We start from the raw sequence: 230,686 nt of genomic DNA on the forward strand, positions 1-230,686 counted from the left end.
GTGCCAACACTGAAAGACAGCTACCGGCTGCTGCAGACACTTACCAAATTAAAGGGTGTCGGGCGCAGCAGGGAGATATTGATCGATAGTCACGTTAGCCAGTTGTTCCTGCAGTTCATCGACGACCTGCGTAAAACAAAGGAAGCGCCAAAAGATAATTACCGCTACGACCAGGACGAGATTGCGAAGATACTGGCAGCGCAGGACCAGATACTTCACCGTCAACTCTGGGGAGTGCCTGTACCTACCATCGCACTGCAATTTGGCATGTCGCCCCGTAAATTTGCGCGCTATTTTCAACACGCCTATAACATGACCTTTCAGTCGGCCATAACACTTAAACGTATTACAGAGGCTTGCCAGTTGCTCATCAACTCCGAGCTTCCGATCGGTGATATCGCGCTCAAAGTAAAATATGAGAACCATTCTGCCTTCACCCGAACTTTCGAAAAGTGCATGGGCTGTGCACCCAGCGAATACAGGCGGCACAACCGTCTGCCGCAGGAGGAACAGGCCCGATGATCACGTGCTGATCTCTTTTAGCTCCAGCTTCCTGGTACAATTGCCTGGCAGGTCATAGGCCTCAATTAGTAAACCGTATACACATTTGCCTGGCAATGCTTTGGCAGCAACATATGTGAAGGTTGACGATCCCGGCATATCGCTCTGTGCAACGCCTTCTTCCAGCGTTTCGCCCAGTACCATGATCGTAACATGCACGCGGTCGACCCATACATTATCTGTAGCGGTGATGATCAACTTGTCACCAACTTTTCCGTGATAGGCCGATTCATCCACTTTCGTGATCGCCGGGGCTTTGTAGCTGTCGGCCAGCGCCAGGTGATAAACCGATTGCCCTTCTGCAGCCAATGCTGCATAGAGGCTGCTTAGCCGCACATCCTTCAACGCCTGACCAGCCCAGGCATTGGCCCTCGCCATGTTGGCTGCAGCCTCCATTTGCGCGGGGCTCTGTACCAGCGGCGGACGGGCATGTTTGTCATTGTTAAATGTAACCGGCGCCGAGAGCGCAGGCTGAGTGGCAGTCGTCCTGCCCGGAGGAGTAAATTGTCTTTTTTTCATAGTCGTGGTTTTAAGGTTTAAAATATGATTTACGTTTACAAAGGTGCGGTATCTGATTTTTTTCCACTTACCAGGTTTGTAAAAACATTGTGCCGATTTGTCATTTTTTAGAACGAGTGAAAAAGAAGGCGCACCACGTGGTGCGCCCGTCTTTCCACTTTATTAGATCGTGATTTCCAGTACCCCCGGGTTACCTGGGAAGTCGGAAGCCGTTACCCTGATGATCGTACCCGCCAGGTCAGCATTTGCCACCGTCGTGAGGTACAACCAGGTGCTATGGTTGCGTGGATTAAGGATCGCCTGCCCTTCCTCGATGAGGTCACCGCCAGCTGAATAAATGCTGACCGCTACTGCTACTACACGGAAGTCGTCATACGCCCTGATACCAATCGGATCACCAGCTACGCCCTTATAGTCTTTGGTGATAATTTCGTGTACCACCGGCGGCTTCAGGAAGTCGCCGACCATAAGTCCCCGCACCGTTTGACCCGGCTCCTTTTTCGCCGTGTAAAGCGCCTTCATTTCAGCGTCTGCGAGCATTGCCTGTGCATACCCGGAGGCATCTGCGAAATTGAAGCGTTGCTGTCGCTGCCCCTCGGTGGGTGCTAAGTTTTCATTTCTCCTGGGCATACGGCTTACCACCGTTTTATTGCCCTGTTTGCGGTAAACTACCTGTTTAGCGATGTTTCCTCTTACGCCATCCAGGAACATGTTGTTATCTATTTTTGCCATAAAATTTGTTTTTAATCAGTTAAAAAATTTGTTGCTAATCACGCGGTCCGCAGCTGGAAGAAGATTCAGGATGTCGCTCCTCACCCTTAGCCTGAGCGATGCTTCCATTACGCTGACCGACAACACGAAAGTACTGCCGGCCCTACCCTAAAAAAACGCGGCTGAGGTGAACCCTGGTTTTTGATGGGGTGAACCCAGGTTTTTCGCGAGGGGAATACAAACAAACTTCGGGGATCCTTCCAGATCCCTCTTACATCCTTGCTAAGTTGTTGCTAAAAAGTTGCTGAAACACCAGTGTTTTAGCAGGGATATAGCAAGGATGTAGCAAGGATGTAGCAGGGATGCCGCAAAAACGTTAGATTTGGGAAAGCCGTTTAAGCAATATCTATTTCATAACCCTAAATGTTTAAGTGATGAATCAACCTCCTTTGTTCATAAACGATGGCGGGATATTGCGAAAAATTATGATCGAAGATTTGCTGGTACTGGAAGTAGATGATAACTACGTCCGGTTTATCACCATGCAGGATGACTATTCCTCCCGTATTTCGCTGGAAGCAGCGCTGGCACTGATGCCGGAAGGCTCCTTTATAAGGGTGAACCGCGGATGTGCGGTGGCCCTGCGACACGTGGAACGGATCGAAAAAACACAGGTAACCATTGCCGGCAGGCAACTGGCCTTAGCCAAAGGCGGGTATGAGCAATTGAAGAAGAAAGTGGTGGTGATAGGCGGTGCAGGCTAGCATAAAACGAAAAACGCTATGGCGTCTAAACTTTCACCCAGGCTGGCAGCCATAGTAGATGCGCTGCCGTTGCGCGATCATCTTCGCATCCTTGAAATCGGTTGCGGGCCCGGTGCAGCGGCGAGAGCTATTGTGCAGCTACACCCGACTATTACTGTGTTGGGTATTGACCGATCCGCGAAGGCGATACAACAGGCCGTTGCGGGCAGTGAACCGGAGGTCGCCAGTGGCAGGCTTTCTTTCAGGCAGGCTGCTATAGAAGACTTTAGGCTAGCTCCCGGGGAAGCCCCATATGACCTGGTATTTGCAGTGCGTGTAGGCGTGCTGGACGGGCGGCATCCATCTCTCGAAGCCGAGGCGTTGAAACGCATTAAGGCGGCGCTGGTGCCGGATGGGAGGTTGTTTATCGATGGGCAGGAAAAACTTAATACAAAGCGACTATGAACATATCATCCAAAGCAAAAAACCTACTGGCGCAAATCACCTCCACGACTAAACTTGGCGACCTGCGAAAGATGGCCGCCACCATCAAAAAAGACCACGCGTTGGCCATGGAACTGTGGGCTACGGGAGACTTCCTGCCGCGTCAACTGGCCATCCTGATCATGGATAATAAACTCCTCTCACAAGATGTCATCAACAACCTGGATAAGGACATCAGTAAGCATAGCGACGAAGAAAAACTGCAGCTCATTGATTGGCTGATGGCTAACCAGCTGTCCAAAGACAAAAAGGCCATTGCCCTGATGGAAAGCTGGGAAAAGAGTACATCACGCCTTCAACGGCGGCTCTTCTGGTACTACCAGGCAAGGTTACGATGGGTAGGACAAACGCCTCCGCCGAACAGCGAGGAGCTGCTCTCGAAAATCGAGAAGGGTATTGAGAAAGAAGTACCTGAAGTACAATGGGCCATGAACTTCACCGCAGCACAAATTGGCATTTTCCAGGAGCAGTATCGTTCACGCTGCGTCGCTATCGGCGAACGGACCGGCCTTTACAAAGATGAAATCGTAGCGAAGAATTGCACCCCCAATTACTTACCAAAATTTATTGAAATACAGGTTGCAAAATCGAAGAAAGCATGAAAAAAGTAAACTTTAACAGCGCCGACTTTGAGCCGGTAAAGAAGATCGCGTTAATCTTCCCCGGTGCGGAAGAATCCGTGTCGCATGAAGGCACTCCATCCGTTAAAGTGCGCGGAAAACTCATGTGCCGCCTGCATGACAGCGGCGAATTCATTCCTATTCATCTCGACTTCGACATCCGGGACCAATACCTCGACAGTCATCCGGAGATATTTCATCTGCCCGACCATTTCAAAGCGTATCCTTACATATGCATGTGGATACATCCGTACAATCAGCAGTTGCTGAAAGAAGTACTGGAAAAAAGCTGGCGGGGACTGGCGAGTAAAAAACAAATACAGGCGTATGAAACAGATATTCATTAATCTGCCAGTCGCTGACGTAGTAGCCTCCATGGAGTTCTACACAAAAATCGGCTTCGAAGTAAACCCGCTGTTTACCTTCGACGATCAGAAATGTATGGCCTGGGGTGAAAATGTTTTTGTGATGTTGCAAAAGCGTAAGGGGCCTGTTGTAGCCGAATCCCCGGTTACATTCACGCTGCCGGTGGAGCGTATGGAGGAGCTGAATAAAATCGTTCAGCGTGCGCTGGATGCCGGGGGGACGGAGCCAACGCCGGGGTTTGAGGAGCCGTTTATGGTGGTGAGGGAGATTGGGGATCTGGATGGGCATCGGTGGGGGATTGTTTGTATAGATGGGGAAGTTTAGGGGGATGAAGGGGAAGTGAGGTACAGGAATAAAGATGAGTACAGGCTTGTGATTAACTCATAAATCATGATATGTGTTTTTGTCAGTTTTCATCAGGTTTTATGTTTTGTTTGTATCTGCGAGATCAGTTTCGCACTATCCAGTTGATAAGCGTTCGCTAATTGCTTTTTTTATGATATGCTCAACTATCTGCGCCATCTTAGTATGTCGGATAGATGCATCAAAGACTCTCTCGCCCAATTCGACATAGAGCTTACCAAGAAACTCATCTGCGAAACTACTAGCTATAATTGTGACCCCAGTCCAATCGAGGTAAATAGGGAATCCTGGTTTCGCATTTAGAAGATTTTGTAACAGTAAACGCAGTTCCTTACCTGCTGATCTCGTTCCCGCCCCTTCGAGCCGTTCGGTAATTCTTATATCAAGAGCTTCCTCTTCTTCGCGCTCGTAATTCAGGTCCACAACAGTACTTGGCATGAACGACTTGCCACCGAACGATAGCGCATCCAAGACGGAAAATGTGTGACTCATCTTTATTTGTCCACTGATGCAGGTTCCTTGATAATTCTGCCGAGAAAGATATTCATTCGGCTGGCTCAAGCTATCTGCACGTAACAGGAGGCGTCCTGAACCTGACAAAATATCCAGAGAACCACCCGTCATAAGTGCAATACGACAGCTACCTGCCAAACCATTTCCCTGACCAGCGTCTTTATTTCTTGTAACACCAGCTTTGATTGCCTCTCTTATTGCATCGATATCAGAAGTTAGATTTGGTAATCCTTCTTTAAGCGATTGTAAAATACCTTTACCAGCATCAGCTACTGTAAAAGCCACTAAACCGTTTTGTGGATAGGCGATCACCTGAAGATAACCTCCGATCTTTGACTCAGCATGATTCACAACATTATCACATATTTCAGTTATTGACCACTCTAAAGCTGCAAGCACATCCTTGGGCATGTGAATGTGTCCCATGATTATATCCATGAAATTGGCTGTAACAGTTGGAATTTCTTGAAATGTGTCAAAAGGTTGAACATAATGTTTCCTATTGGGTTTAAAACCGTTGTTGGACGACGGATTGAGTAAGTGCGCCCACCCGCAGGTGTGGAAAAAGCGACTAGCATCTTTATGATGTGGCATTACTATCTCAAGCTTTACCCCCTGTCGGCGCAATTCCGCTGTGATAGCAATAACGCCAAGCATGCCATTTGCAAATGCCTTAGTTACTTGACTAAAATCCAGTCTTAGAGGATAAGGTCGTCTTCTCAGCCTCCATGTCTCAATAGCTGCAGCAAAATCTGGCAGTAACCCAGAAGCAACGCGAGTTGGAAAATATATCGCATTCCGATAGCTATCGTATTTTACTATATGATAATCAATCACTTAAATATATCTTACAAGAAAAATAATTTATACAAGCATCACCCCCATCGAAATGCAAAAAAAATTATCTAATTTTACATAAGTTCGAAAGGTGGATTACGCATACAATCCCGCCTGATTTGAGAGAATCAGTGAAAAAATATCGTAGGAAGTGCTTACCACAAGTAAGCACTTTCATTTTTTATAGGAATTATTCCCGATTCCCACAAAGATGCTGGAACAATTACAAGAAGATAATTCAGGTCGATTTTTGAAATACGCCTCAATATATCCAATCAACTAATGTCCCACTACTTATGCGTATGACCAAGCAGCAATCCTAGGCCAAATCACTGAACACCTCTCCAGAAAAATATTGTAGTATTTAGGACGCTCATCGATACGGGCAAAGATAAGGAGGATATTTTAGGTATAAAATTGAGCAACAACTTCCGCTTTTATGCCTGCAAGAACAAATCAGGCAATACGACGATCATTAAAAATGTCTAAACACTTCAAACCATGTGCATTGTAAAATATCGCATGAGCATATCTTAGATTTTCTTAACCTTGTTACAGCAAAACTAGAAAGCATATCTCATTAAGAAAAAAACCTTGCTTACGATTTGTTCGTCAATCGCTGACATGATAGTTTTGTAGGTCCTGTTCTCCGCCGCCTCAGCATAAAAAAGGCGCCCCGTCTCCGAGGCGCCCTATCAAAAAACATTACGGCTTATCCCACCAAACAGCCTCCTTCAAATACGTCGGCGACGCCGCATTCGGGTTCGCCTTCAGCACTTGTGCAATATTATAATTGATCTCATAACTCGGCACGGCAAACCGCCTCGGCCAGTCGGTCGCTGCGGGATAGGCTTCCGCAAATACATGCGACGGGCGTTTAAATCCTTTGTAGATACCGGTAGCCTCATTGTAGTTGCCTGCAGCATCCGCACAATAGTTCATCCTGCGCATGTCGGCCCATATTTCGGGGGAAAAGGACATGGCGATGTACTTCTGGATCATGATGTGGCTGAGGGTGAGCGTGGCAGCGTCCTGCACGATGGAGGTGCTGCTCATGAAGGTATTAATGGTATCTGTGCGAATACCCATCAGGTTCATGTGCGAACGAATGCCTGCCTGGTAAGCGGCTAAGGCTTCGGCAGGTTTGTTCTGACGCAGTTTTACTTCTGCCTCGATGAAACGCATCTCGGCATTGGTCAGCAGCAGCGCTTTGGCACCACGGCGGGTGTACCAGGAGCCTGTAGACTGTATACGCTGTCCAGGCGTGGGTGCATACGGCGTTTTGCGCAGCATGACGTACACAGAATCCTTGTTGTTGAAGGTATTGGTGGTGGCATTATAGGTGTATGCTAACGGGCCGGTTTTGGGCAGCTCGGAAGCCATGTCCACTCCTTGTGCCAGCACCAGGGTGCCGGATTGCGTCGCCATGCGGGGAATGATATAAATGATACGCGGATCTGCGACGTTGTTCGCTCCACTGGGGGCGCCGGTATAGTTGTTGGTCAGGTAGTCGATGTACAACTTGGTGAACCGCGCTGTAAGGCCGGTATTGGTGTATTGCAGGGCTTCTTTGGCGGTGTTGGTCACTGTAGGCCCTTCATCCACGTACTGCATCACGGAGCTTTGCGCGTCGGTTTGCGGGGCGTTGGCGAGCATGTCCAGCACGGCCTGCGGGTTGTAATCCGCTTTTTTGGTGGTGTGGTTCATATAACGGGCTTTCAGGCCGTAAGCCAGGCGGATCCAGTTATCAACGTTACCACCGTTAAGGATATCGCCTTTCGCCAGTGCAGGTGCGGCCGGACCTTGTGGCTTCTTCAGGTCGGCAATGGCTTCGTCGAGCAGCAGGAGTATTTGTTCCTGCACGTAAGAAGCGTCGTCGAACTTGGGTGTGTAGGTGCTGGGATCGTTGAACTCGGCGTAAGGCAGCATGCCATAAAAATCGGCCAGGTTGGCGAAGCCCCAGGCTTTGATGACTTTGGCGGCGCCGATGTAATGCCAGGCCTGTGTTTCTTCTGCGGCAGCGATGAGGGGTGCTACGTTTACGGCGGTGTTCACGTACCAGTTCTGCCAGGGCCAGTTGGCGCTGGAAACGTTTGACAGCCACCTGGTCAGGTTCCAGTTGTTATTGTTAGCGAAGGTTACACCCAACTGCTGGGTGATAAAGGCGACACGGGTGCCGGAGCTTTCATATCCATCGCAGAACTGCGCAATCAACGGGGGCAGGCGCAACTCGGGCGTAGGTACGTCCGTGGTGGCGCTATTCGGATTATTGTTTACGTCCAGCCACTTATCGCAGGAAGTGAGCAGGATGGATAAACTTATGATGCCAAGTAATTTTTTCATGTAGACTAGAATTTAAGATTTAAACCAAACGCCACGCTCTTCGTTGCCGGAACGCCTGCGTAATCAATACCAACGGAACCAGATCCTACTACACCTGCACCAGCAGCGCTGGTTTCAGGGTCCATACCGCTATAGTTGGTGAACAGCAACAGGTTGTTAGCAGACACGGTGAGCGAGGCGCCTTTCAACCATTTTACACCACCCAGCATGGCAGGTGGTACGGAGTATGACAGGTTCAATGAACGGAGGCGTAACCAGTTCACTTCTTCAATGAAGAAAGCAGTGTTGTTGGTGTAAATGTCGCGGTAGTATTTCTCGGTTGCCTGTACCGTGCGGGTAACGGGTTCATACTTTGTAGTGGTCGGGTTGAGTGACATCCCCGTGAAGGTGATATCTTCTCCCCTGTTCAGCGTGCGCTCGCTCAGGCCGTAAACGGTTAACAGGTAGTCGGTGGCATTATAAATATCACCGCCCAGGCGGAAGTCCCAGAGAAAGGACAGGTTAAAGCCTTTGTAGGTTAAGCTGTTATTTAACCCGCCCAGTAGTTTCGGTTCGCGGTTGCCAAGTTTTGCGGTAGTGAGAGCGGATGTAAGCGGGTAACCGGTATTCCAGTCCAGCAGCAGGTTGCCGGAGGAATCGGTCTGCCACTTAGAACCGCTGATGCCCATAAACACATCTTCATTGAAAGATGCCGCTTTGCCGTTGCCGATCTGCACGTCTGTTACATACAGGATGGTAATGGCACCAGGCAGTTTTTCTACGCGACCTTTGTTATGAGAAAAGTTTAACGCTACGTCCCAGTTGAAATCCTTGCTGCGGATAGGGTTTGCGTTGATGGTTACTTCCAGGCCTTTGTTACGGATAAAACCAGCGTTCACATTTTTAAGAATGTAACCAGTGGCGTTACTTACTCTTGGTGACAGGATCTGTTTTTCGCTTCGGTTATCGTAGTAAGCTACGTCTATACCAATGCGGTTACGCAGGAAACGCACTTCCGCGCCCACCTCGGTGGAGTAAGTCTGCTCAGGCTCCAGTACCGGGTTGCCTTGTGTCCAGGAGTTACGGAAACCACCGCCGATGGTGAGCTCCGGACCGAACAAATAGGTGTTGGTCACGTAAGCGCTGGCATCTTTACCCACCTTCGCCCAGGACGCCCGTACCTTACCAAACGACAGCACGCTGTTCTGCTCCAGCAGCTCGGTAAATACGAAGCTACCGCTCACCGCCGGATAAAAGAAGGAACGGAAATCTTTGTTCAGGGTGGAAGTCCAGTCGTTACGGCCGGTCACGCTCAGGTACAACATGTTTTTATAAGATGCACGGAAGTCGCCATACACGCCTACTAGCCTTCTGCGGTTAATGTTCTCCGTTGCGTAACGGTTAGCATTCGCGGCATTGTTCACAGAATAGAGGCCCGGTATCTGGAAGTTCTCTGCCCTCAGCGAAGTGGAGCGGGTGTAGGTATCTTCCGTCGTATGACCGAGCAAGGCGCTCAGGTCGAAGTCGCCTACCTGTTTATGGAAGTTCAGCATCAGGTTCCCGTTTACGTAGTTGAAACGCTGATCGGTAACGGAAATCATCCCGTTCTGCCAGGCTTCTTTTACGGACGATCCGGGCACAATGAGGCTGTTGAACGTGGTGGTATAGTTATCTAAACCGAGACGATAAGTGGCATCGAACCAGTCGGTGATCTTCACGCTCGCATAAGCATTACCCACGAAGCGATCGGTTTTATCGGCCTGTGGATTACGGTTGATGATCCAGTAAGGATTGTCAACGTCGGTATCCAGCGGCAGGTTAGGCAGCAGGCGATGTTTGGATCCGTCGGGGTTCAGCCAGCGTTTCATATTATCGTTGCGCGGCCAGGCGATAATGCTCTCCATGTAACCAGTACCACTGCCACCCCACAAACCGCTACCGGTGAGGGTCTTCTGGGTATTGCTGGATGCGTAGGAAGCGTTTACGCCCACCGTAAAGATGCCGATCTGCTGCTCGCCATTGAAGCGGATGGAATTACGTTTGTAATCCGTCGTAGGAACAATACCGGTTTGATCGAGGGAGGAACCGGAAAGGAAAAACTTGTTGTTCTTCGAACCGCCGGAAATATTAAAACTGTTATCGAATGCACGGGCGTTCTGGAAAAAGTCGCCCATGTTATCGTAGATGGTATCGCCCGGCGCAAATTCTTCGCCCCATGACATGGCGGTTTGCGTGGTAGGCGTACCATTATAGGAGGTACCTTGTTTGTATTTACTTTGCTGTCCTGGCAAACGGTTTACCCAGTTAGTCACGAACCGCGAGGTGACGCTCGCCGTTACGGTGCCTTCGGTACCACGTTTGGTGGTGATAAGCACTACACCCGCTGCTGCCCGTAAGCCATACAAAGCTGCTGCGGCCGGACCTTTCAACACGGAGATCGATTCGATATCCTCGGGGTTGATGTCCATTGCGCGGTTGCTGTTGGTGGTAGACAGGTTCACGGATCCGTCGAAGGCGCTGTTATCGCCCTGGCCGGTGCTGTTGCTCATGGGCACACCATCGATCACAAACAGTGGCTGGTTATCTCTTTCGAGAGAGGTACCACCACGAATGATGATCGAGGCCGAAGCGCCGGGCGCACCGCTGGAATTGGTGATGTTCAGGCCGGCAATCTTACCGTTCAGTGAGTTGATCAGGTTGGGATCTTTGTTTTTCAGCAACTCGTCGGACTTAATATCCTGCACGGAATAGCCGAGTGCTTTCTTTTCCTTTTTGATACCCATGGCCGTCACTACTACCTCATTTAACCCGCTCTGCGTGGGCACGAGGGTTATGTCGAGGGAGCTGGCAGCGCCTACCAACCTGGATTGGGTGAGGTACCCGATGTAGGAAAACTCGATCGTTTGTCCCGGGCTGGCCTGGATGGTATAACTACCTTCCGGACCGGTTTGCGTATTCACATTGTTTTCGCGCACTCTCACGGTAACGCCGGGTAAGGCTTCGTTTTCGTTGGAGACTACCCTGCCTGTAATTGTTTTCTGCTGCGCCATCAGGACGTCGGGCAACAAGACCATTATTAACGAGCATATCGCTAATAACCGGATTCGTCTTCTCATAGATGAACTTTTTAGATGTTGGTGATAAAAACCTGGTTGATTCGGGACATGTGAGGTTAAGGTGCTGCGTATCTAACTGCAGATATACTTTTTTATAAACTATATGCGTTGCTCATCGTTTGTCCGCTCTCACTAAGATAGTCGCAAAATGATGGAAATCTTAATTTATTTTAAAAAGAGAAAGGACTGCCGTGGCAGTCCTTGTAGGGTTTTTCAATAAGAATGGTTATTACTTTTCAATAATTTCAGGGGGTTGTGCAATTTGTGCAAGAATTAGGCCATGTTTCAATACCTACCACCTATCCAACTTTTTTGCTTTCTTTGCCCCTATACAAATATTAAAACCCATGAAGATCCGCGTACTACTCTTTCTCCTCTGCCTGTCCACCAGTGTAATCGGACAGGACAATACCCGTTACCAGCAAAAGAACGACCTGGCATACCGTGAAGGGGCGCAAACGGCCTATATGAAAGAGCGGTGCAAACTGGATGTCTACTACCCGGAGCAGGCGCGTAATGCACCGGTGATCGTGTGGTTCCACGGTGGTGGTATTACCGGGGGAAGCAAATCGGTACCGGACGAACTGAAAAAGAAAAATATGATCGTCATCGCCGCCAATTACCGGTTAAACCCGCAGGCGAAGGCACCGGAATATATAGAAGATGCGGCCGCAGCAGTAGCCTGGGCGTTCCGGCACGCGAAGGAGTACGGTGGCGATACCAACCGCATTTACGTGGCGGGGCACTCTGCCGGCGGTTACCTGGCGGAGATGATCGGGCTGGACAAACAGTACCTGGCACCCTACAACATCGACGCTAACCGCATTGCGGCGCTGTTTCCCTTCAGCGGACAGGCGATCACCCACTTCACGGTGCGCAAAGAGCAGGGCTACCCGGAAATTCAGCCGACGATCGATAAATATGCACCGCTATACCATGTACGGGCCGATGCACCACCTTTATACCTTTATACAGGCGATCGGGAACTGGAAATGCTGGGCCGTTACGAGGAGAATGCATATTTAGCGAGGATGATGAAGCTGGCCGGACATAAAAACACGCACCTGTACGAACTGGCGGGCTATGATCATGGTAATATGCCAAAGGGGGCGTTCTTCCTGATGCTGCAGGCTATTAACAAGAAATAACCCGGATCCTAACCGAAACCGACCCAATGCTCGGCGGGGCTTGAACAAGGCACACGGCTGTGGCAACTTTGTAAAAAAAGCCTATGCCCTTTAGCACACATATGAAACGCGGCTACCTGCTGCTATCCCTTTTACTGGTCTGCATGCCCGGCTTCAGCCAGGTATTTACCGGCATCCCGGAGGCCACGTTCCGGTTCCGCTATTACCGGTTCGATATACAGTCGGCGCGACCGGCCCGATACGGTTTTATCCGCCCGCACCAGTCGCACGTCGTGAACTTGCATGCTATAAAAAGTTATTTGAAAGAAGATGGAGGCACCTTACTGATGCAGGATGGACAACGCATTCCGGGGGCCAGGCAGCATAGAGACATGGTAAAACTGCGGCTGGAAAGGGGTTAGCGGATATGTTTACGTAAAGCCGCATCCGGCGTAATTAACCTTAAAGGTTTACCCCGCGTGAGCAACCACGTAAACCAGCCATGCTCGTACCCGCCGGTGATATGACAGTGATAAAACTTCCTGCCCGAGCGTTTTAAACAGAACTTTGGCTCCTGGGTAACAAATTGATAAAACTTACCGCTCACGCGATAGAACCCCCGGGTAACGGTCGTATCGGTATGGCCGCCGTCCTGGCGGAAGTCGGTGCGAACGAAACCGCTGTCGCCGTGCAGGCGGAGGTAAGTGGTGAAATGTGTGGTGCCGGCTTTACCGCTGCCGGTGTAAATCTTTTCCTGTGCGGAAGCGGCGGTTAAACAGAGTACGCCGGCCAGCACTAAAAACAACTGCCTCATATACCCGCAATATTACGTAAAAAGGCCACGCAAAGAATTGCATGGCCAATACATCGTGATATGATGATTATTAATGTGCTAATAACTGGAGTTCATAACTGAACTTTACGGGTTCCGCCTTTACCTGGAATTGCTCCAGGGGGCGCGGGCCGCATCCCGCAGAACCTACGCCTAACGTGGCGTGGCAGATATTTAATACCGTCGCTTTACGCTCTGGCAAATCGATCCTGTATTCTGTACGGTCCAGCTCCTCGTCGCCATAAGGCAGGGCGGAAACCTGCAGCAGGCTGTCCACGCGTGCAGCCCTGATACCGGTGCCATTAGCGGAGAGTAACGTCGCCCATCTTACATCTTCGTGGTTACCACACTCCATCGGCTTCTCGTAAGGCGTCAGCTGCTCGTTCACAGCGCTGCCGTATATTCCAATATCCGCGCCAGATTTCCTGTCCGCATAGTTTTCCATCGGGCCGCGGCCATAGTAGCGGAATGCGTCGAGTTCTTTGTTTAAAAACAGTCGTACCCCTACCCTTGCCAGCACCAGTTTTGGATTGCTGAACACGACATCGTTGTTCGCTTTGATAACACCTTGTCCGGAAACGGAATATGTCACATTATGCGTTACCGTGAAACCATTTCTGCCGGTGGCGATGAGTTGTGCTTTAACGCTCACCGTGCCTGCGTCAGTCTGCGTGGCGTTCACCTCTTTGGCTTCCCACTTCAGTTGTTTCAGGCCAGCACGATCCCATCCCTCGTTAGCCCACATGTCGTCGTCGCGGTGCGGCGCGCGCCAGAGGTGTAGCATCGGGCCGCCGCCATTGTTTAACAGGGCTTTGCCATTGGCCTCCATTCGGGCGAAGGTGCCTTTCTTTTTATCGAACTCCAGGCTGAAATCTTTACCGGTGATGAGGATGCGGTTGTTAGCAGTATCCAGTTGCAATGCCCCAGATGAGCTATGGATAGCAGCAGCGGGCGTTACCAATGGCAGCGCAAACTGCCTTGCAGCTACTTCATAACCCGCAGGGGCCCACGAAGCGGCATCCTTCAGGCTGAACGCGATACGCACGTGGTATTCCGCACCTGGTATTGGTTTCAGCTTAAATGGAATACTCACTTGTTTAACGGCACCGGGCGCGATTTGCGCAGTGCCCAACTTGCCGGAAGCAACCGGTTTGCCGTTTTCCGTCAGTTCCCAGGCAGCATTAAAGCTGTCGAGGGAGATGAATTGATAACGGTTTTTAACGGAGATCAGTCCTTTCGACAGGTCGACTGGCTGCACATCTATCCACTGATACGCTCTCTTAAGCTCCGGGAAATGCGGTTTAGGCGAACGGTCGGAGAACACGACACCTTTATGGATGAAATAGTGGTCGTTGGGTTGCTCTCCGAAGCCGCCGCCAAAGGCTACGATCGGGTGTGTTGGGTCGATGCGGTTCCAGATACCCTGGTCCTGCCATTCCCATATACAGCCGCCGAGCAGTGAAGGGTATTCATCGAACAGGCGATTATATTCATCTACGCCACCCATGGAATTAAACATGGCGTGGGCATATTCGCAGAGATAAAAAGGTTTGGTATAACGGCTGTCTTCTGCAATCCGTTGTACCCAGTCGGTGCCGGTGTACATGCGGCTGTCGATGTCGGCTGGGTTATCTTTTCCGATACCAAAACCTTCATAATGCACCGGCCTGGTGGAATCAAGCGTTTTCACCTTCGCCAATGCCGCACGGAAGTTAGATCCGCCGCTGCCACATTCGTTACCGAGTGACCATATCACCACGGAAGCATGGTTTTTAAAGCACTCCACGTTCGCTACGTTACGATCAATGATGGCGTCTTTGATGCGTGCATCTTCATTAAAATCGTCCCAGGCGCCATGGCTTTCGATGTTTGCTTCCGATAACAGGAACAGTCCGTACTGATCGCACAGCTCGTACCAGCGCGGATCGTCGGGGTAGTGACAAGTGCGAACGTGGTTACAGTTAGCTTGTTTGATCAGCTCAATGTCTTTGATCATTTGTTCTTCCGTTACGGTATGGCCCGTTTCCGGCCAGTTCTCGTGGCGGTTAACGCCCTTTAGTTTTACGGGTACGCCGTTCACCAGGAAGTTGCGGCCCTTTACCTCCACCTGGCGGAAGCCGGTGCGGGTGGAGAGTATCTCGGTCGTTTTGCCGTTCTCTTTCAGGCTCAATACGGTGGTGTACAATGCCGGCGTTTCGGCCGTCCATTTACGGGGTTGTTTAACGGGGATGAGTGCTGTTACCGGCGCTTCCTGTCCCGGCTGCAATGCCGGTACATTGGCCGTGGCAGTGCCGATCACTTTAGGGCCATCGTACAGGTCGATGTTTACCTGGCGGGCAGGTGCAGCCTGTGCTCCATAGTTTTTTACGTTGGTGGTTACACGCAGGTCGGCATTTTTGTAAGCGGCATCAAAATAAGTATTAATGCGGAAGTCGCGCATATGGGTTTCGGGGCTGCTCCAGAGCGTTACGTTCCGGAAAATACCACTGAGCCGCCACATATCCTGGTCTTCGAGATAACTGCCTACCGTAAAGCGGTACACTTCTACTGCGACCAGGTTCTTACCGGGTTTGAGTAAACTGGTAATATCGAACTCCGCGGCGTTGCGGCTGTTCACGCTGTAGCCCACTTTCTTTCCATTGATCCAGAGAAAGAAGCCGGCATCCACGCCATCGAAGGTGATAAATACCCGCCGGCCCTTCCAGGCATCGGGCACGGTAAACTCGCGGCGATAGCTGCCTACGGGATTCCGTTCGCGGTAGGAAGTATACCAGACCGGCGGGGTACTCATCACTTTAGGAAAATCCTTTTTAAAGAGATAGGTGTAGTTGGTGTAAGCCGGGGTGCCATAACCTTTGAGCTGCCAGTTACTCGGCACCTCGATGTCGTCCCAGCGGGATACGTCGTAGTCCTCCTTATAGAAATCGACCGGGCGTTGCTGTGGCCAGTTGACGAAGTTGAACTTCCACTTGCCATTAAGGCTGCGTGCGTACGACGAAGCGTGGCGATTACCGGCCAGTGCGGCTTCCAGGTTCTCGTATGGCATAAGCGTAGCATGCGCCGGTTGTTTATTAATACCCAGGCAACGTGGGTCTTCAATTTCTGCCGGTACTGGCGCCAGTATAGCGGTATCCGGATTTCCATACAGTTTGGAGGACAGCAACAGCATCCCCCACCAAAACATCCTTCTCAATTTATTTATCTTTTAAAATGCCCATAATTCCGCCATGCTTGAAAAAGAGGCGCTGAAGGCGGCGTTGATCGTTACTTTAATATAGCGGGCCTGTTTAAACTCCGCCAGGAACTTACGTTGCAGGTTCTGGTTATTCTCCAGCGCCATGGTGCCGGCAACCTCCCAGGTAACATTGTCCAAACTGGTTTCCACCGTCACGGACGAAGGTTTACCGCTACCGTTGTTCTGCCTTCCGAGAAAGGAAATACCATGCACTTCCTTGGTTTCGCCCATATCGTAAATGATGTGGTGTGGTGCAGCGGGCGAAGCGCCCTGCCACTGCGAGTGCCAGAAGGTGTTTTTATCATCATCGATCGTGTTGATCGCCTGGCCGTTACCGGCACCTTCGCCATTTGCTTCTTCCGAAGAGAAACCAGCGATGCTCCACAGGCTGCGGTCATAGTCCGGATAATCTTCCAGCTTCGGCAGCGCCTGTATCACGTAAAACGTGGTACGCAGTGTGGGATTGATCTTCAGTCCGGCCGATTCGATGCTGAGCGGCAGCACGTAGGTACGCAATGCTTTGATCGCATTGCTGCCGGTGGTGCGTACGCTGATCTTCATCGGCTCGGTGTTTACTTTTCCTGCGGGAATAGTGGCTTCCAGCCCGCTGAGGTCATACCCGATGGCAGGCAGCATTTCGTAGCTGGTGCCGTTGGCGGTATTAAAGCTGTCGATCAGTTCGGGACTGAGTTTGAACTTTACGGCAACATTGCCCGTTGGATAATCCTGGCCGCCATAACAGGCACCGAATACGATTGTTTGGGCAGTATCCGCTATGCCCAGTGTTTTGCTTACCGGGTTATTTACGGCTTGCGGCATGTATACGTTGATGTATTGGGACAAGGGCTGATCGGGCAGGTCGTACTCCTCTTTACAGCCGGCGAGTAATGCAACGCCGCCCATCAACATGATCCATTTATTTATTTTCATCTGATAATGATCTTAAGGTGAATCAATTGGTTTACCATCCGGGGTTTTGTGTGAGCTGGCGGCCGCGGTCCATTTCATACTGGCTGATAGGGAACCAGTAAAATTCATTGCGGAACACCCGCCTGGTGGCCACTACCCTTTTATAGAAATCGTTCCCGTTCTGGTTGATGTCCATCCCGTGCAGGTCACCCATTACGGAGGCTACAATTTTCCAGCGGCGGATGTCGAACCAGCGGTGGCTTTCGAAGGCCAGCTCTACGCGGCGTTCTGCGCGGATCTTTGCACGCATGGCGTCTGGCGAAGCGGGTACCGGCAAGGCATTCGGACCTTCGCCATACATGGGCACCCCTGCCCGTTTGCGGATCAGGTTAAGGTAAGTAACGATATCTGAATTAGTCGGATCGTATTCATTCAACGCTTCCACATAGTTCAGGTACACTTCTGCAAGGCGGATGATGGCCAGCGGACGGTTCTGCCGCTGACCGGTACCACCGGAGCCAACGTTCGTTAACGGTCCTACGTTCTTGCGGATCAGGTAACCGGTTTTGGAATAATCGGTGGCGTGACCGTCTCTCCCGTTCGGGCCGGATTTGAAGAATGTAACCGTACCGGCGGCCTGCATGTTACCACCCTGGAAACGGCTGTTGTTATACGTGATATGCGCATAAAAACGCGGCTCGCGGTTGATGTACATGTTGGATACCTGTACCCCGTTCACCGTGGTGAAACCGGATTCGCTGTAGTTAGGCGACTCCTGGATGCTTAAACCATCGTTCATGAAGTACGCATCTACTATTTCCTGTGTAGGTGCCAAACCACTCCAGCCACCGGCGGAACGCGGCATTGCATGTACGTCGAAGTTGCTGAGGTCATTCGATTTACGTACGAAAATCTGCTCGCTGTTCCAGGCTTTGAAATATACATCCTGCAGGGACAATGCCACGTTACCCCCTGGGTCCTGGTACAGGCTGTATATACCCAGGTCGATTACATCTTTAGCGGCTTCGGCTGCCTTACGCCACTTTTCGCGATCGAACTGCTGTGCAATAAACTGTTTCCCGTCTTTGGTTTTAAAGTTCGCGTAATCGGTATTACCGTTGTATTGCGGACTGGCGGCATACAGCAGCAAACGCGCCTTTACGGCGAGGGCCATACCTTTGGTGGCACGACCATATTCCAGGTCGCTCACCTGCCCGTTGCGGGAGGGCAATAAAGGCAATACAGCCGCAGCTTTGTCGAGTTCAGACACCACGTAGTTCACGCAGCTGTCGTACGGGCTCCTGTCTGTCTGCATCGCATCCGCGGGCGCATCTGCAGGCAGTTCTGTTTCGCCGAGCAATACGACCGGCCCGAACTGCTGCATCAGCAAAGTGTAGTAATACGCGCGCAGGAAGCGGGCTTCGGCCTTATACTGATCGATCAGTTCCTGCCCGTTGAGTGCGAGTATTTCCGTATTACCGTCTACGTTATTGATGAAATAAGTAGCAGAGCGGATCGCACGGTAGTACATGCCCCAGGTATCGAACAATACCGTGCCGGCATTGAGGTTTCCGAGGCCGAGCCTGTAGGTAGGATATTGCACCCAGCTTACTTCCAGCTCGTCGCTGTTAGCCACCCAGGGGAAGCCATCCCAGATTTTGGAAAGGTCGGGTACGTAACTGTATACATTGGCCAGGTATTGTTCTGTGCCTTCTTTCTTTTTAAAAACTTCTTCTATGGTGATGCGGTCGTTGGGAACCTGGTCCAGGTAGTCTTTACAGCCTCCAAATGCCAGGGCCGCCGCAAACGATGATATAATAAGCGCTTTTTTCATGGTTGTGCCGTTTATTTGAAGGTGCATTTAATACCGAAGTTGAAGGTTTTGGTAAGCGGATAAGAAGCACCGCGGCCATCACCCAGCTCTACGTCCCAGAGGTCGAACTGGCTTACCGTCATCAGGTTATAACCGATGAAGTACATGTTCAGGTCAGACATACCGAGGTGGCGCATCCAGTTCTCCCGGAAGTTGTAGCTCAGCTGAAGTGTCTGCAAACGCAGGAATGCTCCGTTTTTAGTCCACCAGTTGCTGCCGGCGTAGTTCATATTATCTGCACCGTAAGTGAGTCTAGGATAAAACGGACGGGCGGCATTATTTTCCGGCGTCCAGCGGTCGGTGATCTTCGACATCAGGTTACCACGGTTACCGCCACGGCTAAACGGCTGGAAGCCATCGCCACTCAGCTGGATATCTACGTTGCTGATGCCTTTGAACCAACCAGCCAGTGACCAGCCTTTCCAGCTGATGTTCGGACCGAAGCCGTATACGATTTCCGGCATGCTGCCATAACCGATCGGCCCCTGGTCATAGCTATCGATCTTACCATCACCGTTCAGGTCTTTATAACGGATGTCGCCCGGACGGTTTGTACCGGTCTGATAGGCGGCGTTATCAATCTCTTCCTGTGAACGGAACAATCCGAGCGCGGTGTAACCAAAACGCTGGCCCATTTTGCGGCCGATGTTCTGCTGCCATGGATAAGGCCAGGGAGCTTTCGCATCATCTACCACCATGGCACGGTTCCAGGTAACGTTACCACGGAAGCCCAGGGTGAAGTCATTGCCAATTTTCTTGTTTACTTCCAGCGTTGCGTCCACGCCGCGGTTATGCACCTCACCGAGGTTTGCCCATGGCAGGATGCGGATACCTGCATAGTTAGGCACATCGCCACGTTGCATGAAAATGCCGGTACGTTTCTCGCGGAACAGGTCTGCTACGAGGGAAATGTTGTTATCCCAGAAACGCATCTCTATACCGAGGTTCGATTTCTCTGCTTCTTCCCAGGTTACATCCACCGCATAGTCGCCAATGTCGGTACCGCTGATGTTATTGTCCATGCCATTGGCGCCGTAGGAATAACCACCGTTACCCGTACCCACCGTACCGATGTACGCAAAGCGGCGGCCACCGATGTTACTGTTACCTACCAGGCCGTAAGAGTAACGGAACTTCATGAACTGGAAGATCTTTTTCACCGGTTCGAAGAACTGCTCTTCCGATACCACCCAGCCTAAACCATAAGAAGGGAAGAAACCAAAACGTTTACCCGGGGCAAAGGTTTCGGAGCCGTTATAACCGAAGTTCACCTCCGCCAGGTAGCGGTCTGCATAGCCGTAAGTAGCCCTTCCTGCCAAACCCATGTAACGGTATGGAAGCGAGTAGATAAAGTCGCCTGCAAACGCATCTTCCTTATCCGACTGGTTATACAGCAACATACCTGATACAGCATGGTTACCGAACTTGTTTACATAATTGATCGAGGCTTCTGTATAATACTGCCTGTTACCCCCGTTGCTGCGGGAATAACCAAGATAGCTGTCCCCAACCGCCGTTCTGTCGAACATGAGATTACCATCCGCATCGCGGCCGGTAGCCAGGTAGCCTTCTACGCTTTTGGTACGGTTGATCGTATGGCTGTTATAGTTATCGAAGCTATACATGGCCGTGGCCGACAAACCTTTTAACCAGAAGCCGAGATCCTGGGAGATACGGATATTGCTCCACAACTGGCTTCTGAACTCACTCACATAACCTGTTTGCGTGAGATCGTTGTAAGGGTTTGTTACGTCGATCGTTCTGAGTTGTGAATGGAGTCCATTGCTATACTTAACCGGAACGGCGATGGGCGGCAGGTTGTAGGCGGCCGACCAGATTGCGGAAGATGTTTTCCCGGGATAATTACCATCGCTGATCCAGCCCGATGCACCGAAATCCACCTTGGTCGTTTTGGTAATGTCCAGGTTCAGGTTGGCGGTAAAGTTATAGCGGGTAAACTTGAGGTCATTATCGTAACCTGCCAGCTGGTCGCGGTTGTACAAACCATCTTCATCATAATAACCTACGGAGAGATAGTACTTCGCTTTGTCCGACCCACCGTTTGCGTTTACACGTGCCCGGCGGTTTTGCCCACTTTTTGCGAACAACGTACCGATCCAGTCAACGTTAGGATACAGATCAGGGTCAGACTGATCCTGCGTTCTTTTAATCATCTCCTCTGAATAAGGAACACTCTGCGTAGGAAAAGAGTTACGGGAAGCTTCGTTGGCCATTTGCATATAAGTGATACCATCTGCAAACTCAGGCACCTTTGTAAACTGCGTGATGCCCTGGTCGTATTGTGCATTGATCAGCACACGGCCCGGCTTACCCTGTTTAGTAGTGATGAGGATCACCCCGTTTGCGCCACGCACACCGTAAACCGCCGTTGCAGAAGCATCTTTTAGGATGCTGAAGCTGGCGATATCTTCCGGGTCTACGTTAGAGAAACTTCTTTCGATACCATCCACCAGTACCAGGGGTGAACTATTGGTGAACGTGGAAATACCACGGATATAGATTTCGGCATTGTCATGACCTGGCTCGCCGCTGCGTTGTACACCGATCATACCGGCTACGCGGCCCGCGATCAGGTTGGTGAGGTTGGCAACAGGTTGCTTCAGTTCCTCTGCACGGATCGTGCTTTGTGCACCGATCATGCTGATCTTCTTTTGCTGACCGTACCCTACGATCACCACATCATTCAGATCGGTGGAGCGGTCCTGCAGCGTTACGTTGATCTGCGCTCTTTTTAACACCGGCACTTCCTGCGTAATAAACCCCATGAAGCTGAACACCAGTGTGCCCGTATCTTCCGGCAGGCGCAGGGTGTACAAACCTTTTTCGTTCGTGACAGTAGCCGTAGTCGTGCCTTTCAGCTGGATGCTTACACCGGGTAACTCGCCGCCTTTGCTGTCGGCTACTTTCCCGGAAACCGTAAAAGATTTCGATTGCCTGGGCGCGGCATTACTAAGCGCTTTTACCACCACCGTATTGTCGAACAATTCGTAGGTAAGCGGTTGCTGGTCGAAACATTTGTCGAGCACAGACTTTAACGATTCGTTGGTAACGGCGACGCTTACTTTGCGGGCGCTACCCAGCATTTTAACGTCATACACAAAATCCAGTTTGTACTGGTCGTGTAGTTTCCTGAACACCTCTTCGAGCGAAGCATTCTTAACATGGAGGGTCACCGGCTGTGAAAAGGCGCGGGCGCTTACCTGCAACAGCGATAGCAGCAGCATAGCCGACACCAGCTTTAGCCGCAGCAGATACCTGTGGAGGTTCGATCTTTTGTTACTCATTTGGTTGACTGGTTAGTGTTAAGTGATCTTGTTTTACGGAAATAGCCGCCCGTCCGCAACATGTTGTGTTCGCGGCGGTACCCGTTCTTGCATTTTCGGTCATGGAATATTTAAGGCATTACTAGTATTTTCTTACCCTGTATTTTAAAGTGGACAGAGCCGGTAGTCTCAAGCGCTTTTAATACCAGCTGTATATTCTTTTGTTGTGAAATAGTTGCTCCAAATCGTTTATCCTCCAAACCCGGTGCTAATTCAACTTCTACATCATACCAGCGGGCAATGCGTCGCATAATCGTGGCGATATCCTCATTCTCGAACACAAATAAGCCGTTCTTCCAGGCTACAACATGATCCGTGTTGACACTCGTAACTTTAAATCCAGTCTGCGTACTCTTATATATGCCCTGTTGGCCGGGTTTTAATAACACCTGTTGTTCATTGCTCGCCAGTCGCACCGCACCCGTCAGCAACGTGGCGCGGATGGCAGGTTCGTCGGGGTAAGCCATGATATTGAAGCCGGTGCCCAACACCTGCACTTCCATATCGCCCGATTTCACTTTAAACGGCTGTGCCGCATTTTGTGCGATGTCGAAATAAGCTTCACCCGTGAGTTCCACTACGCGCTCCTTCCCTTCAAACCGTGTAGGGAAACGTAAGGTGGTAGAAGCGTTGAGCCATACCTGTGAGCCGTCCGGCAGTGTGATGCGGTACTTTTCGCCGCGTGGTGTTTGCAGCGTATTGTATTCCAACTTCGCCGGTGCGCCGCTGGCCGCTTCGTAGGCTAGCTGGTCGCCTTTCAGTTTGATCACCCTGGCACCGGAAGTGGCGGCGAGTTCGCCTTCTTTGGCATCGTCCAGCGTAATACGGCTACCATCGCCCAGTACCAGCGTTACTTTTTCCGCTGGCTGCTGCTGTTGTTGATGGCGGGCCTGCGGTGCAGTAATGGTTTCATTACGTGGATACCAATACCACGCGGCCGTAGCAGCAATCGCCAGCACCGCGGCGGCGGCAGCTACGCGGTACACCGGTACGCGGCGGCGTTTAGGACCAATCTGCTGATTAATCGCTTCCAGCATGTTTTTGCTGATGCGATCGAAGTCGGGCACAGGCTGCTCGTCCGCCTGGAAGGCATTACACCAGGCATTATAACGCGCCAGCTCTTCGTCTGTCGCCGTACCTTTTTCCACACGCGCTATCAGCGCCAATAAATCTTCCTGGTCCACAGCATGATTGGTTTACGAATGAAAGGGACATGAAAATGGTCTACCCCCCAAAGCGGGTAAAAAAATATTTTATAAGAGCGTAGACCAGAAATGCATTTTACCCAGCGCGATGCGTAGTTTCCGTAATACGATCGTCATCTGGTTCTCGACGGTTTTTTCACTGATCCCCAGTTCGGCAGCGATTTCGCGGTTGGAGCGGTACTCGTTGCGACTGAGGTGAAAGATACGGGCCGAGCGGTCGGGTAAGGCTGCCACCACGGCACTTATTACCTCCCGAAGTTGTTTTACTTCGAGACTGTCGTCTGTAAATTGTTCAGGCGTTGCGGCCTGGCTGGCAAGGATTTCCGCACGTCGGCGGCTGTTTTGAATACTGCGGGTAAGACGGTACTTGACCGCAGTGCGCAGGTAAGCGCCCGGTTCGGAGACCTCCAGGCTTTCGCGGTTGGCCCAGAACCAAACGAATATCTCCTGGATGGCATCGGCGCATTCCGCCTCGTCTTTCAGGATATTGAACGCATAACGATACAACCCCTCCGCGTAACGGTGGTACAATTGTTCAAAGGCCGCCCTGTTGTGCTGCCGGATGAGCAATATGAGTTCATGATCGCTATGAGCGGTGTAAGTAGACATGCGGGCTGGTTGGTGCAACGAAATTAGAAAAGATGGGGCAGAAATAAAAGATAGAGGGATGGAAATGTTGCTGTACCGGTCTTTGCCTTCAGGTGGAGTCTATAAGGGATAATCGAAATGCACAACATCTTCGCGTACTCCGCCCGTGGCCCGGTAGAAGCCGATAGCATGCTCATCCGCCAGATCGGCCTGTACGAAGAGGTACCTGCTGCCGAGGTGGCGGCCATATTCTCTGAGTTCGCTGATCAGTCGTTTGCCGAGTCCCCGGCGTTGAAAAGCCGCTTCCACGGCGAGATCATAGATATAAATATCGGCAGCCTCATAGTATACGGAAGGCATGAGGTGCGCCGTCATGCCAGCCAGCACGTTATCATGTTCATCCATGGCGATGAAGAAAGCCATTTGCGGATTGCCCAGTAATCCCTGCAAATAATCATCCGAAGGCATTTGAGCGACAGGCGTTTCGAATACGCGCTCGTAGACGTTGAGCAGTTTTTTAAGCACCGCTACGTCGCCGGCACCCAGCTTCCTGTATTTGATTTCCATATTACAAATTACGGAAAACAAATGAGGGGCGATGCGGGGCAATGATTAAAATGGCAGGTACGTGTGCACCTGCCGTTCATTTTTATCCTATACGTACGTTACAAACTCCTCTTTATCCGTGCGCACCTTCGTCTTATTCACCAGCCAGTCATTCGGTTCGTCGCGGTAGCCCAGGGTGAGGATCAGCACACTCGTAAGCCCCTGCTCCTTCAATCCCAGCAAGGCATCCAGTTCAGCAGGCAGAAAGCCTTCCATCGGCGTGGCATCTACGCCTTGCTCGGCGGCCGCTGCGATAGCGAGACCGAAAGAGATGTAAGCCTGTTTGGCAGTGTGGTTCGCGTGCCATTGCTGGCCGAGCGGTTCATACAGGCTCCAGATGCGTTCTTTGTAGTCGTTCATCATCTGCGGGTCGGTATCGCGCTTTTCCGCCAGGTGTGCAAACACGCCATCGATGCGCTCTTTCGTGTAGCCATCCCATGCAGCAAATACCAGCAGGTGCGACGCCTCTACGATTTGCGGCTGGTCATAAGCGATCGGGCGAATCTTTTCCTGCAGCGCTTTATCTGATACCACAAAAACGCGGTAAGGCTGCATGCCGGAGGAAGATGGTGCGAGACGCGCAGCTTCCAGTATATAGTCCAGTTTGTCCTGTGGGACAATGTTTCCGTTCATTTTCTTAGTGGCATAACGCCAGTTGAGATGTTGTAACAAGCTCATAATCAATTTCCATTTGTTTCGACAAAATTACCGTACCTTTACTATCTAAAGTATATTACTACCCTGTGAGATAGCACTATACTAAAAGATAGTATATGGAAACTAAGACGCACAAATGCTTGTTGACAGGAGAATGTTCTTCCGCGATGCGCGCGGTACAGGACGCCATACACATCCTGGAAGGCAGGTGGAAAGTACAGATCATCGTATCCCTCTTCTTCGGCACCAAACGCTTTAAAGAGATTTCCCGCGACCTCCCCGGCATCACCGATAAGATGTTATCCAAAGAATTGAAAGATCTGGAAACCAATAAACTGGTGAAACGTACCGTGCAGGACTCCTTCCCTCCCCGGGTGGATTACGCGCTTACCGAGCACGGACAAACGTTGCGGACGGTGATCTCTGAGTTGAGCCACTGGGGGTATGCACACCGCGAGGAGATTATGGGTAAGAAGATGGCGGAGGCGGTGTAAAAAAGGGGCCGCCAGTGGGGTTATGCAGGCGGCCCTGGGGAATTATTTAGCTGCTTCGTTCAGCGCATATCTTACCACCTGGTGGTTGATAGGCTTCACGGTGGCCAGATAGGCGTAAATCGCTTCCAGGTCGGCAGTCGTCATGCCGCCGTACATGGTCCACGGCATGGGAGTATTAAGCTCTCCCTGTTTTACTTGCACGGGCGTAAAGCCGCTATCAGCATACGCTTTGAATCTTTGTACAAATGCTTCTTCAGACCAGCTGCCAATACCGGTAGCTTTATCAAATGTGATGTTCGGTGAACGCAGCACGCCGGCAGGTTGTTTAAATTCCATACCGCCGCCAAACTCCGTACCCGGCACTACTTTTCCTTTATCGGTCTGGCTGTGACAATCCACGCAACCGGTAGCATTGATCAGGTATTTACCGTAAGCCACTTTATCAGCAGGATCGGGACGAGTAGTGAAATTGTTTTTAGCAGGCATCGTGTTGATGAGGATGTTCACCGGGAAATCCGCTTTGGAAGGCGGCACTTCATTGCTGACAGGCGGAATGGTGCGCAGGTAAGCGATGATGCTGTATACATCTTCCTGGTCCATCTGGCCGAACCGGTGATATCCCATCACGGGGAAGAGCGCTTTGCCGTCTTTATTCACGCCCGTCGTTACCGCGCGGAGAATCTCTCCGTCTGTCCACTTATCCAGCTTAAACGGCGTGATATTAGGTGCATAGAAAGCACCGGGAAATCCCATGTCCTGGTTGAACGCCTCTCCTCCACCGCCCATATTTCCTTCCTTCATTGGCGCGGCAAACAGGCGCCAGTCGCGGGTACTGTGACAATCCATACAAACTGCTACGTGATGCGCGAGGTAACGACCGCGCTCGATACGCTCGGGCGTGCGTTCGATGTTGATGTCTGGTGCGGGGCCAACATTGGGCAGGGCGGTTTTAACATACGTACCGGCACCTATTGCGCCAAGCACGATCACTAACAAGATGATACCTGTGACCTTAAAAACTTTTTTCATGATAATTGAGTTTGGTGACTGGCCGGGGCCGGGTCAGGGAATTGGATGCAAAATTATACCGTGGTAACGGCCGTGTATTGAATAAATGCGACAATTTTCGAGTTGTTGGCGATCCGGGATAATCATTATCTTTCGGCATGAACATTACCGTTACAGAAATAGGAACGAGCCGGATACTGGAAGTACAACCCGGATTCATCTTCAAAGAAACTGGCGACATTATGGACCTTGTTGGCAGCGCCATGGGGCATAGCGCCAGCAAAGTGATCATTCTTGAACAACAGCTCCCTCCTGTCTTCTTCAACCTGCGCAGCGGCGTGGCCGGCGAGTTTCTGCAAAAATTCGTGAACTACCGTATCCGGGTAGCGATCGTTGGCAATTTTGATAAGTTTAATAGCAAGGCATTAAAGGATTTTATCTTTGAAAGCAATAAAGGTAAACAGGTGTACTTCGCGGCTAATATGGAAGATGCGCGGCAAAACTGGCACAATAAATAACTGACTCACGACGCGGAATGGCGACAAGATAGAAATAATATGGAGATTTTTCTTCTTTCGAAAGATCTTTTCGAGATACAAATAAGCTGACTAACGGGCAATACTAACCGTTAGGCCGGCGTTTATTCAAGCTATGCATTTATACAGATCCCTCTGCCTGTTATTGCCGCTTGGCGGCCTCTCCCTGTGCGCCGATGCGCAACATACGACCGTATTGAAAGGTAAAGTGCACGGTCGCGACAGTAAAGCGATCTACCTGATGTTGCCGAACCAGTCGGTCCGATCGGCGAAGAATGTTGAAATACCTATCCGCGACGGGCGGTTTGAATACAAGATGACAGCCGGTCATTTGCAGGCCTACGAGTTGATCTTCAAGGAAGAAGCAGATGTGGGTACTTACCGGTCCATCATTTTCTTCCCGGATTCAGCGGTGGTAAATTTTGATTTATATACGATGGAGGAGGCCGATAACAATGTTGTTACCGGTGGGCGCGTCAACCGTGACTATTACAAGATGGATGCCTTCCAGGAAAGCGTTTTCCAGCGCATCCGCGACGACATCTTTTCCCAGGAGCATTCGCTGAAAGATCAACATCGCTTTTTTCGCCTGTATATGACTCATTACAGCGAAAAGCCATGAAGGAGAAGGACATAGATGTGCGACAAACTTACTGGAACCAGGTTAACCAGCTAAAGAAGCGAAACGAGCACCTGACTGCAGCAGGCCATGCATGGACGACGCGCTATGACAGCCTGAAACAGGCAATCGCGAACTGGAAGTATGATTTGATGGCCAAAGACCTCAACCTGGCTAACTTCTACCGGTTATATGACGACGTGCTTTTAAGGGCTGCCAACAACCGTCAACTTCTTGAGCCCATCCGGAAAACGTACGCAAAATACCTGGAGCGGTATCCTCAGCATCCATATTCACAGAAGATACAGGACGGCCTGAGCGGTTTGCTACAAGTGTTTCCGGGCAATCCATACATTACCTTCCATGCTACCGACCTGGCCGGAAAGGATCAGCCGATCGCACCATACATCAATGGCAAATTCAGCCTGATCGACCTCTGGGGATCCTGGTGCGGGCCCTGTATCGCCAAGTCGCGTATGGTGGTTCCCCTGTTCGAAAAATACAAAGACAAAGGCTTCGCCGTCGTGGGCGTGGCGCGGGAGTTCGACAATACAAAAGCGCTGGAGCGCTGCTTAAAACGCGAACAATTCCCGTGGCCCCAGCTTGTTGAAGTGAACGACCGGCACGGCATCTGGAACAAATACGGGGTGCAGAACAATGCCGGTCTGTTCATATTGATCGATGCCCAGGGTAAAATACTGGCCATCGATCCTACGCCGGAAGAACTGGCGCAATACCTGCGGGTACTGGATCAACCCAATACTTCATCGATCGCTATGCCCAGCGCATCTGCCACGCCTTTACCATAAGCCGGATCGGCCTTATAACAGTTACGGATATGCCGGATCTTGATGAACGTTTGCGCCGGACCGATAGCCGCAGCCGTATTGCTGAACAGTAGCACCTTCTGCGCATCCGCCATCAACCGGAACAGGTTGCCGGGCTGACTAAAATAATCTTCATCCTCGCGGTGATCCCAATGAGCGGCATCACCGTTGATCTTCAGGGGCGGCTCGGTGTGATCGGGCTGCTCATGCCATTGATTAAAACTGTTAGGCTGATAGGAAGTGGTGCCGCCATAATTACCATCCGTGCGCATAGCGCCATCGCGGTGATAAGCATGGTACGGGCACTTCGGTGCGTTCACCGGTATCTGGTGATGATTTACCCCCAGGCGATAACGCTGCGCGTCGCCATAGGAAAACAAACGACCCTGTAACATCTTGTCCGGCGAAAACCCAATACCCGGCACCACCTGCGCGGGATTGAACGCCGCCTGTTCCACCTCCGCAAAATAGTTGGCAGGGTTCTGATTCAGCGTCAGCTCCCCTACCGGTATCATCGGGTAATCGCCATGCGGCCACACCTTGGTGAGATCGAAGGGATTAAGATGATAGGTATCCGCCGCTGACTCTTCCATTATCTGCACGTACATCTTCCATTTAGGAAAATTCCCTGCTTCAATGTTTTCATATAAGTCACGCTGGTGGCTTTCGCGGTCGTTCCCGATAATGGCAGCCGCCTCCTCATTCGTGAGGTTCGCTATGCCCTGCTCCGTTTTAAAATGAAACTTCACCCAGAACCGTTGCTGTGCAGCGTTGATAAAACTGAAAGTATGGCTGCCGAATCCGTCCATATGCCGATACGACTTAGGGATACCGCGATCGCTCATCACGATCGTTACCTGGTGGAGCGCTTCCGGCAACAGCGTCCAGAAATCCCAGTTGTTATCGGCACTGCGCAAGTTGGTGCGCGGATCGCGTTTTACGACATGATTGAGATCAGGGAACTTCAGCGGGTCGCGCAGGAAGAACACCGGCGTATTATTGCCCACCAGGTCCCATATTCCTTCTTCCGTATAAAATTTGATCGCGAAACCGCGGATGTCCCGTTCTGCATCCGCCGCTCCCCTTTCGCCCGCTACGGTGGAGAAACGAACGAACAATGGCGTTTGTTTACCTACCGCGTTAAACAGCTTAGCTTTCGTATACTGGCTAATATCATGCGTAACCGTAAACATTCCGTAAGCCCCTGAGCCTTTGGCGTGCATCCGTCTTTCCGGTATCACTTCCCGGTCGAAATGCGCCATCTTTTCGAGAAACCAGGTATCCTGTAAAAGCGCCGGCCCGCGTTTGCCGGCGGTCATGATATTTTGGTTATCCGGTACCGGTGCGCCGGTGCGGTTGGTGAGTTTGTTCTGCTCCATACTGATTCGGTTGTATTGAACAAAAGTGCGTTAAATGCGTGGCGGCGGCAATGGATATATGCGGGGAATGGTGGGTGATGTTATAGCATATTACAGACTGTAAAATGATAAGCTTGCACAGGAATCGACTTTAACGCAATACGTCCATCACTTCCCGATACAACGCCTCCCCATCGCCCGGCCGCTTCGCTTCCTTCACCACAATCTTGCCGGCCTTATCAACAATCACATACCGCGGATAACTCCTGTCTTCTTCCTTCACGCCTAATGCATCCCACACCATCCCGATTTCCTGCTTATTCATGCGAATATGTTCACCGGCCACATTGTTCACAAGGATGAAATCACGCCACTTTCCATCATCGTCATCCTCATCCCTTGCGATGTAAAGAAATATCACATCCTTGCCTTCGAATCTTTTTTTCAACGCTGGCCCGTAGACCATTTCCCGAATGCATGGCGGGCACCAGGTTCCCCAGAGATCGATCAGTACGACTTTACCGCTGTAAGGTGCGAGTATTGCGTCCATCGAGCTGACAGACTGGTAATCGGGACGGATGCGAATCTGACGGCTGCCCGCATTGGCATCGCGTGCAAGTTTCACAGGCGCATACATCGCAGCCGCATCGGCCAGCAGCTGTGCATCTTTCGTGTGCTCCCGGATGAACGCGAGCAGTTGAGTCGCTTCCTCCAATTGACCGGTCCGGCAGAAGCGATACAGGACGTTATTCATATGTCGCTCCCAGGCGTAGGGAGGCAAGAGTGCACGCAGCTGTTTCGTGAATACAGGCACCTCGCTGCTGCTTTCTACCGCCTTGCGCAAGACGGCCATGCTGGTACCCGTAGTCGCCAGGAACAGGCTGTCGTTACGGGTTTTCTGATAGGTATAAAAGGCTTTCCAGGCTCGTTGAGAAAACAGCTCGGCAAGATAGGCATTGGCTGTATTACTGACCGCAAGTTCTTCCGCTGACGGTACGGGAAAATAAGATTGTACGGTGTCGATGAAACGCAAGTGAAAAGCTTCGCGGTTATGGCCACGATTTAACCAGTATGCCAGGTCGCCTGCTATCGCTTTAGCATAATAGTATTTTACTTCTGTACGCACAATCTGCCTTACTGACTCCGGCAATGCTGCACGCTGTACCAGTTGTTGTACGGAATCCATCATATGAAGCATCCCGGGCAGTTTAAAGCGAATGATAGAGTCAATAGGACTTGCCGTGTAACCGGTTTCTTTAATAAAGGGCAGATGCTTCGTCGTTTCCAGCTTCAGGGAGGCAATGAGATCATTCTCTGGTTGCGCGGTGCCGGAAAACGTGCATTGTCCGTGATTCAGGGCAATATCCAATGACCTGCCAGGACTCAGTAATATCAGCTTACGCCGCTCCTCCTCTCCCAGCCAAAGCCATTTGGGGCTTGCAGCAGCGATTACCTTATAAAACCGGCCGGCTGTATCCGGTTCTAAAAACACAGTATTCTGTTTCCAGTATAAGCCGTCATAGGTATCGGATACCGGAACGGGATGCGACGGGGTAATAACACCGGAGAATGACAGGTGTTGTGCATGACTATCTAACCCGGCCAGCAGGATCAATGAGAGACATATTTTTTTCATGAAATTTATTGCGTTTGAGACCTGGGCGTTTGTTGCACCAGGTAGTTAATGCCTGCAAGTAATAAGCACACGTATACGAGCCTGGCGGTTAACACCAGCCGTTCACTACCAAATGCGGGCAGCATACTTACCAACCCGGTTGCCAGGCCGCCCAGTACAGCGCCCAGGATAAAAAACACCCACGACAGCTTCCGGTAACGGGCAGATGCGCTCTTCACAGCACGTTCCTTCTGAATGCGCGCCATGGTACGCTCTTCGAAATCACGAAACGGCATATTCAGCCGGCCGTATTGCATCAATTCTGAAAAACGTTGCTCATTCATGTTTCAGCAATTTTTTAAATACACTCAACATATTCTTGCGGGCGCGGTGCAGGATTACTTTTACATTGGCTTCACTCCAGCCGGTTATATCGGAGACGCTTTTTATAGGTTCATCTTCGAGATAAAACAATCTTAAAACCACTGCTTCCTTCTCGGTCAAACGCTTCAACCCCTCGTTGACCAGCCAGGCCTGTTCGTCCTCACTCATCTTCGCCATGGCATCATCATCTGCCAGCTCTTCATCATATCCAGCCTGAAATTCAATCCATTCCTTTTGCTGTTTCTTACGTTTCGCAAACGCAGCATTCAATACGATGCGATAAAACCATGTTTTAAAGCTCGACTTACCTGCAAACGAACCCAGTGATGCGAAAGCTTTCACAAATGCATCCTGCGCGGCCTCTTCAGCCAGAAATTCATCCTTCAAAATCGACATAGCGAGCGAAAACGCCATGTCCTGGTAAGTTCGTAGAAAATACCGGTAGGCATCCGTATCCCCGGCCAGTACCCTGGCCACATACTGATCATCCATCCACCGCTTAGTTTTTGGGTTTTGACAAATGGTTGGCTATTATAAGAGCAATACCACCACACAAGCCAAGGATGCTGATCGGGATTGCCCCGGAACGTCCCAGCCTTTCAAACTCCGCAAGAATACCTATCAAGGCTAATCCTATGCTCAGGCCTATCACCACAACCGCCAGTTTGAACAACGCTTTCCGGGCATTCGGGCGGGCACTTCCCTCGGCATCCGGGTTCATCCCCTTCTCGATCATCAGCAGGCGTTCCTTATGCCGGGCAGTATGGGAAAAAAACCAGGCAAGGAAAATCAAAATACAGCTGGTGAAACAAAGAAGACTGAAGAGGTCGCGAATTTCCATGTCGATTGTGTGACTTTTTATATATTGGATAGCGCATCAAGGGAAAAGGTTACAAAAATCTTTTGCTTATGCAAGAAAAAGTCAGATCCCTGGTGCAACCACTACATCCGCTGGGAACCGCACTGTTATCACCGCTCCACCCTTGTTCTCCATCTGCAAGGTGCCGTCAATATCGTTCACCAGTCCTGTCATCAAACTCATACCCAAAGTAGACTCCTCACTCCCTTTTTCCTCGAAGCCTTTACCGTTATCAGCGATCGTCAGCACTAAATGTTCGTCCTCTTCCACCAAAGTAATGGTGATGACACCCGGACCATTAAATGCGTACTTAAAAGCATTGGTAACTGCTTCGTTCAGGATCAATCCTATCGGCAAGGCCTGGCTGATATTCAACACCACGGGAGCCACATCCATCACAAAATGCACCTGCTGCTCTTCGGAATATTCGCGCAGGTAAGCTACCAGTTCCTGTATATATGCGCGCATGTCTACCACGCCGGCGTTTTCGGACTGATATAACTTTTGATGGATGAGCGAAATGGCATTCACCCGGCGCTGACTGTCCCGGATAGCGGAGATGGCCGCATCGTCCTGGAGATAAAAGGATTGGGTATTCAGGAGACTCATCACCACCTGCAGGTTATTTTTTACGCGGTGATGTACTTCTTTGAGCAGCCAGTCTTTCTCGTGCACCAGCTTTTCGAGGCTTCTATTTTTTTGGGCGATCACATCCCGTTGGTGTTCCAATTGCCGGTTAATGCGCCTTTTCAGGCGATAGCGGTTGTAGCTGAGTGCGAGCAGTAAGGTGAGTAACACGCCGCCTACGACCACCAGGTCGCGGGTATGTTGGGTTTGCGCCAGCAGTTTTTTCTGTAACAGCCATTCTTTATTTAACAGGCCGTAGGTGTCCCGGGTGTGCTTCAGCGAATCGCCCTGCTGTTTGGCGCGACTGATGGCGGCTTCGATGGACTGTTGCTGGATATCGATTTGCTGTTTTGCGGCGAGCTGCGTTTTTTCAAACAGGGCTTCGCGCAGCAATGCCCTGTCATTAAGCCAGGCTATTTCACGACCACGTTCCGCTAACATCCTTTTTTGCCGTTCAGTTGCATATTGAATATTCAATTCTTCGGCCTGCCTTCCTTTCTCCAGGTCATAGGCGCTATCACTCAGCCTTTTATACCGGATATGATGTTGTAAAGCAGCATAATAGTTCCCCCTTGCAGTATCTAACTGGAAATACATCCTGGCCAATGTTATCCGACCGTTGATAGGTATTTTACCCTGTGGCAGGCTGTCGGTCCTGGCCAGGTAGCCTTGCGCCTCTTCCCACTTTCTTTCCCGCATACTGATTATCGCGAGCCCGGTATAGGCATCCAGCAGTAAATTAATATAATCATCGCCCAGTGGCACCGGTGGAGGAACGACCATCAGGTAATGCCTCCGGGCCATCTCCGGGTTGTTATTGGAGAGATAGAATTTAGCGATCGCAAAATCATACTGCAGCTTCGCCACGGGATCGGTAATCGGTGAGGCCGCAAGCTTACCAGTCAAATAATCAATTGCTGCCGCAGGACCTTTCGACTTTCTGACCAATAAGGATTGGGCCAGGATGTAAAACCAATCGTTCCCTTTGTAATCCGGATTATTACCGGTGATGGCAGCAATAGCGTCGTAGGCAGACTGTCCCCTGCCAAAAGCCATATGTACATCAGCCAGGCGTCCGCGAAGGTAATTATGTACAGTACGATCTTTATCTATTACCAGCGAGGTATCCAGGGCAGCAGTCGCATAATACAGCGCACTGTCTGCATTGGCTTTTATAAGATGGACTTTGGACAGCAGGTCGAGTACCTGGGGGCGACGGGCCCACCCGGAGGGAACAAATTTATCATTGGCCTCACGCAGCACGGAATGCGCCTCTTCGACCCTACCGCGTCTCATCCACTCTTTGCCCTGGAGATATAACCAGCCCGACAACTCCTCTTTCCTGCCCAGTCGCCTGGCGAGTTTCACGATCTGTTCACTAATATAAATCCTGGAAGGATAAACGGTGTCTTCCGGCGGTAGAAAACCAGCCATCGTGATCCAGGTAAACAGCTCGTTGCCCGGATCATTCCTGGTACGGTGATAATTGGCCAGGTGAAGTACATGTTCCTTTGCTTTCCCGAGTTCGCCTGCCAGCAACTGTCCCCTGGCCAGGAAGTATTCAGCTTCGTTCACCACATCCGGCAAACCGGCCTTCCTCGCAAACTCCTGCATCTGCTTCGCGTAAAACAACAGGGTGTCTGCATTTCGCCGATCCCCGATGCCCAGGTAAATCCAGCAGATATTCTTTGCAAGATAACAACGATAGACTAAGTCTGCTTCGTTCCAGCGAGCGATGAGGATGTTGGGATTACGTGCTTCGCCCGCCACATCCAACTCCAGGTCCCGGGCAGCCAGCAGGCCTGACGGGTAGCCAATCACCTTCGCCGCTTTCATCGCATTCCCGACCAATACAGTGGCAGAATCTAAGTCTGCCACGCGCTCGCCGGGCTTCCGCAGGCAACGCTCTGCCAGCTTCAGCATTTCCTTTACCAGCAAAGTGTCTGTAGGCCCATACCACGCCTTGCCCTTCATCAGCTGGTCACGGCTGACGGACTGAGCGAAAAGTGGCAGATAACAACTACCGAGCAGGCATAAAAGAAACAGCTTCATGGGGGATTAATTTCCAAATGAGATATGGACACACGCACCTACGCTATCACCCGGTAGGTACGGAACAAATATAAATATTAGCGCCTGGTTGTGCGACAATATTTGCGGGGGCAGGATGCACAAATTATCGAAGCTATTGACGATATCCCCAATACAAAAGCAGCCGGGCGAATACCCGGCTGCTCCATTATGCCCGCAGGCGCTATCAGCGGTTCAATATCACCTTACCGGTCGCCCGGCCCGACAATCCTTCCGCGTTGATGAGGAAAAGTCCGCTGCCGCCCGCAACTTGTGATTTATTGAGTTTCACGGTACGTTGCTTCAACACATTCTGTTTAAACACCACCTTGCCCTGCACATCAAAGATCGAGATCGTCACATCTTCTTCCGGCTTGAAGCCCGTTAAGTTCACCTGGAACGCAGACTGCACCGGGTTCGGATACACCGTAAGACCTGCCTCCGATGCTACTGCCGTCACTTTAGGCGCCACTGCTATTTCAGACATCAGCGACGATGCCGGCGTGCCCGTTACCCGCCATTCGAGCAGCCCGGTGGATTGCGTCGTATTTAACATGTTGATGCGCAGCCGGTCCGTCGTAACATTCGGCACCGCCAGCGTATTGAAGGCGTTTTTGGTTAAAGGCACCGCCCCTACGTTCACCCAGGCATTCGTGCTGGTATTGTAATACTGAAGCGTGGCCGTTGTTGGTGTTAACACGCCTCCATTGTCATCAAACCAATATACCTGTACACTGCTGATCGTGTAGCTGGCTGGCCAGGTATACTGCACCCATTGGGTGGAGTTAGGATTGTTCCAGTTACCGTAGGCGCCGTTGGATTTATCGTTGGAATTAGCCGGCGTAAAGCCGTCGTTCAGCGCGGCAATCGTTTCCCAGGGCGACACGTAGGAAGTAGTAGCAGTGGCCAATGGGGCGATGTTGCCGGGCACTGGTCCGCCGCCGCAGCCGATGGCCGTCCATGCCATTTGCGCGTCGGAGAAGTTGGAATAACTGCTGTTGATGTCGATATTGGAGCTGTGTGTGGCACCGAGTCCGTCGCAATTGTTACGGCCGTTGTTACCGTGTGGTGTTTGCAGGTAAGTGCCGCCGGTAGAACAGCTGCCGATCTCCGCATCGCCGCCCACGATTACGTTGGAGCCGCCATACGTAACGCCGTATCCCCAGCCATTTTCTTTGATGATCGCATTACCCGATACTGTACTATTGAACAGTACCGCCGCATCGGTCACCTGGGCGGTACCGGAGTAATTACCGCCGTACACATTACAATTACCGGTAAAGGAAACCGAGTTACCGGCCGTCACGTTTTGCAGTCGGGCGGTACCATTTACCGTTACGCTGCCCGTAAGGTTAGACGTGCCCACTACCACCGCTTTCGGCCCCACATACACCGAGGCCGCTACCGTGGCCGTACTGGCTACCCAGCCGCCTCCATTCGGATGCGCGCTGCCCGGGTACAGCGCCTTCAGATCGGCGCGGAAGTTTGGCTGGTAACCTTCCGGCATGGCATTTTCGATACGCAGCTCGTACGGATAGCGGTGAATACGCGGATGACCAGGCTCCCATACATAATCGTGCTTGGCCGTAGGTGCGCCCATCACCACGAGATACAATTTGGAAGATGCATTCGTAAGCGTGTAGGTAGCCTCGCCATCGGAGCTGGACTGCGTAGCGCCGTATACCGATGTGGTACCGTTCGACAATACCTCCACAAAACCCCAGCGCCAGCCTGCCTGGCCGTTCACTTCGGTATGGCCCTTGAACTTCACGTGCACCGTGTTGGACGAACAATTAGGATGCAGCGGAATAATATTCATTCCATAATCCTGCGGGGCCATGTATTTGGGAACGATGTACCGGTTAGTGGTGGCACTGATTTGAGTGAGGATCGTATGTTCCCGCCAGAGCCAGTGATTTTCCGCAGCGGAGGTTTTGTAGATGTTGATCTGCGCCCTGATATCCGCCCCAAAACCCTGCGCGGGATAATCGAAATTTACTTCACGTTTGGCGTAGTCATACATATTCGTACACAATTGTGCCTGCGTCCACCCGCTGATGCGCCGCCATGTTTCCATCGCTGTTTCGTTGGCATTCGATTCGCGCCAGAGGCGGTTCACGGTGTTTACGCCACCGAAGTTCTGCTGGATGTTCATCAACCATTTAAAAGTGCTGTAATGGTGACGGGTAGAGGCCAGGTGAAAATGGCGGGTCATCAGCCAGCGGGGTAAATCATCACTCGCGAAGGTAGGATACTGGAGACAACGCATATAGTTGGCATGTGCTTCCCAGAAGAAGCCAGCCGGCTCATAGTTATTGAAGCCACCGCCAGTCGGCTTAAAGTCAATACGGTTCTGACTCTGGAACGCGTGCGCCAGTTCATGCGCAATCACATAGGGGTCGCGTGTAGCGTTAGGATGTATCCACATCGCGCCGATCATTTCATCGTATGCACCGCCGAAAGCCCAACCCGTAGGGCCGCCGGCGCCGTTATAGGTATCATTCATCACGATGATCATCTTGTACAACCCCAGCTTACCAGAGCCATCGTGAAACCCAACGGTATTCACAAAGTAATTGTAGCTGGCTTCGAGGTTAGCCGCTATCGCCGCGGGATCGAAACGCAGATTCGCATCTGCATAAGTAGCGGGATTAGCACCTACTTTCGCGCCCCAGAAAATCACGAAGTTAGTAGATTCATACTTGTAATTAGGGTTCCATTCATTCCACGGAGCAGAGCTAAATTGAGTGGGATAGTACACGCTTTTACTATAAGCGGTCCATCGGATCGACAAGAAAAGGATAATGAGCAAAAGTTTTTTCATGTTTCGAGATTTTGGGTTTGAGAAAAGGAATAGCGCAACTCATCAAACGTTGATGAATCGATATCGATAACGGGCACAATGCGTCCTTACTGTGTGTGCAGTTATTTAAACAAAGTTGTCTGTAAATGAGGTGTCGAAAATGACCACTTGCCGTGCTCTCAGAATAAATAAGTGGAACGTCCGGCACCGCTCATAGTGCGCAGTCAACATAGCGCCGGATAATACAAATGTCTGCCTTTAGAAGCGGAATCGGGGTATAGATTTTAACTGATTGTATCCATAATTTAACCGCTAAAATGCCTCCGGCACTTCAAAGCTGACAGGAAGTTTCGTAACAGGATGTATAAACTGAAGATAGGCCGCATGGAGGCACATGCGATCCGCCCCGGTGCCATAGAGTTCATCGCCGACGATGGGCGTGTTCAAGCCCAGTTCATGCGCAGCGTGCATGCGTAACTGGTGTGTTCTGCCAGTGAGCGGCCAGAAGTCAATGCGCGTCGTATCCGCATATCGCTCCACCACTTTCCAGTTCGTCACGCTGCGTTTGCCATTCACGAAACATACCAGCTGCCTCGGACGGTTTAACACATCCCCATACAGTGGCAGATCTACCTGCCCTTCGGATGGCCCGATCACGCCCGACAATATTGCGCGATAACGTTTAGTGACCGTACGTTTGAGAAACTGCCGCTGGATGTCCTTATGTGCTTCCGGCGTTTTAGCCACCACCAGCAACCCGGAAGTATCCATATCGAGGCGGTGAATGATGCCTGGTTCCACCTCTCCCCAGGCCTGCTTCAGGCGACTGTACACAGAATCTGCCACATTGATGCCGGGCACGGAACGAAGTCCGGGCGGCTTGTTCACTACGACGAAGCTATCATCTTCAAAAACGATATCCAGCGCCAATCCTTTTTCGGGTGTTTGCAGCAGCGGATTATCATCCACCGCCATGCCTTCGAGCATATGTTCGAGAATGGGCTTACACTTGCCCATGCAGGCCGGGTAAAACTGTTTATGTTTCCTGATTTCGGAGGTAGGCGCCGAGCCCCACCAGAACTCCGCCATGGCGAGCGGCTTGTAACCATGTGTAAATGCGAACTGCAGCAACTTAGGTGTGGCACACTCCCCTGCCCCTGCGGGCGGTTTACCGAATGCGGTAGGTGTAAATATCGCTTGCAGACTTTTACTTTTACCTGCAATATTGAGAAAGGAATAAGCTTCGAAAAGGCGCTGCTGCAGGGCGGCCGAGCGTTCTTTACGTTCTGCTTTTAAGTCGTCCAGGTGGTAGGCTGACAAGTCAGCTTGCATGGCAGCCAGCCGCTGTTCCCATTCCGCGTGCAGTACATTGAAAAGGTGTTTATCGCGCAGACTTTGTTTGATAAGATCCGCCTCGAATATTTCATAGTCAGCCTGACTTAACAGCGGCTTTTGCTGGAGACGCAGTTGTTTCCGCCGCGCCTTGTTTTGCTTCAATACTCTTTTTGCTTCGGCGATGGCTTTCTCATATTCACTTTCTAAAGCCTGCATGGAAGCTTTTAGGAAAAGATATTTTTCGGAGGATTCGATGTCTTCTATTTTCGTATTGATCTGGCTGATATTAGCCTGCTCTTCCAGGAAGAAGCTGCCCTCGGCGAGCATATCGAACACGGGCGGCACAAACTCCCCGTGATCGTTCGTACCGGCCAGCTTGCCGGAGAAGCCGGATAAGTAACCCAGGCGGCCCTGTGCATCCTGTACCACCAGTACGCCGAACATTTTCCCGATAACGAGGCCGTCCTGATCTTCTTCCAATCCGAAGTTATGATCAAGATCGGTTTGCTGCTCCAGGCGGCGTTGCAGGTCTGCCGCGGCTAAGCGGGCCAGCGGATGCGGCTCATAGTAGAAGGGAAACGTGAAACGTTCGGGGAGTGAAGTTTCACTCACCGACTGCTCCGGGAAATAGGTGATTTTGTGCTGCGTATCGGAATGCTCCACCTGGTTTGCGACTGATTTAGGCGGCAAAATTAGGGGTTTTCGGGGTAAAATTGAGACTGGAAGTATTAGGGCACAAAAATGGCCGGCGGCGCTAAGACGATATTGCCGCCAGCCAATCACGAACCACATCACGAAAAATTCATTGCCTACACCAGATGAAAACTTTGACATTTCGCTCTACGCAACTATTACGAAGGGTACTTAATAGCCAAAGAATAGGCAGAGTGGCAGTAGCTGCTTTCCGCCCTGCTTTCAACTCCGTCAACTCGTGCGTAATTCTATCTTTAGAGATGAAATTCACCGCTAGTATGACCTCATGATCACAGTTCGGATTATTTAATGTCGCTAAAATGTCCCCTTCGATATCCCCGGCATTCCCCGACCTTATTCGCGTAATACTAGTGTTACTATAGTCACTATTCCAAAGGGGAATTTTCGTGGTAACGCCCTCCTGATTTGTAAAAAAACTCAAATTTTTCAGCGCCTGACCTATAACTTCCTGAAAAGCCGAAGCCGAGAAAATCCTTTTACTAACTTTACCGTGTATCAACTGAAGTTTTTTCCTTGAAGTAACCGTCAGATAATCAGCTGCTTCATAACCTAAGTCATCCAAGACCAAATGATCAACAGCAGGAAGCAGTATAGATTCAAGAAGATTAAAAAGTGAACCATCAGGGAACATCGTATCTGTCTGAACGATTGCGCCTTTTTCAGAATCTACCATTTCTAGTCCGGGCACTGCGACAAACATGTCTAAAAAGCTATCGATATTGCCAAGTAACTTGTTGTCTTTATAAAGGCTACCAGACGCATAGAATATATCTGGTTTGTCAAAATTAAGATTAAACAGCCCTCTTCTGTTAATAAGACTTAGCAAATTTTCACTTGAGTTTTCGTCAAAGATCAAGTGAATATGCTTTAACAAATCACTTGACAGCTTATAACTCCGAGACAGACAATCTAATTTTAACGTTGGGTCCAATCGAGTCACTATTTTTAAAACGCTGCCGCCATTTTCTTTCTTCACCGCTAAGCAACTCGACAAGCGACTTAAATAGTCCATGACAGAATATGGCAACACTACATCTCCATCGTTGCCTCGGTAAACAAGCTGGGGTCGGGGGTTAGCGTGTAAATTAATGTACTCTACAAACTCGTGGACCAAAAACAAGAAATGAGTAGGCGATATTCGTTTAACATGTGTCCTAAAATCAAGCGGAATCGCGAAATACTCCAAAAAGCTATGACGAACCACGGGCAAACTGAAACGCTGAATGGCATCGAATACAAGTGCAACATATCCCATAAAATCGACTTTAGTGTTGAGTATATTAACCTTCGACGTATTACCTGTAATACTATACACTTCTCCTCTAGTGCGATGTTTTACGTTGCTCAACAATTTTCCGCTTAATGTTAAAGCTGGCATTACTTCCTGCAAACGTCTTGCCTCAAAAGATTGCCGTTGCATTGTACGATCATTAGTGGAGATATTTTTCGCCACAGCCTTTTCAAAATCACTCGTCGGGTCTAAATATGCACCAGTAAGCACTTCCTTATCTAATCGCTCAGTGTAATCTTCTAGTAAGGATGTTATGTCTTTTCCGCCCGATTTACTAATAATTAAATATGTACCAACTTCTAGGATGAGCAGGTAACTATGCCCTATGCTTCGCTCTGGACCTGAGCTTAGAAAATGAGGTAACCCTTCCGTCCTAAATTCTATGTAGGAGACGTAAAAATCCTCTCCTTTAAATTTCGATTCTACGCGAATATCTTTCTCAAGCGCGTGACCAATTCTTGCCGATGCGGCCTCGTCAAGACAGCTTTTAATTATTGCTTTAGGTATTCGTCTAATTACTTTTAGGTACCGGGCTTCACCGGAAAGCAGGAGTCGATTTAACATTGCTAGTTAAAAAAAATTTAAGTAAAGAGTTTACAACCGTTTGTCTAAAAAAGTGGAGATTAACTATAATTCGACCCAACTAAACATAGGGAGATTATCATTGAGAGTTGCAAACTACATCATTACTTAGGGCGCCGCAAATTTATTTCGGCCGGTTAACGCCGCATTAAGATTTATAGATGGCAAATATTCCACTTTTCAGCCATACCTTCATTTTCATTCTACTTCCGTCAATTATATTTTCTATTAGCGTTTCAAAAGAGATAACACAAATAAGGGAGCTTGTAAACTGAATTATTTACAGGCTCCCTTGATATAACATCTTTGGTTATTTCGACTTATCCGGGAACGCCGGTATCTTCGGCACGCCTGTTTTTCCACCCTGCCCCAGTTTCTCTAACAACACTTTAATCCCTTCTGCGAGCTGCGTATCCACGCCTTTATATTCATTGTAAGGATCATTGACGACTTCAATGTCGGGATGCACACCTTCGCCTTCAATGATAAAGGAAGAGCCATCTGCTGCGAAGTGCGCGAACTCCGGTTTACGCATATCGCCACCATCGATGAACGGCAGCGAGCCGCTGATGCCGACTACGCCACCCCAGGTACGCTGACCGATCAACGGACCGATCTTGTGGTACTTGAACTGCCATGGGAACAGGTCGCCGTCGGAGGCAGAGTACTGGTCGATCAGGCACACTTTCGGGCCAACGTGTGCATCTGGCTTAATAGAAGCGGTTTTATTGTTACGCCTCATCGTACCCAGGCCAGGCTGGCGTAATAACCGCTCTATGATCATGGGCGATACGTTACCGCCACCGTTACCGCGATCGTCAATAATGAGCGCTTCTTTGTCCAGCTGGGGATAAAAGTAACGCGCAAACTGGTTCAGTCCATCTACACCCATGTCCGGAATATGTACATACCCGATCCGGCCCTTGCTGGCGGCGTTTACCTTGGCGATGTTCTGCTGCACCCACTCATGATAGTACAGCGAGGCCTCGTCCGCAATAGGTTTCACCAGCAGCTTACGCACGCCGGAAGTGGAAGGCGAGCTGCTTACTTCGATTTCGATCAGCTGACCGGCTTTACCAGCGAGTGCCTCGTATAAATTACTCACCGACTTCATCGACGTGCCATTGATCGAAATAATGTATTCGCCGGCCTTCACTTTACCATTGGCAGCGCGCAGTGGCGATACGAGGGTTTTATTCCAGCTTTCGCCGGACAGGATGCTATCGATGCGATAGTAGCCGCTTTTATCGCGGCTGAAGCGGGCACCCAGTAAACCCATCTGAATACGGTTGACAGACGGCCTGTCGCCGCTGTTCACGTAAGCGTGACCTACATTCAGTTCGCCGATCAGCTCACCGATAAGGTACGTAAGGTCGTCGCGGTGATTTACGTAAGGAAGCAATGGCGCGTATTTGTCGTGCATCGCTTTCCAGTTAACGCCGTGCATGTTCGGATCATAGAAGTAATCGCGCATCTGGCGCCAGCTTTCGTCGTAAATCTGTTTCCATTCGGCTTTCAGATCAACGGTCATCTTGAGGCCGCCAAGGTCCACTTTATTCGTGGGCGTGATTTTCGATTTGCTGAGGCTTTCGATATAGAGGTCGTCGCCCGTGCGGAAGAGGATCTTCTTCGCATCCGGCGTGATGCTGTAGGCCCCGAAGGTGCCGATCTCCGTTTCTTTGGCGTCGGCCAGGCTGAAGAATTTCAGTCCACGTGCGCCGCGGCCGGCAGTGAAGTAGTACACGCCATCTTCCACGGGTACCAATCCGCCGTAAGAACCAGGTGCTACCGGCAAGCTTTCGATACGGTCGGCCAGACCTTCTTCGTCGATCACTACCGTGGACTTTTTACGACTGGTATCCACATCTGGCTTCGCCCCTACCTCATCATTCTTATCGGCCAGCGGCGACTTCGCAGCAGCGCTGAGCCTTACGAAGTAAGGACGCGACATATCTGTATAAGCATGATTCCATTCCGTATTGCTATAGGTCGGGTTGAAGTCGCGCTCCGACACGAAGTACAGATACTTCCCGTCCGGGCTGAACTGCGGTCCGCCGCTATCGTACCAGGTATCCGTTACCGTAATCACTTTCTTCGTATCGATGTTATACACCTGTATCACACTAAACTCCCGCGCTTTGCCAGGAACAGTATACGCGATCCATTTGTTGTCGGGCGAGAACGAGTAGGAACCCAGCGTGCCGTCATCTGCATGGATGACCAGCGTCTTGTTGCCGGAAGCTACGTCCACCAGGATGAGATCTTGTCCGCGCGTGCCGTACAGCAGGTATTTACTATCAGGGCTCCAGATCGGTTGAAACTTATAACTGCCGCCTCCTTTAGTAAGCTGTTTGGCCGGTTGCGTACCGTCTTGCTGCTGGACGTACAACTCATCTTCACCCGAGCGGTCAGACACGTACGTGATCCACTTGCCATCCGGGCTCCAGGCCGCGTTGCGGTCATGTGCCGCGCTGGACTGTGTAAGATTTCGCGTAACGCCCGATTTCGATGGTACCGTAAACACATCGCCACGGGCGCTGATCACCGCACGTTTGCCGTCGGGGGCAATATCCGTACTAAAGAGAAAATCAGCCGCATCGATTTGTTTGGAACGGCCAGAGGCCAGGTCTTCCGCGATTGTGACCGACAACTTCTTTGTTTGATTCGTAGCCAGGTCCAGCAGGTAAATGTATCCCCCATTTTCAAACGCGATCGCATTATCGCCGAGAGACGGGAACTTCACATCAAAATCCTTGAAGGTTGTTACTTTCTGCGTTTGTTTTGTATTGGTATCGTATACAAAGATGTTGGCTATCTTATCCCTTTCACTCACGAAATAAATCTTGTTGCCATGGTACATCGGGTAGATGTCCTGTGCCGGGTTATTCGTGATATTCTCGCTTTTGCCTGACTTTGCATCTACCAGCCATATATCGTCTGCCATACCACCGCGGTAATTCTTCCAGGTACGGAACTCACGGAACACCCGGTTCATCGCTAATTTAGAGCCATCGGCACTATACGACGCCCAGGAAGCCACGGAGAAAGGCAGTTCCTCGCTGATATCGCCTGTAAGCGGGGCGAGGTAAAGTTTTCCTTTGAACGCATTGAAAGACGTGCCCCTGCCGCGGTAAATCACGTGTTTATCGTCGGGCGTCCACCCCATAACGACATTGTTGGGCCCCATACGGTCTGCCACATCATCGCGGCCCAGCGTGGGCGTATAGGTGATACGTTTCGGTTCGCCGCCGGTAGCGGGGATGACGAACACCTCCGTATTACCGTCGTACTGGCCGGTAAAGGCGATCGACTTCCCATCGTGGCTAAAGCGGGCAAACATTTCGTAGCCGGGGTGGCTGGTAATGCGGCGCGCCACGCCACCTGCAGTAGGAACGACGTAAAGATCCCCCGCGTACGTGAAAGCAACCTGGTTGCCATGTACCGTAGGGAAACGAAGCAGCCGGGCATCCTGCTGTGCTTTTAAGGAGAGGGTTGATCCTAACAGGATAGCGCCTGTAAGTAGTTTTCTCATGAGCAATGCTATATTTTAAGAGGTGGCTGAAAATACGGGATTTTCGTTAAATGGGGGATGGGGGTTTTATGTGTGGTAAAACCAATTCATTGCTATTACAACCTAACCCCTATCTTTACATCAGGCATATTTTTCAATTATGATAGAAATCATCCAGGACGACATTACAAAAATCAAAGCCGACGCCATCGTTAATGCGGCCAACACCTCGTTACTCGGCGGCGGCGGCGTTGATGGAGCGATCCACAGGGCTGGTGGCAAAGCCATACTCGAAGAATGCATGAATATCAGGGCTGCACAGGGCGGCTGCGAGGTGGGTGAAGCTGTTGTTACGACAGCGGGGAACCTACCTGCAAAGTATGTGATACATACCGTAGGGCCTGTCTGGAATAACGGGAAAAGCAACGAGGAGCAGTTGCTCGCGTCCTGCTATCGAAACTGCCTGATGCTGGCAATAGTGCATAAGGCGAAAACCATAGCATTTCCGAACATTAGTACGGGCATTTACAGATTTCCCAAAAAGAAGGCGGCTAAAATCGCCATGGATACAGTGCTGGAGGTTTTGGGTACGACAAATGGGATACAACGGGTGATATTCGTTTGCTTCGATGATGAGAACTACGACATATATGATGAACTCCTGGATCAATTACCATAATGCCACCTGCATCGAAATTATATTCGCAGCTCCTATGACTTCCCTCATTTTCCATCCCGGCAAAAACCACTACATTCGCCCCCTCGTAAACACAACCAATCATGAAGATAGCAGACCAGGTAGCGGCCCGCAGCCAGCAACAATGTGAATTATGCGCGTCTACCGACCAATTGAGCTTATACGAAGTACCACCGTCCGATTACGCAACGTCGGAGTACACCATCAACATCTGTAATAACTGCCGTACTCAAATCGATAAAAAAGCACCGCTGGACCAGGAGCACTGGCGCTGCCTTACAACATCCATGTGGAGCGAAGTGCCAGGCGTTCAGGTGGTTGCGTGGCGAATGCTGAACCGCCTGCGCACGGAAACCTGGGCGATGGAAAGCCTGGACATGCTCTATCTGCCGGATGAGCTGCTGGATATCGCTAAAGCTACCGGTGACCATGAAAACGATGGCGCTGTTGACCTTCACCGTGATGTAAACGGGGCATTGCTGAACGACGGCGATACAGTGATACTCACCAAATCGCTGGACGTTAAAGGGTCTACGCTGAATGCAAAACTGGGCACAGTGGTGAAGAACATCCGCCTGGTGCCGGACAATACAGAACAGATAGAAGGCAAAATCGAGGGACAAACGATTGTTATCCTGACGAAATACCTCCGGAAACAGGCATGATCTAGAATGCCGTCCAGGCAGGAGCATCCAGCACTTTGATGGCATCTGGCGGAGCATCTCCCTGGAAAGCCGGCTGTACGGACGGGTTACCCGGATATTTACTGCCTGTCCACTTCACGATGCGCATTCCTCCTTTGGTATCGATAAGCAGGTCATTCCAGCCTTTTGTAGCTGTCTTTAACACATACACCGGCGTACGTACCAGGGTAAACCTGGAAATGACTTTACCGTCGTGGGCAAGCAACATCATGGAACAGCCGGCGTTTCCGCAGAAATACATTCCGCGGAAGCCAACGAATATTTCCTGCTTGCCATCACTGTTCAGATCTGCCTGTGTATAGCTGAACTGCCGGTCGGCACTGTCAACAGACGGGAGGTTGGCTTTCAGTTCGTTCTGAAGAACGGTTCTTATGAGGCTTACCGTTGTGTCTTCCACGACCACACTCGTATCCACGGGCACAGCGACATCGGTATTAACAGCAGCTGCGGTATCCCTCGCGGCCGGGCTTTTGGAAGCATTATTACAGGCAAACAGGCCTGCACAAGCTACTATCAGACTGGGGAAAGTGGATCTGCGCATACTGGATCGGGTTTAAACGAAGATAAGCAATTTGCCCGGCTAAAATGGTCCGGGGCGGTGGATGCCTGCTGCGTTAAGCCGCTGTCCCGGCATGGTACCTCGTGTTCCTTTCTGGTCCACCGCTTTGTTGCTCCACCTGTCTGACCAATCGGGTGTAAGATCGTCGGGCTGATCATCGCCGGTTTCTGTTTGCCAGGTCCTCAGCACCTTAGCCAACTGTTGCTGACGGGCAGTATAACCCTTACGCCCATATAAATTCACCAGCTGATCCTTGTCCTTCACATAGTCATATAATTCATATCGCGGCTGAGGCACCTGGAAGATCGCCGACTGCAAAGGCGTTGTCGTGCCCTGCTGGTGGTGCTTCTTCAACTCTTTGCCGGAGGCTCCTCCCATGATGTCTGTAGCACCTACATTACTGAGTTCGGGCAGCCCGTTTTCAATGTACACATACTGGTCTGTACGCACCATTCTCTCATAGGCTTTAAAGCTGTGCCAGTTATGTTCTGCGAACACATAATTCCGGAATTTGGCTTTTGGATCAGTCAGCAGCTTTTTGAAACTTCTTCCCTGGATGGAAGCGACGGGTGCGATGCCGGCAAGCTCCAGTAACGTCGGAGCGATATCGATCACGCTCAGCAGGCTGGCTGATGACTGGTTAACGCCGGTGATGCCGGCGGGCCAGTGAAGAACAAAGGGCGTTTTAATCCCCTCGTCATACATGCGGGTTTTATTTCGCGGGAAAGGACGACCGTTATCCGCCATCACGACAATGAACGTATTGTCCAAAATGTTCTGTGCCTTTAGTTCTTCCACTACTTTGCCCACGTATGCATCGAAACGGCTTACTTCTTCATAATACCGGACGAAGTCGGTTCGTGTAGCTTTGGAATCGATTAAGTTAGCGGGTACTTTGATGTCACCCTCGTTATACTGAACAGGTTTGGGCGCATCATCCCAATCGCGGTGTGCGTCCTGCGCGGCAAACCACATGAAAAACGGCTTATCTTTCGGCCGCTGCTGTAAGTAATCAACCCACAACTGTTCCCCGCCGGGTCCCCCGCCTTCAGCGCTGGAGCCGCCTACCCGGTCAAAAGCATCCAGGAAAACGCCGGCAGGCTTTATGCCGGATGTACCCAAGTGCCATTTGCCTGCCTGCGCGGTGTAATACCCATGCTCCTTCAGTACTTTCGGGAACGCCACCTGTCCTGCCGGTATATCACTGTGCAACTCCGCTGCGCCGGTATTGTGCGGATACCTCCCGGTGAGGATACTGGCCCTGCTCGGGCTGCAGGAGCTCGTAGTTAGATAAGCGTTGGTAAACCGGAGACCATTCTCCGCGAGTTTATCGATAGCCGGTGTTTTTATGAGCGGGTGGCCCATACACCCGAGATCGTTGTAGGATACATCATCCGCAATAAAAATGATAATGTTCGGACGTTTCGTTTGTGCATAGCTGTTGTTATATGCGGTGGCTAACAGCATTAGTAAGCCGATAGCAGCTTTTACTGCGTGGACCTTTGTCATGTTGTTCAAATAAGAGTCAAACGTGGAGGCGTATTTGGCCTGAGGGGGGAAGATAATAAAACATTATCAGATCAATCATATTTCCGGACTGATCAAAAAAGAAAAAATAAAAGACAGAATACTCTTTGCGTCGGGAACAAACATTCTCAGTAATTCGGAACGGGACCTATTCGTGGTGAAAGAACTGCAGACACAGCTGCCACCAGCCGATCTTGACCTGATCTGCAGAAGTAATCCTGCCCGTTTTGCCAGGCACACCCTCTCTCTGTCTTCCACTCCTCACAATTAACTGATAAAAATAGTCCCACGCCCTATCTTTATCCGCCATGAGCGAGCATCTACTCTTTACCACGTTGCAGCAACGGCATCATTTCCCTACAACGGAGTTCGAAAAATTCCTTGCCTTGTTCGAGGAAGCTTATCTGCCTAAAAACGACATGCTATTTACGACCGGGTCTATCGTAAAACAGGTATGTTTCCTGATGAAAGGCTGTATGCGGCAATATCATATCACAGCGAACGGCGATGAGCGTAACATCTTTTTTGCGGAAGAAGGCTGGTGGTGTGGGGAAATGGACAGCTTCATCAACCTCACCCCCTCTACGATGAGTATGCAGGCGGTGGAAGATTGTCACATCCTGTGTATGGACCGCGAAAAGTGGGAGCACGCAACGAGGACCATCCCTGACTATGCGCTATACCAGATCAAGAATCGGGGCTATACAGTTGCCTGGCTCAAAGGTATGCTCAGCAACATCAGCGTAGAAACGCCGGACGAAAAATACCGCCGCATCCTGAAAGAAACGCCGCATTGGATCAACCGGCTGCCGCAATACCAGATTGCCAGCTACCTCGGTGTAACGCCGGAAACACTAAGCCGAATCAGGAAAAGAAATATGCGGCTGTGACACTTTTCTTGATTTGAGACAAGTTATTTGCACATCCCCTGCCCTTTCTTTGCTTTACAAACACGCTATATGACCAATGAAGTGATCGATCTTGGCAACGGACTGGAAATCCACTTTTGCCTTGATGCCGCAGACACCGGCGCACAGTTCACCCTGTTTAAGGTGGTGATCCATCCCAATGCCAAAGTACCGGCCGCACATTACCACGACAATTTCGACGAAACGTTGTACGGTCTGAAAGGCACCCTCTCCCTCACCGTGGACGACCAGGTGCTGGAACTGCATGCCGGCGACCATTATTTTATCAAACGTGGACGCATACACAGTTTTACCAACCAGTCTGACGAGACTGTAGAGATATTAGCCTATGCCAACCCCGGAGTGTTTACCTCCAATTACTTCAAAGACATCCTCGGCGTACTAAAAGCCGGCGGCCCGCCCGACATGGCCAGGATGAAGCAAATTATGCTCCAGCACGGACTGGTGCCCGTCGCCAACCATTAAAATCACCACTCATGCAAAAAATAGACACTGAGATCTACCGTCAGATAAATAATGACGTGTACAAGGAACAAGGCGACATCTGGTGGAAACCGGATACCGTGCTGCACATCCTGAAAACCTCCGTCAATCCCTGGCGTGTAGGTTACGCTTCCAAAGTACTGCAACGCCTGAACATCGATCCAAAGGGAAAAACAGCCTTGGAAGTCGGCTGCGGCGGCGGCATCCTGACAGAAGAAATCGCCCGCATGGGATTTGACACCACCGGCATAGACCCGGCGGCCGAATCGATTACGACGGCGAGCAACCATGCAAAGGCAGGCGGCCTGAACATCCGGTACGAACAAGGCTCGGGAGAACATTTGTCGTTCCCCGACAACTCCTTCGACGTCGTATTTTGCTGTGATGTGCTGGAACACGTAACTGACCTTCCGCGCGTAGTATCTGAAATATCACGCGTGCTGAAACCCGGCGGCATATTCATTTACGATACCATCAACCGTACGTTTGTAAGCAAACTGGTGGCGATTAAAATATGGCAGGAATGGAAGCGATGGGCGTTTATGCCGCCGAACCTACACGTATGGAAGATGTTCATTAAACCCGGCGAAATGCAGGAAGTACTGCAGGCAAGCGGGCTTGATTGGAAAGAACATACCGGCTCCAAGCCCAACGTATCGATCCCAAAGCTGCTGCAATATTTAAGAAAACGCGTGAAGGGCGTATGGAACTTTGTAGACCTGGGCAAGCACTTCTGGCTGGTGGAAGATAATGATAAGAATATACTGTATGCGGGGCATGCTGTAAAGAAGCAGGCTGCATCCAGGCAAGTTAGTTACAATTAGGTAGTGTGACTGCAATATGGAAGGCTGACCTGGGAGACCTGGTCAGCCTTTTTGCGTGTGTAACTTAAAGCAATTTTCATGTAATACGCTAGTGAGTGTAATATATGGACTCAAACTCATTAAAATTCTTCAAAGAGAAATCGATCGTGGCACGATCGTTCACACAGTGAAATTTTATCAACCTCGCCCACTCCACCTCTTCATCGGCATCAAAATGGCGATTGATATAAGCGTCGAAACTGTCCATAAACTGGCTTATGCCTTATTTCCCTCCTGGTTGATGACCAATTGCTACCCTATAACCCAAAATAATCAGGGATAAATTTTCCACGTTGTTAACCAGATACATCCTTGGCCTGGTGACTACGGCTTTTATGAAAATTAAAAACGGATTGATGGTTTCATTTTTGCTCATTCGATCAATCAATTTTCTCCGCTCGTATAAAAAAGAGCTGACAAGAAGCTATTAATCGCTTTTACGCTCCCAGCACACTTCACGTTGTTAATAATTTACTGACATCATCGTATCTGCTCCAAAACCCGTCATTATTATCTATCGCAAAAGATATGTCACTTTTTACCTCGTCTAACGATTTATATACAGCAACGAAATAGATCGACACTTTCATCAATGGATTTCCCAGTTGAAAATACCACCAGGGCTTTTTTCTGCCAAGAACTGTAATCTGCTAAATCCTGTAGCAATTTCCATTTCCTTCGTAAATTAAAGTATCGACCAAATTGCCCTTCTTATCGTCAGCTTGGGAAGATTTTCCAAATATTCCCTGGAGGGCAAAATTTCTATATTGTATCCATCAACACCGTTCAATAAAATGGAAAATGACAAATTATCCATAAATGATTTAAGTTAATGTAAATCAAATAATCATCCGGTATTGAATCTATTAATCTCATTTTTTAAGCTAGTCCAGAATTATCCAAATATATTATCAAATGCGGCAGCAATTTATACGGTTCTTATCTGAGCATCTTCACGTAAACATCTTTATACTCAGCCCGAGGAAGCGCGACATACTTTTGCTGAGCTTATCACACCCAGCCGTGCAAATTTTTGTACAGTTTATCGGCCGGCAAATGTACTAAGGACAGGCAGGAATCGCTTGCCATTGAACGTTTAAGCATGAATCACTATACAAACATTCAGGCACTTCAAAATCATCGACGAAATAATAGACGTTCGGATGATCAGGCAGGACCCTTATCAGAAGTCGGGCTCCTAACCGATTTTTATACTTAAATTCAGGCCCGAAGTTAAAATCCATCCTTTTCGCGTTTACAATAAAGTATCCAAGCATGCTATACCTGCTTCTTGTACTTCTTAATTCACTCACTTTACCGAGAACGTATACGCCCGAATACCTTAACCTTACCCTATCGCCAATTGACCAAAATGTTAAAGTCGCGGCATATAACAGGAAGGCCATGAGCATGGTTACACCGGGCCTTCTCTTGAGACGTAATAATAGACCTTTAAGCCGCATATTCGCATTGTAAAACCTTCTCTTCAGGAAAATCTTGGCGCGCATCGCAGTAGTAATGAACGGCTGCCGCTCCGTATTCGCACAAACAGCATTAGTCTGAAAGCGTAAATAGTTAAGTTATGCTGCATTAGTGGCCGCCAGCTGCTTTACAGCGTCAACTCCCCCGTCTCCATATCCAACGCCGTCGCCTCCGGCTGCTGCCTTGTAATGTAAGGGATAGTCGTCACCATATGCGCCTTCATCGCGTTCTGCGCCACTGCACCGCCGATTAAACCGCCACCCACAGCGCTCCATAACATTGCCTGGTTACGGCGTCGGGCCTGCTGCAGGTAGTTCGAGATCACAAAACCATGACCGCTCTTTTCTATCGGGAACGCCACATCATCTGTATAACGATACAACTCTCCTTTCAGACAAAATCCCCAGGGGTTTTCGATGGGCGTATGATTCGCATCATCATTGAATATCCTGATCCTTCTTTTCACATTTTCTACTTTGAAGGCGGTGACTGACGGTTTGTTTGCTTTAAACTCATCGAAGTTAGCGTACACACCATCTAAGTAAGTTGTATCCTGCAAAATAGGAATTTGCTGTGCGGCCAGTTGCGCAGATTGAACAGCATCTTTCGACTGCCATGTGGGCGAGGCACCAAGTAGCGGTATACCCCTATCGAGTGATGTACTGATCAACAGGTTAACCGCCTTCGCCAGATGCTCGTCATGTTTGCCGGTTACATCCATCCCGCCGCGTACGAGCACCGTATCGAACGCCTGTACGAATGCATATTGCTGGCCATCATTTGAAATATACGCGTCCGCCTTGATGCGGCAAAATGCCTTTTCATTCATCTGGAAAGTACGTTCATTAATGCGAACATCCTTTACAGCGAGTAACACGTGAACACCGGAGGCTGCGAGCCTGCTGCCATATTCCTGCTGGATATATTGCTTTAGGAAGATGCTATGCGGTAATGCAGGAACGGCATCGATGCGCTTGTTCATCATACCCACCTGTACGAACCCGAGCCGCGCGGTGTCCCATTGTACGGACAATACTTCAATCGCTGCCACTTTATCGAGTTGTGAAACGGTGTTGCCGTATGTTTTGAGGGTGATGGTTTTAGCTTCTGCCGATTTATCGGCATCGTTGTAGGCCGGGTCCTGGGCGTTAACCGCCTGGAATATAACGAGGGTGCTCAAAAGCAATTGGAGACGCTTCATTGGTAGTGGATTTTGCACGGGCTAAAATAGGGGAAATGTAGATAGGGTGTTTGATACGAACATGTTATGTGCCGCCATGTGCGTCTCCAGGCACAGGACTGCACAAATTTATCTAGTTCCGGTAATAGTTCAAGAGCAAACTGCCGTCTCCGTAGGCATCTACGGTAAAATCGCCTGTCTTTAACACATTGTCGTCCTTATCAAGAATTTCTATTTTGAATGAGGAACCCGGCACGCCGTCACTCACACTCGCCGAAAAGCCCGCGCCGGATACGTTTTTATGGTGCGTTACTGTTTTCTGCCATGGTGGCGACACGGTTTCTTCGTACTCGATATCGTCGGGCACCTCCGTCATATTGGGATCGGTCATGGTAGGCGTGTATTGGACCTGTACGACGCTGTTGGCGGGGCCGGTGAGTTGTAGGTGTACGTGTAGCCGCTTGGCTTATCCCCACCACCTTTTGAACAGCTAGTGAGTGCGACGGTGGCTGCGGCGAGCAACAAAGCAAGGATTTTGAGTTTCATGGGTTTCGTTTGCGGCAAGGGCGCAAATACTATACCATGAAGTAGCTAAAATCGTGAAACAATGCCCTATATTGACGAAAAAAAATATATTTATACCCCAATACCTCATGACATGTCGTACATCAACCAAAAATGGCCGGTTGCAGGCCCCCCAACATCGAAACTTCCGCTGGTGCCGGCCTGGATTTACGCAAGGGACAATCCATCCGGAACTAAGATTGTATTGCTAAATTATGAATACAACATACAATAGCCTATGAGCATATTCAATCATTTCAGGCATTTAAACCTGACTCCCGACCAGGAAAATGCAGTAAAAGAGTTAGAATTATTCTTACATAGCCCTGCGAAAATTTTCATGCTGAAGGGATATGCAGGAAGTGGAAAAACAACACTATTGAAAGGTTTCATAGCATACCTTAATACTATGAATACCAAATATCAGTTGATGGCGCCAACCGGCAGGGCAGCAAAGGTCATTAATCAGAAAACAGGCTTTCTTTCTACTACTATTCACAAGGGTATTTACAGTTTCCACGATCTGCAGGAAATAGAGCATAGTGAGGATGAAAATGATGTTTCTTTCCTATACCATTACAAAATCAGGAATAATCCGGAGGCCCACAACTCCATTCTGATTGTAGATGAAGCCTCCATGGTAAGCGACGTTTTAAGCCAAGGTGAGTTCTTTCGTTTTGGCAGCGGACAATTACTGCGGGACTTAATTGCTTACGGAAGAAATCAGGACCCTGCGACGACCGGAAAAATTATTTTCCTGGGAGACCCTGCCCAGCTACCACCTGTGGGCATGAGATTCTCCCCTGCACTTGATGCACAATATCTTAATAAAACCTACAATCTGACCGTTTCCCAGGCAGAAATGAAGGAAGTGAAGCGCCAGGACGCGAATAATGGAATTTTAACAGCGGCGACTAAAATCAGAAAATGCCTTACTTCCGGCTACTTCAACGATTTCGACCTCAGAAAAAACGACAAGGATATATTTAATCCATCTTACCATGAGTACCTTGAAACCTACAAGGCACAACCAAATCAGAAAATAATTATTTGCTACAAAAACGAAACTGCGCTTGATTTGAACCTTACCATCCGCAAAGATAAACACGGTGACCACCTTCCAATCCAACCATCTGACACCGTAATCATAGGAGGCAACAACTATCGTTTGGGAATAATGAACGGAGAGTTTGCCGTTGTTTCAGAAGCCAGTCCGTCAGTCGAAAGCAGGGATATCGCCTTTTACGTCAAGGGAGGTAAAACCAAACAAGTGAAACTCAGCTGGCGCAACGTCAGCCTCGTTTTTCCCGATGAAAACGATCAATCCAAAACTATTACCGGTTTTATGCTGGAGAACTACCTGTATGGCGACAACTACCTAACGCCCGAAGAACAGCGGGCACTTTACATAGATTTCAAACACAGGCATCCCAAACTTAAAAAAGGAACAAAAGAATTTGAAGAGGCGATCATCAACGATAAGTACTTCAACTGTATAATGCTGAAATTCGGCTATGCCGTTACCTGTCATAAAGCGCAAGGTGGTGAGTGGCCGAATGCCTTTGTTTTCTGGGACAGGGGCATACAAAAAAAATTCAACTTTCTCGAATCTGAACACGAACCATCGGGCAAGACCAATTCGGATTTCTATCGTTGGGCATATACGGCTATCACCCGTGCATCGAAGCAACTATTCTGTATCAACCCTCCTCACTTCTCCTCCTTTTCCGGGATGACTTTTATCGGCGCCAACGTTCAACAGGCATTTAATGAGCTAACCGGCCAAACGAACACTAACGCAGAAATTGACATGGAGAATATTTTGCCTGAACTGAAAAAATTTGGTTTATCGGATGCTCCCTTAACGATCCAGGATCATTTCATTCAAAGATGGCACTACCTGCGACAGCACTACATCGACATCGCATCATGGCAAAAAGTTGGTTACGAAGTTCGTTATGTATTCAAAAGAGAAGGCCAAACGGCTGCCTTTAAATACTGGATGAATGGAGAAAATATCTTTAAAAGCAATTTTCAAAATCTTCCTGCTCAAACGAACTCCACCGAGCTGTTTGAACTGATCGCGAAAATATTAAATAACCCGGCGCCTGTTACAGTACGCAGGAATAATACAGCCGGCATTTTGACGCAAATCCAATTTGACATGGAATTGGAAGAAAAAAAGCCATTTTTAAAAACTTTACTCGATGCAATCACCAATGCACTGTCTGGCGACGAAACTATCGCCAACATTCAGCATATTCAATACAAAGAAAGATATACCATCGAAAAAAAGGGGCAATCATGCGTTATAGATTTTGAGTATAATGGCGATGGCTTCTTCGGCAGGGTTTTACCACTGGAAAAAAATGTAACAGCCCTGAATTGCTTGCAAAAATAAAAAGCATTGTTAACACTCTCAGAAAGGCTGATTATGTCATTTAAAGAAATTAAGGAACTAAGGCAAGCGGGAAAGCTTGAAGAAGCACTACAGAGAGCAAAAACGGTTTTGGAGGCCGCGCCGGACAACGTTTGGAACAAACGCGCTATTGCTTGGGTATATTACGACTACCTGAAAAAGAATGCACAATCCGATTCGTTCGATGCATTCAAAGAAACACTGATCAGGATTAAAGAGCTGAAGTTACCGGAAGACGAAAAAATGGTATTTGATAATTGCGCCTGGCAAATCGGCAGTTTGGTGTTTGGCTTACAAAAAAATGAACCTGTCGATTACAGCAAAATAAACGAGCTGTTTGATATCATCAAAGACTTTCATTTTACCAGACCATCTGAGGCCTACTCATTTATCTATAGAGCTTTTCACAAAGGTTATCAAAATTGGTCACAGTACTTGCATTTTGCTACCTGGTGGAATTTTGAATATTTGCGTGAAGGAGATTTTCTTAAAGAGGACTTTAACGGCAGACAGGTAATGTCTATCGCGGAACAGGCTTACATTGCATACTCAAAGAAACTTTTAGAGGGAGAGCCTATAGATTACAACACCGGGCAGCAAAAAGTGATCGACAAAGAAATGATCCAGTCCTTTTTGCCCAGGCTGGATGCATTGATCGAAAAACAGCCCGACTATCAATACCCTCCCTATTTCAAAGCAAAACTACTATTGGCACTAGGAAGTGATGACAATATCCTGTCTGCATTTCTCCCTTTTGCAAAGCAAAAAAGAAATGACTTTTGGGTTTGGGAGTTGATGACAAAAATCTTTTCCGCAGACAAGGACATTCAATTTGCTTGCTATTGTAAAGCACTTAGTTTAAAAACACCAGAGGATTTCCTGGTGAACCTTCGACATGCCTTTTCGGAAATACTCGTTGAAAGAAGAATGTTTAATGAAGCCAAAACGGAAATCCAAAAAGTAATAGCCACCAGGAAAAAAATGAATGGAAGGTACCTTACCAAATTTCACAATGGGCAGAACAGGAATGGTACAAATCTGCGACTGCTAAAAAAGACAACCACGACCTATACCAGGGTAAAGTAAGACAAGCAGAAGAAATATTATACCAGGACATACCCGAAGAGATCGTTGTAGTTGAATTTGTTAACGGGAACAAGAATATGTTGAATTTTTTGAAGGACATGACGAAATCCGGGTTTTTCAACTATTCGGGGCACCTGCCCCAACCCGAAATAGGGGATATACTAAAAGTCCGATTCCATGGAAACGGCCAGGATGGATTTTATAAACTGCTCACCGCGAAAAGAGCCGAAGCTCATTTGACATGCAATGCAGTAAAAGAATTTGAAGGGACATTAAGGCTAATTTCTCCACAAAACTTCGGCTTCGTTGAAGATGTCTTTATTGACTCCAAAATCATAGAAGAGCGTAAGTTAAATACCGGAGAGACGGTAAAAGGAAGGGCGATCCGGTCATTCAATAAGAAAAAAATGAATGGGGATGGAGAACGATAGCAATTAATTAGTCAACGCATGCTACTCTAGCCTTGCACTTCCCCTCCCAATGCCCTACCTTAGCCCCCATGCACAAACTTCTCCACCCACACCTGCTCCTCTTAGCCGTAATATGCTGCTTCACCAACACCTCCTGCAGCAAAGACGACAGTAAAGGCGGCAACACCAACGCAACAGGCGTACGACTCAAACATTTTACCACAGCCACGGCGGTGCATGCAGCCATTGGCAGCTTCATGACCCAGTACAAGAACAACGACGGCGAGTTCGAAAACTACGGCAATTACCCGAACCTCCCGCACATCTATCGCTACACGGTATATTGGACGCACCCTTTCGGCGACGATTACGAAGCAAGCCGCCATATTTCTGCGGATGCGGGCATGGGAAGCGACTCCAGGGAGGAAATTCTTGAATACTCGCCCGGATATGCAGAAATCAAAGATAGCCGCTTAGGAAAGCCGCCTTACGAAAATGTGTTCGTCATCAAAAAAATGGATAGCGATAAACGGGACTGGCGCTTCGAAATGTATATCAACCTGGATGCTGTTAACAACGACAACCAGGTGATCACGCTCTCCGGCACGTATAGCCCGTGGCACGATGATGTTGAACCAATGGCGCCCAAACCACCCGGAGATGCTGCAGCCATCAGCGCCATGTTACAATTAACAGAAACCATCCCATGAATAAATCACTCTCCCACCACGTCTACAACGACCGTTCTTTCGCAGAACAGTACGCCCAAAACATCACCAACAACCCCTGGAACGCCGGCTACGAACGCCCCGCGTCCTTATCACTGCTACCCGATAACCTAAACGGCCTGCATATACTCGACGCCGGCTGCGGACCGGGCATAACGACGAAGGAGTTTCTCGAAAAACAAGCTACCGTCACCGCCATCGATTACAGCGATGCCATGGTCAGCCTGGCACAGGAAAACACAGGCGGCCGGGCGCACATCGTTCAACATGACTTGAACGAACCGCTTAGCATGTTCGCTAACGAAAGCTTCGATGTCATATACAGCTCCCTGGTGATTCACTACATCGATGACTTAAAGGCACTGTTTGCCGAATTCCGACGGGTATTACGCAAAGGCGGCCTGCTCATCTTTTCCACCGATCATCCGGATAACCCATTCGTCAAAGCGCAACTTGCCGCCGGCATCCGCCAGTCGTCCGTGCCGTGGGATGGCTACAATATCCACATGGATGTTTATCACCGGTCGTGGAGCGAGATTGAAAGCGCATTAACAAATAACGGTTTTTCGGTGAACAGTCAACTGTCGCCACATCCGTTACCTTTTGTGAAGGACATGTACCCCAACGTGTATGAAACCTTATCCACGGTCCCACACTTCATTTGTATAAGGGCGGTAGTGCTTTAACTATGGATTAGCAGTAGCATCGTAGTAGAATTACAGTAGAATCGCCATGCATTTGCATAGCTGTTTCGGGCCCCGCGCCTGCATAGTAGTAACAGTCCGTATAGCTATCCAAAACCCGGTATAGCTATTCCAGGACGAAAAAATCACCCTTAGAAAAGCGACAATTGCGACAATTTGCGACAATTGCGACACTTTGCGACAAAAAACGACAAGTGATTTTTTTGTCTCCCTACCCCCTCCTACCTTTGCCAATAACCAATATCTACCACATATGAAAAACCGGCAAATCGACCAGTTACTGGAAGGACATACCGTTATTCGTACAGCTAACGGTCTAAAAATAAGGCGTAAGCCAGGCCCCAAAAGGGAACAGGTACTGAAAAGTGCAGCCTTCGCAGGCACGCGCAGAAGCCTGGCAGATTTTCTTCAGGCAAGCCGCCATGGCAAAGTACTACGCCAGGCGTTACACGAAGTTATTCAGCCCGTAAAAGACAAGGGCATGCACAACCGGCTCACGAGCCAGCTTTACAAGGTCGTTTCGTCAGGACAGGGCGCTATCGACCAGCTGCGGCGGTTTGAGTTTGGTGGTGTTCGTCATACGTTGGGTAATACGTTCCGCTCGAATTACAGTACGCATATTGATGTGGCTAACCGGTGCGCCTGGGTCGACATCCCGGCGTTTAAGCCGAAGACGCAGCTGCGCGGCGCAGGCGGGGCTACGCATGTAAGGTTTCGGATGGTATTTGCCATGATTGATTTTGATGCGGGAACGGTGGTGCGTAAAAGTGTGATTTCAGCGCCGGTGCCGATAAATAATAAGTTGACAGAGCGGCAACGGCTGCAGGTGCAACTACCAGAAGGCACGATGGGTAATGGATACCTGGCATTTAGCATCGGATTCTTCGATGGTGAGGTGGAACTGCGCGGCGGGGCGGCGGTGATGGCGGAAGTGGCGGAAGCGCCGGCGATGGCTGAAGAAACAACGCGCGTCATACCAGCAGCTCAAAAAGTCCCCCCACGCAGGCAGCAACAAGCATGGCGCATTCCCCGCATCGCCATTACCTTTAAACGCCCACATCGGAGGCTGGCACGACAACGCATACACCGGGGTTGTATGCAAACAGCTGCAGGATAGCCGTGCCTGGAGGATGACGCGCACGAAAATTCATATTGACTTTCAAATAGCATTGTTTATATTTGCAACAATGTTGTAAATTACAGCATTCATTTATCGGCGCATGAACATGAAGATGAATACCGGGCACAAACCGTCAATGACTGCTGCAGGTTGCTTTTACAGGAGCGTGGCAGGAAAAGAATTTCTTTCTACCTTTATCTGCAATGCACAACCAGTTAATGTTCCAGGCACCTCATGGCAGCCTGTCCAACTTAAACAGGCGTACAACTTTGCAGCTTGAATAACCAGGATCTAAATAAAGAAAAAGCACTGCTGCAACAACTGGCAACAGGTGATGAGTATGCATTTCGCAGCATCTGCGAAACGTACACGCCGCTGCTTTATACGACGATCTTCCGTTTTACAAGCGAAAAATGGATCGCTGAAGAAATCATCCAGGACACCTTTTTAAAGGTATGGACTAAAAGGCAGGAGCTCGCAGAGATGGCCAACTTCAAGGGCTGGCTCTACACCGTGGCGAGCAACATGACGCTGAATGCACTTAAAAAGATGCGCCGCGAACAACAGGAGCTGGATCGCTGGCTTACTTTTAATGCGGCGGATATTGCGAAAAACGACTTAACACCGCAGGAAAAAGAAAGCTACCTGCAACTGCTCGCCGCCGCTGTAGAACGGCTCCCTCCCCGGCAGCGGGAAACGTACCGGCTTATCAAAGAGCAGCATCTAAAAAGAAACGAGGCCGCTCGTATCATGGGTGTTTCGCCCGAAACGGTGAAGTGGAACCTGGAAGAAGCGGTGCGTAACATCCGTACGTATTGCCTGTCAAAACTGCCTGTAGTACTCACTTTACTGCTGATCGACTGATCCCGGAAAAAAATTTTCCGTTTCCGCCCCCCAAACGCACCATCCGGTTGTTTTACTGATAACACTCCTTAATCTTTAATCGTCTATGCCCAACCTGGCCGACATACAAGCAATTTTCGACCGCTGCATGCAGGGTACTGCCACGCAGGCGGAACGTGACCTGTTGCACGACTGGATGGAGGAGCCGCAGAACGAAGCGGCGGCGATAAAGCTTTGGGAAGATGCGTTTGCAGCATCTGACGGCAGTTTGCAAATGGATGCACAAAGCAGGGAGCAGATGGTAACGACGATCCTCCGCAGCCAGCCGGCGCGGGTGAAACGACTGAACCCATGGCTTAAATATGCGGCGGCTATCGTGGTGTTGATCGCGGCAGCGGGTTATTTATGGCTATCCCGGCAACAACCGGCAACGCAGGTGGCGAAACAGTTGTCCCTGGAAGATATTACTCCCGGCAGAACGGGAGCGATACTGACACTGGCAGATGGCAGCACCATTTCGCTGGACTCATCCGCCAATGGTATTATCGCCCGGCAGAACGGAACGAATGTATCGCTGCAGAACGGGCAGCTGTCGTACAACGCCGGTGAAGCTACTACGCAAACGGTGGCATACAATACGATGACGACGCCGAAAGGCATGCAATACAGCCTGGTGCTGCCAGATGGTAGTAAAGTATGGCTGAATGCAGCGAGTTCACTCACCTACCCTACGTTGTTTAACGGCAAAGAACGTCGCGTTGAAATAAAGGGAGAAGCGTATTTCGAGATCGCCCCGAATGCCACGCAGCCGTTCTTTGTAAACATAAAAAATAAGGCAGAGATACAGGTGCTGGGCACCAGTTTCAACGTAAACGCCTATGACGATGAACCGGCGATCAACACCACGCTCGTCACCGGCAAAGTACGCATACACGCAGGAGCGCAGGCCACCCTCGCACCCGGGCAGGAAGCACGTATTACCGCAGGAGCATCTTCTATCGCGGTGAAGCCTGGCGCTGATATAGATAAGGCCCTGGCCTGGAAGAACGGGGTGTTCGACTTTAACGGGGCCAAACTTGAAGAGGTGATGAAACAACTGTCGCGGTGGTACGATATTGATGTGGTGTACGAACAGGGTATTCCGGACAAGGAGTTTTTCGGTAAGATGAGCCGCGACGTTACACTGGCCGGCCTGTTACGGGGATTGGAAGATGCGGAGGTACACTTCCGGCTGGAAGCTGGCAGGCGACTGGTGGTGCTGCGATAACGATTCATTTATTCACTTAAACATTACCAGCAAAAACTACACAGATCAACCATTTTCATCCTTGCCAATGCGGCGAATGCGCCACCCAAACTTATGTTTGCTCCATAAAAAAACCGGAAGTGTTTGCACCACTCCCGGCTAATGTTTTGGATCGAACATAAAGGCTGACAACCATTTTTTCAAACCAAAATTGCACCTAATTTATGCAAAAAGTTGCTAACTGCAGCATCTTGTGGTATGCCATGCCCGACCGACGGCATGTAAGGCATTTTACAAAGGCTTTCGCACACCACCTGCTATCCGCCATCTTTTCTGTACCAACAGGCAAAATGCCGAAGATTATGAGACTATTCAGTATTTTAATGTTTACCGCCGCTATGGCTGTTTCGGGCAAACCATCCGCGCAAACAATAACTTATACGGGCAAAAATGTGCCGCTAAAACAGGTGTTCACGGCCATCGAAAAACAAACCGGCTTCCTCGTATTCGCCAGCCGCGACGTGTTGGCCGATGCCACAACGGTTAGCATAGCGGTAAAAAATATGCCGCTGCAAACATTCCTGGATGAGGTACTGAAAAACCAGCCATTGAGGGCGCGCATGGAGGGTAAAACGATCTTCCTGTCGCGTAAAGCGACGGCCAGTACAAGCCCTGCTCCACCACAGGCATCACCATTGCGTGTACGGGTAATGGGCGCAACGGGAAACGCGCTCAGTGGCGCTACGATATTCAATAAACGAACTAAAAACTCGGGCATTACGAACGCAGAAGGTATTGCCGACATCAAAGCCAATGCGGGCGATGTGCTGCTGATTTCTTTTGTAGGCTATGTTACACAGGAAGTGACTGTCAAAGACGCCACTGCGCCCCTATACATTTCCCTGAATGCATCCAACAGCAAACTGGATGAGGTGCAGATCATTGCTTACGGCACTACCTCCAAAAGACTGAATACGGGCGCGGTAACGACGGTAAAAGCAGAGGACATAGAGAAACAACCGGTATCCAACCCGATCATCGCACTGGCAGGCCGCGTGCCCGGGCTGGCGATTCAGCAGACAACAGGGGCACCAGGTGCAGCGGTACGTTTCAATATTCGTGGGGTGAATAGTATCAGCGGTGTGAATGACCCGTTTATCATCATCGATGGCGTACCGTTTTCGTCCACCAATATCAGCATGAACAGGGGCAGCACACTGGGTGCATTCGGCGGTGCCAGCCCGCTGGATGCGATTAACCCCGCCGACATTGCGAGCATTGAAGTATTGAAAGATGCGGATGCTACGGCTATCTATGGCAGCCGCGGTGCAAACGGGGTGATCCTCATCACGACCAAGAAAGGTAAATCAGGTAAAACGGGATTGAATGTAAACGTTTACCATGGCCTGGGAAAGGTGGGCAAACAGATGGAGATGCTCAGCACCCGCCAGTACCTGGATATGCGTTATGAGGCCTTCGCCAACGATGGCGTTGACTGGCGCAGTCCGTCCGTAATAGCGAACGACCTCAAAACCTGGGACACTACGCGTTACACGAACTGGCAGGACATGATCGTGGGCGGCACGGCGAAGTATACCAGTGCACAGGTAGGTGTTAGTGGTGGTAACCAGCAAACGCAGTATTCGCTCACCGGCAACTACTGGAAAGAAACAACGGTGTACCCAGGCAGCTTCTACAACAAGAAGTTATCGGGTCGCGCGGGTATTAATCACCGGTCTGCCGACGATCGCCTGCGCATGGAGTTTTCGACTTTTTACACGTATAACGACAACTACTTTCCGTCTTTTAATCCCTACAACGACGCGCTGTACATCGCTCCTCATGCACCTGCCGTATACAACGCCGACGGCTCTTTTAACTGGGAAAACGGCAGCTTCAGGAACCCACTGGCTAACCTCAAGAATACGCAGTCGATCACGTCGTACAACCTGAACTCCAGTTTACTGCTGTCGTATCGCCTGCTTAAAGGCTTGTCTGCAAAGGCGAACATTGGCTATAACAAAGTGGACTATCATACCAGCACGCTCAATCCGCAAGCCGGATTAGATCCTTTTAATGCTGATCCTACCAACAACTCGGCTCATTACGCTGACCTGGCTAATACGGGATGGAATGCGGAGCCTTACCTCGACTACCAGGCTTCTCTGCTCGGCGGCAAACTGAATGCGATGCTGGGTACTACTTTCCAGGCACAATCGAGGACCAACAGTGGTGTAGATGGATTTAATTTTTTGGACGATGCATTGATGAATAACCCGGCGTCGGCGCAGGAGCGCGTGGTGGCGCCTACCACTATCGCGAAATACCGTTACAACGCGGTGTTCGGCAGGTTGAACTACAACTACCAGGACAAGTATATTGCCAACCTGACAATGCGCCGCGATGGTTCCAGCAGGTTTGGTCCGGGCAGGCAGTTTGGTAATTTTGGTGCGGTGGGGCTGGCGTGGATATTCTCCGAAGAGAAATTTATGCAGCCTTTCTCCGGCATACTGAGTTACGGTAAACTCCGTGGGAGTTATGGCATTACCGGCAGCGACGCTATCGGCGACTACGCGTATCTGTCTACCTACTCGGTAGCCACCAACGCCACTGCCGGCCGTGTAGCATTAAGGCCCGATCGCCTCTTCAACCCCGATTATGGATGGGAAAGCAACCAGAAAACGGACATAGAGCTCGAACTGGGTTTCATCGATAACCGCATCATGCTGTCGGCTAACTACTACCGTAACCGCTCATCCAACCAGCTGGTGGGTATTCCTATGCCGGCCATGACTGGCTTTACGAGCATCAACAGCAACCTGCCTGCTACGGTGCAAAACACAGGTGTGGAACTTTCGTTGAACACCGTCAACATTAAACGGAAAGATTTTACCTGGAGCACGTCGATGAATATGTCGCTGCCTAAAAACAAACTGGTGGCTTATCCTAACCTCGCATTATCTTCTCACGCTACGTCCTATATCGTAGGCAAACCATTACAACTGTCGATGTTGTACAACCTGGTGGGGGTGAATCCCGCCACCGGCGTAAACATTTACCGCGATGCCAATGGAAAAGATACCTCGTTCATCAACTCCATGTTCTTTACCCGGGCCGATCGTACGGTGTTGCTGAATACGGGTCCGCGTATATACGGCGGGCTTACCAACGAGTTCCAGTATAAAAACTTCCACTTTGACTTCCTGGTTATCTACAACTGGAAGATCCGCAATAACGACATTGCGACGATGACGGGTGTACCAGGACTGGCCAACAATATCCCCTTGTATGTGTATGAGAATGCCTGGAGGAAAGAGGGCGACCATGCAAAGTTCCAGAAGTTTACGCAGCGCACTACCTCGCCGGCTTACCGCTCGGCACCCTCCAGCTCCAGCAGCGCCTACTTTTCAGAAGTGTTCTTCTTAAGGCTGAACAACCTGTCTTTCTCGTACACCCTGCCCGAGGCATGGCAAAAGAAGATCCACACCAGCAATTGCAGGGTATACCTGCAGGGACAAAACCTGTTCACCATCAGCGACTTTAAGGGCGTAGACCCGGAAACAGGTACTACCAGTATGCCCCTGATGCGGATCATGACGGCCGGTATTCAATTTAACTTATAATCAAACGAGTAATTATGCCAATCCATATACATCCCCGCATTGTCAATATCACCGGATCACTGCTGCTATTGGCCATGCTGACAAACACCTCCTGCAAAAAGTTTATCACCCTGGGTGAGCCCGAAACCTCGCTCGGCGAAAAGGCCACCTTCACAAAAGAGGCCACAGCCACAGCAGCACTGCTGGATGCCTATAGCGGCATTATCAGCATATATGGCGGTACGTCGACCACCGCAAATGCCACGCTGGTTAATGCTATGTACGCCGACGAATACACGCTCACCAATACCGATCCCGGGTTGATGCAGCTGCATACCAATTCGCTGGATGCGAACAACGGTAACGTGCGCCTGCTGTGGAACAACACCTTCGCAACGATTTACAAAGTGAATGCCGTGATGGAGAATATTGAGAAATACGGGGTGGCCATTCCAGAACAGCGTAAGGCGCAGTTACAGGGCGAAGCCCGTTTCCTGCGTGCGTTCTGTTACCTGCATCTTGTGAACATCTTTGGAGATGTGCCCGTGCTGCTCACGTCGGACTACCGGCAAAACCGGCATATGCCTAAAACGCCCAGGGCGCAGGTGTATACGCAGGTTGTACAGGATTTGAAAGATGCGCAAACCATGTTGCAGGCCGACTACCTGACAGACGCAAACCTGCCCGGCACAGCGCGCCTGCGTCCTAATAAAGATGCAGCTACCGCCTTGCTGGCCCGCGTTTACCTGTACATGGAAATGTGGGAAGAGGCAAAAACAGCTGCTACAACCCTTATCAATAAAACAGCCGTTTACGGGCTGGAGACCGACCTCACCAGGGTGTTCAACATCAACAGCCGCGAAGCTATCTTTCAGCTTCCTCCCGGTTCGGGCGTAGTAAATCCCAGTCTCGTAGGACTTTTCCGGTTAACCGGCGCGCCCACCACTACAGGAGCAGGATCTGCCATTGGTATGATCAGCACGCGTTTATTAAACAGCTTTGAAGCAGGCGACAAACGCCGGTCGGATGCCTGGGTAGGCACTTCCACCTCTGGCGGCAACACGTACTACTTCCCGCACAAGTACAAATCAAACAGCGCGCTCACGCAATACCTCACCTCCATTCGACTCGCAGAGATGTACCTAGTAAGGGCGGAGGCATACATCCAGCAGGAAAACATCGCGGATGGCATAGCGGACCTCAACACACTGAGAAGAAGAGCGCGCGCAGTGGCTACTACACAGGTGCCGAATCCACTGCCGGATTTATCGCTCACCCTTACAAAGAGAGAAGCTTTACTGTCGCTGGAGCAGGAAAGAAAAATAGAACTGTTTACAGAAGGCCACCGCTGGTACGACCTCAAACGCTGGAAGGGCTTTAACAATCCCGCCGTAAGCCGCGCCGATGAGCTGATGCCGGCTATAACAGCCGCGAAAGGCGGCAGCTGGGAGGTTTACAAAAAACTATTTCCCTTCCCGCTTAACGAAACGCTGTTAAACACCAACCTGAAACAAAACGATCAATACGAACAATAATATTTATGAAGAACTTACACTTTTTAGTGCTCGCACCGGCACTGCTTGCCACTTTAGCCAGCAGCGCACAGAAGGTAGCTGCTGACGCCACGGTCGGCGAGGTTGTAGTGAGAGGAAAAATCGGCGATCTCCAACCGCCTAAACAGCTGTGGATTTACATGGGCGATGAAAAATGGGACACGGTAGCAGTGCGGAACGGGGTATTCGAATACCGCAAAACGACGAAATTGCCTGCCTACGGTGCTATCATGGTCAAGCACAAGCCTTACTACGAAACGGTGAAAGCATCTGGCCCGTTCTTCGGCAACATGAGCCTGATGAGCGTGTTTTTCGAAAAGGGTACCATGATCGTGAACAGTGCGACCGACACCATCAAAAGCACTACGCCGGTAAAAGGTTCGGTATTACAATCGCGTTACGCGGCGTACTGGAAAAAGAAGGCGATATCGTTAAAGCACAAAAGCAACTGGCTACCGCCTTCAGCAACGCTACCCCGGAACAAATGCAGTCCGAAGCCTATCAGCAGGCGTATGAAAAGCAGAACCAGGTATACCTGTTACAGCTGGACAGCCTTATCAAAAAGGAAATCGAACGTTATCCTAACTCGATGCATACCGTTGTATGCTTCGGCGCTTATGAACGTGCGCGCAAACCTGATTCGGCAACAGCGGTGAACATTGCACGCGGCTTTGGCGAAGTATATAAAAAACAAATGAACGAGCGCATGCGGGCATCCTACGGTCCTAAAGAAGTGGTGCCCGTAATTGCTGTAGGCACTGCTGCCCCGGAGTTTTCGCAAACCTCCACTAATGGCAAACCGCTGGCATTATCGGGCCTGCGTGGCAAGTACGTACTCATCGACTTCTGGGCCAGCTGGTGCGGACCATGCCGTAAAGTGAATCCGGACCTGGTGAAACTGTACGAGCAGTTTAAAGGTAACTCCTTCGAAATACTGGGCGTATCGCTGGATTCGGACGATGCTAAATGGAAAGAAGCAATACAGAAGGACGGGCTTACCTGGCAACATACCTCCGACCTTAAAGGCTGGAAGAATGACGTGGCGGCGTTATACGGCATCAAAGCCGTGCCACAGAACTTCCTGGTAGACCCATCCGGTAAAGTCATTGCGAAAAACCTACGGATCGCCCAGTTAGAAGAGGAACTACGTAAGCTGCTGAAGCAATAATTTATTGAACGTACCGGTACTCGCGTCGGTACGTTTACTGTTAACCATCATGACGTATATGAAAGCATTCATCAATTTGTCGATATTTCTTTTGGGCTGGTTTGCCGTTAGTGGCCAGTCCAGGCCAGCCGCCTTTCCATTTGAACTGAAAGACACGCTGGGTCGGGTGGTGCGACTCGACGACTTCAAAGGGAAAGTGGTATACATGGATTTCTGGTTCACGGGTTGCAAGGGCTGCGTGCAGGTAGCCAAAGGCTTACACGAAGCGGTGTTACCGGTTTTTAAGGCGGATACGAATGTGGTATTCCTGGCCGTGTCGCTGGATATTAATTTCCTGCAATGGAAAAAGAGCATCCGTGCCGGGCTTTATACAAGCGAAGGAGAAACGAATTTGTATACAATGGGCATGGGCGGCGATCACCCGATCTATAAACACTATGGCTTTAGCGGTGCGCCGCAGACCTTACTGATCGACAAACAGGGACTACTCATATCTTCCTCTCCCCCATTACCAGGGCCAGATCTCGTGGAGCTGATACGGGGCGAGTTATAACAAAGACTTACATCAAACCAACCATATGTTACAAATCACGGAACTCAATAAGACCTATGGCGACCACCAGGCGCTACGTGGCCTGAACCTTACCGTCAACAAGGGCGAAGTATTTTGCCTCCTGGGACAAAACGGCGCGGGCAAAACTACGACGATCAACATTGCGCTTGGCTTTCTGCCTGCCACATCCGGCAGCGTAGCCATAGACGGTTGGCAGGTAACGCCGGGCGGTAGCAACGCCAGCAAAAGCGTAGCCTACATTCCTGAAGTAGTGATGTTGTACGCCAATCTCACCGCCATAGAGAACCTCGACTTCTTCAGCCAGCTGGCGGGATATTCCTACTCCAAGGCCGAACTGCAAAGCTTTTTAACCGATGCCAACTTACAGGCAGATGCGCACCACAAACGCGTAGGTACTTTCTCCAAAGGAATGCGGCAGAAAGTAGGCATTGCCATCGCGATTGCCAAAAATGCGTCCGTGATACTGATGGACGAGCCGACGAGCGGACTTGATCCACGGGCGACAGATGAATTTACCAGGATCGTCAAAAACCTGGCAGCGCAGGGTAAGTCGGTACTGATCGCCACGCACGACATTTTTAACGCGGTGAACATCGGCACCCATATCGGCATCATGAAAAACGGGCAGTTGCTGCACGTGGTGAACGCTGCCGACATCACCCCCGACGCGCTTCAGCGCCTGTACCTGGAAACCATTTAATCACCTATCTGCTAAGACATGAAGCAATTTATTACACTGGCGCAGCATGAAATAAAATGCCTGTGGCGGGAACGGGCGTTCCAGGTACTGGGTGCGTTACTCGCACTGCTATCTGCCTACGCCATCATCACCTCCGCCGGCCAATACAACACCGCTTACAAAGAGCACCTGGCCCTTTCAGACTCGGCGCGTCACCTGCTGGTGCATCAAAAGCCCAAATCAGCGCATATGGCAGGGCATTACGGGCACATCGTATTTAAACCGGCCACGTTCCTGCAGGCGGTAGATCCGGGCGTGAATGCGTATACCGGCAGCACAGTGAGGCTGGAAGCACACCGGCAGAACGAAGCGGTCTTCATCCCGGCCGCTGGCCAGTCCTCACTGGTAAGATTCGGTGCATTTTCGTTTGCCCTCTTATTGCAGGTGGTTTTCCCGCTACTGATCCTGTTTACCTGTTACCGCGCTATCATCGCCGACAGGGAGAATGGAACACTGAAGCTGCTCGCGTCGCAAGGTGTGCGTATGCGGAAGCTGATTATGGCCAAAGCTGCTGCTTACACAGGCATCTACTGGGTTTTCCTGCTACTGGCGGCCACGGCCTATGCCATTACCTTTTACGCCGGGCAGGCGGCCGACACTACAGGCGATGTAATCGTGCGTATATTGGTATTAGTGAGTGTGTATGCCATCTATTATGCGCTCATCGTGGCGCTGACCGTCTTCCTCTCGGCCCGGGCCAAGAGTCCGTCAGGCTTGCTGGTAGGCCTGCTGGCAGTATGGTTTATCTTCACCATCATCATACCCAAAACCGCCGCCAGCATTGGTGCGCAGCGGGCACCGCTTCCTACGAAGCTGGCTTTCCAGGAAGCAATTATGCAAGAAAAGAAGAACGGCATTGACGGGCATGATCCGCAGAACGACCGTACGAAACGGTTTAAGGATTCGGTACTTCGCGCTTATGGTGTAGATAGCGCGCAGCAGCTCCCGGTTAAAATGGGCGGACTGCTCATGCAGGCAGACGAGGACTTCAACAACATGGTGTACGACCGCGCCATGCAACGCATCAGTCGTACCATCGCCGCGCAAAACAGCATTGGTGCCCTGTCAGGCTTTGTAGACCCATTTATGGCGGTAAAGAACCTGTCGATGGGCATTGCCGGCACCGACATGCAGCACCACTTTCATTTCACCACTACGGTAGAAGATTACCGGCGTGTGTTAATCCGGGACCTCAATAAACTCGATGCCGCGAAGGAGTCGGAATACAAAGACGAAAAAGGTAAACTCACAAATGAGTACTGGGAAAAGGTGCAGGACTTCCAATACGAATCACCCGCTATCCGCTGGAGCTTATCTAACTACCTGCCGGAAATGCTGGCCTTAGTCATTTGGATAACCGGCACTTGCGCATTGATCTGGTTCACCTCCAATAAAATTAGCATCGCATGAAGCAACTACTGACTTTCTGGAAGTACCAGGCCATCCTCTTCGCCCGCAACAAATTACTGGTAACCGGCTTATTGTTCCTTTTCGCCAGCGCTATATTCAGCGCCCGCTACGGGCAACACTTCGTTGCGCAACAGGAAACGATGATCTACTCCATCGACACGCTGGAACAACGCAACCGGGAATATGCCATCAATGAAATAAAACGGCGCGATACAGCCAGGATGAATGCGGAGGACAGCATCCGGTTTAATAAGGCAGGTAAATATTACCAGTCCGGCATTGCCGAAAGTAAAACCCTCGTCTATCGCCCCGGACCGTTTACATCGCTGGCTATCGGGCAAAAAGATAATTTCCCGTTTTACCATTCGCTTGCCGGTTACGACGCCAATATATACACCGCCGCCCCTACCGACATTCAAAACCCGGTAAAACTTTTGGCGGGCAACTTTGATCTTTCTTTCGTGATCATCTACCTGTTGCCATTATTTATTATCGCGATCGGGTACAATGTACTTTCCGGCGAAAAGGAGACTCACACATTTACGCTGTTGCGCGTGCAGGGAAGCGCCAAGCGTGTATTAAGCGACAAGCTGATGTTCCAGGCGGCGCTGCTGATCATCTGCACGATTATTATGTGTGGATGCGCTTTCATCGTAAATGGTATTACCCGTACGGCCACCATTACACAGATGATCAGCTGGATGCTGATCGCTGCCATCTACATCCTGTTCTGGTGCTCAATTGTTTACTTTGTAGCCTCACTTCAGCGGTCCAGCGCCACCAACGCGCTGGTGTTAGGCGGTACGTGGATCCTGCTCTTATTATTAGTGCCCTCGGTCATACATAAAAGCGTATCGTCTGCACACGAACAGGAGCTGGCGCAAACCATGTTTAACAGCCGCGGCGACCTGCCTACTGCGCGCGACCTGGATTCAGCGCAACTTATCGATTCGTTTAACCGGCTGAAGCACGACTATCCCATACCTGCCATGAACGATACCGGCAGCAGTGCACAGCGTTTCTACGAAAACCTGATGCGTCGCGAAATACAGACGCGTTTCGACAACGAACTGGGCAAGGCAGTGATTCGCAGCCAGGTGAATGAGTACAATAGAGCAATGTCCTTAAATTGGGTGAACCCGGTATTTGCCATACAGAACGCGTTTAACCAGCTGGGCAATTCGGAGATCAATAATTATCATCATTACCTGGCGGAAGCCGAAACCTACCAAACCAAACGACGTTATCACCTGAACAATTACGCCATACAGGGAAAGGCCTTTGGGATGGATGATTACCTCAATGTGCCGGAGTTTAAACTTACCCATAGCGGCCCTGCGCCTATGGACCTACTGAGGTTACTGGCACCGGTAATGTTGTTGTCCTTAGTGTTGGTGTTGCTGGCGGCCTTCAGGCCGATCAGATAACTAGCGCAGAGAAGTCGTATGATTCCTGATCATGCGACTTCTCTTCTATATTGCATATGGAGGTCTTATTTATTAGTCTCCATCTCCTCGGTGGTCCGTTTACTCCGGTACTGCTGCGGCGACACGCCCATCGTTTTCTTAAAGATCCGGGAAAAATACTGCTGGTCGGATATCCCCACGGCAAGGCCTATCTCCTTAATGCGTTTATCGGTAAACAGCAGGAACTGGCAGGCATGCTGCATTTTGAGGTGATTGTAATATTCAATCGGCGCAAAGCCTGTCTTTTTACGGAACAACAGTGAGAAATGGGAAGCGGAGAAGTTTACGGCCTGGGCGATTCCTTCCAAAGTAAGATTCTGATCCACGTTTTGTTTCATGAAGCTGATGGCCTGGTCCACGGTATCGCTGATGCTGTTATGCACTGCGCGTCCTTTATCTTCATAAAGAAAAGATGCCAGGTAGTGCCAGGCGCACATGTTACAGTGCATGAGGTGATCCATGCTGTAACCGCGTTCGAGCTGCCCGTACATTTCATCGAATAAAGCAATGGTCTTCCCTACATCTGGCAGAAAGCCTTTGTGACCATTCAGATGCCGGATCAGCTGCTGTGCCCATGCTTCCGCCAGGTTGCCATTGAAGTGCATCCAGTAGATCGTCCACGGATTATGCGCATCTGCCACGTAAGTATGTTTCACCTTAGCCGGGATAATGAGAAAATCGCCCGCCAGCAACGTGTACGACTGATCATGAACAATAGCGGTACCGGCACCTTCGTGGCAGTAGATCAGTATATGCTGATCTGCCCCGGATGGACGTTGGCGGTAATGAAAATGAGCTTTGGGATAATACCCTATATCGGTGATGTAAAGACTATTTATTAAAGCATGGGAAACACACTTACCCTGCAACACCGATCTCGGTATGATGATCGCCTTTTGCCCCTGGAACCCATCCTTCTTCCGTCGTTTATTCAGCATAACGTATTACAATAAAATAATCCACAACAATAATCACATTGTCACTGCTTCTTAAAGGTAAAAAAAGTTCTTTTGTACACATCGTTTATTAAATATTTACGCTCGGCTTTATAACATTTCACTTATGATCCTATCTACTTTCCGCGTACTGGGCCTGCCGGCACTGCTTGCTGTTTCCCTGCTGGCAACGGGCCAATCTTACCAGCTGGATGTCACGCAGGCGAAAACAGACATCCGTACAGGACACCTTCAACTCGGCGGCAGTAACCCTAAGGGAGACAGTATTGCTGTCAATAATTTTTACGCTACACTGAACGGCAAGCCATGGATCCCGATTGCGGGGGAGTTCCACTACTCGCGTTATCCTGAAAGTCGCTGGGAAGAGGCGATCCTGAAAATGAAGGCAGGCGGCATTAATGTGATCGCCACGTATGTTTTCTGGAACATGCATGAGGAACAGGAAGGACAGTTTAACTGGCAGGGCAACCGCGACCTGAAACGTTTTGTACGTCTTTGCGCTCAAAACAACATGCCCTGCATCGTACGCATCGGCCCCTTCTGCCACGGCGAAATACGCAGTGGCGGCATTCCCGACTGGATCATGGGCAAGGCATTGAGCATTCGCTCGAATGATCTATTGTACCTCCGGTATGTCGAGAGGCTGTATAAAGAGATCGGCGGACAGCTGCATGGCATGCTGTACAAGGAAGGCGGCCCGGTAATCGGCATCCAGATTGAAAATGAATACCAGCACTCGGCGGCGCCATGGGGACTCACTTATCCCGGTCAGCCCCACGACTTCACCGCGTCTGAACGGGACTTGTCGGTAACGCAGGAAGGCGTTGGCATCGCCGAAGGCAATAATCCTTATGCGGAATTGGGCAATGATCATATGAAAGTATTGAAACAACTGGCCGTCAAGGCCGGACTGCAGGTACCGCTGTATACGGCCACCGGCTGGGGCAATGCCGCCATCGTACCCAACGCATCTATCCCCGTAACAGCCGCTTACGCCTATCCCTTCTGGACGGAGAAGAAGGACCAGTCGCCGTTTTTCCTGTATACGGACCTGCATAAAAAACCAGACTATTCGCCCGTCCGGTATGTTCCGCAGGACTACCCTGCGTTTGCGTCGGAACTTGGATCAGGTATTATGTCTGTTTACAAAAGAAGACCGAAAGCTGTGCATCAGAGCTTCGATGCGATGATCAACCGCTGCCTGGGCAGCAGCGCGAATGGCATCGGTTACTATATGTATCATGGCGGCTCCACGCCGCAGGGAAATGGCTATTACTTTAACGACGAAGCGTACGGAATGCCGAAGATCTCTTATGACTTTCAGGCGCCCATTGGCGAATACGGCCAGGTTAGAGAAGGCTTCCATCGTTTAAAGTTGTTACACTTCTTCGTGCAGGACTTTGGCGATCGCCTCGCCCCTATGACCACGGTGCTGCCTGCCAATGCGGCGACGCTCACGCCCGTGAATGTGACCGACCTCCGTTATGCGGTGCGTTCAGACGGCCAACGCGGCTTCCTGTTCGTCAACAATTTCCAGGATGATGCGGTGAGTACGAATAAGGAAGATATCGCCATCACACTAAATACCAGAGAAGGCGCGATACCGTTTCCAGCGTTCTCATTACCCTCCGGCGAAAACACGATCTTTCCGTTTAACTTCGATATGAATGGCGCAAACCTTCGTTATGCTACGGCACAACTGTTGATGAAAGGAAGTGGTGAAAAGAGTGATTTCTTTGCCTTCTTCACACCCGAGGGCGTGAAAGCGCAGTTTCTATTTGGTCCGGATGTGAAGATCAAACCGGCTAAGGGTATTCGTATCAGCAAAACCCAAGAAGGCTCCCTGGTGAGCGTTACCGGTACAGAAGCCGAATTCAGTATAATCGCGAAGGGCGTTAAAACCAATTTACTGCTGGTTCCGAAGAAGAAGGCACTCACCTCTTACGTGGTGAATGTATCGGGCCACAAACGCCTGTTGTTTTCGCCTGCTACTGTATTACAAGACCGAAACGGCAAACTTCAGTTTTATGCAGATAACTCGCCTGAGTTTACCGCGACCATCTATCCCGCACCCAAAACACCGCTCAAAAGCGCTTATGCAAAAGCGATGGGCAATGGCATGTGGAAGTTCCAACTACCCGTCGATTCGCTGATCGTCACCACCAAAGCGACAGGCAGTAATAAACTACAGGTACAATTGCCAGCTACACTGAAAAAGCACGTGGCAGATGCGATCCTTACTGTAGACTACATTGGCGACACCGGCATGGGCTTCCTGGATGGCAAACTGGTTACCGACGAGTTCTACAAAGGTATTCCCTGGGAGATAGGCTTGCAGCAGTTGATGCCTTTTCAGAAAGAACAGGCGCTTAACTTTTACTTCCGCCCTATGCACAAGGATGCCAGTTACTTTGTAGACCTGGATGGGGCGGATATTCCCGATTTTGGCGACAAGAAAACGTACCTCAAAATAAATCGCGTATCAATCCGACCGATCTACTACGTGGAGGCCGAATAACACCTACTGAAAAAAGAACAGCACCTTCAGGAATGAAGGTGCTGTTATCCTTACCACGTGTATTTTAATCAAACTACTTCCATAAATCATTTTGCTTCATCGCCGTATTGGAGTTGATTTCTCCCTGCGGAATCGGGAAGTAATCGTGCTTCAGCGGTACATAGAATTGTTTGCCCACTTTATCACTATTGGTTACTTCCTGCTGCAGCAGCCCCCACCTTTTCAGATCATAAAAACGCTGCCCTTCCCGCGCAAATTCCAGGAAACGTTGGTGCCTGATCTCTGCCATCATCGCATCTTTCGACAAACCAGCTGCCAGCAGGCCCAGGTTCGCCCTTGTGCGCACATCCTGCACGAACGGATAAGCTTCTCCTGCCCTGTCCTGCATGGTGAGGGCTTCTGCCAACAGCAATTCAATATCGGCAAAACGAAGCGCTCGTTCATTGTTGCTGGAGGTATAGTTGGCCGCGCCACTCGTGCCGGAAAGCTCATTGTCCTGCATGTAGTTCTGGTATTTCTTGAACATCGACTTGTAGCCGAACTGTAAGGTAAAGGCGCTGAACGGCTTGTTGTAAAACACAGAACCGGGATAATCCCAGGCGAGTGTCGCATACATGCGGGGATCTAAGGCACCACCCACCGTTTTCTCTACCTGGAATTCGTTGAACAGTTTGTCGGTCGGACTCACCTCGAACCAACCCGCTACTTCTGATGGCGCGAACTCCTGTGCGGTCGTTACCCCCAGGCTTTCATTCGCGTTCTCGCCCGACCATGGATTGGTGCCGCCTACGTCATTCAGCTGAATCTCGAATACGGATTCAATATTGTTTTCACGATTGGCCACAAAGTTGTCGCCGAAATCGGTGGTGAGATCATAAGTGAAAGGTGCTACCGTCAGCTGTTTCAACGCGGCTTCTGCCTTCGCCCAATCTTTCATGTATACGTAGGATTTGCCCAGGTAACCCAAAGCTGCCCCCTGGTGGCCCTGCCCTTTTCGGCATTGTCTCTCGTAACGGGCAGTGCAGGTGCGGCCTCTGTAAAATCTTTCACGATCTGTGCCCACACTTCTGCCTCCGGCGATTTGGGGATGAAGTAATCCTCTTTAACGGCGGGTACCGTCAAACGGATAGGCACATCTCCAAAATTGATCGCCAGGATGAAGTAGTTAAGTCCTCTCAAAAACTTCGCCTCGGCGATGTACATATTTTTCTTATCGTCCGCAAGTCCGGCCTTATCGATGTTTTCCATGATCTGGTTCGCACGGAAGATGGCGCGGTACGAGATGTTGAACACGTTCGTCGCCGCGGCGTTATCCGGCGTATTGGTGAAAGTGGATAACTGGTAGAGGTAATTCACGTCGTTGCGGATGAAAAAATCATCCCCGCGACCGTTCGACAATTCCACGCCACGCACGCCCCAATATCCGCCGTCTACGTTTTTAAAGAGTCCGTAAGTAGCGGCCAGTGCGCTTTTAATATCATCTTCTGTTTTCCAGTAGATGTCTGATGTAATCCTGTTCGGATTCGTTAGTTCTAACGTATCGCTTGCGCAGCTGGCGAGTGACAGCGTTGCGGCGGCTATGATAAGTATCTTTTTCATACATTGAATTTTAATCGTTCTACAATCCCAACTGTAAGCCTACAGAAAGTACCCTGGCCAATGGATACGCCACATGGCCATAATCCACGCCCCTGTCCAGTATAGTACCGGTGCGACCAAGATCGGGGTTGAAGCCGGTGTACTTCGTAATGGTGAACAGGTTATCCGCACTCAGATAAGCCCTCAGGCTGGATATCTTGATTCTTTCCAATGCTTTTTCCGGAACGTTATAGCCCAACTGCAGGGTCTTTAACCTGAAATAAGAACCGTTCTCCAGGAAGCGGGAAGACGTTTGTGCATTGAAGTTAGGATCGTTGATCACTGCCCTTGGCACGTTTGTCGGCTTTGCTGCAGTCCAGGCGTTAAGCGTGGCACGGCTGTAGTTCATTTCCAGGTTCATGCCTTCGAGGTCCTGGCGCATACCATTGTAAATCTTGTTGCCGGAGGTACCCTGCATAAATGCATTCAGGTCGAAGTTGTAGGCAGATACATTGAAGCCAAGCCCGTATTCAAACTTAGGGAAAGGACTACCCATGTTTACGCGGTCGGAGTTACTGATAAGACCATCGCCATTCGCATCGAAGAATTTGATATCGCCGGGTGCAGCATTCGGCTGGATCAGTTCACCGTCTTTATTGGTGTAAGCATCAATCTCCGCCTGCGACTGGAAAATACCGAGTGACTTGATCAGGTAGAAAGCAGCCACTTCGCCACCCGCCTGCGTTAATGTAGTAGACGCGCCGTGATGCGTTGGTTGTCCGCCGAATATCTGTTGCGAACCTGTACCCAGTTCGATCACTTTGTTACGAAGCGTGGTGAACGTACCGGTTACATTATAACTGAACGGGTCTACTTCATTACTATGACTCAATCCCATCTCGAAACCTTTGTTCTGCAAGGTGCCGGCATTGATCACCGGGTTGGAAGAAGAACCGGCCGAACCGGGGATAGGCACGTTTAACAGTACATCCGTCGTTCTCTTCTCAAAATAATCGGCCGTGAGGTTTAGCTTGCCATTAAAGAAACCCGCATCGATACCCACGTTAACGGTCTTCGTGTTTTCCCATTTGATATTGGGAGATGCAAATGCCGTTTGGATAGCGCCGAACCATTTCTGCTGATCCGGACCACCCACGTAGTTGATGTTAGAAGCAATGGCCGCGCTGTATTGGTAGTCGCCAATTTCCTGGTTACCTAAAATACCGTAGCTACCTCTCAGCTTCAGTGATGACAAGGTAGTGGGTGGGATAGACCAGAAAGCTTCATTAGAGATATTCCAGCCCACGGCTACAGATGGGAAATTGCCGTACCGGTTGCCTGCGCCGAAACGCGAAGAACCGTCGCGGCGGAAGCTGGCCGTCAGCAAGTAGCGGTCATCGTAAGAATAGATCACGCGGCCGAGTGTAGAGAGCAGTACATTCTCTGTACGGTTGCCCGCCACGTTAGCCGTACCGGAAGCGGCATCCAGCTCGCGGAGACCGTCAGGCAAATTGGTTTTGCTGGCCAGCCAATAATTGTACTGGTACTTCTGGTAGGTATAACCTACCAGGGCCTGTATGCTGTGTTTACCGAAATCCTGCGTGAAGTTGAGCGTATTTTCCGCCAGCACTAACTGGTTCCTGTCTTTAGACTGACTTAAATCGTTAGTAGGATGTGAGAACAGCGAGCCTACATTATAGCGGCGATGGTAGTCGTCCGTGGCACCGAAAGAGCTGGTGTAACCTAAGTTAAACCGGTATTTTAAAGATGGCAACAGGCTCACCTCTGCAAAAGCATTGGCGAGAATGGAGGTTACTTCGTTCGTAATGTCCTCAAGATACAGCTGCGCAACCGGGTTGGCGATGTTCACCACTGGTCCGCTTGCGCCCGAGAAGCCACCGATAGCGGTACTGTCATATATCTGGAAAGCAGGGATCATCTTTGCTGCAGAGCCTACAGGGTTACCACCCTGGCCGCCCCAGCCGCCGGGCATCCTGGTCCACTTTTCCCTTGTGAGCAACACCGTTTCGCCGATCTTGATCTTGCCTTTGGTTGTTTCTGACTTTACACGCATACCATAACGGCTGTAGCCTGTTACGTCAACGATACCGTCCTGGTCGTTATACTCACCCGATACACTGTAGCGCGAAGATTCATTACCACCGCTGATCGATAGCTGGTATTGCTGTATCACCGCAGTACGATAGATCGCATCCTGCCAATCCGTACCCTTGCCCAGCGCCGCCGGGTTGGCTGCGATCGCCAGTCGCGGTAAACCTGCTGCATCGTGTGCCGCATTACTTACCGTAGCCCACTCGGAGGCATTCAACACATCCCAGGCATGATCTATCTTTTGCAGGCCGACATTCGTACTGAACTGGATGGCTGTTTTGCCAGCCTTGCCCGACTTCGTGGTCACCAGCACCACGCCGTTGGCCGCACGCGAACCGTAGATCGCCGCTGCGGAGGCATCTTTAAGAATATCCATCGATTCGATATCGCCTGGTGCAATGTTATTGATATTAGCCACCTGCACCCCGTCTACCAGGTACAGCGGCGCCGAGTTACCCAAAGTACCCACGCCCCTGATGAGGATGCGCGTACCGGCACCGGGGTCGCCACCGGCCGATTCGACAGTGACGCCGGGCAGCTTGCCCTGCAAGGCACGGCCTACGTTACTCACGCCTTCCGCCTTAATATCGCCCGCCCTTAAGGAGGCGACAGAACCGGTAAGGTCCTTTTTACGTACCGTTCCGTAACCGATCACCACTACTTCGTTTAAACCGGATACGCTGCTTTTGAGTGTAACATTCACTATACTCTCACTGCCGACCGTTACCGCTGCCGACTCGTACTCCATAGAAGAAATCAGTAATACATCGCCCACCTTTGCAGCAAGCGAAAACTGGCCTTTATCGTCAGTGATAGCGCCTGTGGTAGTGCCCTTTACCTGCACCGAAGCGCGGAAGACCGGTTGTTGAGATTCATTCGTAACCTTACCTGAAATCGTTTTTTGTGCGTTGGCTAAAAGTGGAGTTAGCATCATCATCCATACAAACGCCATTGCCAGCCAGGCAGGCGGTGAACTGTTCACCTCTGTGAAATTTTTCATACGGGAATGTTTAATGTTTGCGGAATTTATCCGGTGGAATTGTTCTCGGGTAAAGATAGTTTGATGCGAAAAATCACCGTTGGACTATTGGACTTTTTATATGGATTATCTTATTATGCTGTCACCCGTTCGCAGGGAAAAGTTGTAGTGGGGACCGCAATACGGACAGGAACAAATTTTCCCCTGTCCGGGGTTAACGACCGTGCAGTTTATTTGGATTAAAACGATAATGGCAGCGGCCTGTTTTCTCAATAAGGGATAAAAGATTCAGGTGGGTGAAAAATTGATCCCTGGAGATGCGCTCCGGTATCCTGCAGGTAACCGCCGTTACAGCCGACCTGGGCCAAAATTGAGTTATCTTCGTAGCCTTGAAAAGAAGCGTATGAAGAAAATAGGATTCTTATCGTTCGGCCATTGGTCTAATCATCCTGCCTACCAGGCCCGTACAGCAGGCGACACCTTACTCCAGTCGATTGATCTGGCCGTTGCTGCTGAAGAAATCGGTTTGGATGGCGCCTATTTCAGGGTACATCATTTCGCGGCGCAATTAGCCTCTCCTTTTCCTTTACTCTCTGCCATCGGCGCTAAAACGAGCCGTATAGAGATCGGAACGGGCGTGATCGATATGCGTTACGAAAATCCCCTGTACATGGTGGAAGATGCCGGTGCGGCCGATCTGATTTCGGGCGGACGATTACAACTGGGCATCAGCAGAGGATCGCCCGAGCAAGTGATTGATGGATGGCGTTACTTTGGATATGAACCTGCAGCCGGCGAAACCGATGCAGACATGGGCCGCCGCAAAGCGTTACAGTTCCTGGAACATTTGAAAGGCGTTGGATTTGCACAACCGAATCCTTACCCTATGTTCCTGAATCCCCCGGGATTATTAAGGCTGGAACCACATTCCGCAGGGCTGCGCGACCGCATCTGGTGGGGCGCAGCGTCGGATGCCACCGCTATCTGGGCCGCCGAAAATGGCATGTACCTGCAAAGCTCCACACTGAAGTTTGACGAGAGCGGCAAACCGTTCCATATACAACAGGCAGAACAGATCCGGGCATACAAAGAAGCCTGGAAAAAGGCCGGTCATACCCGCGAACCAAGGGTATCTGTGAGCCGTTCTATCTTCGCATTGATGAATGACCGCGACCGTCAATATTTTGGCCAGGATACAAGAAGTGCCGACAAATTCGGCTACATCGAAAGCGACCGACGCGCCGTATTCGGAAAAAGTTACGCCGGCGAGCCGGATCAGCTGATTAAAGAACTGGCAAAGGATGAAGCGATCCAGGAAGCGGATACGTTGTTGCTGACGATCCCTAATACGTTGGGGGTGGATTATAATGTGCATGTGTTGTCATCGATACTCGAGCATGTGGCGCCGGGGTTGGGGTGGCGATAAGTGAATGAGATTTTGAGATGCCCGTAGACGTTGCGTTTACGGGCATCGTTGTTTGTATAGCAAGAACGATGAGCTGGCACAATATGTGCGCTCATGCAGCCAACCTAAAACATCGTTTATGACGAACCTCGAACTCACACGTAAACTTTGGGATGCTTCTGAAGCGACAGGCAGTTTTCAGCCTATCATCGATCAATTTGCGGAGGATGTGGTCTTCCAGGCGACTATCCCTCCCGGAACGCCGATCAGCGGTGAGTTTCGGGGCAAGGCCAGGTTGCAGGAGTACTTCGATACTATACTGCCGCAGGTGGCGAGTTTCGAGCAACTGGAACCTTTGGAGTTTGTGCCGCATGGCGAAGATAAGGTGATCATCCTGGGGAATGATGCATTTACGCTGCCCGTGAATGGGAAGAAGTACAGTAGTCCTTATGCTACGGTGCTTACCTTCCGTGGTGGGATGATTGTGAAGATGTTGATTATACAGGATTTGTCGGGGATTTATGAGGCGTATAAAGGGCAAGCGTAAGTTGTCCTTTTAGTCGGGAAGACAGGATTCGAACCTGCGGCCTCGTCGTCCCGAACGACGCGCGCTACCGGGCTGCGCTACTTCCCGTTGGGAAATCAAATTTAGCAAATCAGCAATTATTTCAAAAAAATCTTCAGGCTATATTATCTTATCGTCAAGCCCGCCCCAAATCCACCGCTGATTCCTCTATCCGACCGCCCATCAAAACGCCCACTTCACCCTATTCCTTCAGCACAGCCAAAACATTACCTTGGACGCATCAATCCAAGAAAAACACGTCATATGTCTGATTCCAGAAGGGAATTTTTGAAGAAATCCATGCTATTATCCGGCGCGACCGGACTTTCCACCATCCTCCCTGCATCTATACAGCGGGCGCTGGCCATTGATCCGGCGCCAGGCAGTACGTTTCTTGATGCGGAACATATTGTGATCCTCATGCAGGAGAACCGCTCGTTTGACCACTGCTTCGGCGCCTTACAAGGGGTGCGCGGGTTTAATGATCCACGGGCGATAAGTTTGCCGGACAAAAAACCGGTATGGCTGCAGACGAACGAAAAGGGTGAAACGTATGCACCTTTCCGGCTCGATATGAAGGACACGAAGATTACCTGGATGGGCTCTTTACCGCACTCGCGGGCCAGCCAGGTGGATGCTTACAACGAGGGTAAGTACGATAACTGGCTCATCGCCAAACGACCTGGCAATAAACAGTACGCGGGCATGCCACTTACACTGGGTTATTATACGCGTGAAGATCTTCCCTTCAACTACGCCATGGCAGATGCGTTTACGGTTTGCGACCAGAACTTCTGTTCGGCTATGACGAGTACTACACCGAACCGTTCGTTCTTCTGGACGGGCAAGATCACGCATCAGTGGGACGGCATCGAAAAAGCACACATCCGCAACGATGACTTCAGCTTTGCGAAGCTGGACTGGGGAACGTTCCCGGAGCAACTGGAGAAGAATAATGTGAAATGGAAGTTTTATCAGAATGAGCTTAGTTGCGGCGGCGGATGGAAGGGTGAAGAGAAATCATGGCTGGCAAACTTTGGCTGTAACCTGCTGGAGTTCTTTGCCCCTTACAATGTGAAGTTTAGTGAACGATATATTACAGGATTACAAAAGCTGGTAGATACGCTGCCCGACGAGATCAATAAACTGCAGGAGGAAAGTCCTTCTTCTGAAGAAACGGCCAATAAAAACAAAGCGGCGATCGCGAAGAAACAAGCAGCGCTGGACAATGCACGGGCAGAACTGGCGAAATGGAATAAAGAGGCTTTTGACAAACTAACGCCGGAGCAGAAAAAGCTGTACGAGAACGCCTTCGTGGTAAATGCAGGTGATCCCGGGTACCGGTCTGTGACTAAACTGCAATACAAGGATGGCAATAAAGAGCGCGAGGTCACAGTGCCTTCGGGCGATGTGCTGCACCAGTTCCGGAAGGATGTGAACGAAGGTAAACTGCCAACAGTATCGTGGCTGGCGAGTCCGCAGAACTTTTCGGACCACCCGAGTGCCCCCTGGTACGGTGCCTGGTATGTGTCGGAGGTGCTGGACATTCTCACGAAAAATCCCGAGGTGTGGAAGAAAACAATCTTCATTGTTACTTATGACGAGAACGATGGCTACTACGATCACGTACCGCCGTTTTCTATCCCGGATAACAACAAACCCGGCACCGGTAAGGTGTCTACAGGAATTGATACAGAGGTCGAACACGTGCGCCTGGCAAACGAGCTGAAACAGGGCGTTCCGGAAATGCAGGCGCGCGAAGCGCCGATCGGACTGGGCTTCCGGGTACCGATGATCATTGCATCACCGTGGAGCCGTGGTGGCAAGGTGTGTTCGCAGGTATTTGAGCACACGTCTACTTTACAGTTCCTGGAAACATTTATTAATAAGAAATACAATAAAAACATCCGCCACGAAAACATAAGCCGGTGGAGAAGGGCGATCAGCGGCGATCTTACTTCGGTATTCAGTCCTTTTGATGGCAGCAGTCCAAAGCCACTGCCTTTCCTCAACCGGGATAAATTTGTACAGGATATTTTTAACGCGAAGTTCAAAAGCGAACCGACGGGCTTTGCGGAGCTCACACCTTCCGAGATAGCTGCTGCGATTAAGTCACCGTCAAATATTGCTGCCCGCCAGGAGAAGGGCGTAAGACCTGCGGCAGCGCTGCCGTACGAATTGTATGCGGACGGACAATGGGATGCTGCGCAACAACGATTCGTGATCAATATGGCAGCGGGGAAACAGCTGTTCGGAGAACGATCTGCAGGCTCACCGTTTACCGTGTATTGTCCTGGGGCATTCACAGATGAAGACGGTCGCACGGATACGTGCCGGAACTGGCAGTTTGCGGTGGAGAAAGGTGACAAATTGAACTACAGCTGGCCGGTAAAGGGCTTCAGTAATGAGATATACGAACTTCGCCTGCACGGCCCTAACGGCTTCTTCCGCGAGTTTAAAGGAAGTGCGAAAGACCCGCAGCTGGATATACGGTGCGCTTATCCATCCGATGTAAAAAAGCAGGCCGGGCTAAGTCTCAACATGAATGCTGCCGAGGCGCTGACGATCGTGATCAAAGACAATGCGTACGGACAAAAGGACATTTCGCGCAGCCTCGTGAAAGGAGCTGCCGAAACGCTCATCTTACCGCTGACGAAAAGTTCGGGCTGGTATGACTTCACGATCAAAATAAAAGGCATAAAAGATTTCGAACAACGGTTCGCCGGTCGTGTGGAAACGGGTACAGACAGTATCACCGATCCGCAGATGGCAGGATAATTTTACCTGGGGGGAGCGTATGAAGCGCTCCTCTCCCTTTTTACGATACCCCGAAATGTTTGTTGATCTTATCGATACCGGCCCGTGGTGAAGGAGATAAATTTGTCCGATTCAAAATTTCTTAAGAATTTTGCACACACATCTGCGAATTTAGCTAACCTGCAATTGAACTACACGAAACTGTTTTAACCTACTTCTGTCGTCATTATGTTACTTGCTGGCCTTTCTGGAAAGAGAGGCAAGAAGAAGATATTTTTTTACGCGTGGTAATTAGTTCAAGCTAATGAGTATACATATTGAAATGGCGCCTCAGTACGAATTTCTGAGAAGTTATATCGAGGCGATTCCTGAGAAGTTTAATTCCATGGGGATTGTGGTCCACAAGGCGCGTAACATCATTCGCCTCGACATGGCCAAAAATATAAAGCTGGTGATCAAATCTTACCAGCAGATTTACCTGTTTAACCAGTTCTGTTATGCTAACCTATTGCCTTCCAAAGCCAAGCGGGCCTTTCACTATGCAGAAAAACTGATCAACAAAGGATTTGTTACACCCGAGCCGGTCGCCTACATCGAGTGCATCAATAACGGTTTGATGAAAGAAAGTTATTTTGTGTGTACGTATACTGACTATCAGCCACTGAAGCAGGTTACAGACATGCCGATAGATGAAGCGCGCCAGTTACTGGATACCTTTGCCGCTTTTACCGCGCATCTGCATAAGAAAGATATTTATCATAAGGATTTTTCCGTAGGCAACATCCTTTACAAACAGGATGAAACTGGTTATCATTTTTCATTGGTGGATAACAACCGCATGCAGTTCCGCCACGGTTCGTTCGCCGACCGTATGAAAAACCTCCGTCGTCTTGACCTGCCACTGCCTATGCTGGCTTATTACTGTCAGCAGTACGCGAAGATCAATGGCGAAAATGAACTGGTAACGTTAACGACTATGTTAAATTACCGGAAAAAACGCATGCTGTCCGCTACCACAAAGGTCAGTTAAAACATTTCTTCCGCAAGCTGATCACTTTCCCTGAAACACCGTTAACACTGGAGCAAAAAAAAGCAGGATGAATATCCTGCTAATGAACGCGTCAATTAAATAGGGGGTAGTCCCCTGAATTACACCTAGTAAAAAAAACGGTAACGGATAAGGATATACGGACATACCTACACGTCAAAGCACCGGAATGCTGTTCATTCACCTAAAAAACTTATGGGAGAAATCTCACATGATGATTTTCTTCAAAAAACGGGTCGGTTACACACGATATACCAGGGGTAGAATTGAGCTTTTCTTCATATAAATGCTTCTCCATTTTAATGACAATCACATAACGACAAATATATCATACGGGGGCCATATCCTGTAAAATATTTATTCACAACTACTTAAGTTAGTAGCACTCCTAACGTTACTGCACACCCTGCTTTTTGAGCTGTTTATTTTTGATGAAGATGTAGACGATGAGCATAACCAGGGAAATGCCGGCAATCCAGAACAATGCCCGTTCTATGCGGCCATTGTTTCCGAAAATAGCCAGTAGAACAACCAGCGGTGTGATACCACCAAGTGTTGCGAGAATGAAACGTTTATATTGCATACGGAGGAAACCGGCGACGATGCCTAACGCGTCGTTGGAGATAGATGCGAGGCGTGTGATAACGATCGCGGGTACACCGTATAACTTCAGGTATTTCGAAATCGTTTCTTGCGTTTTCGGACTAATGAGTTTACGCACGACACCCGGCCCCAGGTAGCGACCTATCACATAACCGAATGACGAGGACGCCCACACGCCGACAATCGAAATGACCGATCCCCAAATTGGGCCATATGCGGTGATCGCGATGATCATTACCAATATGTTTGGGATCACGATCAAAAACATTTGTATCACCATGACCAATACCAGCACGATAGGGCCAGCAATACCAAACTCCCCTACCCAATCTTTTATAAGGTCCTTATCCTTACTCGTCAGCACCTCGAAGGCCTCATTCACCCAGTCCTTAAACCCGGGAATGAGGAAATAACAACCGGCTAATGCAGCCAGTACACCTATCGATATAAAAAAGGGCAGGTTACTTTGCCCGTTATGTTGTTCGTGAGCAGGGGCTTTAGTCATACCTTCACCATCACAATTAGTATACCATGAGGCTGGTGTTTCTTATTTTTACGATCTGACCGGCCCCAAACTTGCCGATGGAATCATATGAAAACGATCTGGAAGTATTTTAAAGAACAGCGTTGGCGCGTGGCGCTGGCCCTTTTGCTGGCCGGCATTGCGCAGTTATTAAGCCTGGTAGATCCCATCATTTTTGGTAAGATCATAGATGACTATGCGACTAAACCCGTTACCACGAATGAACAGGAACTGGTGCGGGGCGTCATGTACTGGCTGGGAATCGCTATCGGCATCGCCATCGTTGCGCGCATCGCACGTGCTTTCCAGGACTTCGTGACCCGGCAGGCGGTGCAGCTGTTCGGCATGCAGATATTCAACGACGGGCTGAAACAAACGCTGCGCCTGTCATTCCAGGAATTTGAAGAGCAACGCAGCGGGGAAACATTATCCATTCTGCAAAAAGTAAAAACAGATACCGAGCGGTTCATCAATGCCTTTATTAACGTGTTGTTTTCTTCTGTTGTGGGGATGGGTTTCCTCATCTGGTATTCGGTCACTAAAAACTGGATGCTGGTGCCGGTGTTTCTCGTGGGAATACTGGTACTCGGCTCGCTGACGGGACTTCTAAGCAAAAAGATCAAAACCGTGCAGCGAAGCATCAATAAAGAGACCTATAAAATGTCGGGGGTGATTACCGAATCGCTGCGAAACATAGAGCTGGTAAAAAGCCTCGGCCTTACCTTTCCGGAGATACGCCGCCTGAAAGTACAAACGCGTAATATTTACGACCTGGAGATGTTGAAAACCCGTCGGGTACGTACGCTCTCGTTCCTGCAGGGTACTACGTTAAACCTGCTGCGGCAATCCATCTTGTTCATCCTGCTTTGGCTGATATTCCGCCACGTGCTTACGACCGGTGAACTGATCGCCATGCAATTCATTTCTACCTCTATTTTCGGGCCTCTGCAGGACCTGGGAAACATCATCCTCAGCTACCGCGAAGTGGAAGCATCCGTTCACAACTTCGACCAGCTGATGCAAAAGCCGGTTGAACTACGTCCGGACGCGCCCATAGAGACCGGACCATTAAAAACGATTCATTTTGAAAATGTGATTTTCCGCCATAAAACAGCGCACATCAACGCCATAGACGGCGTAAGCTTTGGCGTGGAAACGGGACAAACGATTGCTTTCGTAGGTCCATCCGGCTCCGGTAAATCGACGCTGGTAAAACTGCTTGTAGGTTTGTACCGCCCTGTATCCGGAGAGATCCTGTTCAACGGCGTGTCCGCTACAGACATCCGTTACAATGAACTGCGCCGGCAGATCGGCTTCGTAACACAGGACACGCAGCTTTTTGCGGGAACCATCAAAGAAAACCTCTTGTTCGTAAAGGCCGACGCCACCGACCAGGAAATTCTCGATGCGCTGCACAAAGCCTCCTGCGACGGGCTGCTGGCCCGCTCTGCCAACGGCATCGATACGATATTGGGCGAAGGCGGGATGAAACTGTCTGGCGGAGAAAAACAACGTATATCCATCGCACGGGCGTTGCTCCGCAACCCGAGACTGCTCATTTTCGACGAGGCTACCTCCGCGCTCGACTCACTCACCGAAGACGATATTACGAACACCATTCGTGAGGTATCGGCCAGCCGGGAGCGTATCACAATTTTGATCGCCCATCGCTTGTCGACCATCATGCATGCCGACGTGATTTATGTGCTGGAAAAAGGGAAAATCTCTGAGACCGGGCATCACGATGCGTTGTTAGCGCAAAAGGGCTTATACTACGCCATGTGGCGGCAGCAGGTGGGCGAACGGCGGGAAACCCTGACTAAGCCTGCGAGATAAAAAAGGGGCCGCCTGTAACCAGGCAGCCCTTCACTGTTTTTCAAGCCGAAAATACAAAGCAGAAGAAAAAAATATGCACCTCATCGGCGTCTGCTGGTGCAAAGTTTTACTGAACAAAGATTAGATTGACGAAACGAGTCCCATTTTTTGCCGCTTTAATAGCGCGGCGTACTACATCCTATTAGTGCGTTGTGTTAAAAACATTGTTACAGATGCTGGCCCTTTCTCAGGAATTTTTTCTCATCAAAGTGCTCCATCACAAGTGCAGCGGCGCCGAGGCGTTCTGCTTCATATCCTAAGGGCGAGATAGTGATTTCGATATGCTCCGCGATCTTCGGAATGCAGTGCTCATTCAAAGCCTGCTGCACGGGCGCCAGCCAGAGCCTTCCGGCCAGGGCACCCCTCCCGCTCAACACGATCAATCCCGGGTTCAAAATATGTATTAAAATAGCGACGCCCCGCCCGATGTGATAAGCGGCCTGTGACACCAGTTCAACCGCATATTTATCGCCTTTTACGGCTGCGTCCATAATTTTTCTGAAAGTTTCTTCGAGGTTGTCCATCGACAGGTCCTTCATCTGCGTGGTGCGGCCTTCCCGTATACCTGTAATGGCTTTTTCAGCGATTACGGAAAGGGAGGTTTCTGTTTCCAGGCAGCCCATCTTTCCACAATTACAGATCTTATTGTTAGTGAAAAGCGGGATGTGACTGAACTCTCCGGCAAAACCACTCTCACCGCGAAACAGGCCGCCATCCAGGATCATCCCTAAACCAATGCCCCAGCCGATATTGATCACCATCGCATTGGGACGATTGCGCGCCGCGCCCAGTCTGAGTTCTGCCAGCGCGATCAGGCTGGAATCGTTATCGATCAGTACAGGAACGCCTGTAAGCATTTCCAGGTAGTCGGTAATGTTGCCATGACCGGCGTCGAGGAAGGAATAGTTGACGCCTTTAGTAACGTCTACGAAACCCGGCATACCAATGCCAATCCCTGCAATCCTTTCTTTTTCGATACCCGTTTCGCGGATGAAGTCTACCAGGTTTGTACCCAGCTGCTGCAGCGCGTCCGGACTGGCTGATAAATCCAGTGCAATTTCTTTTTGTTCGCCTACAAAACGGTTATACATGTCCAGCAGCCCGATGCGGGTTACGAACTGGTCCATCGCCACTGAAATGATATACATGATATCGGGCTTCAGGGAATACATTTGCGGCCTGCGACCACCGGTAGAACTGGCGTAACCAGATTCCACCACCTGCCCATTTTCCACGAGTTCATACAGCGCCTTGGAGGTATGCGGAAGACTTTTTTCAGTAAGCAGGCTTAAGTCCGCGCAGGACAGCTCCCTACTGAAATACAAATGCTTTATCAGCGACTTCTTGTATAATACTTGCCGGTCGGACAAAATTTATTCTGATTTTAATTGATTGGACGGATGGGATGAGTTGGCACCTTCATCCGGCATTCGCGGCGTCGCATTTTGTTAACACAACACGTTTAGCCGTTAACCGATGGCTAAAGTAGATAAACTTCTTTAAATTTTACAAGAAGTGTTCTTACAATTTTAATTAGTTGATGATAATTCTCTAAAAAAGAGGAGAAGATGGAGCTGATGTGGTAATTTATCATCAGGATGGTGAAAATAGTATGAGGCCAGTAATATTACTGGCCGTTTCGGGGTCCAACTTTGTCGAGCAACCGGATAGCGGCTGCGGCGGCAAGACTGCCTGCGAGGTACAATCCTACCGTTAATGCTTTGGTTTGAAGGCTACGGTTACTGTAGCCAGCGTTAAGACCAGTTTTGCGTGGTATGCAGATAGCCGCTGCTCCTGCTGCCACGCCCAGTACACCGGCGCGTATGAACAGGTTTTTCCTGTCGCCTGCTGCGGCGAGGCTGTAGTAAGCGGCGTTGCTCAGGATATCGCCAGCCAGCGTGTAGCTGTATAATTGCTTTTCGCTAAGCGGCGCTAAGTTAGTTTTTGACCATCCTTTTGCCAATACCTGCATACCTAACAGGTCCATGCGCGGTGCTTTCAAAGTGGTTCTTCGGGTTAATTCGTGTAATGCTGTAAGTACGCAGGCGCCTACAAGTCCGCCCGCCATCGCGGCTCCTTTCATAACAATAGTTTACGCAAGAGAAACAAATACCATTCCACCTGCCGCTGGCTTACTTCTTGATATGATACTATTAAAACCACATCTTTTATGATGACCAGGCAAATCACCATCAGGTTACATGGCGCATTGATTATGGCAGATCTGCAGATTGATAAAACAGAGGAAGGCGTCGTTTATAATATCAAATCGAGTCAACATTTCGCCGGCCAGTTACCGGACGGGTTCCAGATTAAGGTGAACGAGGAAAACAACGAGCCCGTGTATGACGAGCAGGCTTTGTCAGAAGAGGGCTTACATATTGTACAGCTCATCTGGAATGAGATCAAAACATTGCCGGCACAGTTTAAGGGTGGCGCTTAACGGATATGCAGCACGCTGTCCTGGCTGTAGCACCAGCCTTCTCACCGAAACATTCGTTTATTGTTTGATCACTACCGACACGCCCGTCACCTTACTCAGGGTAAAGTCATAAACTTTCAGATAATAAATGCCTTTAGGCAGTGTTGTAGGCGGACTCAATACGATATTCGCCTGGTAGTTGGCCACGGCGGTAAATTTCGCGTTGCCGCTGATGTCGTGCAGCGAAAGGCCGTACCGCTTCGCGGGATGCAGCCCCTGTAAGGTAAATTGCGTCGTAAACGGATTCGGATAGGCATGCAAGAGCTCCAGGCCACCTGGCAGTTTTAGATTACAGGTACCACCAACGTTGAAATAAGCGGTTGTGCTGATGGAATCCAGCGGATGCCTGAACCTCACGGTCACCGCATGCCTTCCTGCGGCGAGTGCAGCAGGCTCGATAAAGAAAATGCTGTCTGTGGATACGGGCACACCGTCGACCATCACACTCACGGCGGTACGCCATTTAACGGGTGGATAATTAGTGATGGCGATCCTGTCACTGGCAGTGGCGCTGCAATAATTGCTATCCAGTCCGGCGAGTTTGGGCTGCGCGTCCAATTCCGGATGCACAATCAGCGTAATAGCCGCCTGCTGCCCGTATTCAATACCGTTCGATCCCGCCCAGCGAATAGTATCCGCGCCAATCACATTTTGATAAGGCACGTAGCGCAGTCCTTCGAGATCGGCGCGGGTAAGCTCCTGGCCGGTGATGCCCACCTGCGCACCGCTCCTGTTGCGCAACACGCCCCAGGTCGGCAGCCGGGTGATCTTGATCTTCATCAACTGCCCTGATCCGTACTCAGGTCCTTCGAAATGACTGGTAAAATCCTTCACGCCGAATACGGCGGATGCATTCATGAGTAGCGGCTTCGTAAAGGGCAACGCATCTTTCTCATACAAACTGTCGAGCATCAACCGGTATAATTCATTCTGATAAGATGCATACCATTTATCGCCTTCCGGGTATACGTCCAACTGCCGCCGGCCCAGCAGCCGCGCACTATCACCATTTGCCGGAAAGTACAGCAGCTCGGGCTGCGTGGTGAAATTATTACTATAGATAATGGCATCACCACGTTTGTTGATGCCTTGTATGTTCGCCAAAATTGATGAGCCATATTTATAAAAGCGATGTGTCGTATGCAACAGCTTTAACGAGTCGCCCGCCAGCTGCCTGTACACATAAGTATACGAGTCATACCCCGAAACATGTTTGGCGAGCATTAAATGGCCGTTGTTCAAACCGATTCGCCCTTCATCATAGTCTTCAAGATTATCATCGCGCAACTGCAGGTACACTTTACCAACCGCTCCATCATAATAACCAGCGCCAGATTCGCCGTACGGCGACACCTGGTTGTATGCTGCGTACTGACCATCAACGTTCACATAGGTAAAGTAAGCATTCGGCTTATCTTCGAACAGCATCACCGTTTTTGCACCCTGACTGTAACGATAGATGGCCGGACCAATAATGTAAGCGACGTTCCCTGCGGAATCTACATCTGCATGCTTCACGCCTTTATCGATGAACACCGTCGTCTGCGTAGCCTGGTTGCGCAGGAACAGGGAGTCGCCTATGTAACTGGTCCAGACGATGTAATGACCTGCCGCGTTGGCAGTCCAGGCCTGCTCCTGGAGGAGCTTTACGGTGCCGCTCGTCCACTCGTACACGTTGTAGTAAAGGCCGTAGTTGCCCGTAAAGAAAGCACCCAGTGGGGTAATCCAGGCGGAGCGGCGCGTATAATGCAGGGGCGAAAGATAAATACTGTCCGTGACCTTCGTACTTTGACCGGTACCTAGGTCATATATAAAAGTTCCTGCCTGGTAATTGTACGTCAGGGCCTTGCTATTTGCATAATCCAGTATCTTGTAACCCGACGGCGATGTAAATACAGGCTGCGTCACCGGGTCGACGTTATAATAAAAATCCACATCGACCGAGCTGGTGTTACCAGTAGTATCATAGGCTATTATCCTTAACGGCGCCGCCTCTGCCGACACGTCGATCAAGGTATCTATATCGTTACCGGTAAACCGGTATTGGCGGGATGCGAAGTTGAGTTCCATCGCTGCAACCTGTCCCCCATTATCCACTGCGCTGGCCTTGAAGCGCAGTAATGGCCGGCCGATATCGTCCGCTGTGGGCGATTCGACGGTGATCACGGGCGGGGTGTCGCGAACGATGTTGATGATGGTATCTTTCTGATGCTGCTGGTTGTCGGTGGCGATAATGTGCAGTTGCAACGGGCCGGGAGGAAGTGTATCAAAATTAAACTGGCCGAAGAAGTAAGGCAGCTGTGTAATATTCATCGTTGCAGTACGGGTGTTCACGCTCGCTTTTACGCTCACGATCGCACCAGCGGAGGAAGCTGCGTAACCTTCTATCAATAACTGGTTGCCCACACGCTGGCCAGGCTTAGGTACCAGCATCGAGACACGTACCTGCGCGAATACGGGTTGCATGCCCCATAAGAGCAGCATTAAAACGTAGAATTGTTTCATAGCAAGAAAGGTTAATCATGATCGGGAAAGTCTTAAGCGGTTGAAGGGGTAAAAAGGGCGGGGAAAACGACTGTAAATAGTAAAACAAAAGTCGGCGAACAGGGGGAGATAACAAATACTTAAATGAGTAGAATAGACAAAAAACCGCCGAAGTGAGTGACACAACGGCGGTTGAAAAATGTACTACAGCTGGTACAATAACTACAACCTGAAATTAACGTAATCATCGAAGAAATCACGCGCCTCCCTCACCCACAGTTCCGGCTCCTCCAACGGCGCAAAGTGACCGCCCCTGGGCACTACTGTGAAACGCTGCACGTTCGCAAAACGCTCCGCGTACTCCCGCGGTGGCTGCGAATCGGCGGGGAACAAAGCGACGGCTGTGGGCACAGTCACTTTGCGGAACGTGGTAGCAGCACGACTGCGCACCTGGTAGGAGCGAATGGAGGTGTTGATGGTCTGCGTGATCCAGTAGATCATAATATTGGTGAGCAGCTCGTTCTTCGTAAAACTATTGTCCAGGTTGCCGCGACAGTCGCTCCAGGTGTAAAATTTTTCGATTATCCACGATGCCAGCCCTACAGGCGAATCGTTAAGGGCATAGCCGAGGGTTTGCGGTTTGGTGGAATGCGCCATCGCATACGCCCCCTCTTTCATTAGCCAGTCCTGGGTTTCACGGATGTATTGCTCTTCTGCCGGTGTTTTGTTTTCCAACTGCTCGTTCTGTGAAATATACCCGAGGTCGGTGAGAAAAATGGCTTTTACGCTATTAGGATACAAGTTCGCCATGGCTTTGGTAATGGTAGCCCCGAAGTCGCCACCAGCCGCGAAGAAGGCCTGGTAACCGAGTGCGCCCATCAGTTTTACCCAGATGTCGGCGGTTTCCTCATTATTCAGGGCGACTTTGTCCGAAAAGCCGAAGCCGGGCAGCGACGGCACGACTACATCGAAACCTGCCTCCACGAGCAGCGGGATCACTTTATAATAGCGATAGAAGCTGTCCGGCCAGCCATGGCTGAGAATTACAGGTTTATTGCCGCTGGCCTTTATATGCAGGAAGTGTATTTTAACGCCTTCGATGTCTGCAATAAATTGTGGAAATGTATTAAGAATGGCCTCGTGCGCACGCCAGTCATAGCTTTCCAGCCAGTATTCGGCCAGTTCGCGTAAGTATTGTGGGTTTGTGCCATAATTCCAGCCGGCGGCGCGTGGCTCGTCGGTCCAGCGGGTGTATTTGAGGCGGTACGTTAAGTCGTCGATGTCCGATTGGGGAACGTCTATCCGAAAAGGCGTTATCTGGTACATGGTTATTTTTTTGGGTTGAAAGATGAGTTGCTCTTTCAACACAAAATGTATGCTAGCCACATTTTGAGGCTACCAGGCGTCCCAGTGATAAACCACTCTCGAAAAGTCGCGCGCCGCCAGGTCGTCCGGATGAATAAAGAACTGCCGCACGCCATCGTCGGGCGTTGCGCCTTCCTGCGGCACCATCTGGAAAAGCGGCACATATCCTTTCATCGCGGGCTCCCATGCACGGGGATCTTCATCAATAAAACTCGCATATCCGCCCATTTTATGCCCCTGTTTAAAAAACTGTTCGTGGATAAATTCCAGCAACTGTTCTTTCTGCGGCAGGTATTGATTACAAAATTCATCTGCATCGAACGCGCCGCCGGGGGTGTGGTGATCGCCTATGCCCATGTAGTCGTCCTGTCGCACAAAAGTTAGTACCTGCGGCGCGATAACGGGTCTCAACTCATCCTGCATCAGGTCGTGCAGGAAGCTGAAGTCCTGCAAAGGTTCCCGCACCTGCTCCGGTGTGAAATAAATGATTTTCACGGTAGCCGGTGGCGGTACATCATCATAATCGATCAGCAGGGTGTCGGGCGATACATAAAATTGCAGCAGCCCATCAGCGGGGTAACCGGGCAAGAGCGGCATTTGTGCGAAGTTGAACTGGGCCAGCGGAAACAGGTATTCTCCCTGAGCATCGGTTGGATATGCGTAGTCTTTCGGGATACAGGGATATCCACCAAACTTACCTGCGTCCAAAGCTGTTTTGCCCGCCTGCGCGGTAATTTGCAGGTAAGGCCGGCAGGTGGCGGCGATTTGCGGCCATTGTTCGGCCAGTTGAACAGGTACGGAAAGGTCGCCGGCCACGGTAGCCATATCAAGTGGGGCGGGCGCCTGTTTCCTGCGGGATTGCCACATAGGATTAAGGTTTGTTGTACAAATTAGACAAAATCTGCCATTTCTTCCACCCCTTCGCCCGGGGCATAATCTTTGCGGGCGCACGACATGCAACAACCACAAAAGTCTGGCTTCGTGCGGGTGAAAGGCGCTCGGGAACATAACCTGAAGAATGTAGACCTGGAAATACCGAGAGATGCACTGGTCGTATTTACGGGCGTTTCCGGCTCGGGCAAATCGTCGCTCGCATTTGGCACTTTATACGCAGAAGCGCAGCGCCGTTACCTCGAATCTGTTTCACCCTACGCCCGCCGCCTGTTTCACCAGATGGCCGTGCCGGAAGTAGACGAAATCGAGGGATTGCCACCCGCCGTAGCGCTCCAGCAGCAACGCGGCGCGCCTACCACGCGCTCCTCCGTAGGCAGCGTTACTACACTTTCGAACTTGTTACGCATGCTGTACTCCCGTGCAGGCGATTACCCGAAAGGACAATCAATCATTTACGCCGAAGCCTTTTCGCCCAATACACCCGAAGGTGCCTGCCCGCAATGCCACGGCCTCGGGCGCATATACGACGTAACGGAAAAGAGTATGGTGCCCGACGATTCGCTCACCATCCGTGAAAGAGCTGTAGCCGCATGGCCTACAGCCTGGCATGGACAAAACCTCCGCGACATCCTTATCACGCTTGGCTACGACGTAGACCGGCCGTGGAAGGAGTTACCGAAGAAAGAACGTGACTGGATCCTGTTTACAGAAGATCAACCGGTGGTGCCGGTATATCCGGGCTATACGCATGAAGAGGTGAAGCGCGCCATCAAACGGAAAGAAGAGCCGAATTACATGGGCACGTTTACCAGTGCGCAACGCCACGTGATGCATACGTTCGCCAATACTCAAAGCCCGATGATGAAAAAGAGGGCGCAGCAATATATGCTGAGCAGCGACTGCCCGCAATGTCACGGCAAACGCCTGAAACGGGAATCGTTGTCGGTAAAGTTCGCGGGCTATGACATCGCGGAAATCGCCGCTATACCACTCGAACGACTCTACGAAATCGTGTTGCCTTTCGCGAAAGGTAATATCAAAAAGGATCCCGCGCATCCGGAAAAGGCGTTGGTAGCCCAGCGCATCAGCGAAGACCTGGCCGCCCGTATCGAAGTGCTGCTCAAACTCGGTCTCGGCTACCTCTCCCCCGAACGCAGTACGCCCACGCTATCGCCCGGCGAGCTGCAACGTTTACGCCTGGCAACGCAGGTACGCTCTAACCTTTTTGGTGTTGTGTACGTACTGGACGAACCCTCTGCCGGCTTACATCCCGCTGATACACGATCGCTACTGGAAGCGCTGGACGGACTCAAGGCCGCCGGCAACTCGCTGTTCGTGGTAGAACACGACCTCGACGTTGTACGCCACGCCGACTGGATCGTCGACGTAGGCCCGAATGCCGGTGAAAAAGGCGGTGAGGTGTTGTATAGCGGTGCCCCGGCCGGACTAGCCAAGGTAAAACATTCCATCACCCGCCAATACCTGTTCCGCGAACTGGCACACCAGTCGTCTGCAGGCCGCGACCCCAAAGGCTGGCTGCATCTCAAAGATGTAAGCCGCAACAACCTGCATCAACTGGAAGTGAAGTTCCCGTTAGGGGTGTTCACCGCCGTAACCGGCGTATCCGGCTCTGGCAAATCGAGCCTGGTGAGCCAGGTGCTGATCGAACTGGTGGCCACGCATTTGGGGCAAACGGTTACAGAAGAAGAACAGACGGAACTGATGGAAAAGCGGCCGGTAACGACAGGCGGCCATATCGTATCCGGTATGGAAACGATCAAGCGACTGGTACAGGTAGACCAGAAGCCGATTGGACGCACACCGCGCTCTAACCTGGCGACTTACACCGGGTTGTTCGACCATGTACGTAAACTTTTTGCAGATACGCCACTTGCCCGCCAGCGTAAATACGACGCCGGACGCTTTTCGTTCAATATCGCTAAAGGTCGGTGTAAACATTGTGAAGGCGAAGGTTTTGTGATGGTGGAACTGCTGTTCCTGCCCAGCGTGTACAGCCCCTGCCCGACCTGCGAAGGCAAACGGTATAATGATAAAACACTCGAAGTCAAATACAAAGGCAAAAACATTGCAGAAGTCCTGAACATGACGGTGGATGCGGCCCGTAGCTTCTTTGAAGAAGATGCATCCGTACACCGCTCACTGACTGTTTTGCATGAAGTTGGCCTCGGCTACCTGCGCCTGGGACAACCCGCCACGGAGCTTTCAGGCGGCGAGGCGCAGCGTATTAAACTGGCCACGGAACTGCAACGCGTGGGGCGTGGCAATACGTTATACATTCTGGATGAACCTACCACGGGTCTGCACCCTTCGGATACGGATAAGCTGATCATACAGTTAAACGGATTAGTAGAAGCCGGTAATACGGTGATCGTAGTGGAACACAATATGCGTGTGGTAGCGGGCAGCGACTGGGTGATCGATATTGGTCCGGGCGCTGGCGAAAAGGGCGGCAAGGTGGTTGCCCAGGGCCGGCCGGCAGAAGTGGCGAAACATACAAAAAGCAAAACGGCACCGCATTTACAGCAATTCTTGTCCGGAACTGATAAATAAATCTTCAGGGGCTGATCACTTTCCCTGGTCGGCCCCATCCCCTATTCTGCACCTTATATCCCTTTCTCATAAAAATGCAGAAAATTATTAATAGCTTTCGCCGAAGTTAATCCACCGCCAACATGATAAAGAGATATCTTCTGCTACTCGTATCCCTCGCAGGTTATTACACCGCTTCGTCACAGCACATTGTAACGAAAGCGGGCAGCGAAACATGGTACCGCATTACTAAAAAAGCCAACGTGGGCATGACTGAAGCCAGTTCCACCGACGTACGCATCAAAGTAAAAGCAGCTACCGACACCAGCCTGCTACTTAACTGCACAATCACCGATATCAGGGACACGCTTAATGGAAGCCCCTTTGGCACGGCCTCCCGGGAGGTAAACACTTATTCATCAAATTCTCTGCAGTCGCTTGCGTTGGTCAACCAATCGTTTGATTACACGTTCGTGCCTGGCAAGGTGCCTGATCAACCGGGCATTGCAGCTCTGTTCGCAAAAGCTGCCGACCGATGGTCGCTGAAAACCGACAACCGGCAGATGATGCAGAACAATGCCCGCACGAGCCTGCTGGATGTCAACATGATTTTCCCGAACGTTCCGAAACCACTGCGCGAGTTGCCACCCTCTTTTATCTCGGCGGATAGTTCCACTATTTACGAGGTGACCGAACGTACAGGCAAAACCACCACGTTGCAGGCAACCTCCAACCCTGCTACCGCAAGGCAGGGCCATACGTTTCGTAAACTGCTGACGTACGATAACAATACAGGCTTGTTACTTTCCGGCACGTTTCACCAGGATATCAAAGAAAATAAAGACTTCCCGCTTTTCATTACGACGAGTGTGCAACAAATCACCGCAAAAGAGGCACGCGCATCCTCCCTTAACCAGGACCTGGTAGACGCGGTAATAAAAGCGAGCTATTACAGCCAGGCTTTACGTCCCGGACCGGAGGTGGATTCTACCCTCCTCGAAAACTACATCGCACAATACGATCCGATTTTGAGCAACAATGATCAGTATAATGTAGGAAAACTAGGCTTGGTACAGGGTGCAAAAATGACAGACAAGTACCGCCGGTACGACCAACTGCTGCAAAAAGTTCCGAACAGCGCGCTCGCCAACAGCTATTCCCACTTGTTCAACAAAGCACAAGCCCTGAAGGAACTGGATGCAGACGGCACTTACGATGTACTGAAATACATGAGCAGGAATACCCGGACTTACAACGACTGGATCCAGAACTCTTTCGCCCAAAGCTTTCTGCCGATGCTGGACACGGCAGAGGCACAAAAATCATGGAAGGCCAATGGCGCGTCCGACGAAGAAGTGAGGGACCTTATGCATAAAGTTCGCAACAGCCGCGCTACCGCTACTAAGCTCATCGCCATGCTGGTGAACGATAAGGACACCGTACTTAGCCGCGAAGTACTGCCGCTTTACTTATGGTCACAAGTCAAAACGCAGGTAAACGATAAAGCCGCCCTGATGCAGACCGTCGCTAAACTCGAATCTGTCAGCGATGGCGGCGACCGTGGTAACCAGCATCGTTACGCGCTGTTAGTCTACCAGGAGCTGAAAAAAGCCGGCTATCATGCAGAAGCCACACAACTCCTCAATAACACTATCCAACGCCTGGAAAAGCGCGTGAAAGACAGCCTGGACATTACCCGCCACTTACAGCAAAACATGCTCGCTTATACCTATAAGATCAAAAGTGACGAGGCGACCGATCCTAACACATCATTGAATTACCTGGCGAAGGCGGCTTACTATTCTCCGAAAAACAATTCGGAAAAAGCGCATAATAGCTTCTACGACCGTGTATTCCTGAACTCCGAAGAAAGCTATCGCATTGCGTTTTCCGCCGCGTTGTTAAAACAAGGCAGCACGAACGAAGCGCTTAAAATATTGTCAGACCAGTTAACGGTGGATCCGGGTATGCTTACGGAACTGAAGCAATCGTTCGGACAATCCGCGCCGGACAAGGATTTCTACAGCTTCCTGCACGATGTGGTGATCAGGAACTGGAAAACAGTGCCAACGTTTGCTTTACAGAGCGCCGATGGCAACAGCACTTTTAAACTGGAAGACTATAAAGGTAAATGGCTGCTGATCGACTTCTGGGGCACCTGGTGCGCACCATGCCGGCAGGAATTACCGAAAGTCAACAAGTTTGCGCAAAGCGTAAAGAACAGTCCGGATATCGCATTTCTTTCGGTGGCCTGTCACGACCGTGCAGAAGCGGTGACAACCTTCATGGACCAGGAAAAGTACACCTTTGATGCAGCCATGTCGGACAACAAAATTGAAAAGAATTACGCAGTGAGTGGTTATCCATCCAAATTCCTGGTAAGTCCTTCGGGTCATATGCTCGAGATCCCTTTCGGGAAAGACTGGGAAGGGATAGTCGCCTTGTTCACCGCCGTAAAACCTAAAACAGCAACCGAAAAAGCCAGCCTTAAACAAACGAAATCTTTATAAAATCACTTCATTAATTGCAGGCATGCCGCTACGTATTATACGGGCGGCATGTTTATTTTAGCCCACTCATGTGTGAAATAGCCCTAAAAAGTCTATCTTTAAGAAGATACCGTTTCGTTATTTGCCCTGGACTATTGACGCCTTACAGATTGTTCCGAATATAAAACCTACCCCATGAACAGAAGGAACGCCATCGTTCAAATGACACTCTCCTGCGCAGGCCTGCTAACTGCCTTCGGAGGATACAAATGGCTGGAAAGCCACAAACAGCCCGACACAAACTACCTGACAGGAAACAAAGCACTAATTGCCGCACTGGCGGAAACGATCATTCCCCGTACAGAACTGCCGGGCGCTACAGATGCGAATGTGGCTGATTACATTCTCATTAACATGAGTGATTGCTGCAGCGAAAAGCGGCAGAACCGTTTTATTAATGGGCTTAAAGACGTGCAACAATATACCAGGATGCAGTTTGGACGCAACTATGAACAATGCAATGAAGCGCAACAGGAAACGATCATGCGCTTTTTCGAGGAGCAGGCAGATCATCCCGGCGGTGTGTTGAAAAAGATCAGGAACCGTATGTTGGGCAAGCCCTTTTTTACAATTTTGAAGGAAGTAACCGTCGCGGGCTATTGCACATCTATGCCCGGCGCTACCGAAGCATTAGCCTATCTGGATGTTCCAGGCAGATACGAAGCCTGTACCACCATAACACCCGGACAAAGGGCGTGGGCGATTAACTGAACAACATGACCAACATTGATACTTACGATGCGATTGTGATCGGCTCCGGTATTAGCGGGGGCTGGGCAGCGCGTGAACTATGCGAAAAAGGATTACGCACTTTGGTGCTTGAACGCGGACCGAACGTAGAACATGTGAAAGACTATACGACAGCCACCATGCATCCCTGGCAGTTCGATCACCGGCTGGAAGTACCTACCCGGCTGAAAGCGATCAACCACGCACAAAGCCTGATCGCGGATGAAGCAGATCTCCATTTCTTCGCCAACGAAAAAGATCATCCTTATCAGCGTGCGCAACCATTTAACTGGGTACGCGGCTACCAGGTGGGCGGCAAATCGCTTACCTGGGGCAGGCAATGTTACCGTATGAGCGATCTCGATTTCGAAGCGAATGCAAAAGAGGGTATTGGGGTGGATTGGCCCATTCGTTATAAAGACCTGGAACCCTGGTACGCATATGTAGAAGAGTACGTCGGTATCAGCGGCGCACCGGAATCACTGCCGCACTTCCCGGATGGCAAGTTCCTGCCGCCGATCGACATGAATTGTGTAGAAGATTATTTCAACAGGCAGTTGCGCAGCCATTACAGGGACCGCATCGCCACCATCTCCCGCGTAGCGAACCTCACGCGTGGCTGGAACGGTCGGGGCCCGTGCCAGTATCGCAATTTATGCAGCCGGGGCTGCCCGTTCGGCGGGTACTTCAGCAGTAATGCGGCCACACTGCCCGCTGCCAAAGCCACGGGCAATCTTACGCTGCTCCCGGATTCGGTAGTGGCCGAAATCGTCTATGATGAGCAGCAACAACGTGCCACCGGAGTTCGCGTCATACATGCGCAAACCAAAGCAGAAACAACTTATCACGCGCACATCATTTTCGTTAACGCCTCTACTATCAACACAGCGGCCATCCTGCTTAATTCGCGCAGCAAACGTTTTCCCGACGGCCTGGGTAATGATAGCGGACAGGTAGGCCGCAACCTCATGGACCACTTCACGGGCACGGGCGCGGTGGCGGAAACAGACGCCTTTCCGGACAAGTATTACTATGGTCGCAAACCCGCCGGTATTTATATTCCCCGTTTCCGTAATCTCGATGATAAAAGCAGCCACCCGAAGTACTTACGCGGCTTCGGCGTGCAGGGCCATGCGGAAAGACGCAGCTGGCGCGAACAGGCACCGAATATATCCGGTTTCGGCAAAAAGTTTAAGGAGCAACTGTTACAACCCGGCCCCTGGCAGATATGGCTGGGCGGTTGGGGCGAAACGCTGCCATACGCACATAACCGGGTAACACTTAACACGAACAAAGTCGATCAATGGAACCAGCCGCTCGTACACATCGCCTTCCAGTACGGCGAAAACGAGATGAAGATGCGGGAGGACATTCTATCCAGCGTAGAGGAAATGCTGCGCGTAACGGGCTTTAAACGCGTTAGTACGTACGATCACATGGACCCGGGCGGCTCTGCGGTGCATGAGATGGGCACAGTACGTATGGGCCGCGATGCCCGCACCTCGGTACTCAATGGCTTTAACCAGATGCATGCGGTAAAAAACGTGTTCATCACCGATGGCAGCTGCATGACTTCGTCTGGCACGGTGAATCCGTCGCTCACTTACATGGCACTCACCGCCCGCGCCTGCAATTACGCAGTGGAACAGTGGAAGCAGGGGAAATTGTAGGCATAAAAAACGGGATGCACATCAGATTACGCAGTCGAACAGCGGGAAGTACAAGGCATAAAGAAAGCGGTATGCACGTCAGATTACGAAGTGGGGCAGCGGGAAGTTCCTGGCATAAAAAACGGGATGCACATCCGGCATCCCGCTTCTGAATATATTTAAATCATTGATTTGTCTGAATTACCAACGGTTGTAACCACCACCGCCGCCGCCATCGCCGCCACGGTTATAGCCACCGCCACCACCGCCGCCGCGGTTGTAACCACCGCCGCCACCGCCACGGTTGAAACCTCCACCGCCGCCACCACGGTTATAGCCACCACCACCGCGGTTGTCCATACGCCGTGGAGCCTGGGGTTTAGCCTCGCTTAATACCATCGTTTTACCGTTCATTTCAAAACCCTGTGATGCCTCGATCGCTTTTTGCGCTTCGTCATCATTCGGCATTTCAATAAACGCAAAACCTTTGCTACGGCCAGAGAATTTGTCTGTCACCACTTTTACCTCGGTAACAAGACCGAACTGCGCGAAGTGCATGGTAAGATCTACAGTATCTACGCTAAAATCAAGGTTTTCAACATAAATATTCATTCGTCAAAATTTTTAAAGTTAAAACAGCTGAACAGGTTGGCCTATGAAATATAATTTCTTCGACTTAATATTCATTAAAAAACGGGATAAAAATAGGGAGAAAAAGCACACAGTGGAAGGTGGGATTAACTATTTAGTAAACCGGCCCTTATGACGAATTGCTATGAACTCAACTACTTTTGTAGACGAAGGTAGCTTTTTCCCGGCTTTTCAGCCATTTTTTTTCGACGACGCCCCATTATTCCCTCCGCACGCGCTCCCGCTCCTCTCCCGCCCCCTGCCGCAACTTCGTCTCGCCGCCACCGAAGCTGCGGGAATAGGTAAGCTTCACCAGGATGCTCACGGTATGCTCCGGGTAGATCATCACGTCACTGTCCAGCCCGTAAGCCTCCGGCGTAATACGGCCGAAAAGGCTGTTATTCCTGTTCAGGCGGAAAATATCGGTCACGCTGAGCTGCAGACTCCCCTTGTTTTCACCCAACTCCTGCCGCCAGCCGCCGTTGATCATCACCTGCGGGCGCACTTCGATGGTACCATAGTAGTGCCGGGAGCTCACCCAGCCCGATAACTCCACGCTACTCCCCGGGAACGGCCGGAAGGTTTCCGAGAAGTTGAAGTTACCTGGCCAGTAGGTTTTCGTCACCGGGGCAGGCGTAAAGCGGATGCGCATCTGTTTAATGCCGCCCCAAATGCTGTAACTCATGCTCCACCACGACCATGGCTTAAAGGGTAAGGTCGCCTGCATGGTAGCAGATTGCTGGTAATCCATGTTCTGCGGGGAAAAATGTACCAGCGTTTCGTCCGCCCCATATGCGGTTTGCGAATACACCAGCGGATGGCGCTCCTTATGCAGGCTCGCACTAAATGAGTAGCCATGAATATTGTACGCCGCTTTCAGCTGGTAACTGGTGCCAGGCTTTAAGCGCGGATTGCCTGTGAACACCGACACCGGGTCATTATAGGCCACAAACGAGGATAGGTCATTATAGGAAGGACGGGTAATGCGTTGCGCGTAGGTGAGCGACCAGTTTCGATGCACTATTGACAGGTTTGGGAAGAAGTTACCCTGCCGCCGCTCCACCGGTTTCTCCGCTCCTTTTACGCTGCGCACCCGGCCCCGGGCATATTCATAACGACCGCCCAGCACCACATTCGTACCGGGCGAAAGTACGGCAGTGAAAGAGGCATATGCCGCGCCAATGCCCTCCCACATATCGTAGGCGGAGGATACCGCGCGGCTCGTCCACACGCCGTCGATCAGACTCCGAAACGACGAACGGCTGTTGCTTTGGTTGTACGTCACCTTCACACCGGCTTCTAACGAATACTTTTGCTGCCAGCTGCGCGTATACCTGGCTGCCAATACGCCAATCTGTATGTTGGTAGCGCCCATTCCCCGATGCTGCGGCGCCTGCAAACTATCACTCGCCATCTTCACCAGGGCGCCATAGCGGTCGAGATAGGCATTGTACATCGATGTGGGATTATGCTGCCCGTACCGCAAATAATCCACGTCCACCTGCAACGCCTGCTCTTTCCACTTACGCTCTATGTACCCCGACAGCGCCGCATTACGCCAGCGGTTAAAACTACGGGCGGCCGTGGTCACGGTCAAAGCAGAATCAGGCGGCAGCAGGTAATCACCCCGACTGCTGGTGACGATACCTGCGCGGTTCTCGCTTAACTGCAGGCTGGCTCCCAATGCCCAGCCGGCGGCGGGGCGTACATCGGCACCCAGCGATAACAGGTGGTCTTCGGTAAGCGGTCGCGCGGTGCTTTCAAACTCGAAATAAGTATGCGGGCGCATGATGGGAATGTCGTGAAAACCGGTTACGTCGAAGCGGTTGTAACTGCGGTTCCTGTTATAACTGTAATTGCCATAGTAGTCCACCTTCTTAGTTTGGTAAGATAAGCCGCCCGTCACCGCTGCCTTCTCGCCCTTTCCATATCCTGCTGTTACGGCCAGGTTGCCGCTTAAGCCCGGCCGCCGGTTCTTCTTCAACACCAGGTTGATAAGGCCCCCGCCGCCCTGTGCATCGTAGCTGGCAGGCGGCGTATCCAGCAGTTCTATCTTTTCAAGATCATCTGCCCGCAATCCATTCAGGTAGGTGAGCAGCTGCGATACGGGCATACGCTGCAGGCGGCCATTGATCATCACCATCACACTCCGGTTATTGAGTAACAGGTCGTTACTGCGACGGTCAACCAGCACGCCGGGCATCCGCCCCAGCACTTCCAGCGCGGAGCTGCCACGGGTGAGTACACTGTTTTGTACCTGCACGGTGAGTCCTCCAGGCTGCTGTGTAAACATTGGCTTTGCAGCTGATATTTCCACTTCGCTCAACTGGCGGCTGTGTGTTTGCAGGATGATAAGCCCAACGTCGAGGGTATCGAGTAAAACGAGTACAGCCGACTGCCAGGTTGAAAACCCGGTACTGCTGCACTGTAAGAGGTAGCGGCCAGACGGTGCCGGTAACATGAAATGGCCATTGGCGGCAGAAACGGCAGCCTTTACAAGCGAAGAATCTGCAGCGCGGTATAACAATACATTGGCTGCCGGCACCGGTTCTCCACCTGTAGTTACCAGCCGACCGGTTAGTTGCGCCGAAAGCGATGGTGATAAAAGTGTGCAGCAAACAAGTAGGATTTGTTTCATAGCGGGGTTGTTTACGGGCAAAAGAACGCATCCACCGAAACAAGTAAAAAAGCGTATGACCAATGACCGTAAATAATTGCGGAAGTGCCGTTACCTCGCTGAAACCACCGCAAATCGCCTGTTTTGTGTGCTGATATGCAGCTCGTCAATTTTTAGGCACCTTTCGTATACGAGCATTATCCGGTAGGCTTATTTTTTAGTATCTTCAAAGAGAACGAACCCGCACCCCATGAACACGTTTCGCAACTGGCTGGTCAGGTACAAACTTTACCACATCCCTTTCTGGTTTTGTTACAATTACGCCTGGTGGGTAATTGCGATCGGGCATCCGTACGATGCCGCGGTTACGATCTTCACTACGCCCTTTGCCCTCAAATTCCTTTTCTACATGGTGTTGCAGGGACTAGCGGCCTGCCTCAACCTGTATGTACTCATACCGCGTTTACTGGAAAAGGGAAAGTTCGCGCAGTACTTCGGCTGGCTGGTGCTCACGATCATCGTAACAGCGATATGTATTACGCCAGGGTATTACCTCACGGCCATGCTTACCAACCAAACAATGGCGCAGGCATATGGCGAAAACAGTACAAATTTCCTGCACCTGCTTACGGGTGGACCGCTATCTTCCACCATCGCGATCATGACACTCGCCATGAGCATCAAACTGGGCAAGAAATGGCTGCAGACGCAACGGCGGCAACAGGTACTGGAAAAGGAAAAGCTGGAAACAGAACTTAAATTCCTGCGCTACCAGTCTAACCCGCACTTCCTGTTCAACACGATCAATTCTATTTTCTTCCTGATCCATAAAAACCCGGACAAAGCGTCCAACTCGCTGGCGAAGTTTTCGGACATGCTGCGCTACCAGCTGTATGAATGCAACGACAAACAAATTCCCCTGGAAAAAGAAATCGCTTACCTGGAAAACTTTATCGAACTGGAAAAGCTGCGACAGAACGAGAATGTGGAAATACGCCTGTCGATGGAAATGCCCGAACATTCGCTGCTCATCGCGCCGTTCATCCTGATGACGTTTGTAGAAAACGCCTTTAAACATGTATCGAAACATAGCGACCAGCCCAACCGCATCCATATCCACCTCGAAACAAATGAACGGCAACTGCAATTTCGCGTAACAAATACAACCGATGCGACTGCCACGGGAGCAGTAATGCACTATGGCGGTATCGGTTTACAGAATGTGCAACGCCGGCTCGATCTGCTTTATCCCGATCTGCACAAGTTGCATATACAGCAGTCGCCGCAGCGCTTTGACGTTCAGCTACAATTGCAGCTGAACGAATCGGCGAGTTATTTATCACCCGTAAATTACCTGCACCATGCTTAGTTGTATGATCGTTGATGACGAACCACTGGCGCGCGAAGGGATGGCCAACTATGTACGCGAAACGGGTTTTCTGCAACTCTGCGGCACCTGTGGCGACCCGGTAACATTGATGGAGTTGCTGGATAAGCAGCCGGTAGACTTGCTATTCCTCGACATCCAGATGCCGAAAATGAGCGGCATCGACTTTCTGAAAATCAGGTCTAGCCCGCCCATGGTCATCATCACAACGGCCTTTCCGAGTTACGCACTTGAGGGCTTTCAGCTGAATGTGCTGGATTACCTGCTGAAACCGGTCACCTTCGAACGTTTCCTGAAGTCTGCCGCCAAGGCAAAAGAATATTACCAGTTGCTCCATAAACCAGCGCAACCGGGCGCTTCGGACCACTTTTTTATTAAATGCGGCAGTAAGTACGAAAAGATTTATTTCGATGATATTTTATATGTGGAAGGCATGCAAAACTATGTAACCATTCACACCACACGTGGTAAATACATTACGCTGCTCTACCTCAAAAATCTGGAACAGAACCTCGACCAGCAGGCGTTTATCCGTGTACATAAATCTTACATCGCCGCCATCGGCAAAATCGACAGCATCGAGGGCGGCGACATTCACATCGGCGGGCAGCGGGTACCGATGAGCCGTAATTACCGGGAGCAGGTGATCGAAAAAGTAGTAGCCAATAAACTGTGGGATAAGATCCGGTTTTCCTAAAGAAAGAGGTACAGCCTCTTTTTTCATACACTAGATAGGAATAGATTAACTTAGGATGCAAATAACCATTTCAGACATGTTATCACGATCCATACCCTCCACGTTCGGGCGTTTGCTGCTGTACGCCATACTCGCGTCGGGCACACAGGCCACCGCACAATCAGGTCCTAACCAGGTAAAAATTACTAATGGCATCCTCGAAGGTGTGCTGGAGACCAGTGGAGTACGTTCCTTCAAAGGCATCCCGTTCGGCGCACCGCCCGTAGGTGACTTACGCTGGAAGGCACCGCAGCCGGTCGCTAACTGGCAAGGCGTGCGCAAGGCCGACAAGTTTGGTCCGCGCGCTATGCAGGCGCCTATCTTTGGCGACATGAACTTCCGTTCCAATGGCATGAGCGAAGACTGCCTGTACCTCAACGTGTGGACGCCCGGTCAGCCCGGCAATACGCCACTGCCCGTACTTGTTTATTTCTATGGTGGCGGGTTTGTAGCGGGGGATGGATCGGAGCCCAGGTACGATGGCGAGAGCATGGCCAAACGCGGCATCGTGGCGCTTACAGTCAACTACCGCCTCGGCGTTTTCGGACTCATGGCGCATCCGGAGCTGAGTAAGGAAGCAACTTATGGCGGCTCAGGCAACTACGGACTGCTGGACCAGGCCGCTGCCTTAAAATGGGTGCAGGAAAACATAGCTGCTTTCGGCGGTGATCCTAAGCGGGTGACGATCGCGGGCGAGTCTGCCGGTTCTATTTCGGTGAGCGCCCTCATGGCATCGCCCCTTTCGCGCAACCTCATCGCCGGCGCCATCGGCGAAAGCGGCTCCATACTGGGTGCATTGCCTGCCACGCCGCTGAAAGACGCCGAAGCCGCAGGCACTAAGTTCGCCGACAACCTGGGGGCGAAATCCCTGGCCGAGCTGCGTGCGCTGCCTGCAGAAAAGATACTCGAAGGCGCCACCAAATACGGTCCTTTCCGTTTCCCGATGAATGTAGATGGGTACTTTTTCCCAAAGAGTCCTTATGCGATATACGAAGCCGGCGAACAGGCACGTGTGCCACTGCTGGCTGGCTGGAACAGTGAGGAAATGGGTTACCGCGCCATCATGGGTAACGAGCCACTTACCAAGGCTGGTTTCGAAACGGTGGTAAAAAAGCTATACGGCGACAAAGCCCCGGAAGTATTGCAACAGTATCAACCCAACACCGACGCCGACGTACAACAGGCCGCCACCGACCTGGCAGGCGATCGCTTCATCTCTTTCAGTACCTGGAAGTGGATCGACCTGGTCGCCAAAACTGGCGGTCAACCCGTGTACCGTTATCTTTACACCCATCCCCGCCCACCAATGGTAGCTGCCATGGGTAACGTCACACCCGGCCTCGCAGGCGGTGTAGTTAAAAGCGACGGTAAAACACCACCGCCGCCCCGCGCATCGGGCGCCGTTCACTCCGCCGAAATCGAGTACGCCATGGGCAACCTCGAAAGCAATAAAGTATTCGCCTGGACGCCCGACGATCATAAAGTATCCGCCACCATGCAGGCCTACTTCGCCAATTTCATCAAAACCGGTAATCCGAATGGCCCGTCTCTCCCCAAATGGCCTGCTATTAAAGGCGATAATGTACCGGTCATGGTGATCGACGTGAAGTCTAAACTGATGCAGGAGCCGCATCGCGGGCGGTATTTACTGCTGGATAAGCTGCGGTAACATATTCCTTTAATTCTTGTATTGCGGCGCATCCCCGGGTGCGCCGCTTTTTCCAGGATGAGCGGCCTCCATATCAATAAAGTCAGTTTACTTCACCGTTAACCAGCGATTCACCGTGTTATCGGCCGTTTCCAGCACGATCTTGTAATACGATGAAGGCAGTTGCTTCACGTCTAACAGGGCGTGGCGTTGAGATACAGGCACCTCGGCTAAAAGTTTATATTCGTCTGTACCACCGGTTTTAAAGTTGTTGGTGGTTGCCACCCATATCTTCACTTTGCCGGTATCCGCAAGCGCCTGCCATTTTACGTCGATCGTACCTTGCACATAATTGACTACCGGCTGCGCAATAGCAACCTTACCGATCATAGGCGTACCGTCTACCTCACGCAGGGTGCCGACAGGAATGGTCATTCCCAGGAAACGGGCCATGGTAGGCATAATGTCGGTAATAGCAGGCTCGTTATAACGGGCATAGGCGTTCATCGCTTTCTGGTTGGTCACCATCCAGGTGCTACGCTGCCTGTCCGACTGACCACCATGATCGCGGCCTGTCTTTTCATCGCGGCCATGGTCGGTCGTGATCACGAACAACCAGTCTTCTTTAAACTGTTGCTGCCGGTAACGGATCGCGTCGTACAGCTTACCGAGTTGTTTGTCCAGCAGCTCCACGGCGCGGTAAAACTCGGGACTGTCACCGTACATGTGGCCCATATCATCGGTGTACTCGAGGTACACCCACGACAGGTCTGGTGCGGTTTCGCGGATGCCTTTTACGGCTTCACTGATCACTTTTTCGTCGATAGCGTGCATGAAGTCACGTTTACGATCGTGGCGGAAGTTCACCGTGTCCAGCTCATAACCATCGGCATGAAAGTCGACGTTCGTTTCTTTTCCATCTGCCACCAGCTTCGTACGGTTATCCAGCCAGCTGGAATATACCGCGGTCTTCTTCTGCGGGAACTGTTGTTTCAGCAGTTTAAAGATCGTAAAGTACTGGTAATTCGGCGCTTTAATATCGTTGTCCGGAATATTATGCTTGTTATACCAAACGCCCGTGAGCAGGCTATTGTAGCCGACTGCGGAGATCGTGGGCGTTTCGCTGTAAGTGCCTTTACCGCCCCCCACATGCATGCGGGTATAACGACCATCTGCGATGATCCGTTTGATGTTAGGCAGTTCCAATTTTTCGACTACATCGGCGGGTATACCGTCTGCGATTACGAATACGGCCTTCTTTTCCCGTTGCTGTGCAGACAGGCCGCCTGCCAGCAACAGGAATAAACAGGACTTGGTCAATATCTTATTCATCATCCTACTAAAATAGATTTATTACTCGGCTTTCAATAACCACATTTCTCCATTGATATTATCATTGCCGGAATACTGGCTGATCACCGCCGCATTTACATTCGCCGCGTTGGTTTGCAGTTCCGCTTCAGGATACATCCAGCGTTTAGGTATCTGTTTATTGTTCAGCACCCCGCTGCCCGACACATCAAACACCGGGAAGCCGGTACGACGCTGCTCATAGAAGCTGTTCCAGCCACTGTTCATAAAGGAAGCGATATACTTCTGGGTAATGATATCCCGCAAAGGATTTGCCGACAACACATTACGCTGCTGGTACTGCTGAATGGCGGCTGCACCTACATTGTAAAACTGCATAGAAGCAGTAATACCGTTGTTATAATGATCTGCCGCACTACCGCTGATCCAGCCACGAACGATCGCTTCTGCGAGAATAAACTCCTGCTCCGCATAACCGAGTGCAATACTCGCTTCGTTCACCGGGTTGTTGAAGTAGCGGCTCTTGATTTTAGACAATTCGCCATTTACTGCACGCTGACTGTTCTCGCTCGTAGACGCACTACCTAAGCCGCCACCATACGCATTAAAGTCATTATCAGGCAACGCTACAAAATCAGGGGCCTTTTCTGCAAAAGAGAACAGGCGCGGGTCCTGCAGGCCTTTCAGGAGATTGACAAAAGTTTCCTCCAGGTAGTAAGCGGTTTGCAGGTCGTTGTTGTTGAAAGTAGGATAACGGGTACCGGCCACATCGTAAAATATCAGGCGGCCGTTATCACCATTGCCTTTCAGCAGCGGGTATTTCGTTGGATTGTTCACGATCTCCGCAAAGCGGGCTTTTACGTTCAGCTTCGTATTATTTTCTTTCCTGGAAAGGCTCATCAGCACGCGAAGAGAGAAAGCGTTGATCAGCTGTTTCCACTGCTGCATATTGCCGCTGTACAGGATGTCGCCCTGCACCGGGATGGTCGTAGCGGTAATCTCATCGTTCGCTATCTTCAAATCATCCAGCACAGCGATGAAAATATCTTCCTGCTTATCATACACCGGGGCGATCGTATCTTTCTCACCTTTCAAGGCAGATTTAAATGGGATGTCGCCGAAGGTATTGGTAAGCTGTACAAAATACCAGGCCTTAAAGAAACGTACCAATGGCATGTACTCCACTTTATCGGTACGCACCGCCGCCTCTTCCATTTTCATGGTCTGCCGCAGGCTGTTATAGGTATTAAAGTTCGACCTCGCCCAGCCATAATACTGCTCGTTGGAAGAACCATAGGTGTACACCATTTGACGCGTAGCCAGGGCCGCACCCAGGCTCGTGCTCTGGAAGGCCGACTGTATATTCGTGTTCAGCAACAGGTCGGGCGTAGCGGTGGTCGATTTATTCGGATCGATCTGGAAGGCATCGAACTTTTTACAACCGGTGGCCAGTGCTACCAGCATGGCAGCTGCGATATATATTTTCTTCATAAAGACCGGTATTAGAATTTAAGGTTAATGTTAAAGCCAAAGTTCCTGGTAGACGGTGTTTGCAGGTTGTCTACACCCGCATCAGGGTCCACGTTCGGCATATCGGTGAACAGTAACAGGTTACGACCTACGAGGGAGATATCGGCCGCGCGGAACGGACCGTTCTTCATCCATTTGTTCGGCATCCTCCAGGTAAAGTTTACTTCACGCAGTTTCAGAAAGGTGGTAGAATAATAGTGATAGTTGTTATTCACCGCATCACCGTCGCCCTGCATGTACACGATGTAGTTGATCGCAGTCGTGTTAGGCGCATACGTACGGGTATCGGAAGTAATGTTACCGTAAGCGTCGTAAGCCACGTCGCCGCCTGTCACCACCACACCTTTGCCCACATAGGTATTTTTACCCGCATTCGCATCTTCCCGGTATTGGTTCACCGTGCCCGGATGGGTACCACCCCAGAACATTTTCATGTTGGTGTTCGAGTACATCATACCACCAATACGGCCATCCACCAGGAAACGCAGGTTAAAGTTGCCATACGTAAAGGTGTTTTCGACACCATAAATCAGCTTTGGATCGGCATTGCCTACAAAACGAGCGAAGTTGTCGGGCCTTGGCAAACCATCGGAACCGTAGATTACGCTGCCATCAGCACTTTTTTGGTAGGCGGAGGTGAAGATCCTGTCGGTACGGTCTCCTGCTTTCAGGTTACCCAAACGTTCGCCACCGGTAATCTCTTTGAGGATACGACGGTAGGTACTCAGGTTCATCATCACATCCCAACGGAATTTACCACTGCGCACAGGGTTGCCTGTCAGCACCGCTTCCACGCCTCTGCGGCTGTACACGTGACCGTTCTCCAACCTGGAAGTGAAGCCACTACCCAGTGATACCGGTATTTCAAGAATGTTGTTAAAGTCTTTGGTCTGGAAGTAGGTTAACTCCACACCCAGCCTGTTGCCAAAGAAACGTGCATCCACACCGGCTTCATAGCTATCGGATGTTTGCGGGGTGAGGTTCGGACTTAATATTTTGTTACCGAACGTGAGGGAAGGCTGGTTGTTCCAGATAGTACCACGGCTATAAGTTGGCAGGTAACCATACGTATAACCGTTATCCAATACACCGCTGGAAACGCGGCCTACAGAGCCTCTCGCTTTCAGGTAAGAGAACCAGTCTGGCAAATCTACCAGTTGGCTTACTACTACTGATACCGCTGCCGACGGATAAAAGAAGCTGTTGTTTTGCACCGGCAGGGTAGAAATTTTATCGTTACGACCGGTAAAGGTTACGTACAAAGCGTTCAGCATTTCGAGGTCTACTACACCGTAAATACTGCTCGTACGGCGTTCTTCAATGCCGTTGGTGCTCTGCACCGGGTTTTGTGAGTTACCCAGGTTATAGAAGTCGGGAATCACCAGGCCGTCGGTCGTGCTGCTGCCGTACTTCTGGTTACGGTAGTAGTTAGATCCACCCACCTGCGCATGCACTTTAAAGCGATCGCTGAAAGTATGGTTGTAATCGAGCGTAAGGTCGCTTACGATATCGAAATAGTTACCGGTAGCCACCGTATACTGACCGCGCGATTTATTGCTATAACCTACATAACTCTTCGGCTCTTTGTACGTTCTGTTCAATCCATATTGGTTGATACCGGTACGCAGTTTCGCGGTAAACTCCGGGTTGATCTGGTAAGTGAGATCGGCGGAAGCGAAGGTATTGTCTTTATCATAACCGCGCAGGTACTGGTAGGCCTGGAAGTACGGGTTGTTGTACCACGAGCTGTTGTAATGCCTTTGCTGCACACCTTCTTTACCTTCTACCCAATAGTTACGCAGGTCACGCACGTCCACATCCGGGCCGGTCCACAGGATCAGGTTATAGAGGTAGTTCGTAGGACCGTAGCCTGTTTCCGGGAAGTTGTTGGTATATTCTTTATTGTAGCTGATGCGGGCGTTCATGCTGAACGCGTTGCTCAGGTTATAGTTACCGGCGATGTTGAATGAGGTGTTCTTCAGATCGGTGTTTGGTACCACACCCTGCTGGTAGATATGTGAGGCAGATGCACGGAAACTGCCTTTATCAGACGCTTTCGTGATGCTGATGTTGTTGCTGGAAATGATACCGGTGCGGAAAAAGTTCGTAACGTTATCGGCGCCTTTCGAGAGGAAAGGCGTCGGGATCAACTGACCAGTCACAGGATCTACCGGACTGTTAAACTGGGTGGTTTCAAACCAACCGCTTTTGGTAGAGGCATCGCGCTGGTTCATTTTTGGGCCCCATACCCAACCACCGCCTTCGGTACCGCTGCCGCTACCGTCAACGTAAGCATACTTGCCCTGGTCGCCGTTACCATATACGGTTTGTACTTTAGGAATGCGGATAAAGCTGGTCTGGAACTGGGTAGACGAGTTCACCTCTACGCTCAGGTCTTTGCCATTACCACGTTTGGTCGTGATCATGATGGCACCGTTGTAACCGATAGAGCCATACAGTGCAGATGCAGCACCGCCTTTCAATACAGTCATGCTTTCTACGTCGTCGGCATTGATCTTATACAGGTCGGCCGTCTGGTCCGGGATACCGTCGATTACGATCAGCGGTTTCTGGCCACGGAGCAGGAACACCGGGTCCTGGAACAGTTCTGTTGTATTCTGTACGCTCAAACCAGCCACGCGACCGGACAAAGAAGCCACTACGTTCGATTCGCGGGCTTTTACCATATCGGCGCCTTTTACTTCCTGGGCCGCATATCCGAGCTTGGCTTTTTCCTTCTTCACGCCAAGCGCCGTTACCACGACTTCGGACAATTTCTTTTCATCGTCCTGCAGGGTTACCTGTAACGTGTTGCTTTTTGTTAGGGGCACTTCCGTCAGCTGGTAGCCGGTAAACGTAAACACCAGAACATCTCCTTCATTGGCTTTGATCTGGAAGTCGCCGTTATCGTTGGATACGGCGCCGCGTTTGGTTCCTTTCACCATGATCGATACGCCAGGCAGGGCCAGACCTTTCGCGTCGCGCACCTTACCGGAAACGGTTTTCTCCGCAGGATCTACTTCTGAAGCGCCATCGCGGATGATGATATTTGTTTCGAGACATTTATAATTGAACGTTGCCTGTCCGGCCAGTTCGGCCAGTACTTTCTCGAGGGATGTATTATCTGCCTGCAGGTTCACTTTGCGCGCCATCAGCCGGCCGCTCTGGTCCATGCAGATGATGTTGTAATGCGTTTGTGCCTGGATCATTTCAAAGGCATCTTCCAGGGATTTATTCCGGATAGATAAAGAACAGCGCACCTTCTGCAGATCGTTCGCTCTTACCTGCGTAAACGGCATGAGTAGGGCGATACAGAACAGCCAGCAAACGGCCGCCCTGAACGAGGGAGGGTAAATAAAAGTCATAGTCTGTTTAAGTTTAGCGTTTCTTGTTTGCGGTTCTTGTAAAACGAACGGTGTTGCCCTGAACGATGTAGCTAAGATCGTCCGTGGCTTTTATCACCTCCAGTATATAGTTGAGTGGTTTATTATTAAATCTCGCGAACAGTTTATAACCCGCAATGGCAGGGTCTTCGAATATAATGTTGACGTCGTACAATTGTTCCAGTCGGGCGGCCACCGTAGCCAGGCTATCGTTCTTAAATACGAGCAAACGCGAGGTCCAGCCGGTAACGGTTTCCATATCGTAACTACGTGCTTCTATCTGCCCCGTTGCACGGTCGTAGCTGATTTCCTGCCCGGGTGTTAAGGCCACCGCCTGTTGGTCACGCACTTGCACCCGGACTTTACCATCTACCAGCGAAACCGCTGTGCTGGACGATTTAGCGTAATGAGATACGTTGAACCGTGTGCCCAGCACCTGCACTTTAACATCACCTGCCTGTACGGCAAACGGCGCATGGGCATCTTTAGCCACGTGGAAGAACGCCTGTCCCTCCAGTAACACCGTCCGCGAACCGCTTTCCGGGTAACGGAGGCGGCTGCCGGGGGCGAGTTGTACCTGCGTGCCGTCAGGCAATGTGCAGGGCAACACTTCTCCCCTTTTACTATTGTATTCTTTATAAGCGATCTTTTTATCCGGAAGTCCGCGCATCATCAACCCGACACTCACCACCACTATAGCCACGGCAGCGGCATATTTCCAGATGCCGATCACGCGGCCTTTGCGATTGCCAAGGCGATGCTTCACATCACTCAGTGCATTATTCACCACGGCTTCATCATGCGGCAGCTCGGTGGCTTCCCATATAGCATGCAGCTGTGTGTACAGGGCTTTATTTTCCGGCGAGGCTTGCTGCCATCCTGCTAAAAACTCCTCTTCTGCTGTGCTGGTATGCCCGTTAAAGTGCCGGGTAATTAATAAATAAAGCGCCTGCTGTTCCAATACTTACTCGTTTTACAGCAATAGGACGTTTAAAAGGGAAAGACTCGTGACTCGTTTTTTCGAGTTAACATATTGGTAATATTGACCAGGAAGCTTTCAGTTGACGTACTGCGCGAAACATATGTGTTTTCACGGAGTTGAGCGATATATCGAGCAGACTGGCAATCTCCTCATAAGTAAAGCCTTCGTCGCGCTGGAGGCGGAACACCAGCTGCATTTGCGGGGGTAACGTGGCGACGAGCTGCTGCATACGTTCGGCTGCATATTTATAATGCAGTTGATCATCTGGCTGAGAAAAATGCGTATCCGCCGCTTCGGCGAGTGTTTCTTCCGGGAGGGAAAACTGTTGTTTCTGGCGACGGTAATAGTCGTATACTTTGTGCTTCACGGCTACGTAGAGATACGCGCCCAGGGTAGTATTGATTTGCAGGCGACTGCGCTGCTGCCATAACTGGCAGAACATCTCGGCTACAATATCTTCGGCCTCGTCGGTCGGGTAAGGCAGTAAGGTTTTTGTAAAGTGGCGCAGGCCCTCATAGTAGCGTTTAAAGATAGCATCAAACGCATCTTCGCTGCCGGAGATGAACAGTTGGAGATATTTGTCTTCATCAAATGATTGCCGCATCATTACAACGCGAAAGTAGAGCGAACGGGCGGCTTTCAATGTTAGCTTTTTATTAAGCCTGCGCTTGCAGGTAGGCCCGCCTGCATCGCGGACGGGCCACTGCTATTTATTTGTACGTCACTGTCAACGAAATAGGTGTAGCCGCCAGCGCTTTCGACACCGGGCAATTTTCCTTCGCCGCGTGCGCCACCTGGTTAAACTTTTCCTCACTTACACCGTCGATCAGGGAAGCGGTTACGTCCAGCTGAATACTGCTGATGCCCAGTGTAGCCACATCCAGTTCCACGGTCGCTTTGGTGTCGAGGCTGCCCGCAGTAATACCTTCCTGGGCCAGGAAGGCGCTGAGGGCCATGGTATAACAACCCGCATGTGCGGCACCGAGCAACTCCTCCGGATTGGTGCCAACACCGTCGGCAAAACGGCTGTTAAATGAGTATTGTGTGTGATTGAGTGTGGTAGTTTGTGTGGTGATGTCACCTTTACCTTCTTTGGTATTACCTTCCCAATGAGCGTTTGCAGTTCTTTTCATAATGAATTGTTTACTGCAAATATCCGTTCCCCGCCGCGGTAAATATTTACTAAACAAGGGAATCTATTGTCTAAACAATATGATGTTCCCCGCAACGTCATGTTCATCCCGGCCCGAAATCTGTTAAATGTTATCTTTACTAAAAAACCGTAGATTTTGTTACTGAACCTGGAGAAAATAGCCCATACAGATAAAAAGCGCGTAGTCATCATCGGCGGCGGCTTCGCGGGGCTGGAACTGGCCAAAACCCTTTCGAAGGCCGATTTACAGATCGTATTGATCGACAAGAACAACTACCATACGTTTCAGCCGCTGTTGTACCAGGTGGCCACCGCCGGACTGGAGGCATCCTCCATCATCCATCCGTACCGGCGTATTATGCAGGACCAGGAGAACTTCTTTTTCCGCATGGCCGAAGCCCAGTCGATCGACACAGCGACCAATACACTCGAAACTTCCATCGGGTTTATCCGGTACGACTACCTGGTAATCGCTACCGGTGCAACGGCTAACTTCTACGGCAATACGGTGCTGCAGGAAAAGGCCATCTCCCTTAAAAGTATTGAAGATGCGTTACTGCTCCGCAACACGATCATCAGCAATTTCGAAAAGGCGCTACAGGTCAATGACGAAGAGCAGCTGAACAGTCTTATGGACTTCGTGATCGTAGGCGGCGGGCCTACCGGTGTGGAGATTGCCGGGGCGCTGAGTGAATTACGCAAACACGTATTCCCCAAGGGCTTCCGCGAGCTGGATTTTGTGAACATGGATATTCACCTCATACAGAGTGGCCCCGACCTGCTGAAAGGCATGTCTCCCAAGGCTTCTAAAAAAGCGTATGAATACCTGGAAGGCTTCGGCGTAAAGGTATGGCTCAACCGCCGGGTAAAGTCGTTCGACGGCTACAAAGTAACCCTTGACAATGGCGAGCAGTTATGTTCCCGTATTCTCATATGGGCGGCGGGTGTTACCGGCGCACCAGTGGAGGGCCTCAAAGCAGAGAGTATGAAAGGCAACCAATACCTGGTAGATCAATACAACCGTGTATCCGGCTACGACAACATTTTCGCCCTGGGCGACATCGCGGCGATGGTGAGCCCTGAGCATCCGGATGGCTGCCCGATGCTGGCACAACCCGCCATACAGCAAGGACGTAACCTTGGCCACAACATCCTCCGTTACCAGGCCGGCAAAAAGCCTAAACCCTTCCGCTACAACGACCGTGGCAGTATGGCCACTATCGGTCGCAACAAAGCCGTAGCAGATCTTAAACTATTCAACCGTGAGATTCGCACCCAGGGCTTCCGTGCCTGGCTGATCTGGATGTTCATCCACCTGATATCGATTATAGGATTCAGGAACCGGTTGGTGGTGCTGATCAACTGGGTGTGGAAATACCTGCGTTACGATGCCGGTATCGGCGTGATCATCGGGGCCAGGAAAGAAAACACACCGGTGGAGGAGTCGGTGGAAAAGGCAAGAATATAAAAACCCCGTGCTACGACAAACACAGGGTAGTTTCTATGGGATTCCATTCCTGTAAGTAATCAGTTCACAGGGGGTGTCCCTGTCAATTAAATGCCTTAATGAATCTTCTGTACTAATACATGTCATAAGTGTCAGCGCCCTCCCTGCGTGATTTGAGAATAAGAACGTTATCAAAGCTATGCCGGCAGCACAGCTTTGATAACTTTTTGTGGGCTAACGGGATGAAGGACTTATCTGTGTTGCGGTAAAGTTTTACGGCTGGTCCTCACTGTCCTCAGTTTCCGCTCCTTGCTCGGTACCGTCCCATTCTACTTCTTCCGCTTCGTCTTCAGACAAATCGTTCTCTTCCAGGTCTTCCTCATCCAATATTGGCGAGCCATCGTCCTCTACAGGAGCGGTGTCGTCAACAGCATTCTCATCTTCCTCACTGAGGGGATCCTTTGGGTCAATTTCTTCGGGTAACATAATGTTTCGTTTTAAGGGTGATGAAATAACTTCACCTACACCCGGCAAATTATAATCCCGGTTAGGGTGTGAACCTGCCCCATCCACTTAAACTGAATGCCCGCCAAAATATGTTTTTATTTAAGATGTTTCTACGGCCGCGACGCCGTGCAATTATTTCCCTGCCAGTGGGGAGCTGTACCAATGAAAAGCCCCACGCTAAACAGCGCGGGGCGACTTTTTTGGCCTAAACAACTTTAGTTAAACAGTTAAATGTTTGATGTCAATTAAATTTCAATAATCCTAATGATACATGTCCTAATGAAATTCATCCCTTTGGATGAAACCTTTTTGTTTTTCTATCCTATTCATAAATGAAAGTCGACGCCCTCCTCACGGTTACTTTTGATTTACCATATCCGCGGGGGAAATAGCAAATAGCAAACCGTGCCCTGGCCATAAAGCCACCCCATCCATTAAGGAGCCTATTTATGCTATGTTACGTAACTTTTCCACATATTATTTACACCTAACTGTCATGCACACACTGTATAAATCTGTAGAAAATTGTTGCAGATGATACGCATTAAAGAATTGTTATTATTTGTTGCGTTGATATGTTAACGCTATTGTAATGATCCCTAGTAACTGATGCCTGCCGTTTTACGCAAATACACTTTCGTCGTTAACTGCTTCAACATAAAATCCGCCACATCTGCGCGCGATACTTTTACTGCGATGGTATTATCGTTCGCCGGGAAACCATGTTTGTAATTCCTCGTCAGCGGCCCGTCTGTAAGGTTGCCCGGGCGTACGATCGTCCACTCGAGGGTGCTGTGTTTTACATGTTCTTCCTGTAAGGCATGATCTGCAAAGCCTTTTTTCAGGAGCAACGGCACGATCAGGTATTTAAAGTAGAACGGGGTACGATCGAGCACTTTGCGGCTGTCGCCGTAACCGAGCGATGTTTGGCAAACGAGGCGGTTAACGTCATTACTCTCCATTCCCCTGATGATATTGTAAGTACCCTCCGAACGAAGCACGCCGGTCTTATTAGGAGGAGCGCCGATCGTGTTTAGTACGGCATCGTGACCTTTAATAGCAGCGGCCACACTGGCGGGGTTCAGTACATCGCCTTTTACGGTAGTTAACTGGGGGTGATGCAATTGCAGGCGGGACGGATCTCTTACAAAAGCAGTTACCTGGTGCCCTTGTTCCAGGGCCTGCGTTACAAGATGTTTACCGGTTCCGCCGGTAGCGCCGAAAATAATCAGTTTCATCTTAGTTTGATTTTATACCTCAAAACTAAGACGCATCGCAAGCGTAAAATAGAACGAAACCGACAAAGTAGCTTATCGCTTCAGCGGGGCGAGATTATCCATCAGCAACGCGGCCTGTTGCTGGTACTGTTTGGGCGAGCAGCCGGCAAACTCTTTGAAGGCACGAATAAAGTGCGACTGGTCGGCGTAGTCGTTGTCAAAAGCTATGTCAGACAGCTTTTCGAAGTCGTTGTTGCGGAGTTGTTGCAGTGAGTTTTGAAACCGGCAGATGCGGGCGAATAAACCCGGCGGCATGCCTATGTATTGTTTGAAGCGGCGTTCGAAGCTGCGCTCTGTGAGGTTTACTTCGTCTCTTAATATTTTCATGGCGATCATACCGCTACTTTCCACCATTCTTGCGAGCGCATACTGCATTTGCGGATCATCGCGGCCCTGTTGTTTACGCACGAGTGTCAACAGGTATTCTGATAAGATGTTCAGCCGCTCCCCTTCTGCGGCGGCAGCCAGTTGCTCGTCCAGGTAAAACCCCTGTTTCTTTGCTTCAGGTTGAAGGTCGATGCAGGTATTTGTCAGATCATCTGCCTTCATCCCGAAAACAGATTGTAAGGCGTTCGGGCGGAAGAAGATGCCCGTCGCGGCAAAACTGCCTTCCATCCGGATAGTGGCATGATGCGTGGCCTGCCCGAACAAAAACACATGTGGCAATTGTTTGTTCTCCTGGAACATCAGGCCTTTGTCCGAATGTTGAAATATAAGCCCCGGGCAGCCGTCCGCAATCGTGCGGAACTCGCTCACCGGTTTGTCGCGGCTTTCCAGCACCCAATAACATCGGATGTAAGGCTGCAGGTAGGCGGGCGGCGCTATTTGCTTAAAATTCATACTTTGAAGATAATACAAAATACCTTCGTTACGGGCGCATTTTCCCCAATTATTATCTCGTAAAAACAATTAATGAGGTAATGAAGCAGCCTTTGGCACAACTTATGAGATATTAATAGCGTATGTTCATTTACGGGACCATTCCACGCTGAAAAACCATACTGGTAGCTGAACCTTTTGCCAAGGACGGCTGTTAAAACTGTAAACCCTTAGTAATCAACGCTCACCAAATACACCAAACTATGGCAAAAACCTTCGCACAATCATTACTTGGCCGGCCGGGATATTCGAATGGAGTATCGCTCGTGCTGTTGATCCTGAGAGTGGTCGTGGGCATTGCTTTTATGTATCACGGCTGGGGAAAAATTCAACAACCCCTTAGCTGGAACTCGCCCGAATCGCCGCTCGCAATACCCGCTATATTCCAGTTGCTGGCAGCTGTATCTGAATTTGGAGGCGGCATCGCGCTTGTACTCGGCCTCGTTACGCCCATCGCTGCATTTGGCATCGCGGTAACGATGGCGGTAGCGGTATACATGCATGCCGTGATTTTCAAACAACCGTTCGTGGATATGGCAGGTGGACCGTCTTTCGAACTCGCACTTGTGTACTTAGCGATCGCATTGGTGCTGATGGTCATCGGCCCCGGCAAGTATTCGATCGACTACCGTTTATTCACGCCAAAAGCAAGACATTAAAGGCGCTCTTATTTATCTGTTCATATAGAAAACACAAAGCCGGGTACGACCCGGCTTTTGTTATTTTACGCGCTTTTGGAAAACCGCACCTGTGCTAATGCTAAATCGAAAAACTTTAGCTTTCCTTTACCCATACAAACCCTTATCTTTATCCCGCTAAAAAAAACCACGATTTGAAAATGGAAAGAAGAAATTTCCTCAGGAATGCGAGCGTTATCGGCGCCGGCCTGTTGCTTGCCGACAAAGTTGCTTTTGCTGCGCCTCCCATGGCTTTTCCCGTTGTGAGAACACCGGCGGCAAAAAGAAAGTTCACTTCTCAGGCAGTAGAGAACGCCATCGCAGAGTTTAAAAAGAATGTGAAGAATGAAGAGCTGGGCTGGTTGTTCGAGAACTGCTTCCCTAACACGCTTGACACTACAGTGTTTCACGAAGTAAAAAATGGCGTGCCCGATACGTACGTAATTACAGGTGATATCGATGCGATGTGGCTGCGCGACAGCTCCGCACAGGTATGGCCGTACATGCAGTTCGTAAAACAGGACAAACCTCTGCAGGACCTCATTGCTGGCGTTATCAACCGTCAAACCGCCTGCATCCTGAAAGATCCATATGCGAACGCTTTCTACGGCGATCCGAATAAAAAGGGCGAATGGTTCTCTGACCATACGGCGATGCAACCAGGTGTACACGAACGTAAATGGGAGATCGACTCAATCTGTTACCCCATCCGTCTTGCTTACAACTACTGGAAAATAAGCGGCGATACCAAACCTTTTAACGAAGACTGGAAAAAAGCGATCGCTGCGATCCTGAAAACGTTTAAAGAACAGCAGCGTAAAAGTGACCTGGGCCCGTACAAGTTCCAGCGCTCTACCCCACACGCTACGGATACACAACCGATGAGCGGTTACGGCTACCCGGTTAAACCAGTCGGACTGATTTGCTCCGCTTTCCGTCCGAGCGACGATGCCACGGTATACCAGTTCCTCATCCCTTCTAACTTCTTCGCCCTGGTAAGCCTTCGCGAAGCGGCAGAAATGGTGAAAACGATTTCCAAAGACAATACGCTCGCTGCAGAACTCACGGCCCTGGCCAACGAGGTAGATGCGGCACTTAAGAAGTACGGCACGTTCAACCACGCGAAGTACGGTAAGATCTACGCCTTCGAAACAGACGGCTACAGCAGCTTTAACATCATGGATGATTCCAACGTTCCGAGCCTGCTTTCTATGCCTTACCTTAACGCAGTGAAACTGAACGATGCGGTGTACCAGAATACCCGTCGTTTTGTACTGTCGCTGGACAACCCTTACTTCTTCAAAGGCACCGCTGCTGAAGGTATTGGCGGTCCGCACGTTGGTCGCGATATGATCTGGCCGATGAGTATTACCATGCGTGGTTTAACCAGCACGAACGATGCAGAGATCAAAACCTGTATTGACCAGTTGCGCAAAACCCATGGCGACACCGGCTTTATGCACGAAGCGTTCCACAAAGACGATCCGAAAAAGTTCACCCGCTCCTGGTTTGCCTGGGCCAATACGCTGTTCGGCGAATTCCTCTGGAAGGTGTACAAAGAAAGACCACACTTGCTGAAATAACCCATCAACTTAGATTTTAAATAACTTCTGCATGTCCATAACCAAATCACTTGCAGCGGCAGGCCTCCTGCTGCTGCAAGCGGGCATCATCCATGCCCAGCAGCCCTATCAGCTGCAATCACCCGATGGTAAAATTAAGGTGGAGATCAGTGTGAGTGACAGTGTATACTATACCGTACACGTAGATGGAAAAGCCCTTACCGACAAAGCCGCTATCGGCTTACAGACCAGCGCTGCCAAAGCCGGTCCGTTAAAAGTAAAAAGCTGGAAAACCTCCGGCACAGATGCCATACTCGAACCGATCGTATGGCAAAAAAGCAAAACGATTACCGACAAACACAACCACATGCGCATCGACCTGACGAACGGTCTGTCGCTGGAATGGCGCGCCTATAACGAAGGCATCGCCTGGCATTGGTTATCTTCCCACAAAGGAAATTATACGGTACTGGCCGAACAGGCCGGCTTCCGCTTCGATCCGCAGGGCCGCAGCTGGTATCCGCAGGAAGATGAGTTTTTTTCGCATAACGAACGCCTGTACAAAAACTACCGGATCGACAGCATCGATCAGCGCAAACTGGCTAGCCTGCCCGCTTTGTTCGATGTTAAAGGCGTGAAGGTACTGCTTACCGAATCCGACCTGTTTAACTACCCGGGCATGTGGCTGCGTGGTAAAGGCGACGGCCGCCTGGGAGGCGTATTCCCCGCTTATCCAAAAGAGAAAAAGATAACCAGCGACCGCGATGAAAAAGTAACGGCACGCGAAAATTACCTTGCGCGCGTCAATGGTCCGCAGTCTTTCCCCTGGCGCATTATGATGATTGCCCGCGAAGACAAAGACCTGCTGGCCAACCAACTGCCCTACCTGCTGGCCCGTCCTGCAAAAGGCGACTATAGCTGGATTAAGCCCGGTAAGGTGCAATGGGACTGGTGGCATTACAACAACGTGTACAATGTGGATTTTGAGTCGGGCATCAACAACGCGACTTACAAATACTACATTGATGTGGCCGCAAAATACGGCATCGAATACGTATTACTCGACGAAGGCTGGTGCGATACCCGCGACCTATTGAAGCTGAAGCCCGGCATCGACATCGCTGAGCTGTCGGCGTATGCTAAAAGTAAGGGCGTAGACCTGCTCCTGTGGAGCAGCTGGCTGGTGCTGGATAAGCAGCTCGATACGGCATTGGACCAGTTCCGGAAATGGGGTATCAAGGGTATTAAAGTCGACTTCATGCAGCGCGACGACCAGGAAATGGTGAATTACTACGAACGCGTTGCGAAAGCCGCGGCGGCGCGTCATATGCTGGTAGACTTCCACGGAGCGTACAAACCTACCGGCTGGTTGCGCAGCATGCCCAATGTGATGACGTCAGAAGGTGTATTTGGTAACGAGATCAGCAAGTTTGCCGGCTCCATCACCCCGGAACATACTGCCACCTTACCGTTCACCCGTATGGCCGCCGGTCCGATGGACTTCACTCCCGGCGGTATGGTCAACGTGCAGAAAGATCAGTTTGCGGTAGTGCCTGCCGAACCCAATACACTCGGTACCCGTTGCAACCAGATGGCTATGTATGTAGTGTTTGAAAGTCCACTCCAGATGTTATGCGACATTCCGACCCACTACCTGCGCGAGCCGGAGTGCATGCAGTTCCTGGGCCCTGTACCGGCAGTATGGCAGCAAACCGTTCCCCTACAGTCGAAGGTAGGCGACTACGTGGCGATTGCCCGCCAGGCGCCGAACGGCAACTGGTATGTGGGTGCCATGACCGACTGGAGCGAGCGGGAACTTGATGTGAAGCTGGACTTCCTGCCTGCAGGCAATTACAAGGTGTCTGTATGGAAAGACGGCGTAAATGCGAACAAGAACGCGAAAGATTACAAGATGGAAACCCTGTCTGCGACCAACGCGACCAATCTGCATATTAAGATGGCGAAAGGTGGTGGATATGTTGCCGTAATTGAAGCAGTGAAGTAAGTATACAAAAATTGTTAACAAAGGGCTGTTCTGCGGAGCGGCCCTTTTTTTGTTGCTGTATTGCCATGAAACAATATGCCCTTTTAGCCCTCATAGCGGCCACGTATTGTTGGGCCGGCTGTAAAAGCCCTGCACCCGGGCTGTTCGGCAAGCGTACCCCGCATGAAATGTACAGTGCCCGCATCAGCGATGCCGGTCTGGAACAAACCGCCCTGGGCAGGTTGTGGAAAGCCGCAGCCGCTCAAAGTCTTTCCCAACCAGTAACGGTGAATCTTCCCTACAGCGAAGAAGGCTATTTTTCGGCAGATAAGCCGCTGGCCCTTGGCTTACGCTTTATTGTAAAACGCGGCGAAAAAGTGCGTATTGCCCTTTCCGTCAATTCCCGCCCCCGTGCTATCGTGTATCTCGATTTATGGGAGATGCGTCCTGATGGCCCGAAGGCACTTGCTGCCGCCGACACCGCCGCCAGCATACTTGAATACGAACCGGATGCGAGTACCAGCCTGCTCGTGCGCATGCAACCCGAACTGCTCACGAGTGGCGATTACACGCTGAACATTACCACCGGCCCCTCACTCGCCTTCCCTGTACAAGGTGGCAACCGCGCCAGCATTGGCAGCTTATGGGGTGCCGACCGTGACGGTGGTGCCAGGCGGCATGAAGGCATCGACATATTCGGTAAAAAACGTACGCCCTTACTGGCCGTAGCCCCCGGCACCGTGAACCGCGTCGAGTCTACTAACCTGGGTGGCAAAGTAGTATGGTTACGGCCAGAGGGAAAAGACTACAGCGTGTATTATGCTCACCTGGACGAGCAGCTCGTCCGCTCCGGCCAGCGCGTACAAACAGGCGACACGGTAGGCTTGCTGGGCAATACCGGCAACGCCAAACACACCGCGCCGCACCTGCATTTTGGCATCTACACTTTTGGTGGCGCAGTCGATCCGCTCCCATTCGTAAACCCACTGGTTAAAACGCCCCCACGCGTTACCGGCAGTCCGGATATACAACGCGTCAGAACAAAAGCAGCCACCACCAAAATATATCATGCTCCGAACAGCGACACCGGCTTTCATAGCGTGCCGCAACATACGTTTATGTCGGTACAGGCGGCCATGGCCGGCTACTATCGTGTATCCCTGCCCGATGGGCGGGAGGGCTATGTGAATACGGGCAGCGTGGTGGGTCTTGGTACACCGTTACGGCAGCTGCCGGTAAAAACAGCAGCCGTTATTCGTGAGGCGCCGGATTCGTTGGCACCACGTAAGTTGCAGCTCGCCGCCGGGACTAAGGTGGCGGTGTTGGCGAGTTATAACCGGTATCACTTTGTACAGCATGAGGGTACCGAGGGGTGGATTGAATTGTAAATACCTTAACTTGCCCCCTCATCTATTCATTACATGTTTCGTTTTCACAAAGGTTATTTCTTCCTATCCCTCGCACTTTTCGCTATCGAAATTTACATCGCCCTCTACGTCCGCGATGAAATCATCCGCCCTTACGTAGGCGATTTCCTGGCAGTGATATGGTTATATACTTTACTACGCGCGTTCGTCAATATCCGCACCTTTCCTGCAGCGATCGCGGTGTTACTTTTCGCGTACGCGCTGGAAACAGCGCAATACTTTCAGTTAGTTAAACGCCTGGGCCTCGGGCATTCGCGTTTCTTTAATATCGTTATCGGCAACCGCTTCGAATGGGTGGACATGATTGCTTATACGGCAGGGATTGCAGCGGTATTGATCGTTGAGAAACTAAGGACCAAAAAAGGCCGGCTATAGAGCCGGCCCGGTCATTTGACAACCAAAGTTTGCACTTCTTACTTTTCCGCTAATGCCGTGGCACACCATAGAATGGGTGCCTGTCCGTGCATATCGCCGGTAATGCGGCGGCGGTCCAGGTAATATTGTTTTTCATTCTTTTTATTAGTGCCTTCGCATACCTCGCGCACATCGCCGTTTTCATCGATGTATCCTACCAACGCCAGCCAGGCTTTACGCGCTACATCGCCGTATTCACGAGCGGGCAGCCAGCCTTTCTTTACGCCGCTGATCATCGCATAAGCGAACATGCCGGTGCAGGAAGTCTCCGGCCACGACGCAGGTTCATCGATCAGTTGCCGCCACATGCCGTCGGCGGACTGATACTGTTTCAGGGAAGCCATCATTTTTCGGTAGCCTTCCAGGATGCGAGGTCGGTATTGGCTACTCTCCGGCAAAGTGCGTAACAACTCGGTCATACCCGCGGCCATCCAGCCATTACCGCGACCCCAGAAAAAGGGCACGTCCGGTGCGTGATAGAACAAACCGTTAGGGCGCTGGATCGAATCGAGATACATCACCATTTCTTTCGCCGCACGGTCAATGTACTTACGATCACCGGTTGCGACGTAGGCCTGCGCCTGCACGGCCGTGATCATAAACATATCATCGATCCACAAACGGGTTTGCCAGGTCATGCCCATTTTCAGCCAGCGCAGGTGACTTTCCTTCCCGCCCGTCGGTGCCTCCCATTGGGAAACAGCGAAAGGCAAACCCATGTCAAGATAGCGTGGCTCCTTCGTTTGCACGTACAACTGTAGCGGCACAGTGCCAAACACGTTATGGTCTACGTGATCTTTCTTCGGCAAGAGGCGCTGCTCGGTCGTAAATAACGGTTCGAACCGTTCTTTCAACCGGACCGCCAGCTTACTATCCGCTACAGCTGCAAAACGTAACGCACCCAACCAGGCACACACTTCCGGATAGGTAATGTCACCCGGCGGTTTTGGGCTTCCAAAGTTCGGATGCGGTGTAGCTAAAAAGCGTTGGGTTACTATTACCCCGACTTCCTTCGCCGTAAAACCTTTCGGCATCTTGCGCAATGCAGACTGCGCCCCGGCGTTCACCACGATCAGCATCAGCATCAAAACGCCTGTCCATTTCTTCATCATCATGCTCCGCTTTAATAGGTAATTTCATGTGTATAAGCTCCACCTGTACCGAATTTCACGTAAATGTTCGCCCTTATGGATTCCTGTCGGAACTTATAGGTAAAGTCCCACTGGGAGTTGTCGGCCGGCAGCAGGTTATAATAAGCAGCAGGAGTGCTGGCTGTTGGTCTGCCGCCACTGTCTTTCGCCGAATAACCATAGAACTTCACGGTTTCCACACCCTGCGCATCGGCTTCCATCACCCGGAATTTATAGCGCTCGTCTTTACCCGTATACGCTACCGTCGTGTTCAGCGACTGCCAGATACCATTTTTATCATACGTCAGCGGAACAGTTACATCATTGCTGAACGCAAACCAGAGTCCTACCGATTTGATCTCCACCACCGCTGCCTGTCCTGTATTGAAGTTCAGGGTAATACGATATGGTTTCGGGGCGCTGGCCGGACTCGCCACCGCTGCGCCATCCAATACAACACCATTTTCCGCGATAAAGCTTTCAGGTGTACCAGTATTAGCGTTAACGAAATGAAAATCACCCGCTGTTAATGCAGTAAATACTTCGAACACTCCGTCTGTCAACTTCTTCATCCTGATCGCTTTAGCCAGGTCCGCACCAGCCTCCGTGGCGGAGCCGGACAAATACAGCTCATTCGGACTGGCCACCGTACCTAAAGGCCGCCCTATTTCCATCACACGTGTTTCTGCAGAAGTTGTATTCACCACTCCATTAGATGCGTAAATACGCCATTTCAATTTCCCCTTCGCTCCGGCCGCAACACCTGCTGTAGCGGCAATCTTATTTAACTGCTGATGGGTGAGCTGCAGTTTGGTAACGATCGCACCACTATCGGTCTGGCCCGTATAAACAGGCTGTGAAAAATCACCACTTTCCCTGTCGATCTGCAATTTGTAGTAAGCCTGGGTATAGTCGCCGGTTTTGGCTTTATCCCAATCGAACAGCAGCACCGCGTTCGTCAGCCTGTCCAGCACCATTGTCGTGTTTTGTTCGGGCGCTAACAGAGGCGGCGCATCGATCGTGGTATGAATATCAGTTTCAAAGTCGTTCTGATCGCAGGCGGAGCATAAGGCTGCGATGCAGGTTATAGCGAAAACAATACGTTTCATGTATAAAAATTTGGGTTCGGAAAAGTTTACCATCCTGGATTTTCCACGAGGTTCTTATTACGGTTTAATTCACCCTGTACAATGTTCCACAGGTAATATTTTTTGTGGAAGATGCGGGTCTCGAACAGGGTACGTTTAAAAAATTCCGCATTGTTTCTCGCCTCGATATTCATCCCGTAAAAGGCACCGCCGTCGGTTTGTTCTGCAATCTTCCAGCGACGGGTATCGAAGTAGCGATGGTTCTCAAATGCCAACTCTATCCTGCGTTCCCGGCGAATAGCTTCGCGCATCGCTTCCTGGCTGGCAGGTGCAGGCAACGAAGGATCACCGTATAAAGTGATACCAGCACGCTCACGGATCAGGTTGAGGTATTTCAATACGTCTGCATTGCCATAATCGTACTCGTTTAACGCTTCTACATAATCGAGATAGATCTCTCCCAACCGCATATGTACTTCCATTCGTCCGGCCAAACGGTTTTGTACCAGGTCGGAGCTGGGATGCACGAACTTCCGCATACCATATCCGGTGCGTGACCAGTTAGCGCCGGAGTATTTACCGCTGTTGCCACCGTTAAACATCTCCACCGTGATAGGCTGGTTGTTCGTGCCCGCCACGTTGTTGATCCATTTGCTGCCGTTATAGGTAATGCTCACGTAAAACCGCGGCTCCCGACCTACGTACATGTTATAAGTATTCGCAGTTGTATAAGCATCTGCCGTTGTAGAATAACCATTCTCTACGTAACCGGATAACGGATCCGTAATGCTGCGGCCATTGGCCATAAAGTAATCGTCGATGATCTGCTGCGTAGGCCCCCACGACGACCAACCGCCCACTTTATAAGGCGAACCGTTTTTGTCGAATGAGAACATATCGGTCACTTTCGCCATGATGATCTCCTTATTCCAATCCATCAGGAACAGGTTTTTATAAGATTTCATCGGGTCGATCTTACCATTTGTGATCTCTTTGTACAACTCGAAATAAGGCAGGTCGATTACGGCTTTCGCAGCATCGGCGGCTCTTTTCCACTTCTGTGGGTCGTAAGTAGCGTTGATCAGTACTTTGCCATCTTTGTTTTTGAAATCAGGGTAATCGGTATTACCGTTATAGAGCGGACTGGCGGCATACAGCAGCACACGGGCTTTGTAAGCCATCACCATGGCTTTTTTGATACGGCTGTAATCGCGCGTATTACTCTGCCACTCGGGCAGATCTTCCATGGACTTGTCCATTTCGCTTACTACATAATTCACACATTCGTCGAAGGAAGAACGGGGAATACTCATCTCTTCGATGGTTGCATCCGGCGCAATGGTTTTTTCGGGCATGAGCACGACCGGACCATATTGACGCATCAGCATAAAGTAAAAATAGGCACGCAGGAAACGCGCCTCGCCTTTAAAGTTCTGCAGTGTTTCGGGCGTCAGTTCTTTGTTTTCGTCGACTCTTTCGAGGAAGTAGGTAGCCGAGCGGATCGCCTTATAGTAGTGCGTCCAGAAGTTATAATCACCGCGGTTACGGTCCCAGTTACCCAGGTTCATGGCGTACGTCGCGTAGTTGTTGTAGGTGACATCCAGCTCGTCAGACAAGCCCTCCCAGGGCACGCCGGTGTTCCAGTCAACTTCGGAAATGATTTGTGAGTATACGTTTGACAGGTATTGCTCGGTGGTCACCTGGCGCTTGAACACATCGTCGATATTGAGGCGATCGTCGGGCACCTGGTTCAGGAAATCTTTTTGCAGGCAGACAGGAGCAACAGGCATCCCGCCGCCATACCGATATATCGTTTCGTCATCTTCATGATCGGTGAAGTTTTAAATTAAAAGGAGACATTGAAGCCAACACTGTAGGTTTTGATATTCGGGTAACGCGTACCACTACCGGAGCCCAGCTCGGGATCATACAACTTGAACGGACTAAACGTAAGCAGGTTGTAACCGATGAAGTAGATGCGCAGGCGCTGTACGGCCAGTTTAGACAAACTTCCTTTCGGTAAGGTATAGCCGAAGTCCAGCGTTTTCAACCGGAGGAAATCGCCTTTCATTACCCAATGACTGTTAGTAGCACCGTAGTTGAAATTCAAACCACTGCCATACGCCAGTCGCGGATAGAAGGCGTTCTGGTCCGGGTTTTCCACCGTCCAGCGATCTTTGATGTTCGCATACGGCGTACCTTTTGCGGCACCGGATTTGAAAGGCATAAACTCACTATCTCCCAGGTAAAAATCTACCAGCCCTGCACCCTGCCAGAACGCACCGAGCGAAAAGCCTTTGTAGCTCAACGTGGTACCAAAGCCGTAAATCAACTGCGGCACGGCGTGTCGACCAATAGGCATCTGATCATTCTGATCGATCACCCCGTCCTTATTTACGTCTCTGAACTTGATATCGCCGGCCTGTACCACGCCTGTCGTGCGGGCAACTGTTTTATCGTCTATCTCTGCCTGCGTGTAATAACCTTCTGCTATGTAGCCGAAACGCTGTCCGATCGCCTGCCCTCTTCTTTCGAGCCATGGATAAGGCTGGATGGGCTCATCGTTCTCAATTACCTCGTTACGGTTGTACGTAAGCGTACCACGGGCCGACAGTGAGAAGTCGTGCCACGCTTTGTTGTACTCGACAGATAAGTCCACGCCATTACTGTTCGCTGCACCCAGGTTGCCCAACAGAGAGCTCTGTAAACCAGTCGTGGCCGGCACGGCTGAACGCTGCAGGAATATGTTCGTACGTTTCCTGTCGAAATAATCCGCCTGGATCGTTAACGCATTGTTCAGCGTTCTGAACTCAATACCAATGTTCAGGTCTTTGGAGGTTTCCCAGGTCACGCTGGCCGGGTAGTCCTGTATTTCTATCCCACTAATACCATTTCCCCTGTCCTGGCCATAATAAAACTGACCCAGGTTTTTAGTCGTGCCGATATACGCGAAACGACGGCCGCCGATCAGGTTACTGTTGCCCACGATGCCGTAGGAACCGCGCAGCTTCAGCAATTGCACATAAGGCGTCAAAGTGCTGAAAAACTTCTCATTCGAAATCACCCAGCCTAGTGCGACAGATGGGAAGGCACCGAAACGTTTATCCGGCGCAAAGTTTTCCGCACCATTATAACCGAAGCTTACTTCTGCGAGATACCGGTCGTCGTAACCATAAGTGGCCCGGGCTACCATGCCCAGGCTGCGATAAGGCAACGAACCGATCAAATCACCTGCTGTAGCGCTGATACGGTCGTTCTGGTTATACAGCAGCAGGCCGCCCACGTTATGTAAGCCAAATGTGTTGTCATAGTTTAGCGCACCTTCAAAATAAAACTGCCTGGAACCACCACTGCTACGGCTAAAACCGAGATATTCCGAACCGCTGTTGTTATCCGTGCGCTCGTACACCAGGTCACCATTCGCGTCACGGTTGCGGGCGTAGTAAGTGTAGGGCGACTTCGTACGCGACATCCGGTTTTCGTTCGCGGCATCAAAGGAATACAGCATACGGGCCGACAACCCTTTCGTCCATCCGCTCAAATCCTGGCGCACGCTAATGTCCGAGTTAATCTGGTTACCGTACGTCGTTACATAGCCACGATTGGTAAGCAACGCATAAGGGTTAGAAGCACCGCCGCCGGTGGAAGTAAACGGCTCTTTCCCATCCGGGTACATTACCGGGTAAAGGATCGGGTACGTATCAAATGCTTTGGCAAAGATGTCGGACGTACCGGTGCCGGGATAGTTACCATTGGATATCCATCCTTTGATATTAAGATCGATATTGGTCGTTTTGGTCGCTTTGATGTTGAGGCTGGAGGTGAAGTTGTAACGCGTAAAGGCGATCTTGGAATCGTACTTCTGCAGGTTGTCTGTTTTAAACAAACCCTTTTCATCGTAGAAAGAAGCAGATACATAATATGTCGCTTTATCAGAACCACCGCGGATGTTGAGGTTAGCCTTCCGGTTGTTGCCGAACTTATTAAATAACTCATTCATCCAGTTTACATTAGGGAACAGGTACGGGTCTTCCTGCGTATGGGTTTTACGGATCGCTTCTTCTGAGAAGATAGGCGTACCGCCACGGGTCACACTCGCTTCATTCGCCATCTGCATGTAGGTCACGCCATCAGCGATGTCGGGCACCCGGGTAAAATTCGTGATGCCCTGATAGAAGTCGATATTGATGTCCGTTTTACCGGCGCGACCTCTTTTAGTGGTGATCAGGATCACCCCGTTCGCACCTTTTACGCCGTACACCGAAGTAGACGACGCATCTTTCAGGATCGTGAAGCTCTCGATATCGTTCGGGTCAAGGTTGTTGAAGGAGCGCTCCACACCATCCACCATGATCATAGGTCTGCTCGCATCCGAGTTGAGCGTAGCAATACCGCGTATCCACAGGTCGGCGCCATCCAATCCAGGTTCCGCACTGCGTTGTACGCCTACGATGCCGGATATACGTCCGGCCAATACGGTGGTAATGTTTGCTACGGGCTGTTTCAATTCCTGCACGGAAAGGCTCGACTGCGCCCCCAATGTGGCGATCTTACGTTGCTTTTGTCCGTATGCGACTACCACGACCTCGTCCAGCGCCTTTTTATCTTCCTGCAACACCACGTTGATCGTACGCTCCGTGCCTACAGGCTGCTCCTGTGGCAGGTAGCCGATGCTGGAAATAACGATGGTCGAATGCGGCGGCACTTTCAACATGTAATAGCCCTTTTCGTTGGCTGTTACCCCGTTCAGCGTGTTCTTCTGCTTAATGGTAGCGCCGATCAGCACCTCCCCTTTTGCGTTGGTCACGGTGCCGGCTATCACCACGGCCGTATCGGCCACGATGTTGCGCATCACGGGCTTTCGTTTAATCACGATCGTCTTTTCTACCAGCGACCAGGTGATCGGCGTACCGGCGAAACAACGTTCTATCACCGCTCCCAGTTCGCCATTCCGAACATGGAGGGTAATCGGCGGGGCCTTCTCCACCAGCTCTTCTTCGCAAAGGAAAGAAAGACCCGTTTGCTGCTGAATGGCCATAAATACACTATTCAGCGGCGCATTTTTAACAGACAGTGACACCTGTTGCGATACGCCCTTGGCGCTCACAGACAGGCATGCGGCCAGCATTATGATAGCGGTCCATCTCATTACACACAAGATTTTTTTACAGCGCAGGGCGCCTGATCGCTTACCCTTGCGGGGATCGATAAATGACATAAATTTGTACGGTTAGGTAAATAATCAGTTGTTCAAGTCGATTGTGCATTACCTCAACTTCCAGCCGGGAGCATTAGGCCGCTTCCGGCTTTTCATTTAATAACGTGGTAATGATCATAGTTGCGGCACGTGGAATACTAGTCAGTCATTTTTACAAACATTTTGGTTGATGTGATCAGTTGAATTTTATAAACACTTTCTTTCCTTCAATTCTAAACTTAACATTGGGCTCGGCCGTTTCCAGTATTTTGAGTACGCCGGCCAGCGTGGTATTGCGTGAAATCATTCCTACGAATCGCCGCTGTGGCCTGCCGCCTTCATATACCGGTTCCACATCGTACCATCTTGATAACTGGCGGAATATCTGGTTAATATCTGCTTTCTCGAAATAAAACAGCCCGTTCTTCCAGGCAAGGGTTTTAGTAAGATCGGCCTTCGTCACGCTGATTGACTGCGCTCCTTTGACAAGGCGGCCTTCTTCCATGGCATTCAGCTTCACCTCGGTATGGCCGTTTTCCAGCCTTACAGCGCCCTCTATGAGTGTCGTGCTGGTCAAACCCTCATCATCATAGGCCATCACGTTGAACGAGGTACCCAGCACGGTTACCGTCAAATCGTTCAGCTTTACCTTAAATGGTTGCTTTACGTTCTCTGTAACTTCGAAGTAAGCCTCTCCTTTCAGCTCCACAAGCCGCTCCGCCCCCTCGAACGATGCCGGGAAGCGAAGTGAGGAAGCAGCATTCAGCCAAACGTTGGAGCCGTCGGGCAGGGTAATGCGGAACTGACCGCCCCGTGGCGTGTTCAGGGTGTTATACACCATTTCCCCGCCCGCCCCCTGCGACTGATAAGCGAGGCGGCCGCTGTCCAGCTTCACGACTTTTACATTTCCCTGGGTGCCGATGTTGCCGTTCTGCGCCTCGTCGAGACTAATCACGGAGCCGTCGGCCAGGGTGAGCGTGGCTTTGTTGCCACCGGGTTGAACATCCTGGATGAAAGGCGCGGTTTGTACGGTAGTTGCCGGTTGTGCGGGGCGGAACATCCACCAGGCCGCCACGGCCGCAATGCTCACTACAGCCGCCGCGATGGCCAGCCGCCAGCGCATAGGACGTACTTTAGGCCGGTCCAGCTCGTCGAGGCCCGCCTCTATACGATCGGCCAAAGCCTCGGGCATGGGCGGGTATAGTTTATACACGTCCGGCGCACCGCTCTGTTCGAGCAGCGCATGAAACTCGTCTGGTTCTGCGTCAGACAGCCATTCCTGCAGGCTCTCCTGTTCGTCGCGCGACAAATTACCGGCAGCGTATTTCTCCAGTAATTGCGTAATGGTTTGCTGGTCCATATGATATAAGACTAATGAACGGTGGAAGTGGATACCTTTTCTGAAAAAAATATTTCGGGTTAGTTGGTGGCAGCCACCAACAGGAGGATGAGGCTCCATTCGGCATGCTCTTTCAGGTAATCTTTCATCTGGCGGATAGCGGCGTACAGGTGTTTTTTAACTGCCGCGCGGGAAAGCCCGAGCGCTGTGGCAATTTCATCGAGGGTCATGTCTCGCTGGGCACTCATCAAAAATATGGTCCTTTTCTTTTCTGTCAGGCGGGATAACGCATCCATTGCGATGCCTTGATATTGTTTGAACAGTACTTCATCGTCTACATAATTCTCCATCCCGGGCTTATTCTCGGCAATACGTGCTACCACGCGGCTACCTGTCATCCGACGGCGGGTAAGGTCGAGCAGGCGGTTTTTAGCCATGCGGAAAACATATTGTTCAAAGGAACGGATACCTACCAACGTATCGCGGCGCTCCCATACTTTTAACAGGCATTCCTGGATAACCTCTTCGGCATCTTCCTTTGACTGACTAAAAAAGAAAATGAAATTATACAGGCGCGGAAAGTATTGCCGGTAAAGCACCGCGTAAGCAGCTCTATCGCCATCTGCGACGCGTAGTAGCAGCGCTGATTCATTTTCAATGGGTGGGTGCATAACAGTAGAACGGGTACAAAATAGTAAAAAGCTACAATTCCACGCGCATAAAAAAAGGGGGGCACAAGGCCCCCGGCGTTCTGTAAAGCAATAAAAAAATAATTATGGCAGGATCACACACACGGGTGCCGGTACGGCAATTGTTTCTCCTGTTTCTGTAAGTTTGCCGGTTGTTTTATCGCGACGGAACACTATAATATTGTTGGTATCCTGGTTTGCTACCAATATCAATCCACCATCGGGCGTAATCATAAAATTACGAGGGTTCCTGCCTTTTACAGACTGATGCCCCACCAGTGTTAACTGGCCGCTGCCTTCCTCTATACTGAAGATGGCAATGTTATTCAGGTCGCCGCGATTCGACATGTACAGAAACTTTCCATCGGGTGAGATGTGAATATCTGCACTGCTGAAGTTACTGCCCTTATAGTCTGCCGTGCTGGTAGAAATCGTTTGTATCGCTTTCAGCTGCCTGTCTGCGTATTCAAAAGCAGTTACGTGACCGGTAATTTCATGCACGATGTAGGCATGTTTGCCATCAGGATGGAAGGTGAAGTGCCTGGGGCCTCCACCGGGTGCAATCGTAGCGAACGGCTGTTTCGATGGGCTCAGCGGCTTTTCTGCCGAAGGCGTAAAATCGTACATCATGATCTTATCCGTTCCCAGGTCTGGCACAAATACCTGTTTGCCATCCGGCGAAAATACGACCTGGTGTACATGTGGCTCTGACTGGCGCGACTTGTTCGGCCCCGAACCTGTTTGTTCGATCACCTGCACAGGTGCGCCCACCTTGCCATTGGCCTGTATGGGTAGTACAGACAGGCTGCCCGCGCCATAGTTGCCCGTAAACACAAACTTCCCGTCCTTATCTATATTAACATGACAGGGCCCGCCGCTGCCTACAGGCTGCTCGTTCAGCAGCTGTAACTTGCCGGCAGTCTTATCAAAATCGAACGCATACACGCTGCTTTTAGATTCACTCACAGCATATACATGTTTACCATTCGGCGCTACTGCCACGAACGAAGGATCTTTTAGCCCTTCCGCTACGCCTGACAGTGTAGCCTTGCCCGTTTTTGTATCGAGCTTGTAAACGTAAATGCCTTTACTTTCTCCTGAAGTGTAGGTTCCAACTAACATAACCTTCTGTTTAGCCTTTGGAGGCTCCGTCGCACCTGCCGCGAGCGGCGCCAGCAACAGGCAGTAATGTAAAAATGTATAACGCATGAGGTCGAAAATATCAATTTTAACCGTTATCTGCAAAGCCGGGGTATAAAGTCATACCGCCATCAATGTAATGCGTAGCGCCTGTCACATAATCACTGTCGTCCGAAGCGAGCCACAGTGCCTGCTTCGCTACGTCTTCCGGTTTGCCTATGCGGCCGTACGGAATCAGTTCCAGCAATTTATTGAGCGCCTCCTCTGTTTCCCAGGCGGCTTTGTTGATAGATGTTTGTATCGCACCGGGAGATATACTGTTTACGCGAATCTTTTTCGGGGCCAACTCCTGTGCGAGGGTCTTCATCAGCATCATTACACCACCTTTACTGGCGGCATAGTTGGCGTGCCCGCCCCAGGGAATAATGTCATGCACGCTGCTAATGCAGATGATTTTACCTGTTGCCCGGCTGACGCCTCGCAGTCCCTGTTTGAGGAAAATATTCACCGCTTCGCGTGCACAGAGGAAGTGGCCGGTAAGGTTCGTGTTGATTACCTGCTGCCATTCATCGAGCGTCATTTCATGGAAGGCGCGGTCTTTCTGAATGCCTGAATTATTCACCAGGATGTCTACAAAACCAAACTGCGCCAGGCACTGGTCGAACATACGTTTTACGTCCGCCTCGCTACCTACATCCGCCTGTACCGCCAATGCTTTACCACCGCGCGATTCAATATCTTTCACCACCGCTTCTGCCTTTTCTTTACCTGAGTGATAATTGATGATAAGATTCGCGCCAGCGGCCGCTAATTCCAATGCTATCGCCTTTCCTAATCCGCCTCCGGCGCCGGTAACGACGGCCGTTTGTCCTGCCAGTTTAAGGGTGTTTTCCACGTTGCTCAATTTTTGGTGAATCAATTTAACAACAGCTGCGGGGTCAAATACTATTCCATATCTTTCAAAGATAAGAGTTCGGGGGCATATAAAAAGGCGACGCTAAACGCCGCCTTCCTGTTTATTTCGTTGTAGCCAGCGAACTGCCGAATACCGTTTTAAGCAAGTCTGTCACCCGCGCCGCCGGGTCCCTCCTGATCTTCTGTTCCTCCAGCGCTACCTCGTGGAAGATACCGGATATCGCTTTCTCGGTTACATAAGCTGTGAGATTGGTATTCACCGGCGTTTTAGAAAAGCGGTTATAAACGGTAAACACATCTTCCCAATATTTGGTCGCATCCACATTCTTTAAGGCCTGTTGTATGACCGGGCTGAACGCGTTGGTAAGCGCTGCGGTGGTCCTGCCTTTAAAGTAAGTGGTAGCTGCGCTGTCATTGCCTCTCAAAATACCGATAGCATCTGTAATAGTCATGCCCTGGATGGCGCTCACAAATATCGGCGTAGCTGCTTTGGCGGCTTCTTCTGCGCCCCGGTTCATGGCCAGGATGGCTTTATCTACCACATTCCCCAAACCGACACTACGCAGGGTAGATTCCACCTTCTGCGCTTCCGGCGGCATGAGGATCTTTAAGGCCGCATTGGCAAAAAAACCATTTACGCCAGATAAGCGGTTCGTGCTGTTCTGTGTGCCGATCGTCAGCGCCTCTTTAAGGCCGGAGGCGATCTGGAAAGTACTGGGCTGTCCCGGACCAGTGCCGGTCGTCTGCGGGAGGTTATTCAATATCTGCTGCGTGGTCTCGCAACCTGAAAAGGTGAATAGTAACGCTGCTGCTGGTAATATAAGGCGCTTCATAATCGGTGTATTTGCTGTGTTTTGCAGGCAAATATAATACCTCTTTCCATACCGGTCGCTACTATACGCACAACTCATTATAATTTAAAGAGATGGGTTATTTTTCGTTAAAAAGCCGTTATTCGTAAGTAGGTGTCAAATAATTTTTTGCATCTTGGCGAAAATTTTAATGTAATGTTTAGAAAATCCCTTTTCCTTGCCTTGTTAATCAGCCTTTCATTTGGCGTAAAGGCGGCACCACCGCAAGACACCACTGATGTTGACCTGGAAAAAGAGCAAGCTGCCTACGATTCGATCAACGCATCCTACAAATTCCAAACCGGCAAACTGGACCTGAGCGGCGGACAAATCGCCATTAACGTACCGGCAGGCTTTAAATTCCTTGATGCCGATCAGAGTAAACGTGTACTCACCGACCTTTGGGGTAACCCGGCGTCTGCGTCCGACGGCGTGCTCGGTATGATCTTTCCGGCCGATGCAGAGGTATTGACGGAAAAAACCTACGCCTTTATCATCACGTACGAAGAAACCGGCTACGTGAAAGACGGTGACGCCGCCGAAATCGACTACGATGAGATGATGAAAGAAATGAAGGACAGCGATGCCGAGGTAAACAAAGCCCGCGCTGAAATGGGCTATGGTACCGTTAATACGATCGGCTGGGCACAAAAGCCTTACTACGACAAGAGCAAAAACGTGCTGCACTGGGCACAGGAGTTCAAAATGGGCGATGAACCCGTAAATACGCTCAACTACGATGTGCGTGTACTCGGCCGCAAAGGCGTACTGTCGCTGAAAGCCGTTAGCTCTATGAGCGAATTACCCATGGTGAAAGCTAACATCGATAAAATCCTGTCCATTGCATCTTTTAATAAAAACTACGCCTACGGCGATTTCGATTCCAATATCGATAAGGTAGCCGCAGTAGGTATCGGCGGCCTGGTAGCAGGTAAACTGCTCGCAAAGGTTGGTGTTTTCGGCCTGATCCTGAAGTTCTTTGGAGCCTTCTGGAAATTCATCCTGTTAGGGGCCGGCGCACTTTTCGCCTTCGTTCGCCGCCTGTTCACCAAAAAGAAAGAGGAAGCCACTACCTACCCTGAACCCGAACCGGAAACTGCCCTCGTGGAAGAAACCACCCCACAGGCGTCAGATACGGAAGAAAAGCAAAGCTGATCAGAAGGCAACCTCCGGGTTGCCTTTTTTTTGCCGCATCCTTCCTGGATCCTTGCTACATCCTTGCTATATCCCTGTTAAAACACTGGTGTTTCAGCAACTTTTTAGCAACAACTTAGCAAGGATGCAGGAAGGATCTAAGAAGGATCCAGCAACGTTCCGGCATTGACCTCATGGAAAACCAGGGTTCACCGCATGAAAAACCGGGGTTCGCCCCATATGGCTTTTCGTCGCGGGGCAACCATGCTATCTTCGTGGTGTTAAGGCTTGATAAACTTAAGGTTGCGGCGGATGCCGGCGTATTTGCTACGCTTGAGCGGGGATTGACGGAAAATCTTCTTAAATTCTTCTTCCGTCATTTCCTCCCATTGCTTAGTAGAGAAGTTCAACACCTCGGGAACGGGCGTAAAATCGAGGTCGTTGTGGGGTTTGGCGAAGCGGTTCCAGGGGCATACGTCCTGGCAGATGTCGCAGCCAAACATCCAGTCTTCGAACTGGCCTTTCATCTTGTCGGGAATGAGCTGGTCTTTGAGTTCGATGGTGAAATAGGAGATGCAACGGCTGCCGTCTACAACTGTGGGGGCGGTAAGGGCGCCGGTGGGACAGGCGTCCAGGCAGCGGGTGCAGGAGCCGCAATAGTCGCCGGTTATAGGGTCGTACAAAAGTGGCACATCTACAATGAGCGTGGCAATGAAAAAGAACGAACCTGCCTGTTTGTGGATCAGGTTACCGTTTTTGCCTATCCAGCCAAGACCGCTCCTTTTCGCCCAGCTTCTTTCCAGCACCGGGGCAGAATCCACGAAACCGCGACCATGTATTTCCCCGATCTGTTCCGACATTTCCGACAGCAGCTGGTTCAGGCGGGCGCGGATCACCTCGTGATAATCCTTTCCGTAAGCATATTTGGCAATTTTGGGAGCGCCTTCAGTCTGCTGTTCCGGCGGGTAATAATTGAGCAGCAGTGTGATCACCGACTGGGCGTTATCCACGAGCTTACGGGGATCTATCCGTTTATCAAAATAGTTCTCCATGTACTGCATGTTACCATGCATGCCCTTATTCAGCCACTGTTCCAGCCGATACGCATCTTCATCAAGCTGTTCTGCCTTTGCAATACCACAGTAGTCGAACCCCAGTTCGCGGGTGCGCTGTTTAATGAATTGCGTGTATTTCTCTACCGGCAGCATAAGGGCTGCAAGGTACGAAACATTTTGCCGCCCCGTTCCCATGGCATGCCTCTTGATGAGCTATCAACAGCCAAAAACAATCTATTATGAGAACATTTGGGATTATCCTCATCGTAATCGGTATAGCCATGATCCTGGTAAGGGGCTTTTCCGTACAAACTGAAAAAGAAGTGGTAGACCTTGGAGCGGTAGAGATCAACAAAAAAGAAAATAAATGGGTAGGATGGCCAACCTACGCCGGTGGTATTGTGGCCGTTGTGGGCGTGGTGCTTGTGGTAGCAGGCAAAAGAAAATAAACAACGATGCCTGCCGTTACGACGCGGCAGGCATCGTTCAATATGCTTATGGATTGGTCGACCATAAACCGGCTGACTTCAGCACCACACGTGGGTTCAGTTTCAGCTGGCTTACCACGAATTCGGCCAGGTCTTCGGCCTGCATCACCTTTTCGGGATTACCGTCGGTGAGCTTCAGTTCGATGGCCATATCTGTACCCACCGTACTCGGCGTAAGAGCGCTCACGCGGATGTTATGTTTACGCACTTCCAGCATCAGCGATTCTGTGAGTCCGAGCAACCCGAATTTAGACGCACTGTACGCGCTGGTAAGTGGCGCACCTCGTTGTCCGGCTGTTGATGAAATATTGATAATATCGCCGCCTTTACGATCGATCATACCCGGCAGCACCGCACGCGTTACGTAATAGACGCCCAGCAGGTTTACTTTGATAATGTTCTCCCACTCTTCAGGCTGTAAGTCCAGGAAACCGCCAAAGCTGGCGACACCGGCGTTATTCAGCAGGATATTCGTAGGGCCTACTTCCGCCTCCAGTTTTGCTACCGCAGCTTCTACTGCTTCACGGTCCGATACGTCTGCTATAGCCGTAGCGATCTTCACCTCACTATTTTTTATTACTGCTGCCGTTTCTTCGAGCGTTGCCGCCGAGCGACCCATCAGGCCGATATTCACACCTTCTGCCGCCAGGGCTACTGCTAATGCCTTTCCTATCCCCCTTCCGCCGCCTGTGATGAGCGCTGTTTTTCCTTTTAATGACACTGCCATAAATCCAGTTTTATTTGCTGTCAAAGGTAGGGAACTTCAACATTTTTCTTTTCGGGATAAATAACCATGCCTGCCTATATTTGTGCAACAAGTTTGAAAAACAGCCATATGCAGTATTTATCCAATGAACAGCTTAGCATCAGCATTGCGGAAAAAGGCGCGGAACTGCAAAGCATCAGGCGTACCGACCTGCAGCTCGACTACCTCTGGAGCGGCGATGCGGCCTTCTGGGGCAAGAAAAGTCCCGTATTGTTCCCCATCGTTGGCGGACTGAAAAACAACCAGTATACCCACCAGGGTAAAGCCTACCAGCTGGGTCGTCATGGTTTCGCCCGCGACCAGGTATTTGAAGTAAGTGCACAGACGACTGACAGCATTACCTTCACGTTGCGTGACAGCGAAACATCACTCGCCGTGTACCCGTTCCCGTTCCAATTCAGTGTGCGTTACCAATTGAGCGGCGATACGCTGGCGGTAAGTTACATAGTGAAAAATACAGGCGATTCGGAGATGTGGTTTTCTGTCGGTGCGCATCCTGCGTTTAAGTTGCCGCTTACCGGCGACACGGCTTTTGATGATTATTACCTGCAATTCTCCGACACTGAAAACACAGGACGCTGGCCACTTTCGCCTGATGGGCTCATAGAACTGAAGCCTGGTCCTCTGCTGGAAAACACCCGTAAATTAGCGCTGAATAAGCCGATGTTTTATGCTGATGCGCTTGTATTGAAACACATGGCCTCTGATGAAATAACGATCAAAAGTGACAAACATGCGCACGGCGTTACCATGCGTTATGATGGTTTTCCCTTCTTCGGCATCTGGTCAGCGAAGGATGCAGACTTCCTCTGTTTAGAGCCATGGTGCGGCATTGCAGATGCTGTAAATACGAGCGGAGAGCTGTCGGACAAAGAAGGTATTATTCAGTTATCCGCTGGTGACACCTGGGCAAAACAATGGTCGGTTAAATTCTTTTAGCAAGATAAAAATACGTGTAAAACGAGCAGGCTGCCTGGTTTGGGCGGCCTGCATATTTTTAGGGACTATGTTTAATAAGATAACTTTCCTGGCGAATAAATAAAAAAATTAGTTGTAGACGGATGCAATACTTTTGATCCTGTTGATACGATACACGGCCCGCAGCCTTGCTGTAAAATGGCCACAGGTAGTCCTCCGGCATTGTTAGCCCTCTTGCCGCAGACGCCACAAAATTTCAGTAACAAGACCACTCCATCATCGGTAGTATAGAGGATTGCTTCGGGGTTGTAGCGAAGCAGTCCTCGCCAGAAAAAACGTAGCAGCCATTGGTTGCGATCATGATATATAAGATGCGTGCGTAACGCATCTGCAGGAGACTTTTGTTTTGCTTCGTCGGAACTCCGGACGCCGGGGGTTAGTACCGGAGTTCCATATTTAGGGTTAAGCAATACCGGTAGGGTGATCCGGATTGCGGCATTGAAAAAGGCGGTACAGTTACCTGTACCGCCAATTACAAAATGTTGGTCCACAAATATGTTGGAACGAATTAACCGAGGTTTTGGCGGAAAGACTTGAACTCTTTACGCAGTTCACCGAACAGGCGATCGAATTGCTCCATGTCCTCCTGCTGAAGGTGATCGAGTGTGAGCAGTTTGTCACTATCGGCACCCTCTTCGGACATGAGTTTATCGATACGGGTGATCTCGCCGAGTTTATCGTTTACGACTACTTTGTGACGGATCAGGGAGTTTTGCAAGTGCTCCAGCTGGATCTTCTGATCGGTAGACGTGGCCTTTGAAGACAGATCTGTAAGTTCTGCCTGCAGGGATTTGATTTCCTTTTCTGCTTTCAGGAGGTCTAATTTCCAGATCTGATGCTGTTTGTGCAGCTCTTCGAAGTTTTTAACGGGCATGTTGTTTATCAGTTTTGAAATGAAAGATTAAACATGGATACCATGCGCGAGCAGCTTTTTCCATTGTGGGTGCTGGCGCATGAAAGTTGTTACATAAGCACACAACGGTACCATTTTAAGCTTACGATCAGCAATGATCTCAAAAACCCGTTCCACGAGCGCCTGATCAACGCCTTTGCCTTCGAGTTGAGCGGGCACATCGACATTGGTGAGGAACATACGTCCTCCTCCCATCATGTACTCGACTTTAGCGAGTTTGCCGTTGATCCGCATTTCGAATTGGCGCGCGCCCTCATTTTCAACTACTGCAATGTCATTCAGGTTCATAATATGTGTTTAATTAAAGATAATCGACAGTTGGGGGTAACGTTGTAGCGGCAGGGAGTAGGTTTAATTACAAGATGATGGCGCAAAGATACGATTTTTTTGCTAAACAGGGCGCATTGGGCCATGATCCCTATTTTTGCCGCATGCAAAGAACCTTGAGCGACCGGGACCAGGCAGTGATCTGGCACCCGTATACACAGATGCAAACGGCCCCGGCGCCGATTGGAATTGTACGTGGCGAGGGAGCCCGGCTTTACGACGAGCAGGGCGCGTGTTACATTGATGCGACTTCCAGCTGGTGGGTGAATATTCACGGGCACGCACATCCGCATATCACAACGCGGCTGGCCGCACAGGCGGCGCAACTGCAACACTGCATATTCGCCGGGTACACCCATGAACCCGCCGTGGCGCTGGCAGAGCAGTTACTGCCTTTGCTGCCGGGCGAACAACGGAAGGTGTTTTATTCTGATAATGGGTCTACTGCGGTAGAAGTGGCGCTGAAGATGGCAATACAGTATCATGCGAACGGGCGGGACGATGTGGCGCCACCCCGCCGCAGGTTGCTGGCCTTCCGGAACGCCTATCATGGTGACACGTTCGGAGCAATGAGTGTAAGTGAAAGAAGTGTGTTCACTAAGGCGTTCGACAGTTACCTGTTTGACGTTAGCTTCCTGGATTTACCAACGATGGAGAATATCGGGCGGCTTTGCGACGAGGTTGATCAGCTTGCCGGAGATACCGCGGCCTTCATCTTCGAACCGCTGTTACAAGGGGCTGCTGGCATGTTGGTATACCAGGCAGCGGCGCTGGACTTATTGTTGAAGCATTGCCGTGGAAAAGGTATCCTGCTCATCGCGGATGAGATCTTTACTGGCTTCGGCCGTACGGGTAAGGACTTTGCGATGCAGCATCTGCAAACCGCACCGGATGTAATCTGCCTTTCCAAAGGGCTTACAGGCGGCGCTATCGCGCTCGGCGTAACCACTTGTGCGCAACATATCTATGACGCCTTCCTGTCCGAAAACAAGCTTAAAACGCTGTTTCACGGGCACTCTTTTACGGCAAACCCGCTTGCCTGCACGGCAGCACTGGCCAGCCTGGAATTATTCCGGGAGCCGGCATGCCGGCAGCAACGACAACGGGTTAGTGAAGCGCATGCACAGTTTGCGGGCTGGCTTAATAACTGCCCGTCGGTGAAGAACGTAAGGCAGCTGGGAACATTACTGGCGTTCGACGTAATAACTGCCGGCCCGGACACCTACACTAACGAACTGGCGGCTGCGATTCACCGCTTCTTCCGGGCGAGGAAAGTGATGCTTAGGCCGCTGGGTAATACGATCTATATACTGCCTCCGTACTGCATTACAAACGAGGAACTGGAGGTGGTGTATGACAGCGTACGGGATTTTCTGCGGGAAACGGGCAACTAGCGTGCAGGGGGCCGCTGGGAATAGGAGACAGCGTGAGGTTTTGGAGGAACAGGCGCTAGTGTGCGGGATTTCGCTGCAACAGGCAGGCGCCTGCGAAGGCGCGCAGGACTCCCGCGCGAACGGGCGAGGCTAATAAAACTTTGTAATAATTGGGGTTATAGGACAGCTATGTCCGGAATAGACAGGAATAAAAAACCCCTGTTGCTTCCGCATCAGGGGATTTTTTAAATTTCTTGTTGTGAAACAGAAACGCGTACTAGAATTTCACGGGAACGCTCACTTTCGTTTTATCCCATTCGAACACTATGGCGTTCTTAGGTAACGAAATGGTGAATTTCTCCTGTACGTCGGAACGAGAGGTTACCGGCGCCTTTACTTCTACCACGTTTTTGTCTTTTGTTTTGTCATACTCGAATGCGCCGGATTGCGCAGGCTGGCTATTCAGGATCACAGTCCATTCTTTTTCGCCAGGGATGGTAAACAGCGCGTAAGTACCCGCTTTTACTTTCTTGCCGCCGAAAGTGGCGTCCTTTTCGAAAGTAATATCGGTAGACTTATTAGCGCCGGTACGCCATACCTGTCCGTAAGGAACCAGGCCACCGAAGATGTCTCTGCCATTTTTGGAAGGCTGACCATAGGAAACCTTAACATTTGGAGCAGATACTTCCACGCGCGGGCTTTTAGGCGGGTTTTGCGCGATTACGTTCGTACCGATCAGGATCATCGATAACAAAACGAGCATTCTTTTCATAAGAAACGTTTTATTGATGTGAATTGAAACTGGAAATTACGGTGATTCAGAGAATAAAAGTGTACCGCTCATACATTTAGATTGCCTGCGGCGCGCTTGCGGTGCCAACTTTGAGGCGCGAACCTCGCGGTAAACGGGCGGCGCAGACTTGCGACGGGCGATGCGTCAGGCGCGAGCCTCGCGGTAAAACAGGCGCCCCCTACTTGATCGCCGCACTCGCCTCCGACACCTTCTTCAGGTCGGTGAGCCCCTGCTCCATGACGGGGCCGTAAATCTTATCCATCAGCAGGCCGCGCACTTTCCACCAGGGCAGCACGCCTACATGCCGGGAGATCGACCAGTTGATCGTGGTGTTGTTGCCGTCATAAGAAAGGTAAATACTGCCTTTGAGGTTCAGCCGCTCGTCGGTCGATAACACTTCGTAAGTAACCAGCGAATCGGCCACCACTTCTTTCAGCACGAGGCGGCCATGTTGCGGGTCCTGGCTTACCGGCCACGGATACCAGTGTTTCCAGTTGGCCGTATCTGCCAGTTGTTCGAACACTACTTCCGGCGTGGTGTTGATCACGCCTGCACGTTGCATCTTGGCTGTTGAAGAAAATAAGAGAGAGAATAAAAAAAGTAATAACAATAAAACCGCCAGGGACGACAGCAACATCCGGATACCACGCATAGTGTTTCTTTAAGCCTTAAATTCAGTTAATTGTTTCAGATTATTTAATCCAGTTTGAAAATCCCTTGCCATCCATTTGTCCATCATCAACCCAGCCAGTTTACGCAGTGGGTGATTACCGGTATATGCTTCGAAGCTCCAGGTAACGGAGGTACCACCTTCAGCAGGATCCAGCCGGTAGTAACCTTTCATTAAACCACGCCCCATAAAGTAAATATCGGTCGCAATAAACCGGAAAGGTTTAGAAGCTGTAATGATCAATTTACCCCGACCGGTTTTACGCCGGTGGCTTTCCCAGCGATAGGTGGCACCAATACCTTCGTCGGTACCGCCATAAACGTTTTTCATACCTGGCTCCTGGTCTTGCCGGTGCCAGGGCGACCAGCGGCGCCAGTTACGAAGGCTGTTAATTTCATGAAAGATTTTCTCGGCAGGTGCCTTAACGAACATCGTTCCGGCTACCCTCACTTTGGGAGGAAGAAAAAGAGACACCACAAAAAACACCAGCACTGCCACGGCAATGGCCCCAACAATGAGAAACAAGGCTTGCATATTGAAGTTTTTTGTTAAAAATTATTCGCATTCCGTACACTAAAAGTTACGCCGAATCTTTCAGAATTCAAACGACTATTCCCAACGGAAGACCTTGATTGCGACTGCGTAAATTACCACACCCCACAAACCAAGCACCATGATCTGCGGCCACACATCCCACAGGTGAAGCCCTTCGAACGCGATTTTACGTAGGGCGTCGTTCAGGTAAGTGAGTGGCATGATCCTGCAAATCGGCTGCAGCCAGGTAGGAAATGAGTCTACGGAGAAAAAGGTGCCTGCCAGCAAAAATTGCGGTAGGGTGACAATATTCGCTAATGGCGGGATGGTACTTTCTGTTTTCGCAATACCGCTCACCACAAAGCCGAAGCCCATAAAAACGATCAGGCCGAAGGCACAGAGCAACAGCATCTCGGCAAAAGTAGACACCCCGTTGATCAGCGTAAAGCCAAAGGCGAAATACCCGATACTGATGATCACTACGGCGCCGAACAGCTGGAATAACAGGCGGCTCAGCCCCTCTCCCAATATGATATAACCCCTATGTACGGGCGTGGCGAAAAAGCGTTTTAATACGAGCGTTTGCCGCAAACTGAAGAAAAGGAACGCCGTACCGAAAACGGCGGCGCTCAATAATGAAAACCCAAGTTGTCCGGGTAAAATAAAGTCGATCGTGGTGTATTTGCGACCCGGCACCACTTCCGTAGCCACGGTAGCAACGGAGCCTGCCCGACGGTACCATTGGTCGTTCAAACCGGCAATTGTTTCTGCGAGCAGCGAGCGGAATACCCTAATATTTTGTCCGGCCGCCGAGGAAGTTCTGAGCAGGATAGAGTCGTTGGGAGCGCCGGCAGAGGGGCGCGATTGCACGTAAATGATCGCTGCGATGCGGCCTTTCTGGAGGTCCTGCGCCATTTCCGCTGTGGTTTCGTCAGTTACCAGCCGCAGCTCCGGCTTGGCGACGAGCGCCTTATACAGGGCCGCTGTGGTATCGGTACGAGGATCGACTCCGACCTTCACCGTTACGCCGCGATTACCCATAAAACCGAATACCAGTATGAATATCAGTGGAAAAGCCAGACTAAATACTACAGTGGACGGACTCCTGAAAATCGCCCTGATGCTCCCCTTCATAATCGCCAACATGGCGCGCCACTGGCTATACTGCTCTGCCATAATCAATATTTACAAAAACGGCGTAAAACTAATACGGGTTTCGGCCATTTCCAAAAAAACCGGCCCGCACACCCTTTCGGGCGGCGGGCCGGCACACTTGCCATGATCCCTGGTGAAAGTTAATAGGTATTGAGTGCGTCCATCGCTGCCTGGATAGAGGCTTCCGTCGTTTCGATGAGGGTTACGGCTTCGGAAAGACCAGCGCTGATCGTAATATCTTTCTGCGCGAGGTAATATTTGCCGTCTTTAATGGAGAAGGCCAGCAACCTGCCCTCTGTGCCCACTGGCATAGAGTTGTCGTAGCTCTTTACTTTATTGGTACCGCCCGGGGTATATATTTGTGCTACCACATTAGCTCCTTTGGCGCAGAAGAACACAAATGTTTCGCCGGAAGAAGCCCTGAATGATGCCATGGCGCCCGGGTTGTTCAATACTTCTACCCTTACGGTTGTTTTAGGGCTGCTGTTGCCGTAGAAAATGTCGCAGTTCACCCAGCCGATCTGGCCAAAGTCGAAATTATAAAAACCTTCCACGGCCTTGGTTTCGCGCTGTTGCTGCTGACCATTATTCGGCGGCGCCTGCCATGCGAACTGGTTGCCCTGTACCGTATCTACGCCTGCCCACAGTAACGTAAATCCGTCACCTTTGGCGGGAACTGCAATGTTCAGTGGTGCCTGAAGGGCCTGATCAACGGCCTGGCCATTATTGCTTACATCGATGAACAGGGAGCCTTGTGATTCGAGCAACAGGCCGGAAATATGATTGGTGTTAACACCACTGCGGATGAGTGAGCTGCGGGTAAGGAACTCGGTTACGTTCACTTCCAGCGCGCCGGTAACTGGTGTACCATTGCGGGTGAAAGCACCTGCGGGGATCGTTATTTTGGTACCACCTGCCAGTGTAATCGTTTTAGGTAAGGCGGAGGCATTAAATGAAAAGCTTTGTTCCTGAGCCCCGAATTTTTCCAGGAACTCTTCCGCAGTGCGGGTAGCGCCGGTTTCAGGACTTTTCTCTTTTTTACAGGCGCCAAATAACATAGATACTACTATTGCTGCGGCGAATAAAGATTGCTTTCTCATTTGATGATGGTTTAAGTGATGCCTACTCTGTTTGGTAAGGGCTTTTCGGCTACCGCCCTGTTAGTGCGTTTGTACAGGTAGATCACCGGCAGGAACAGATTGTTACCCCCCTTTTTCAAACTTTTTTCAATTTGACTGGAAAACGGTTATTTAGCGAGACGGACCCTCGAATCCGCCATAGGCGGCTACCTACGCATTTTTATAAGCGCGGGGTGAACGAAAAAAACTATATTTTAAGTTTATTTTTAGTTGCGGCAAGATTATCAAACCTATACTTATATTTGTTTCAGACTGAGATTTTGGCCACCCTGAAAACCGTTAAGCACTTCAATTCATACTGTACTAACAACGCTTGCAGCGCATGTGAATGCGTACGATTTCATGTGAATGACCAATTCGCTTCCAACCAAAATATGTCTACTATGACCGAACAAAATGTAAACAACGTGAACAAGGCCGAACTTCAAAAAATGTGTGACGGCTATGAACAGATTCTTGCCACCTTGCAGGACTTTGAACCATTCTCCTCTTCGCAGGTGATTTGTAACGTGATTAATGAACACATTAAGCGGCTCACTGCGGTAATATCTTACCATAACGCGCGGGCGGAAGAAGCAGAAAAAAGTATGGAAGCCCTTGCAGATGGGCTTCGCAGGCTCCGTATGCAGGCGCAACGGATCGTCGACGAAACGCACAAACACGTGATCCGCCTTTCCAAAGAAGAAGTAGGTATGATGTATACCGGCGAAGGTTGATAAAAATAAAGGGGCTGACCAAAAAGTATTGGTCAGCCCCTATCTTTATGTTCTTCTAAGCTGTTACGGGCGTGCACTCAGCCTGATATATTTCGGCAGTTCCTCTCCCCGCTCCTGCTTTTCCACCACCAAAGTACGCGCATCCTGCCATTTTACGGCTGATGGCCCCCAATTGTCCAACAACCGCTCATCGATGCGAACAGGCACTTTGCCATTCGTGTACAGTTCGAAACCATTGGTGGTAAACGCAGCTTCCAGGTCAGCGTTACCTGCCACCAGGTACTTGCCATCCGGCGACACTACCGGCTCACCGATGGTAAAGGTGGTATCTCCCGTCTCTTTGCTGATCAAAACGTAAGCATAACTTTCATAGAAGCCACCGAATAGCAGCCATTGACCGGAACCAGGCAATTCTCCCATAAAATTATACTGGCAGAAATCGTCACCTTCATTATCCGGGTTATTCTTGTTAATCAGCATCACCCGCTTTTGAGCGGCGTGGAAAAAGAGCGTATCGCCCACCCTGTTCACGCTACCCTGAGCAGCCCTTAAAACGCGGGCCTCGCTGGTATCCGCCTTCCACGTCTTCACCGCATCAAACTCCTGCTGGGTGATCTCTGTGATGTCGTACAACACATTTCCCAGGGTTATGGTATCTTCTTTAGAAAGCTTTGCAGGTGCAGTCGAATGACCGGCAGTATCAATAGCCGTCGATGATAAACTGTCTGTCGAACTGGAGGTTGCGGCAGGGCTACCGCAGGCATAGCAGGCCACTGTGGCCGCCATCAATAATGTATATTTCATAGTCAGGATGTAAATAGGCGGCAAAAATACGAATCCCAAGTGAATGGTGTGTTAAGCGCTTAAACAAAAACGCCCCGCTAAAAGCGAGGCGTCTGCGTGACTATCGTATCATCATATCGAACGGCAACCTTGCCTGTACACCGTTCGTGAGTTGTTGTAAAGATTTCACTTGTTTATAAACAGGGTAGTAAACACCCAGTTCTTTCTTCAGCGCCTCGGTGCGGGCCTCTTCGCCGCCACCAGAGAAGCGTTGCAGCCACGTATCCTGTACCGCCGGGTATTCGGAAAGGCGGTACGCGCTCAGGTTCGCCAACTTCGCGGCGCATTGTACAGCGTCTTCCAGGCCGCCTAAACGATCGACGAGACCCAGTCTTTTCGCCTCTATGCCTGTCCATACACGCCCCTGCGCAATACTGTCTACCACCGCACCCGCTAACTTACGACCTTCCACCACACGACCTTTAAATGATTCATAGATCGTATCCACAGATGTTTGCAAAATACGTTGCTCCATTTCGGTGAGTGGCCTGCTGGCACTACCCAGGTCGGCATATTGTGCGGTCTTAACACCATCGAACGTAATGCCCAACTTGTTATTAAAAAAGCCCTGCATGTTAGGCAATACGGCGAACACGCCAATAGAACCGGTAAGGGTGTTAGGTTGTGCGAAGATCGTATCGGCCATACAGGCAATGTAGTAACCGCCCGATGCAGCATAATCGCCCATCGATACGATCACCGGTTTATCTTTCCTGGCCAGCGTAAGTTCGCGCCAGATAGATTCTGATGCCAGTGCACTGCCGCCACCTGAGTTCACACGGAATACGATCGCTTTAATATCTTTATTCTGACGCGCTTTGCGGATGATCTTGATATAAGTATCACTCGCGATCGTCGTAGGGGATTCACTTTTACCGCCCACAATGTCGCCTTGTGCGTAGATCAGCGCAATGCGGCCATCTTCACCATACTGCCTGAAATTCACAGCCGAAGCGTATTTCGCGGCGGGGATGAAATTGAGCCCGGCTTCATCTTTAATACCAATACGTTTACGAAGCTCGTTCATCACTTCATCATCGTACTTCAATCCATCCACGAGTTTATATTTCAGCGCATCGTTCGGGAAACGGATCAGGCCCTCGTTTGCATATTGATGTAACGTAGCGGTATCGATCTTCCTGCGTTCTGAGATACCAGACAGGAATTTGCCGTACAACTGACCGAGAAATACGCTTGTTTGCAGGCGATTAGCATCGGTCATCTGGGTTTCACGAAGCGGTTCGGTTGCGCTTTTGAACTTGCCGGCATAAAATATCTGTGGATGAATGTCCAGTTTTTCCAGTAAACCTTTCAGGAACAGCAGTTGCATGGAGAAGCCATCGAACTCCAGTCCCCCTTTCGGATTAAGGTAGATCTTATCAGCCGCAGTCGCGAGGTAATAAGCCTGTTGGGGGATCACTTCCGCGTAGGCGTAAATGAATTTCCCACTCTTGCGGAAAGCGAGTAAGGCGTTGCGCAGTTCTTCGTTTGTCGCGAAGCTGTTGCCGTTACCACCTACTTTCAGGTAGACACCTTTGATATTATCGTCATCGCCCGCATGGCGAATCAGGCGCACCATATCGTATACGCCGGGTACATCCCGGTCTTCACCCGCCAGCATTCCGCCCAGCTGGTCTTTCTGCGCCTGCTCGTTCAACGTTACCGCCGCATCTACTACCAATACACTGTTTGCAGAAACGCTCGACGACGGGGTTGTCACGGAATTTACCGCACCGACTACCATCATCATCAAAAAGAAAAAGCCTACTACTGAAAAGACGATCAGCGCAAGAAAAGAGGCGAAAAATATCTTAAGAAAGCTGCGCATAAAAATCAGAATGAATTACGGAATTGCTTAAGGTCATAATAATTTGCGTGAATATAGCGGTTATCTGCGGTTTTTGTTTTCAAAAATAAGGAAGAATGCTACTTTTGGGGCTTCTAATACATGAATACAGCGATATTACTTATAGGTGGCAATCTCGGCAACCGTAGCCAAAACCTGCGTAAGGCCGTGGATTTGCTGGATTCCACAGCCGGAAAAGTCGTGAGGGCATCTTCCCTCTACGCCACGGCTCCCTGGGGCGGTGTTAAACAACCGAACTACCTGAACCAGGCGCTGGAATTACAAACGCCGCTTACTGCTACCGCACTGCTAGAACTGATGATGGACATTGAACGCCAGATCGGCCGGGTACGCCGCGAAAAATGGGGCAGCAGGGTGATCGATATAGACATGATCTTTTTTAATAACGATGTGATCGATCTGCCACAACTCAAAGTGCCGCATCCGCAGATGGCTAACCGCCGTTTTGTACTAACGCCACTCTGTGAAATGATGCCCGCATTTGTACACCCGGTGTTGCAACAGCCCCTGTCGTACTTACTGAGCATCTGCCCGGACCCGCTGCCTGTCCATAAAAGGCAGCCTTCACTTAGCAAATAGTTATGAATTATAAATTTATCACCATAGAAGGCAATATCGGTGCGGGAAAAACGACCCTCGCCACGAGACTGTCTGCCCACTTTAACGCCCGGCTCATCCTCGAGGAGTTTGCCGATAATCCTTTCCTGCCCAAGTTCTATGAACGTCCGCAGCAATATGCCTTTCCGCTGGAACTGTTCTTTATGGCGGAACGTTACAAACAGCTGAAGGAGCTGCTCACGGCACAGGAACTTTTTTCGTCCGAAATGGTGGTATCTGATTACCTGTTCATCAAAAGCCTGCTCTTCGCCCGCATCAACCTCGCGGAGGAAGAATATGCCCTCTACCAGAAGCTGTTCGACATCATCAACCCACAGTTACGCCAGCCCGACCTGCTGATTTTCCTGAACTCGCCTATCAAACGGTTGCAGGAAAACATTCGTCAGAGGAACCGGGAGTACGAGCAAAACATCCAGGACCAGTACCTGCATGATGTGCAAAGCGTGTACATGCAGTACCTGCGCCAGCACCCGGTGCGTACGCTGATGGTCGACACGTCTAAAACGGATTTCCTGTATGGCGACGGCCACTTTGAAAAGCTGCTCGAAGCACTGGAGCAGGATTATGCGCCAGGCATTCATTATCTGACGATTTGAGGTTATTCCCTATCCTTTAACGGGACGCCCCAACATTCTCCAGGGCTACCTGGCGTTCACCATAACTGTTAGATATCCTTGTACAGGAAGACCTGACATTCACCATAACTGTTCGATATCCTTGTACCTGGCGAAATGACGTTCACCATAACTGTTCGATATCCTTGTACCTGGCGACCTGACATTCACCAGGGCTACAGTACGACCCAACGCCTATCCAAGACTATTCGCCACCAGCCAGCCGCTCGTCCAGGCGTGCTGGAAGTTGAAACCGCCAGTAATACCATCCACATCCATCACCTCGCCTGCGAAAAAGAGCCCTTTGTGCAGCCGGCTTTCCATCGTTTGCGCGTCTACCTGCGACAATGCGATGCCTCCGCAAGTCACAAACTCCTCTTTGAACGTGGTTTTGCCCTGTACTGGAAACTCCATTGACACCAGGTTGCGGATCAGTCTATTCTGTTCTTTGGCAGGCAGATCGGCCCAGCGGGTATCTTCGGCTACGCCGGATTGCTGCAGCAAAAAGTGCCATAACCGCTGTGGCAGGGCGAAGTAGTTCTTCTGGTAAATTTTTTGGCCAGCCATCCCCTGCCGGATCTCGGGCCACTCCTCGCGTAGCGTATGCTCCTGGTAGTCTGGCAGCCAATTCACGATGGCGGTAAAACGGTAGTCCATATCGTGCAGACTACGAGCCCCCCAGGCGGAGAGCCGCAGAATCACCGGGCCACTCATGCCCCAGTGAGTGATAAGCAAGGGGCCTGATTCCTGCAGTTTGGTTCCCGCGACCTTCACCACTGCCTGCGGAACGGACACGCCCATCAGCTGGGTGACCGGGTTGCCGGGCATGTTAAAGGTAAACAGCGAGGGAACAGGCGGTTGTATCTCATGGCCCAGCTCCTTCAGCCAGTTGAATTTGTCGGCCTGCGGATACCCGCCGGTGCAAACACACACGTAATTCGCCTCTATGGACTTGTCGCCGCGGAGGTCGAGCCGCCAGCGGCCGTCGGTTAATTGATGTAATGCGGTTACTTCTGTATTAACGTCGATGCGCACACGATACTTTGTAGCTTCTTCGAGCAGGCAGTCGATCACGGTTTGGGAAGAATCTGTTACCGGGAACATTCGACCGTCGCCTTCGGCTTTGAGCGTAACACCTCTCTCCGCAAACCAGGCCACGGTATCCAATGTATGAAAGTGATAAAAGCTCTTTTTTAGCATTTGCTGGCCGCGTGGGTACTTCTTTACCAGGTCGGGTACCGCCGGGGCGTTATGGGTCACGTTACACCTGCCGCCGCCGGAGACCTTTACTTTTGATAACAATTTGCTCGTTTTTTCCAGTATGCGTACCTGCAACCCGGGATGGAGCCGCGCCGCGTTCACCGCACAAAAAAAGCCCGCCGCACCGCCGCCGATCACTATTAAAACCTTTCCAGCTTCCGCCATTTACCTAAATTTACCGGATTATGATAAAATAATTTTTACCGTATATTTATTGATGCAAATTAATCAAACACATTCTAACACAACATTTGTTAATCATACTGATTCTATTTAAATGCAACAAAATTCTAAGAGGAGACCAGGGAAAAGGCTTGCAGCGTGGATGACGGGAGTGCTCCTGACCTGTGCCGCCTTCAGCTATATCCCTGCCGACGAGTGGACCAACCGGATAACAGACGCACTAGAGAAGTTTTACCACGACTATCCACAGGAGAAAGTATATCTCCATTTCGACAAAGATTACTATGCCGCGGGCGAAACCATCTGGTTTAAAAGTTATGTGACCCTGCAGGAACTGCCCGCTTACGGCGCCCGCAACCTGTACGTGGAACTGATCGATAAAGACGGTATCGTGATACAGAAAAGGATCGTGGAGCTGAATGAAGGTGGCGGTGCAGGCGAAATAGAACTGCCTGAAACCTTCAAATCCGGCACCTACCAGGCCCGCGCATATACTTCTTATATGATGAACTACGATTCCAGCTTCTTCTTCCATAAAAACATCCGCGTTTACGATCCTAAGAAGGATGCGGCCGCAGCTGCCCGTCCAACAGGTGGTAACACCCTCGGTGGCGATGCAGCGGGTGCAAAGAGTGCTTACTCCGTACAGTTTTTCCCGGAAGGGGGAGATATGATTGCAGGCGTAGCCAGCCAGGTGGCATTCAAAGCGATCAACCAGGGCGGTTATCCTACAAAAGTGAGCGGCACCGTTAGCGACAGCAAAGGCGAAAAGATAGCGGAACTCAGCACTTTTCATGATGGCATGGGATTGTTCGAATTCACTCCTAAAGCGGGCGAAACTTATACCGCTAAAACAAAAGACTCTGCCGGTACCGAAAAGACCTTCAGCCTGCCTGCCGCGAAACCTTCCGGTGTAGGCATGCGCGTGTACAATAAAGGCTCCCGCATCTTCTACCTCACGGCGCTCAGCAACCAGGAAGACACTGCCTATGCGCAGATGCTGCTGGTGGCGCAAATGCAGAACCAACTGATCTACAAAGCAGTGCTGAACGTAGCGGAAGGTAAGATCAGCGGGCTGATACCGACAAAGAACCTGCCCAACGGCATTATGCAGATCACGCTGTTCAAACGCGACGGCACGCCGCTGGCAGAAAGGCTGGCCTTTGTGCGCAACAACCTGGAAGAGATACCGATGATCATTTCAGCGAACAGTGTATCCAAAGGTCCGCGTACGAAAACAGAACTGGTACTCGACCTGCCGGATGCGAACCGCGGACAACTCTCCGTTTCTGTAACCGACGCCGACCAGGTGGAACATGACGAATACGATAACAACATCGTTTCCCATAGCCTGCTCACCTCCGACCTGAAAGGTTATGTGCACCGCCCGGGATGGTACTTCCGCGACACTACGGAAAATACCTTGAAAGCCCTGGATATGGTGATGATGACTAACGGCTGGCGCAGGTTCAGCTGGGAAAAGATAATCGCGAACCAATACCCCACGTTCCGCTATCCTTACGAGCAGGGACTTACGGTGTTAGGCGTGGCCAAAAAGGGTAATCGCCCGCTGGTAAACGGCAACGTAAGCTTCATGGTCAAAACGCCGGTGGATAGCGGACAGATGATCGCGATGGCACCGACGAACGAAAAAGGTGAATTTGCCCTGGCGAACATCCAGTTTAAAGACACGGGCCTGGTATATTATAAGGCGAATGATCCGGAAAAGAAAGGTGCCTGGATCGATGTTAGCATCACCCGCCACTTTTTTGAACTGGCGAACCCGGTGAAGATGCCTTACCCTTTCATGATACCGCCGCCGCTAAGCACCAACGTCCTCAAAAGCTACCTTACTACAGTGAACGAAGGTAATGTGGTGAACAGGCGTGTGAATGATAAAACCATCTACCTGAAAGAATTTAACGTAACCTCCCGCAAACCAACGCAGGCGGAAACAATCGATAAACGGTATGCGAGCGGCATGTTCTCCGGCGACGGACAAGTGTTCGACTTCACTACCGAAAACCCGGTGGCCATGAACGTGTTCCAATACCTGCAGGCACGTGTGGCGGGCTTACAGATCACCGGTAATATGAACGAGCCGCAACTCAGCTGGCGCGGTGATAAACCACAACTGTTCCTTGACCAGATGCCGGTAGACGTGCAGATGATCGCCAACCTGCCGATTACTGATATCGCGATGGTAAAAGTGTTCCGCCCTCCTTTCATGGGTGGCTTCGGTGGCGGTGCCGGTGGTGCAATCGCGATCTATACCCGCCGTGGTGGCGACACGCCGCGTGATAACACGGTGAAGGGTTTTGAGCTGTATAAGAAATGGGGTTACAATGTGGTTCGCACGTTCTACTCCCCTGACTATGCCGTGAAGAAGCCGATCCACGAACTGCCTGATAAACGCCTGACGCTGTACTGGAACCCGCAACTGAACATCGATACGATCCAGAACGTAGCGCGGTTCGACTTTTACAGCAACGACTTCTCCAAACGCTTCCGTGTGGTAGTGGAAGGAATGGACGTGAATGGCAATGTGGGAAGGGTGGAAAAGATCTTCGAATAAGACTATCAATATTAACAGGATACCAGCGCCCTTTCCCTGCGAACCAGCGAGGAAAGGGCGCGCTGCTTTAACGACGAACATTAATTTTTAAACACATGGAAGAGTACAAAGAGTCAATTGCCATCGACATGGACGAGACGATTGCCGACCCGATCGGCAAAGCGAGGGATTGGTATTACCGCGACTTTGGCACCACCTTCACGGATGAAGATCTTATCGGCAAACATTTGTCAGAAGTGGTACCGGAAGAACATAAAGGCGTTATTCACCAATACCTGAATACACCCGGCTTTTTCCGCGACCTGAAAGTGTTTCCGGATGCGGTGGACGTGCTGAGAGAACTGAATAAGAAATACCGCGTGTTCATCGTATCGGCGGCCATGGAATTTCCTGCTTCATTGCAGGATAAGTATTATTGGCTGGAAGATAACTTCCCTTTTCTTACCTGGCGACAGGTATGCCTTTGCGGCGATAAAACCGTAGTAGGAACAGATATGATGATCGATGACTTAACACGCAACCTGAAGCCTTTTAAAGGAAGAGGATTCCTGTTTACACAGCATCACAATTTACATGTGGAAGGTTACGAGCGACTGCTCGACTGGGCAGATGCGGGTAACAAACTGCTGTAAACTATAAAAAAAAGAGGCTGCACATCATGATGGCAGCCTCTTTCTTGTTTATTAAACGTTACCGTAACTATTCGATTGTCCGCCATCTATCGCGATGACCTGGCCGTTCACATAACTGCATTCATCGCTGAGCAGGAAGGCAACAAGTCTACCTACCTCCTCGGGCAAACCGAGTCGTTTGGTAGGATTGGCCTGCGCGTATACCGTTTCCGCAGCTTTTGGATCTTCCGGATTCACTTGTTTGAAAGCTTCCGCCACCATCGGTGTCAAGATCGCGCCGGGTGCAATGGCGTTCGTAAGGATACCATCGCGGCCATATTCCAGCGCCGCCTGTTTGGTAAGCCCTGTCACCGCATGTTTGGTCGCCACGTAAGGCGTTTGGTTCATCACCCCGCGAATGCCACCTACAGAAGCCACATTCACGATCCTGCCATACTGTTGTTGCTGCATGATCGGGATAATGTGACGCATGCCGTAGTACACACCATACAGGTTTATATCTACCACCTTTTCAAAAACTTGCTGATCGTAACTCACCAGCGGTGCCTGCCGGCCTTCGATGCCAGCATTGTTATAGAACCCATCGATCCGGGAGTACGCTTTCAAAGCTGCCTCCACGTAAGCCTTCACTGCCGCCTCATCCGATACATCCGCTGTAATAGTGAGGATCTTCACGCCCGGTGTAGCTTTTTCAATTTCTGCCTTTGCACTGGTCAGCGCGCTCTCGTTATAATCTACCAGGGTAAGGTTAGCGCCCTTCTCTGCACATACTTTCGCCGCAGCTAATCCTAAACCCATTGCCGCTCCGGTAATCACTACTGACTTGTCTTTCAAACTACTCATAATCATTCTGTTTTGTTACATAATACCTCTCCGTGAGGTGTCCTATTCTAACAAAAACCAAGCCTTATGGTTGAGTTGACACTGTCAATTATTTGTTAAAACGAAAAAGCCCCACGCCGGTGATAACAGGCGCGGGGCGAAGCTGGCAAAAGTTATTTAGCGGGATGATAATCGATGACCACATTGTCGGCCACCAGTTTACCATCGCGGATTTCAGATTTCAGACCGGCAGGTACCATCACCAGGATGGCAGAAGAACTGGCCGGGACCGATAATTCATACGTACCCCCTACTCCTTTCGCGATGAACGTGCGGCTCACTGTATTGTAAATATCTACTGCTTTGCCTTCCAGCGATACGATCACCTTCTTGGCTTCCGGATAAGGATTGTAATAGAGATAGGTCGGATAGGCCTTATCGTGGAAGAAGTCCGTCGCCAGCAGGTTTAACTGCAGGATGGCAGGAATATTCGTGCTGCGGATAATGCTGCCGAAGAAGCCGGCATGCCCGCTGCCATAAACGCTGAACTGCGATACAGCCGGGTTACCCTTTGCCCACAAAGGCCCGTCGCCTTGCGCCACCGGTGCTTTCAGGTGTGCATATTCCGGGTAGGAAGGGGAATGAATGATCCCTTCATAACCAATCACTCCTTTACCGGCAGCCGCCTGTTCCGGAATGGTCTCATGTTCATCCGGCATGTACTGGGTGTAGAAGAAGCGCGCGGCGTTAGCAGCGTTCAACATCCATTTACCCACTGCATCTGCATAAGCCGCATCGTAACGGGCGATGGGCACCACCGGCCACGACAGATCAAATGTATTCATCAGGAAGCCGTATCCACCCCTATCTTTCGTACTACCTACGATGCCGGAAATATCGATGCCATTCCAATTGCCGAGCAACACGCCCCAGCCGGCACGACATTCAGGCGTACCGTCGAACGTCCATTCCAGGAACTTACGGGCATTAAAGTTAGTACCTTGCTCTGCGTTCATGCGGGCGGAGAGGTAAGCGCCGAAGGGCATGAACACTTCATAGAACGTATTTTTAGGTTGATCCTCCAACGCTTTCAATGCACGTTTGGCACCTTCGAGGTAACGCACGTCGCCGAAGTGACGGTAAGCGGCGTACAACACCCAGGCCTGGCCAGCCGCAGCATCCTGCTGTTCGCAGATGTCGTTCTTTACAGGCTGCATAGTGCCGTAGTTAAAGAACGAGTAGTTGTAATTACCATCCAGGATCGAATCTGCCTGGTAAAATTTATCGGCTATACTACGCGCCAGTGTATCGAAGCCAGGTTCGTTGGGATATTTGTCGTAGATAGCGTAGAACAACATATTCGGGTATACATCATACCACCAGTCACGGCCATAACCGCCGCCCAGTAAGGCCACTTCGGGTACGGTGTTATTCATCATGATGTTCCAGCCGGTTTCTTTGTTAAAGTAGTTTTTAAGCATGCCCACATAATTCAATCCCTGCTGATCGCTTTTGTCAATACCCACGAGCGTGGCGCCTAACACGGCACCCATGCTGGCCAGCGCTTCATGGAACATGCCTTTGTTGTGCGTACCCTGGCGCTGGTCGTTCATAGCGGTATATAAACCTACAACGGGCTGCGGAAAGTTGCGGCCCGAGCTGTCCCACCAAACGAGCGGCCAGTGTTCGCCGGTCGCTTTAAAATCATATACCGTACTATCGAAACGACGCGCCATATCGTACCAGTCGATGATCTGCAAAGGCTGCGGAATAGCGGCCATAGAATCGATGCGCGCGAGGTGCTCCTGCTTTACCGGGTTGGCTGCAGGGGTATTTTCTTTACAAGCCTGGACTGCCATTACGCACAGGCCTATCACAATAAGTTTTCTCATCAATGCTCAGATTGTATAGTTTCTTCCTGTAGTGATTTAATAATTTCTTTTCCTTCCCTGATGATGACCCTGGCCACCACGACCGATAACAGCTGCACCAGGGCGATGATCATGATCGCATAACGTAATGCGACTTCTGTAGAAAAATAGTAAGCCAGGAAGATGAATGTACCTGCACCTACAAAACGACCGGCATACAAACCCGCTTCATGGTTCAGAATATACGCAAATTCATTCCGTTTTTCTTTTTTAGATAAGATATCGATCACGCTGAATTGGATGGGAAAGTACGCCAGGTCGAGCAAAGGCTTGGCCAGTAACAGGAACATCATAAATACGATCACGCCGGTGGCGTTATACATAATGCCGTTGAACAGCGAGGCTACGAAAAAGAAAACGAGTCCGCCCGCAAAGATAACCAGCCGATGCTCCGGCCTGGCCATGCGGCCGATGATGTACATCAACACCGCCGCCACTATCGCTCCTACTGATTGTGCCGTGCCTAATGCGCCTTCTTTACCCAATAACAGCATGATCAGCATAGCCGGTGCGGTTACCAGGTAACCCTGCGCGAGGCCTTTCAATGTGGCTAAGCCCAAGAGCTTTTTCCAGTACGGATGAAACTTAAAGTACAGGAACTTTTTATCCGTCGGGTTCTTGAACTTCCCCTGGAAACATACGATGGACGCGGCCACCGTCACCATGAACACTACGCCCGTCACGATACGGTAGGCGCCGTTTACGGTACGTTTATCGCCGTACACTTCAATGAACCAGCCGATCGCGATGGGAATGACTACCGCAATAATCGTATAGAAAAATGTTTCCAGTCCGTAGTAGTAGTTGCGGTTCTTGTCGTTCGTAATCGCCAGCGCCAGGTAATCGCGGTTGGCCCAGTAAAAGCCGAACGACATGCCCATGATCAGCCCTGCGGACGCAATGCCCCAAAGGTCGAGCGTTTTGAGCGACATCATTACCAGCATACTTACACCGCTTAACATCATGCCTGCGGAGTACAGTGTTTTGATATTGAAACGACTGAGTAAAAACCCGTTCAGCAAAAAGGTAAGCGGGATGCCGGTGTATATCGTCAGCTGGTAGATCACCACCTTGGTAGGATCGTTGGAGTTGCGCATTACATACGCCGCTACGAAGATGTCGATCACCGGTAATACCAGCGCGTAGATCAGGTTCGTGAGCGTGAGTATACGAAAGTCATGCGGCTGCTCCTGGAAGTGTTTTATTTCCCGGGAAAGGTTCTTAAGCATCTGTTAGCAGTTTAAGGAAGATAAAAGCGCGCTGATGGAAAAGTCAGCAGCACATACCACTTCGTCGGCAGCACCGTAATAAATCGTGACGGTGTCACCCTTTACCACATGCCCGTTCGTAAACACCACCTGTCCGAAGAAGCCCGTCAGCTCATAATCTGCCGAAGGCATCATAATCGGTGCATCACTGCGGGCGATGACTTTCGCCGGATCGTTAAGATCGAGCAGCAGCAGGCCCAGGCAGTACTGGTGTTTTTCGTTTGCACCATGGTAGATTTCCAGCCAACCCTTTTCTGTTTTGATCGGTGCCGCACCGGCGCCCACTCTTTTACTGTCCCAGTGGCCTTTGCGGGTGGTAGCAATGATCTGGTGATTGCCCCAATGCAAACCATCAGGCGATTCTGCGAGCCAGATGTAGTTGCCGCCAATGTCTACACTGCTCGGCCGGTGCAACGTATAAAACTTACCGTTCACCTTTTCCTCGAAGATGGCAACATCTTTATTATGCGGCGGCAACATCATGCCATGCCGTTCAAATGTTTTCCAGTCTTTGGTGGTACGTAATCCTACCCCCACCCCGTTCGGCGACACGGCCGTAAAAGTGAGATAGTACGTATCGCCCAGTTTCGCCACACGACAATCCTCTATGCCAAAGCTTTGCAGGATGCCTTCGCCATGCAGTGCAGGATACCCTTCCGGCTCATAAAAGTGAATGCCGTCATCGCTGCACATCAGCCGTAAATGAGAAAGGGTAGTAAGGTAATCGGCGCCTTTATAGTTGATCACACGCGGATCGGTCGCATCCAGTTCCGGATCGTCCAGTGGTATTTCTATAATATCGATGCCCCCTTCACGTAACACGGGGAAAGAGATGATGCCCGGCTGTTGCGACGGCCGTTCGGCCACGCGGATGAGCAGCCAGGTTTTGCCATCAAACTCAAACACACCCGGGTTCAGCAGGCAGGCTACTTCCAGTCCGGGGCGGCTGGGCGGCACATCGGCAGGCCGTAACAATGGGTTTTGCGAAAATCGTTTTGCTAATTCCATACTTCTTCAATATTGGTGAAAGGGAGGCTGATGGGCAGCCTCCATTATATCATTAGTTCCAGCCGTTATTCTGATCGAGGCCCAGCAGATCGGCTTCGCGTTGCGGGATAGGCAGCAATTTATTGCGATCCTGCCAGCCGGCGCCATAGTCTTTGTAACCTTTCAGCGGATCGGCATCCGGCGCAGCCGCTAATACTGTTTTAGCCAGATCCCAACGCACGAGGTCATAGTAACGCTGTCCCTCAAACGCCAGCTCTACCCTTCTTTCGTGACGGATGGCCGCCAGTAAAGCCGCTTTATCATTCGTAGTAACGGCAGGCAAATTCGTAGCCGGATTGGCCGCATATTTACGTGCCCGCGCTCTCACCCGCTCCAGTGCAATCTGTGCAGGACCCGGCTGATCGAGGTTGGCGTAGCACTCTGCCTTCCAGAGTAACACATCCGCCAGGCGGATATAGATATAATCCACTCCACCGTCATCGATAAGCGCACTATTGCTCATAAACTTACGTACGTTTAAACCGGTAAGCGGCGACCAGGAAGGTTCATAATTAGTCGTTCCATCTACCCACTTATCACCCGCACGCATCACGGTCGTTCCCAGGCGGGGATCGCCGGTTTCGAATTCAGCTACGAGGTCCTGGGTAGGAATGTTAAAGCCCCAACCTTTGCCCTGTGGCGCGAACACGGCGTTTAGGATGGAACCCTGCGAAGGCACTACGCCCGCATCATGCCGGCCGGCAAAAATGATTTCACCACCGCGCTCACCTATACCGTTAAAGTTATCCTCGAATTTATCCAGCAACTGGTACGGACCTTTCTCCACTTCCACAATTTCGTTCAGGCACTGCTCCCACTGGCCGCGATACAGGTAGGTCTTCGCCAGCAAAGCATGCGCAGCACCGGTCGTTGCACGATGGTAGTCGGCAGCTTCCGTATACGAAGGACTCAACATCGTTAAGGCCTGTGCAATATCGCTTTCGATCTGCGTATAAATCTCTGCTACGGTCGCCTTCTTCGTGTTATCGGTGAGGTTCTTATCCGGCGCCAGCAAAGGCACGGCACCGAAGTTCGTTACCAGGCGGAAGTAGTAAAATGCACGCAGGAAATACGCTTCACCTTTGATTCTTTTCAGGAGATTAGCATCCAGCCCCGGTACATTGCTGCCATCCTGCGCCAGTAGGTTATTGGCTGCGTTGATGCCTTTGTAATTGTACCGCCAGATGGCCAGTACGTTGTTATTCTCCGGGAACACCGAAAAGGTTTCCATACGGCGCATATCTTCCTGGTCGCCCAGGCTGCCGCCGCCTTTCACGGCGTCGTCGCTCATCACATCACCGATTACCCATTCGCGGGGAATAGAACCACCATTCTCCCAATCCCAGGCACCGCGAAAGCGGTTGGTGATGGGCTGGTAAGCACCGTCAATCGCCAACTTAAAGTCATTGGCTTCGGTAAATACATTTTCTTCTGTAAGCTGTCCCTGTGGGAACTTCTCCAGATCCTTTTTACAGCTGATGACTGTAGCGGAAAGAGCGATACCTATATAAATGAGTTTTTTCATTGCTGATCTTTTTAGTCGTCGTTTAGAAACTTACCTGGATACCAAATGTGAAGGAACGTGACTGCGGATAAGTACCCATATCAATACCCTGCGCGAGGTCACCATAGCCGGCCACGTTGTCGTTCGTGTACAGCTCGGGATCCATGCCGCTGTATTTGGTAAAGGTCAACAGGTTTTGTGCGCTTGCATACAAACGCGCGTTGTACAGGCCCCATTTCTCCAACGTATTGGTGGGCAGATTGTAACCCAGCACCACGTTCTTCAGGCGCAGGTAATCCCCCTTCTCCACGAAACGATCTGACGTACGACGGTTGTTGTTCGGATCCTGGAAAGTGGCGCGGGGCGTGGAATTGCTCGTTCCCTCACCATGCCAGCGATTCTTGTAAAAATCTTCTTTCTGGTTAAAACCACGTGCGTCGAAGCTGTTGATGATATTATCTACTTCGTTAAAGATATCGTTGCCTGTTACGCCGTTAAAGAATACGTTCAGGTCGAAGCCGCGGTAGTTGAAACCGGCGTTCAGGCTGTACAACAGCTTAGGGTTCGGATTACCGATAATGGTACGGTCGTCGCCATCGATCACGCCATCGCCATCTACGTCCACGAAGCGGATATCGCCGGGACGGGCATTAGGCTGCAGCAGCTGACCGTCCTTATTTACATAAGCCGCGATCTCGGCTTCATTCTGGAACAGGCCATTGGTTTTGTATCCGTAGAAAGAACTCACCGGCTCGCCTGCACGCAGGAGAATTTGCCCGGCACCGGCAGCGATAATCTGTTCTCTCGCCTTGTACAGTGACAGTACATTATTCTCCAGCGTAGTGGCGTTCACCATCACGTTCCACGAGAAGTCTTTGTTTACCGTGTTACGGTAATTCAGGTTCAGTTCCCATCCTTTGTTCTCCATTTCGGCACCGTTCTCATATGCCGGCGCAGCGTCGCCATTAGTGTAAGAAGTAGGCAGCTGTACGAGGATGTCTTTCGTTTTACGACGGAAGTAATCTACTGACACCGTCAGCGAACCTTTCAGGAAAGCCGCGTCCACACCTACGTTGGTCTGACCGGTAGTTTCCCACTTCACGTTCGGGTTGCCGAGTGACACCGGTTGCAGCACACCGTTAGCGGTAGAATAAATCGTAGCGAACGGATACAGCCCGATTTCCTGGTTACCGAGTTGTCCCCAGCCACCACGCAGCTTCAGGTCATTGAGCCAGCTCACATCCTGCATAAAACCTTCTTTCGCAATGTTCCAGCCTAATGAAGCGGAAGGGAAATAACCCCAGCGGTTCTGTTCACTGAAGCGGGAAGAGGCGTCTGCACGCATATTCACGGTGGCGAGGTATTTATTGTCATATGCGTAGGACACGCGGCCGAAGTAAGACATGAGCGTGGATTCGTCCAGGCCACCGCCGCTGAACTGTTGGTTATAACCATAACCTAACTGCTGCAAACTCTGGTTCTGGTCTGCGCGATTGTCGTAACCATTGCGGGATCCGCTGAGGTAGTCGGCTTTAAAAGTAATGTACTCCGAGCCGAGTGTTACACCCACTTCATGTTTACCGAACGTTTGATTATAGTTCAGCACATTCGTCCAGTTAAGCGTACTCACACGGTGACGTGATTTATCGAGCGACTTCACATCATCGGCGAGTATCGTTCTGTCACCGGGTATCTGTCCGTTGTATTGCTGTTGTTCATTGATATTGAAATCGGTGCCAAAGTCTGTTCGCAGTTTGAAGTGTTTGGCAAACGTCGCCTCGGCGAACATATTACCCAGCAGGCGGAAACGGCCCAGGGTGCGGGTGCGGTAGTCTGCAATGGCCAGCGGGTTTTTACCGTCGCCATATAATAAAGGACTCTGGTACAAGCCGGCAGGTGGCAAGTCTGTATAGAAGCCCGTAGCCGGATCCACTACCGGCAGCGCGTTCGGACGGATCAATGCATATCTGACCACACCTGGCAGACTGCCCGAGCGGCCACCATCACCGGAAGCACCGATCTGCTGTGTGCGGTCGTACGTGAGGTTTAAGTTCTCCCCTACCCGTAACCAGTCTTTCACCTGGCTGCTCACATTCGAGCGAACACCGTAACGTTTAAAGGTAGCGTTGATGATCGTACCATCCTGGTCGGTATAGTTACCGGAAATATAGTAGCGCGTTTTTTCATTGCCACCCGAAAAGCTCAGGTTGTAACGTTGCGTTTGACCCGTGCGGAAGGTTTGGTCGAGCCAGTCGGTGTTGGGCAGACTGGCCGCGTTATCCTGGTTGCGGGTGGTGCTACCGTCATTGGCAAAAGCTTCGTTCTGCAGTTCGATGAACTGGGCAGTGCTCAGCATTTTAGGAAGCCCGATCGCCTGGGCGGTACCATAGTTGGCATCGAAGCTTACTTCGTTCCTTCCCGGCACCCCTTTTTTAGTGGTCACCAGGATCACCCCATTCGCTGCACGCGAACCGTAAATCGCACTGGCCGCCGCATCTTTCAAGACCTCCATCGATTCAATATCATTGGGCGAGATGGTGTTAAGACCACTCGTAAGCGGCACCCCGTCTACCACGTAGAGCGGGTTACTGTTGTTGAGCGTACCGATACCACGGATGCGCACCACCGCTTCCGTACCCGGAGCGCCTGTAGGCGAGGTTACGTTAACACCGGCCGCCTGTCCCTGCAGGGCCGTGGTAAGATCTACCGCCTGCGTACGTTGCAGGTCCTTACCGCTCACCGAGGCAATGGCACCGGTTACCTGGCTCTTTTTCTGCGTGCCGTAACCGATAACGATCACGTCCTTCAGGGCCACCTCGTCCTTCTTTAATACGATATTCAATTCGCCGCTGCCGGAGTAACCTACGGTTTGCGGCAGGAAGCCCATAAAGGTGAAGGTGAGTGCCTGCGGGGCGGTTGTGTTTAATGTAAGAGTGTAAGCGCCGTCGGGCGAAGTGACTGCCCCGTTACGAGTGTTTTGCTGCACCACTGTTACCCCGGGTAAGGCCTCGCCCTGGTCGTCGGTTACTTTACCACTTACTTTTACCTGTGCAAAGCCTGTGGAACAGACTAGTAAAAGCAGCGCGCAGCTGATCAGTTTCAGACAGTTTTTCATGTGTGAAGAGTTTTTTAATGATTTCCGCAAATGGGAGATGTCAGGTTTGGTTTTAATGTTTGGTGGAATATTGATGTTACAGTCAGGCTGTGCTACGGTACATTCATACGTGGTGGATTTTGTTTTTATCAGTAGGATAAAATTACCCGGCCATGGGTGTAAAACACTGCACTATGGTTTCAAAGTAGTGTACAATAGTAACAAACAGCCATGTTTCCATGAAACGTTTCTCATTGTAAATCAACTCATTGATAGTATACAGATGCTTATACAGCCGTTTGCTGCGCCCGGTATTCGTTGGGCGAACATTGGTATTGTTTCTTAAACTCCCGGAAGAAGTAAGACTGGTTATTGAACCCCGTGCGGTAGAAAATTTCGGTCACGGTAAGCTGGGTGTTTACCAAAAGACGGGCGGCTTCCTTCAGGCGGATACACTTAATAAACTCGCCGGGTGTCATGTCGGACAGTGCCTTGAGTTTCCGGTACAGCTGCATCTTGCTGAGGTTCATATGTTTTTCCAGCTGGGCGGCGCTGAGGGTATCGTCGCTAAAGTTATCTTCTATGTATTTCACCACCGTTTGCAGGAACTGGCGGTCTTCATCCTGCATGTCCTCCTCCTCGATGTTGCTGAGCGGACTATCCTGCCGGAACAGGTCGTTGAGGCGTTCGCGGTACTCGAGCAGTTTCCGCACGCGTACCTGCAGGTGGGTGATATGGAAAGGTTTGGGAATGTAGGCATCTGCACCGGCCTCGTAGCCTTCAATTTCATTTTCGATGGCGCCGCGGGCGGATAATATAATAAAAGGTATATGGCAGCTGCCCGGCGCATTCTTCACCCGGTCGCACAACTCGAGGCCGTTCATGCCGGGCATCATAACGTCGCTGATGATCAGGTCGGGCAGCGTCTGGCGGATGAGGTCCAGCGCTTCTTCGCCATTGGCAGCTTCGTAAATGATGTAGCGCGCGCTGAGTACATCGCGCAGCAGGTGGCGGATGGCGTATTCATCTTCCACCACCAAAATGCTCTTACGTTCTCCCTCCAGGTGCTCGAGCAAAGGCAGGCGGTTGGCCCCGGCGGCCTCCTGTTCCTGCTTCACCAGCGGTCGGGCAATGGATTGTAACAAAGGCGAAGGCGTGGCATCTTCCTGGCGGATGACGTACGCTCCTTCCTCCACCACGGGCTGTAAAGGCAGCGACACCCGAAAGGCGACGCCCCCCTCTTCGTTCGACACGCTGATTTGTCCCTGCAAGAGCGACACCAGCTGCCGGGTAAACGCCAGACCAATACCGGCACTGAACTTCTCACCGGGATTCGTATCTGCCGCAAAGAAGCGGGTAAACAGGCGTACCAGCTGCTCGTCCCCTATCGTAACGCCCGAATTGAACACACGAATCTCCAGCATGCCCCCGGCCGCCACGGCACGAATGCTCACGTCCTGGTGTTTGGGCGAGTGCTTGCAGGCGTTCGACAACAGGTTAAACAGGATCTTCTCCAGCTTATCCTTATCTACCACACCGGTGATATTTTCATGGATGTGCATACTGTACCGCAAGCCCTTCTGCCGGCAGAGCGGCGTAAAGAGCCCGGCAATATTTTCGAGCAGCGAACTAACGTCCAGCTGCGTGTAGTAGTTTTTGAGGAACCCCGATTCTGCCCGACGAAACTCTAGCAGCTGTTGTACCAGGTACGTGAGCCGGGATGCCTGTTGCTGTAATAACGAGGGAAAGTACCCGTTCTCCTGGTAGCGGTTACGCTCTGCGGCACCTACAATTAGGGTTAGCGGCGTTTGCAGTTCGTGCGCAATGTTGGTGAAGAAACTCAATTGCTCCTGGTGCACTTCTTCCTCCTTCTTACGCAGCATGTGTTCCATTTCCAGCTGGTATTTCATTTCCAGCTTATTGCGGCGGTACAGGAAGATGGCGGTAGACGCGCCGCCGATCACCAGGAGGTACAGCAGGAAGGCAGGCCAGGTAAGCCAGAAGTATTGTTTCACTTTCAGTTGCATTACCGGCGTGTCGCCCGTCCAGTTGCCTTCGCCGTTCGACCATTTCACTTTCAGCAGGTACTTGCCGGGCGGCACATTGCCATAGGCGACCTTGCCGCTGCCGCCGGAGTAATGCCAGGTTTTATCGTATCCTTCGAGAAAATAAGCATACTCACACTTCTCCGCGTATCCGTAACTGATCGCTTTCAATTGCAGTTCGAAGAAATTGCTGCGCCGTTCGAGGACATAGCTGGTCATGTTCGTGGTGCCGGGCTTCAACACCTGGTACACGTTATCTTCCAACAGCTTGCCGCCGAACTGGATGCCGCTCAGTAACAAGTTAGGATGCCCGTTACGCGCCCGCACATCCGCCGGTAAAAAACCGTTGAAACCATAAATGCCGCCGAAGTACAGGCGGCCGGTCGCATCTTTAAACACGGCACCGTCACTGAACTCATTACTCTGCAGGCCGTCCTGCTCCTGGTAATGCGAAATCGCCAGGGAGGCGCCATCAATGCGGGCAAGGCCTTTGTTCGTGCTCACCCATATGTTGCCCTGCGCATCTTCTGCCACGGCGTGAATGGTATTGTTAGGCATCCCGTTATCGGTCGTGAACTTGCCGAAAACGGGTTTCGCGCTCATGGCATCTTTGAGCGACAACCAGTTTAACCCGTAGCTCGTGCCGATCCACAGCCGGCCTTTGCCATCCGGGTAGAGCGACAGCACATCGTTGTGTGACAGGCTGCCATCGTAGGAAAAGGCTTTGTAATGCCGGAAGGTTTGCTGGCTCTTATCGAACAGGCTGAGGCCACCATACCGGCAGCCGACCCATAACGTGTGCCCGTTACCGGGAGCAAGGGAATAAATAATATCGTTGGCCGGACCGCTGCCTGTACCATTAAAAACGTATTGCTTACAGGCGGCCATCTCCAGGCCGGACGCGCTTCTGTTAATTTTTAACTGCACCAGCCCGTAACCACTGGTGCCGAGCCACAACGAGCCGTCTGCATCGGGCAGTATGGCGTACACGGAGCCAAAGACCGGACAACGCTCATTGCCTTGTACGTCACTCCAACGGTACAACCTTTTGCGACGGCGATCGTATACCTGTATGCCTTTTGCATCGGTACCAATGTACACCAGGCTGTCAGTGCCGTTGTGCAATGCAAATACCGCATTATCGTCCAGCTGCTCGGGAAACAGCGGACGTTTGTCCTCACTACCCGGGCGGATGGCCACGATACCGCTGCCCTTCGCTCCTATCCATAATTCGCCATCCACTTCCGCGAAGGCACGCACGGGTTTGGAGAAGCGGACCACGTCGCCGAAATAGCGCGTTTGCGGGTATATCTTATAAATACCATTACCATCTGTACCACACCACAACACCGACTCACGCCCACCAGCAAACGACGTAATGCGCGTACCCTGTAACGCCACCGCCTCCTGTTGCAGGAAGCCCGACGCCTGGAAGCTCGCGTCATATACACCGAAACCCTGCGTGGTCCAGGCGAGCAGGTAATGATCTTTGTAGCGAAACAGTTCTTTTACCGGTGCAGGCAGCGTTACCTGCAACCGTTGGCGCAAGTCGGGCGAATGCAGTTGCCGTAACACGCGACCACTGAGCAGGAACATGTGCGCTCCATCTATATAAAAATTACTGATCCCCTGTTCGCGGTGTTGCAGTTTGTACTGGTTGCCCTGGCCGGTATAGGCTTCCAGCCGGCCATCCGCATGCAGTAACCACAAACGGTCCTGATCATCGAAAGCCGCTTTTGCAATACGATCGCCGCCTAACGGCAAAGCACAAACGGTAAACGAATCGCGGGCGGCATCGTAGTACATAAGTCCATCCTGGCGGGTTAAGCAAAATACTTCGCCCGCCGTATCGCGTACCAGCTCGTATTCCTGTTCGCTAATGCGGCTGTGCCGGCGTTTACCATAAAAGTAATTGGAGAATCGTCCGGTGCGTTTACTGTAGCGGGATACGCCTTCCACGGTGCTCATCCAGATATACCCACGGCGGTCTTCGGTCATTTGCAGCACCACGTTGTTGCCAATGCTGCGCACCATATTATCTTTCCCGTAGTTGAACACGTGGAACGCGCTGCCGTCGTACATGTTAAGACCGTCCCAGGTGGCGGCCCAAAGCAGGTCGTCACTATCCATCAGCAGTTGGTTCACCGCGCTGTTTGACAATCCATTCCGGTTATCGAGTTGAAGCAGGTAGTAGGGTTGTGGTGTGCCGTCCGCAGCGTTGCCGCGGATGAGGAAGGCCGTTAATAGCAGTATGATCAGGGATAATCTTTTCATTCGTGGCCGGTTTAGTCGTTCGTGTCCCTGCGCACCAAAGAGCGCGCCATTTAAAGTTACGGGAGATTCGGCCAATAAAAAACCCGCGCCTGTAAAAAGACGCGGGTTACTGTAGATTGTATTGAAGTACTAATCTTTCAATTTGTGCAGGTAGAAGGAAAGTTTAAACAATAGTTCGTCCTGCAAACCGGCGCGCAGTTTGGCCTCATCTTCGGTGATGCCGAGCCTGCGGAGGCGCTGGTACGCTACATACGAGCCGCCCACCAGCTCCAGGCATTCCTGGATCTTCTGTTTGGTATCTTCTTCTTTCACACGCTTTTCTACCTCTTTTTTGCTCAGTATCCTTTCTACGTAATAAAACGCATCCTTCTCCTCTACCCATTTACCGTTCACCAGTTGCTGCGGTTTATACACCTCCAGGTAACAATCGTCCAGCTTCAACACCTCGCCAAATTCCGAACGAATGTCGATCACCACCGGCTGCCCGTTCTGTGTGCCCATCCGCTTCTTCAGCAACGTGCCGATCTTTTCGCCCATCTCGCCGGCAGCCGCCAGCAGCTGGTTCAGCTCAGAAAATTCGAGTCCTACCGATATACGCGTTAACCTTGCACCGATCTTCATTTTACCATACAAACGGGGTGGTGTTTTCTCGTCGAACACGATGTCCTCCACCTGCGCTTTTACGATCGTATGAAAATTAGGTTTATAGCCTTCTTCGGCGGGTGTGGTCCGTTTGCTTTTCGATTTAGACACCGTTTTGCGGCGGGCATATTGGGCAAACTCATCCACAAAACGAAGGTGCAGTTTCTGCAGCTTTTCGTACAATGGGTGGTTAGTCGCATCGGCAGCTTTCGCCACTTCAGAAATGTTATCCCATTGCTGATGACGTTCTACCTTCTTCAGTTCATCGAGAATATCGGCCACCGCCATGTTACGGCGATACAGCAGTTCTCCGACGAGAAAGAGTGCATATTCGTGACCGGGATAACCCAGTTCCGGCAACACATCATGCGGATTCCTTTTCTGATCGCGTGCATGGTTTAATTGCTCCTGGTCCGACATCACCGGTGCCAGCAGGTACTTCCTGGCAGCCGCACGTAATTTTTTACTCACATAATCCAGCAGCTGATCGTTCACCTGGCTGTGATCTGTAAAGTCGTGCAGGATTTGAACAAAGCGTTTGGAAACCGGCAATCCGAACTGCGTCAGGATGTCGTTTTCCAGCTCCAGCACCGCGTTCTTCGCCTTCCCTTTTCCGTCCCCTGGCTGTTGCTCCTGGATACGTTGGTAATACTCCCTGAGTTTAAGTTTGAGTTGATCCATATGCTTATAAAATTAATACTTTATTAACCCATCTGCTTAATATAACCAGACACAACGCTAATTAAACACCTATTTTTTCCGTTCAGGCATAGAAAAAGCCCAGCACTTCGCATGCCGGGCTAGTAAGTTTTAATTGCGAGTAGCAAAGATACGCCCTTTTCCGACCCCGCCAAAGTGCGGTACCACCTCGCCCCGGCCTGCCGCGCGGTAACCTCGTGAAAATGAAGGCGAAAAAAGATTGTAACGGGAAAGTAATATTGATTTTTCTCCGATTTCCGGGGATACGAGAGTTGATTTTTATAATATGAGCCGGAGCTATACTACTCAGCCGCCGTTGTGTCACTCACTGCACCGCCCGGTCCTCTGCTGAGCCAGCGGATGGGGCACGATCAGGCCAGCCGGTGCGATGCTTCTTCGGATGGTTCAGTGATGGTTCAGTGATGGTCCAGTGATGGTCCAGTACCTGTGTCGGGGCATTAAAAACGCCGTCATTGCGACCCAAGGGAAGCAAACTTCCGCATAAGTCGTTGCTCCAGTGATTGACGCCGGGACCGGCTGCCGCGGAGACTGAGCACGAGGTTCGCTTCCCTTCGGTCGCGATGACGATCGGGAGCTCAGCCGGGCCGATACCACTCCGGATGGTTCAGTGATGGCTGGGTGATGGTCGAGTACCCGTGTCGGGGCATTAAAAACACCATCATTGCGACCAAAGGGAAGCAAACTTCTGCATAAGTTGCCACTTCGGTGATTGACGCCGGGACCGACTGTTGCGGAGACTGCGCACAAGGGTCGCTTCCCTCCGGTCGCGATGACGATCGGGGGAACAACATCTACATGACGGAATACTTTACCCGTTCACGCACAGTCACCTATCACTCATCTATATTAACATCCATCAACAAAAAAAATTTCAACTTTTTCTGCAACTGGATTTGGAAATTAAAAACGAATTGTATTACCTTTGCACTCCACAAACAAACAGACACGGTGGTTGTAGCTCAGTTGGTTAGAGCATCAGATTGTGGTTCTGAGGGTCGGGGGTTCGAGCCCCCTCATCCACCCGGAAAAAACGGCTTCCTTTACGGAGGCCGTTTTTGTTTTTATACGATCACTTTTTTGCACTTTATTTGCACTCGATTAATACCATGCAGATGCCCATCTATATCATACCCATCGTTACTGCCATCGCCGGCTGGCTGGCTATTTTACTCGCTGTAAAATTCCTGTTCCGCAGCATCCTGCCTAAAAAACAACCGGAGCTGGCGGCTAAACTGGGACATATGGTAGCCACCGAACTTTTTTCCTTCAGCGCCATCCGCGCCAAACTTACCGACCCGGAAAAAATTACGGCAATCATGCCTTACGTGGAAACGCATCTCGATCACTTCCTGAAGGAGAAACTTCCTAAAGCGATGCCGGTACTATCTATGTTCATCGGCGACAGCACGATCTCACAGATCAAAGGCACTTTGGTAACAGAACTACATACGCTCTTCCCGAAAATCATCGACCAATACCTGCAGAACGCAGAGAAAGATTTCGACCTGGAGAATGTGATCAGCCGTAAGGTGAACGAGGTGTCTATCCCGGCAATCGAAAAAGCGATTTCCAAAGAGGTGAACAAACTGGCAGGCTTCGGTGCGCTGGTCGGACTGGGTGTAGGCGCCATTTACCTGGCGATCACGATGCTCATACCTTAAGTTGTGTTTATTACTGTTAACGCCTTCTCTCGCTGTTTTAGGTAGGCTGTCCTGCTAAAACGCCCACTTATCAAATATAACGGGATAACATACGCACGTCCGCTACTTTTGCAGCGGATACGATTGCGTGTCTATATAACAATTACTACTTCAGTTTGGTCAAAAATCCAAAGCCAGGAACCGACACAGGAAGCTTAACACTTTTATGAGATGAAAAAGAGAATTGCAGCGATACTATTCGTCCTTCTATCTATCTACACCTTTGGCGCGAACGCCCAGCAACCCGGCGGAATGCCTCCGGGCGGCCAGCGTCCCGGCGGTCCGGGTGGCGCAATGCCAACAATCGGGCACATTTATGGTAAATTACTGGATGCCAAAACAAAACAGCCGGTGGAATATGCTTCTATTACCTTACTGCGTGGCAAAGACAGCTCGCTGGTAACAGGCATGCTCACCAAAGGCAATGGCGACTTCAATTTCGAGAACCTGCCGTTCGGGCAGTTTATTCTCCGCGTTAACTTCATGGGGTATAAAACAATGTTCAGGAAAGTAGCTGTTACGCCGCAAACGATGGACCAGGACCTGGGTAACCTTCGCCTCGAACCGAACGTGAAAGCACTGGCGGAAGTAGAGGTAACCGGCCAGCGCAGCGCGTTTACCATGGGCATCGACAAAAAGGTGTTTAACGTAGACCGTAACCTCGTAAGCCTTGGCGGTACCGCCACGGACGTACTGAAAAGTGTGCCTTCTGTAAACGTGGACATTGACGGTAATGTGCAGGTCCGTAATGCCTCTCCCACCCTGTTCGTAGATGGCAAACCTTCTACCCTCACACTCGACCAGATCCCTGCAGATGCGATCGAGAGCGTGGAGCTGATTACCAATCCATCTGCACGTTACGATGCAGAAGGTATGAGCGGCATCCTCAACATCGTATTGAAGAAGAACCGTAAAGCGGGCATCAACGGTATGATCAACGGCGGCATCGGCACCAATGATAAATACAATGGTGGCGGTAACCTCAACATCCGCCAGGGGAAAGTGAATTTCTTCATCAACTACAATATTAACGCGAACCGCAACTGGGGCGAAGGCACGACCAACCGTACCAACTTCCCAACGAACGGCGATACCACGTATAGCTTACAGGTAAGCGACAGCCGTAGCGGTGGCAACTTCCAGTTCGGCCGTGCAGGTTTCGACTTCTACCTGGATAACCGTAACACGTTGTCTATCTCCCAGAACATCGTAGCGGGCAACTTCCGTAATAAGGAGAACCTGGTGAGCACTTTCCGGGATAGTGATAAAGCCATTTACGGCATGAACGACCGTTTCACCGACGGGTCGTTCGAGTTCCGCAACTATACTTCGCAGATCGGCTTCAAACACATGTTTGCGCAGCCTAATAAAGAGTGGACCGCCGACTTCAACTACAACCGCAGCAAAAACGGTCGTGATGGCGGATTTAAAACGCAACAATTAACGCCAGCGGGTACGCCTGTTGGCAATCCGCTGATACAAACGAACACCAGCAGCGGTAATACCACCTTCATCACCTTCCAGACCGACTTCGTAAACCCGATAGGCGAAAAAGGTAAGTTCGAAGCAGGTGCCAAAGCGACCGTGCGTGATTACACCAGCATTTACGACGTGTTTGACCAGGACGGCGTTTCCGGCGAGAATATATTCAACCCGGTGCTGAGCAACGATTATAAATATAACGAGCAGTTGTACGCCGTATACGCCAACTACGCCGGCGCCATTAAGAACTTCGGTTATCAGGCAGGCTTACGTGTAGAGCAATACATCTACGCAGGCGAAATACCCAGCGAGAACCAGAAGTTTGAACCGAACAAGTCACAACCGGGCTTCTTCCCAAGCGTGTACCTGTCACAAAAAATGAATAAAGACCAGGAGTTGCAGCTGAACTATTCGCGCCGTGTAAACCGCCCGAACTTCTTCCAGCTAATCCCCTACCGCGACTACAGCGACCCGCTGAACCAGCGCGAGGGTAACCCGAACCTTAAGCCGGAGTATACCAACAGCATCGAGTTCTCTTATTCGAAAGTGATGGGCGCCAACAACTTCCTGGCTTCCCTGTACTATCGTAATACCAACAACCTGATCTCCAGCATCAGCGAACCAATTGGTACCGATACGTTGCTGAACCGCTACGTAAACGCCAATAAGAATGCGGCTTACGGAGCAGAGTTAACCGGCAAAGTACAGGTGATCAAAACCTGGGACCTGACCGCCAACGTCAACCTGTTCCAAACCGAACTGGATGTACAGACAGATAAAGAAAGCTATACCAACCGGGGGTTCGCATGGCTCGCCAAACTGAACTCCGAAACACGTTTTCCGTTCAACATCACCATGCAGATCAATGCTACTTATCAATCCCCCGTTATCGCCCTGCAAGGCGGTGGTGGTCGTGGCCCTGGCGGCCCCGGTGGTATGGGCATGGCATCTTCCTCTGCACAGGGTAAGATCAAAGGTTTCAGCGGTGTAGACCTCGCCGTTAAAAAAGACTTCCTGAAGAATAAAACATTGTCGGTGTCCCTCCAGTTGTCGGATGTGTTCAACACCCGCGAATACAACCTGGACCAAACCACAATGTTCTTCGCGCAGGATTACTACCGCAAACGCGAATCCCGCATCTTAAAACTGAACGTGAGCTACCGTTTCGGCAAGTTCGACAGCCAGATATTTAAGCGTAAGAATACGAAAGGTGAGCGGGAGAATATGAACGGTGGTATGGAGATGGGGTTTTAAGATTTTAGCTATACGAAGAAGGGGCTGCACAGGGTGCGGCCCTTTTTCATTGCAGGGGCACCGCTCCCGACACGCCTACGACCACTTATCATAATTGAAAACTTTCTATGCCCATCCGCAATACTTTTGTTACAGATCACCGCCTTGCATCAACCAAAAAATTGCTTATCTCACCTATTGCGCATGCGAAAACTCATACCACTGATCCTTCTTACTGCTTTCTCGGTTAACCGTACTTCGGCGCAGGACAAAGTGTCTGCCAACCAAACTGCTACAGCCCCCACCGCTGTTACCGGTAAGATCGTGGATGGCACTACCGGTAAACCAGTAGAATATGCATCAGTCGTGTTACTTCGCTTCGCAGACTCATCGCTGTTGACCGGTGTATACACCACGCCCGACGGGCTGTTTACCCTGCCCCGCATTCCGGCTGGCGACTATGTACTGCGCGTTACCTTCATGGGGTACGATAAATTTGAGCAAAAGTTGCAATCGGATGCAGACCGTAGTTTGGGAGAATTGAAGCTTACCGCTGCAGGCACTTCCCTTGCTGGAGTAGAGATCAAATCGGAGAAACCGGAATTCAGTATGCAGATAGACCGCCAGGTTTTCGACATGAGTAATATGCTCGCAGCCGCCGGTGGTACCGCATCTGACGTGATGAAATACCTGCCGGGCGTGGAATCGGATATTGACGAGAACGTAACCATGCGCGGAAAATCCATTACGGTGTATGTGGACGGCAAGCCCTCTCCTTTCGGAGATACGAAAACGGCGCTGCAAATGATTCCCTCCGAAACGATCGATAAAATTGAACTGATCCACAACCCTTCCGCCAAGTTTGACGCGGCCGGCGGTGGCGGCATCATCAATATCGTATTGAAGAAGGATAAAGCGATGGGCTATAACTACATGATCAATGTATCCGCCGCTAATCCCCGTGAAGCCAATGGTAGCGTGAATGCGAGCCTGCGCCTGCGTAAGATCAACTTCTTCGGCAACTTCCAGCAACGTTATAATCAGCAACGCGGCAGCGGCTACAGCTACCGCAAGAACATGAAGGATACGGTGAATTACTTTATCCAGGAGAGCACGAACCGCAACATCAATAAAGGCAGCGGCGGCCGTTTCGGGTTTGATTACTACCTCGACAACCACACCACGCTTACCTTTGCAGGCGGCTGGAACCATTGGGATAACAACAACCGCGACAGCAGCTACATGAATTACCAGGACGAGTACATGCAGCAGCAACGTTACGGGTTTCGTAACAATACCAGCGGCGGCGATGGACTTTCCTACAACACCAACTTCAACTTTAAAAGAACATTCGATAAGCCTAACCAGGAACTGACCGCCTACGTGAACTACAGCGATAGCAAAGGCAACAGCGGCAGCCAGTACCGCACGAACTACGAGCGGCCGGACGGTACCGTGTACGGCAAACCTTCTAACCAGGTAAACGACGGAGAAAACCACAACCGTTTCCTGGATGCGCAGGCCGACTACACCACGCCTTACGGTAAAAAAGGAAAATTTGAGGCGGGTGGTAAATACACCACGCGCAACTACGAAAACCTTTACGTAGCCAACCTGTTCGACTATAACACCGGCAACTTCGTGATCAGTCCCCTGTTATCGAACAACTACAGCTACCGCGAAAAGATCGGTTCCGGTTATGTAAACGCTGCGAGCGCCATCGGCAACCTCGGCTACCAGGTAGGCCTGCGGGTAGAAAACTCACAGCTGACGGGCTATTCCTTCAGCAAAGACACAAGCGTAAACAATAGCTTCCTGAACGTATTTCCCAGCTTATTTCTGAAATATAATCTGCCAAACGATCATAACCTGATCTTCAATTACAGCACCCGCATCGATCGCCCGGACTTTAACCAGTTGCTGCCTTACATCAACAACTCCGACACGATGAACATCCGGGTTGGTAATCCGGGCCTGAAGCCTGCTTTCACCCACAAGTTTGAACTGAACTACGGCATCTATTTCCCGAAAACACGTAACTATTTCAGCACCGGCTTTTATTACTCGACCACCAATAAACTGATCGACCGCCTCAGCCTGCTGGACCCGAAAACGGGGATAACCACTACTTCTCCGCAGAACCTGGCGACCAATAACAGCTTTGGTTCCAACACGACTTATAAGATGCGCATCTTCAAATGGTGGACACATACGACTACCTTTAACCTGGAGTATTCACACATCTTTGGCCAGAGCGGCGATCGTAAGATCGAGAACGAGAACCTGGGGTACAGCATTAACCTGAACAGCAACTTCCGTTTGCCCTTTAAGTTCAGCGGACAGATCGTGGGCAGCTACCGTTCGCCACGGGTAATGCCGCAGGGTACTTACAAAGCCATGAACGGGGTAGACATATCCATCCGTAAAGAATTTTTCAAGAACAACGCCCTGTCTGTATCCGCCAGCCTGGCCGATGTGTTTAACACCCGCCAGTTCGCCTCCCACTACGAAACGCCTGACTTCATACAGGACTACGACCGTACGCGCACTTCACGCATCGTGAAATTAAACGTGCGTTACCGCTTCGCGAAGATCGATCCAAACCTTTTCAGGAAAAAGAAAGTACAAAAAGAAGAAGAGGAAGAGGAAGCGCCGGCCGCGCCTAAAACTAACGGCCGGGAATTGGGCTTATAGACTAACTGTTTTTGCCGGTAAGCATCGGCACGAAAGAAAAGTTATCGAACACTTCTTCCGCAAAATCATTCTCCGCTACACGCGTAATGCGTAACATGCGCTGCACGTTACCGCCACCAACCGGTATGACCATCTTGCCACCTATTTTCAGCTGTGAGAGCAGTTTTTGCGGGATATGCGGCGCGGCGGCAGTCACCAGTATCTTATCAAAAGGAGCATAAGTAGGCAACCCCTCGTAGCCATCGCCATAAAAGAAGCGCAACGTAGGATACTTGCTTTTGAACGCAAACTTCTTCACTTCATCAAACAACTTCTTTTGCCGCTCGATAGTGTACACGTTCGCCTTTAACTCACCCAGTACACAAGACTGGTAAGCACTGCCGGTGCCTATTTCAAGCACCTTTTCAAAAGATTTCACTTCTAACAACTGCGTCTGGTAAGCCACGGTGTAGGGTTGGGAAATCGTTTGTCCCTCTCCTATCGGAAAAGCCCTGTCTTCATAAGCGATGCTCTCAAATGCCGTATCTAAGAAATAATGCCGGGGGATGTTGTTGATGGCTGCCAGTACATTTTCGTCCGTAATTCCTTTTTGTTTGATGCTGTCTACGAGTTGTCTGCGTAATCCTTTTTGTTTATAGTCGTCGATGTACCGCTTCATATCGTCGCAAAAATAACCATTGTCCCGGTAATTCAAACAAGACCCTGCGGTTACATTTTCCACAAAAAGTTATCCCCTGTACGGATGGCGGTACGTACAGGGGATGATAACTCAGGAGTCGCGCGGCGTTTAGGAGCGGCCGGCGTTAATCTTTACGCGGATGTCCACCGCTTTTTCCACATACAACTCATCGCCCGGGTTGGTAGCGCTGTTCATACCCCAATCGGTGCGATCGAGGGTAAAAGATGCGTCAACCAGGATGCGGCGGTCGTTCAATTCGATCTTAGCCGGGAAGCTGATCACCATGGAGTTGCCCATCATGGTGAGCTCGCCATGTACCAGTGCATTGGCACCATCTACACCTACGAACTTGTTGCCCGCATATGGCGTTACCTCCAGGATCTCAAACTTAGCGGAGGGATGTAAGGCGATATTAAAGAAGTCGGGGCCGAGGAGCTTGTCCAGCATCATGCGGCGCATTTCTTCGGATGCAGCATCTACAGAGGCCATAGAGGCAATGTCGATGTTGAAAGTACCACCTGTCACACGGCCGTCTTCGATGCGGATCTTGCCATCCTTCAGGTCGAAAAAGCCTTTGTGGGCGATATCATCTTCGAAGCCCGTCCATTCGATGCGGCTGCTGTCGGCCCAGGTGGTGGGTTTGGTAGCGGTGTGTTCGGCGCTTTTCTTACAACTGACCGCTGCGAAGGCCAGGAAAAGCATCATTTTTACTAAAGATTTCATTTTGGGGGTTTGTTTTATTAAAAATATTAATTAGTATTGCGAAGGCGTATTCGAATCATCTTCACTTCCTGATTGCGCCGCAAAGGTACACCACCTTTCACCTTTCGCTAAGCGTATAACTACCGGTTTTTGAGAAATACGTACTAGTACGTAGTGTCCTTCGTCTATCCTTTTGCCTAATGCTTTTTTTATCTTTACTTTACACTGCTAAAATTTTTTAGCATATTGTTTGTATACAAAAGCCGAATTTAAAAATATATGGACGCGAACATTTTAAGCACAGTAGACAAATGGCTTACCGGCCAATATGATGCGGAAACCGTTGCTGCGGTTAAGTTATTGCAGCAGCAAAACCCCGAAGAACTAACAGATGCCTTTTACCGCAACCTGGAGTTCGGCACCGGCGGCCTGCGCGGCGTGATGGGCGTTGGCACCAACAGGATGAACCGTTATACCGTAGGTATGGCCACCCAGGGCTTCGCCAACTACCTGAACCAGTCGTTCCCCCAGGGCGTTAAAATGGCGATAGCGCACGATAGCCGCAACAACAGCCGCTATTTTGCAGAAGTAGCCGCTAACGTACTGGCAGCCAACGGCATTCACGTATACCTCTTCGAAAGCCTGCGCCCTACCCCGGAACTGTCTTTCGCCATCCGCCACCTGCAATGCCAGGGCGGGATCGTACTTACAGCGTCTCACAATCCTAAAGAATACAACGGTTATAAAGCTTATTGGAACGACGGCGCCCAGCTGGTGCCGCCGCACGATAAAAACGTCATCCGCGAGGTGGAAAAGATCGCCGGCGTGGATGAAGTAAAATGGACCGGTGGCGAGCAAAACATCACCATTATCGGTAAAGATGTGGACAATGCCTACCTCGACATGCTGAAAAGCCTGTCCATCAACCCGGACATTATCGCCAAACAGCACGACCTCAAAATCGTGTACACCCCGATTCACGGCACAGGCATTACCCTGGCACCGGAAATCCTGCAGCGTTACGGTTTTACTAATGTACACGTGGTGGAAGAGCAGTCTAAACCTGACGGCAACTTCCCTACCGTCGTATATCCTAACCCTGAAGAATCCGAAGCGATGAGCATCGGCCTCAAAAAGGCAAAAGAAATTGATGCGGACATCCTGCTCGGTACCGACCCGGATTCTGACCGTGTAGGCATCGCCGTAAAAAATCATCATGGCGAATGGGTATTAATGAATGGTAACCAGACAGCCGTACTGCTGTTCAACTACATCGTGGAAGGCCGCAAGCAGCGCGGACTGGCACAGTCTAACGACTACGTTTGTAAAACCGTTGTTACGTCTGACCTGATCGACGTATTCGCAGCTGCCAATAACGTGAACTGCTACAACGTACTCACCGGCTTCAAATGGATCGCAGCACTGATCCAGGAGAAAGAAGGTAAAGAGAACTTTATCTGTGGTGGTGAAGAGTCTTACGGCTACATGATCGGCGACAATGTGCGCGACAAAGACGCTATTGCTTCCGTAGCCATGCTGTGTGAAATGGCGGCGTACGCGAAGGAGAAAGGCCGCTCTTTGTTCGAGCAGCTGATCGACATCTACGTGAAATACGGCTTCTACAAAGAATCACTCATCTCCCTCACTAAGAAAGGAATGAGAGGTGCAGAAGAAATTGCTGAAATGATGCAGGGTTATCGTGATAACCCGCCTGCAACTATTAATGGTTCTAAAGTTGTAGCGATCTATGATTATCAGACCCAGCAAAAACGCGACCTGGTAAGCGGTGCTACTGAAGGCATCGAACTGCCTAAATCTAACGTGCTGCAATTCCTGCTGGAAGATGGTACCAAGATCTCTGCCCGCCCATCCGGTACAGAGCCTAAGATCAAGTTTTACTTCAGCGTAAATACTAAACTGGCATCAGCGGCCGATTTCGATAAAGTGAACGTGGAACTGGACCAGCGCGTAGCAGCTATCATCAGCGACATGAAACTGAAATAATCGCTTAACATCATAAAAAAGCGGCTGCAACGATCGTTTGCAGCCGCTTTTCTTTTTATGTCAATGCCCTACACCAGGTAAGCCGACAGGATGTCGTCGCCATTCACATCTACCATCACCATATCCTGGAAAGTAGTAGAAAGTGAGTAACCAACGAAGTCGACAGACAACGGGAAGGATTTATGTTTACGGTCGACCAGTACCGCCGTTTGAATTTTTTTAGGCAGATATTGGAGGAAAGGCTTGAGCGCATACAACATCGTACGACCCGAGTTCGCCACATCGTCAATAATGATAATTGTTTTGCCCGTAAAGTCCATGGAATCGGACAACTCCACCTCATCAGGCTGTTGTTTATCGAGACGGATCTCCATTACTTTGATATCGAAAGCCGCGATGCGGCGGAGGTGATCGGCGATTTTATGGGTGAGGATAATGCCCCTGTCCCAGATGCCGGCGAGGATTACCTGCTCTTCTTCACTATTATGTTCATAGATCTCATAAGCAATGCGTTCGATCTTTTTTTCGATGATATCCTGCGTTAAAATGGTGTTCTTTTTTTCCATGTCTGAATTTTGCGCGCTGTAAAAATACGTAAATTGTTGTGCCCCTCCACGTTGTTGAATGGATTTAAAATGTAAATTGGGGCAGTCAAATCTAGGATATGCTGATAGCGCAACAAATCATGTTTCTGATCGCTTTTGCGGCGGCGGTGTACTTTTTCGCTAAAAAGGCTGGCTTTATCAGGAAAAACATCTTGCTGGGTCGCGACGTTGAGCTGAACGACCGGAAGGACGAACGCCTGCGAAACCTTATACTGCTGGCCTTCGGACAAAAGAAAATGTTCCGGAATCCGCTCGTAGCCGTACTTCACTTCTTCGTGTACGCGGGTTTTATCATCATCAATATAGAGATACTTGAAATTATACTGGACGGCATTCTCGGCACCCACCGGCTGTTCGCGCCGTTGCTGGTCGGACTTTACACCTTCCTGATCAGCGCATTTGAAATACTGGCAGTGACAGTGATCGTAGGTTGCGCGATCTTCCTGGCCCGCAGGAATATGATTAAGTTGAAACGTTTCATGAGCCGCGATCTCGATGGCTGGCCACGTTCCGATGCCAACTACATTTTGGCGACCGAAATTATACTGATGCTGTTGTTCCTGACCATGAACGCCGCCGACCTGGCATTACAAGCACAGGGTGCGGAGCATTATCATACCACAGGACGATTTGCCGTGAGCGGCTTGCTGAGCCCGATGTTTGAAGGTATGAGTACAGGCAGTCTCGTAGCCATCGAGCGCGTATGCTGGTGGCTGCACATCCTGGGCGTGCTGGCGTTTTTGAACTACCTCCCCTACTCGAAACACCTGCACATTATGCTGGCGTTCCCGAATGCATGGTATACCCCGCTGGAGCCTAAAGGCAAAATGACCAATATGCCCGAGATCCAACGGGAAGTGTTATACGCCATGCAACCCGAGCTGGCCGCCAACGCTCCGGCCGATGCGGCGGTGCCAAAGTTTGGCGCCAAAGACGTGCAGGACCTCACCTGGAAGAACCTGCTGGATGCATACGCCTGTACAGAATGTGGCCGTTGCTCCGCCGCCTGCCCGGCTACGCAAACCGGTAAAAAATTATCACCACGTCTGATCATGATGAAAACCCGCGACCGTTCGGAAGAATTGGGGGCATTTATCAGGAATAATAAAGAAGGCAGCACCACAGACGGCAAATCATTGCTGCGCGATTACATCACCGAAGAGGAATTGCGCGCCTGCACCAGCTGCAACGCCTGCGTACAGGAGTGCCCGGTGAGCATCAACCCGCTGGATATCATCTTACAGATGCGCCGCCACCTTGTGATGGAAGAATCCAGCGCACCGCAGGAATGGAACATGATGTTCAGCAATATCGAAAACAATATGGCTCCCTGGAAGTTCAGCCCGGACGACCGCGATGCCTGGATACAATCTTAAGGACGTAAAACAAGCGACATATGCAGGTAAGAACCATGGCAGATTATATGGCAAGCGGAGAAACACCGGAAATCCTTTTCTGGGTGGGATGCGCGGGCAGTTTTGACCAGCGTGCCCAGAAAATCACGCGTGCCTTTGCTTCCATACTGGACAAAACCGGGGTGAAGTTCGCCATCCTGGGCAAAGAAGAAGGCTGCACCGGCGATCCCGCACGGCGCGCCGGCAACGAGTTCCTGTTCCAGATGATGGCATATAATAACATCCAGGTGCTGAACGGGTATGGCGTGAAGAAGATCGTTACCACTTGTCCGCACTGCTTCAATACCTTCAAAAACGAATACCCTGAATTGGGAGGCTCGTACGAAGTAATGCATCACACTACCCTGCTGCAACAACTGATCGACGAAGGCAAAGTACGCCTGAAAGACGGCGGCGGCTTCAAAGGCAAAAAAATCACCTACCACGACTCCTGCTACCTGGGCAGGGCCAATAATATTTATGAAGCTCCCCGCAAAGTGCTCGAAGTGTTCGATGCCGAACTGGTGGAAATGAAACGCTGTCGCAGCAATGGCCTATGCTGCGGAGCCGGCGGTGCCCAGATGTTCAAGGAAGAAGAGAAGGGTACTACCCGCGTGAACTTCGAACGCGGCAGGGAAGCCGTGGCTACCGGAGCCAACGTCATTGCGGCGAACTGCCCGTTCTGTATGACCATGCTGACGGATGGCGTGAAGGAACAAGGCAGGGAGGATGATGTGAAGGTGCTGGATATTGCGGAGTTGGTGGCGGCGAGTATGGAGTAGGTGGCACCTGTTTAATATCATATATATTTTAACGCATTTCCGTAAATTTGCAGGATGAACGTGAAGGATTTACTACCGCAAGACTTCTCTCCTTCTTCGAGAGTGTGGATCTACCAGAGCAACCGGCCGTTTGGCGAGAGAGAAGCGCTGGAGGTGGATGAGCAACTCCACCAGTTTGCCTCACAATGGCTGTCGCACGGCGATCCTGTGAAAGGCTGGGGCAAATTGCTGTTTAACCAGGTCATCGTACTGATGGCCGACGAGTCGGGCACAGGCGTGAGCGGTTGCAGCACGGACAGTTCCGTACGCATTATTAAAAGTCTTGAGAATCAGTATCAGGTGAACCTTTTCGACAGGCTGCTGCTCGGTTTCTTTGTGAAAGATAAAGTACAGTTGTTGCCGTTGGCACAGCTGAATTATGCACTGGAGAAGGGCTTTATTGCAGAAGATACGCTGTACCTGAATAATACCGTACTGAATAAGAAAGAGCTGGAAGAGAAATGGCTGGTGCCGCTGAAGGACAGCTGGCTGGCGTCGAAGATTACGGTGAATAAGTAATTGATTGCGGAAATAGCTCATTTGGTAGAGCGATAGCTTCCCAAGCTATAGGTGGCGGGTTCGAGCCCCGTTTTCCGCTCGTGAAGAAAAAAGCACTGCATGACGCGGTGCTTTTTTTATGGTTTGATGTAAGTGTAGTATTGCACTGCTGACTCTAGAAACTCCGTTCCACCCGCTGCAATGCGTGTTCTTTGAGCCGGCATGCCTGTCGCAGGATCTGTGTCAAAAACGTACTTTGCCTCCTGGATCGGGTAGCTACCACCACGGGGAAAGGTGCGTAGCAGTACTGCGCAATGCTCGCTCCTCCTGTAAGAATAACCCATTTCGGTTTCAAAACTCCACTGGAACCCGAAAAAAGGAAGCGAGCGAATTACCGATTGGTATGGATTCGGCAGGTTATTATACTTATACTCTCTATGATCCGCCAGCCGACCTAACGTGCCGGTGTTGTAGGAGATCTTGTAACTAACAATGTCGTCGTTATCGTAGCCAATGTCGAAAGCCGGGTATTGGGCTGGTGCCGTTTTATTATCATTCATACTAATGATGTCGGTGATCTGCTGTTTTTCATTAAACTCGATTATGCTGGCATGATGACTGTAAGGCGCGTCGACATAAACGGAGTTAGCCATGTAATTTGAAAAAGTACGCATCCCCTGTTGAAGCGTGTCGTATTGCATTAAAATGCGGACTATCAGTCCGAGGCTATCATACTCAAATTCTTCACGCTACAGAGAAGGTGAAGTAGACTGCCGCATACCTGAGTAGTGATACTGTACCTGTCCTGTCGGGAAGTAAGTGAAACTATCGACAAGAAATCCCGAACTATCCCGCACAGCGCTCAGCCAGTAGGCAGGCATATCGATTTTGGGGAGGTTACGGTTTACGATCGGCGGATACAATTCTTCTTGTTTTTCAGAACAGGCCCATGTAACTAAAAGGGCTATACCTAGGATACAATATTTTATTCTCTGCATTGGGTCTTGGGTAAGGATGATCGGCAATATACATCATTTTGCAACTTGGCAGGCTGCTGCACATACCTTATTATTGTTCATCCATTAACATCATAAAATAAGGCCACACAGCCGACATTAGAACATATGAAATACAGAAGCTACTCGATTTCCGCCGCCAATGCAGCAGAACTTTCTGAGAAAATCAACGCATTCTTTGACGCAAACCCAGAAATCACGCTTGTGTCCACTTCCCAATCGCAAAATAATGAGTGTATTGTGTACACTATTCTATTTAAAGAGGCACCAGCGAAACGAGAAATCAGTGGTTTTAAAACAAATCACTAACGTTCTGATCCTGAGCAGGTACTTAAACTAGGAAAATTGATTCTCTAACATTATTTTAACAGTTACACAAACGTTTAAAAATCAATAAGTTATTCGGACTCTTCTTTAAGATGGATGGTTTTTGCGAATATCTAGCACAATTCTTTCAGTGATTAAACTGAAATATTATTTTTTAACCAGTCTTTAAATTGAATTACCATGAGAACGTACCTCAAAGCTTTCGCATTCGTAGCAGCCACTGGCGCATTTATTTTCGCTCAAGGCGGCGTAGCATCCTCTTATGCAGCCAACAGCAAATCTGTAGAATCAGCAGTTTCTTATGATTTGTCTGCCTACCAGGATACTACTCCTAAAGACACTACGAAAAAGAAAAAAGAAAAAGAAGATACTTCCTCTACCAAGATCATCGCGATCCGATAGAGCAGCTATCTACTTTTGTGAAGTGCAAACCGGGCATCCTGGTTTGCACTTTTTTTGGACTAGAATCCAAAATATGTTTAATATCTTGCGCCCACTGCATAACTGTATATCAGCATGAAAGAAAATCAACCCAATACAGCCAGGCAGTGGATACTGCTTATCCCGGCCATGGTGCTGGCTCTTCTTGTTTATAACATGCCATTGGTGAAACAATGGTTCCAGGACAGGCCAGTTAACTACTATAAAGAATTTAAGTCGACCCTTGAGGCCGACGTGACGGAGGACCAGATGCGTGAGATCCGCTACGGGAAACAGTACGTACTGGCAAATATGCTCTTGCAGACATTGGCCAAGGAAAAGGACGTTACCGTACTACTGGAGCCTAACTCCTACTATCGCGAGAACGGCATAGACATTATCGTTCCGGAGCCGGTGGTGTTTTATTACTACACCAATGGGAAAATGAAGGCAGTATGGACCAACAGCAAAGACATTTACAAGGCTAAGTTTTTTGTGCGTATCAGCAAAACCATGGACCTTTCTGTTGTTCCCTTAAACTCGAAAGCCGACATTGACAAGGTACTTGCTGACTATAAAAATTACAACGCCACCTTATGACCCAGCTTCTTACTGCCTTTCTCCTACTTGCCGTTCACTTTCTTACGGGTTATGGGGTACTAAACCTTCTTAAAGTAAAGCTACAGGCCGTCATGCATGGCTCACTGTCACTGCTGTTAGGTATTGCCGTGGCTTCGCTACTGCCATTCTTCCTGCAACTGGCTTACATTCCGCTGACAACAGCTACCGTTTTTGGTACGTTGATCATAGTGATGTTGCTCGTAAATGTGAAAGTGCTGCTCTCCAAACATAAACCGGTAATCAGCAAAAAAGACTTTAGTCTCAAGGTATACGAAATACCATTTGTGGCCCTGATTACTTTCCTGGTGCTGATCAGCATCTGGCGCAGTTATATACTTCCTCCTACCCCCCGCGACCTGCTGTCGGGCCCGGAGGCAATTGCCGAATTTGCCGTGAGAGAGCATACTTTTATCAACTCTATATTTAATCTTAGTCTGGAATCTACGAACAACCAGTTCAAGCCGCCGTTCATTACCTGCCTGCAGCTGATTTACAAACTCGCCGGCTTTCCGTTCGGACAGTGGTGGCTGGGTGCTATTGTAGCCTCCTTCATCATCTTCCTGTACAATGCGCTGAAACGCACCGTACATCCTATACTTGCAGGCGCACTCGTGTTCCTGTTTATGGCGGCTCCGGAACTGTACGGCTATACCTTTATGGTGTTGTTCGATTACAGCAACATGGTATTCTTCTTCCTGTCGTGCTACTTCCTGTTCGAGTACTTTCGTGATAAAGAAGTACGCAATTTTTACCTATCGACCTTACTGATGGCATTTGCCGTTTATATCCGTTCGGAGACCCTCGTACTGGCAGCCATGATGGTACCGGCAGTACTGTTCGTACAATGGAAATGGAAAACCGGCATCAAACAAATGGCTATCACGGCGGGCATCTTTATAGTCGCGGCGTTCCTGTTCTACTGGATTCCGCAGAGCCTCTATATCAAACATTACCTACCGGCCAACTACGATATGGGCGCCCTGATCCGGAAAGACCTCTTCGACCTGGCCCCACTCTGGAAACGCTTCGGAGATATGACCTCCCAATTGATGTATGGCGAATTCGGCAAGTTGCTCTGGGGTTACATTATGTATGTATTCCTCATCTTCCTGGTAGCCGAACTGGTGATCACGAAGGCTAAGCTGTCAGTAGTTGCGCGCAACTGGCTTTACGCCGTACTGGTAGTGTACGTTGGTCTTCCAATACTGGGCTTTGTGCTTCCATTGATGGACCTTGAGCATACGACCAAGCGTGGTTTGATGAAAATACTTCCCCTGATGCTCCTCTACCTGGCCAACAACAAACTGCTAGTCGTAGTTTCGGATTGGCTCAGGAAGTACGAGTTTGGCGGCGCGAAGGATACTGGCGGCGTAGCCAGGCCACAACCTAGGCCGACTGATAGCAAGAAAGCCAAACACTCTTCACGATAGTAGAAAGTCCCGGTTTAAGCTGGGACTTTTCTTTTATCCCGATCACTATTCCCAAAATTTTCTTTCTAATGCGGGATCAATTCCACCGCCGGCAATGCTTACCGGACGGTGAAACGAATCCCTTTCTAACAATCACCACCATTGACCATTGACTTTGTCTTTTTTATAAGTTAGTTGGCATAGGTGTTTAACCGTACAACGTCTATTATGTCTGCACATGACAGTATTGGCTCCCGGCTTTTATGCCGAGGTGCAACATCCGCTGTGTGCCTTTATATTGAAATGGATGAATTATGGGTTAAAATAAAGACATAATGAGCTCGAGGGTTAGGAAATAAATATTGTTGAATGCATGCGCCATAGTCGTTACCACAAAGCGACTGACATGTTTACCCTGCCAACTCGCATAAGCGTACGTTAACATCATACCCTTAATACCAGCCACTATCGCGTAGGCTATGCTATACATGTGGAAAAGTGCGAAAAGTACGCCCGCGACAAGAATAAGCCATGCCATCGATTTATGATGTCGTTTATAGTAATCGTATGGAAGGAACTGTAGCAGGTAGGTTTCCAGCAGGGGTGCTATTACGCAAAACACGATCAGCTTGAACAACCACGTGTGTTCACTAACACCATTCTTATCAATCTTCAAATCGAACCAAGATTCAACAACTGCGACAAGAAACGTACATGCATATGTAATTAGCACTAGTACTCCTCCCCAAACAAAGACGAATACGGCCGGCTTTTTGTTTAAGCAGATCATATCAACAACAGATTGATAGAGGGGGCTAATATCCCCCTCCCTAAGTGACCAAATTACTTGACGAAAATCTCTGGATGCTCCTCAAATGTTCGTCGAGTCGCTTGCGCGCTTAAATATATTTCATGGGCATGATTCAATATCATCCCGCCAAACCAATTCGCAAGTACTTGAGGCAAGGATATGCCACCACCACAATTCATCATCTCCGATGCACTCATCTCCTGAAGGTCTGTTGAATAAAACGATAAAGTTTTCATTTGTTTGAGGTTTTAACATTAGTAAATGGTTTTGCACTGCGCGTAGTACTCCACGCAATATCATGTCAATAAGCTATCGGGCCGTACATGACGGATTTCTCTTAAGCAGATTGGAAGCGGTTCAATAACAAATAGTGTAAATATCAGAGATAGGATTTGGAGGCTAACAAAAACTATCTGGCTACAAACTCAATCATTCAATTTGATACTGCAATGATAGAATAAATCTCAATACTGGAAAAATATTTTCACGTCGTTTGCGCGTTGAAGTTAGTATTCAACAAAAGAACTTTCAGACGCAATAAGCCTTTCAAAAGAGAAACTTTTTTTACTAAAACTCCATACCTCCGGACAAAAAAATTCCGGACGACCAAACGGCTGCCCGGAAACACTTTAGTAGGTGTATAATGTCTTATTATCTGGATTCTATGATCGTTATTTTTACTGTCTTTGCCGTGTTCGGAGGATTCACGGTATTACCCGTTGCTCCCTGCACTTCCAGCACTAAAGCACCACGCTGATAAGTGTAGGTGTAAGCATAGCCATCATACACATCGGGAATGGCTTCCCAAATGCCGTCGCCCGCGCTGATAGCCACTACGATCGCATTTACTTCGTTCGTATAGTCATCAATTTCAGGCATATCAATGGCGTAGTACCAGGTGAGCGTCACATTATCATATTTCCAGCCGTTAGCGGGAATGGTCGTAACAATCGTGCGGTTGGGGATAACCACCTCCTCTTTCGTACAGGAAGACAGTATCAGGCCGAACAGCAGCAGCGGCAAAAGGAGAAATCTTTTCATAGCGGTAATTTGAGTAGTTGCGAATGCTTTGCCTTTCTAATTCAAGAAGGATGCCAAATTCTGATTTTTCTTTTGTAACCAGCTACAAACCACTACGCTGCCGCCTTTGCGTCGCACACTTGTACTTTCTTTTCGCTACTCAAAATCCATTAGTAATGCTTCTACATACTCTAGGAAAGCGACTTCCCTTTCGGCATCATCTTCCGTTTCAGCCAAAACCCGTTTACCCTGCAACGTAGCCAGGGCCGAGCGCCGCACGTCCGGCGAAATGCGGTATCGGTACTGCTGCACCAATTCAAGAGCGTTATGCCGGCTTTCATAATTGCCGTAACAAACAATGTTTACAAACTCCTGGAAGTAATCAATGCATTCCAGCTTCCAGAGAGAAAAAATGAGGCTGCCCCGGTTCCCTTCATTGTCCGGGTGTAAAATAAGATCCATGATCGCCGGCACCGCTTCCTGCACACCCATCTCAGACAAACTAAGCGCAGCCGCATCGCGCAGTCGGCTGTTTTGTGTCCGCAGCAAATCCTTGAGGAACGGGATCGCCTCGGTGATACCGGCCTCCCCTAATCCGATAATCGATTTCCGTTGTAGTTCCGGATGCCCGTTTAATAGTTGGCTGTAATCCTTCATGTCGCAGCGAAGATAAGGATAACTGGCATTTTCGCCGGAGCGTGCGGATGTAGCAGCAGCACCGGCCGGCGGACGCCAGGGGAGGCGACTACTATTGCCCAACCCTCTGCTTTAATTCGTCCACTTCCCTCTTTAATTCGATGATATACAACATTTGTTCTTCCACCTTCTGAAGCAGTTTTGCGTTGATCTCCGCCAAGTCCACGCCTTCTTTCTGCACTTCCGCTTCTGATGGGATGCCGGGCAAATGACCATTTGTCTTTATGTACGCATCTACCTCTGCAATAGACGGCAACGGGTAGTCACTATGAAACACGAAATCTGCCCAGGGCGTAGCGCTTATCTTTACTTTGGTAGCGATTATGGCGCCGCCTACCGTAAGTTTATAATCAGTCCGGGGATCACCGCCCAGGCCGACGTTGCCCGTCTGGCTTATTTTCATTATTGTCGCATGATCTCCATTCCAAAACTCAAACGGATAATTGCCATATCCCTGAAAAAACGTGGTACCCAAGCCTGCAGTCAGTTTATTCTGAAAGAATAAGCGGTTGCTCCCCGAATTGTCTTTACCCCAATTATCGATGGTGTTAGTAAGGTAATTGCCCGGTGTAAAGTTACCGGAGTGCCATATATCGCGCCAGTCGGTCCAGTTAGCGGGGTTGTTATCGATCCTGTTCCGGAAACGCAACTGCCCCCAGTACATTGCTTCCATCTGGAATGCGCCTGTTGAACCACCGGGATTAAAGGTCAGCAGAGAGGAAATATGCTGCCCCTGGTAGTGAACGGCATAAAATCCATTGTCTAAAGCACTATTCACGTCGGTATTATATACTGTACCACGTTGCTGCATTACAGCCGCGGGGTCGTACGTTTGTGAATACGCACCGGTTCCGACGGCCAACAGTGTGGCAAATAGGATTATCTCTTTCATGTACCAGGTATTTTATAGGGCTTTTTTCAGCGTGATTACTTCTTGTTGAAGTATTTCAATTTTTTTATGTTGATCAATCATGTAGAGCGTCAACTCCTCGATCTTTTGCAAAAGCTTTGCATTAATCTCCGCCAGGTCGATGCCTTCTTTTTGTACTTCCACTTCAGAGGGTATGCCGGGTAAATGGCCATGTGTTTTGATATAGGTTTCAACCTCGGCGATAGAAGGCAACTGGTACTCCTTACGGAATACGAAGTCGGCCCAGGGCGTGGCGGTTACTTTTACTTTGGTAGCGATTATGGGGCCGCCTACAGTAAGTTTGTAGTCCGTGCGCGGCAAGCCGCCAAAGCCCACATTACCGGTGGAGCCAATTACCATTATCGTTTCCCCTGCCCCATTGTAAAACTCGAATGGCTTATCGCCATATCCCTGGAAGTAAGTGGTACCAGTAGAAGCCGTTCTGCTTTCGAAATAGAGGCGGTTTTGTCCGCCGTTATCTGTCCCCCAGGTGTCGACTACATTTTTAAGATAATTGCCCGGTGTGAAATTGCCGGAGTGCCAGATTGTTTTCCATGGCTGCCAGGTCGTGTTATCTGTTTTATTGCGGAATGCAAGCTGACCCCAGTAAGTGGCCTCCAGTTGAAGCGGACCCGTTGAACCGCCTGAGTAGAAAGTTAATAACGCCGACTGATGTTCCGGCAAACCGGTAGTAGGGTGAAAGTGCGTTACACCATACATACCATTGGCTGTAGCATTGTCAATAGTATAGTTTGTAACGCCCGGACGAATACGCATAAAGTTGCCGTCGTTATCGAACTGTGCAAACGCGCTACCAGTAAAAAGGGCCAGGGATAAGAGTAATATCAGTTTTTTCATATCTGTTGTGCGGTTACGGGTTATTTGATCAGTTTTTTTAGGCTGGAAATCTCCTCCTGCATCACTTCCATCTTCTTATGCTGATCGATCAAATAAAGTGTTAATTCCTCTATCTTCTGTAGCAGCTTCTTATTCATATCCCCCAGGTCAAGCCCCTGCGCATCTACTTCTGCGGCATTGGGAATGTCCGGGAGATGCTTATGCTTATCAATAAACGCTGCTACTTCCGGGATGGAACGCAGCTGGTAGTTGCTGGCAAACACATAATCAGGCCAACCTTGCATGGTCACTTTGACCTTCTTGGCGCCTACTGTTCCGGCCACGGCAAGTTTATACTCCGGACTATTAGTACCAATACCCACATTCCCGTTCTCCCTAAGGAAAAGACTTACATTGTTCGAGGCGCTGTTATAAAAGCCAAGGCCGGCAGCATTTGAAAAAATACTGTGATAAGCGGTACCATTCTCCTGGTACATGAGTAACTCAGTGGAGTTGATCCCATTTGACCGGATAAACATGGTTTGCTTTATTCCCACTGTTCCCTCTACATCCAGTTTGTACGATGGATTGGGAGTTTTAGTGCCGATACCGACATTGTTGGAAAGGTTAATGAACAGGGCCGGATTGGTGGTGTTGTAAGAAAGCGAGCCGTATGTGGAGCTTACGTCTGCAGCAGTGAAGTACATTCCCCGGCCGAAATGATCCACGCTGGCACCTATTTTCACCCCAAACGAGTTCTCGGCCGATATGTGGTTCACAAATTCGAGCGATGCAGCGCCATTACCATCCTGCCCCAGCGACACGCGTTCGAAGTTGTAGGTGCCTGGCACCACGATTTTGTTTTCGTTGGATGTTTGATAATTGCCGATCTGCAGGGCATGCTGCGTAGCGCTGGTTTTAACCCCCACATTCCCCGGGAAATGGGTATCCTGCGCAAACGTTAATAATGGACACATCAGTAAAGTCAGCGACGCGGCCGCCTGTATGGACCTCTCGCCCATCAGTGTTAACATTGTTTTCATGGTAAAGGTGTCTGTTTTCTAAAAATTATATCCTAATCTAAATTTGATTGGGTCTGTCCTGGGCACATGGGTATTAGCCAGGAAGTCGAACAGCAGGATCGCAGTTCCTTTCAGCTTATTACTGATCTTGTATTTTTTGCTGATGCCGATAAGTCCACTGCCGGTCCAGGTATCGGCGTTCTTCAATTCCGTAAGACTTGAAAATGGAATGTTGTAGTTCTGTTCGTACCCACCGTTCAGAAAGAAAGTGCCTTTCAGCTTCCAGTCAACAAACGATCGAAAACCTACTCCCTGGTTAGAGAAAGCGATGTTATCCCACCCGGTGCCGATGCCAAGCTTGTAAGCCAGGCCCATACCGGCACTACCGTTTTTATGGAACTTGTACGCCACCTGTCCAGCGATGTCGCTGGTGGTAGGAAAGTATTGATTGGAGCGTTGAAATTGTACGTTGCCGCCAAACTCCAGCCGTTGCAGAAAGCTTTTGGTCTTCATTTCATTGGGTTTGAAATCGGGCATCTCCGCCGCATTATCTACATCGGGAAAGTTTTTTTTCAGTTCATCAAACTGGGCGCGGGCTGCATCCATCTGCTGACTGACGGCAGCATTGGCGTTGGGGCCGCTACCGCCCGCTGCAGCACCGCCCATACGTTGCTGTATCAGCTGTTCTACCTGGGTGCGTGTTTGCAGTCCGGCGAGGCTCTGTTCCAAATCTGCACTGCTCATGCCACTACCACCAGTGAGCTGACGCATATTAAAAAGTCCTGCCAGTTGGGAATTCTTCTCCATAAAGTTATTAAAGGCCTTTGTTTTCTGCAGCAATTCCAGTGCTTTGGCTTCTGCCTTTTTCCGGTCCTTGAACACTTCTTTATACTCACGTACCTGTTGTGCGTAATAGTAGGCTTCCTTGTTCAGTTTCTGCAGGTCTTTTGAGAATGCAGTATACTGGGATAGCTGATTTTTCAGTTGTTCTCGACGTTCTCTGATGTAAGTCTTTACTTGTTCGGCATATTGCAGTTTAGCCTGTAGGTCCTTCACGCTTTGAAGAGACCCATTCAATTTATCTGTCACAGCCTTCGACTTTCCCAGGAACTCTTTTGAATCTTTCAAGAACGAGAGGGAATTGGTAAGCGTATCAAGATAGCCATTGTACTGGCCATTCAGCGCTTTTCCGTACTTGGCGGTCCTTTTATGCAGATTTGCTTTCAGATTGCCAAGCGAGTCCAGTGAACGGGTAAAAATGTTATTCGCAGCCACAGAATCAATCTTAGATAATTTTTGCTGCATCTTTGCCTCCTGCCTGCGGAACCTGCTCAGGACCTTCTCCGTTCGTTTGGTCAGCTTCTGCTCGAATTTTTTGGATTTACTGCTTACTTCGGACAAGTATTTAGCCGGAACACTTTTTAATGCGGCTATCGTACTGTCTTGCGCAGCAATCGGGGTAACGGAGACAATGCTCAATAATAAAGTAAAAACGAAAATGCGTTTCATATAGGGACTTCTACGGGTTACCAAACAAATATAACCGGATATTTTCATTCCTCCGGACCTTTTTATTAACAATAGTTACCGCCCGAACACCGCCGCCACCGGCAACCCCACACACAATACCACGATCAACATCGACACCAACACGCCTTTCACCGTCAAGACCGTAGGCATGGCACCTGAAACCGGCAGCACCAGCAGGTTCATCACCGCCCATACCAGCACACCGAAGCCGATGCCCGTCAGCACCCAATTTCTTCGTATCCCAGGCAGCAGTTGCCATAGCAAAAGGAACACGCCCGCCCAGGCAATGGCGATCAGGTAATGGAAAAGTAACCCTTGTATCGCCATCGCCCATCCACCGGCAAAAGCTTTACTCCCATATACCCCGCTGGCCACAGTTTGCAGGATGCGTAGAGCGGGTGCATGGGAAATGATGTATCCATAAACGAGTATAGCCGCAATGATGTCGAGGGTGCCAGCCAGTAATCCGGCTTTAAGTACGAGGGGAAACGGGCGCATAACGTGGTGATTATTACTAATAAGTTACGCATTTCCGCCCGCTTTTTATAAAGATCCTTCATCCGTTCATACCATTCCGTTAAATCAACGGCTGCCAATCTGTCATTTCTCAATTTATTATGTATTTTTGCTGTCTTAAATTTGATCGGAAATGTTGGAACTGGTCCCTAAAACACATGATGAAGCACGCCAGGGAGAGGCTTACGCCCCTGCCCAGGCAGACACTACTACTTATACAAAGAAGTTTTATATAGAAAGCTATGGTTGCCAGATGAACTTCAACGATAGCGAGATCGTCGCCTCCATCCTCCAGGAAGAAGGTTTTGGCGCCACCCGCAATTATGAAGAGGCCGACCTGGTACTGCTCAACACCTGCTCTATCCGCGAAAAGGCGGAACAGACCGTACGTAAACGTCTCAGCGAGTTTCGCCGGATAAAAGATGCTAATCCAGGCTTGCTCGTAGGTGTGCTGGGTTGCATGGCCGAAAGGCTTAAAACCAAGTTCCTGGAAGAGGAAAAGCTGGTGGATATGGTGATCGGCCCCGATGCCTACCGTACGCTGCCAGCGCTCATCGAGGAAGCAGAAACCGGGCAGAAGGCCGTGAACGTTTTGCTGAGCCGGGAAGAAACATATGCAGACATCAGTCCTGTGCGACTGGATAGCAACGGCGTAACGGCCTTTGTATCCATCATGCGCGGTTGTAATAATATGTGTTCCTTCTGCGTGGTGCCTTTTACCCGAGGGCGCGAACGCAGCCGCGACGCGTATTCTGTCGTAGCCGAAGCGACCGACCTGTTCGAGCGTGGCTACCGCGAGGTAACATTGCTCGGCCAGAACGTAGACTCATACTACTGGAACAGCCCGGATGGAAGCGAAACGGTAAACTTCGCTAACCTGCTTGAACGTGTGGCGCTCATCAGCCCGTTATTGCGCGTGCGCTTTTCTACCTCCCACCCGAAAGATATTACGGACGAGGTACTGCACACCATGGCGAAGTACGAAAACATTTGCAAATACATACACCTGCCCGTACAAAGCGGCAGCACACGTGTTTTGTCGCTCATGAACCGAACTTACACCCGTGAGTGGTACATCAAAAAAGTGGAACGTATCCGCGAAATACTGCCCGACTGCGCCCTTTCAACGGACGTAATTACGGGCTTCTGCACCGAAACGGAAGAAGACCACCAGGACACCTTGTCGATGATGGAATTTGCGAAGTACGAGCTGGCTTATATGTTCGCATATTCCGAGCGCCCCGGCACACTTGCAGCGCGTCGTTATACAGATGATATCCCGGAAGACGTTAAGAAACGCCGCCTGAACGAAATCATTACCCTGCACCGCCGCCACAGCCTGGAAGGCATGCAGAAAGACGTAGGTAAGACGTTGAAAATATTGGTAGAAGGCACTTCCAAGAAGTCGGAAGCAGAACTGTACGGTCGTACCGACCAGAATAAGGTCGTGGTATTTCCAAAAGAACACTTTAAGAAGGGCGACTATGTAACTGTTACAGTACACGGCTGCACAGCCGGAACATTGCTCGGCAAAGCTGTGTTATAGAACGAAAGACTGGCGAATTTAACCAGGTAACCATCACCGCAGGCACAACAGGCCTGGAATTGTTAACACAATGGATAATATTCAAAGCATTAAAAACCGGTTCGGGATCATCGGTAATTCACAGGCGCTGAACTATGCCTTACAGGTAGCAGCGCAGGTGGCCAATACCGACCTCACCGTGCTGATCAACGGCGAAAGCGGGGTTGGTAAAGAAGTATTTTCACAAGTCATTCACGCGCTCAGCGCAAGAAAACATAATCCCTTCATCGCTGTAAACTGCGGCGCCATTCCCGAAGGCACGATCGATTCCGAACTGTTCGGTCACGAGAAGGGCTCGTTCACCGGCGCGGTAGACAGTCGTAAGGGTTACTTCGAAACGGTCAACGGCGGCACCATCTTCCTGGACGAGATCGGCGAGATGCCACTCGGTACCCAGGCCCGCCTGCTGCGCGTACTCGAAACCGGCGAGTTCATTCGCGTAGGTTCTTCGAAAGTGCAAAAAACAGACGTACGCGTGGTTGCGGCTACGAACCGCGATCTGCTGGAAAGCACGCAAAACGGTAAATTTCGCGAGGACCTTTACTATCGTTTAAACACAGTACCTATTCGGGTACCCGCGTTGCGCGACCGCAAAGAAGATATTCCCCTGCTGTTCCGCAAATTCGCGGTGGACTTTGCAGAGCGTTATAAAACTACCTCCGTTCAGCTGGATGAGGAGGCCCGCAATATGCTGGTCAACTATCCCTGGAGAGGTAATGTGCGCGAACTGAAAAATATGGCGGAGCAGATATCGGTATTATCGCAGGACAAAATGGTGAATGCCGCTGCACTGCGCAATTTCCTGCCGGAAGCACCGTCTGTAAACCGTTTACCGGTGCTGGCATCTGCAGGTGCAGGCCCGTCACAATCCGGCGACTTTGCCAACGAGCGGGAGATCCTGTACAAACTCTTTTTCGATATGAAGAAGGATGTAACGGAGCTCAAGAAGATGTTCTTCGAGATGCTGCAGAACCCGAACATTGCGCACTCCTCCTCCTTCCAGGACTCGCCCGTACTGCATGAATACACGCCGGTAGAGCCGCAGAAACAGTCGGCCGGACTTGGCGGCCCTCAGCCGATTTTGCTGCACGACGACAAGATCGATCATCACGAAGTGGTCGAAGAAACCCTGGCAATCGCAGATAAGGAGAAAGAGCTGATCATCAAGGCCCTGCGTAAGCATAAAAAGAAACGGAAAGACGCGGCGCTGGAACTGGGCATCTCCGAACGGACCTTGTATCGTAAATTGAAAGAATACAATATTAACGACTGATAAAAAGGAGTTGACAATTTAAATATTTTCATACTATATTTGAGCGACCTATGGCCAGGATATTTCAGTTAATTAGTGGCGTTTGCCTGATCGTGCTGCTCGGCGGCTGTAATGTTAAGTACTCGCTTAACGGCGCCAGTATCGACAATGAGGCTACCACCGTGAACGTTAGATTTATAGAGAACAGGGCTCCACAAAATAACCCGACACTCAGCCAAAGGATCACGGACAGGTTGCGTACCAAAATCCTGTCGCAAACGAGATTGAAACAAACGAACGAGTCAAATGCCAGTTATGAGTTCAAAGGTAATATCACCGGTTACTCTGTGTCCAATGCAGCGGTAACACAGGTAGATAAGCCTGCCACAGCGCGTTTGACTATCACCGTGAACATCACGTTCGTAAAACGGGTAGGTGATAAAAAAGGCTTTACCCAGTCGTTTTCCCGTTCGCAGGATTTTAACGCCAACCAGACCTTGCAGGAAGTGGAATCAAACTTGATTGAGAGCATTACACCCCAGTTGGTGGATGACATTTTCAACAGGGCATTTGCAAACTGGTAAGCATTATTTTCATACATTAGAACTATGACCGCAAACAGGATCATAAACCATATATTCCATCAACCGGACCTCCAACACGTAGATCAGGCAGAGCTTGAGCGGTTGGTGGCACAGTATCCCTATTTTGCTGCGGCACGACTCCTGCTTGCGCAAAAGAAATTTGCGGCCGAACATAACCTGGCAGATGATGCACTGAAAAACGCCCAGTTGTACAGTGGCACTCCTCACCATCTTCACCAGTTCCTGCGCGAGAATGATCCCGCTACCGCCAGTACGGCAGCACCGCGACCTGCAGCGATCCCGGTAGAAGAGCCGGAGCAGGTGCAGGAAGAGGCGTCGGTGGTACAACTCGCCCGCCAGTATTATGGACAGGAGGCAGTGACCAACTACATGCAATCCACGGAAGCTCCGGAGGAAACTCCTGCCGTGGAATATGCCGCCGAACATATCGAAGACGAACGTGCACAATACCAGGAAGCCTACTATGGCGCCACTCCTTCCCAGGAAAATAATCTAATTCTGACCGCGGACCCCGAGCCGTCTCCGGAGGCAATTACGCCGGCTGACGATGCAGCTGAAAACGCAGCCGCTGTATTAGGATCCGCAGAAGCCGTGGAAGTGGAAGCCATCGAGCAATTCAACACATTAGTAGAAGCGGAGGAGAACGCGGTAGCGATCGTGGAAGCTGCCGAGGCGATTGAAGTAGAAGCAATTGAGCAGTATAATACATTAGTAGAAGCTGAGGAGAACGCGGTAGCGATCGTTGAAGCCGCTGAGGCGATTGAAGTGGAAGCGATCGAGCAGTATAATACATTAGTAGAAGCTGAGGAGAATGCGGTAGCAATCGTGGAAGCTGCCGAAGCGATTGAAGTGGAAGCGAACGAGCAGTATAATACATTAGTAGAGGCTGAAGAGAATGCGTTAGCAATCGTTGAAGCCGCTGAGGCTATTGAAGTGGAAGCGATCGAGCAGTATAATACATTAGTAGAGGCTGAAGAGAATGCTGTGGCAATCGTGGAAGCTGCGGAGGCGATTGAAGTGGAAGCGATCGAGCAGTATAATACATTAGTAGAGGCTGAAGAGAATGCTGTGGCAATCGTGGAAGCTGCGGAGGCTATTGAAGTGGAAGCGATCGAGCAGTATAATACATTAGTAGAGGCTGCAGAGAATGCTGTGGCAATCGTGGAAGCTGCGGAGGCTATTGAAGTGGAAGCGAACGAGCAGTATAATGCATTAGTGGAAGCTGAGGAAAATGCGGTGGCAACGGTAGAAGCCGCGGAAACTGTAGAAGAGGAAGTAGTGCATCAGCCCGAAACGGAAGCCTACCACACCCCTGCCGCCTCCGACTTCGATCCATCTATTAGAAATGCAGCAACTGAAGAACCAAGCGAAAACATTGGAGATAAAGAATCCAATCCGTCTGTTCACAATGCTACCACCGGAGATCCAGGTGAAAGCGTTGGAGATACGGATACTGCTTCATCTATCTACAATACCACCATCGACGAACCCGGAGAAACCATTGAAGATACGAGCAACACCGAAGCTTTGATGGAAGCAGCGGCCGCCGATCAGTTTGATACGATCGTAGCCGCAGACGAAACCGGGCCAGCAACGATCGAAGCACCTCAGGAACTGCCGGAAACAGCGATCTACAACACCACGATCGATCAGCCGGGCGAAACCATCGAGGATACGAGCAATACGGAAGCTTTGATGGAAGAAGCAGCTGCAGCACAATTCAGCACCATCGTAGCCGCGGACGAAACGACTCCAGCCACAGCGCAGGCGCCCCAGGAATTGCCGGAAACAGCGATCTACAACACCACGATCGATCAGCCGGGCGAAACCATTGAAGATACGAGCAATACGGAAGCTTTGATGGAAGAAGCGGCCGCTGCGCAGTTCAACACCATCGTAGCTGCCGACGAGCCGGAAAACGACGATGCGGCGCCAATCAAGATCTTCCCGCTGGAAATGCCGGCCGTGGAAGAACAGGTGCTCACCTTCCAGCCGCTGTACACCGACGATTATTTTGCTTACAAACGCATAAAGGAACCGGAAAAAGCAGATATTATCAGTGAAAAAGGAGAAGCAGAAATGAAAAGCTTTACGGACTGGCTGCGCGAGATGAAGGAAAACTTCTCTGGCAAGTCACACAAAGACTGGTATCACCAGCAGATGCACCGCCTGTACGAAGACGAAGAACCGGAAGTATCGGAAGCAGTAGAAAAGATGGCGATCGAGTCGATAACCTTCAATAACGATATCGTTTCAGAGACGCTGGCGGAGATTTGGGTGCGCCAACATCAGTACGCTAAAGCGATTTTAATTTACCAAAAATTAAGTTTGCTTAATCCCGGTAAAAGCGCTTATTTTGCGCAAAAGATCAAAGACTTACAATTACAAACAGACAACAATAAATAGCAACTAACATGTTAATTATCTTTGGTATATTGATCGTACTGGCCTGTGTGCTGTTAGGTTTCTTCGTACTGATCCAAAACCCTAAAGGCGGTGGCCTGTCAGGTTCTTTTGGCGGTTTCGGCAACCAGGTGATAGGTGTACGGCAGACTACCGACGTTCTCGAAAAAGGTACCTGGGTACTGGCAGCGATCATTGCCGTAATGTGCCTGACTTCCTCCCTGTTTATCGGTGGCAGCTCCGTTCAAGGTAAAGATCCGATCATCCAGGGTGCAGCGCCTGCACAGCAGCAAACAGCGCCAGCTCCGTTCCAGCAGACGCCTCCTGCGCAACCAGCGCCTGCGGCTCCTGCCCAATAATTAAAAGAAGTTTTTCTTATATGGAAATAAAAGACCTCGCCGTTAAGTGCGAGGTTTTTTTGCGTAGCAACACCCCGGTTTATGGCAAAGAAGCAAAGTAAAAAACAACGTTCCCCCTGGATCAGAAGGTCCATCATCATCGCGGCCTGCCTGCTGGCGGGTATAGCTGTATTTTTCGGTTACCGCCTGTTTGGCCCAAATACCAAAGCCTTCAGCGACGATAAATACTTTTACGTTCGCACAGGCAGCACTTATAGCGATGTACTTTCCGGACTGGAGGAACAAGGCATTATCCGCAGCCGCCAGGGGTTCGACTGGGTGGCACGTGGCATGGATTACCCTTCGCGTGTGAAGCCTGGCCGTTACAAAGTACACCGGGGCATGAGCAACTTTGAACTGGCACGTATGCTGCGCGCCGGCAGGCAGGCACCGGTAAAACTGGTCATCCGTAAGCTGCGCACACAAAACGACTTCGTTCGCCTGGTCGCCAGGAACCTGGAGGCTGACTCCACCGCCCTGCGCGCGTTGCTGAACGACGATGTATACCTGCGTCAGTACAATCTTACTCCGACCACCGCCATGGCCGCCGTGATGCCAGACACCTACGAGTTTTACTGGAATACCTCCGCCAGCAAAGTGTTCGACAAACTGGCTACTGAATATAAAACATTCTGGACGCCTTCCCGGAAGGAAAAGGCTGCCAGCTTCGACCTCAGCCCGGTAGATGTAACGATACTCGCATCTATCGTAGATGAAGAAACGAATGCCACCGACGAAAAGCCTACCATCGCCAGCGTATACTACAACCGCTTGCGCAAAGGCATGCTGTTACAGGCCGATCCTACGGTTAAATTTGCTTTGCAGGACTTTACCCTTCGCCGCATTCGCATCGTGCATACGCAGCACGATTCACCTTATAACACGTACAAATACAAAGGCCTCCCTCCCGGCCCCATCTGCACGCCCTCCGAAAAATCGCTGGATGCGGTGTTAAATATGCAGAACACCAATTACCTGTATTTCTGCGCACGGCTCGACAAACCAGGCTACCATGCCTTCGCTGCCACCTATTCTGAGCATTTACTCAATGCTAAGAAATATCAAAGAAGGATGGACGAGTTAGGATTGTAAGGGTAATCCGCTATTTTTGCCCGTATGGCTAATCTAAAAACGCGTCTTTTAGAGTGGAAACCCGTTACATCGGTTATTCAACGCAGTAAAACACTGGTATTGCCCGGCTTCGAGGGCACACCTTTGTACGATGTGATCGTTTTCTTCCTGAAAGAAGTGCGCGACAGAAGCCTTACCGACCGGGCACAGTCGATCTCGTTCAGCTTCCTGCTGGCCCTCCCGCCCTTCCTAATCTTCCTGTTTTCGCTGGTACCGTTCATCTTCCTGCGATTCCCGGTAGTGTCGGTTACGAGCATCGAATCTACCTTGTATGACCTGGCCCGAAGCGTAACGCCTGATTACCAGAGTTATATGATCGTGCACGACCTGATTTACGACTTCCTGTACACACAACGTACCGGGTTGCTGTCCATCGCGTTCCTATTTGGTTTCTATACTTCCTCCAACGGCATTATGGGCATTATGCGCTCGTTCGACAAGGATTTGCCCGGATTTAAGAAGCGTAAGTGGTGGCAGGCAAGGCTGACGGCCATTAAACTGACGTCTTTACTGGTACTTTTGTTACTGATTACCCTGGTATTGATCATCACCCAGGGTAAACTGATGAATTTCATCCTGCAATTCATCGGTATACGCGACTCTTTCACCCGCTTCCTGATTGATGCGGCGCGCTGGTTACTGATCGTGCTGTTATTCTTCTCGATGATCGCGATGATTTACCGTTTTGCCCCCTCTACTACTAAAAGGTGGAAGTTTGTGACGGCGGGGGCCACCTTCTCAACGATCGTGATGATCCTGCTTACTTTGGCCTTCTCTTTCTTCGTGACCAACTTCGGCCGGTACAACCAGATTTATGGGTCAATTGGCACAATTCTGGTAATTATGATATGGATGTACCTGAACTCCTTTATTCTATTGATTGGTTTTGAACTCAATACAAGCATCAGGACAATTAAAGAAATCGCCAACGAACGCAAGGAAGAGAAGGAGGAGAAAATCCAGGGATTATCCTGATAAAATACCATGCCCATCAGTTGTTCCAAATCACGATTTAATTCCTTATTTTCATGTACACGCTATAAACTGTACACTATGAAAAAGCTCACTGTCATCCTCATGCTGCTGGCTGTCGCAGCACTGGCGTTCCGCCTGCCCGACACGCTGGAGATAGGTGCCCCGCTACCCAAGGGCGACCTGAAAATGAAAGATATCAGCGGCAAGGAAATTTCCCTGAACGAAGCAAAAGGTACGAATGGTCTGCTGGTGATGTTCACCTGCAATACCTGCCCGTATGTAAAGCGCAATCAGGAACGTACGCAGGCCATCTGCGCCTATGCGCAGAAACATAATATCGGTGTTATACTGATCAACTCTAACGAAGCACAACGCACGTCCGGCGACTCCTTCGATGCCATGAAGGATTATGCCGGCAAACAGCAGTATAAATGGTATTATGTGGTGGACAAAAACTCCGAGATCGCCGATGCTTTTGCGGCCGACCGCACGCCTGAATGTTACCTGTTCGGCAAAAACAGCCAGCTGGCCTACAAAGGTGCGATCGACGATCACCCGGGCAATCCTGCCGAAGTAAAGGACCAATACCTTAAACAGGCTATTGATGCGATGCTCGCAGGTAAGCCGATCGCTAACAATAACACCGCCTCTGTGGGGTGTGCGATTAAAAGGAAGATGTAAGCGAAAAAGGATTACTTAAATAAACAGAGGCTGCTCGTAGTGACGAGACAGCCTCTGTTTATTTAAGTTACTGCCCCACCAGGAACACCGCATTACTGAACAACAGTTTCCCATTCTCCCAAAAACTCCGGAACAACGGATCATCACTCATGAATACCAGTTGCCCGCGGCCCAGGTCTTTTGCGCCGAAGAGCAGGCCGTCTTTTAACTTTGCTTTGGTGGATGCGCCGACGAAACCACTCAGGTAATTGTCTTTACGGATCACGCCCACATTCCAGCCGCCATCGGTGATGAAATCATAAACGTGATCGTTTTGTTTGAGCGTATAGTAGAAGTCGGGGTAGCCAAATGCCAGCGGGTGTGTTTTATCCATTTCCACCTTGTAGATTGCGCCGGGAATGAATTGTCGCACCATATCGCGCTCGCGGTCCTGGTAACGGCGGAGCGGCTCATAGATGTTTTTCTTGGTTTCCTCTTCTTTCTTGTCGTCTTCTTTCTTTAGTTTGATGCCCCATTCTGCCGCGGCGATCTGCGCTACTGCCCCTTCCAGGGCTACGATCTTTCCGCCCCCGCTCACCCAATTACGCAGGCGGTCGGCTGCTTCCTTGTTGGCGAATAAGGAGTAATAGCCATCTGGCATGATCAGTACATCAATGTCTTTCAGGTCTGCTACGTTAAAGTCTTCGGTACCGATTACCGCTACCGGGTAGTCGATTTGTTGTTCGAAGAAGTGCCATATCTCTCCCATTCCCAGTGAAGATACTTCGTTACCCGCCAGCAGCGCGACGTTCGGCTTACGGATGTAACGCATCTTGCCTGAGCCAAGGTCCGCTCCTTTTTCTACGAAACCTGTCGGCACCTTGTCCAGTACAACCTTGTGTGTAGCGGCCAGTTTACTCACCGTATTATCGAACACACTGCTCCACTCCGCATTATCTGCGCGGGACACCACCAGCGTGCCGGGTGGATACACCTTACTACCCACGGTGAACGCTTCTTCCGCATACCGCACCTTTAGTCCTTTTTGCAGCAGGGCGGCGAGGAACTTCACGTCCGCCACACTGTTCCAGGCACCAAGGTACGCGTATACGGCGCCTGCGGGTGCTGTAGTGGTAGCTGCTGCGGGCGGCGTCTGGGATGTGGGTGATAAAGATTGTTTTACCCCATAGGCGGTAAGGCCGTAAGCATAAGGCAGCGCCCAGGCCGTAATATCATATGTAACGGAATCGCTTAAACGGGATTCCGGTTCGAAGAGTACCTTAATGAAGTTGCCGCGGGGTTGTGCCGCATTGATCACCAGGTCGTTGGCTTCGATGTTGAAGTCGGCCGTTTTACCGGTGAAGTAGTTGAAGCCACTGGCCTTCGCTGTACCCGCGCCATACCCGAAACGTATATCATTGCGACGCAACATCTCCGCCAACGACGCCAGCTTTTCAGGATTACCGCCGCTTTTTACGACATAAGCACGGTAGTCACCCGCGGGACGGGTACGCGCATCGGTAAAGTAACGCTGGTATTCCTGCAATAGTTTCTTTGCGTTGCCGGCGGTTACCTCGATGGTCGACATACCTGTTGTATAGTGATGCGCGATACGGTCTGCCAGCGTAAGCGTATCGCCCGTTTCGGTCAGCACCGCCAAGCCGGCACGGCCGCTTCCGCCCTGTTCGTACGTCATTCCGATCGCTCCATTGTACATCGGGTACGTATCCCCATAACTCGGATAAAACAGGTCGAAACGCTCCTTTGTGAAATAGCGCCAGCCTTTATCATCAAAATACTTTGCATTGTTTTTACCGATCAGCACCTGGAACTCGCGCTGCCAGGGCGTTATGATCTCATGAAACGGCTCCGCCGCCGGGGCGAAGTAATAAGGCTCGTCTATGCCTTGTTCGTGGAAGTCTACATGTACCTGCGGCATCCATTGATTATATTTTACGGCGCGCTGCTGCGTTTCTACCTGCGTTTGCCAGGCCCAGTCACGGTTCAGGTCGAAGTAATAGTGATTCGGCCTGCCGCTTGGCCAGGGTTCGCGATGTTCGCGGGAAAAACGGTTGGCGTCGGGCTTCTTGTTAGCAGTAGCGCTATAAAAGTTTACATATCGATCGCGCCCGTCAGGATTGAGGCATGGATCGATGAGTACCACTGTGTGACGCAGCCATTCCTGCGACTGCGTATTACCGGGCCTTACCAGCTCGTACAGCGTTTGCATGGCAGCTTCTGTGGATACGGCCTCGTTGCCGTGCACGTTGTAGCTTAGCCATACAACTCCAGGCTGATCTACGCTCCCACTCCCGTTTTCGATGCCTGCCAGCTGCAGGTTGTTCGTCCTGATCTGCTCCAACCGCCCGGCATTCTCCGGCGAAGCCACGGCGGCCAGCAGCAGCGGTCGGCCTTCGTACGTTTGGCCGTACTGCTCCAGTTTTACCTGGGAGGATGTGGCTGCTACCTGTTTAAAATACTCCACCACCCGGTAATGCGGCGTAAACCGCGATCCTAACGGGTAACCGAGAAACTCCTTTGGCGAAGGCGGTGCCTGGGCAAAAACCTGGCTACCAGGGCAGGAAAGAAGGCAAATCAATGCTAAAATGGAACGAAGTCTGAGCATATCCAATCGGGAATGTGTATATCTCAAAATAAGCTTTTAGCAACATTTTAACGCAATTCCGTTGTAATTTCCCTGCGGATATTGACCATCGATAAAACAACGTCATGCGCAACATTGTATTTGCCTTTTCCATCCTCGTATGTTCCCTCCCGGCCATGGCGCAGGACCAGGCCTTTAACTATACGGTACAGAAGTCCGTTACCGCCCGTCAGGGTGCGGTGGCCAGTGCGCATCCGCTTGCCAGCCTGGCCGGACTCAAGATGTTGCAACAAGGCGGCAATGCCGTCGATGCGGCTATTGCCACCCAACTGGCGCTGGCCGTGGTATACCCTTCTGCCGGCAATCTTGGCGGCGGTGGTTTCCTGGTAGCGCATCTGGCCAATGGAAAAGAATTAGCGATCGATTATCGGGAAAAGGCCCCCGGCCGCGCGCACCGCGATATGTACCTCGATGATAAAGGCGCTCCGATCGTAAAGTTAAGTCTCGACGGACATCATGCCGCAGGCGTACCCGGCACCGTCGCCGGTTTGTTCGCGTCGCTTCCTTATGGTAAACTGAAGATGGCGCAACTCATCGCGCCGGCCATTGAACTGGCGGACAAAGGTTTTGTGATTACCGCAGCGGAGGCCCGGTCATTGAACAATTTACGTAAAGACTTCGAAAACCTTAATACGCGTCCCGTCGCTTTTGTAAAGCAAAACGAATGGAAGGCCGGCGATACGCTAATACAAAAAGACCTGGCCCGCACGCTCCGACTCATCCGCGACAAAGGCGCCGCAGGCTTTTACCAGGGCGAGACGGCGGATAAGATCGTAGCCGAGATGCAGCGTGGCAAAGGCATCATCAGTAAAGCTGATTTAAAAGCTTACAAGGCCGCTACGCGCATACCATTGCGCTTTCCCTACAAAGGCTATACGATCCTCACTATGCCTCTGCCCAGCAGCGGCGGTGTGATCTTACAACAGCTGTTAGGCATGACGGAAAAGTATCCGCTGGCGCAATACGGCTTTCACAGCATAGCAGCCGTACACCTGATGGTGGAAGCGGAAAGACGCGCCTACGCCGACCGTGCCGAGTTCCTGGGCGACCCCGACTTTGTGAAGGTGCCCGTAAAAGCCATCACGCAGCCGCAGTACCTCGCCTCACGCATGCAGGACTTTAACCCGCAGCAGGCCAGCTCCAGCACCAAGATTAAAGCGGGTCAGCCGAAAGAAAGCGAAGAGACGACCCACCTGAGCGTGACAGATGCACAAGGCAATGCCGTATCGGTTACGACTACACTTAACGGCGGCTACGGCAGCCGCGTAGTGGTAGGTGGCGCGGGCTTTATCCTCAATAATGAAATGGACGATTTTTCTGTAAAACCAGGCAGCCCGAATATGTACGGACTACTGGGCACAGAGGCCAACGCTATAGCACCAGGCAAACGGATGCTCAGCTCCATGACGCCGACTATTGTACTGCAGGGCAACCGGCCGTACATGGTAACTGGCACGCCGGGCGGATCTACCATCATCACCTCCATGTTCCAGACGATCGTGAACGTGCTTGATTTTGGATTGAGTGAAAGCGACGCCGTGAATAAGCCTAAGTTCCATCACCAATGGCAGCCGGAGACCGTATACGTAGAAAAGGGCTTCCCAGACAGCACCGTGGCGGGATTGAAGAAGATGGGCCATAAGGTGGACAATCGAAACGCCATTGGCAGAGTAGAACTGATAACGATTAAAAACGGCCGCATCACCGCCGTGGCCGATAACCGCGGCGACGACAGTGCAGCAGGCTATTAAATAAGTGCAGATGACAACCGGACAACTATTCCTGGAGAGTGTGACCAAACGTTTCTTAACGTACAAAACACTGGGCGAAAAAACATTTGAACAACTGAGTGACGAGCAGCTTTGCTGGGAGCCACCCGGCTATCCCAACAGCATTTACGTGATCGTGAAACACGTGAGCGGCAATATGTGTTCACGTTTTACTGACTTCCTCACCACCGATGGAGAAAAGCCCGGCCGGCAGCGGGATGAAGAGTTTAAACCTGGCATTGCCAGTCGCGCCGAGATCATCGGCTTATGGGATAAAGGATGGGACGTATTGCTCAACACCCTGCGCAGTCTGACCGACGAAGACCTGGCCAAAACAGTAACCATCCGCGGCGAACCCCATTCCGTGATCGACGCGATCAACCGGCAGCTGGGCCACTACCCTTACCATGTGGGCCAGATCGTGTACCTTGGTAAAATAATGCAGCAGGAAAACTGGCGCAGCCTGTCCATTCCCGTTGGCCAATCCGAACAATTTAACAAAGAAAAATTCGGCAGATGAAGGTGCGATACCTCTTACCCATCCTGTTTTTATTCGCCTGCAACAGCGGCAAAACAGACGATTTACTGAAACACAAAAAGTGGCGCGTGTACGATGTAACCGTGCCGCCCAACGATCCGTATAACAACAACCAGGTGTCGCAATCCGTAGACCTCAAGCAGGGATATTACGCAGACGCCTACTACCAGTTCCTCGACAATAACGTGTTTATCGCCACGATCGATAACAAGCCGGATACCGGGCGTTACAGCCTGCTGAGTAATGGCAAGATCATTTCCGTTACCTCAGCCAATGGTTCGCGCAAGCAGGAACACCTGGTGAATATCACGAAGCTGGATGAAAACAACTTTAATATGAAAGTGAAGAGTGGCGACTTTCATTTCATTCTTCACACGCGGAAAGAGTAGCCTATGCACCTCACCGACCAGACACCCGGCCGCACCGTGGTAATCGACAATCGCGAACACCTTTTCTTTTCCGGATTCGCTTACCTCGGCGTGCATCGTTCAGCCCAGTTCCAGGCTTTAATAGCAGCAGGTTTGGGCAGATACGGCAGCCTGTTCCCATCCTCGCGCATTGCGAATGTTCAGTTGTCATTGTACGATGAGCTGGAGCATGCTTTTTGCGCGCTGCAGGGGCAACAGGCGGCGGCGTGTTTCAGTTCGGGCTACCTGGCGGGACAGGCGGCTATCCGGTACGGGCAAACGAAAGGGGAAGTATTGTATGCCCCGGGCACCCATCCTGCATTACAGTTGCCCGGGGCAGTAGTCCCAACGGGCGATTGGGCGCAATGGGCGTTGGAGCGCATCAACCAAAAACCGGATCACACCTATGTAATAGCCGCCGACAGTGTGAACCCGCTTACCGCCACGGTAAACGACTTCAGCGCGTTGCAACACATCAACCGTAAAACGTTGGTGATCATCGATGATTCACATGGAATTGGTATACTGGGTGAAGATGGCGAAGGCATAATATCCTATCTGCCCGAAAACCCACACTTGCATTACCTGGTAACTGCCTCTACGGGCAAGGCTTACAGTATGGAAGGCGGCATTATCACCGGTAAAGCCGCAGACATAGCCGCCATTAAACGCATGCCTGCTTTTACGGCCAGCACGCCCATGATGCCGGCACTTGCCTACGCATGGCTGAATAGTCAGTCCATTTATGCAGAGGCCAGACGTAAGCTGGAACAAAACGCGCAGTATTTCCGCGACATTACATTGGGAATGCCACAGTTGACGCAGGCGGAGGCATTACCCATGTTTATACTCAACGGCGCGCAGGAAGTGTACGACTACCTGTTACATCACGAAACCGTTATTTCCTCTTTCCGTTATCCATCGCCGGACAGTCCCCGTTTAAACCGTGTGGTGCTGTCGGCCCTGCACTTGCAGCAGGACCTGGAGACGGTAGCGGGTTTATTAAAACGATACTATTCTGCTTAAAACACTTCAATATGCTTAAGAAAATTATTCCATTACTGTTAGGCCTGGTGGGCATTACACAAGCCAGTCATGCACAAAACTCACTGCTGTGGAAGATCAGCGGCAAGGGCATGACCAAGCCCTCGTACGTTTTCGGCACCATGCACATGATTTGTCCGGACGACTACTTCATGTCCGAATCGGTAAAAAAAGCCTTTAAAAGTGCCGATACTGTGTACATGGAAATGGACATGGACGACCCAATGATGATGATCAAAGTGGGACAACTGAGCCAATTGCCTGAAGGTAAAACGCTCGACAAAATCTTCACCGAAAAGGAATACAAGGAACTGGCCGCCTACATGAAGGCCAACCTGAAACTGGACCTGGCACTGTTTAACCAGTTTAAGCCGCTCGTCCTTACCAGCCTGCTCACCACCAAATCCTTCAAATGCGAAACGCCCGCCTCCTATGAAATGAATTTTGTAGAAATGGCTTCCGAGCAGCGCAAAACCATACTGGGACTGGAAACGCCCGAGCAGCAGATCAGCGTGTTTGACGCCGTAGACGATCGGAAGGAAGCGGAAATGATCATGAAAAGCATCCGGGAAAAAGAGAAAGAAAGTGTAACGTTTAACAAGATGATCACCCTGTACAAAAAGCAGGATGTAAACGGCTTGTACAAACTCATGAAAGAAACCAACGAAATGGACGGTTTCGAGGAAGAATTGCTCACCAAACGTAACAACAACTGGGTGCCGGCGATCCGGAAAGTGATCGGTGGCAAAACGCAGTTCTTTGCTGTAGGCGCTTTACACCTGGCGGGACCGCATGGCGTGCTTACACAATTAAAGGCCGCCGGTTATACGGTGACGCCGGTACTATAATTTTATATATTCAGGAAGATGAAGAAACTGCTAGTGATAGCCGCCCTGCTGATGCAGGCGCATGTGATAATGGCGCAGGAAGCGTTGTTGTGGAAAGTGAGCGGCAAAGATGCCAAAACCTCGTACCTGTTTGCAAGCAGCATTGTGTGCGATAACAAAGTACAGCTGCCTGTAGCCGTAGAAACCGCCGTCACCGGTGCCGACAACGTTTATTTCGAACTGCCCGACCGCGACGACGATACGGCCTTTGCAGGTCTCACACGTTTGCCTGCCGGCGATTCGCTGCAACGTTATTTTTCAAGGGAAGAATACTCGTTGTTCAAATCATTCCTCGCCCGCAGGCTGCGCATCGGCTTAGCCGGTAACGAGGATTTCACCCCTGCTTTTGCTTACTACACCGTGCGTAACATGCTCACCTATTGCGAGGTGAATACCAACTATACAAACGTCATTGCCAACCTGGCCGATGCACAGAACAAACCCACTTTCGGCCTGGAAACCACGGCTGAAGGCCTGAAAGCGCAATTGAAAATACCTCCTGCCGTATATACTAAACTGATCATGGACATCGTATACGCATCCGGCAATATCACCATCACCCGCAACCAGCAGATGGACCTGTACAAGAAGCAGGACATTTTCGGCATGTACAACGCCTACATCAAAGGCAAAGAACTGGGCGGCTACGAGCAAATCATGCTGGGCGACCGGAACAGGAAATGGCTGCCTGTCATCAAAACCGCCATTGCCAGGTCGTCCAGCTTCTTTTGCGTGGGTGCATTGCAGTTTGGTGGCGAGCAAGGATTGATTGAGTTATTGCGGAAGGAAGGGTATACGGTGACGGCGATTAAATAGCCCTACTCCTTATAAATCCTAACCGCCACTTTCCCATCCGCCGTCACACTCCCGCGGTACATCCCCGCCGTATTAAACGGCCAGGCCATATGACCGTTCTTATCCAGCGCGATCAAACCGCCATCGCCACCGAGGGCTGGCACTTTTTTCATGATCAGTTCGTCCGCGGCGGACTTGATGTCAAGGGAGCGGTATTCTATCAGGTCGCTGACGGTTTTGGCGACGCTGAGGCGAATAAAGTACTCTCCCCAGCCGGTACAGGAGATGGCGCAGGTTTCGTTGTTCGCATAAGTGCCCGCCCCGATAATCGGTGCATCGCCTACGCGGCCGAATTTTTTGTTAGTCATACCGCCGGTGGACGTGGCCGCGGCCAGGTTGCCTGACCGGTCTAACGCCACTGCGCCAACGGTGCCGAACTTGTAATCGTGGTTCTCGATGCCCAGGCGGCCCGTACGCTTCGACGTATCGGCGTGGTCGAGTTGCGCCTTCAGGGAGTCCTGGGCCTTTGCCCGTTGCAGGCCGCGCCAGCGATCTTCTGTATAGAAATAAGAGGGAGCTACAATTTCCAGTCCCGCCTGTTGGGCGAACTTTTCGGCGCCCGGGCCCATCATCATCACGTGCTGCGACTTCTCCATTACGGCACGGGCGGCGGTAATCGGGTTACGGATGGTGGTAACGCCTGCTACAGCACCGGCTTCCAGGGTTTTGCCGTTCATGATGGCGGCATCCATTTCGTTGCGGCCTTCGTTGGTAAATACGGCGCCTTTGCCGGCGTTGAACAGGGGCGAGTCTTCCATCACACGCACGGCGGCTTCTACGGCATCGAGACTGCTGCCGCCTTTTTTGAGGATGGCGTAACCAGCCTGCAACGCGGCTTCCAGGGCTTTAATGTAGGCCTTTTCCCGTTCGGGCGTCATCTGCGATTTGAGGATAGTGCCTGCACCGCCGTGAATCACCAACACGTACTTAGTCGTATCTGCGGGGGCGGCCCACAACTTCAACCCGAAAAAGAGAAACAACAACAAGCCGGTACAGCGTTTCATAAGCGAACAGATTTTATGTAAATGTAATATTCTACTTTATTTTTGTATTTCCCGCTAAACAACAGCGCTGCCAATTGGCAGACAAATTGCTTATAGTTATTTTTGCCCGGTAAAGTAAAATAACAGCACTGAGAAAAGTCCGCAAAATATTGTCCATTGTCCTGCTAAGTTTGCTGGGCTTGATACTGCTTATCAGTATTCTCGTGAATATTCCCGCCGTACAAAACATGCTCGTACACCAGGTGACCAAACGTTTGTCGACGAAACTGGGCACCCGGGTGGAGATCAAACATATCAACCTTCGCCTGTTCAACAGCATGCGGATGGAAGGCACGTACATCGAAGATCGCCACAAAGACACGTTACTATACGCCGGCGCACTGCAGGTAAGGATTACAGACTGGTTTTTCTTCAAGGAAACACCGGTGCTGAAGTTCATCGGGCTGGAAGATGCCACGGTTAACCTGGTACGCCATAAGGGCGACAGCCTCTGGAACTACGCCTTTATTGCAGATGCGTTTGCAGGCCCCTCCGCATCGCCGAAAAAGAAACAACAGGCCAGCTTTTCGGTCGACCTGAAGAATGTGGACCTGCAACGGGTGAAATTCAATTTCATCGACCGCTGGCGAGGGGAAGACATGTACCTCTACTCCAACCGTATTTTGCTGGATGCACAAAAGCTGGACCTCACGGGCAAAAATATCTGGATACAGTCGCTGGAACTGGACCAACCCTCATTTGTTATTTCCAGTTACCCAGCCTCCAGGCCGAAACGTACTACGCCCTTGCCAGCCACGGTAGCGGCGCCACCGGATACAGGCACCGTCATACCCGGGCTGCAATGGAACCCGGACAGATGGAACTTGCTGGTACGATCGCTGCGCATTGAGAACGGCACGTTCGGCGTAGACAACCGGCGGGGAGACACACTGGTACCGTCCGACGAAGGTTACTTCGACCCAGGGCACATCCGGTTTGAGAAGATCAATCTTTCCCTTTCCAACACACAATTCAAAGACGATAGCATTTTTTCCGACCTGAAGCTGCGCACCCGCGAACGGAGCGGCTTCGAGGTAAAGCAACTGGATTGCCGGTTTAAGATGTCGCCCGTGCAAATGGAGTTTTCCAACCTCGACCTGCGCACGGAAAACAGTCAGCTCGGCGACTATTTCGCCATGGAGTACAGCGACTTCAGCGACTTTGCCGATTTTGTCGATGCAGTAACCATGCGCGCCAACTTCAAAAAGACCCGCCTCTCCTCCGACGACATCGCCTATTTTGCTCCTGCATTGAAAGACTGGAATACCGAAATCCGTTTTAGCGGCAGTGCGCGCGGGCCAGTGAGCAACCTGCGGGCCGACAGTATGAGCGTACAGGGCGGCAAAGCCACCAAACTGGCCGGTAGCTTCCAGATGCGCGGCTTGCCGAACATCGACGAAACCTTTATCGACTTCCAGGCAACAGAGTTGATTACCAACGGCGCCGATTTGCGACAGTTCCTCCCGATACTCAAAACCACCACCGCCGTACGTACCGACCTGATCACCCACCTGCGATTCCAGGGGTCATTCAGCGGACTGGTTAACAACTTTGTAGCTTACGGAAAGTTCCAGACCAACCTGGGCAACCTGGATACGGATATCAACTTCAAAACCAGCGGCGATGTGCCGGTATATTCCGGTAATGTGCTGGCAGATAACTTTAACGTGGGTATACTGCTCGATAACAATATCGTCAGCACCGTGAGTATGGATGCTAAAGTAAATGGCGCCGGCTTCAACTTCCAGACTTTAAAAGCAGCCGTGGACGCCAACATCCGGAGTATCGGCCTCAATAATTACCTGTACCAGAACATTAAAACGAAAGGCGAAATGAACCGTAAGTTCTTCAACGGTTCCCTCAATATTGCCGACCCGAACCTGGACATGGACTTCGCTGGTACCATTGACTTCAACAACGCACTGCCCATATTTGACTTCGACGCTGAGATCCGTAACAGTGATCTGAAAGCACTGAAGCTCACCAAGGACTCGATCACCCTGCAAGCCAAGGCCGACCTGAACTTCGCCGGTAGCAACATCGATAACTTCGATGGAATGGCGCGTTTGTATGATCTGTCTCTCCTTAAGAACAACAGCCGCGTGGAGTTTGACTCGCTCGTGGTAAGAACAGATATTGAAAACAACCAGAAGGCCCTGCGCATCAAGGGCAGCGAGGTGGATGGCTACGTAACGGGCAACTACAGTTTTATGGAACTTCCTTATGCATTTCAGCTGTTCCTGAATAAGTACTACCCTAGCTATTTCAAGGTGCCCGAAGGCAATCCTCCTGCACAGGACTTCCGTTTTGCATTCCAGTTCGGGGAGGTAGATAAACTTATAAGGGCCTTCAACGATGATATTTCGGGGCTGAATCAAACTAAAGTAGAGGGAGCGCTTAACACCGCCACGGGAAGCTTTACCATCAACGCCCACGTGCCTTTCGCGCAATACGACGTGTATGGTGTGCGGGACCTGGTACTGAAAAGTAATGGCGATTTTAACAAGATCAACCTCAGCACACAGTTGGGCCAGGTACTGTATAAAGACAGCACCATCTTTAATAACCCGCTGATACTCGCCAGTTCCAGCCACGATACCTCGTACGTGCAGATCGATATGAAAGCCGAAGATACCACCTCGCTCGATGGCTTCTATGCCCGCGTGGTCACCGTAAAAGAAGGCGTGAAAGTTAACTTCCTTAATAGTTCCTTCACCGTAAATAACCGCCAGTGGCAAATGGAACCTGGAAATGAAGTGTATTGGAGTAAAGATTTCCTGACGGTAAATAATCTGCGCATCACCCGCAATAACCAGAGCATCACCATACAAACCAACGAGTTTAACCCGGACGACAGCCGGTTCGATATCATCATTAAAGACCTGAACCTCGCCGATATTATTCCCCCGCAGCTTACCACAACCCGTATCGAAGGGTTGGCGAACGGTAACATCGCAGTAGTAGATCCATTTAATCATCTCACGATAAATACGGACCTTACCACCAGTCAGCTGCGCGTAGCCAACGATTCCATCGGCGTCGTGACCATTAAAGGCGATTACGACATTAAGCAGGGATTGACCGGCGTGGAGATCAAGGCGGATAATGCTTTGGCCGACTTCCTCGTGCAGGGTAATATTGGTCTTACGAAAGATAACAAGGACCTGGATGTGACCATCGTAGCCAACAACTCCTCCATCTCTTTGCTGAACCAGTACCTGAGCGATTATGTGAGCAACCTTACCGGGTATGCAAACGGGAAGATAGAGATACGAGGCACGACGGATAAGCCATCTTTTACGGGTAACATGCGAATAGACAGTGTGGGCGTAAAGGTGAATTATCTCGGCACCTACTATCGTATTCCAACGCTGAACGTAAAAAATATTGATGATGCCTTTATCGAGATGGACCCGTTCCAGATGATCGATAAGTTCGGCAATACGGCCAGGGCCAACGGTTTTATCAGCCATGAGAACTTTAAGAATCTGCGTTTTGAGTTCGACATCTTTTCACCGAAATTCCTGTTCCTTAATACAACCGCTGCCGACAGCGACCTGTATTATGGCGATATTCTTGCCAATGCACGCGTATACTTTGAAGGTCCGCTGGATAACCTGCAGCTGCGCGTACAGGCCCGCCCCCTGTTAGGCTCGCACTTCTACCTGCCTATTTCTGATAGCAAAACCATTGGCAAATACGAGTTCATCTCCTTTAAAAGCTATGGCAAAACAGAAGCCGTGAAAAAGAAGAAGAGCAACGTAAAACTGAACGTACGCCTGGATATTGCCGCCACGCCAGACGCGCAGATCGATGTAATACTCGACGCCACCACCGGCGACCAGATATCCGCCAACGGTACGGGCAACCTGCAGTTAAACGTAAACCTGGACGGCGACTTTACCATGTTCGGCAACTACATTATTAATAACGGTACCTATAACTTCATTTTCCAACGACTGGCCCGCTGGAAGTTCGATATTCAAAAGAACAGCACCATTACCTGGAACGGTGAGCCGACCGAAGCGAAGATGAACATCACCGCTAAGTACTCGCTGCCAAAAGTGAGCCTGTACAACCTCATCGATCGCGGCGGTGGCACCCAGCAAACCAGCACCACCGACCAACTGGCTACCCGCCAGGAGAAGGTGGACATCAACATTAACCTGCGCGGCGCGCTCATGCAGCCCGTTATCGACTACTCGATCGAACTGCCGGATGCCGGCTCACTCGCCTATGGCAGTGCCGTAGCAGCGAAACTGAAAGAGATTAACCAGGACCAGAGTAAAGCCTTGTTACAGGTAACCGCCTTGCTGGCTGCCGGACAGTTCTGGTCGGACGAGGGGCTGGGTGGTACCGCGTCCGTATCTACCACCGGTAAAAACAGTATCGGCCAGGCCCTTAGCGCCCAGGCTTCCGCGATATTGAACAATGCCTCCAGCGCCCTGTTGAAAAACAGCGGCATCGGGTTTAATGTGAACTACACCGCTTACAACTTCGGCTTGCAGGAAAGCTCCTACGACCGTAACCTCGTAAGCGCCGGTATTACCAAAAACCTGTTGAACAACCGTATCCGTTTGTACGTAGGTGGTAACTATGACTGGGGACGCCAGTCTGCCAACGCTAACAGTGAGCACCTGGCCGGCGACTTCCGGGTGGAGTACCTGCTTACCGAAGACGGCCGCGTGCGTATGAACGCCTTCACCCGCAGCGACTACGATGTATACACCCTCGGCAACCGTAACCGCGGTGGCGTGGGCATTTCGTATGTGCGCGACTTTAATAAGGTGCGGGAGCTGTTCCACCCTGTGCAACGCCCCCGACGTCCGCTACCCGATAGTAGCCGTCGCAGGGAAGCGATCCGCCAGGAAGTGGAGGATTCGTTGAAACAGCGGCAGTAGTTAGTTTTCTTTTGTACCTTCTTTCCATCTCTTTTCAGCCGCCGTTGTGTCACTCACTTCAGCGGCTTTTTCTTTGTTCAGCAAACAAAAAAAGGGGCCTGCCTCTTCGGCAAGCCCCTGGAAAATATACGATCTAAAATACTTTATCCTTTTAAGATATCATGCCCCAGCTTGTCACGCTTGGTACGGAGGTAGTTCTCGTTGTGCGGGTTCGGGTGTATCTCGATAGGCACGTTTTCTACGATTTCCAGTCCGTAACCATTTAAGCCGGCGCGTTTGCGCGGATTGTTCGTGATCAGGCGGATCTTCGAAATATCGAGGTGGCGGAGGATTTGGGCGCCTACGCCGTAGTCGCGTTCATCCATTTTGAAACCCAGTTCGAGGTTGGCTTCCACCGTATCGCGGCCTTCTTCCTGCAGGCGGTAGGCCTTCAGTTTGTTGAGTAAGCCGATGCCCCTGCCCTCCTGGTTCATATATAATATAAGGCCTTTACCTTCGGCTTCTACCATTTGCATGGCCGCCTGCAGCTGTTCGCCGCAATCGCAGCGGAGGGAGTGCAGGATGTCGCCCGTAAAACAGGAGGAGTGTACGCGCACCAATACCGGTTCACCTTTTTCCCATTCGCCTTTTTTAAGCGCCATATGTGTTTCGCCGGAGCTGAGCTGCTTGAAGGCGATCAGTTCGAAGTTGCCGTATTTGGTAGGCATCTGCACCTTTACCTGCTCTTCGATGAGCGTTTCGGTACGAAGGCGGTATTCGATCAGGTCTTTAATAGAGATCAGTTTCAGGTCGAACTTTTTGGCGATCTCCTTCAGTTCAGGCAGGCGCGCCATGGTGCCGTCTTCGTTCATGATCTCTACCAGCACACCCGCTTCCTCGAAGCCGGCCAGCCTGGCCAGGTCGATGGTTGCTTCGGTATGACCGGTGCGGCGTAGTACGCCATTCTTTTTAGCCCTGAGTGGGAAAATGTGCCCTGGTTTGCCCAGTTCTTCCGGTTTAGTGTCCGGGTTGATGAGTGCCTGTACAGTTTTGGCCCTGTCGTGGGCAGAGATGCCCGTGGTGCAGCCATGACCTAACAGGTCGATAGAGATCGTGAAAGGCGTCTGGTGTATGGCCGTATTGTCGCGGACCATCAGTTCCAGGCCCAGTTCGTCGCATCTTTCTTCCACCAGCGGGGCGCAAATAAGCCCGCGACCGTGGATAGACATAAAGTTTATGATTTCAGGCGTCACATTCCTGGCCGCCGTTACGAAGTCACCTTCATTCTCACGGTCTTCATCGTCCACTACAATTACCAGCTTACCTTGTTTTATATCCTCAATCGCTGATTCAATGGTATCCAACATAATTCGTCCGTTAAATTACCCCGCAAAGTTAGGTTAATTTAATGTGGTTTGAACGGATGCCCCGCCCGCTAAGGCGAAAATGACGCGGCGGTGTTGTAACATTCACTGCCGGCATACGCTATACAATACGAAAGCAATTAAATCTATTGTATGTAACGTTATGTACTAACCCTGCTGGCCGCCTTATTTCCAAATCTTATTAAACCCACATATATGAAACGTATCTTACCATTTGTCTTATTGTCTGCACTTGCCTTCACCGCCTGCACCAAAGAAACAATACCCGAACCGAAGCGCCTCGCAGGCGCATGCTGGGTTGGAATGCCTTCGGACTCAAGCCATCTAAAATAATTATGGCTCATCTGTAGTGGCTGTTTTGGCCTCATACGGCTGAAACCGGCCACTACTATACCCTTTTCCACCTGAATTGTTCAAATTAAAATAATTCCTATTCGACAGTTTTTATTTTCTATGCGCAGATAATGAACAAACGACAAGAAATTCTGTTATGAGAAGATAATCTTTAATTAAACCTCGCATTTTTTGCAACGCTCTAACAGGTAACAATTTGTTAATTCTGCGTTAAAGTTTCTCGTCAATTATTTGGCATCTTTGCACCATCAAAACTGTTGTTATGGGATTTAGAAAGCTACTCATTGCTATTTTATTAGTATTGGGTGGTCCGGCACTATTCGCGCAGGTGACCACCTCGAGCCTTACGGGCACTGTTAAAGACAAAAATGAGGCGCTACTGGGCGCCACTGTAAAAGCAACCCACTTACCTTCCGGTACCATTTATGGCACTACAACCCAAACCGGCGGTAACTACACCATTCCCAACATGCGTGTTGGCGGTCCCTACCGGATAGAAGTAACCTTTGTGGGTTACGCTACCCAGACCTTTAACGATATTACCCTTAAACTGGGTCAACCTTTCCGCCTGGACGCAACCCTGGCCGACAACTCACAGCAGTTGAACGAGGTAAACATCGTTTCCCGCAGAAATGCGATCATCAGTCCGGGTAACACGGGAACTTCTACTACGATCACCCGTAACCAGCTGGAAGCATTACCGACTGTAAACAGGAGCCTGAACGATTACATCCGCATGAATACGCAGGCATCTACCACAACCAACGGTAGCGATGGTTCTTCATTAGGTGCTTCCTTTGGCGGACAAAACAACCGCTACAACCAGTTTGCGATCGATGGCGCTACCTCCAACGACGTATTTGGTTTATCGGCTTCCGGTACCAATGGCGGTCAGGCCGGTGCCAACCCGATCTCTATCGAGGCAATCGAGCAGATACAGGTGGTACTGAACCCGTACGATGTAAAGCAGAGCGGCTTTACCGGCGGTGGCATCAATGCCATCACTAAAAGCGGTACAAACCAGGTACATGGTTCAGCTTACTACTACTTCCAGAATGATAACCTGGTAGGTAAATCACCGGACACTGCCCGCAGAGCTTTCGGCGATTTCGAAAACAAAATATTCGGCGCAACCATTGGAGGCCCGATCATCAAAAATAAA

The 230,686-nt window shown here is 50.4% G+C and carries 184 protein-coding genes, 3 tRNA genes and 1 pseudogene (2 of these 188 cut by a window edge); 91 read left to right on the forward strand and 97 right to left on the reverse strand.

From position 1 onward, the window contains the following. Positions 1-522, forward strand: partial view of a helix-turn-helix domain-containing protein gene (locus MKQ68_RS12500; protein ID WP_264283592.1) — the 3' portion only. 486 nt of this gene lie to the left of the window's left edge; 522 of the gene's 1,008 nt are visible here — the last part of the coding sequence; its start codon lies beyond the left edge, outside the window; the stop codon is at positions 520-522. On the opposite strand, the gene MKQ68_RS12505 is transcribed toward MKQ68_RS12500, so the two are convergent. Beyond that, entirely contained in the window at positions 523-1,080 is a 558-nt protein-coding gene (locus tag MKQ68_RS12505; protein ID WP_264283593.1) for a hypothetical protein, read from the reverse strand. A gap of 162 nt (positions 1,081-1,242) precedes the next feature. Continuing rightward, positions 1,243-1,812, reverse strand: coding sequence for a hypothetical protein (locus MKQ68_RS12510; RefSeq protein WP_264283594.1), 570 nt, complete (start codon positions 1,810-1,812; stop codon positions 1,243-1,245). A 464-nt stretch (positions 1,813-2,276) separates the two neighbouring features. Here MKQ68_RS12510 and MKQ68_RS12515 point away from each other — a divergent pair, with 464 nt between their 5' ends. From MKQ68_RS12515 to MKQ68_RS12535, 5 genes are read left to right on the forward strand one after another with little or no spacing between them, the layout of a single operon-like run. Continuing rightward, entirely contained in the window at positions 2,277-2,555 is a 279-nt protein-coding gene (locus MKQ68_RS12515; RefSeq protein WP_244845922.1) for a LytTR family DNA-binding domain-containing protein, read from the forward strand. 18 nt (positions 2,556-2,573) lie between these two features. Then, the gene (locus MKQ68_RS12520; protein WP_264283595.1) at positions 2,574-2,999 is read left to right on the forward strand and encodes an SAM-dependent methyltransferase; all 426 of its coding nucleotides are present in this window, start codon (positions 2,574-2,576) and stop codon (positions 2,997-2,999) included. Beyond that, positions 2,996-3,640 (forward strand): DNA alkylation repair protein, encoded by a 645-nt coding sequence (locus tag MKQ68_RS12525; protein ID WP_264283596.1) that lies wholly within the window; start codon positions 2,996-2,998, stop codon positions 3,638-3,640. Before MKQ68_RS12520 ends, MKQ68_RS12525 begins: the two co-directional genes overlap by 4 nt. Further along, complete coding sequence (locus tag MKQ68_RS12530; protein ID WP_264283597.1) at positions 3,637-4,005, forward strand: MmcQ/YjbR family DNA-binding protein; 369 nt, start codon at positions 3,637-3,639, stop codon at positions 4,003-4,005. Before MKQ68_RS12525 ends, MKQ68_RS12530 begins: the two co-directional genes overlap by 4 nt. Then, positions 3,986-4,348 carry a VOC family protein gene (locus MKQ68_RS12535; protein ID WP_264283598.1) on the forward strand — a complete coding sequence of 121 codons (363 nt, stop codon included), beginning with the start codon at positions 3,986-3,988 and terminating at the stop codon, positions 4,346-4,348. The genes MKQ68_RS12530 and MKQ68_RS12535 overlap by 20 nt, the downstream gene beginning before the upstream one ends. 135 nt (positions 4,349-4,483) lie before the next feature. Here the strand turns inward: MKQ68_RS12535 and MKQ68_RS12540 are convergent, their stop codons facing one another. The 3 genes from MKQ68_RS12540 to MKQ68_RS12550 form a co-directional block, all read right to left on the reverse strand. Beyond that, entirely contained in the window at positions 4,484-5,737 is a 1,254-nt protein-coding gene (locus tag MKQ68_RS12540; protein WP_264283599.1) for an STAS-like domain-containing protein, read from the reverse strand. A gap of 705 nt (positions 5,738-6,442) precedes the next feature. Further along, positions 6,443-8,080, reverse strand: coding sequence for a SusD/RagB family nutrient-binding outer membrane lipoprotein (locus MKQ68_RS12545; protein WP_264283600.1), 1,638 nt, complete (start codon positions 8,078-8,080; stop codon positions 6,443-6,445). A gap of 5 nt (positions 8,081-8,085) precedes the next feature. Then, positions 8,086-11,175 carry a SusC/RagA family TonB-linked outer membrane protein gene (locus MKQ68_RS12550; RefSeq protein ID WP_264283601.1) on the reverse strand — a complete coding sequence of 1,030 codons (3,090 nt, stop codon included), beginning with the start codon at positions 11,173-11,175 and terminating at the stop codon, positions 8,086-8,088. Between the two features lie 347 nt (positions 11,176-11,522). On the opposite strand from MKQ68_RS12550, the gene MKQ68_RS12555 reads away from it, so the two are divergent. Then, on the forward strand, positions 11,523-12,323 hold the full coding sequence (locus MKQ68_RS12555; protein WP_264283602.1) for an alpha/beta hydrolase: 801 nt from the start codon (positions 11,523-11,525) through the stop codon (positions 12,321-12,323). A gap of 83 nt (positions 12,324-12,406) precedes the next feature. Beyond that, positions 12,407-12,724 (forward strand): LytTR family transcriptional regulator DNA-binding domain-containing protein, encoded by a 318-nt coding sequence (locus MKQ68_RS12560; protein WP_264283603.1) that lies wholly within the window; start codon positions 12,407-12,409, stop codon positions 12,722-12,724. On the opposite strand, the gene MKQ68_RS12565 is transcribed toward MKQ68_RS12560, so the two are convergent. From MKQ68_RS12565 to MKQ68_RS12605, 9 genes are all read right to left on the reverse strand, one after another. Then, entirely contained in the window at positions 12,721-13,116 is a 396-nt protein-coding gene (locus MKQ68_RS12565; protein WP_264283604.1) for a hypothetical protein, read from the reverse strand. The genes MKQ68_RS12560 and MKQ68_RS12565 overlap by 4 nt on opposite strands. A 70-nt stretch (positions 13,117-13,186) precedes the next feature. Beyond that, positions 13,187-16,318: a glycoside hydrolase family 2 TIM barrel-domain containing protein gene (locus tag MKQ68_RS12570; protein WP_264283644.1), complete on the reverse strand. Its 3,132-nt coding sequence runs from the start codon at positions 16,316-16,318 to the stop codon at positions 13,187-13,189. A 21-nt stretch (positions 16,319-16,339) separates the two neighbouring features. Further along, on the reverse strand, positions 16,340-17,299 hold the full coding sequence (locus tag MKQ68_RS12575) for a discoidin domain-containing protein (RefSeq protein WP_264283605.1): 960 nt from the start codon (positions 17,297-17,299) through the stop codon (positions 16,340-16,342). 31 nt (positions 17,300-17,330) lie between these two features. Continuing rightward, the gene (locus MKQ68_RS12580; RefSeq protein WP_264283606.1) at positions 17,331-19,112 is read right to left on the reverse strand and encodes a RagB/SusD family nutrient uptake outer membrane protein; all 1,782 of its coding nucleotides are present in this window, start codon (positions 19,110-19,112) and stop codon (positions 17,331-17,333) included. An 11-nt stretch (positions 19,113-19,123) separates the two neighbouring features. Then, complete coding sequence (locus MKQ68_RS12585) at positions 19,124-22,456, reverse strand: TonB-dependent receptor (protein ID WP_264283607.1); 3,333 nt, start codon at positions 22,454-22,456, stop codon at positions 19,124-19,126. Positions 22,457-22,566: 110 nt separating this feature from the next. Then, positions 22,567-23,679 carry a FecR family protein gene (locus MKQ68_RS12590; protein ID WP_264283608.1) on the reverse strand — a complete coding sequence of 371 codons (1,113 nt, stop codon included), beginning with the start codon at positions 23,677-23,679 and terminating at the stop codon, positions 22,567-22,569. Between the two features lie 69 nt (positions 23,680-23,748). Next, positions 23,749-24,309: a sigma-70 family RNA polymerase sigma factor gene (locus MKQ68_RS12595; RefSeq protein ID WP_264283609.1), complete on the reverse strand. Its 561-nt coding sequence runs from the start codon at positions 24,307-24,309 to the stop codon at positions 23,749-23,751. 99 nt (positions 24,310-24,408) lie between these two features. Continuing rightward, positions 24,409-24,855 carry a GNAT family N-acetyltransferase gene (locus tag MKQ68_RS12600; RefSeq protein ID WP_264283610.1) on the reverse strand — a complete coding sequence of 149 codons (447 nt, stop codon included), beginning with the start codon at positions 24,853-24,855 and terminating at the stop codon, positions 24,409-24,411. 87 nt (positions 24,856-24,942) lie between these two features. Then, positions 24,943-25,572, reverse strand: coding sequence for an NAD(P)H-dependent oxidoreductase (locus MKQ68_RS12605; RefSeq protein ID WP_264283611.1), 630 nt, complete (start codon positions 25,570-25,572; stop codon positions 24,943-24,945). A gap of 95 nt (positions 25,573-25,667) precedes the next feature. Between MKQ68_RS12605 and MKQ68_RS12610 the strand changes: the two genes are divergently transcribed. Beyond that, the gene (locus MKQ68_RS12610; RefSeq protein WP_264283612.1) at positions 25,668-26,045 is read left to right on the forward strand and encodes a winged helix-turn-helix transcriptional regulator; all 378 of its coding nucleotides are present in this window, start codon (positions 25,668-25,670) and stop codon (positions 26,043-26,045) included. Positions 26,046-26,087: 42 nt separating this feature from the next. On the opposite strand, the gene MKQ68_RS12615 is transcribed toward MKQ68_RS12610, so the two are convergent. Next, positions 26,088-27,074 (reverse strand): c-type cytochrome, encoded by a 987-nt coding sequence (locus tag MKQ68_RS12615; RefSeq protein WP_264283613.1) that lies wholly within the window; start codon positions 27,072-27,074, stop codon positions 26,088-26,090. Positions 27,075-27,211: 137 nt separating this feature from the next. On the opposite strand from MKQ68_RS12615, the gene MKQ68_RS12620 reads away from it, so the two are divergent. The 3 genes from MKQ68_RS12620 to MKQ68_RS12630 all read left to right on the forward strand — a co-directional run bounded on the left by MKQ68_RS12620 (position 27,212) and on the right by MKQ68_RS12630 (position 29,017). Further along, positions 27,212-27,571 carry a DUF4180 domain-containing protein gene (locus MKQ68_RS12620; protein WP_264283614.1) on the forward strand — a complete coding sequence of 120 codons (360 nt, stop codon included), beginning with the start codon at positions 27,212-27,214 and terminating at the stop codon, positions 27,569-27,571. Between the two features lie 133 nt (positions 27,572-27,704). Continuing rightward, on the forward strand, positions 27,705-28,211 hold the full coding sequence (locus MKQ68_RS12625) for a hypothetical protein (RefSeq protein ID WP_264283615.1): 507 nt from the start codon (positions 27,705-27,707) through the stop codon (positions 28,209-28,211). Further along, a complete protein-coding gene (locus MKQ68_RS12630) occupies positions 28,208-29,017 on the forward strand; it encodes a TlpA family protein disulfide reductase (protein ID WP_264283616.1) in 810 nt (269 codons plus the stop codon). The genes MKQ68_RS12625 and MKQ68_RS12630 overlap by 4 nt, the downstream gene beginning before the upstream one ends. Here MKQ68_RS12630 and MKQ68_RS12635 read toward each other — a convergent pair. The 10 genes from MKQ68_RS12635 to MKQ68_RS12680 all read right to left on the reverse strand — a co-directional run bounded on the left by MKQ68_RS12635 (position 28,960) and on the right by MKQ68_RS12680 (position 46,205). Further along, complete coding sequence (locus tag MKQ68_RS12635; protein WP_264283617.1) at positions 28,960-30,414, reverse strand: catalase; 1,455 nt, start codon at positions 30,412-30,414, stop codon at positions 28,960-28,962. The two genes, MKQ68_RS12630 and MKQ68_RS12635, sit on opposite strands and share 58 nt — an antisense overlap. A 130-nt stretch (positions 30,415-30,544) precedes the next feature. Further along, positions 30,545-32,029 carry a TlpA family protein disulfide reductase gene (locus MKQ68_RS12640; protein WP_264283618.1) on the reverse strand — a complete coding sequence of 495 codons (1,485 nt, stop codon included), beginning with the start codon at positions 32,027-32,029 and terminating at the stop codon, positions 30,545-30,547. Positions 32,030-32,034: 5 nt separating this feature from the next. After that, a complete protein-coding gene (locus MKQ68_RS12645) occupies positions 32,035-32,352 on the reverse strand; it encodes a hypothetical protein (protein ID WP_264283619.1) in 318 nt (105 codons plus the stop codon). Further along, complete coding sequence (locus MKQ68_RS12650; protein WP_264283620.1) at positions 32,345-32,884, reverse strand: RNA polymerase sigma factor; 540 nt, start codon at positions 32,882-32,884, stop codon at positions 32,345-32,347. Before MKQ68_RS12650 ends, MKQ68_RS12645 begins: the two co-directional genes overlap by 8 nt. A gap of 7 nt (positions 32,885-32,891) precedes the next feature. Beyond that, entirely contained in the window at positions 32,892-33,233 is a 342-nt protein-coding gene (locus tag MKQ68_RS12655; RefSeq protein WP_264283621.1) for a DUF6249 domain-containing protein, read from the reverse strand. 81 nt (positions 33,234-33,314) lie between these two features. Then, entirely contained in the window at positions 33,315-35,930 is a 2,616-nt protein-coding gene (locus tag MKQ68_RS12660; protein WP_264283622.1) for a sensor histidine kinase, read from the reverse strand. Positions 35,931-36,135: 205 nt separating this feature from the next. Continuing rightward, positions 36,136-38,772: a DUF6055 domain-containing protein gene (locus tag MKQ68_RS12665; RefSeq protein ID WP_264283623.1), complete on the reverse strand. Its 2,637-nt coding sequence runs from the start codon at positions 38,770-38,772 to the stop codon at positions 36,136-36,138. Positions 38,773-39,063: 291 nt separating this feature from the next. After that, positions 39,064-40,776 carry an RluA family pseudouridine synthase gene (locus tag MKQ68_RS12670; RefSeq protein ID WP_264283624.1) on the reverse strand — a complete coding sequence of 571 codons (1,713 nt, stop codon included), beginning with the start codon at positions 40,774-40,776 and terminating at the stop codon, positions 39,064-39,066. 112 nt (positions 40,777-40,888) lie between these two features. After that, positions 40,889-42,655: a hypothetical protein gene (locus MKQ68_RS12675; RefSeq protein WP_264283625.1), complete on the reverse strand. Its 1,767-nt coding sequence runs from the start codon at positions 42,653-42,655 to the stop codon at positions 40,889-40,891. A gap of 328 nt (positions 42,656-42,983) precedes the next feature. Beyond that, a complete protein-coding gene (locus MKQ68_RS12680) occupies positions 42,984-46,205 on the reverse strand; it encodes a S41 family peptidase (RefSeq protein WP_264279447.1) in 3,222 nt (1,073 codons plus the stop codon). 139 nt (positions 46,206-46,344) lie between these two features. On the opposite strand from MKQ68_RS12680, the gene MKQ68_RS12685 reads away from it, so the two are divergent. Beyond that, positions 46,345-46,863 (forward strand): O-acetyl-ADP-ribose deacetylase, encoded by a 519-nt coding sequence (locus MKQ68_RS12685; protein WP_264279448.1) that lies wholly within the window; start codon positions 46,345-46,347, stop codon positions 46,861-46,863. 101 nt (positions 46,864-46,964) lie between these two features. Continuing rightward, the gene (locus MKQ68_RS12690; protein ID WP_264279449.1) at positions 46,965-47,546 is read left to right on the forward strand and encodes a PhnA domain-containing protein; all 582 of its coding nucleotides are present in this window, start codon (positions 46,965-46,967) and stop codon (positions 47,544-47,546) included. A 1-nt stretch (position 47,547) separates the two neighbouring features. Here MKQ68_RS12690 and MKQ68_RS12695 read toward each other — a convergent pair whose 3' ends face one another. After that, positions 47,548-48,126 (reverse strand): COG3650 family protein, encoded by a 579-nt coding sequence (locus MKQ68_RS12695; RefSeq protein ID WP_244846021.1) that lies wholly within the window; start codon positions 48,124-48,126, stop codon positions 47,548-47,550. 39 nt (positions 48,127-48,165) lie between these two features. After that, positions 48,166-49,653 (reverse strand): sulfatase family protein, encoded by a 1,488-nt coding sequence (locus MKQ68_RS12700; RefSeq protein ID WP_264279450.1) that lies wholly within the window; start codon positions 49,651-49,653, stop codon positions 48,166-48,168. A gap of 326 nt (positions 49,654-49,979) precedes the next feature. Here MKQ68_RS12700 and MKQ68_RS12705 point away from each other — a divergent pair, with 326 nt between their 5' ends. From MKQ68_RS12705 to ubiG, 3 genes are all read left to right on the forward strand, one after another. Continuing rightward, complete coding sequence (locus MKQ68_RS12705) at positions 49,980-50,561, forward strand: Crp/Fnr family transcriptional regulator (protein ID WP_264279451.1); 582 nt, start codon at positions 49,980-49,982, stop codon at positions 50,559-50,561. A 69-nt stretch (positions 50,562-50,630) separates the two neighbouring features. Continuing rightward, positions 50,631-51,065, forward strand: coding sequence for a cupin domain-containing protein (locus MKQ68_RS12710; protein ID WP_264279452.1), 435 nt, complete (start codon positions 50,631-50,633; stop codon positions 51,063-51,065). A gap of 11 nt (positions 51,066-51,076) precedes the next feature. Then, positions 51,077-51,907, forward strand: coding sequence for a bifunctional 2-polyprenyl-6-hydroxyphenol methylase/3-demethylubiquinol 3-O-methyltransferase UbiG (gene ubiG / locus MKQ68_RS12715; RefSeq protein ID WP_264279453.1), 831 nt, complete (start codon positions 51,077-51,079; stop codon positions 51,905-51,907). Between the two features lie 1,648 nt (positions 51,908-53,555). Here the strand turns inward: ubiG and MKQ68_RS12720 are convergent. Both MKQ68_RS12720 and MKQ68_RS12725 read right to left on the reverse strand, forming a co-directional pair. Continuing rightward, positions 53,556-54,629: a hypothetical protein gene (locus MKQ68_RS12720; protein ID WP_264279454.1), complete on the reverse strand. Its 1,074-nt coding sequence runs from the start codon at positions 54,627-54,629 to the stop codon at positions 53,556-53,558. A gap of 112 nt (positions 54,630-54,741) precedes the next feature. After that, positions 54,742-54,999 carry a hypothetical protein gene (locus MKQ68_RS12725; RefSeq protein ID WP_244846041.1) on the reverse strand — a complete coding sequence of 86 codons (258 nt, stop codon included), beginning with the start codon at positions 54,997-54,999 and terminating at the stop codon, positions 54,742-54,744. 411 nt (positions 55,000-55,410) lie between these two features. Between MKQ68_RS12725 and MKQ68_RS12730 the strand changes: the two genes are divergently transcribed. The 16 genes and pseudogenes from MKQ68_RS12730 to MKQ68_RS12805 all read left to right on the forward strand — a co-directional run bounded on the left by MKQ68_RS12730 (position 55,411) and on the right by MKQ68_RS12805 (position 74,201). Continuing rightward, entirely contained in the window at positions 55,411-57,573 is a 2,163-nt protein-coding gene (locus MKQ68_RS12730; protein ID WP_264279455.1) for an ATP-dependent DNA helicase, read from the forward strand. Between the two features lie 636 nt (positions 57,574-58,209). Then, positions 58,210-58,874 (forward strand): annotated as a pseudogene (locus MKQ68_RS25905) (DUF7017 domain-containing protein); the annotation flags it as partial. 39 nt (positions 58,875-58,913) lie between these two features. Then, positions 58,914-59,108 (forward strand): hypothetical protein, encoded by a 195-nt coding sequence (locus MKQ68_RS25910; protein WP_432803743.1) that lies wholly within the window; start codon positions 58,914-58,916, stop codon positions 59,106-59,108. A 68-nt stretch (positions 59,109-59,176) separates the two neighbouring features. Next, positions 59,177-59,797 carry a hypothetical protein gene (locus tag MKQ68_RS12745; RefSeq protein ID WP_264279458.1) on the forward strand — a complete coding sequence of 207 codons (621 nt, stop codon included), beginning with the start codon at positions 59,177-59,179 and terminating at the stop codon, positions 59,795-59,797. After that, positions 59,794-60,501, forward strand: a complete 708-nt coding sequence (locus MKQ68_RS12750) for a class I SAM-dependent methyltransferase (RefSeq protein ID WP_264279459.1) — start codon at positions 59,794-59,796, stop codon at positions 60,499-60,501. The genes MKQ68_RS12745 and MKQ68_RS12750 overlap by 4 nt, the downstream gene beginning before the upstream one ends. Positions 60,502-60,772: 271 nt before the next feature. Beyond that, positions 60,773-61,636 (forward strand): hypothetical protein, encoded by an 864-nt coding sequence (locus MKQ68_RS12755; RefSeq protein ID WP_264279460.1) that lies wholly within the window; start codon positions 60,773-60,775, stop codon positions 61,634-61,636. 279 nt (positions 61,637-61,915) lie between these two features. Further along, on the forward strand, positions 61,916-62,503 hold the full coding sequence (locus MKQ68_RS12760; protein ID WP_264279461.1) for an RNA polymerase sigma factor: 588 nt from the start codon (positions 61,916-61,918) through the stop codon (positions 62,501-62,503). A gap of 85 nt (positions 62,504-62,588) precedes the next feature. Then, complete coding sequence (locus MKQ68_RS12765) at positions 62,589-63,749, forward strand: FecR family protein (protein WP_264279462.1); 1,161 nt, start codon at positions 62,589-62,591, stop codon at positions 63,747-63,749. Between the two features lie 341 nt (positions 63,750-64,090). Next, on the forward strand, positions 64,091-67,351 hold the full coding sequence (locus MKQ68_RS12770; protein WP_264279463.1) for a SusC/RagA family TonB-linked outer membrane protein: 3,261 nt from the start codon (positions 64,091-64,093) through the stop codon (positions 67,349-67,351). Positions 67,352-67,365: 14 nt separating this feature from the next. Further along, complete coding sequence (locus MKQ68_RS12775; RefSeq protein WP_264279464.1) at positions 67,366-68,865, forward strand: RagB/SusD family nutrient uptake outer membrane protein; 1,500 nt, start codon at positions 67,366-67,368, stop codon at positions 68,863-68,865. 5 nt (positions 68,866-68,870) lie between these two features. Then, positions 68,871-69,539 (forward strand): DUF4369 domain-containing protein, encoded by a 669-nt coding sequence (locus MKQ68_RS12780; RefSeq protein ID WP_264279465.1) that lies wholly within the window; start codon positions 68,871-68,873, stop codon positions 69,537-69,539. A 50-nt stretch (positions 69,540-69,589) separates the two neighbouring features. Then, the gene (locus MKQ68_RS12785) at positions 69,590-70,051 is read left to right on the forward strand and encodes a TlpA family protein disulfide reductase (RefSeq protein WP_264283645.1); all 462 of its coding nucleotides are present in this window, start codon (positions 69,590-69,592) and stop codon (positions 70,049-70,051) included. 58 nt (positions 70,052-70,109) lie between these two features. Further along, positions 70,110-70,604, forward strand: a complete 495-nt coding sequence (locus tag MKQ68_RS12790) for a TlpA family protein disulfide reductase (protein WP_264279466.1) — start codon at positions 70,110-70,112, stop codon at positions 70,602-70,604. 25 nt (positions 70,605-70,629) lie between these two features. After that, positions 70,630-71,325, forward strand: coding sequence for an ABC transporter ATP-binding protein (locus tag MKQ68_RS12795; protein WP_264279467.1), 696 nt, complete (start codon positions 70,630-70,632; stop codon positions 71,323-71,325). Between the two features lie 18 nt (positions 71,326-71,343). After that, positions 71,344-72,774: a DUF3526 domain-containing protein gene (locus tag MKQ68_RS12800; RefSeq protein ID WP_264279468.1), complete on the forward strand. Its 1,431-nt coding sequence runs from the start codon at positions 71,344-71,346 to the stop codon at positions 72,772-72,774. Next, a complete protein-coding gene (locus tag MKQ68_RS12805) occupies positions 72,771-74,201 on the forward strand; it encodes an ABC transporter permease subunit (protein ID WP_264279469.1) in 1,431 nt (476 codons plus the stop codon). Before MKQ68_RS12800 ends, MKQ68_RS12805 begins: the two co-directional genes overlap by 4 nt. A gap of 65 nt (positions 74,202-74,266) precedes the next feature. Here the strand turns inward: MKQ68_RS12805 and MKQ68_RS12810 are convergent, their stop codons facing one another. After that, positions 74,267-75,178 (reverse strand): AraC family transcriptional regulator, encoded by a 912-nt coding sequence (locus tag MKQ68_RS12810; protein WP_264279470.1) that lies wholly within the window; start codon positions 75,176-75,178, stop codon positions 74,267-74,269. A 124-nt stretch (positions 75,179-75,302) separates the two neighbouring features. On the opposite strand from MKQ68_RS12810, the gene MKQ68_RS12815 reads away from it, so the two are divergent. Then, on the forward strand, positions 75,303-77,714 hold the full coding sequence (locus MKQ68_RS12815; protein ID WP_264279471.1) for a beta-galactosidase: 2,412 nt from the start codon (positions 75,303-75,305) through the stop codon (positions 77,712-77,714). A gap of 73 nt (positions 77,715-77,787) precedes the next feature. Here the strand turns inward: MKQ68_RS12815 and MKQ68_RS12820 are convergent, their stop codons facing one another. From MKQ68_RS12820 to MKQ68_RS12830, 3 genes are read right to left on the reverse strand one after another with little or no spacing between them, the layout of a single operon-like run. Next, positions 77,788-78,651: a RagB/SusD family nutrient uptake outer membrane protein gene (locus MKQ68_RS12820; protein WP_264279472.1), complete on the reverse strand. Its 864-nt coding sequence runs from the start codon at positions 78,649-78,651 to the stop codon at positions 77,788-77,790. After that, the gene (locus tag MKQ68_RS12825; RefSeq protein WP_264279473.1) at positions 78,648-79,313 is read right to left on the reverse strand and encodes a RagB/SusD family nutrient uptake outer membrane protein; all 666 of its coding nucleotides are present in this window, start codon (positions 79,311-79,313) and stop codon (positions 78,648-78,650) included. The genes MKQ68_RS12820 and MKQ68_RS12825 overlap by 4 nt, the downstream gene beginning before the upstream one ends. Positions 79,314-79,332: 19 nt before the next feature. Beyond that, entirely contained in the window at positions 79,333-82,404 is a 3,072-nt protein-coding gene (locus tag MKQ68_RS12830) for a SusC/RagA family TonB-linked outer membrane protein (protein WP_264279474.1), read from the reverse strand. Between the two features lie 382 nt (positions 82,405-82,786). Here MKQ68_RS12830 and MKQ68_RS12835 point away from each other — a divergent pair, with 382 nt between their 5' ends. Then, positions 82,787-83,809, forward strand: coding sequence for an LLM class flavin-dependent oxidoreductase (locus MKQ68_RS12835; RefSeq protein WP_264279475.1), 1,023 nt, complete (start codon positions 82,787-82,789; stop codon positions 83,807-83,809). Between the two features lie 118 nt (positions 83,810-83,927). Continuing rightward, a complete protein-coding gene (locus MKQ68_RS12840) occupies positions 83,928-84,335 on the forward strand; it encodes a nuclear transport factor 2 family protein (RefSeq protein ID WP_264279476.1) in 408 nt (135 codons plus the stop codon). Between the two features lie 13 nt (positions 84,336-84,348). Here MKQ68_RS12840 and MKQ68_RS12845 read toward each other — a convergent pair. Further along, a tRNA-Pro gene (locus tag MKQ68_RS12845) sits at positions 84,349-84,422 on the reverse strand. A 195-nt stretch (positions 84,423-84,617) separates the two neighbouring features. Between MKQ68_RS12845 and MKQ68_RS12850 the strand changes: the two genes are divergently transcribed. Together MKQ68_RS12850 and MKQ68_RS12855 are read left to right on the forward strand one after the other, a co-directional pair. Next, positions 84,618-87,131, forward strand: coding sequence for a phosphocholine-specific phospholipase C (locus MKQ68_RS12850; RefSeq protein WP_264279477.1), 2,514 nt, complete (start codon positions 84,618-84,620; stop codon positions 87,129-87,131). A gap of 283 nt (positions 87,132-87,414) precedes the next feature. Then, the gene (locus MKQ68_RS12855) at positions 87,415-88,140 is read left to right on the forward strand and encodes a lipopolysaccharide kinase InaA family protein (protein WP_264279478.1); all 726 of its coding nucleotides are present in this window, start codon (positions 87,415-87,417) and stop codon (positions 88,138-88,140) included. Between the two features lie 412 nt (positions 88,141-88,552). On the opposite strand, the gene MKQ68_RS12860 is transcribed toward MKQ68_RS12855, so the two are convergent. Next, on the reverse strand, positions 88,553-89,266 hold the full coding sequence (locus MKQ68_RS12860; RefSeq protein WP_264279479.1) for a TVP38/TMEM64 family protein: 714 nt from the start codon (positions 89,264-89,266) through the stop codon (positions 88,553-88,555). Positions 89,267-89,353: 87 nt separating this feature from the next. Here MKQ68_RS12860 and MKQ68_RS12865 point away from each other — a divergent pair, with 87 nt between their 5' ends. Continuing rightward, the gene (locus MKQ68_RS12865; protein ID WP_264279480.1) at positions 89,354-91,120 is read left to right on the forward strand and encodes an ABC transporter ATP-binding protein; all 1,767 of its coding nucleotides are present in this window, start codon (positions 89,354-89,356) and stop codon (positions 91,118-91,120) included. A 206-nt stretch (positions 91,121-91,326) separates the two neighbouring features. On the opposite strand, the gene MKQ68_RS12870 is transcribed toward MKQ68_RS12865, so the two are convergent. Together MKQ68_RS12870 and MKQ68_RS12875 are read right to left on the reverse strand one after the other, a co-directional pair. Then, positions 91,327-92,529, reverse strand: a complete 1,203-nt coding sequence (locus MKQ68_RS12870; RefSeq protein WP_264279481.1) for an ROK family protein — start codon at positions 92,527-92,529, stop codon at positions 91,327-91,329. 257 nt (positions 92,530-92,786) lie between these two features. Continuing rightward, the gene (locus tag MKQ68_RS12875) at positions 92,787-93,242 is read right to left on the reverse strand and encodes a hypothetical protein (protein ID WP_264279482.1); all 456 of its coding nucleotides are present in this window, start codon (positions 93,240-93,242) and stop codon (positions 92,787-92,789) included. An 87-nt stretch (positions 93,243-93,329) separates the two neighbouring features. Between MKQ68_RS12875 and MKQ68_RS12880 the strand changes: the two genes are divergently transcribed. Further along, positions 93,330-93,602, forward strand: a complete 273-nt coding sequence (locus MKQ68_RS12880) for a hypothetical protein (RefSeq protein WP_264279483.1) — start codon at positions 93,330-93,332, stop codon at positions 93,600-93,602. 57 nt (positions 93,603-93,659) lie between these two features. Here the strand turns inward: MKQ68_RS12880 and MKQ68_RS12885 are convergent, their stop codons facing one another. The 3 genes from MKQ68_RS12885 to MKQ68_RS12895 form a co-directional block, all read right to left on the reverse strand. Further along, positions 93,660-96,146, reverse strand: coding sequence for a T9SS type A sorting domain-containing protein (locus MKQ68_RS12885; RefSeq protein ID WP_264279484.1), 2,487 nt, complete (start codon positions 96,144-96,146; stop codon positions 93,660-93,662). A gap of 201 nt (positions 96,147-96,347) precedes the next feature. Next, positions 96,348-97,451 (reverse strand): epoxide hydrolase family protein, encoded by a 1,104-nt coding sequence (locus MKQ68_RS12890; protein WP_264279485.1) that lies wholly within the window; start codon positions 97,449-97,451, stop codon positions 96,348-96,350. 69 nt (positions 97,452-97,520) lie between these two features. Further along, a complete protein-coding gene (locus MKQ68_RS12895) occupies positions 97,521-98,357 on the reverse strand; it encodes a YwqG family protein (RefSeq protein WP_264279486.1) in 837 nt (278 codons plus the stop codon). Between the two features lie 87 nt (positions 98,358-98,444). On the opposite strand from MKQ68_RS12895, the gene uvrA reads away from it, so the two are divergent. The 4 genes from uvrA to MKQ68_RS12915 all read left to right on the forward strand — a co-directional run bounded on the left by uvrA (position 98,445) and on the right by MKQ68_RS12915 (position 105,882). Continuing rightward, positions 98,445-100,955, forward strand: coding sequence for an excinuclease ABC subunit UvrA (uvrA, locus tag MKQ68_RS12900; RefSeq protein ID WP_264279487.1), 2,511 nt, complete (start codon positions 98,445-98,447; stop codon positions 100,953-100,955). 122 nt (positions 100,956-101,077) lie between these two features. Next, positions 101,078-103,444: a TlpA family protein disulfide reductase gene (locus MKQ68_RS12905; protein ID WP_264279488.1), complete on the forward strand. Its 2,367-nt coding sequence runs from the start codon at positions 101,078-101,080 to the stop codon at positions 103,442-103,444. Positions 103,445-103,618: 174 nt separating this feature from the next. Then, the gene (locus MKQ68_RS12910) at positions 103,619-104,194 is read left to right on the forward strand and encodes a gluconate 2-dehydrogenase subunit 3 family protein (protein ID WP_264279489.1); all 576 of its coding nucleotides are present in this window, start codon (positions 103,619-103,621) and stop codon (positions 104,192-104,194) included. A 5-nt stretch (positions 104,195-104,199) separates the two neighbouring features. Then, on the forward strand, positions 104,200-105,882 hold the full coding sequence (locus tag MKQ68_RS12915; protein WP_264279490.1) for an FAD-dependent oxidoreductase: 1,683 nt from the start codon (positions 104,200-104,202) through the stop codon (positions 105,880-105,882). 180 nt (positions 105,883-106,062) lie between these two features. On the opposite strand, the gene MKQ68_RS12920 is transcribed toward MKQ68_RS12915, so the two are convergent. Both MKQ68_RS12920 and MKQ68_RS12925 read right to left on the reverse strand, forming a co-directional pair. After that, positions 106,063-106,473, reverse strand: coding sequence for an RNA recognition motif domain-containing protein (locus tag MKQ68_RS12920; RefSeq protein WP_244843572.1), 411 nt, complete (start codon positions 106,471-106,473; stop codon positions 106,063-106,065). Positions 106,474-106,711: 238 nt separating this feature from the next. Next, on the reverse strand, positions 106,712-109,129 hold the full coding sequence (locus MKQ68_RS12925) for a TonB-dependent receptor domain-containing protein (RefSeq protein WP_264279491.1): 2,418 nt from the start codon (positions 109,127-109,129) through the stop codon (positions 106,712-106,714). Positions 109,130-109,358: 229 nt separating this feature from the next. Here MKQ68_RS12925 and MKQ68_RS12930 point away from each other — a divergent pair, with 229 nt between their 5' ends. From MKQ68_RS12930 to MKQ68_RS12940, 3 genes are all read left to right on the forward strand, one after another. Continuing rightward, on the forward strand, positions 109,359-110,477 hold the full coding sequence (locus MKQ68_RS12930) for a sensor histidine kinase (protein ID WP_264279492.1): 1,119 nt from the start codon (positions 109,359-109,361) through the stop codon (positions 110,475-110,477). Then, positions 110,470-111,192, forward strand: coding sequence for a LytR/AlgR family response regulator transcription factor (locus MKQ68_RS12935; RefSeq protein ID WP_264279493.1), 723 nt, complete (start codon positions 110,470-110,472; stop codon positions 111,190-111,192). Before MKQ68_RS12930 ends, MKQ68_RS12935 begins: the two co-directional genes overlap by 8 nt. Before the next feature lie 76 nt (positions 111,193-111,268). Beyond that, positions 111,269-112,900 (forward strand): carboxylesterase/lipase family protein, encoded by a 1,632-nt coding sequence (locus tag MKQ68_RS12940; RefSeq protein WP_264279494.1) that lies wholly within the window; start codon positions 111,269-111,271, stop codon positions 112,898-112,900. An 87-nt stretch (positions 112,901-112,987) separates the two neighbouring features. Here the strand turns inward: MKQ68_RS12940 and MKQ68_RS12945 are convergent, their stop codons facing one another. From MKQ68_RS12945 to MKQ68_RS12970, 6 genes are all read right to left on the reverse strand, one after another. Next, positions 112,988-114,214, reverse strand: coding sequence for an alkaline phosphatase family protein (locus MKQ68_RS12945; RefSeq protein WP_264279495.1), 1,227 nt, complete (start codon positions 114,212-114,214; stop codon positions 112,988-112,990). Between the two features lie 18 nt (positions 114,215-114,232). Next, on the reverse strand, positions 114,233-115,681 hold the full coding sequence (locus MKQ68_RS12950; RefSeq protein WP_264279496.1) for a SusD/RagB family nutrient-binding outer membrane lipoprotein: 1,449 nt from the start codon (positions 115,679-115,681) through the stop codon (positions 114,233-114,235). Between the two features lie 11 nt (positions 115,682-115,692). Beyond that, entirely contained in the window at positions 115,693-119,085 is a 3,393-nt protein-coding gene (locus MKQ68_RS12955; protein ID WP_264279497.1) for a SusC/RagA family TonB-linked outer membrane protein, read from the reverse strand. Between the two features lie 13 nt (positions 119,086-119,098). Continuing rightward, positions 119,099-120,064 (reverse strand): FecR family protein, encoded by a 966-nt coding sequence (locus MKQ68_RS12960; protein ID WP_264279498.1) that lies wholly within the window; start codon positions 120,062-120,064, stop codon positions 119,099-119,101. 64 nt (positions 120,065-120,128) lie between these two features. Then, positions 120,129-120,728, reverse strand: a complete 600-nt coding sequence (locus tag MKQ68_RS12965; protein WP_264279499.1) for an RNA polymerase sigma factor — start codon at positions 120,726-120,728, stop codon at positions 120,129-120,131. A 67-nt stretch (positions 120,729-120,795) separates the two neighbouring features. Further along, positions 120,796-121,218, reverse strand: coding sequence for an OsmC family protein (locus MKQ68_RS12970; protein ID WP_244843556.1), 423 nt, complete (start codon positions 121,216-121,218; stop codon positions 120,796-120,798). A gap of 156 nt (positions 121,219-121,374) precedes the next feature. Here MKQ68_RS12970 and MKQ68_RS12975 point away from each other — a divergent pair, with 156 nt between their 5' ends. After that, a complete protein-coding gene (locus tag MKQ68_RS12975) occupies positions 121,375-122,706 on the forward strand; it encodes an NAD(P)/FAD-dependent oxidoreductase (RefSeq protein ID WP_264279500.1) in 1,332 nt (443 codons plus the stop codon). A 252-nt stretch (positions 122,707-122,958) separates the two neighbouring features. Here the strand turns inward: MKQ68_RS12975 and MKQ68_RS12980 are convergent, their stop codons facing one another. The 3 genes from MKQ68_RS12980 to MKQ68_RS12990 all read right to left on the reverse strand — a co-directional run bounded on the left by MKQ68_RS12980 (position 122,959) and on the right by MKQ68_RS12990 (position 125,309). Beyond that, positions 122,959-123,171, reverse strand: a complete 213-nt coding sequence (locus tag MKQ68_RS12980; RefSeq protein ID WP_244843555.1) for a hypothetical protein — start codon at positions 123,169-123,171, stop codon at positions 122,959-122,961. A 620-nt stretch (positions 123,172-123,791) separates the two neighbouring features. Next, positions 123,792-124,430: an NAD(P)-dependent oxidoreductase gene (locus MKQ68_RS12985; RefSeq protein ID WP_264279501.1), complete on the reverse strand. Its 639-nt coding sequence runs from the start codon at positions 124,428-124,430 to the stop codon at positions 123,792-123,794. 72 nt (positions 124,431-124,502) lie between these two features. Then, a complete protein-coding gene (locus MKQ68_RS12990; protein ID WP_244843553.1) occupies positions 124,503-125,309 on the reverse strand; it encodes a helix-turn-helix domain-containing protein in 807 nt (268 codons plus the stop codon). 242 nt (positions 125,310-125,551) lie between these two features. On the opposite strand from MKQ68_RS12990, the gene MKQ68_RS12995 reads away from it, so the two are divergent. From MKQ68_RS12995 to MKQ68_RS13015, 5 genes are all read left to right on the forward strand, one after another. Further along, on the forward strand, positions 125,552-126,007 hold the full coding sequence (locus tag MKQ68_RS12995) for a DoxX family protein (RefSeq protein ID WP_264279502.1): 456 nt from the start codon (positions 125,552-125,554) through the stop codon (positions 126,005-126,007). Between the two features lie 179 nt (positions 126,008-126,186). Next, positions 126,187-127,608 (forward strand): glycoside hydrolase family 125 protein, encoded by a 1,422-nt coding sequence (locus MKQ68_RS13000; protein WP_264279503.1) that lies wholly within the window; start codon positions 126,187-126,189, stop codon positions 127,606-127,608. 31 nt (positions 127,609-127,639) lie between these two features. Next, positions 127,640-129,592, forward strand: a complete 1,953-nt coding sequence (locus tag MKQ68_RS13005) for a glycoside hydrolase family 97 protein (RefSeq protein WP_264279504.1) — start codon at positions 127,640-127,642, stop codon at positions 129,590-129,592. Between the two features lie 65 nt (positions 129,593-129,657). Continuing rightward, the gene (locus tag MKQ68_RS13010; protein WP_264279505.1) at positions 129,658-130,959 is read left to right on the forward strand and encodes a M23 family metallopeptidase; all 1,302 of its coding nucleotides are present in this window, start codon (positions 129,658-129,660) and stop codon (positions 130,957-130,959) included. Positions 130,960-130,992: 33 nt separating this feature from the next. Beyond that, the gene (locus tag MKQ68_RS13015) at positions 130,993-131,373 is read left to right on the forward strand and encodes a ribosomal maturation YjgA family protein (protein WP_264279506.1); all 381 of its coding nucleotides are present in this window, start codon (positions 130,993-130,995) and stop codon (positions 131,371-131,373) included. 38 nt (positions 131,374-131,411) lie between these two features. Here the strand turns inward: MKQ68_RS13015 and MKQ68_RS13020 are convergent, their stop codons facing one another. The 9 genes from MKQ68_RS13020 to MKQ68_RS13060 form a co-directional block, all read right to left on the reverse strand. Beyond that, positions 131,412-132,527: a glycoside hydrolase family 88/105 protein gene (locus tag MKQ68_RS13020; protein WP_264279507.1), complete on the reverse strand. Its 1,116-nt coding sequence runs from the start codon at positions 132,525-132,527 to the stop codon at positions 131,412-131,414. An 8-nt stretch (positions 132,528-132,535) separates the two neighbouring features. Then, the gene (locus MKQ68_RS13025; protein WP_264279508.1) at positions 132,536-133,651 is read right to left on the reverse strand and encodes a SusE domain-containing protein; all 1,116 of its coding nucleotides are present in this window, start codon (positions 133,649-133,651) and stop codon (positions 132,536-132,538) included. Positions 133,652-133,677: 26 nt separating this feature from the next. Continuing rightward, the gene (locus tag MKQ68_RS13030) at positions 133,678-135,420 is read right to left on the reverse strand and encodes a RagB/SusD family nutrient uptake outer membrane protein (protein ID WP_264279509.1); all 1,743 of its coding nucleotides are present in this window, start codon (positions 135,418-135,420) and stop codon (positions 133,678-133,680) included. A gap of 56 nt (positions 135,421-135,476) precedes the next feature. After that, positions 135,477-138,779 (reverse strand): TonB-dependent receptor, encoded by a 3,303-nt coding sequence (locus tag MKQ68_RS13035; RefSeq protein ID WP_264279510.1) that lies wholly within the window; start codon positions 138,777-138,779, stop codon positions 135,477-135,479. Positions 138,780-139,023: 244 nt separating this feature from the next. Further along, positions 139,024-140,187 (reverse strand): FecR family protein, encoded by a 1,164-nt coding sequence (locus MKQ68_RS13040; protein WP_264279511.1) that lies wholly within the window; start codon positions 140,185-140,187, stop codon positions 139,024-139,026. 59 nt (positions 140,188-140,246) lie between these two features. After that, entirely contained in the window at positions 140,247-140,837 is a 591-nt protein-coding gene (locus MKQ68_RS13045) for an RNA polymerase sigma factor (protein WP_264279512.1), read from the reverse strand. A gap of 102 nt (positions 140,838-140,939) precedes the next feature. Continuing rightward, on the reverse strand, positions 140,940-141,977 hold the full coding sequence (locus MKQ68_RS13050; RefSeq protein WP_244843532.1) for a lactonase family protein: 1,038 nt from the start codon (positions 141,975-141,977) through the stop codon (positions 140,940-140,942). Between the two features lie 106 nt (positions 141,978-142,083). Beyond that, positions 142,084-142,890, reverse strand: a complete 807-nt coding sequence (locus tag MKQ68_RS13055; RefSeq protein ID WP_264279513.1) for an SDR family oxidoreductase — start codon at positions 142,888-142,890, stop codon at positions 142,084-142,086. Between the two features lie 121 nt (positions 142,891-143,011). Further along, on the reverse strand, positions 143,012-143,743 hold the full coding sequence (locus tag MKQ68_RS13060; RefSeq protein ID WP_264279514.1) for a DUF4197 domain-containing protein: 732 nt from the start codon (positions 143,741-143,743) through the stop codon (positions 143,012-143,014). Positions 143,744-143,917: 174 nt separating this feature from the next. On the opposite strand from MKQ68_RS13060, the gene MKQ68_RS13065 reads away from it, so the two are divergent. Beyond that, the gene (locus MKQ68_RS13065; protein ID WP_264279515.1) at positions 143,918-144,916 is read left to right on the forward strand and encodes a DUF2167 domain-containing protein; all 999 of its coding nucleotides are present in this window, start codon (positions 143,918-143,920) and stop codon (positions 144,914-144,916) included. A 260-nt stretch (positions 144,917-145,176) separates the two neighbouring features. Here the strand turns inward: MKQ68_RS13065 and queG are convergent, their stop codons facing one another. Continuing rightward, positions 145,177-146,103 (reverse strand): tRNA epoxyqueuosine(34) reductase QueG, encoded by a 927-nt coding sequence (gene queG, locus MKQ68_RS13070; protein WP_264279516.1) that lies wholly within the window; start codon positions 146,101-146,103, stop codon positions 145,177-145,179. A gap of 86 nt (positions 146,104-146,189) precedes the next feature. Here queG and MKQ68_RS13075 point away from each other — a divergent pair, with 86 nt between their 5' ends. After that, entirely contained in the window at positions 146,190-146,399 is a 210-nt protein-coding gene (locus MKQ68_RS13075; RefSeq protein WP_264279517.1) for a hypothetical protein, read from the forward strand. Positions 146,400-146,445: 46 nt separating this feature from the next. Here the strand turns inward: MKQ68_RS13075 and MKQ68_RS13080 are convergent, their stop codons facing one another. Then, complete coding sequence (locus tag MKQ68_RS13080) at positions 146,446-147,165, reverse strand: 3-ketoacyl-ACP reductase (RefSeq protein ID WP_244843526.1); 720 nt, start codon at positions 147,163-147,165, stop codon at positions 146,446-146,448. A gap of 108 nt (positions 147,166-147,273) precedes the next feature. Between MKQ68_RS13080 and MKQ68_RS13085 the strand changes: the two genes are divergently transcribed. Beyond that, a complete protein-coding gene (locus MKQ68_RS13085) occupies positions 147,274-148,143 on the forward strand; it encodes an aldose 1-epimerase family protein (protein ID WP_264279518.1) in 870 nt (289 codons plus the stop codon). Between the two features lie 71 nt (positions 148,144-148,214). Here MKQ68_RS13085 and MKQ68_RS13090 read toward each other — a convergent pair whose 3' ends face one another. Genes MKQ68_RS13090 through MKQ68_RS13100 form a run of 3 tightly spaced genes read right to left on the reverse strand, consistent with a single transcriptional unit; the run spans position 148,215 to position 149,383 of the window. Then, positions 148,215-148,673, reverse strand: a complete 459-nt coding sequence (locus MKQ68_RS13090; protein WP_264279519.1) for a hypothetical protein — start codon at positions 148,671-148,673, stop codon at positions 148,215-148,217. Between the two features lie 17 nt (positions 148,674-148,690). Next, on the reverse strand, positions 148,691-149,056 hold the full coding sequence (locus MKQ68_RS13095) for a hypothetical protein (RefSeq protein WP_264279520.1): 366 nt from the start codon (positions 149,054-149,056) through the stop codon (positions 148,691-148,693). Between the two features lie 27 nt (positions 149,057-149,083). After that, entirely contained in the window at positions 149,084-149,383 is a 300-nt protein-coding gene (locus MKQ68_RS13100) for a GNAT family N-acetyltransferase (RefSeq protein ID WP_264279521.1), read from the reverse strand. A 143-nt stretch (positions 149,384-149,526) separates the two neighbouring features. On the opposite strand from MKQ68_RS13100, the gene bioA reads away from it, so the two are divergent. Beyond that, entirely contained in the window at positions 149,527-150,816 is a 1,290-nt protein-coding gene (gene bioA, locus MKQ68_RS13105; RefSeq protein WP_244843522.1) for an adenosylmethionine--8-amino-7-oxononanoate transaminase, read from the forward strand. A 256-nt stretch (positions 150,817-151,072) separates the two neighbouring features. Here the strand turns inward: bioA and MKQ68_RS13110 are convergent, their stop codons facing one another. From MKQ68_RS13110 to MKQ68_RS13130, 5 genes are all read right to left on the reverse strand, one after another. After that, positions 151,073-151,567, reverse strand: a complete 495-nt coding sequence (locus tag MKQ68_RS13110; RefSeq protein ID WP_244843521.1) for a DUF2911 domain-containing protein — start codon at positions 151,565-151,567, stop codon at positions 151,073-151,075. Between the two features lie 199 nt (positions 151,568-151,766). After that, positions 151,767-152,150 (reverse strand): SRPBCC family protein, encoded by a 384-nt coding sequence (locus tag MKQ68_RS13115; protein ID WP_264279522.1) that lies wholly within the window; start codon positions 152,148-152,150, stop codon positions 151,767-151,769. A 99-nt stretch (positions 152,151-152,249) separates the two neighbouring features. Continuing rightward, complete coding sequence (locus MKQ68_RS13120; RefSeq protein ID WP_264279523.1) at positions 152,250-152,792, reverse strand: SRPBCC family protein; 543 nt, start codon at positions 152,790-152,792, stop codon at positions 152,250-152,252. 75 nt (positions 152,793-152,867) lie between these two features. Then, positions 152,868-153,968, reverse strand: a complete 1,101-nt coding sequence (locus MKQ68_RS13125) for an ABC transporter permease (RefSeq protein ID WP_264279524.1) — start codon at positions 153,966-153,968, stop codon at positions 152,868-152,870. A 119-nt stretch (positions 153,969-154,087) separates the two neighbouring features. Beyond that, on the reverse strand, positions 154,088-155,047 hold the full coding sequence (locus MKQ68_RS13130) for a hypothetical protein (protein ID WP_264279525.1): 960 nt from the start codon (positions 155,045-155,047) through the stop codon (positions 154,088-154,090). A gap of 422 nt (positions 155,048-155,469) precedes the next feature. Between MKQ68_RS13130 and MKQ68_RS13135 the strand changes: the two genes are divergently transcribed. Beyond that, positions 155,470-155,802: a hypothetical protein gene (locus MKQ68_RS13135; RefSeq protein ID WP_264279526.1), complete on the forward strand. Its 333-nt coding sequence runs from the start codon at positions 155,470-155,472 to the stop codon at positions 155,800-155,802. Positions 155,803-155,865: 63 nt separating this feature from the next. Here the strand turns inward: MKQ68_RS13135 and MKQ68_RS13140 are convergent, their stop codons facing one another. Both MKQ68_RS13140 and sppA read right to left on the reverse strand, forming a co-directional pair. Continuing rightward, complete coding sequence (locus MKQ68_RS13140) at positions 155,866-156,606, reverse strand: hypothetical protein (RefSeq protein WP_244843515.1); 741 nt, start codon at positions 156,604-156,606, stop codon at positions 155,866-155,868. Positions 156,607-156,706: 100 nt separating this feature from the next. Continuing rightward, complete coding sequence (gene sppA / locus MKQ68_RS13145; RefSeq protein ID WP_264279527.1) at positions 156,707-158,473, reverse strand: signal peptide peptidase SppA; 1,767 nt, start codon at positions 158,471-158,473, stop codon at positions 156,707-156,709. Positions 158,474-158,593: 120 nt separating this feature from the next. On the opposite strand from sppA, the gene folK reads away from it, so the two are divergent. Together folK and MKQ68_RS13155 are read left to right on the forward strand one after the other, a co-directional pair. After that, positions 158,594-159,091: a 2-amino-4-hydroxy-6-hydroxymethyldihydropteridine diphosphokinase gene (folK, locus tag MKQ68_RS13150; protein ID WP_244843514.1), complete on the forward strand. Its 498-nt coding sequence runs from the start codon at positions 158,594-158,596 to the stop codon at positions 159,089-159,091. Between the two features lie 2 nt (positions 159,092-159,093). Continuing rightward, positions 159,094-159,726 (forward strand): deoxynucleoside kinase, encoded by a 633-nt coding sequence (locus MKQ68_RS13155; RefSeq protein WP_264279528.1) that lies wholly within the window; start codon positions 159,094-159,096, stop codon positions 159,724-159,726. Positions 159,727-159,939: 213 nt separating this feature from the next. Here the strand turns inward: MKQ68_RS13155 and MKQ68_RS13160 are convergent, their stop codons facing one another. Next, positions 159,940-161,169 carry a BaiN/RdsA family NAD(P)/FAD-dependent oxidoreductase gene (locus tag MKQ68_RS13160; RefSeq protein ID WP_264279529.1) on the reverse strand — a complete coding sequence of 410 codons (1,230 nt, stop codon included), beginning with the start codon at positions 161,167-161,169 and terminating at the stop codon, positions 159,940-159,942. A 160-nt stretch (positions 161,170-161,329) separates the two neighbouring features. On the opposite strand from MKQ68_RS13160, the gene MKQ68_RS13165 reads away from it, so the two are divergent. Both MKQ68_RS13165 and MKQ68_RS13170 read left to right on the forward strand, forming a co-directional pair. Next, entirely contained in the window at positions 161,330-163,762 is a 2,433-nt protein-coding gene (locus MKQ68_RS13165; protein ID WP_264279530.1) for an MG2 domain-containing protein, read from the forward strand. Positions 163,763-163,857: 95 nt separating this feature from the next. Continuing rightward, entirely contained in the window at positions 163,858-164,394 is a 537-nt protein-coding gene (locus MKQ68_RS13170) for a 5' nucleotidase, NT5C type (RefSeq protein ID WP_244843510.1), read from the forward strand. A gap of 51 nt (positions 164,395-164,445) precedes the next feature. Here the strand turns inward: MKQ68_RS13170 and MKQ68_RS13175 are convergent, their stop codons facing one another. The 8 genes from MKQ68_RS13175 to MKQ68_RS13210 form a co-directional block, all read right to left on the reverse strand. Next, positions 164,446-165,237 (reverse strand): glucose 1-dehydrogenase, encoded by a 792-nt coding sequence (locus MKQ68_RS13175; RefSeq protein WP_244843509.1) that lies wholly within the window; start codon positions 165,235-165,237, stop codon positions 164,446-164,448. A gap of 152 nt (positions 165,238-165,389) precedes the next feature. Then, positions 165,390-167,108 carry a hypothetical protein gene (locus MKQ68_RS13180; protein WP_244843508.1) on the reverse strand — a complete coding sequence of 573 codons (1,719 nt, stop codon included), beginning with the start codon at positions 167,106-167,108 and terminating at the stop codon, positions 165,390-165,392. Further along, positions 167,108-168,376 carry an MFS transporter gene (locus tag MKQ68_RS13185; RefSeq protein ID WP_264279531.1) on the reverse strand — a complete coding sequence of 423 codons (1,269 nt, stop codon included), beginning with the start codon at positions 168,374-168,376 and terminating at the stop codon, positions 167,108-167,110. Before MKQ68_RS13185 ends, MKQ68_RS13180 begins: the two co-directional genes overlap by 1 nt. 3 nt (positions 168,377-168,379) lie before the next feature. After that, positions 168,380-169,423, reverse strand: coding sequence for a glycoside hydrolase family 130 protein (locus MKQ68_RS13190; RefSeq protein WP_264279532.1), 1,044 nt, complete (start codon positions 169,421-169,423; stop codon positions 168,380-168,382). Between the two features lie 52 nt (positions 169,424-169,475). Further along, positions 169,476-170,987 (reverse strand): RagB/SusD family nutrient uptake outer membrane protein, encoded by a 1,512-nt coding sequence (locus MKQ68_RS13195; RefSeq protein ID WP_264279533.1) that lies wholly within the window; start codon positions 170,985-170,987, stop codon positions 169,476-169,478. Between the two features lie 22 nt (positions 170,988-171,009). Further along, positions 171,010-174,081, reverse strand: coding sequence for a SusC/RagA family TonB-linked outer membrane protein (locus MKQ68_RS13200; RefSeq protein WP_264279534.1), 3,072 nt, complete (start codon positions 174,079-174,081; stop codon positions 171,010-171,012). Positions 174,082-174,347: 266 nt separating this feature from the next. Beyond that, positions 174,348-178,379: a hybrid sensor histidine kinase/response regulator transcription factor gene (locus tag MKQ68_RS13205; protein ID WP_264279535.1), complete on the reverse strand. Its 4,032-nt coding sequence runs from the start codon at positions 178,377-178,379 to the stop codon at positions 174,348-174,350. Positions 178,380-178,508: 129 nt separating this feature from the next. After that, entirely contained in the window at positions 178,509-179,702 is a 1,194-nt protein-coding gene (locus tag MKQ68_RS13210) for a hypothetical protein (RefSeq protein ID WP_264279536.1), read from the reverse strand. A gap of 987 nt (positions 179,703-180,689) precedes the next feature. Between MKQ68_RS13210 and MKQ68_RS13215 the strand changes: the two genes are divergently transcribed. From MKQ68_RS13215 to MKQ68_RS13230, 4 genes are all read left to right on the forward strand, one after another. Further along, positions 180,690-180,763: transfer RNA gene (locus tag MKQ68_RS13215), tRNA-His, on the forward strand. 90 nt (positions 180,764-180,853) lie between these two features. Then, on the forward strand, positions 180,854-181,402 hold the full coding sequence (locus tag MKQ68_RS13220) for a DUF445 domain-containing protein (RefSeq protein WP_264279537.1): 549 nt from the start codon (positions 180,854-180,856) through the stop codon (positions 181,400-181,402). Between the two features lie 210 nt (positions 181,403-181,612). After that, on the forward strand, positions 181,613-184,177 hold the full coding sequence (locus tag MKQ68_RS13225; RefSeq protein ID WP_264279538.1) for a TonB-dependent receptor: 2,565 nt from the start codon (positions 181,613-181,615) through the stop codon (positions 184,175-184,177). Positions 184,178-184,360: 183 nt separating this feature from the next. Further along, positions 184,361-186,850, forward strand: a complete 2,490-nt coding sequence (locus tag MKQ68_RS13230) for a TonB-dependent receptor domain-containing protein (RefSeq protein WP_264279539.1) — start codon at positions 184,361-184,363, stop codon at positions 186,848-186,850. Between the two features lies 1 nt (position 186,851). On the opposite strand, the gene MKQ68_RS13235 is transcribed toward MKQ68_RS13230, so the two are convergent. Both MKQ68_RS13235 and MKQ68_RS13240 read right to left on the reverse strand, forming a co-directional pair. After that, complete coding sequence (locus MKQ68_RS13235; RefSeq protein WP_264279540.1) at positions 186,852-187,508, reverse strand: protein-L-isoaspartate(D-aspartate) O-methyltransferase; 657 nt, start codon at positions 187,506-187,508, stop codon at positions 186,852-186,854. A gap of 129 nt (positions 187,509-187,637) precedes the next feature. Then, positions 187,638-188,252, reverse strand: a complete 615-nt coding sequence (locus MKQ68_RS13240; protein WP_264279541.1) for a YceI family protein — start codon at positions 188,250-188,252, stop codon at positions 187,638-187,640. Positions 188,253-188,510: 258 nt separating this feature from the next. Here MKQ68_RS13240 and MKQ68_RS13245 point away from each other — a divergent pair, with 258 nt between their 5' ends. Continuing rightward, on the forward strand, positions 188,511-190,235 hold the full coding sequence (locus MKQ68_RS13245) for a phospho-sugar mutase (RefSeq protein WP_264279542.1): 1,725 nt from the start codon (positions 188,511-188,513) through the stop codon (positions 190,233-190,235). Between the two features lie 68 nt (positions 190,236-190,303). Here the strand turns inward: MKQ68_RS13245 and MKQ68_RS13250 are convergent, their stop codons facing one another. Next, complete coding sequence (locus MKQ68_RS13250; RefSeq protein WP_264279543.1) at positions 190,304-190,801, reverse strand: phosphoribosyltransferase family protein; 498 nt, start codon at positions 190,799-190,801, stop codon at positions 190,304-190,306. A 98-nt stretch (positions 190,802-190,899) separates the two neighbouring features. Between MKQ68_RS13250 and MKQ68_RS13255 the strand changes: the two genes are divergently transcribed. The 4 genes from MKQ68_RS13255 (at position 190,900) to MKQ68_RS13270 (ending at position 193,653) form a co-directional block, all read left to right on the forward strand. Further along, a complete protein-coding gene (locus MKQ68_RS13255) occupies positions 190,900-192,216 on the forward strand; it encodes a 4Fe-4S dicluster domain-containing protein (RefSeq protein ID WP_264279544.1) in 1,317 nt (438 codons plus the stop codon). 20 nt (positions 192,217-192,236) lie between these two features. Continuing rightward, complete coding sequence (locus MKQ68_RS13260; protein ID WP_264279545.1) at positions 192,237-193,016, forward strand: (Fe-S)-binding protein; 780 nt, start codon at positions 192,237-192,239, stop codon at positions 193,014-193,016. 54 nt (positions 193,017-193,070) lie between these two features. Further along, positions 193,071-193,574, forward strand: a complete 504-nt coding sequence (locus tag MKQ68_RS13265) for a hypothetical protein (RefSeq protein ID WP_264279546.1) — start codon at positions 193,071-193,073, stop codon at positions 193,572-193,574. A gap of 6 nt (positions 193,575-193,580) precedes the next feature. Then, positions 193,581-193,653 (forward strand) — tRNA-Gly (locus tag MKQ68_RS13270). 37 nt (positions 193,654-193,690) lie between these two features. On the opposite strand, the gene MKQ68_RS13275 is transcribed toward MKQ68_RS13270, so the two are convergent. Then, entirely contained in the window at positions 193,691-194,227 is a 537-nt protein-coding gene (locus tag MKQ68_RS13275; protein WP_264279547.1) for a hypothetical protein, read from the reverse strand. Between the two features lie 450 nt (positions 194,228-194,677). Here MKQ68_RS13275 and MKQ68_RS13280 point away from each other — a divergent pair, with 450 nt between their 5' ends. The 4 genes from MKQ68_RS13280 to MKQ68_RS13295 all read left to right on the forward strand — a co-directional run bounded on the left by MKQ68_RS13280 (position 194,678) and on the right by MKQ68_RS13295 (position 197,367). Then, entirely contained in the window at positions 194,678-194,878 is a 201-nt protein-coding gene (locus MKQ68_RS13280) for a hypothetical protein (RefSeq protein WP_264279548.1), read from the forward strand. A 198-nt stretch (positions 194,879-195,076) separates the two neighbouring features. Next, positions 195,077-195,298, forward strand: coding sequence for a hypothetical protein (locus MKQ68_RS13285; protein ID WP_264279549.1), 222 nt, complete (start codon positions 195,077-195,079; stop codon positions 195,296-195,298). Positions 195,299-195,412: 114 nt separating this feature from the next. Next, a complete protein-coding gene (locus MKQ68_RS13290; RefSeq protein WP_264279550.1) occupies positions 195,413-195,916 on the forward strand; it encodes a hypothetical protein in 504 nt (167 codons plus the stop codon). Then, positions 195,913-197,367, forward strand: a complete 1,455-nt coding sequence (locus tag MKQ68_RS13295) for a hypothetical protein (protein ID WP_264279551.1) — start codon at positions 195,913-195,915, stop codon at positions 197,365-197,367. The genes MKQ68_RS13290 and MKQ68_RS13295 overlap by 4 nt, the downstream gene beginning before the upstream one ends. Before the next feature lie 298 nt (positions 197,368-197,665). Here the strand turns inward: MKQ68_RS13295 and MKQ68_RS25915 are convergent, their stop codons facing one another. The 9 genes from MKQ68_RS25915 to MKQ68_RS13335 all read right to left on the reverse strand — a co-directional run bounded on the left by MKQ68_RS25915 (position 197,666) and on the right by MKQ68_RS13335 (position 204,670). Continuing rightward, positions 197,666-198,136 carry a CPBP family glutamic-type intramembrane protease gene (locus tag MKQ68_RS25915; protein WP_432803725.1) on the reverse strand — a complete coding sequence of 157 codons (471 nt, stop codon included), beginning with the start codon at positions 198,134-198,136 and terminating at the stop codon, positions 197,666-197,668. A 53-nt stretch (positions 198,137-198,189) separates the two neighbouring features. Then, positions 198,190-198,393 (reverse strand): hypothetical protein, encoded by a 204-nt coding sequence (locus tag MKQ68_RS13300; RefSeq protein WP_264279552.1) that lies wholly within the window; start codon positions 198,391-198,393, stop codon positions 198,190-198,192. 415 nt (positions 198,394-198,808) lie between these two features. After that, positions 198,809-199,198 carry a hypothetical protein gene (locus MKQ68_RS13305; protein ID WP_244843471.1) on the reverse strand — a complete coding sequence of 130 codons (390 nt, stop codon included), beginning with the start codon at positions 199,196-199,198 and terminating at the stop codon, positions 198,809-198,811. 135 nt (positions 199,199-199,333) lie between these two features. Then, on the reverse strand, positions 199,334-199,936 hold the full coding sequence (locus tag MKQ68_RS13310; protein WP_264279553.1) for a HEAT repeat domain-containing protein: 603 nt from the start codon (positions 199,934-199,936) through the stop codon (positions 199,334-199,336). Next, positions 199,926-200,765 (reverse strand): hypothetical protein, encoded by an 840-nt coding sequence (locus MKQ68_RS13315; RefSeq protein WP_264279554.1) that lies wholly within the window; start codon positions 200,763-200,765, stop codon positions 199,926-199,928. Before MKQ68_RS13315 ends, MKQ68_RS13310 begins: the two co-directional genes overlap by 11 nt. A 12-nt stretch (positions 200,766-200,777) precedes the next feature. Next, complete coding sequence (locus MKQ68_RS13320) at positions 200,778-201,641, reverse strand: hypothetical protein (protein WP_264279555.1); 864 nt, start codon at positions 201,639-201,641, stop codon at positions 200,778-200,780. 20 nt (positions 201,642-201,661) lie between these two features. Beyond that, positions 201,662-202,663 (reverse strand): hypothetical protein, encoded by a 1,002-nt coding sequence (locus tag MKQ68_RS13325; protein ID WP_264279556.1) that lies wholly within the window; start codon positions 202,661-202,663, stop codon positions 201,662-201,664. Positions 202,664-202,681: 18 nt separating this feature from the next. Then, entirely contained in the window at positions 202,682-204,151 is a 1,470-nt protein-coding gene (locus MKQ68_RS13330; RefSeq protein WP_264279557.1) for a coiled-coil domain-containing protein, read from the reverse strand. A gap of 75 nt (positions 204,152-204,226) precedes the next feature. Next, complete coding sequence (locus tag MKQ68_RS13335; RefSeq protein ID WP_264279558.1) at positions 204,227-204,670, reverse strand: hypothetical protein; 444 nt, start codon at positions 204,668-204,670, stop codon at positions 204,227-204,229. 151 nt (positions 204,671-204,821) lie between these two features. Between MKQ68_RS13335 and miaB the strand changes: the two genes are divergently transcribed. The 8 genes from miaB to MKQ68_RS13375 all read left to right on the forward strand — a co-directional run bounded on the left by miaB (position 204,822) and on the right by MKQ68_RS13375 (position 213,718). Beyond that, positions 204,822-206,234 carry a tRNA (N6-isopentenyl adenosine(37)-C2)-methylthiotransferase MiaB gene (miaB, locus tag MKQ68_RS13340; RefSeq protein WP_264279559.1) on the forward strand — a complete coding sequence of 471 codons (1,413 nt, stop codon included), beginning with the start codon at positions 204,822-204,824 and terminating at the stop codon, positions 206,232-206,234. Positions 206,235-206,304: 70 nt separating this feature from the next. Continuing rightward, on the forward strand, positions 206,305-207,546 hold the full coding sequence (locus MKQ68_RS13345; protein WP_264279560.1) for a sigma-54 interaction domain-containing protein: 1,242 nt from the start codon (positions 206,305-206,307) through the stop codon (positions 207,544-207,546). A 50-nt stretch (positions 207,547-207,596) separates the two neighbouring features. Beyond that, positions 207,597-208,109, forward strand: a complete 513-nt coding sequence (lptE, locus tag MKQ68_RS13350) for an LPS assembly lipoprotein LptE (RefSeq protein ID WP_264279561.1) — start codon at positions 207,597-207,599, stop codon at positions 208,107-208,109. Between the two features lie 24 nt (positions 208,110-208,133). Further along, positions 208,134-210,536, forward strand: a complete 2,403-nt coding sequence (locus tag MKQ68_RS13355) for a DUF8458 domain-containing protein (protein ID WP_264279562.1) — start codon at positions 208,134-208,136, stop codon at positions 210,534-210,536. A gap of 8 nt (positions 210,537-210,544) precedes the next feature. Continuing rightward, a complete protein-coding gene (gene secG, locus MKQ68_RS13360) occupies positions 210,545-210,892 on the forward strand; it encodes a preprotein translocase subunit SecG (protein WP_264279563.1) in 348 nt (115 codons plus the stop codon). Between the two features lie 81 nt (positions 210,893-210,973). Next, positions 210,974-212,023: an endolytic transglycosylase MltG gene (gene mltG / locus MKQ68_RS13365; RefSeq protein WP_264279564.1), complete on the forward strand. Its 1,050-nt coding sequence runs from the start codon at positions 210,974-210,976 to the stop codon at positions 212,021-212,023. 24 nt (positions 212,024-212,047) lie between these two features. After that, entirely contained in the window at positions 212,048-213,037 is a 990-nt protein-coding gene (locus MKQ68_RS13370) for a YihY/virulence factor BrkB family protein (protein WP_264279565.1), read from the forward strand. 78 nt (positions 213,038-213,115) lie between these two features. Continuing rightward, a complete protein-coding gene (locus MKQ68_RS13375) occupies positions 213,116-213,718 on the forward strand; it encodes a thioredoxin family protein (protein WP_264279566.1) in 603 nt (200 codons plus the stop codon). A 67-nt stretch (positions 213,719-213,785) separates the two neighbouring features. On the opposite strand, the gene MKQ68_RS13380 is transcribed toward MKQ68_RS13375, so the two are convergent. Next, the gene (locus MKQ68_RS13380) at positions 213,786-216,323 is read right to left on the reverse strand and encodes a M14 metallopeptidase family protein (protein ID WP_264279567.1); all 2,538 of its coding nucleotides are present in this window, start codon (positions 216,321-216,323) and stop codon (positions 213,786-213,788) included. A gap of 104 nt (positions 216,324-216,427) precedes the next feature. On the opposite strand from MKQ68_RS13380, the gene ggt reads away from it, so the two are divergent. From ggt to MKQ68_RS13410, 6 genes are read left to right on the forward strand one after another with little or no spacing between them, the layout of a single operon-like run. Next, on the forward strand, positions 216,428-218,113 hold the full coding sequence (gene ggt, locus MKQ68_RS13385; RefSeq protein ID WP_264279568.1) for a gamma-glutamyltransferase: 1,686 nt from the start codon (positions 216,428-216,430) through the stop codon (positions 218,111-218,113). A gap of 10 nt (positions 218,114-218,123) precedes the next feature. Then, on the forward strand, positions 218,124-218,651 hold the full coding sequence (locus MKQ68_RS13390) for a DUF1572 domain-containing protein (RefSeq protein WP_264279569.1): 528 nt from the start codon (positions 218,124-218,126) through the stop codon (positions 218,649-218,651). Then, positions 218,648-219,058, forward strand: coding sequence for a hypothetical protein (locus MKQ68_RS13395; RefSeq protein WP_264279570.1), 411 nt, complete (start codon positions 218,648-218,650; stop codon positions 219,056-219,058). The genes MKQ68_RS13390 and MKQ68_RS13395 overlap by 4 nt, the downstream gene beginning before the upstream one ends. A gap of 3 nt (positions 219,059-219,061) precedes the next feature. Next, positions 219,062-220,102, forward strand: a complete 1,041-nt coding sequence (locus tag MKQ68_RS13400) for an aminotransferase class I/II-fold pyridoxal phosphate-dependent enzyme (protein WP_264279571.1) — start codon at positions 219,062-219,064, stop codon at positions 220,100-220,102. Positions 220,103-220,113: 11 nt separating this feature from the next. Further along, positions 220,114-220,968 (forward strand): TraB/GumN family protein, encoded by an 855-nt coding sequence (locus MKQ68_RS13405; RefSeq protein ID WP_244843433.1) that lies wholly within the window; start codon positions 220,114-220,116, stop codon positions 220,966-220,968. Between the two features lie 18 nt (positions 220,969-220,986). Further along, positions 220,987-221,823 (forward strand): TraB/GumN family protein, encoded by an 837-nt coding sequence (locus MKQ68_RS13410; protein WP_244843431.1) that lies wholly within the window; start codon positions 220,987-220,989, stop codon positions 221,821-221,823. Positions 221,824-221,825: 2 nt separating this feature from the next. On the opposite strand, the gene MKQ68_RS13415 is transcribed toward MKQ68_RS13410, so the two are convergent. After that, positions 221,826-222,866 carry an isoaspartyl peptidase/L-asparaginase family protein gene (locus MKQ68_RS13415; RefSeq protein ID WP_264279572.1) on the reverse strand — a complete coding sequence of 347 codons (1,041 nt, stop codon included), beginning with the start codon at positions 222,864-222,866 and terminating at the stop codon, positions 221,826-221,828. Between the two features lie 179 nt (positions 222,867-223,045). Between MKQ68_RS13415 and MKQ68_RS13420 the strand changes: the two genes are divergently transcribed. Next, complete coding sequence (locus tag MKQ68_RS13420) at positions 223,046-227,806, forward strand: translocation/assembly module TamB domain-containing protein (protein WP_264279573.1); 4,761 nt, start codon at positions 223,046-223,048, stop codon at positions 227,804-227,806. Between the two features lie 143 nt (positions 227,807-227,949). On the opposite strand, the gene MKQ68_RS13425 is transcribed toward MKQ68_RS13420, so the two are convergent. Beyond that, the gene (locus MKQ68_RS13425; RefSeq protein WP_244843419.1) at positions 227,950-229,152 is read right to left on the reverse strand and encodes a bifunctional 3,4-dihydroxy-2-butanone-4-phosphate synthase/GTP cyclohydrolase II; all 1,203 of its coding nucleotides are present in this window, start codon (positions 229,150-229,152) and stop codon (positions 227,950-227,952) included. Positions 229,153-229,786: 634 nt separating this feature from the next. On the opposite strand from MKQ68_RS13425, the gene MKQ68_RS13430 reads away from it, so the two are divergent. Continuing rightward, positions 229,787-230,686: the start of a TonB-dependent receptor gene (locus MKQ68_RS13430; protein ID WP_264279574.1), read on the forward strand. 2,328 nt of this gene lie beyond the right edge of the window; the window shows 900 of its 3,228 coding nt (coding positions 1-900); the start codon lies at positions 229,787-229,789; its stop codon lies beyond the right edge, outside the window.

It is taken from the genome of Chitinophaga horti (assembly GCF_022867795.2).
GTDB classification, from domain to species: domain Bacteria; phylum Bacteroidota; class Bacteroidia; order Chitinophagales; family Chitinophagaceae; genus Chitinophaga; species Chitinophaga horti.

Bases quoted from the DNA above. Each gene is read 5' to 3' on its own strand.
- MKQ68_RS12970 (WP_244843556.1), bottom strand. From the start codon at position 121,218: ATGAAAAGAACTGCAAACGCTCATTGGGAAGGTAATACCAAAGAAGGT.
- MKQ68_RS12615 (WP_264283613.1), bottom strand. From the start codon at position 27,074: ATGAAAAAAGTTTTTAAGGTCACAGGTATCATCTTGTTAGTGATCGTG.
- MKQ68_RS12925 (WP_264279491.1), bottom strand. From the start codon at position 109,129: ATGAAACAAATCCTACTTGTTTGCTGCACACTTTTATCACCATCGCTT.
- sppA (WP_264279527.1), bottom strand. From the start codon at position 158,473: ATGCGCAGCTTTCTTAAGATATTTTTCGCCTCTTTTCTTGCGCTGATC.
- MKQ68_RS12525 (WP_264283596.1), top strand. From the start codon at position 2,996: ATGAACATATCATCCAAAGCAAAAAACCTACTGGCGCAAATCACCTCC.
- MKQ68_RS12915 (WP_264279490.1), top strand. From the start codon at position 104,200: ATGACCAACATTGATACTTACGATGCGATTGTGATCGGCTCCGGTATT.
- MKQ68_RS13295 (WP_264279551.1), top strand. From the start codon at position 195,913: ATGACCCAGCTTCTTACTGCCTTTCTCCTACTTGCCGTTCACTTTCTT.
- MKQ68_RS12810 (WP_264279470.1), bottom strand. From the start codon at position 75,178: ATGCTGAATAAACGACGGAAGAAGGATGGGTTCCAGGGGCAAAAGGCG.
- MKQ68_RS13180 (WP_244843508.1), bottom strand. From the start codon at position 167,108: ATGAGAAAACTTATTGTGATAGGCCTGTGCGTAATGGCAGTCCAGGCT.
- MKQ68_RS12945 (WP_264279495.1), bottom strand. From the start codon at position 114,214: ATGATGAATAAGATATTGACCAAGTCCTGTTTATTCCTGTTGCTGGCA.
- MKQ68_RS12660 (WP_264283622.1), bottom strand. From the start codon at position 35,930: ATGAAGCTGTTTCTTTTATGCCTGCTCGGTAGTTGTTATCTGCCACTT.
- MKQ68_RS12930 (WP_264279492.1), top strand. From the start codon at position 109,359: ATGAACACGTTTCGCAACTGGCTGGTCAGGTACAAACTTTACCACATC.
- MKQ68_RS12515 (WP_244845922.1), top strand. From the start codon at position 2,277: ATGATCGAAGATTTGCTGGTACTGGAAGTAGATGATAACTACGTCCGG.
- MKQ68_RS13140 (WP_244843515.1), bottom strand. From the start codon at position 156,606: ATGAAATATACATTATTGATGGCGGCCACAGTGGCCTGCTATGCCTGC.
- MKQ68_RS13405 (WP_244843433.1), top strand. From the start codon at position 220,114: ATGCTTAAGAAAATTATTCCATTACTGTTAGGCCTGGTGGGCATTACA.
- MKQ68_RS13115 (WP_264279522.1), bottom strand. From the start codon at position 152,150: ATGCAACGTGCAGGCGTGATCAACACCACGCCGGAAGTAGTGTTCGAA.
- MKQ68_RS13195 (WP_264279533.1), bottom strand. From the start codon at position 170,987: ATGAAAAAACTCATTTATATAGGTATCGCTCTTTCCGCTACAGTCATC.
- MKQ68_RS13255 (WP_264279544.1), top strand. From the start codon at position 190,900: ATGCTGATAGCGCAACAAATCATGTTTCTGATCGCTTTTGCGGCGGCG.
- MKQ68_RS13400 (WP_264279571.1), top strand. From the start codon at position 219,062: ATGCACCTCACCGACCAGACACCCGGCCGCACCGTGGTAATCGACAAT.
- MKQ68_RS12880 (WP_264279483.1), top strand. From the start codon at position 93,330: ATGATGACCAGGCAAATCACCATCAGGTTACATGGCGCATTGATTATG.
- MKQ68_RS12980 (WP_244843555.1), bottom strand. From the start codon at position 123,171: ATGTTACCCGAAGAAATTGACCCAAAGGATCCCCTCAGTGAGGAAGAT.
- MKQ68_RS12570 (WP_264283644.1), bottom strand. From the start codon at position 16,318: ATGTTTTGGTGGGGGATGCTGTTGCTGTCCTCCAAACTGTATGGAAAT.
- MKQ68_RS13290 (WP_264279550.1), top strand. From the start codon at position 195,413: ATGAAAGAAAATCAACCCAATACAGCCAGGCAGTGGATACTGCTTATC.
- MKQ68_RS13065 (WP_264279515.1), top strand. From the start codon at position 143,918: ATGTTTAGAAAATCCCTTTTCCTTGCCTTGTTAATCAGCCTTTCATTT.
- MKQ68_RS12885 (WP_264279484.1), bottom strand. From the start codon at position 96,146: ATGAAACAATTCTACGTTTTAATGCTGCTCTTATGGGGCATGCAACCC.
- MKQ68_RS13275 (WP_264279547.1), bottom strand. From the start codon at position 194,227: ATGCGTACTTTTTCAAATTACATGGCTAACTCCGTTTATGTCGACGCG.
- MKQ68_RS12985 (WP_264279501.1), bottom strand. From the start codon at position 124,430: ATGAAACTGATTATTTTCGGCGCTACCGGCGGAACCGGTAAACATCTT.
- MKQ68_RS12510 (WP_264283594.1), bottom strand. From the start codon at position 1,812: ATGGCAAAAATAGATAACAACATGTTCCTGGATGGCGTAAGAGGAAAC.
- MKQ68_RS12585 (WP_264283607.1), bottom strand. From the start codon at position 22,456: ATGAGTAACAAAAGATCGAACCTCCACAGGTATCTGCTGCGGCTAAAG.
- MKQ68_RS12680 (WP_264279447.1), bottom strand. From the start codon at position 46,205: ATGAGAAAACTACTTACAGGCGCTATCCTGTTAGGATCAACCCTCTCC.
- MKQ68_RS13200 (WP_264279534.1), bottom strand. From the start codon at position 174,081: ATGAAAAACTGTCTGAAACTGATCAGCTGCGCGCTGCTTTTACTAGTC.
- MKQ68_RS13245 (WP_264279542.1), top strand. From the start codon at position 188,511: ATGGACGCGAACATTTTAAGCACAGTAGACAAATGGCTTACCGGCCAA.
- MKQ68_RS13305 (WP_244843471.1), bottom strand. From the start codon at position 199,198: ATGAAAAGATTTCTCCTTTTGCCGCTGCTGCTGTTCGGCCTGATACTG.
- MKQ68_RS13320 (WP_264279555.1), bottom strand. From the start codon at position 201,641: ATGAAAAAACTGATATTACTCTTATCCCTGGCCCTTTTTACTGGTAGC.
- MKQ68_RS13390 (WP_264279569.1), top strand. From the start codon at position 218,124: ATGACAACCGGACAACTATTCCTGGAGAGTGTGACCAAACGTTTCTTA.
- MKQ68_RS13100 (WP_264279521.1), bottom strand. From the start codon at position 149,383: ATGAACCTGAATGACATTGCAGTAGTTGAAAATGAGGGCGCGCGCCAA.
- MKQ68_RS13250 (WP_264279543.1), bottom strand. From the start codon at position 190,801: ATGGAAAAAAAGAACACCATTTTAACGCAGGATATCATCGAAAAAAAG.
- MKQ68_RS12940 (WP_264279494.1), top strand. From the start codon at position 111,269: ATGTTATCACGATCCATACCCTCCACGTTCGGGCGTTTGCTGCTGTAC.
- MKQ68_RS12720 (WP_264279454.1), bottom strand. From the start codon at position 54,629: ATGAAGCGTCTCCAATTGCTTTTGAGCACCCTCGTTATATTCCAGGCG.
- MKQ68_RS13050 (WP_244843532.1), bottom strand. From the start codon at position 141,977: ATGTTAGTTGGAACCTACACTTCAGGAGAAAGTAAAGGCATTTACGTT.
- MKQ68_RS12830 (WP_264279474.1), bottom strand. From the start codon at position 82,404: ATGAAAAATTTCACAGAGGTGAACAGTTCACCGCCTGCCTGGCTGGCA.
- MKQ68_RS12835 (WP_264279475.1), top strand. From the start codon at position 82,787: ATGAAGAAAATAGGATTCTTATCGTTCGGCCATTGGTCTAATCATCCT.
- MKQ68_RS25915 (WP_432803725.1), bottom strand. From the start codon at position 198,136: ATGATCTGCTTAAACAAAAAGCCGGCCGTATTCGTCTTTGTTTGGGGA.
- MKQ68_RS12800 (WP_264279468.1), top strand. From the start codon at position 71,344: ATGAAGCAATTTATTACACTGGCGCAGCATGAAATAAAATGCCTGTGG.
- MKQ68_RS12755 (WP_264279460.1), top strand. From the start codon at position 60,773: ATGAAAAACCGGCAAATCGACCAGTTACTGGAAGGACATACCGTTATT.
- MKQ68_RS13205 (WP_264279535.1), bottom strand. From the start codon at position 178,379: ATGAAAAGATTATCCCTGATCATACTGCTATTAACGGCCTTCCTCATC.
- MKQ68_RS12950 (WP_264279496.1), bottom strand. From the start codon at position 115,681: ATGAAGAAAATATATATCGCAGCTGCCATGCTGGTAGCACTGGCCACC.
- MKQ68_RS12910 (WP_264279489.1), top strand. From the start codon at position 103,619: ATGAACAGAAGGAACGCCATCGTTCAAATGACACTCTCCTGCGCAGGC.
- MKQ68_RS12710 (WP_264279452.1), top strand. From the start codon at position 50,631: ATGACCAATGAAGTGATCGATCTTGGCAACGGACTGGAAATCCACTTT.
- MKQ68_RS12895 (WP_264279486.1), bottom strand. From the start codon at position 98,357: ATGTGGCAATCCCGCAGGAAACAGGCGCCCGCCCCACTTGATATGGCT.
- MKQ68_RS12650 (WP_264283620.1), bottom strand. From the start codon at position 32,884: ATGGATGATCAGTATGTGGCCAGGGTACTGGCCGGGGATACGGATGCC.
- MKQ68_RS13425 (WP_244843419.1), bottom strand. From the start codon at position 229,152: ATGTTGGATACCATTGAATCAGCGATTGAGGATATAAAACAAGGTAAG.
- MKQ68_RS12695 (WP_244846021.1), bottom strand. From the start codon at position 48,126: ATGCGCAGATCCACTTTCCCCAGTCTGATAGTAGCTTGTGCAGGCCTG.
- MKQ68_RS12840 (WP_264279476.1), top strand. From the start codon at position 83,928: ATGACGAACCTCGAACTCACACGTAAACTTTGGGATGCTTCTGAAGCG.
- MKQ68_RS12745 (WP_264279458.1), top strand. From the start codon at position 59,177: ATGCACAAACTTCTCCACCCACACCTGCTCCTCTTAGCCGTAATATGC.
- MKQ68_RS13220 (WP_264279537.1), top strand. From the start codon at position 180,854: ATGCCCATCTATATCATACCCATCGTTACTGCCATCGCCGGCTGGCTG.
- MKQ68_RS12655 (WP_264283621.1), bottom strand. From the start codon at position 33,233: ATGGAAATTCGCGACCTCTTCAGTCTTCTTTGTTTCACCAGCTGTATT.
- MKQ68_RS13045 (WP_264279512.1), bottom strand. From the start codon at position 140,837: ATGCACCCACCCATTGAAAATGAATCAGCGCTGCTACTACGCGTCGCA.
- MKQ68_RS13210 (WP_264279536.1), bottom strand. From the start codon at position 179,702: ATGGATCAACTCAAACTTAAACTCAGGGAGTATTACCAACGTATCCAG.
- MKQ68_RS12530 (WP_264283597.1), top strand. From the start codon at position 3,637: ATGAAAAAAGTAAACTTTAACAGCGCCGACTTTGAGCCGGTAAAGAAG.
- MKQ68_RS13160 (WP_264279529.1), bottom strand. From the start codon at position 161,169: ATGGCGGAAGCTGGAAAGGTTTTAATAGTGATCGGCGGCGGTGCGGCG.
- MKQ68_RS13035 (WP_264279510.1), bottom strand. From the start codon at position 138,779: ATGAGATGGACCGCTATCATAATGCTGGCCGCATGCCTGTCTGTGAGC.
- folK (WP_244843514.1), top strand. From the start codon at position 158,594: ATGAATACAGCGATATTACTTATAGGTGGCAATCTCGGCAACCGTAGC.
- MKQ68_RS12600 (WP_264283610.1), bottom strand. From the start codon at position 24,855: ATGGAAATCAAATACAGGAAGCTGGGTGCCGGCGACGTAGCGGTGCTT.
- ubiG (WP_264279453.1), top strand. From the start codon at position 51,077: ATGCAAAAAATAGACACTGAGATCTACCGTCAGATAAATAATGACGTG.
- MKQ68_RS13170 (WP_244843510.1), top strand. From the start codon at position 163,858: ATGGAAGAGTACAAAGAGTCAATTGCCATCGACATGGACGAGACGATT.
- MKQ68_RS13110 (WP_244843521.1), bottom strand. From the start codon at position 151,567: ATGAAAAGAATGCTCGTTTTGTTATCGATGATCCTGATCGGTACGAAC.
- MKQ68_RS13085 (WP_264279518.1), top strand. From the start codon at position 147,274: ATGCAGTATTTATCCAATGAACAGCTTAGCATCAGCATTGCGGAAAAA.
- ggt (WP_264279568.1), top strand. From the start codon at position 216,428: ATGCGCAACATTGTATTTGCCTTTTCCATCCTCGTATGTTCCCTCCCG.
- MKQ68_RS13225 (WP_264279538.1), top strand. From the start codon at position 181,613: ATGAAAAAGAGAATTGCAGCGATACTATTCGTCCTTCTATCTATCTAC.
- MKQ68_RS13015 (WP_264279506.1), top strand. From the start codon at position 130,993: ATGTTTCGTTTTCACAAAGGTTATTTCTTCCTATCCCTCGCACTTTTC.
- MKQ68_RS12905 (WP_264279488.1), top strand. From the start codon at position 101,078: ATGATAAAGAGATATCTTCTGCTACTCGTATCCCTCGCAGGTTATTAC.
- MKQ68_RS12785 (WP_264283645.1), top strand. From the start codon at position 69,590: ATGCGGGCATCCTACGGTCCTAAAGAAGTGGTGCCCGTAATTGCTGTA.
- MKQ68_RS13130 (WP_264279525.1), bottom strand. From the start codon at position 155,047: ATGAGAAAGCAATCTTTATTCGCCGCAGCAATAGTAGTATCTATGTTA.
- MKQ68_RS13410 (WP_244843431.1), top strand. From the start codon at position 220,987: ATGAAGAAACTGCTAGTGATAGCCGCCCTGCTGATGCAGGCGCATGTG.
- MKQ68_RS13075 (WP_264279517.1), top strand. From the start codon at position 146,190: ATGAGAACATTTGGGATTATCCTCATCGTAATCGGTATAGCCATGATC.
- MKQ68_RS12775 (WP_264279464.1), top strand. From the start codon at position 67,366: ATGCCAATCCATATACATCCCCGCATTGTCAATATCACCGGATCACTG.
- MKQ68_RS13240 (WP_264279541.1), bottom strand. From the start codon at position 188,252: ATGAAATCTTTAGTAAAAATGATGCTTTTCCTGGCCTTCGCAGCGGTC.
- MKQ68_RS12705 (WP_264279451.1), top strand. From the start codon at position 49,980: ATGAGCGAGCATCTACTCTTTACCACGTTGCAGCAACGGCATCATTTC.
- MKQ68_RS13120 (WP_264279523.1), bottom strand. From the start codon at position 152,792: ATGCAAGCCTTGTTTCTCATTGTTGGGGCCATTGCCGTGGCAGTGCTG.
- MKQ68_RS13235 (WP_264279540.1), bottom strand. From the start codon at position 187,508: ATGAAGCGGTACATCGACGACTATAAACAAAAAGGATTACGCAGACAA.
- MKQ68_RS13190 (WP_264279532.1), bottom strand. From the start codon at position 169,423: ATGGAATTAGCAAAACGATTTTCGCAAAACCCATTGTTACGGCCTGCC.
- MKQ68_RS12610 (WP_264283612.1), top strand. From the start codon at position 25,668: ATGGAAACTAAGACGCACAAATGCTTGTTGACAGGAGAATGTTCTTCC.
- MKQ68_RS12565 (WP_264283604.1), bottom strand. From the start codon at position 13,116: ATGAGGCAGTTGTTTTTAGTGCTGGCCGGCGTACTCTGTTTAACCGCC.
- uvrA (WP_264279487.1), top strand. From the start codon at position 98,445: ATGCAACAACCACAAAAGTCTGGCTTCGTGCGGGTGAAAGGCGCTCGG.
- MKQ68_RS12545 (WP_264283600.1), bottom strand. From the start codon at position 8,080: ATGAAAAAATTACTTGGCATCATAAGTTTATCCATCCTGCTCACTTCC.
- MKQ68_RS12790 (WP_264279466.1), top strand. From the start codon at position 70,110: ATGAAAGCATTCATCAATTTGTCGATATTTCTTTTGGGCTGGTTTGCC.
- MKQ68_RS13380 (WP_264279567.1), bottom strand. From the start codon at position 216,323: ATGCTCAGACTTCGTTCCATTTTAGCATTGATTTGCCTTCTTTCCTGC.
- MKQ68_RS12865 (WP_264279480.1), top strand. From the start codon at position 89,354: ATGAAAACGATCTGGAAGTATTTTAAAGAACAGCGTTGGCGCGTGGCG.
- MKQ68_RS13315 (WP_264279554.1), bottom strand. From the start codon at position 200,765: ATGAAAGAGATAATCCTATTTGCCACACTGTTGGCCGTCGGAACCGGT.
- MKQ68_RS12730 (WP_264279455.1), top strand. From the start codon at position 55,411: ATGAGCATATTCAATCATTTCAGGCATTTAAACCTGACTCCCGACCAG.
- MKQ68_RS13280 (WP_264279548.1), top strand. From the start codon at position 194,678: ATGAAATACAGAAGCTACTCGATTTCCGCCGCCAATGCAGCAGAACTT.
- MKQ68_RS13370 (WP_264279565.1), top strand. From the start codon at position 212,048: ATGGCTAATCTAAAAACGCGTCTTTTAGAGTGGAAACCCGTTACATCG.
- MKQ68_RS13135 (WP_264279526.1), top strand. From the start codon at position 155,470: ATGACCGAACAAAATGTAAACAACGTGAACAAGGCCGAACTTCAAAAA.
- MKQ68_RS12690 (WP_264279449.1), top strand. From the start codon at position 46,965: ATGAAGATAGCAGACCAGGTAGCGGCCCGCAGCCAGCAACAATGTGAA.
- MKQ68_RS12640 (WP_264283618.1), bottom strand. From the start codon at position 32,029: ATGAAAAAAATATGTCTCTCATTGATCCTGCTGGCCGGGTTAGATAGT.
- MKQ68_RS13175 (WP_244843509.1), bottom strand. From the start codon at position 165,237: ATGAGTAGTTTGAAAGACAAGTCAGTAGTGATTACCGGAGCGGCAATG.
- MKQ68_RS12645 (WP_264283619.1), bottom strand. From the start codon at position 32,352: ATGAATGAGCAACGTTTTTCAGAATTGATGCAATACGGCCGGCTGAAT.
- MKQ68_RS12580 (WP_264283606.1), bottom strand. From the start codon at position 19,112: ATGAAAAAAGCGCTTATTATATCATCGTTTGCGGCGGCCCTGGCATTT.
- bioA (WP_244843522.1), top strand. From the start codon at position 149,527: ATGCAAAGAACCTTGAGCGACCGGGACCAGGCAGTGATCTGGCACCCG.
- MKQ68_RS13345 (WP_264279560.1), top strand. From the start codon at position 206,305: ATGGATAATATTCAAAGCATTAAAAACCGGTTCGGGATCATCGGTAAT.
- MKQ68_RS13060 (WP_264279514.1), bottom strand. From the start codon at position 143,743: ATGAAGCGCCTTATATTACCAGCAGCAGCGTTACTATTCACCTTTTCA.
- MKQ68_RS13040 (WP_264279511.1), bottom strand. From the start codon at position 140,187: ATGGACCAGCAAACCATTACGCAATTACTGGAGAAATACGCTGCCGGT.
- MKQ68_RS12820 (WP_264279472.1), bottom strand. From the start codon at position 78,651: ATGAAAGATTGGGCGAAGGCAGAAGCCGCGTTGAAACAGCTGACGGTA.
- MKQ68_RS12555 (WP_264283602.1), top strand. From the start codon at position 11,523: ATGAAGATCCGCGTACTACTCTTTCTCCTCTGCCTGTCCACCAGTGTA.
- MKQ68_RS12620 (WP_264283614.1), top strand. From the start codon at position 27,212: ATGAACATTACCGTTACAGAAATAGGAACGAGCCGGATACTGGAAGTA.
- MKQ68_RS12855 (WP_264279478.1), top strand. From the start codon at position 87,415: ATGAGTATACATATTGAAATGGCGCCTCAGTACGAATTTCTGAGAAGT.
- MKQ68_RS12750 (WP_264279459.1), top strand. From the start codon at position 59,794: ATGAATAAATCACTCTCCCACCACGTCTACAACGACCGTTCTTTCGCA.
- MKQ68_RS13330 (WP_264279557.1), bottom strand. From the start codon at position 204,151: ATGAAACGCATTTTCGTTTTTACTTTATTATTGAGCATTGTCTCCGTT.
- MKQ68_RS12685 (WP_264279448.1), top strand. From the start codon at position 46,345: ATGATAGAAATCATCCAGGACGACATTACAAAAATCAAAGCCGACGCC.
- MKQ68_RS12630 (WP_264283616.1), top strand. From the start codon at position 28,208: ATGAAGGAGAAGGACATAGATGTGCGACAAACTTACTGGAACCAGGTT.
- MKQ68_RS12815 (WP_264279471.1), top strand. From the start codon at position 75,303: ATGATCCTATCTACTTTCCGCGTACTGGGCCTGCCGGCACTGCTTGCT.
- MKQ68_RS12850 (WP_264279477.1), top strand. From the start codon at position 84,618: ATGTCTGATTCCAGAAGGGAATTTTTGAAGAAATCCATGCTATTATCC.
- queG (WP_264279516.1), bottom strand. From the start codon at position 146,103: ATGCTGCCGGTAGAGAAATACACGCAATTCATTAAACAGCGCACCCGC.
- MKQ68_RS12625 (WP_264283615.1), top strand. From the start codon at position 27,705: ATGCATTTATACAGATCCCTCTGCCTGTTATTGCCGCTTGGCGGCCTC.
- MKQ68_RS13335 (WP_264279558.1), bottom strand. From the start codon at position 204,670: ATGCGCCCGTTTCCCCTCGTACTTAAAGCCGGATTACTGGCTGGCACC.
- MKQ68_RS12890 (WP_264279485.1), bottom strand. From the start codon at position 97,451: ATGTACCAGATAACGCCTTTTCGGATAGACGTTCCCCAATCGGACATC.
- MKQ68_RS12780 (WP_264279465.1), top strand. From the start codon at position 68,871: ATGAAGAACTTACACTTTTTAGTGCTCGCACCGGCACTGCTTGCCACT.
- MKQ68_RS12935 (WP_264279493.1), top strand. From the start codon at position 110,470: ATGCTTAGTTGTATGATCGTTGATGACGAACCACTGGCGCGCGAAGGG.
- MKQ68_RS12770 (WP_264279463.1), top strand. From the start codon at position 64,091: ATGAGACTATTCAGTATTTTAATGTTTACCGCCGCTATGGCTGTTTCG.
- MKQ68_RS13265 (WP_264279546.1), top strand. From the start codon at position 193,071: ATGAACGTGAAGGATTTACTACCGCAAGACTTCTCTCCTTCTTCGAGA.
- MKQ68_RS13300 (WP_264279552.1), bottom strand. From the start codon at position 198,393: ATGAAAACTTTATCGTTTTATTCAACAGACCTTCAGGAGATGAGTGCA.
- miaB (WP_264279559.1), top strand. From the start codon at position 204,822: ATGTTGGAACTGGTCCCTAAAACACATGATGAAGCACGCCAGGGAGAG.
- MKQ68_RS13325 (WP_264279556.1), bottom strand. From the start codon at position 202,663: ATGAAAACAATGTTAACACTGATGGGCGAGAGGTCCATACAGGCGGCC.
- MKQ68_RS12765 (WP_264279462.1), top strand. From the start codon at position 62,589: ATGCCCAACCTGGCCGACATACAAGCAATTTTCGACCGCTGCATGCAG.
- MKQ68_RS13080 (WP_244843526.1), bottom strand. From the start codon at position 147,165: ATGGCAGTGTCATTAAAAGGAAAAACAGCGCTCATCACAGGCGGCGGA.
- MKQ68_RS12725 (WP_244846041.1), bottom strand. From the start codon at position 54,999: ATGACCGATCCCAATATGACGGAGGTGCCCGACGATATCGAGTACGAA.
- MKQ68_RS12875 (WP_264279482.1), bottom strand. From the start codon at position 93,242: ATGAAAGGAGCCGCGATGGCGGGCGGACTTGTAGGCGCCTGCGTACTT.
- MKQ68_RS12825 (WP_264279473.1), bottom strand. From the start codon at position 79,313: ATGAAAAAGATACTTATCATAGCCGCCGCAACGCTGTCACTCGCCAGC.
- mltG (WP_264279564.1), top strand. From the start codon at position 210,974: ATGGCAAAGAAGCAAAGTAAAAAACAACGTTCCCCCTGGATCAGAAGG.
- MKQ68_RS13020 (WP_264279507.1), bottom strand. From the start codon at position 132,527: ATGATGATGAAGAAATGGACAGGCGTTTTGATGCTGATGCTGATCGTG.
- MKQ68_RS13125 (WP_264279524.1), bottom strand. From the start codon at position 153,968: ATGGCAGAGCAGTATAGCCAGTGGCGCGCCATGTTGGCGATTATGAAG.
- MKQ68_RS13165 (WP_264279530.1), top strand. From the start codon at position 161,330: ATGACGGGAGTGCTCCTGACCTGTGCCGCCTTCAGCTATATCCCTGCC.
- MKQ68_RS12795 (WP_264279467.1), top strand. From the start codon at position 70,630: ATGTTACAAATCACGGAACTCAATAAGACCTATGGCGACCACCAGGCG.
- MKQ68_RS13375 (WP_264279566.1), top strand. From the start codon at position 213,116: ATGAAAAAGCTCACTGTCATCCTCATGCTGCTGGCTGTCGCAGCACTG.
- MKQ68_RS12560 (WP_264283603.1), top strand. From the start codon at position 12,407: ATGCCCTTTAGCACACATATGAAACGCGGCTACCTGCTGCTATCCCTT.
- MKQ68_RS13095 (WP_264279520.1), bottom strand. From the start codon at position 149,056: ATGCCCGTTAAAAACTTCGAAGAGCTGCACAAACAGCATCAGATCTGG.
- secG (WP_264279563.1), top strand. From the start codon at position 210,545: ATGTTAATTATCTTTGGTATATTGATCGTACTGGCCTGTGTGCTGTTA.
- MKQ68_RS12605 (WP_264283611.1), bottom strand. From the start codon at position 25,572: ATGAGCTTGTTACAACATCTCAACTGGCGTTATGCCACTAAGAAAATG.
- lptE (WP_264279561.1), top strand. From the start codon at position 207,597: ATGGCCAGGATATTTCAGTTAATTAGTGGCGTTTGCCTGATCGTGCTG.
- MKQ68_RS13155 (WP_264279528.1), top strand. From the start codon at position 159,094: ATGAATTATAAATTTATCACCATAGAAGGCAATATCGGTGCGGGAAAA.
- MKQ68_RS13025 (WP_264279508.1), bottom strand. From the start codon at position 133,651: ATGAAACGTATTGTTTTCGCTATAACCTGCATCGCAGCCTTATGCTCC.
- MKQ68_RS12920 (WP_244843572.1), bottom strand. From the start codon at position 106,473: ATGAATATTTATGTTGAAAACCTTGATTTTAGCGTAGATACTGTAGAT.
- MKQ68_RS13415 (WP_264279572.1), bottom strand. From the start codon at position 222,866: ATGAAACGCTGTACCGGCTTGTTGTTGTTTCTCTTTTTCGGGTTGAAG.
- MKQ68_RS13000 (WP_264279503.1), top strand. From the start codon at position 126,187: ATGGAAAGAAGAAATTTCCTCAGGAATGCGAGCGTTATCGGCGCCGGC.
- MKQ68_RS12635 (WP_264283617.1), bottom strand. From the start codon at position 30,414: ATGGAGCAGAACAAACTCACCAACCGCACCGGCGCACCGGTACCGGAT.
- MKQ68_RS12505 (WP_264283593.1), bottom strand. From the start codon at position 1,080: ATGAAAAAAAGACAATTTACTCCTCCGGGCAGGACGACTGCCACTCAG.
- MKQ68_RS12700 (WP_264279450.1), bottom strand. From the start codon at position 49,653: ATGACAAAGGTCCACGCAGTAAAAGCTGCTATCGGCTTACTAATGCTG.
- MKQ68_RS13260 (WP_264279545.1), top strand. From the start codon at position 192,237: ATGCAGGTAAGAACCATGGCAGATTATATGGCAAGCGGAGAAACACCG.
- MKQ68_RS12595 (WP_264283609.1), bottom strand. From the start codon at position 24,309: ATGTCTACTTACACCGCTCATAGCGATCATGAACTCATATTGCTCATC.
- MKQ68_RS13010 (WP_264279505.1), top strand. From the start codon at position 129,658: ATGAAACAATATGCCCTTTTAGCCCTCATAGCGGCCACGTATTGTTGG.
- MKQ68_RS13395 (WP_264279570.1), top strand. From the start codon at position 218,648: ATGAAGGTGCGATACCTCTTACCCATCCTGTTTTTATTCGCCTGCAAC.
- MKQ68_RS13185 (WP_264279531.1), bottom strand. From the start codon at position 168,376: ATGCTTAAGAACCTTTCCCGGGAAATAAAACACTTCCAGGAGCAGCCG.
- MKQ68_RS13230 (WP_264279539.1), top strand. From the start codon at position 184,361: ATGCGAAAACTCATACCACTGATCCTTCTTACTGCTTTCTCGGTTAAC.
- MKQ68_RS12990 (WP_244843553.1), bottom strand. From the start codon at position 125,309: ATGAATTTTAAGCAAATAGCGCCGCCCGCCTACCTGCAGCCTTACATC.
- MKQ68_RS12805 (WP_264279469.1), top strand. From the start codon at position 72,771: ATGAAGCAACTACTGACTTTCTGGAAGTACCAGGCCATCCTCTTCGCC.
- MKQ68_RS12665 (WP_264283623.1), bottom strand. From the start codon at position 38,772: ATGAAAAAACTTTTGCTCATTATCCTTTTCTTGTCGATCCGATGGACC.
- MKQ68_RS12675 (WP_264283625.1), bottom strand. From the start codon at position 42,655: ATGTTAAATCGACTCCTGCTTTCCGGTGAAGCCCGGTACCTAAAAGTA.
- MKQ68_RS12520 (WP_264283595.1), top strand. From the start codon at position 2,574: ATGGCGTCTAAACTTTCACCCAGGCTGGCAGCCATAGTAGATGCGCTG.
- MKQ68_RS12860 (WP_264279479.1), bottom strand. From the start codon at position 89,266: ATGACTAAAGCCCCTGCTCACGAACAACATAACGGGCAAAGTAACCTG.
- MKQ68_RS12995 (WP_264279502.1), top strand. From the start codon at position 125,552: ATGGCAAAAACCTTCGCACAATCATTACTTGGCCGGCCGGGATATTCG.
- MKQ68_RS13030 (WP_264279509.1), bottom strand. From the start codon at position 135,420: ATGCCTGTTGCTCCTGTCTGCCTGCAAAAAGATTTCCTGAACCAGGTG.
- MKQ68_RS12955 (WP_264279497.1), bottom strand. From the start codon at position 119,085: ATGACTTTTATTTACCCTCCCTCGTTCAGGGCGGCCGTTTGCTGGCTG.
- MKQ68_RS12575 (WP_264283605.1), bottom strand. From the start codon at position 17,299: ATGAAAATAAATAAATGGATCATGTTGATGGGCGGCGTTGCATTACTC.
- MKQ68_RS13355 (WP_264279562.1), top strand. From the start codon at position 208,134: ATGACCGCAAACAGGATCATAAACCATATATTCCATCAACCGGACCTC.
- MKQ68_RS12550 (WP_264283601.1), bottom strand. From the start codon at position 11,175: ATGAGAAGACGAATCCGGTTATTAGCGATATGCTCGTTAATAATGGTC.
- MKQ68_RS13285 (WP_264279549.1), top strand. From the start codon at position 195,077: ATGAGAACGTACCTCAAAGCTTTCGCATTCGTAGCAGCCACTGGCGCA.
- MKQ68_RS12535 (WP_264283598.1), top strand. From the start codon at position 3,986: ATGAAACAGATATTCATTAATCTGCCAGTCGCTGACGTAGTAGCCTCC.
- MKQ68_RS13005 (WP_264279504.1), top strand. From the start codon at position 127,640: ATGTCCATAACCAAATCACTTGCAGCGGCAGGCCTCCTGCTGCTGCAA.